Origin of the sequence: Bacillus aquiflavi (assembly GCF_019915265.1) — a bacterium.
Taxonomy (GTDB): domain Bacteria; phylum Bacillota; class Bacilli; order Bacillales; family Cytobacillaceae; genus Bacillus_BT; species Bacillus_BT aquiflavi.
Genome location: NZ_CP082780.1, coordinates 3,525,172 through 3,755,857, shown reverse-complemented (window position 1 = coordinate 3,755,857; position 230,686 = coordinate 3,525,172). Strand labels below are relative to the sequence as shown.

The following is a 230,686-nucleotide window of genomic DNA, read 5'->3' as shown; positions in this document are numbered from 1 at the left end:
GCCGAAAGCAAAACCTCGTTCACCACCTTCAAGATCAGCGATAAGTTTTTCCAATGATTCTCGTGTTGGATTTCCAGTTCGGGCATATTCGTATTTAAAATTTCCGACCCCATTTTGTTTAAACGTACTAGCTTGATAAATTGGTGTCGACACTGCTCCTGTGTATGGATCTTGACTCGTTCCGCCATGAATAAGTTTCGTTTTTTTTCTCATTTACTATTCACTCCAAAAGATTTATTTTCCAAAGAATAGATTCCACTACTAATATATCTTTCACTGCTATCAGGAAAAATCGTGACAACATTTGTACCCGGCTTCGCCTTTTGCGCTTCTTTTAAACTAGCAGCAAGAGCCGCTCCTGATGAACTTCCAACTAATAAACCTTCTAAACGGGCGATTTCCGCTAGGCGAGTAAACGCTTCGTCATCTGAAATCGTATATATTTCATCAAAATACGCTGTATCAACGAAATCTGGAATAAATTCCATTCCGATCCCCTCTGTCCGATGAAATCTCGGATTGCCTCCGTTTAAAATTGAACCTTCTGGCTCGACGATCACCGTTTTGATATGTGGAATTCTTTCTTTTAAATATTGAGACGTTCCCATAAAAGTTCCACCCGAACCTGCCCCAGCAACAAAAATATCGATCTTCCCTTCAAGAGCTTCGTAAAGCTCAGGACCAAGACTTTCATAATACGTTTTAGGATTTGAATGATTATGAAATTGACCGGGATAAAAAGCTCCTGCTATCTCTTCTACTAGAGCCTCGGCCTTTTTAATTGCCCCCTCCATTCCGAGCTCTGTCCGTGTATTCACTACTTTTGCCCCTAAAGCACGCATTAACGTCTGTTTTTCAATACTAAATTTTTCAGGAGTAACAAATATTGCGTTCACTCCAAAATAGATAGCTGCAAGTGCAAGACCAATCCCTGTATTACCTGCCGTCGGCTCAACGATGGTCCCGCCTTTGTTTAACTTTCCTTCTTCCATTGCCTCCTTTAACAAAAAATAGCCAAGGCGATCCTTTACACTTCCTCCGGGGTTAAAATATTCCAATTTGGCAAATAACCTAACATCGTTCGGAAATGAATATGATTTGATTTCAACTAATGGCGTATTTCCGATTAATTCATGCACACTTTTCACTTTCATAGACTGCCTCCCTACATAATTTTTCCTTCAATTAACCAAACAAATGGATTCATTTGGACAAATGAAACAGAAAATTTATTTTCCTCAAATAACCGTCTCATGGTACTTATCGTAGTATAGTATTCTGTCTTTAAATCTTGCACAAGCCGATCAAAGCCATTACTTTCCGCCTCGCGGATTTTTTGTTCCTTTGCCGCCTCATTTAGAAAAACTGTATCAGCAAAAACAATTTTCCCGGAATTTTTTAAAATTTTACGATATTTATTGAGTGCCTGCCCTTTTTCATTATCTTTTAAATGGTGAAACGCATACGTGCTTACGATTGTATCGATAGGTGTTTCTGGTATTTCAAAAATTAGAAAATCACCTTGAATAATTTTTGCTGTCGGCAGCTTTTGCTGGGCAATTTCTCTCATTCCTTTTGAAGGCTCAACACCATACACTGTCTTTCCATTAGTTAATAGCTTTTTTGTTAAATTACCTGTCCCAACTCCAAATTCAAGCACGCATCCTGACGCTTTATTTGCAACTGTTGTTAAAATCTGCTCATATTGAGCAAACACCTCTTCATATTCTCGATCTTTCCCCAAAACCGTTTCATCATAGCAAGAGGCCCATTCATCAAATAGCTGATTAAATTCTAGATCCATATCCCCCTATTCCTCCTAATTCCTATTGGATTAATCAGGATTATTATATGATTTAATTTACCAGTTGTTTATGGGAAAATCAATTATTTTACACAAAATGTGATTTCAAGGGATTTATCTTTCGGAAAGATGAAAAGGAAAGCTTTATTCATACAGATGAAACTAACAGTCTTTATTGTTTTTTTTTTAATGACAATTTAAAATATCATTTATAAAGGAAATTTATTAAAGAAGGTGATTTTTTGGTAGGAGAAAAGTTTGTTTTTTTCAGACCCATTTTTTATTTATTGCTTATTTTCATGATCTGTCATTTTGCATATTTCATTTTTTTAAAGAGGAAAATAAAAGGCAAGCATGTCATCATGCTGAATTCCTTTTTTTTACTGTTAATTTCATTAGTATTATTATTTCAAGAAGGGATTATTGTTGATCATTTAGGGTTAGGAGGAGATCCTATTACGTTTTATATAACATTGATTATTTCTATCATTTTTTTCGTTGGATTCCTTTTTTACGGATTAAAAAAAGAAGATTCTTAAAGAACCTCCTTAGACTGTTGACAAACGAACATATGAACTATTATTCGCTTTCGCCTCGTATTACACGCTCGACTAGTTTTTCGAGCAGTTACTTCAAATATTGACTTCTATAACCTCCCCTAGTATTCTGCCATTTTATATAACGCACTTATGAAAAGATGGAAGACAGAAGTGATAGCGTAAATAAAAAAGTTAATACGCTAAATAGCAATACCCTCTCTCTGCGCAATAAAAAAGATAGCCCAATCATAACAAATAAACTGGCTTTTACAACCGGAAGCGACGAATGTTCTGTAAACAATTCAGCTAAAAAGGTGAGCAGTAAAAGAATGAAAGCTCCGTACTTCATGGAAAGCAAAAGGCTTCTCATTCCCGACTCTTTCACCTTCCAAACACCGAGATAGCTAGTCGCTTTCGGTTTAGTAACAGGCTCTGCCAAATTTTCGTTATCAAATCTTACATAAACAGGCTGCATGTATGGTGCATTCCCATTTAAAGTCTGGTATCCCCAGTAAAAAGGGCGATCCTGAATGATGTAAACAGAATCAATTTGCTTAGGTATTTCTTCTCCCCGTATATGTGGATATTCTGGATTTAACGGTAGATCAGCATCGAATGAAAAGACAATCCGTTGATTTTCTGTTTGACCAAAATATTTCTCCCATGGCACTGTTTTAATATTACTAAATAAAAATTGCCATTTCTTTTTCTTTTGAACGTGTGCCATGCTGCAATCAACCGGAATCCAACCCTTCCCTTCGATAAAAGCCTCATTCCATACGTGCGCACTTAGTTTACCAGTTGCCCACGTCCCTATTAATGTTCTGCAAGGGATTCCGATTGCTCTGCAACATGAGGAGAATAAAGAGGAGTATTCTCCGCAATCACCCCTTTTTTCCTGTAAAAAGGATTTGGCTCCTCTTTTTTTAGGCGGGTAATGATACACAAACTGCTCCACTATATAGTCAAAAAGCAGCTTTGCCTTTTCCAGATTATTTTTCCCGTCTTTTGTAATTTTACTGGCGAGGCTTTTTATTTCGTCGTCAACAGGTGATAGAGTTGTAGATCTCAAATAAAATCGTCTCTCTTCATCTGAAAGATTTTTTCTATCATCTCCGCAATAAAGATCAGAGAAGCTCTAACGTCTCCATCTCCTCTAATTCAAAATAAGCAATATCTTGATTAAATAAACTTGTGATTTTCTTTGGCTGATGGCTTTGATGTTTGATGTGAACTTGCTGATGAAGGCTATTCGACTTTGGGAGTGCTAACCAAAGCTGTGTGATTCCTTTTTCTTTATTCGTGTAAGTGTAGGTAACGTGTGCGGATTGACTCATTATTCTTCCTTTCTTTAACTATTTTACAATATTTCTGTTTTTGATTATTTGTGGAAAATAATACCACAGTTAACCAATTATTAAAAGCATTGCGGAATTTTTCCGAAAATTAAAGCCGTTTTTAAGGGGATTTTGACCTTGACAAATAAATGTAAAGCATATAAACTAAAAACAAATATTATGATCATCGAAATATTCGGAGGATGAATTATTTGATTAAGTATGAAGATTTTCTCGATTTTATGCTCGATAATGCTCGGAAACTCTTCTATCCTGAGGAATGGATTAATATCGATGTTTCTTTATCGAAAACAGAAATATTTTGTCTTCTCTTAATGAAGCGTAACAACGAAGTAATTATGAGTGAAATTGCTGAATCACTTGGTATTCCGATGAGTACTGCAACAGGCGTTATTAATCGCCTTGTAAAAAAAGGCTATTTAGAACGTTATCGAAGCGAGACAGACCGCAGAATTGTTGTGATTCGCTTAACTGAAGAAGGGCATAAGCTTGGAGAAAAAGTGAAAGCATTAGCTTCACGATACTTTAACCTTATGACTGAAGTATTAACGAAAGAAGAAACAGAAGCACTCTTACAAATCTTCAAAAAAATAGTTACCCATCTCGGAAGCAAAAAAACTGGAGAAACATCAAAAGAGCAGCGTTCTAAAACTGAAATCAAAAACATCACAATCGATTAACGAATTAAATGCTTTTAACAAAGAGGAGTTTCCCTGCTTTGTTAAAAGTTTGACCATTATTACGATGATCGTAATATACGATACTCGAATATTAAAGGAGGTTTTCGCATGAGAATTATTTTATATACAGGAAAAGGCGGCGTCGGAAAAACTAGTATTTCTGCGGCAACGGCAATTAAAAGCGCACAGCAAGGGTTAAAAACGCTAGTGATGAGTACTGATCCCGCACATAGCTTAGGAGATTCTTTTGGGATAAAATTATCTTCTGAACCACAGCAAATAAGAAAAAATCTGTGGGCACAAGAAATCGACACAACGTATGAAATGGAAAAAGGATGGGGAAACATTCAACATTATATTACTTTACTTTTTACTACTAAAACAGTCGATGACATTACAGTTGAAGAGCTGACAATGTTCCCAGGCATGGAAGATTTAATGAGCCTTCTTCGAGTCCTTCAATATTACAAAGAAAAAACATACGATGTTATCATTATTGATTGCGCACCAACAGGAGAAACTTTAGCAATGTTAAGCTTTCCCGATATGCTTGGCTGGTGGATGGAAAAATTATTCCCGATACAACGAAAAGCATTAAAAATTGTCCGCCCAGTCGCACAGCCGCTCCTTGGGATTCCCCTCCCGACTGACGATATAATGAGAGAGCTCGCTCATATTTTAGAACAGTTAAACGAAATGCGACAAATTTTTTCCAACCGTGAAGTGACAAGTGTCCGCATTGTCGTAAATCCTGAAAAAATGGTCATAAAAGAAGCACAGCGAAGCTTTACGTATTTAAATCTTTACGACTACAACGTTGATGCAATTATGATTAATCGAGTCATCCCTGACAACGTCTCTGATCAGTACTTTCAAGTGTGGAAAAAAATTCAACAAAAATATAAAACAATGATTGAAGATAGCTTCCAGCCGATCCCACTTTATAACGCACCTTTATTTGAACAAGAAGTCGTTGGCATGAATATGCTTGAACGGCTAGGGGACTCTCTTTTCCAGCAAGACGAACAGCCAACAGCGATTAAATTTAATTTACGAACACAGCACATTACAAAAGAAGGGAACAACTATGTTTTCTCTCTCCAGTTGCCATTCTCACATAAAAAAGAACTGTCTTTAAACCAAAAAGGAGATGAACTTATTTTACGGGCTGGTTCCACGAAGCGAAATATTATCTTGCCAAGAACACTTACCCATAAAAGTATTTTAGGGGCTAAGTTTGACGAAGGCACATTGAAAATAACGTTCGGTGAGTTGGAAAAACATGAACAATGAACTTATAAAAACAATTGTCCGTTTGAAACTGCAAGCAGGAATGCAACTCTTAAATGTAATGCCTGCTCAATGTCAAGAAACAGGGAAACAATTGCTAGAAGCATTGCATGAAGAAATCGAAGCTTCTTTAGTCAGCCGAAAAGAGAACAATTCAAACTCTGAATTATCTCATATTAACATTGAATAAACAGGATAAAAAACCGGATACCATCCTTTTTGTGGTATCCTCATCTTATTTTTAAGCGCTGAGTTATAAAAAAGCAACTGAACTAACGGTTTAAAAATGAGTTGGAATAACAGAACTGATAACACGAACGCCCCAATTATAGAAAGAAACAAGAGGAATTTCGGTTTAATCCAAGCATAACGCATAAACTTTTTATTTAATAAAAACGGAATACATAATAAAATTTGTACATCAAAAAAAATTTGGTGGGTGTTCATACACTGCCCAAAATAATCGATCATCACACTTCCTGATAATAAAACTAAAAAACTATAAACTCTTTGAATTCCCATCCAACCAGCTATAAAAAGCAAAATGAATGAATTCTACATCATTTAGTGATCATTGCATTTCATCTCTCTTGCCTTAGTTGTTAACCTTCCTCATTAATTAAAGATGCTGTATGCCCGACATTTTCAAGAAGTGCGTGCCATTGTTCTAGCCCTTTTAATTGAATGAGAACAGGAGCAGTTTGATCGTCAGTATATTTAACAACCCATACACCTTTTGAGGATGGGAGAAAAAAGACGATATCAGTTAGCAATGGGTCATCTTCAAGCGAAGGAATATGAAGACAAGAAATGTTGTTAAGAAACCACTCATTTTTCTTTAAGTCATCGATAAATAGTTCAAAGCTTGTTCCCTCTTCTTCCAAAAAGGTACTCATTTTGCGTACTTTTTTAAGATTGCGTTTCTCACTTAATAAATCAAAAGCCTCATCTGTCAATCGAAACTGTTCATTAGCATCCAATGATTCATCAGAAAAGGAATAATAATCCTGTATCAGTTTTGAAATTTCTTCTTGTTCTACATAAGCAAATTCATGAAGAATCTCTCGGTCAACGAGATGAAGAAGCCATGTGCTTTCTTCAATATAGTGAAAAATTAATACACCTTGTTTTTCTATATTTGGGCAACGTATGATCCATTTAGAGTTTACATAAGAGTGAATAAATTTTTGCATTTCATCACTTAATGGAATTTCGTTACGCTTATTTCTTTCTTCATCCCATATTTGTTTTAACATCAATTGATGAACAGTTGTATCCACAATCGCCTCCCACTCTTTTAAAGATTTCTCTCCTGTTAAGCCATCTATTAACATCTTCGTAAACCTAGCGTGGCCACAAAGACCTACTAATAAAACCAGCTCTTCGTTCGTACAAGTCAATAAATGTTTCATCTTCTGTCTCCTTTAAATATATTAAATTGGCTAACTATAATAACAGCCAATGAACTAACGGTTTAAAAATGAGTTGGAATAAAATAACTGACAACACGAACATCCCGATGATAGAAAGAAACAAGAGAAACTTCCGTTTAATCCATGAATAACGCATAAACTTTTTATTTAACAAAAAAGAAATACATAAAAAAGTTTGTACATTTCCAAAATAAATTTGGCGGGTCTTCATACACTGCCCATTCAAAATAATCGGTAATCACTCTTCCTGATAATAAAACTAAAATGGTATAAACTATTTGAATTCCCATCCAACCAGCTATAAATAGCAAAATTAATTCAACATCATCTGGGGATAGTTGCATTTTACTTCTCCTGCCTTTTTTACTCCATTCAACGTAATGGAGATTAAAAAGTAATATTTTCTAGAAGCTTTCTTATTCCAGTCCTTTTCATCTACTATTCTTCTCTCTTCAGAACATTGCTAACATTAAGGACAATAAACTTATAAAAACAGCCAATGAACTAATGGTTTTAAAATAAATTGATATAAAATAACTGACAACACGAACATCACGATGATGGAAAGAAACAAGAGGAACTTCCTTTTAATCCATGAATAACGCATAAACTTTTTGTTTAGGTAAGGGCCAGCGCCAAAAAAGAAATACATAAAAAAATTTGTACATTTCCAAAATAAATTTGGCGGGGCTTCATACACTGCCCATTCAAAATAATCGGTAATTATTCTGCCCCCTATTAAAACTAAAAAGCTATATACTATTTGGATTACAAACCAACCAGCTATAAATAGCAAAATTAGTTCAACATCATCTGGGGATAGTTGCATTTTACTTCTCCTGCCCTTTTTTACTCCATTCAACGTAATGAAGATTGAAAAGTAATACTTTCTAAACTTCCCTTATTCCATTCCTTTTAGTCTATTATTCTCTCTTCAGAACATATCTAATATTAAGAACAATAAACTTATAAAAATAGCCAATACACTATTGGTTTAATAATTATTTCATATAAAAGAAATGATAAAAAAAATCATTCCGATAATCGAAAGAAACAAGAGGAACTTCCGTTTAATCCATGAATAACGCATAAACTTTTTATTTAACAAAAAAGAAATACATAAAAAAGTTTGTACATTTCCAAAAAAAATTTGGCGGGTCTTCATACACTGCCCATTCAAAATAATCGGTAATTATTCTGCCCCCTATTAAAACTAAAAAGCTATATACTATTTGGATTACAAACCAACCAGCTATAAATAGCAAAATTAATTCAACATCATCTGGGGATAGTTGCATTTTACTTCTCCTGCCTTTTTTTACTCCATTCAACGTAATGAAGATTGAAAAGTAATACTTTCTAACTTCCCTTATTCCATTCCTTTTAGTCTATTATTCTCTCTTCAGAACATATCTAATATTAAGAACAATAAACTTATAAAAATAGCCAATACACTATTGGTTTAATAATTATTTCATATAAAAGAAATGATAAAAAAATCATTCCGATAATCGAAAGAAACAAGAGGAACTTCCGTTTAATCCATGAATAACGCATAAACTTTTTATTTAAGTAAGGGCCAGCGCCAAAAAAGAAATACATAAAAAAGTTTGTACATTTCCAAAATAAATTTGGCGGGTCTTCATACACTGCCCATTCAAAATAATCGGTAATCACACTTCCTGATAATAAAACTAAAAAGCTATAAACTATTTGAGTTACAAACCAACCTACTATAAAAAGCAAAATTAATTCAACATCATCTGGGGATAATTGCATTTTACTTCTCCTGCCTTTTTTACTCCATTCAACGTAATGAAGATTGAAAAGTAATACTTTCTAAACTTCCCTTATTCCATTCCTTTTAGTCTATTATTCTCTCTTCAGAACATATCTAATATTAAGAACAATAAACTTATAAAAATAGCCAATACACTATTGGTTTAATAATTATTTCATATAAAAGAAATGATAAAAAAATCATTCCGATAATCGAAAGAAACAAGAGAAACTTCCGTTTAATCCATGAATAACGCATAAACTTTTTGTTTAAGTATGGACCGGCTCCAAAAACGGAATACATAAAAAAATTTGTGCATTTACAAAAAAAATTTGGCGGGTCTTCATACACTGCCCATTCAAAGTAATCGGTAATTATTCTGCCCCCTATTAAAACTAAAAAGCTATATACGATTTGAAGCCCCATCCAATTAACTATAATCAATAAAATTATTTCAACATCATCTGGTGACAGTTGCATTTTATTTCTCCTGCCTTCTTAATTAAAATATTTATTTTACAATCATAGAGCACAAAAAATTTTGTCTCTTCACCATTGTTTGTGATTCGGAAAAAAATCTGGTAATTAGTTAGCTAGATTGGAGCCACTCAAAATCTTTCCTTCTTCAGCTTACAAGCTGGCTAGTTGGTGGAAAGGAAGCGGTCAAGTGCTTTCCTTGACGGCTTCTTTTCCACCAACTATTATTTACTACATGCTGAAGAAGGAGTGGCTAAGCAATCTGTTTATTGTAAGTTTTACCTGTACACTTCAAAAATACACGTGTCCTGAATCTTTGAGGATTTCTATAGCCATAAGCTCGTCGTTTAATATTCTTAATTTTATGATTGGTGCCTTCTGTCCTTCCATTAGTATAGGGGGTATGAAAGTATTGCAAAATTTGATTTCGCCATTTTTCTATCGTCTTAGCTACATGATGAAAAGCAGGAAATGGGCTACTCCATGCAAGTTGAAGCCATTCTTTTAACAACTGATGAGCTGTTTCATAATCTGGAGATTGATAAAAATCTCTAAATAGTTCTTTAAGATAATAAGCATAAGCTAAACATTCATTGTCTTCTAATAACTCATTTAGACGTATTCGTTGTTTTTCATTTATATTTTTTTAGCTTTTAATTAGGCAAAATCTTACTTTTTTCAAACCAGGTATATTCTTACGAACTTGGTCTAATGCCTGAGTTACTTTTTGAACGACGTGATACTTATCAACAATAACCTGTGCGTGTGGGAAAAGATTTTGAATCGCTTTATGAAAGGGATTCCACATATCAATCACCACGTTTTTTACCCGTTCGGGATGACTGACTTTCTGTGACAAAAGTTCCATAGTAGAGGCACAATGACGATTTTGATGCATACCCATCACCGCCCCTAAATCAGCATCATAAAGAACGGTTTCATAAGTATGTCCCTTTCGAACGGCCACTTCATCCAAGCTTAACGTGATTTCATGATCTTTTTGCCTTTCATGGATGAATGCCTCCTGTTCCTTTGCTTTTTCATGAGCAACCGAATAGAAAATACGTTCCACTGTTGAGTAAGCTATTTTATATTTCCGGCTTATGTCTTGAATGGTTGTTCCGAGTACTTGTTCATAGATAAACTGGCGAAAACGGTGGGTATAGTGCTGATGTGATCCTACAGATTCAAAAGAAGAAGAAAAGACTTCTTTACAGTTTTGGCACCGATATCTTTTCATGTGAATAATAAGAAATATTGGTTTGTTTAATACAAACAAATCAAGTACTTTTCTTGTCCTCCTATCATGGACAGACGAGGAATGAAATCCACAATAGATGCAGCGCTCTTTTCTTTCTTTTTTCTCTACATGAACAAAATAATGCGTATCAAAAATCTCACGTTTAACTACTTTAAATTCTGACAATTCTAGTAACACGGAAAACATTTTAGAACCTCCTATTAATGTTTTGTTTGGTGCTAACATTATTACCAGGAATTCAAAAATGTTTTCCTTTTTATGTTATTTCACAAAAAGTGATGATGAATCAAAATTTGTACATTATTTTTTTACTAGTAAATTTATTTAAACCAACTTTTAATAGATTTAAACGCTTTTTTTATTTTTCCAAACCCTTGCTTAGCAAGCCTTCCAATTTCCTCACCTAAATCTCTAACCCCTTCACTTATAGCAGGAATCATAGAAATAATCCCACCTCCGAGACCACCAGCTAATGCTCCGATTACCATCCCTTTTGGACCAAAAGCTTTTCCAAATCTTACTCCTAATGCCGCCCCAGCCCCTACAGAGAATGTATCTGCCCCTGCACCAGCTAGAAAGCGTCCTGATTTTTCAGCCAAGCTTTTATTTTCATTTTCCGGAGCGACAAATTCTGTTGCATTCGCAGTGATTGTTATCGCATGTCCAGCGATCGGGATTGCTTTGGCAGTTCCTTTCCAACCTTTAGACATTGCTTTGTTTGCCATCGTGTCTTTCACACTTAATGTAACTTGATCAGGCACTGTTCCGATAAAATCGCTTCCTTTTTTAATCGGTATATTGTGCCATTCTTTACTAAAGCCTGCTTGGACTTTTAAAAATTCTGCCGGGCCATTGTAAGCAGAGAGTCGCTTTTGGATATAGTTTAAAGCTGGATTTTTTGACGGTGTTTCGAGCTTCTGGAAATTACGCAAAGTACTGGCGAATTTTGAAGCATAATTCCCTCTACTTGTCCATGTGGGATCCGCTTTAAGATAAAATTGATAATCTCCTTTAAACTTTTGAAACATTGTCGGGTTGCCTTTATAGACAATTTTCAACGTACCGCTCGCAAAAGCACTTGTTGTGATAATCAGTTTGCCCGCAATAAAACTAAGATCTGTAAAAAATAATCCTTGATTTAACTTACTAAAGTAAGTAAAAATGTCATGAGTGTTTATTGTATCCTCCACTTCAGTCTCAGTTACATCCTTTACTTGATCAACTGTCGCAAAGATTTCTTTATGTCGAAATTTACTATCATTTAACGATAGGCCTTCTGGCAACTCGACTAAACCGTTGTTCCTTGAAAAACCGCTTTCTAATAATTGAAACTTCCCTTCTAAATCACTTAAAAATCGCTCCATTGATTCAATGTCTTTTTCTAACGGCTCAAGGGAACTTGCTTGCTGTTGGTCAAAGGCGTATAATTGCTGAATTGTCTCTTTGTATTGGTTTTTTGCTAGAGTCATATTAAATAACAGTTCTTCGTTTTGAATCTGTGGTAAATGAACGATGTCACTTATGGCATCTAATGCTCCATTGATCTCATCTATCAATTCGGTTGTTGTTATTTCAAGGTTTCGTAAACCTTGTTCGACGTCATTTTCCAAAAAACTTTCGCTAATAAATCCATTTTGCGCCGGCTCAAATTCGTGAAGAGCATGTTGAATTGCTGTTAACGACTGTTTATAGTTTACAATAAACTGAGTTAAAAATAATACAAATGGCAGATGATATTCCTTGAAAAGCATTATGATCGAATAACCTGTTCTTCCTTTTAAGGATTCATTTAAAGAAGTGGCGATTCCTTCTACGCCTCTTTGAACTTGTTTCAGCTGTTCATCTAGAAATTGTATTCTTTCAAGACTTTTATTAATTCCTTCGTGAAAAGCTTGGACATCCAATACTTTCATTTCACTCACCTCCTACTTTAACGTTTCCTCATTCCGGCGGCTAGCGTTTCATCCACTTCGCGCAGCTTTTGAATCGCTTTATTTGCCATGCTTTCATTATTCAATAAGATCTTTTGATATCGCTTCAAGATTTGTTGTAAAGATTCATTTAATTTATTGACCTTTTCTGCAGTAATCATGTCCTGGCAAGCTTGAATAGAGCTGGCGATAGAGGTTTGAACAGCAATAATAGCCGTTCTCAGCTCGGCAAGCTCCTTTTCAACTTCTGCATACACGACTTTAATTTCATCACTCATTTAAAACACTTCTTTCCTTCCGTTCTTTTAACGAGCTCATACTTTTTTACTATTATTTTAATGGTCCTTTATAATGTGAAACGATTTGCTTGTTGATTGTTCTAAAGTTTAAATGCCTTTTTAGAAATGATTTCTTCTTTCATACTAGATTTTTTATCTGCGATTGCTTGTAGGAACGATCAAATTGACTATTTTTCATATCTCGATAACTGAAAACAATTCCTAGTCCGTGTAATTCATCAAATTTCTTCGCCCAACTTCCTGCCCATTCAATTGTCGTTAATTGAGGCTCCAAACATAAGTGTTCATTAGCGAAATACTCTGATCATTTTTAATCTGAACTTCATATATTGCTAAACGTTGTAGCTGCTCTTTTTTCATGTTTATAACGTGTATTGAGAAGACAATAATTGGTTCATTTATCATCTTTGCCTTTCTCTTATTTAACATATATTTTAAGTGCATCTTTTTATACACATTTTAAACATTTGTTTTATTTTATTACTATATTAATATCATATGTTAGTTGTTAGTTCTAGTATAAATAGTGTATTTTTAGGTAAATAGTAGTTATTACCCATGTTTATTTTTAGTTTAGTTCCCCTATATTACCACTACAAAATGAATGCGTTTGACAGAAGTGAAGAAAAGTTCTTACAATAAAATTAAGCTTATATGGGATAAATGTGATGAGCAAAACGAAGGAGTTAATGATGATGGAAGATCGTTATTTAATTTTATTAGGGATTCTCATGGTTCAAAGTCAACATGGATACCAAATTAATGAGTTTATTGAACTGAATTTATACCATATTACAGATATGAAAAAAGCAACTGCTTATAAAATGCTAGAACGATTAAATAAAAAAGGATATATTGATATTGAAATTGAAGAACAAGAAAATCGACCTAATCGAAAGGTATACAGTGTAAATCATGCTGGAAAAGAGTATTTTTTTAAGCTGTTGCGCAAAAATTTATCCTCTAATGAAGTCGTAAATGATCCAGCTAATATCGGTTTAATGTTTATCGATTATCTTCCATTAGAAGAAAGCATTTCTTGTTTAGAAAAACGGTTAGCACAATTAAAAAGGCAAATATCAACTCATAAGCAGTTCCCTTCTCACCGTAATATAAATGGCGTGAGTTTAGCTTTTGAACGAACTGCTGCTATTTTAAAAGCAGACGTTGAATGGCATGAAAATACGATCCAAGCTCTTAAAATAAAGCTAAAAAATGAGTAGTTTTATTTCTAAGTAGAGTAGAAAACAGGAATTAGATACTGCCTTCTTTGTCCTCGGGGTTCAGGGTGTTCCACCTTACTAAGCCAGACAAGAGGGCAATTCCTTTTCCTGCTCCCCCTCATCAAACCGTACGTGAAGTTTTCCCTCATACGGCTTTCCGACGTTCTTCTTCCTTTGGCTTTACGGATTTAATTCGCTAATTTCACCAATATGAATTGGACTTTATTTACTGTATCTTGAAGATAGGCATGTTTATGTCGTTTATTTCTTTTTCTTGTTATGAAAAAGATTTAAACGTTGTAACACATACCAGTCAATGCGATTCAACCACCTCTTGGACATTGGAGAAAGTTGGTAGTAATTCTTGAATCCTTGTAACCTTCGGTTCAGTCCCTTCACCAATTCTTTTATGTCCATAAATAGTTTATGTCGTGGTTCCGTAAAATCCTTGATTTTCTTTCGCATCTTCTTCATAGCCTTCTTACTCGGGACATGGTTCATGATTAAGAATGTTCGACCACCCTTTTTACGAATGGGGAATTTTCGATGATGGAATCCCAGAAAATCAAATCCGTCACTGTCATCCCAGATGTTGACGAGTCTTGATTTCTCCTTATGTAGTGAGAGGTCAAGTTTTCCCATAATTGCTTGGATGACTCGTATACCTTCTAGCGCTTGCTGTTTTGTCCTGCACAAAATGACAAAGTCATCCGCATAACGAATAAGAGAACCTAGATGGCTGAATTTCTTTTCCCAGAGGGAATCCATCACATCTAAATATATGTTCGAAAGTAATGGTGAAATCACACCGCCTTGAGGGGCCCCCAAGACAGAATTCCTCACTTTTCCTTCTTCCATGATGATTCCTGCTTGTAGCCATTTGCGAATCAATTTCAGCACTTTGCGGTCACTAATTCGCTGTTCTACAAGTTTCATCAATTTATCATGGTTGATGTTATCAAAATAACCTTGGATATCGACGTCTAATACCCAATAGCTTTTCTTGCTCTTGCTCTCTTTCCTGATTTTCGCTATGGCTTGATGCGCATTCCTTTTGGGACGGAAACCATAAGAACAATCTTTAAAGTCAGCTTCAAAGATAGGTTCTATGACTAGCTTGGTTGCCATTTGTACAACCCTGTCCTTGATGGTTGGGATTCCTAATGGACGTTTCTTTCCATCATCTTTAGGGATGTAAGTACGTAAAACTGGTTGTGGATGATATCGATTTTCCTTCAGTTCAAGATAAATCTCATTAAGAAATCTATCCTCCCCATAGATCTCAATATTTTCCATAGTCTGAGAATCTACTCCACTACTCCCTCGATTTCTTCTTACTCTTTGCCATGCTTCCCACAAGATATCAGGTCGATAAATCTTATCATATAAGGCATGAAACCGGCGTGTCTTGCTTTCCTTGGCACAAAGGTATAATGTTTTCCAGAGTTCTTGAGCTTTTGCATAATTGGTGTAGTTAGCCATTTTCTTGGCATTCACTGACTCTTACCTCCTTGAATATATGAACGAAGTAGGGTATTGGCTTTTGCCGTCCTTCCCTAGACAACGTTGTGTTGGCATTGTCATCATTGGTACTATGACCCCCTCCGACTCCCTCTCAGTCCATCCACCACTTCGCTTCATGCTTATAGGTTTCTGTGTTACTTCTTTAGAAGTGACCGAGGAGGGTATCCCCAGTTCCGTTAACTACTTTCCTAACATGTCGTTCCCCTTACCCCGAGGGATTCTTCAGTGCTGAATTCCAAGTTCCTCACACCTTCCATGGTTTTCGCCCATGTTCACCAGGCTCAACTTCCCTTTGTCCTCAACGAGGGTTGTAATTGACGAGGCGGCAGGCTTCACTTCATGTTACGACCTGCTAGGTTGCTCGCACTCACGAATGAATTACTTTGTCACAGGGCTTCAACCTTAGGATTTCTCCACCAGTTGCCTGTCAGCTACTGAGCGTCTTGGCACTTACTCAGGTTGGACTTTCACCAACTAGCAATTAACGGCCTGCTGGGCGCGCAAAAATCGAGTAGGAGGGGGTGATTAACCCCCGACCTCTCACACCACCGTACATACGGTTCCGTATACGGCGGTTCAATTAAGATGAATAACGCAAAGTTTCGTAACGAATTTGCAGACTTTTCAGCCCTTGGCTTTCCCAGTAGGAATTGTCAAGGGTTCTGTGTAATATGGGGCTTTTTGAAATGCGCCAGTACCCTTTCCGGGTATTCCCCCACTCATATGCTTTTCCGTATGGGATGTTTAAGCGAGTGAGGTTTCTGACTCTTGTCCGAGGTTTCTTCCAATTCTTCCATAGACACATTCTCAATCTTCGTTTAATCCAACCATCTAACAGTTTGAAGATACTTGGTGTATCTGCTAGCGCAAAATAACCACACCATCCAATTAAATATTGGTTTAATTGCTTGATTCTGTATTCCATAGAGTATGGCATCTTTCTAGAGGTAATTTCTCGTATTTTCTTCTTCATTCGTTGGAGACTTGTTTTCGCAATGCGAACCTTAGGTTCTTTATGAAATGTAAAGCTAAAACCCAGGAACTTTCGTTTCCATGGTCGGTCTACTGACGATTTTGTTTCATTTACTTTTAATCGTAGTTTTCCTTCAATGAATCGCTGCACACTTGCCATTGTTCGCTTTCCTGAACGTTCACTTTTTACATAAATATTGCAGTCATCTGCATAACGAACGAATTTATGTCCACGTTTCTCTAACTCTTTATCAAGCTCATCTAATACGATGTTTGAAAGAAGTGGACTTAAAGGTCCACCTTGAGGTGTTCCTTTATCTGTACTCGAAACGACTCCGTTTATCATGACACCAGCTTGGAGATATTTGCGGATCAGTTTTAAGAGTGGTTTATCTTGAATTCTTTTCGCTAATGTTGCCATTAGTCGGTCATGATTGACTTTATCAAAGAATTTTTCTAAATCCATATCTACTACCCAGCGATACCCCTCTTTTATATACCCTTTTGCCTTTCGGACAGCGTCGTGGGCGTTCCGATTTGGTCGGAATCCATAACTGTTATCCGAAAATGTTTTGTCATATTCCTTTGATAATATCTGCGATATGGCTTGTTGAATTAAACGGTCTGTCACGGTAGGGATGCCTAATAAGCGCACACCGCCATCTGGTTTCGGGATTTCGACTCGACGTACTGGTTGCGGTTCATAGGTTCCCGTTAGAATCTGCGATTTAATGGTTGCCCAATTTTCGAGGATGTGCTGACGTAAGGTTTGTACGGGCATCATGTCTACTCCATGGCTTCCCTTATTCGCTTCTACTCGCTTTAATGCTCGTATCATGTTCTGCCGTTCCAGAATTTTGATTCAACATTACCATTTCGTTCCTTCCCGTGAATAGCTTATCTTCTTTTGCCCAGTTGGACTACACCCTCCGCAAATACCCTCGTGGGATTCACCACTACTTTCTAAGCGTGAGGTTTCTCTGTTTTCTGTGTTCATTCATCCAAACTGGAAAGCCAAGGGCTATTCTTTCTTAATTGTTCAGTCCTTCCAAGTTGTTCTAGACCAACTCGTACTATGACCTCTGCTGACTTCTGACAGTTCAGTTACTTGTCACCAAGTAGGTTATGAAGGGAACTTCACGTTTCTGTCAGACCTCCCCGGGTAAGCGCATCCACTTTCACACCATCTATCCGCCTCATTTACTTGATATGACCTTCGACAGAAAGAGCTTTATTTTGTTTGGCAAACTCACTCAATCATATCTAGCCTTGTATGAGATTCGTGTTCCTCGGATCGGTGTTTTGCCTCCAGCTTCCTTCAGATTCCATGTCACCACGGACACCCTTGCTCTTGGCTAACCTCTACTTCTGTCTTCGGGGTTCGGGACTTGCACCCTATAGTTCATGCGCATGCCGGGCGCACCAACAAAAACATTCCATTTATCGGAATGTTTTTTGTTTTAACCATTATGCCGTTTGTACTCTTTTTGCTCTTTGACTATATACTCGATAGAGGATAAAGGCGACTGCTGATAAAATCGCACCGGAAATGTATGGAAGTCCGGAACCGATTGAAAACAGCCAGCCTCCTAACGGCGGACCAACAATTCTTCCGAGCGAATCGAAAGATGACAGCAATCCAGTTGCACTTCCATGCCCTGCTGTTGATGTTTTCGTTAATAAAGCAGAAACACTTGGGCGAATGACCCCGTTGCCAATCCCGAAAATCGTTAAAAAAATGGCTGCGGTAGTGAAATTATTAACGAGTAAAATCAAACCGAAACCGATCGCAGAAATAATAATTCCTACTTGGATCACATTTCCTTCTCCATACTTTTTCGTCATCTTGCCTACTAAACCACCTTGAACAAATGCCCCAGCAAGACCCATAATCATAAAAATATAACCTAACTGTTTCGTACCAATATTTGCCTTCTCTGCAGCATAATAAGCGAAAGTAGCTTCTAAACCAGATAGAGATAAAGAAATAAACAGCTGTAAGATAAACAAAATCGATGCTGGGCCAGTAAAAGCCTTCCACATTGATCTTTTCTTCGTAACAGCTTGATGTCTGCTTTCCTTTGATAATGATTCTTTTAATAAAAACATGACAAGAAAGAAAGTAATTAACGAAGAAGCGCCCGCTAAATAAAACGGAGTCGTTAAGCTCGATTCAGAAAATATCCCGCCAATAGCTGGACCAAAAATAAATCCTAGCCCTACAGCAGCACCGATAATCCCCATTCCTTTTCCGCGATCTTCTGGCGTTGTAATGTCCGCTACGTAGGCCATCGTCGTCGGCATGTTAGCAGAAGATAAAAAGCCTCCGATAATTCTCGCGGCAAACAACATCCAAAGCTGATTAGAAATCGCCATTAAAAAGAAAGACAGTGCTAATCCTGCAATCCCGATCATTATAACAGGCTTACGCCCGATTCGATCGGAAATTCTCCCCCACATCGGAGCAAAAATGAGTTGCATTAACGAATAAACAGCCATCAAAAGTCCAAGTTCCGTAGGACTTGCTCCGATTTTCTCGGCATAAAACGGAAGGACAGGAATAATAATCCCAAATCCTACCATTACTAAAAACATAACTAAAAATAAAATAGGTAACGCTTTTTTTGTTTCCATTATTATTCCACCCACTTAGCCTAAATTTCCTATCATCGCCATGTACTCATTAAGTTGCGTCTTATTTGTTAAATTCCTTTTCAAGCATTCACTTATTAGTGGGGTTTATCTGTCATGATGATTCCCTTTTTTCTTTATGCAGTAACCGACTACATTCTAAACTTTTACGATAGACATTTGCAAGTTCCAAGCTATTATATCGGATTGTCCACATTGTTAAATAACATCTATTAAGTAATGTAACATATTTTTATTCATCTTGTGAATAGTCACGCTTTGACTAGGTGAAAATAGTTAACCCAAAATAATGACGATTTTAAACTTTGAAATGTTCTACATATTACACTCTATTCAATATCGTGTGGAAACTTAAAGTTTTATGCGTAATTGGAATACCCAAAATGAGGAGGTGTTGTGGGTTTATACAAGTTGATAGAAAGAAGTGATAGAAAAAATATGAAAAGCTAATCGGCAAAACGTGTCAGTCAAAAAAAGCTGACAACGCATGAACGACCGTTATGTACTTCTTACATGATGTAAAGATGTTACAGATTTTGATAACCATATAATGCTACACGTTCGACTTGGACAGGCTAGAACAATTCTTTAATATGTATGAAGCCGAATCAATCAAATACCTATAAACGCTATCAAAACTGACTTTCAAATGTACCTAAGAAAATAATGACGTATTTTGAAGATCTGACTAAAGCGATAAATCATTGAAACTACTTTAATTCACCCATCACAAACGCTCACATAGATAAAGCGTTTAATTAAGACAATGAACCTTGTTACTCTTTTGAAGCCCTGAAAGCAAAGATTATACTGTAAGTTACTTTTGGAGAAATGTTAACCTGATTCATACCTAAATGATGGATATATAAAGAAATAGATGTGCTCCGAATAGCCTTATTCGCACTACAAGTCTCATTGTTAAAGATTTTTACAATGAGACGTGCAGTGCAATTCAGCTTTTAAAAAAGTTATTTTATTGATTTCATCATATCTGTTAAAAAGGCGTTAGATACAAGTTCGGCAATCATGAAATAATAGATAATAATTCATCAAAGAAGAACTCAAAATTAAAGCAATTCCTATATAAAAACCTGGGTCAGAGAAAGTTTCAAACGATTTTACTTTATCAATACTTATTTGATCTTGGAGATTTTTATCATTTCTGATTAAATCATCAATAGTAACAGCAAAAATATCACCAATTCTAATAAGGTTGTGAATATTAGGATAGCTTTTATTTGTTTTTCCATTTATAAACAGCCTGCGTACATGCAACTGCTTGGCTAATTCTTCTTGAGTAGCATCACTAGCTTGCTCCCAAATTCCAACTAAAACACCTCCTGAATAAAAGCTACAACAACCATACCTTTTTTGAAATAAACTTACCGTTACAACTGTGAACTAACGGTTTGCAACCCATGGACGACTGTTCTATTCTCTTTCGCCCCATGCTGCTTACCTCGACTAACAAGCGTGATCAAGCAATGTAAAGAAATGAATTCAAATCAATCCGAAACAAGTAACATTAGCGTTCGCACGATCAGTCTTCTTCTTAATTGAAGAATTTATATCCTCATCACTGAAATTTCTATCTCTTCGATATTATTGTTCTTCTTTTGCAAATTTTTTGATCTTCACCCCGATTTCATCACGCACACGTTGAAAAAATGCCCATTTTTCTGCCTCAGTTCCTTGTGCTTTCGCTGGATCGTCAAAACCCCAATGCCACTTTTTAACACAAGGAGGGGTCATTGGACAATGTTCATCTGCATCACCGCACAATGTGATCACGTAATCAGCTTTATTTAAAATATCATCGTCAATTGTTGTTGATGTTTGCTTTGAAATATCAAGCCCAATTTCCTCCATTGCTTTCACAGCCATTTTGTTTAATCCTTGTGCTTCGATTCCCGCAGAGTACACTTCAAATCTATCTTTTAAATATTGTTTTGCAAATCCTTCTGCCATTTGACTACGGCAAGAATTTCCTGTACATAAAAAGTAGATTACTTTTTTCGACATGAACATCAATCCTTCTCATTTTAAAATAACAATAACGTTATATAGAGCCCGACTAACGTCATAAATAACGTTGGAATCGTTAATAAAATTCCGACTTTAAAGTAATATCCCCACGTAATCTTGACGCCTTTTGTATTTAAAACATGGAGCCACAATAATGTCGCAAGTGAACCGATCGGCGTAATTTTTGGTCCTAAATCAGAACCAATGATATTTGCGTAAATAAGCGCTTCTTTTATAACGCCGGAAGTATTCGTATCGGCAATCGCTAGCGCATCAATCATCACCGTTGGCATATTGTTCATCATTGACGATAAAATAGCGGCAATAAAACCCATACTCATCGTCGCAGCAAATAAACCTTCGTCCGCTGCACTTTGAAGGACATCCGCCAATAAACTCGTTAACCCTACATTTCTTAAACCATAAACTACAACATACATGCCGATTGAGAAAAAAAAAATTGCCCAAGGTGCGCCTTTTAAAATTGTTTTCGTTTCTACTGCCGAACGCCCGCTAGCAATCAATAAAAAAATGACGGCAATTCCTCCAGCAATGATCGATACTGGGAGTTGAAGAAATTCACTTGTAAAATACCCAATTAACAAAAGCGCTAACACTAACCAAGAGAAGCGAAACATCTTCATATCCTTAATAGCATCATTAGGTTTTTTTAATTGAGCAACATTGTACTTTCGCGGAATATTTTTACGGAAAAAAATGTACAAAACAACCATACTTGCGATTAAACTAAAAAGATTTGGAACAATCATTCTCGCAGCATATTGAAGAAACCCGATATCAAAAAAATCAGCAGAAACGATATTGACTAAATTACTGACTACTAAAGGAAGTGAAGTCGTATCAGCAATAAAGCCTGAAGCCATTATGAATGGCAAAAACATTTTTTCCTTAAAATCTAATTCTTTCACCATTGCTAATACAATCGGTGTCAATATGAGCGCTGCACCATCATTTGCAAATAACGCGGCAACAAGCGCACCTAGTAGCGTGACGAGGAAAAACATTTTCATCCCGTGACCGTTTGCAAACCGAGCCATATGTAAAGCAGCCCATTCAAAAAAACCAATCTCATCTAAAATTAATGAAATAATAATTAAAGCAACAAATGTTAATGTCGCGTTCCAAACTATTCCCGTTACATCTACGACATCTTGAAATGAAACAACTCCGACTAACAAGGCTAATAGCGCACCGCTACAAGCCGACCAACCAATTGATAAACCTTTCGGCTGCCAAATAACAAAAATTAATGTTAATAAAAAGATGATAATCGCCAATATTGTCGTCATCCAAACACTCCTAATGGTTATTCACACATATTTCTATTAATGTTAATGGTTAAATAAGGAAGAGTGCTAACGAAATGAAGAATAAGGGGGTACCTTTTATTCTCTTTATTTAACGAATAATAGATCCACCTGCCTCTCCTTTCCTCATTGATAATGTCCGACTGCTTTAATCTTTTTATATGCTGGCTAACAGCCGGCTGACTCATTTGCAGTAATCCCACTAATTCACAAACACAAAAACAGTCCATCGTTAAATAAGCAACGATTTTTAAACGTGTTTCCTCACCCAGTGCTTTTAAAAAATCTTCGGCATCGACAAACTCTCGCAATTCCATTCCCCTTTATATAAGTAATTACTACTATATATTAATCTATAACCTTTTAAAATTATAAAATTAAAAAATAATATAAGCAAGTACTAATATTAATGACCATTATTTTAAAAAAGATTATATGATGTGGTACACTGTTTTCAAAACGTTTAAAACTTTTTTAAGAATACAATGATTAATTTAAATGAACTTCTTTATACAAAAAGGAGGAGTTCAGATGTTTCAATTTATAAAAGAACGATAAAAAAATATTGGGAGGAATTTTAAATGAACGTCAATGATTTAATAATTTATAACTTTGAGGAGGTAAGGCGAAGGAGTATAAAAGTTTGGAAGGCAATACCTCAGCAAAAGTTAAATTGGAAGCCAGATGAAGATGCTCTTACTTGCGCCGAAATGATTCGACATTTATTAGAAGGGGAGTTTCTTTATCACCAAGTTCTTTTAGGAGGAGGAAGTAAGGCATTATCTACCCTATCTAATCCATTTGAAAATAGGGAATTCACAACGGTAGATGATGAACTTGCATTCGCACAGCCTTATCGGCAAGAATTCTTAAAATACATAAAGTCGATTAGCTTAAGTGATTTAGAGAATATAAAAATAGACCGATCTGATGTTGGTTATGTTAGAACACTTGGGGATATGTTATTGCGTATTGCTTACCACGAATCTGTTCACACTGGTCAGTTGTTAGACTATATGAGGACAATGGGGATTGATCGACCACAAATATGGGACTAATTTTATATTTTTCCTTGAACTAAACGAATGTCAAAATTCAATTAAAGGGCGCAATCCTATAATAAGGATCAGCGCTCATTTTTCATTCTAGGGCCATTTTGTTAAGTAAGAGAAGGGTTTATTCGTAAGTAGTCGAACATAAAGTAAACGACAAGGGGGTAGTTTGATGAGCAGAATAATGCTTCAGAATATGATTGAGGATAACCTTCCTACTTTTTCCAAAAATCAGCAGGACCGTGAAGCATTCTATATGGCAGCCTTTACGAGTAAAGATATCATAGGTGGGGATTATACATGGATATAGTAATTGAGAAGTTAAATAGCACAGATGCGAAAGATTTGTATAAGTTTGAATTTGAAAACAGAACCTTTTTTGAGGAAATGGTACCTACTCGGGGAGATGACTATTATAAGGCAGAGTTTTTTTAAATAAGGCATGAAACCTTACTCGAAGATCAAGCTAAAGGGATTTCAAATTTCTATTTAATTAAAGATCAAAATGGTTCTATTCTTGGAAGGATCAATTTAGTTGATATTGATGAATCTCATAAAATCGGTCACTTAGGCTATAGAGTAGGACAACAGCATATTGGAAGAGGTGTTGCTACAAAAGCATTGAAATTATTATTAGAAACAGTAATCGAGCTAGGCATAAAACAAGTTAAGGCGAAAACAACAACCAATAATATAGCATCTCAAAAGGTTTTAGAGAAAAACGGATTTGAGCGTACAGAAACCAGTGATAAAAAATTTGAAATGAATAGTCAGAAGTTAAAGTTTGTTCATTATATTTGGATTAATAAAGATTGATCTTATTAAAATTGCGCGCTTATCTACAGTATATAAAGAAGGCTTATTTTCGCTTACTTACACTTTCGACGGCGAGGTTTTTTGCGAATTTAAGCCTTTATCTTTAGGTTAGTTGGTCAACCGATTAAAAAATCCGTCTCTACGTCGACATTATTTATGTTTCCTCTATCTGAAAGCTGTCCTCCGCCCTGTCGGATAAAATGCTGTTTCACTTAAAACAACATAACGATTCCCTTGATTATCTATCGCTTGCTTCAGTAGTTTGGCTGAAAACGATTGTCTGTACGGATCTTGATAATATAGTTTATGATCCACTCCTTTCAATTACTCAATTACTTTTTTGCTCACGATTGATTCTAAAAATTTTCCGCACAATCCAATTGATTGCTATGTATATAAACACCGTGAAATGTAAAAGCAAATCTAGTATCCAACTATCTCCCCCGTCAACTTCCTTCCATCTTTTATCAAAAAGAAAACCGAGAATATAATTTATCACTAACCACAATCCAAAATACATAAAAACATTCACTAAAGCTCCTTGATCCCCTAAAGTAAATGCCTCGATCAGCGTCAACGCTCCAAAATAAAGCGATAATCCAAATAAAATAAGTGCGATTATGACATCAAAAATAGATAAAATACACCCCAATTTAGACTCCTCCTTCAATAAAGTTAAATTATCTCTTGAATACTTTCTCATTCTCAAATTTTCATAGAGACTTGATTTACACCTAATTGCTATTGCACCTTAAAGTGGATATAGACAGAATTTTCTTGCATGGTATGGTCCATCCTAACGACCAAACTGGATAAGTTTGGTAAACAAAAGGTATAACCGCGCGTAAGGTCTCCACACGACTCACGGTCGCTCACCCTCCTATGTCTCTCCGGATCGGGTCCATACATTCCTTCGTCCTGCGTATCCATGAGGTGGAGGCCGGATATGCTCCTCTGCTGGGTCTTATGCCCCCGAATGGTGTAAATAAACTCCGGCTCTGCGCTATTGGTGTTTGTTTTGAGAATGAAGCAGGTAGTTAAGGAGTTACTTTACTTGTTTCATGCTGCCTGTAACGTTTCTATTTGGGGCAGACCTTGCAATAGTTTGGAACCATCAAATTCACACTGTCTGTTACCGATGACAAACAAGACACGCAACAACTTGCAACACAGGGCAATCAGAGACTGCTGTTTCTTTAAAGGGCGGTCAGGGCGTTTGGTATAGAAATGATGCAGGGCTTTGAAGGTTGGGTTGTGTGCAACCAATGGACGAATCGCCACATACAAGGCCCTTCGAAGCCTGCTTCGGCCTCGCTTGGTGATCCTTGTTTGCCCCTTGAATTTTCCTGAACTATGTTCACGCAATGACAGCCCTGCCAGGTTTACGAGCTGCTGGGGATGGCTGTACTTCGTGATATCACCCACCTCAGCGAAAAATAAAGCGACTGTGGTTGGGCCCAGGCCTTTGATGACCATCATTTCCTTGGCTCCTGGCATGGTTTCCACCAGGCCTTCCAGTTCTTGATCCAACTGTTCCAATTGTTCATTGTAAAGTTCATACTGCTCAAGCAGACAATCCATTTCACGCCTGGCAAACTGGATGCCATTTTGAACGCCGATGCTCTTCTTTGCTGTCTCCACCAGCTTCGTTGCCTTCTTGATGCCTACGCCCCTTTGGACAAACGGCTTCCATGCCGCAAGCACTTCCTCAGATGTCTTTTCATTGATCTGCAAAGGGAACGGAAACAGCTTTAATGTACAAAGGGCTGCTTTTCCTTTCCAGTCCTTGAAGACATCGAAGAACTCCGGAAAGTAACGTTGGATGACGTTTTGGATACGGCCTTCTGTGATCATAAGCTGTTCGACGAGCTGATCTCTTATTTTGACGCCTTCCCTCAGCTCGGCATAAATACCATCCAAGAGATTGGGTACGGAGTATCGCCCGTCTTTAATCAGCTGTGCAATCACTTTGGCATCTTTCGTATCGTTTTTGGTTGGAGAGTTGTCATCCAGTTCTTTGCTTTTCTTGACATGCATGGGATTGACCAAAACAAAGTCATACCCCTTGGCAGTAAGAAAATAAGCCAGATTCAGCCAGTAATGCCCTGTCGGCTCAACGCCGAAGATCACACGGTCTTTCTCATTCTGTTTCTGGTGGCGTTCCACCCATTGCAGAAGGTTTTGGAAACCGTGGATTCTATTCTCAAAGATTAGGCGCTTGCCAAACTCAATGCCTCTGTCATCCTGAGCGCGTGCGACATGCTTGTCTTTGGCAATATCAATGCCAATAATCAGAGTTGATGGTGTGATTTGCGAGATCTTTTGATTTTGCGTATAATTCATTTTGAGTCCTCCTTGGGTATCAATTAAGGGTCCCTTTTGCTGATCAGCTTGGGACACCTCGTATCATACCAAGGGGGCTCTTTTTTGTGCAATCCTCAAATTTCCTTAATTACAGGAATGCTCCTCTAATAACAAGTTTTATATATAAATAATACAAAATTGAGAGCATCGACGTCGCTACTTCAATTTTAAATCAGAAAAAACTGTAGGCAAACTTGATTTTACCTACAGTCAGAAAGGAACAAGCTTCTTTTTTAAACGGTGCGTTCCTTTATAATCGTTATCTTTTAATGAACATTTTATCAATGATATTCCCTATAGCATAAATAACTAACATACCAATTGGAACTAAAAGTGCCACTTCTAGTAAAGTATAAAACATATACTTTGGACCACTAATTATAGAAAAATTCGCAGCAGCTAAAGCGACAATGAAAGCAAGCATAAAAATCAGAAAAACATTATCATTTTCCATCGCTTTCATCCCTTTTTGAATCATCTCATTCAAGCTGCTTTAGGCAGAAAACTACACTTTCGCTCAATTAGAAATATATAGTCGTTATGATCAATTTTTTTTTGCATAAATTAGTAAGTAAATCAATGTGATTTTTCTTTATTTTTTTTCATCTATCCTTAATAAATGTCAATTAACTCTCATCATTTTTTTTTTCTTTTATCATCCCCTAGTTTGCTAGACTATAATCGATCGGATACGTTTCCTTAATAATGAAATGAATGGAGAAGCTTTTAAATAATATAATGAAGGCATAGTCGTTTTTTTTTCGTCATGTTCATACGTGTTTTCATCGTTCCATTTTTCCATTGCCCCGTAGACGAAGATGCTATATGATTGATCATCATAATAACGTGTGAAGCTAGAGGTGCGGATATCATGAAGGAAAATAATATTGAACTCGCTGAACTGGAAATAAAGACGATCATCGAAGTTTGCTTACTCGCTGGCCGCATCATGATGCAAAGCGGAGCTGAAACATATCGTGTAGAAGATACGATGACACGAATGGCCGAATCCTTCGGCATTACGAATACTCATAGTTTTGTTACGCCTACAGGGATTATTTTTTCAATGGATGGATTAAATCCAACAAGGCTTGTGCGAATTAGTACACGCTCGACAGATTTAGAAAAGGTTGCCCGAGTAAATCAAATTTCCCGTCAGATCGCAAGCGGTAAACTGCAAATTAATGAAGCGTTTCAAGCTTTAAAAAAACTAGATGATGCGAACTTAGCTTTTCCTATATGGCTGCAAATTTTCGCTGCCGCCATTGCAAGCGGTTGTTTTTTAATTATGTTTAAAGGTATTTGGGGTGACTTTCTTCCTGCAGTTGCAGTTGGCGGTATTGGCTTTTCTAGTCTTCTGCTTATTCATCATTTCACAAAAGTTAAATTTTTTGCAGAATTTGCGGCTTCATTTGTCATTGGATTATTGGCTGTTCTATTTGTAACATACGGCTTTGGGGAACAGCTTGATAAAATTATTATCGGTTCAGTTATGCCTCTCGTTCCAGGACTTTTAATTACAAATGCAGTTCGTGATTTAATGGCAGGGCATTTCGTCTCCGGTCTATCGAAAGGTGCTGAAGCATTTTTAACAGCCTTTGCAATCGGAGCAGGTGTAGCGGCGGTATTTTTATTTTAACTTAGAGAGGAAGCGAATTTGAAATGGTTTACATCCTTACACATCTTCTGCTTAGCTTTATTGCCTCCGCAAGCTTTGGCGTTATTTTTAATGCTCCGCGCCAATCATTAATCCAATGCGGATTTGTCGGTATGATCGGATGGATTTCGTATATTCTACTTGCCGATTTCGGAGTCGATGCAGTTCAAGCCTCTTTTGTTGGGGCTTTTGCGGTTGCATTAATCGGTCATGTAATGGCTAAAAGGTATAAGATGCCGATGATTATTTTCAGTGTTGCCGGTATTATCCCGCTCGTTCCTGGCGGATTGTCTTATGATACGATGCGGCATGTGGCTGGAAATGACTATTTAGGAGCGATCCCACTAGCCGCAAAGGCGTTCATGATTTCAGGCGCTATTGCAATGGGGCTTGTGTTTGCTGAAGTATTCGTACAGCTTTTCCTGAAAGGAATTACCTACTTAAAAGGGCAAACTGCCGACAAAAAACAGCTGTAAAGAACAGATAGACCGTCATTTCTCACTTATTTACACTATAAAATGTATGAATATCTTCATAATTGCTCAAGTTATCACTTAAACACATAGTTATAATAAAAGGTAGGAGGTGATTTCATGGACAGAAGAACTTTTTTAAAAAAGACAGCTAAAAGCACTTTAGGGCTATTAGCCGTTTCCGTTGTTCCAATGAGTTTAACAGGATGTAATAAAGACACAGTAGACTTAAGTTCAATGGCAAAGCTTGGTCCATTATCTGAACTCCAAAAAGGCCCTTTTCCGAAAAAAGTTGATTATGCAATAACAATAAAAGATGCATGGGTCGAACAAGAAAATAAAGGGTTTGTTTATGTCAACTATGATGAAAAAACAGATGAACTATTAATCATGTCGCCCATTTGCACCCATCTAGGATGTACTGCCGGAATCGCAACCGAAAAGCAAAGAACTGAAGGGATTTCTTTTCATTGTAAATGCCATGACGGAAAATATGATGATCTAGGAATAAACATCGCTGGACCACCTCCGCGTCCGCTAGATATTTTTAAGCCTGTTATTGAAAATGATGAAGTTTACATTCCCATTTTTGATGCTCAAAAACGGGAAGCATAATATTTGAGACAATTAAGCGATTCCTAATTGGGGGATTGCTTTATTTTTTACTGAAATAACTAACATTCTTCCCCCCTCCATCTCCCCATAAGAAATTTTACCTACTTTTTAACCTGATTTTTCATTTATAAAGGATATTATATTTATTTTTGATTTTTTTAAAAGGAAATGATGAAGATTACTCGAATGATATATAGTCAAGCTTCATGACGCTAATTGTTAGCGCTTACTTAAGAAAAAACATCATTAAAGCGAAGGGATGGAATCGAATGAAAAAGAAGGTTACACAAGTGGTTATCTCAGGGGCATTAGGAACAGCATTGTTACTAGGTGGAGTAGCGGCTCCTGTTGGAGCTGTTGGTGAAGGACCAAATTACAATGGCAATGAAACAATTAAAAATGAAAGACTCCATACTTATGAAGAAATGGTTAAATTCCTTAAAAAAATTGAATCACGTTCAAATGTAGCCGAACTCGAAGTGTACGGTCAATCGGTAAAGAGCCGTGATCTTTATTTAGTTAAATTTATGAGTGACCCTGCTAATCCAACAATTCTTTTCCTTACACAGCAGCATGGAAACGAAACGTTAACAACTGAAGGTGCTTTAAAGTTAATTCAACATTTAAGCTCTAATAATAAAGAAGTAAAAGAAATTTTAAGCAAAGTAAACGTATTAATTGCACCGCGCTTAAACGTAGATGGAGCCGAAGGTGACGTTAATTTTTCTTTAGATGATTATGTAAGCGGTACACATACACGTTATAATGCAAACGAAGCAGATTTAAACCGTGATCATTTAGACCTTGCGCAACCAGAAACAAAAGCTTTCCACGAAAATATTCTCCAAAAATATAATATTGATTACTTAATTGATTTTCATCACCAAGGTGCGCTTAATACTTTAGGTGACAGTGATCAGCTTGTGTCTGGCTCTATCCTTTATCCAACGAATCCGCAAGTCGATCCAGCAGTAGTTGAAAAATCCAAAAAACTTGGAGCTGTGCTTTACAATACTGTTGAGGCACGCGGGTTCGGAACACTTTCAAAATATGTCGGCGGTACAGCAAATAACATTGGCCGAAATGGCATTGCCTCACAATATAATATTGCAACACTTTTATTTGAAATGCGTGGCATGGCAGACCATTATCGTGATGATTATGTACTCGGCCAAAAGAGCAACGGTTATTTAATTAAACAAGCAGTTATTTCAATGGAAGCTGCTTTGAAAGCGATTGCAGATGGGTCAATCGAAGAAATAGATACGTCCTTCTGGGATTCACTCCCTAAAAGCGGAAAAAAAGGCGAAGAATAATTTCAATCGCTTATGAGGAGATGACAATAATCCTCATCTCCTCTCAGTCAGTCTGTAACTTGCTAAAGATGCAAGTAAGCCCCTCTCGTTTAAGCAACATTTCCTAAATTAGTGATGATGACGTTATTTAAATAATGAGCTCCAAAATCCCTTTTTCTTTTGTGGCTTCTTTTCTACTAAGCCTATTTCTTCGTTTGTTAATACTCCTTTTTTCTTTGCTTCTTTTAACCACATTGGAAATTCGGTAAGAAGTAAATCATATAATTGATCATTAGAAATTTTATCAATATCTTTAATATGTAAAAAAAATTGCGTTATCTATAAAACGCCCTTTCAATGTGTCCAACTTTTTCAAAAAGTCAAAATTACCGTTGCCTATTCCTACAAACTGCCAAAATACTGGTTTATTAGAAGACCCGACAATAATCGGTTCGATTGTCTTTTTACAGCCGCCATCATTAATAAAGATAATAAAAGCAGGTTGTGAGCTCGGCTCTTCATCAACATATTTTTTTAAAACATCTTTCATGACGGGCGGTTCATTATTTCTCCCAAACTTGTGCAGCTGTTCATTCCCCAAAATTTCACGATCTACATATCCTGCAAAATCCTGTTCCGTGATTTGTCCTAATCGGGAAAATTCATGATCGTATACCCAAACATCAAGCTCCTGATCATCATCAAACTGGACGGCAATCGCCAAAATTCTTTCAACAATCTTTTGAACTGTTCCACTCTTATATAAAGACCTCATTGACCCTGTAATATCTAATACTAAGCCAACACGAGCAGTAACTGTCGTTAATTGTTTTTTTCTAAAACAATATTCACACTTTTCTTTTGCAGATCAATTGTCGGCATTGCTTCTCCCCCAATCATTTCATAGTAACTTCTCCACAATCATTTTAACTGATTATATGTGCATGATAAATAACAATACGAATAAAATATAAGACTTCCGCTACGTTGAAAACAAGCGGTTTCACTATTCTTTTAGAACACTTTAAGTTACAAGTTGGTTCTCTCAGACGGTTGACAAACACTCTCATTCTTCATTGTCAACTTATGGAGTTTTATTCGCTTTCGCCTCGTACTGCGCGCCTCGAACGACATCAGTCTGAAGGGTATTTACTTAAAACATTAACTTTATCTACAACTGGGAGCTATCCGACAATTCCTTCTTTAGTGAGTCCAAATCTCCTTCTAAATAACAAGCAGCACATGTTTAAAGTTATATACCCCAATAATATCATTTTTAGGTTAAAATATCTAATTGAGTATTTATTAGTTAAAAATACACATAAAAAACTAGGAAAATAGATGTATGGAGAATGGATGAATTTAACATTATGATTGATATAGACAATATAAATAGAAAAAGTGAGTTGAGCAGCTTGATGACTGAACAAGTTAACAATCAATTGAAAGAGCTAGCTTTAAAGAAGGTAGATCAAATTATCCAATCGTTCCAAAAGGAGATCCGATTGGAGTTTGGTCATCACATACGTGAATTTTTTCAACTGTTTTCGCAAGAGGAAATAGGATTGCAACAGCTCTATCAGGCATATAAGAAACAACTCCCTGCCTTTGATTTTCAGTGTAGTCAGAGGACGATTTTATATACATATGAAGGGACTTCCTGCACGATTGCTTATTTAGGGAAGCAATTTTCACTAGAGGAGGAAGCTTTTGCCCGACTGTTATCAAACACAATTGAAATTATGAGGGAAGTGCTGCCACTCGGATCTATCGTCGAGTTGGATCCAGCGTATTTTAAACCAGATCGTCATGCCACATCTCCTTCTAAAGTCGTCATTACTGGTCGTTTTGTCAGTCCAAAGAATGATCATAGTTATTTTCCATATGTCGGAGTTCTGTATCCGATCGGCGAGATAAAAGCAGGTGCGCAAATTCATTTTACCGCCCCTTTAATCAAGAAAGTGATTCATCAAGGATACAAAGACGAGATGGAGGAAGCCTTTGTTTTCTTGATGAAACAAGAATTGATTGTAGAAAAAGATATGAACGCTATTGAGTTTTCTCATCATGATATGAACAAGCTTCAACAGGAAATGGCAGCGAAACAAAAAGTAGGTGAAGTGTAGTGGGATTATATGAGGCTGATTTTTGCCATCGCTTATTGTACGGCGGCTGGGATTTTGGAATAATCAACAACTTACAAGATGCCGTTGATGAAATCAAGCAAAACTTTGAAGATATGGATTTAGAAAATGCATCTGTCGAAGAGGAGATGAGAGCGATCGTGGATGAGATGGTGACGGAGTTAACTCAATTAATTAATAACATAGAATCCATTCACTTTCGCTAGTTGTGAGGAATGGAGGATTTTCATGGGATCAACACAAGAAATTAAATTACATCTCGAAGAGCTTCAAACAACATTAAATCAATTACAAACTGGGATGAATGAGTTTACAAGCTACACGACAACCTTTCGCTCGAACACAAGGGATCGCTTAAAAAACTTTCATTCCGATTTTATCGCCAAAGTCGATGTCCTCCTCGATAACATGAATAATGATGTCAATCAAGATTTAATCAAACAGCTCCAAGAAATCTATCAAGCTGGCAAAACATTGCTAGAAAGCATGAAACAAGTAGACGAAGAACTTGGAGAGGCAATTGGGGGCGATCGTTCGTGAAGCGTGACTTACAAATAAATTATGGGATTTTAGATGACATGATTGGACAGCTTTATATGTATAAGCATGCCCTTGTAAAAATGAAAGACTCGCTTGATCAAGTTTCCACAGCGATTCAAACGAATCAGGGGAAAAGTGTCGAGGCATGGGATCAAAAGATCAATCGTTCCCAGGAAAAAATCGAAAAATACGAAACACAAATCAACGATCTTTTGTCATTATTCGAAAATTATGTGGCAGACACAACCGTTTACATTTCCCCGATTGCGAGAAATGCTATGATGCGAGTCGACCGAAATGATATTTGGATTAATCTCACTCAAATAGAAAGTGGCATCACTAGAAACGTGACGAAAGCATTAAACCGAAGCTACGAGACACCCTCTTCCATCTTAAACTTGTTTGATGATCCAACCGATGCCGAAAAGAAAGCAAGCGAGATAAATAGAAGAAATATGGAAAAGATTCAAGCAAGCATTAAATCAACTAGAAACAAACTTCAAAACAAAATGGATGATCTGTGGGAACTATACGACATGAAAGTAAAAAAATTTGAAAATGTCGATGATGTGTACCATGATCGAGCCGCAAAAATGAAGGGAAAATATACGAACTTCTTTGAGGGAGTAGGAGATGTCGTCGAAAATATAACCGAAGGCGCCACCGATCTCATCAAGGGACTGGCAAATGGAATCGTCGGGATGGTAACGGGATTGGTCACCGTTGTGGAAGATGCAGGTGTAGTGATATTATCAGGGGTTATTCCTGATGTAATCGAACCACCTAAATTAAAAGAAAAGGCAGATCAAACGATTGATACATACACACAGGCTGCGATACAATTTATCCAAGACCCTATTCGTACAGCGGAATCTGTCGCACAGGTCGTGACCGATTCGGTTGAACAAGAAGGCATCATGTATGCAACTGGTTCTGCCTTGCCGTCGCTCATTCCAAGCACCTTATTAAAAGGAGCAAAAGGTCTTTCTAGCGTAAAGAGTCCTGGAAAATCACCGAAAGTGAACAACAGTAAACCATACAGCAAAGAATTTATCCAAGAAAAGATCAACGCAGCAAAAGCGGGAATGGGCAAGGTGAAAGTCCCTGTACTTTATCGAGAGCAACTGTCGACAGGCTATTCTTCTCTGCCGATTGTTGGAATGGGAACGAAACCGCTTGGAGACATTCGTCCGCAAATGTTTTCGGTGAAGAGGGAAGGTAGGGGGAAGATAACTCAGGATACAGGTGAAGGTATTAGGATTATTCCTGGTACTCCGGGTGTTGTAACAGGAGGGAACTCTACTAAATTAGGAAAAAATATGATAACAGAAATGGGGCTTAAACGTTCAACAAAATGGAGTGGATATCAAGCACAGCATATTATTCCTTCTGAAATGGCAGATAACCCTGTAATTAAAAAGATAGGTATGAACTTTGATGACTCATCAAACGGTATTTTTCTAAGAGTACCAGATGATAATATAAGTACAATGGCTAGACACAGAGGATATCATTCTGTTTACAATGAAGTAGTTGCAAGAGCATTAAATAAAATGGATATTAACCAAAGTATTGTTAGTTTACAAAAGCAGGTATATGATTTGCAAAAAAAATTAAGAAAATTACAGGGGAATGGTTTACCATTGTACCCAAGCCAAGGTGCAACAGTAGAACTTTGGGAAAGAAAGCTAAAACAATTGGAAATACAAAATAAGTAAATATCAGTAAGGTGGTAAGGTGTAATGGAAAATAAAGATATTAGTTTGCTTGAAGAATTACTTTATAATACAAATAAAGAGGATACAATTAGCCGAATAAAAAGTATAAATAATCCAATAATCCTTCATTGTTTTGCAGCAAATTATAATTGGAATAGTGGATTTGATATACCAAATGCAATTCTTGAAAATAAAGATTGTGATTTAGGAACGGGATTACTAATGTTTCATTATGCAGATGGATATCGACTATTAGAAAGTCCGGAGGAAGTTTCGAATTCTCCTTTACAAGAATGGAAAGTTTTTATATTAAAACTTCAAAATAAAATTATGAATTTGGAGTTTAAAACACAAAATATATCATTTAACCCTGAATTAACAAAAATTCAAATATTCAAGTTAAAAAAAAGCAACCCAAGTATTTCAGATATTCTTATTAGTGAGTCACCAGGAAACATAATTGATATTCCTAAAATATAAAGTAGAGTAGAAAACAGGAATTAGATACTGCCTTCTTTGTCCTCGGGGTTCAGGGTGTTCCACCTTACTAAGCCAGACAAGAGGGCAATTCCTTTTCCTGCTCCCCCTCATCAAACCGTACGTGAAGTTTTCCCTCATACGGCTTTCCGACGTTCTTCTTCCTTTGGCTTTACGGATTTAATTCGCTAATTTCACCAATATGAATTGGACTTTATTTACTGTATCTTGAAGATAGGCATGTTTATGTCGTTTATTTCTTTTCTTGTTATGAAAAAGATTTAAACGTTGTAACACATACCAGTCAATGCGATTCAACCACCTCTTGAACATTGGAGAAAGTTGGTAGTAATTCTTGAATCCTTGTAACCTTCGGTTCAGTCCCTTCACCAATTCTTTTATGTCCATAAATAGTTTATGTCGTGGTTCCGTAAAATCCTTGATTTTCTTTCGCATCTTCTTCATAGCCTTCTTACTCGGGACATGGTTCATGATTAAGAATGTTCGACCACCCTTTTTACGAATGGGGAATTTTCGATGATGGAATCCCAGAAAATCAAATCCGTCACTGTCATCCCAGATGTTGACGAGTCTTGATTTCTCCTTATGTAGTGAGAGGTCAAGTTTTCCCATAATTGCTTGGATGACTCGTATACCTTCTAGCGCTTGCTGTTTTGTCCTGCACAAAATGACAAAGTCATCCGCATAACGAATAAGAGAACCTAGATGGCTGAATTTCTTTTCCCAGAGGGAATCCATCACATCTAAATATATGTTCGAAAGTAATGGTGAAATCACACCGCCTTGAGGGGCCCCCAAGACAGAATTCCTCACTTTTCCTTCTTCCATGATTCCTGCTTGTAGCCATTTGCGAATCAATTTCAGCACTTTGCGGTCACTAATTCGCTGTTCTACAAGTTTCATCAATTTATCATGGTTGATGTTATCAAAATAACCTTGGATATCGACGTCTAATACCCAATAGCTTTTCTTGCTCTCTTTCCTGATTTTCGCTATGGCTTGATGCGCATTCCTTTTGGGACGGAAACCATAAGAACAATCTTTAAAGTCAGCTTCAAAGATAGGTTCTATGACTAGCTTGGTTGCCATTTGTACAACCCTGTCCTTGATGGTTGGGATTCCTAATGGACGTTTCTTTCCATCATCTTTAGGGATGTAAGTACGTAAAACTGGTTGTGGATGATATCGATTTTCCTTCAGTTCAAGATAAATCTCATTAAGAAATCTATCCTCCCCATAGATCTCAATATTTTCCATAGTCTGAGAATCTACTCCACTACTCCCTCGATTTCTTCTTACTCTTTGCCATGCTTCCCACAAGATATCAGGTCGATAAATCTTATCATATAAGGCATGAAACCGGCGTGTCTTGCTTTCCTTGGCACAAAGGTATAATGTTTTCCAGAGTTCTTGAGCTTTTGCATAATTGGTGTAGTTAGCCATTTTCTTGGCATTCACTGACTCTTACCTCCTTGAATATATGAACGAAGTAGGGTATTGGCTTTTGCCGTCCTTCCCTAGACAACGTTGTGTTGGCATTGTCATCATTGGTACTATGACCCCCTCCGACTCCCTCTCAGTCCATCCACCACTTCGCTTCATGCTTATAGGTTTCTGTGTTACTTCTTTAGAAGTGACCGAGGAGGGTATCCCCAGTTCCGTTAACTACTTTCCTAACATGTCGTTCCCCTTACCCCGAGGGATTCTTCAGTGCTGAATTCCAAGTTCCTCACACCTTCCATGGTTTTCGCCCATGTTCACCAGGCTCAACTTCCCTTTGTCCTCAACGAGGGTTGTAATTGACGAGGCGGCAGGATTCACTTCATGTTACGACGACTGCTAGGTTGCTCGCACTCACGAATGAATTACTTTGTCACAGGGCTTCAACCTTAGGATTTCTCCACCAGTTGCCTGTCAGCTACTGAGCGTCTTGGCACTTACTCAGGTTGGACTTTCACCAACTAGCAATTAACGGCCTGCTGGGCGCGCTAAACATTAAAAACTCATTACAGTAAATAAATGAGTTTGGTTATATTTTATAAAGCCTATTATATTAATTTATATTTTATATACAGATATACTAACGTTCGTGGTGCTACATTTAAATACGCACAAGTATATACGAATAAAAAATAAAGTACATGTGAAGTGGATAGAAAAAATAAAAGGGTGTTTGAAAATACATACTCCATGATGGTTATACCATCATGGAGTACTACGCACCTTAGCTTTAAAAGGAGCAAAAGGTCTTTCTAGCGTAAAGAGTCCTGGAAAATCGCCGAAAGTGAACAACAGTAAACCATACAGCAAAGAATTTATCCAAGAAAAGATCAACGCAGCGAAAGCGGGAATGGGCAAGGTGAAGGTCCCTGTACTTTATCGAGAGCAACTGTCGACAGGCTATTCTTCTCTGCCGATTGTTGGAATGGGAACGAAACCGCTCGGTGAGATTCGTCCGCAAATGTTTTTTCGGTGAAGAGTGAAGGTAGGGGTACGGGTAATCCAAAACCATCAGGTAAGGGTATATCGTAGTATCGAGGACACCGTTTTAAATAAAGAGTATGAAATAATTACCAGAAGGGGAACGTATGTTACTAAAATAGTAGCAGATGAAAAACTTGTTGTAGATATGCCTTATATAGGTAGGTGGGAAAACAAAATACAAATTCAGAAGGATGGCTAAGAGATAATAAGTATTATTTTAATGAATTATACAGATTACATCCTGAGTACTTTAGTGATGCTAACATCAAAAATCTTAATAATGGATGGGCTATTGTAAATGATGCTATCTTTAGGAAACATTCCCCTCAGTATGATATTGTCGGGTTAAAAGGAAAACCTTTAGTTCATCATCATATTGGTGGTGGTGGTCAAGCAATGGCTATCCCACAACCGTTGCATCCGGGGAGTGGAGGAATCCATAATATTGAGAAACGAATAGGTATATGGGGGAAAGATCAGGAAAATGCTGAACGTCTTCAAGTATTTATTAAGTAATTTCTCTGGAGGTATAGCATGGAAATAAAAAAAAAAGCATTAGATCATTATTTCAAAGAACTTATCAGCGTATGGGATAAAAAATACGGTACATATCCTAAAGCGCCATGGGATGAAGAGATTGATCCTCTACTGTATTTAAGTAGTCCAGATGAAGAAGAATATGTTTATTGGAAGCCTATTGAAAAAGTTGATTTAGATGACTTTACAAAAATTGAAAAAGAACTTGGTATTAATATTCATTATGTAATTAAAGAATATTTTAATTCGTACTGGTTCTTAAACTTACAAGGCTTTTACGGTTCACGATTAGTTAATCTTGAACCTGTAGAGCCAGGTAAACCTCTATTAAGATTTTTTCAAACAATGAAACGATACGAAGAGAATAACGGGAGAGAATTTAGATATATACAAATAGGATTTGCCTCTCCTGAAGATATGGCTATTATCTTTGACAATGAAACAGGGAAGATATTAATAGAAAATTATGAAACAGAAGAAAATGAATTTCTTGCTAATTCACTTAGTGAATTGATAAATAATTTAAAAATTGAATGGGAAGTTTAAGGGTATTTCTTTTATATAAACTACTCTATACGGAAATTTGTTTAAGGGAAATAGAATGGGTTTGGAATTAAGTCAATATATAGTAGACAAGATTTTTTTTACCGCGCTTTCGCTTGGTGGCCTCTTCATTCAAATACAGAGTTAGACCTGTTCTGTACTTGAATTAAGAGGAAATAGACGGTTAGTATTTAACGTGCAATCCCACGTTGGTACATACGTTTCGTATTCAGAAGGCAATAAATAGCCATTGGCTGAATCTGAGTGAATTTTTTTGAGTTTTAGAATATGAAATATTCATAGATTTCTTTTTTGGCCTGTTCTTCGTTTTGTATTTGGTTAAAAAAATAAGCTCTTTCTTCGATGTATTATAGAACGATTCTATACATGCATTGTCATAACAGTTTCCTTTCCTACTCATGCCTACGTCCATTGCGTATGATTTCAACTTAGCTTGATCATCCATAGAACAGTACTGGCTGCTACGCTCAGAATGATGAAGAATAGATCCTCTATGTAGCTGATGGCGCATGTAAAGGTGCTTATTCAACGTCTAATATCTAAACTAATTGAAACCAATTAGTTTAAAAGAAGAAGCTGATCTACGTTGATAGATACATAGACAGGCTGCGATACAATTTATCCAAGACCCTGTTCGTACAGCGGAATCTGTCGCACAGGTTGTGACAGATTCGGTTGAACAAGAAGGGATCATGTATGCAACTGGTTCTGCCTTGCCGTCTCTCATTCCAAGCACCTTATTAAAAGGAGCAAAAGGTCTTTCTAGCGTAAAGAGTCCTGGAAAATCGCCGAAAGTGAACAACAGTAAACCATACAGCAAAGAATTTATCCAAGAAAAGATCAACGCAGCGAAAGCGGGAATGGGCAAGGTGAAGGTCCCTGTACTTTATCGAGAGCAACTGTCGACAGGCTATTCTTCTCTGCCGATTGTTGGAATGGGAACGAAACCGCTCGGTGAGATTCGTCCGCAAATGTTTTCGGTGAAGAGTGAAGGTAGAGAGAAGATAACTAAGGATACGGTTAACCTTAATAGAAAAAAAAGCATTCAACAAAGCAAAGGATTTTAGCTGGTATACCCAGGTCGCAACAACCTTCACGTCAATGGCAAGTTGGAGATAATGTTTATAAAAAAAAGGTGGGGACTATAAAAATTACGAGTACAGTTTAAATCCAACTCATCACGGGCGTTACTATGAATACGATACCCCTCAAGGAAAAAGGGTTATTGTGGAGCATATAAATGATGGAAGACTACATACACATGCAGGAAAACCAAAAGACGGTGCTAATCCATTTGAATATGATTTTAAGAAAGAAAGATACTCTAATATTTATGGTCCAAATGGCGACCATCACATTTATTACAATAGATAACGAGGTAATTGTAATGTCATATCAAAATAAAAAAATACAAAAAAAAATAGCATTGATGAATGCTAAAAAAAATTTAAATCAATTATCATATATAGAGCTTATTGATTTTGAAGATTATGATTCACATTGGGTGAAATTATTTGAATTTCAATTAAAACAATTTCGTAAGATAGATTCTGATCCAACCTATATAAAACCTATTGGAGACAATAATGATTATATGTCTTGGTTTGAAAGTTCTTTAGATTTTCTAAAAGGAAAAAAAGAATGGTTTATACTGGTTCCAAATTGTTTACTCCCCGTATGGGCTAATGTTAGAGTGTTGAATTTTACAAAAGCAATTGAAGAGCTTTGGGAAAAATCAGAATACCGCGATATAATATTAGCTGACAAGTCTACGGGTAGGATTGCCCAAATTTTTTTAGAAGAAAAAAACTATGAGATTCATGTTGGCAAATGTGATATTACAAACATTGACAAGAAAAATAATATTTAAGTTAACTTTTCCTATTACTATCTTGATTGGCTATATGTCTTTCAAGGTTTTTTGATTATGAATAAAAAGAAAAATTAGGGATATTGATGGTGAAAGTTGAACCGTGTCGAGTATATTTTCGAATTTCCATCAAAGGGCAAGAAAGAAAAGGATATAGCTTTGAAATATTAAAAAGGATTCATCATCACTTTTTGTGAAATAACATAAAAAGGAAAACATTTTTGAATTCCTGGTAATAATGTTAGCACCAAACAAACATTAATAGGAGGTTCTAAAATGTTTTCCGTGTTACTAGAATTGTCAGAATTTAAAGTAGTTAAACGTGAGATTTTTGATACGCATTATTTTGTTCATGTAGAGAAAAAAGAAAGAAAAAAGAGCGCTGCATCTATCTATTGTGGATTTCATTCCTCGTCTGTCCATGATAGGAGGACAAGAAAAGTACTTGATTTGTTTGTATTAAACAAACCAATATTTCTTATTATTCACATGAAAAGATATCGGTGCCAAAACTGTAAAGAAGTCTTTTCTTCTTCTTTTGAATCTGTAGGATCACATTAGCACTATACCCACCGTTTTCGCCAGTTTATCTATGAACAAGTACTCGGAACAACCATTCAAGACATAAGCCGGAAATATAAAATAGCTTACTCAACAGTGGAACGTATTTTCTATTCGGTTGCTCATGATGAAAAAGCAAAGGAACAGGAGGCATTCATCCATGAAAGGCAAAAAGATCATGAAATCACGTTAAGCTTGGATGAAGTGGCCGTTCGAAAGGGACATACTTATGAGATCGTTCTTTATGATGCTGATTTAGGGGCGGTGATGGGTATGCATCAAAATCGTCATTGTGCCTCTACTATGGAACTTTTGTCAGTCAAAAAAAACGGTGATTGATACCCATTCATAAAGCAATTCAAAATCTTTTCCCACACGCACAGATTATTGTTGATAAGTATCAACTGTCGACAGGCTATTCTTCTCTGCCGATTGTTGGAATGGGAACGAAACCGCTCGGTGAGATTCGTCCGCAAATGTTTTCGGTGAAGAGTGAAGGTAGAGAGAAGATAACTAAGGATACGGGAAATAGTAAGCATTTAGATGATTTACCTAGAATAAAAAAAATTGATGTGAACTTTAATAGAAATGTAAAACATGACTCCGAAGAGTTTGCAAGACAATTTAAAGACCAAGAAAAAGGTATGAATGAACTTACAGTTGATGAGTATTTAAAAAAACGTAAGAAGTATCTAGAACAAGGACGTGCAATTGAAGGTAATATTGCACAACAAGCTGCTAGAGAAGAAGCTTATGTGAAAAAGGTAAATGAACTACAAAGAGAAGGATTAACATTATCTCAAGCCAATAAACAAGCAAAGGAATGGTTAGATACTCAAGCTGCATTACATAATCCAGACCAGATAGCAGGTGGAAAGGCAGAATTAATAGGAGGTTTGGGAGATAGGAGAATTAATTCATCAATAGGTAGCCAATGGCGGTATAGAATTGATATTGTTGATGAACAAATTAGGGAAATTACAAAAAGCATGAAACCTGAACAACTTAAAACTACTTATTTAAACGTAAAATTAACACATTAGGGGAGGGACTTTAATGGAACAATATTTAAAAGATTTTAGGTTGCATAATAAAGTGCCGAGTGAAATTATTGAAAAGTATAAACAACTAGTGCCAAATGAAATAATAGATTTATGGAGTAATTATGGATTTGGAACATTTATGCAAGGATATTTTAAAATTGTCAACCCAGAAGAGTACATTGATATTTTGAAAGAGAGTAGTCAAAGATATAAGGATTCAATAGTCTTGTTTGCTACGGGTATGGGGGACTTAATTATTTGGTCAGATGGATATGTAAGATTACTTAATTATAGGTACGGTATAGTAAAGACAATTATGTTTACATTTGAATTTTTCTTTCAAAATATTGCTGATTCAGAATTTAGAGATGAAGATTTGTCTTGGCAACCGTACCCCGAAGCGCTTAAACAATATAATGAGTTGGATTATGATGAGTGCTTTGGCTATACACCTCTACTAGGTCTAGGTGGAGCAGAAAAAGTAGAGAACCTAAAAAAGGTCAAATTGAAGGAACATATTCTTATTATTACTGAATTTATAGGATCAGTTCAGTAATGTTTAGGATTATATTACAGGATTAACCATAAGCACTTGATTGCCGTTTTAGGCAACAAGTGTTTTTGTCTTTTGTTAAAAATTTAACTTTGGACGCATCAGATAATGCTTTACTGAAATTTATATCACATAGAAAGAAAAAATATATCATAGAGCACAGAGAGGATAAATTCGGGAGAGGTCCTCACTTTCATGGTGCTGACGATTTGAAGGGAAGCCCATTGGAAAAAGGAAGATATAATCAGTATCCTGGACATTCCCCGGAAGATTTTGTAGGTTATAAAACGAAGGATCGACCATGAGAAAGGTGATTAATCTGAGTAACGAAAGAAAAACAAAAATGGAGCTGTTAAAAAGAAAAAGTAGGAGAAATAATTTGGTAAAAGAATTAAACTTCATGAATCTTACAGAGGAACCACTTTTAGATATTGAAGATAACGATTTATTTTGTAAGAATGTATTTTTGTCACTTAACACATGGAAAAATAAGATTCAATTGCAAGGAGATAACTATAAAGAACGTATTCAAAAATCAATACAATTGTTAAATGAGACTATTGATAATATCGAAGTAACCCCAAAACAAGGAAGACTATTGTTTTTTAGAGAAAATGAAATAGAAGCAGTGTTGGTTAATGTTAATGAAGTATTTAGTCACTTAAATAAAATCATTGAGTTAACAAAGTTTTCAGTTGGATATGGAGATTTTATCCTAGTTGCAGAAGATTTTAATTTTGGTTTGTGTATTGAACGAACGGAATATTTTTATGAGTTAAGTGTTTGGGGACTATCATCATGAATATGAGAACCTTGATTGGCTAAGTGCCCTTCAAGGTTTTTTTGACTCAAAAACTTTATTATTAAAAAGTAACTGTCAAAAAAATACTTCACACATTTTACTCGGTTAATGCCATGAGATCAGTTCCTCAAGATCACTTACGAGGAGGTTTTTCATGTCAAAAAAATAGTAGCACAAACCATGGTCTTGGTCTGTGCTACTAATGTTAGTTATGTTTCACTTGGATTATTTTTTTGAAATCGTATGTTCATCAATGATGCGTCCGTCACGTGTTTTTGCGATAATCTTTATCCTATTTTCATCGACTGCTATATTTGTATATACTTGTGTTTTTTCATCAAAGTATACGTCCATATACGGTTGAGGTGTTGCTGGATAAAACTTCGTCCCCGTTGAACCAGCGATTAAGTAGGTCGTACCGCTTTCTGCCTGCACACCATTTTTTAAAGGGAAAGTTCTAACATATGAATGATCGTGTCCTGATATAGCGAGATCTATCCCTATTTCATCAAACACTTTAGGAAAGACATCGAGTACAGTGCCGCTTCCTCCTTGTGGATTTGAATAATAAGGTGCACGGTGAAAAACAACGATTTTCCATTTATTTTTTGATTTTGCCATATCAGCCTTTAGCCATTCCCCTTGTGCGATTAAGCCTTCCTTCGTTGTTTCCGTATTTAAAACCGCAAAGTGTGCATTTCCATAATCAAACGAATATGCCGTACCTTTAAAGCCTTCTGGACCATTTTGCGGCATACGGAACAATTGTTTATAAGTTTCGACGCCATTTCCGATATTTTCATGATTCCCTACTGTCGGAACAATTGGTGTCGAGGCTGCGAGTTTCGGATCCTTTATTGATTCGAAAAATGCGTTCCAATGGGAATATAAATTGCCATCATCTATCATATCACCGACGTGAACCATGAAAGAAGCATCAGGATAGTCTTCTTTCGCCTTTTTAAATAGTTCTGTAAAAATACCAAATCCATGTTCCGTTTGGTTAGGCGGAGCTTGAGTATCCCCCATTAAAATAAAGTTAAACGGCGCTTTTTCTTTTGAGTTTGTTGTAAATTCAGCTGGTTCGCTCCAACCGTCTTTCGTTCCATCACCGACACGATATGTGTATGATTCATGATGCTTTAAACCGTGAAGGGTCGCGTAGTGAACTTGAATCTCTCCTGCCTCAAATGGATGCGGATTGCTTTTTCCCTTTATTTGAGAGACGTGTTTTCCTGCAAATCCATTCTTTTTAAATTCAGCTGTCGGAACGAGTTCAACAACTGATTTTGTTGTCTTCGGAGAAGTTGACCATGTAATATTCATTGATTTTTTCTTCCCATTAAACGTTATATTAGTACGTTCAGGTTTATTCGTACCGAGATGCTCTAACACATTTACTTCTGTTTGGAAACTAAATTGTTGATCTTTATTTGCTTGAATAATTAATTCTCCTGGAATTATGGATAGCTTATCTGTTTTAAATTCTCCTTTTGTGTTCGTCTCTCCAAGCAACCACGGTTGAATCTGTACATCGTTAGCCTTTATCCAGCCAGTTATCTTCGCTCGTTTAATAAGCAGCCACTCATTGTTTTTCTCGATAATGACTGCATGGTCACGCTTTTCTAGCGTTGCGACATGCGGACTAGCTTCATCAGGCTGTTCATATACTTGTGCTGTTTTAGATTTCATAACAGCAAGCTCATGTTCTGGAGAAATTACTTTTACTTGTACATTTCCAACAGGCTTTCCTTTTTCATCCCGAACATGTAGTTTCGCTGGGAATCCTGTAGATGCCCGGTCAATCTCGGTAGAAAGATGTGCGTTTACTTGAGCATGAATAGTTGGCATATATAGACTAATCGGTGCTTCTTTCCCTTCAAGCATTATCTCTCCTTCAACAAATTGAACAGCAATCGTGTTTTTAGCATGAATTGGCGCTTCAAATGGAATAACAGCAAGTTCTCGAATCTCTTCAATGTTCACAGCTGATTGAAGATCCTTTAATTCTAGCCATACATTGCCATCGCTATCAATTTCATTTTGTACGACGTGATGAGCTGAAATTCCTTTATGAAGTTGCAGTGCATTTTGTTTCACATTCAATGTGTTTGGATCAAACTTAAAGTGAAGCTTTATTTTGTTCATCTTTTCAAGCTGACTCGCTTCGATCGTAACAGGATAATCATTGCCGACATATACGTTTTCTTCATATACTGGCTTGATACCTGCGTTACCGCTATTCACTTCAAACTGCCATGTTTTTTCAGTTTCATTACCAAATCGGTCTTGAACAACCGTCTTCACAAGATGGTAACCGTCTAACAGTTCTTCTTCAGGGACATATGAAACTTCTCCTGTCTCCTCATTAAAGTCAACGTTCACTTTCTTTCCATCTACATACATAAAAATTCGATCACGGTTTATACCCGTTCCACCCTCATTGTCTTTTGCAATGGCGCTAATTTTCACTTTATTTGTTGCAACAACTTCGTTTTCAGCTGGCGTTTCATTTATGATTTCTGGGTTTATTAAGTCATCATTCGTTTCCCCATACACTGCTCTAATATTATCAACATAAATAGTACCAGCGTTTTTATGATCATTTTTCGTTTCCATTACACGGACAGCTAAGTCGAGTTTCAGCGGTGTTGCTTTTCCTTCAGGAATAGGAGCTTCTACATACTTCCAGCCCTTCCAATCCATATTTTGGTAAAATCTATCGGAAATGCATTGTTATTTCCGTCTTTCATTTGTGCCCTTAACCAATGGCCTGCCCCATCACCATACACCCACATCCCAATCGTTTCAGGATAGCCATCAATTTCAATATCCTCTTTTGGATAGGCGTAGGCTCCCGAAGTACCGATTGTTCCGATAAAATCATAGTTTAATTGAAGTGCATGGTTATCGAAGCGCACGGGTTCAGGATATGTTGTTTGTCTAATAGAGACAGAGTTGTACCTCGCTCCACTCGCAGTCCAATGGTCGATTCCGTTTTCAAATGTTTCTAAAATACTCGGCATTCTACCTACTTGAACATTCATCGTATCTTGGACATTGCCATATTGGACAGTGATTGTTCCGCTTGCCGTTTTATCTCCGGCTTTAAAAACGCCATTTTCATCAATCGTTCCAATATCTCCATTCACTATCCAAGTAAAATTTTGCGGATCTGCATGGACAGTTCTTCCGTTAAGTAAAAAGTCTCTACCTTTAATGTCACTTCCTCACTGCGTTTGACCGTTATCTCTTTTTGAGGAAATTTTAACTGAGAAAGCTCAGTCGTAACCGTTACTTCGGTACTGCCTTTTGCCCCATTTAAAGTAGCAACGACGTTTCCAGTAACGTTTTGTTCTCCAGCAGTGAATAAACCATTTTGATCCGTATTGCCAAGCTGCGCATCCTCTACTGACCAAGAAGGTGTTCCATTCATTTCAACTGGATTATATGAAGCGTCCATTCCTTTTGCTAAAAAAGAATATTTACTTCCTGAAAGCATAAGTAAATGATCGGGCAGAATTGCTAGCTTGCTTAGCTCAGTTTGCGGAGCTGTTGAAACGATTAGGAATGAGTTAGCTACTGACCGCTCCTTTCCATCTGATGGCTTGTTCATGACAGAAAGCTCACTCTCGCCAGGCTGACGAGTTACGAAAGTAGAAGAGCCGCCCCCATCTAAATTAAGAGCTTCCTTTGCCCCAAGCTCGTACATAAAATCTCTTAATTCAAACACCGTAACCCCATCTGCATAACCAGGCTGTCTTCCATCGATGACAACAAAAAACACCGTTCCATCTTCACGAATACCAACCGCTGTTCTTGGTGCCTTCGCCGTTGTAAAGCTATCTTCATTAAAATTCACTTTCTTTCCGTCCTTTACAAGAACAATGCGGCCGCCTAATGCTTGGTTTACATCTTCCCATCCTTCCGCTACTTTTGTCGTTACAGCCACCTCTTGGCCAACTGTTAAAGTGTTAAGAAATTCCGCGGCAGTACCATGGCCGGAAAGAACGATTTGCCCTTCTTGAATCGGTTCATTCCCTTTATTATGTATTACTTTCTCTATCTTTCCACTCACGGTACCTGTTTTTCGCATATCACCGTCAACTTCACTTACGACAACTTCAATCCCATAAGAATTTGTTCCCGTTGTTTTCATATTAGGGGTATAGGCAATAAGTTGATTTGCACCGCGCTCAATATTCAAATTATTAATCTTCTTTTCAACCCCATTGACTGATAGAGAAAACTGCGGATTAGGATGACCAATGATCGCTTCCCCATTTTCTTTCATTCCAAACGATTCACTCGTTCCACCTTTTAATATTTTTCCATCTTGGATGACTGCACCGAGGGGAACACCGTTTGACATGTTATAAAAATCAGCATTCACTCCACCGACTACTACATAATTTGGTTTTGAAGTGTATGATGCCTGTTGACGAACTGTCTGCATACCGAAGTCTTTTCCGTTTGGTAATCCTGATTTAATGACGACATTCGGATTTTTTACATCTACGTCCATAACAAACGCACTTTGTCTGCCAATCTTTCCATCCATGACCATTGTCGTTTCTTCTACACCAAGGGCAATTGGTCTCGACCATTCTTCGACTACATTTCCAAGTGTATTTTCCTTGCCACTCTCAGCATAAACTGCTTGCTGCATAGCTGGAACCGGCATCAATATCATTTGAAAAACGAGAAAAAATGCCAGTAAAGCTGCACAGCTTCTCCTTATAACTTGCACAGTCATTCACTCCTTAACTTTGAATTGAACAGAAGTTTAGAACTTTCTTTTTTGGACAAACACTATTAATCTCATCTTACTAATTAAACATATTTTCAGGATTAATTTTCTATTAAGATATAATTAAAATTTTTAAAAAATGAAACTCTATAAACTGTTCTATCGCCCTGTTTCAAATATTGACTTTGTTTACAATCTGACTTTTATGTTCATCAAACGTTTGATTAAATTTTTTTAAACGGCTTAATAATATTGACTTATAAGGAATTTTTTATTATAATTGCGACAATTTAATATGTAAATTCGTTGAAAAAGAGAGTAGTTTACGAAAAATGGGATAGCGAGTTAGGGACGGTGGGAGCCTAACGCATTGAACGTAAATGAACCGCACTTTGGAGAGGCTTTTTGAAATGACAGTAGAAAAGATCGGGGAGCCACCTCGTTATCAACAGAAAGTGGTCGCGTATTGCGCGGCAACTAGAGTGGCACCACGGGAAAGCTATGCTCTCGTCTCTTGTTATCCAAGGGACGAGGGCTTTTTTATTTTTTTTAACGCTATGAATAGGACAGCAATTATATCCTATAACAACAAGATTGTTTAAGGAGGGAATTTGCAATGAATGATAAACGAAAGATCGCACTTGCTTTATTGGAAGCCATTAATAACAAACTTTCTTTAACTGATATAATTAAAGCAATTGAAAAACCGAAATATGCACATTTAGGCGATTATGCATTTCCGTGTTTTACTTTAGCCAAAATTGATCGACAACCTCCTAGCATAATTGCGATAAGTTAGCAAATCGGATTCACCATGAAATAATTGAGAAAGCAGAAGCTGTAAATGGCTACGTGAATTTCTTTTTAAGCAAAGCAGCGATCACAAAAAATGTACTATTAGACATTATAAATGTTGGCGATAACTATGGAAGAAATAAAGCCGGAGAAGGAAAAGTTATGACAATTGACTTTTCCTCGCCAAATATAGCAAAACCATTTTCGATGGGACATTTACGTTCTACAGTAATTGGCAATGCTTTAGCAAATATAACGGAGAAAAATGGTTACCAAGTTGTCCGGATTAACCATTTAGGTGACTGGGGGACACAATTTGGCAAGCTGATCGTTGCTTATAAGTTATGGGGCAATCAGGCATTAATTAAGCAATCACCAATACGTGAGCTGTCAAAAATTTATGTAAAGTTTCATCATGAAGCTGAAAAAGATGACACATTAAATGACAAATCGCGCACTGCGTTCAAACAGCTTGAAGAAGGTGATGAAGAGGCGCTGTTTTTATGGAAATGGTTTAAAGAAGCTTCAGTGAAAGAATTTGAAAAAATGTATCGTTTGCTCGGTATCCATTTCGATTCTTATGCAGGAGAATCATTTTATAACGATAAGATGGATCGGATTGTTGATTTGTTAAAAGAAAAACAGCTGCTAGTTGAATCGGAAGGGGCAATGGTCGTTCCTTTAGAAAACATGCCGCCATGCTTAATTACAAAAACAGATGGAACAACGCTTTACGCAACAAGAGACTTAGCCGCAGCTATTTACCGCCATGAACATTACGGCTCAGAGAAATCGTTTTATGTTGTTGGAAATGAACAGTCCTTGCATTTTAAACAACTGTTTTTTGTTTTAGAAAAGTTAGGCTATTCATGGGCAAAGGGGCTGCAACACATTCCATTTGGGATGATGTTAAAAAACGGTAAGAAAATGTCGACACGGAAAGGCAAAGTAGTGTTGCTAGAAGAAGTATTGCAAGAAGCAATCGATCTTGCTTATACAAATATTGCAGAAAAAAATCCACAGCTTCAAAACAAAGAGCAGGTTGCCCGTGAAGTAGGAACGGGTGCAATTATTTTCCATGATTTAAAAAACTACCGGATGAACGATGTTGGATTTTCATTACAGCATATGTTACGTTTTGAAGGTGAAACAGGTCCTTACGTACAATACACACATGCTCGTATATGTTCGTTATTACAAAAAGGCAGATTTACGTTAAATCATCTTTCATTTGATGGTTTAGATGATAAAGCGTGGCAAATGGTTACTCTCCTTAAAGAGTTTCCGACAATCGTCAAAAGAGCATTTGATCATGCAGATCCATCCCAAATTGCAAAATATGTAGTTGAGCTATCAAGAGCATTTAATAAATATTATAGTCATACACGAATTTTAGAAAAAGACTCAACAACAGTGGCAAATTAACACTTACCGCTAGTGTAAAAATTGTCCTAAAAGAAAGCTTGCGTCTATTAGGGTTAAAAGCACCTGAAAAAATGTGATAAATAATCAAAAACATCCCCTGCCAAATTAAAAATAAGCAGGGGAAAAACAAACGGTTTAGTTTAAAACAACGAAATACCAATTCTCACTCAGCTTATCAATATATCCAAAGTGGCTGCCAAAATCATTTTTTGAGTCGGTTTTTTTATCATGAAATGAATAAACAAAAAACGGACGAGTTGTCTACTACGCCACGAAATGCAAAAAATAAAATAAAATAACGATTTCCTTCACCTTTTATTAATATATCACCGCCACCTTTTGATAGACGAGCATATTTTTTCGGCAAGGAAATGAGATCTGAATTGTGTGAAACATTTGGTTCCAGCGTTCCATCCTCTACCATCCTCACTACTTCTTCTCTCGCAGATTTATTCATTTTAAAATTAATCTGCACGGCTGTTTCTGTAAAAGGAAAATAAAATATTAACAAGATCGTGACAATTTGAATGAAAATCGGCTGCCAATCTTTATGTTTTAATAAATGATAGACAGTAATTATTGTTACAACGATATAAAGACCAAAGATCACGCGCCAAATGATAGGCATTAAAAAAGGGGTAACGATATTAATAATATTTAATTGAAAAGCTTGAAAAATAATAATTAAAATACTGCTAATGATCGATAAACGCAAATATTTGCTTGACTTCATTTTTTACCAACTTTCAATAGATATCATTCCACATATATATGAGCGAGTCAGCCCAACTAATATCGTTAGGTCATTTCCCATTCACTTAAACCTTACTCTAAAACCCACTTCCAGATTGCTTCTGCTACTCCATCTTCAATATTCGTTCCTGTCACAAAGTCTGCCGCTTTTTTTACCGTTTCCTGAGCATTGCCCATTGCAATCCCATAGCCTGCTTCTGTTATCATTGCTAAATCATTAAGACTATCACCGACAGCCATCACATCATCCATAGAAATGTCAAGATTTCGGCAAACACGGCGAATAGCTCTTGCCTTATTAATCCCCTTTGCATTTACTTCTAAATTTGTCGGACTTGAATTACTAATCTCTAATTGATTGCTGTTAACTAACTTCTTGTAAAGCTTTTCTCTTACTGCCTGATCATCTGTATCAAACCCAAACTTAAGCCATTCACACGTTGTTATCTCATTTGGCATAATTTCGCGCCAAACCCTTTCAGTATTAACTGCCCAAAACGACGTTTCATGTTGTTGCGACAACGTATACATCCACTGAATAAGATCAGAATGGATCATATGTCTTTCTACTAACTCTCCGCGGTCTCCCCATATTTCACTTCCATTTACAGTAACTAAATATGATGAAAGTTTAAGAGATTCTGCGTATTGACTACATGTCCGTATCGTCCGGCCAGTACTTAAAACAACATATATCCCTTCACTTTGGGCTTGATTAATTGCCTCGCGGTTAGCTTCCGAAATCTCTCCATTTTCGTCTAGTAGTGTACCATCCATATCTAAAGCAATCAGTTTTATCCTCTGTTGTCGAGCAGTCATTTCTTTGCCACCTCTTTTTATTCTTAAAATTTAATAATATACACCTTACAATATTGTAAGGGATTTGAAAGGAAAATAAATAGTACCTTTTTTCAAGCTTCCTTACAATAACAATATAATTTCTTAATTTGTAAGGAGATGAATGATAGTGGATAACACTGTTGTACATGTAAAAAATGTTCATAAAATTTACGGTAAAAAAAGTGAAAGTCAATTCCATGCATTAAATGGAGTATCGTTACACATTCAAAAAGGGGAGTTTGTCGGGATCATGGGCCCATCTGGATCAGGTAAAACGACGTTGCTTAACGTCATCTCTACACTTGACCGCCCAACACAAGGAACAATTGAAATTGCTGGAAGTGACCTTACACGTATGGATCAAAGAAAATTAGCTGACTTTCGTTCAGAACAATTAGGATTTATTTTTCAAGATTTTAACCTGCTGGAAAACTTATCAATATACGAGAATATTGCTTTACCTTTATCTTTGCAAGGAGTTTCGTCAAAAAAGATAGAGCCTCTTGTAACAAATGTAGCAAAAAAACTAGGGATTGAACAAATTTTAACTAAACATCCTGTCGCTGTTTCTGGGGGACAAAAACAACGAGCAGCAGCAGCCCGCGCCCTTGTTCATAATCCGGCTATTATTCTCGCTGATGAGCCAACAGGAGCACTTGATTCAAAAAATGCGAAAGGTTTACTCGAAGCGATGGCCAATTTACATGAACAGCATGGAGTAACGATTATGATGGTTACTCATGACCCATTTACCGCCAGTTATTGTCAACGCATTCTCTTTATTCAAGACGGTCAATTATATAAAGAAATTAAGCGAAACAATAACCGTCATGATTTTTATAAAGAAATCCTTGATGTACTAGGAGAATTTGGTACATCTCACGGTATCGCCTAAGGAGGAGGGATAATATGCTTTTAAAGCTCTCACTTTCTAGTATAAGAAAAAAGATGAAAGATTATATCGTCCTCCTTTTCGGACTAGTCATCTCAATTTCGATATTTTACATGTTTCAAACACTAGCACAAAATAAAGAATTTATCGAAGCAAACTCGGTCATTAGCTCAATCGTTTTTGTTTTTCATGTAGGGACAGCCATATTAAGTGTTATTACATTATTTTATATATTTTACGCTACCTCTTTTATTCTTTCGCTTCGGCAAAAAGAATTAGGAATGTATATGATGTTAGGAGCAAAAAAATCACGGGTAACTCAAGTAATGTTTTTCGAAACATTTGCCATTGGACTTATTTCACTTTTTATCGGGCTGTTAGTTGGTATCGGACTTTCAACCGGTATTGGCGATCTGCTAATGAAACAACTCGGGTTCCCAGCTGATGGTTTTAAACCATTTTATCTGCCTTCTATTACAACAACTTTGATTTTTTATATTATTTTATTTTTGTTAACCTCGATTGTAAATGCGGCAAAAATTGCGAAAAAATCGATCCTGGAAATATTAACAGCAGATGGACAATCTGAACCGGGAAATGTAAAACGAGTTCAAACACTCGTTAAAACGATGATCTCAGTCATTTTAATCGGTATCGGGTATTTTGCGTTTATAAATATGGATAAGTTACTGCACTTCGGAGTTATTATAAGTGCGATTACAACAACGACTGGAACATACTTAATTTTCAATTCATTTTTACCTTACTTCGTACAAAGATTAAAACAAGTTCGCCACATAAATGAAAAAGGGTTAAATTCTTTTACCTATGCGCAGCTGCGATTTAGAGTCGTAAGTTTATCAAAAGTATTAGGAACTGTTACAATGCTAATTGCACTTGGTGTTGGGGCGATGGCGGCCGGATTATCCTTTTATATTAACATTAGCCATAGTGTAAATACTTTCTACACGTATGACGTAGCTATTCATCATCCTAATGAAGCAGATGAAAAAGCGTTAGAAAAAATGAACCTGACCGATAAATTACAATATCGTTATAAAATCGATGATCAATCTGTCTATTTCTTAAAAGATGATTTAATCAAAAATCCTCCGCTCGCTAAAGAAGACCTTAAAGATGAAGAGGTAAAACGTATTTCTGCGCCGCTTCCTGAACAAGAATATATTGTCTCTAGTCAAGAAGAACCACCGACAGTACCAGAAGTATGGAGTAGAAGCTTTTTCACAGATTTCAATGTCTCAAGTCAGTTGTTCGCTGACAGAACAGTTTTGATAACAGATAAAGAACGTTACGACCAATTTGAAGGAAAGGAATATCAATTACTCGTAGCTATGACGGATGACTTTTTATTGTATGAATTACAATTAAAAGAAATTGGCGAACGCCAAAAGGAAGTAGCACAAGCATTTACGGGACAAGAGCTAGAAATGTTCCATACGAAGTATACTGATTACGAACAAATAAAGGCGATCATGACTGGAACAGTCTTTATGGGATTTTTCCTCGGAATTGCATTTTTAATGATGATGGCAAGCGTATTAATGTTTAAAATTCTTTCAAGCGCAACAACAGATATAAAGCGTTACAGCATGTTAAGAAAAATAGGCGTCCGTAAACCACTACTCATTAAATCAATCTATAAAGAGTTGTTCATTGTGTTTACGTTTCCTGCTTTATTAGGAATTGTACATGTACTGGCAGGAATGATTATGTTTAGCTTTATACTAGTAGACCCTTATTTGAAAATTTGGGTTCCCATTACGATCTTTCTCATCATTTACGCCATCTATTATTTAGTCACTGTGCAGTTATATAAAGGGATTGTATTACCAAAAGAAGCATAGAGTTTTTTTGAAGTTCAAATATTTTTTCATCAATTAAATGTCAGAAATCCAATAGTCCGATCGTTATTCTTCTTTGTTGTTCAAAATAACATGATAAAGCCTTATTTACAGGGCTTTATCATGCTTTAAAATTTTTCCGACTATTACTAACTAGAACGGTTCGCATCGTAAAAATTTGCCTGCAGATTATGTCCGTTATATCTATTAAACGGAAAATGAGCAAGCATGAGCAGTAGAATCGATGTACCGATGATTAACTGAAATACTTACCTAGATTAACGAATCATGAATTACCATTTACAATAGGGCGAAGAAACAATAAGTATATTTTGAAATTCATAAGAAGGAGTTAAATTGGGGACTTACTAAGAAGTTAGGTGGAACCAGTTCTAAAATTACGAGTGAAATAACTCAAGTAATTTTTGTTGGCTACCTCCTATATCTTCTAAAGTATAGTCATCAAGCACTTGAAAATATGCTTGGAGTGCTTGTTTAAAAACATGAGTTAATCCACAGACAGGTGAAATAATACATTTGTTTTGTTTTTCATCGAAACATTCAACAAGATAAAAATTATCCTCCATCTTTCTAACAACATCCCCAATCCGAATCTCTGAAGGTGATTTTGCTAAACGAATCCCTCCGTTTCTTCCACGGATTGTTTCCACAAAACCATTTTTGCCTAATTCATAAATAACCTTCATTAAATGATTTTTGGAGATGCCATATACATCAGCAATTTCTTTAATATTAGAAAGCTTACCTTTTTCCTTCGTATATAAGTAGATAAGTACACGTAAAGAATAGTCAGTATAATTAGTTAATCTCATAATGGTATCCTCACCTTTAATAAAAAAATAAAACTATTATACAATTGAAAACTAAATAAATAAAATGTGACAACTTTTTAAAGATTTATCTAATATATTGCTTTAATTCCGCAAAAGTATTACTCTAAAGATGCATAAAATATATATGTTTTATTAACATCAAGGAGTGATTCAAATGTTATCAAAAAAAACGATCGAGATTGTAAAAGCAACAGCACCGGTCTTGGAAGAAAAGGGTACGGAAATTACAAAACATTTTTACAAAAAAATGTTTGCTGCTCATCCAGAGCTATTAAATATTTTCAACCACGCTAACCAAGGACAAGGAAGACAACAAACTGCCTTAGCAAACGCTCTATATGCAGCGGCTCAACATATTGAACAGCTTGAGGCAATTCTTCCAGTTGTTCAACAAGTTGGTTATAAACATCGAGGCTTAGGTGTTAAAAAAGAACACTATCCAATTGTCGGTGAAAACTTGTTAGCCGCTATGAAAGAGGTGCTTGGCAACGCAGCAACAGATGACGTTATAAATGCTTGGGCAGAAGCTTACGATGTGATTGCAAATGTATTTATAGACGTAGAAGCAAAGATGTACGATCAAGCCGAGGAGCAACAAGGAGGATGGCGTTTCTTTAAACCATTCGTTGTTGCAAATAAAGTTAAAGAGAGCTCTATCATTACATCTTTTTATTTAAAAACGAAAGATGGAGACACTGTTCCAACTTTCCTCCCAGGACAGTACATTACCATTCGTGTAAAAGTTGAAGGTGAAACGTATGTCTTAAATCGACAATATACATTATCTGACGCACCTGGAAACGACTATTTCAGAATATCTGTTAAACGTGAGGCGGAGCCTAATAAACCTGAAGGAAAAGTGTCTAACTATTTACATGACCATATTGATGTTGGTGATGAAATAGAAATCAGTGCTCCTGCAGGTGACTTCACTTTAGATACTGCTGCCTCTACACCTGTTGTTTTATTAAGCGGCGGAGTAGGAATTACGCCAATGATGTCAATGTTTAATACAATTGCAAAACAAAATAAAGAACGTTCAGTTACATTTATCCATGCCGCAAGAAACGAAGAAGTACAGGCATTTAAAAATACTGTAAAAGAAATAATAGAAAACCTAGAAAATGCTGAAAAAGTCTACTGCTATGACAAACCAGTGCACCCTGAGAATGCTGATATAGTTGGCCATATTACAAAAGATGTCCTTGAAAACTATGTAAAGGATCATGCAGATTACTACATTTGCGGACCTGTGCCATTTATGAAAGCAATGATTACAAACTTACAAAAATTAGGGGTTAAGGAAGAGAATATTCACTATGAATTCTTCGGTCCAGCCCTAAACATAGAACAAACAAACACTCCAATAAAGGCTTCTTAATTGTTTATCAATTAGCGATCCCAGATTGGTGACAAACGCTCGCATTCTTCGTTACTTGCACTTCGTTGTAAGCTCATGAACGGACTGTTCGATTCGCTTCCGCCTCGTGCTACGTGCCTCGACTGTCAAGCGTTTTCAACCAGTCTGAGGACAGTAACTTCAAAAATTGACTTTGACCGCTTATCAATTAGCGGTTTTTTTTCGTAAAAACAAAAAATATGTTAGGTAAACTATTATAATAGTCTGTGCTTTAAAGCTTCTTCATACTGTTTACGGTCAAAAATAAATGGGTTTAACTGTTCATATTCCCAGTGTCCTCCTGCTGAATTTTTCCCACGGTGCGGCTGTTCAAAATCAGACCAAGTGACTGTATCCTTGTCTAAATAAATGTTTACTACAAATGGCCAACATTCGGTAATTCCACATTTACACCGTAAAATAGCTGATTTTCCATTATAAAAGTCTAATTCTTCTACGGGTTTCCCTAACATATGCTTTGATGGTAAATAGACAATTTCCGGCCATAGCCCCGAATAATCGCCTGCAATATGCTGCTTACCTTCTCGTAACGCAAAAGAGGATTCAACTTCTATTAATATATCAATTATATTTTTCTCATTTATATAAATATCAACAATTGGACCTTCCTTCGTTTGTCTAGTTTTAAATTTAATCGTATCCATTGATCGAAACCCTCCTTATGAAAACATTACAAAGTCGGCCCCATATACTCTTTAACGTTACTAGAATAAACAATTTAATTATATTATACAATTTTTAACTGGGAAAATCATCATATTAAACACTCTTTTTTCTAATTTTTACTAGATTTTTTTTGAACTGCTTTAACTAAGATTGAAAAACAAACAGTCTTTTAAGGTGATTTAAACATGTAAAGGGTAAAAAAAAAGTTCCATCCCCTAGTGGAGTGTGTTATTTACATGTTATAATTTCCACTAGTGACCTCATTCAAAACTTAGTGAAGTAGCTTTCAGAAGACTTTTTTGATTTTATAAACAGCTTACTATGGTAAAAAAAACTTGATTTAGCTTAGATTGCTGACAGCAAACAATAGAAACTGATGATTGAAATAAAAGGAATAGATTAAAGGAATGGCAAGTGCTATGGATATTAGTCAAATATAAAGGCAGGGAAATTATATGCATTGGATCTTTTTAAGTTTAGCTATTTTGTTTGAAGTAGCAGGTACGACAGCTATGAAGCTTTCAAATGGTTTAACGAGATTCATTCCGAGTATTTTAATGATCTTCTTTTACATAAGCAGTTTCCTATTACTTGCCATTGCATTAAAAACGATGGACGTATCAGTTGCTTACGCCGTTTGGTCTGGAGTAGGAATTGTCTTTATTACCTTAATTGGATTTCTGCTTTTCCAAGAAAAACTAAATTTCGTTAAAGTAATATCCATTCTTTTCATAGTAATTGGGGTAGTTGCCTTAAATTTCAGTGGAAACACTCATGATGCAAAAAAACTTGAAACAACTGAGGAAAACTCATCATCCCAAGCTGCTAAAATATAGGTAATGCTTTTTATTAAAATAATAAAGCGAGAAAAGGGACAATCCTTCTCTCGCTAAGAAGTCTCATTTGTAAAAATCTATGCTTCTTTATTCGGCACAACACAACTTCCATCTGTACAGCTTGCGCCTTCAGCTCCATTATTAGAAAGGTCTTGCAAGATAGGTGCTCCAGATTCCTCTTCCCATACTTTTTGAAGTGCATTTAGAAATACTTCTTCAGGTTGCGCTCCTGAGATTGCATATTTTTCATTAATAACGAAAAACGGCACTCCGCGAACGCCCACTTGTTGAGCTTGTTGTTCATCTGAACGCACTTCATCTGAAAAAGCCTGCTCATCTGCAAGTACATTTAATACTTCTTGACGATCTAAACCAACTGTTTCGGCTATATCCGCTAACGTCTTATGATCACCGAGATGCTTAGACTCAGTGAAATAGGCGAAAAGCAGTTTCTCTGTCACTTCGTTTTCTTTCCCGCATGTTTGAGCGAATTTCGCAAGGCGATGAGCGTCAAAAGTGTTTGTTGGAATCATTTTATCAAAATGATAGGTTAAACCAACACTTGCGGCTTGTTGAGCAATACCGTCAGTCGTTTTTTTTGCCTCGTCAAGACTCATCCCATACTTTGAAGCTAATACTTGGTGAAAATTCACATTTACATCCTTTGGTGAGCTTGGATCAAGCTCATAGCTTTTATACTGTACTATTACTTTGTCTTTATGAGGAAATTTAGCTAAAGCCACCTCTAATCGCCGCTTTCCAATATAGCAAAACGGACAAACAAAATCAGACCATACCTCAATTTTCATTTTAACACCTCTTTTAATTTTTAAAGTTACATACTCACCATGGTATCATATTTTTTAAAAAAAACTTGATGAAATGCTCTAAATAGTTTAGTTCTTTTGAAGTGAGAAAATGACCCCGGATCTTAATCCTGAGGTCATTTTTATGATACTTTATTCTATCCCTTTCTCAATTTCCTTTATCATTTCAGGCACTGAAACAAGTCCACCGCCTGATAAATACCAATAGTTAGGGTCTAAATAAATAATATGATTATTTTTATATGCTGTTGTGTTTTTAATTAAAGCTATTTTCAATTATTTGTTTTGCGGAAGATTGGCCGCCTACTACAGCTCCTCTATCTATTACAAATAAGTATTCAGGGTCTTTTTCAATAACATATTCAAAGGAAACGCTCTGACCATGCCTAGAAATTTCAATATTTTCATCAACTGCTTTAAAGCCAAAAACATCATGAATAAGGCCAAATCTTGAACCTGGTCCAAAGGCGCTAATATTGCCATCGTTAGCTAAAACAACAAGACTATTCTTTTCATCTGCTGTCGCTTTTTCTTTTAATTGTTTGATAGATTGGTCAATACTTTCAAGTTCTTTAGCTATTTCCTTTTCCTTTTCAAATAATTTACCTATCGTCTCCATATTATCTGTAAATGATTCCATATATTTCGAAGGATCGACTCCTAGATAAATTGTTGGCGCAATTTCACTTAATTCTTTATATGCTTCCTGTTGTCTTGCTGAAATAATAATGAGATCAGGACCTATTTCATTAATTTTCTCAAAGTCAGGCTCTTTAAGGCTTCCAACATTCACATACTTATCATCTTCAAATTTAGAAAGATAAGGAGGGATATTCGCTTGAGGAACACCTGTTACCTCTATGTTTAATTTATCTAAAGAATCCAAAATACCGAAATCAAATACAACGACTTTCTTCGGATTGACTTTTACTGTTGTTTCTCCCAATTGATGTTTCATAGTTAATTCCTTTGGCTCTTCTTTCACTGTTTCTTTATTTGAACTATTCGTCTCCTTAGCTGGATTTGTACCGCATGCAGCCAAAACAACTGCAAAACAAACCATCATGACTAATAATGAGAACTTTTTCATCACTTTGTTTCACCTCAAGTAAATTGTTTTAATATTTTAATATTGATAGGATCATTTCATAAGAAATAAACGAATAGGGGCCCGCCATCCGTTTAAACTTGATGAATGAGCCATCAATATATAAAAACCTAATAAGCTAATTGTAAAATATACAAATTTTATCATCGTTAATTTCTTGAATTTGAATATCCATACTATATACTTCTTTTAAAACAGCGGAAGAAATGATTTCGTTTGTCGGACCATCTCTCACTACTTTTCCATCTTTCAACGAAACGATATAGTCGGAATAGCATGAAGCGAAATTAATATCATGAATCACAATGATCACCGTTTTTCCCAGTTCTTTTGTTAACCGTCGTAATACTTTCATAATTTGTACAGAATGCTTCATATCGAGATTATTCAATGGCTCATCAAGAAGAATATAGTCTGTATTTTGTGCAATTACCATCGCAATAAAAGCACGCTGTTTCTGACCTCCGCTTAATTGATCTAAATACTTATTTTCAATCTCTTTCAACTCCATATATGCGATAGCCTCATCAACATAATTCCAATCTTCTTTTGTCAGCCTTCCTTGCGAGTAAGGAAATCGTCCAAAGGAAACAAGCTCCCTTATCGTTAGTCGAATATTAATGTGATTCGACTGCTTCAATATTGAAATTCGCTTGGCAAGGTCTTTGCTTTTATATGAATTGAGCTTTTTGCCTTCGATGAGAACCTCACCTTCATCCGCTTGTATTAGTCGGCTAATTATTGATAATAACGTACTTTTCCCTGCACCGTTTGGACCGATAAAAGATGTAATCTTTCCTTTAGCAATTTTAATAGAAACTTGATGAATAACATTTTTCCTTTCATATTGTTTTGAAACATTTAGAACTTCAATCATCGTTTACTCTCCTTTAAAAGAAGATAGATAAAGTACACACCACCGACAAAGTTAATAATGACACTTAAAGTCGTTGAAAATGTAAAAACCCTTTCTACCAGTAGTTGTCCGCCAACTAGAGCAATAACACTAATAAGCATTGAACTAACAAGCAAATATTTATGCTGATACGTTTTCATAAACTGATGAGCCACATTCACTACAAGCAAACCAAGAAAAGTGATTGGGCCTACTAATGCTGTCGCAATAGAGACAAAAATCACTACGACAACAAGAAGCCGCTTGACAACATCATCATAATCAACCCCTAAATTAATCGCCTGTTCTCTCCCGAGCGACATGACATCTAAGTATTTTGTAAACGGATAAAAATAAATACACGTTAAAATGATAAGCACAATTACAATTAAAAATAAATCTGTATTCACGTTATTAAAGCTAGCAAACATACGGTCTTGAACGATCATAAATTCATTCGGATCAATTAACACTTGCAAAAAAGAAGTGATACTGCTAAAGAAAGTTCCAAAAATAATCCCCATCAAAAGTAGAAAATATATATTTCTCCCTTCGCTTTTAAAAAGAAGCTTGTATAACAAACCTGCAAAGAGAACCATTAATCCTACAGAGATCATAAAATTAAGCTGTTTGTTCATAACCGTCATATTTGCAGATCCAAAAACAAAAATAAGAAATGTTTGGATCAGCATATAAAGTGAATCTAAACCGATAATACTAGGCGTTAAAATCCGGTTATTTGTAATCGTCTGGAAAATCATTGTAGAAAAAGCAATGACACCTCCAGTTAGTACAATTGCCAATACTTTCTTTCCTCTTCTCGGAAGAGCATAATCCCAATTCATTCCTAAATCGATAAATAAAAACAGCAAGATTAAAATGACAGTCATCATCCCAAGGATACTTATTTTTGCTCTATTACTCATATGCTCTTCTCCTCATGATTAAATAAAAAAAAAAAATCCTGCTGCCAATCATACCGACCGTCACACCGATTGGAATCTCATACGGATAAATAATAACCCTTCCAAAAATATCACAAGCTAATAAAAATACAGCTCCTAATAAGGCAGTATGTAACAAGCTTTTCTTCAAATGATCTCCTCGATATATTGTTACGATGTTCGGAATAATTAAGCCGAGAAACGGAATCATTCCTATGGTAAGGACAACAACTGAAGTAACTAATGCCACGATAATCAAACCGATATTAACGATTTTCTTATGGTTAAGCCCTAAATTAACAGCGAATTCCTCTCCCATTCCAGCAATCGTAAACTTATTAGCAAAAAGATAGGCAATAAATACGATCGGGATGCTAATATATAACAGCTCATATCGTCCTTCAATCATCATAGAAAAATTCCCTTGCAGCCATGAAGACATATTTTGAACTAAGTCATTTTTCAAGGCAAAAAAGGTCGTAATTGAGCCAATAATATTTCCAAACATCAGTCCAACTAAAGGGATAAAAATAGCATCCTTAAACTTGATCCTGTCTAATATTTTCATAAAAATATACGTTCCAAGCAGCGCAAAAATAAAGGCAACTAACATTTTTATGAACGGACTAGCTGAAGTAAAAAACATAAGCGAAACTAAAATTCCCAGTCTAGCAGAATCAAGTGTCCCAGCTGTCGTCGGAGAAACAAACTTATTCATCGTCAACTGCTGCATCATTAATCCGCTTATACTTAAGCTCACTCCCGCAATTATGATATTGATTAAACGGGGAAATCTACTCACAAGTAAAGTATTAAGCTGATCGTCAGTTAACTGAAAAATGTCTAACGGATTCAGATCACTTACACCGACAAAAAGTGATGTAAAGGATAAAATAATAAGTATGGAAATTAAGTACCTTTTTTTTATGATGACCACATTCACTTTCTTAAATAGCAACGAATGATAGTGATAACCATTCTCACTAATGCTCAAAAATTGAATTGATAACGAATCTCATTATCAATTCAATTACTATTAAACTAAATAAATGACAAAAAGTCAATGCTAATTAAAAAAGAGAATCATTCTCAATGAAATAAAAAATAAAAGCAGCGTTCTATATCGCGAACGCTGCTCAATCATTAGCATGAAATTTATCCAATTGACTCCACTGTAGTAAAGGCATCTGTTAACACAGGAACAATTTGCTTTTTCCGTGATACGACTCCTTTTAATGTGGCCGTGTTACGATCCAACGTTACTTGGAATGCTTGCTCTACAGCTTTTACTTCACGACCAAACGCTAAAACAACAGAATCACTCGTTAAAATGTCTGTTGCAACGAATAAAAATAAATCTAATTCCTTCTTCGATATCACTTCGTTAATAGCCGCCTCTAATGCTTCTTTTCGTTCAAGAACTTCTTCTGCGTTCACTGTGTTGACTTGGGCGATTTCAACTTTACAATGACCCATTTGGAACTCTTTTGCATCAAGGGAAATTAATTCGCTTTCCGTCTTTCCACTAAGGTCAGCTCCCGCTTTCAACATCGCGATTCCGTAGCTTTCTGTATCCACTTTAGCAATTTCAGCTAGTTCACGTGCTGCGTTCACATCTTCAAGTGTACATGTTGGCGATTTAAATAATAAAGTATCAGAGATAATCGCCGAAAGCATTAATCCTGCCATCTCTTTCTCGATTGGAAGCTCGTGTTCCTTATATAATTTCTTCAAAATTGTCGCTGTACAACCGACAGGCTCAGCACGGTAATATAAGGGACCACTCGTCTCGAAATTGGCAATCCGGTGATGATCAATTACTTCTAACACACGTACTTCGTCAATATCGTCTACGCTTTGTTGGCGTTCATTATGATCGACTAAAATAACACTTTTCACTTCATTTGCAACTTTTGTTACTAAAGACGGTGCTTCTATTTGAAAATAATCCAACGCATATTGGGTTTCCCCATTTATTTTACCTAAACGAATAGGCTCAGCATTGATTCCTAATTGTTTTTTTAAATTAGCGTAGACAATTGCCGAACAAATTGAATCTGTGTCTGGGTTTTTGTGTCCTAAAATAAATATTTTTTCTATCGTTCTTCTCCTTAATCCTGGTATACTGTATTAACAATTAAAGGCAACCATAGTTAACTTAAGTTTACCACATATACGGTCTCTTTACTCCCCTAAAGGGTAAAATTAAGTGTCTAAATAGCAAATAAGGCTATCCTCTTAGTTCAATCGCTTCATTAAGTTAAATGTCCCTTGATACATAGAAAGCATTTATGCAACACGTCCATTTTATCGCAATTATTTCCCTTTTTTCAAGTTTGATTTATTTTACAATCATGCACTGCTCCGACCGTCTAACCAGTTGAAAGGAGAACAAAACTGTCGGTCATTAAAAAATCCCTTTTGTCATTCCAGTATGGATTTTTTGGAAAAATTTTTCCTGTCATTATATCATGAAAGCACCGTAAGTAACAAGCTCCCTTGTCTTTCAGGTGTTAAATAGATTCTTAAAAGTATCATTTCTTTTACACTTACCGCTAGCTTGTCACTTACAACTCCAACGATATCTAAGCAATTAGGATTTCTTTTACAAAATACCATTCTTCTAACCATTCATTAATGTACAATTTTTTATTTTTATAAAAATTCATTATCAAAAGGGATGACCCAACTATGCTATACTACAAATAAAGGAGCAGAAAAGAATTTGATGAAAGGATCTGAAAATTTGGCCGAAACACATGTTTTTTTAAAAAAAGAAGAAATAGCAAATGCGATTACGCACGGTATTGGGATTATATTTAGTATCGTCGCTCTCGTTTTGCTCATTGTAACTGCTGCTCAAAACGGCACTGCTGCAACTGTTGTCGCTTTTTCAGTTTACGGAGGAACAATGGTACTGCTTTATACATTCTCAACATTGCTACATAGTTTTCCTGAAGGAAAAGTAAAAGATTTGTTTGAAATTTTTGATCATAGCGGTATTTATTTATTTATTGCTGGGTCATATACTCCATTAGCGTTATTAATTGTACAAGGTGCTCGAGGGTGGACGTTATTTGGAATTGTTTGGGGAATTGCTCTATTTGGGATAATTTTCAAAGCCTTTTGGGTAAAGAAATTTTTATTTTTATCAACGGCTTTATACATCGCAATGGGGTGGTTAATTGTTTTCGCATGGGAACCTTTAATTACAAATCTTGTCTTTAACGGCGTTATTCTCCTCGTTGTTGGTGGGCTGTTATACACAATAGGCAGTATTTTTTATGTGTGGAGAGGATTTCGATTTCATCATGCAGTTTGGCATTTATTCGTTCTAGCTGGCTCAGTCACTCATTTTTTAGCAATCATTTTATATGTTGTCTAAAAAATATTTGAAAAATAATTTGACAGAAACGACCAAGGGTTATTGTCCCTTGTCGTTCTGTAATTCAACATCATCATAAATTCGACTGGCGGTTGCTTTATATTGATGGACATATTTTCCCTGATAAGGCTCTGCCTCTCGGTCAACTTCCGCTAGAACAAGCTGACAAATTCTTCGACCTGCAGTTAATTTTATCGGCAGCCGATTTGCATTGAATAATTCAAGGGTAATTTTCCCCTCAAAACCTGGGTCTACCCAACCAGCATTTTGGATAAACAATCCTAATCGGCCAATCGAACTTCTTCCCTCGACAAACGCCGTCAAATGAGTTGGTAACTTTATCGTCTCTAACGTTGTCGCTAATAAAAATGATTGCGGAGGAATAATAATCGCCTCCCCATCGTTAAGAGAAATCTCCCGATATTGTGCTTCTTCCTCAAGGGACAAACTGCTACAAGCATGTTCGTTTATAGACAAAAAATGATACCCCAATCGAAGGTCTACAGAAGCTGGCTGAATTTGGTTTTCAGTTATTGGATGAATTAGCAGCTCTTCTTTTTTTATCATTTCATTAATCGTACGACCAGATAAAATCACATGATCACTCCCTGTTCTTAATATCCTAATCCCTTATAAAAAAATACATTGAGTATTTTCCCCAGTAAAACAAACGGAAACGAGAAAGACTACTTCATTAAAACGTAACTATTCCTATTTATTATGTAAAACATTAATTATGATATCAAGTTTTTTACTAGATAAAAAGTTGATATGGCATGATAAAGTAAACACAGATTACGAAAAACTATGAAAAAAGAACCTTGAGATGTTATGATTAATTCAAGCACATGATACGGGAATTCTCCAGTGATAAAAGTGGGTGTTAATAAAAATGATTAGTTTAATAGTGGCTTGTTTTATCGGACTTTTACTTATTACCTTCTGTAAGTTAGATAAATTTTCACTTGTAGGGATCATAGGAATGTTATTGTTAACCTTTTCTAATTTAGTTTGGGACAATGAATTTTTAACAGGAGCAATAGGTGTTATCGTCATTCTTCTTTTTCTAATATTAAAGCCATTAAGAGAGAAAAAGAAATATTAATGAAAAATAACATAAGGCATCACGTTTCAATCCTCTACTTGAGGTTAATTCAATTAATTCGATAGAATTGCCCAACTACGGACACAACATAAGTTGTTTCAATCCTCTACTTGAGGTTAATTCAATTAATTCTTCATTTCAACTCCTACGATATCGCCACAGCCAACCGTTTCAATCCTCTACTTGAGGTTAATTCAATTAATTCCGACAATAAATTATAGACTTCCATACGCTTATAATTTGTTTCAATCCTCTACTTGAGGTTAATTCAATTAATTCAGAAGGCGTACCGGTACGGAAATTGAAGGATAGAAGTTTCAATCCTCTACTTGAGGTTAATTCAATTAATTCTTATTAGCTGCACGGTTGAGATAGTCCACTATCTCGTTTCAATCCTCTACTTGAGGTTAATTCAATTAATTAGTAGCACTAGTAGCCGAGGGAATTTCCTCATCAAGTTTCAATCCTCTACTTGAGGTTAATTCAATTAATTCAAGCTGAATCGGAACGAGATTATAGAATTGCTCTAGGTTTCAATCCTCTACTTGAGGTTAATTCAATTAATTCCCACTCAAACCGTTCTCATATCGACCTCCACTTTCTGTTTCAATCCTCTACTTGAGGTTAATTCAATTAATTCAGAGGATATAAAATCGGACGTGATGTAGAGAAAAAGTTTCAATCCTCTACTTGAGGTTAATTCAATTAATTCAGGTGGCCGCAAATGAAGCATAAAGCGATCGAACTGTTTCAATCCTCTACTTGAGGTTAATTCAATTAATTCGATGGTAAAGCCAATGATTTCGCCTTTAATGGTGACATTGTTTCAATCCTCTACTTGAGGTTAATTCAATTAATTCAAAAAAGTCAAATGAGTATAAAAAATATGTAAAGCTGTTTCAATCCTCTACTTGAGGTTAATTCAATTAATTCGTTATGAAAAGAGCTTGGGAAATCGCAAAGGCAGGACGTTTCAATCCTCTACTTGAGGTTAATTCAATTAATTCCTATCAAGTGCCGTTACACCAACACTTGAACGTGGTTTCAATCCTCTACTTGAGGTTAATTCAATTAATTCGGTATAGGGGTATTAAAGTTTTCTTTAATACGGTCATTGTTTCAATCCTCTACTTGAGGTTAATTCAATTAATTCTAATTCAAGCTGTTCCGGTGTTTTGACTTCTTCAATGTTTCAATCCTCTACTTGAGGTTAATTCAATTAATTCATTAAACGACTTTGCCCCGTCTTCCTCTCGGATAATGTTTCAATCCTCTACTTGAGGTTAATTCAATTAATTCTATCTTCCTGTATAAATGTCAACATAAATATGTACAATTTCGCTTGTTTAAGAATGTACAAAATTACTCGCTTTCTATTGTAAAATGATCCTTTAAACGATACGAGTCTCCGATCATTGTGACGACTGTCGCATGGTGTAAAATACGATCTAGAATGGCATTTGCTAGTTTGGGTTCCTGAAAAACTTCATCCCATGCTTTAAAATTCACATTGGTCGTTAAGATGGTACTTCGCTTCTCATATCGCATATCAATCAGCTGGAAAAACAGTTTTGCATCTTCTTGCTCAATCGGTAAATAACCGATTTCGTCAATAATTAGTAGTTTATATTTTGTAAAATGCTTTAAACGGGCTTCCAAGCGATTCTCTAGTCGTGCTCGTCTTAAATTTTGAATTAAATCGTGGCACTTAATGAAATAGGTGCTCGTCCGTTTCTTTGCTGCCGCAATCCCTATCGCGGTCGCCAAGTGGGTCTTGCCTACCCCACTTGGTCCTAAAAACACAATATTCTCATTCTGTTCAATAAAGCGAAGTGTTAAAAAATCTAGAATTTGCTGTTGATTGACTGACGCTTGGAAGGTAAAGTCGAAATCCTTTATTTCCTTCAAATGTGGAAACGCAGCGACTTTCACCATCGATTGAATCATATTTTGTTCCCGTACATCAATTTCATAGTTGGTCAATTTAATTAACGTATCAATGAATGACATCTGGTTCTTTACACCAAAATCAACAACCTCATTTAAATGCACGACCATTTGCTTTAGCTTTAAATACTCCAAATTGCTTAATAGCTGCTGATAATTAGTAGCTGGATTCATGACTTATACACATCTCCAATCGTTGCTAGATTTCTTTTAGCCAATTCATCTATTTCGGGATAGTAAGGGGCCGAAATAACTAGGGTTGCTTTATAATGCGCCTCCTGATAATTTAATTTTGATTTGCCGATTGGATGTTGTGCGATAAGTTTCATGTTATAATAAATCCACAATTGATCATCATACACCTGTAGGCCTACTTTCTTTCCTTGATATTCTGGTGGTACGGAGTACTGGTTTGATTTGTAGGAAATCATGTTCGACGCATTGACTTTTACAAGTGTATGCGTGATGCGATAGGAATCTCTTACATTTTCAGTTGGTAGCTGGAGTAAGTGATTCCTTTCTTTTTTGAATTCAATGATTGGAAGTTTCCCTGTACCTTGGTGAATCTGATGATTCACTCGATTCGCCAGATCCTGTATAAACTGATGCAACTCCTCTAATGTTAATTGACCTTGATAAGCGTGTATTTCATCTATCAGCTTCATGGTTGTTTCTATTTTCCCTTTCGTCCTTGGCCGTCCAGCAATACATGCCCTTACCTTAAAACCAAAGTCTTTTGCGAATTGCTCAAACTTTGCATTCACTTTACCTCTATAATGTTCTGTTCTAGCCTCATCCATGACTGTTTTCATATTATCCGTAAGGATTTCCCTAGGAACACCACCAAAGGTTTCAAAGGCTTCTGTTAAAAAGGAAAACAATGTACTTTGTGACTTCGATACACTTAAATGAAATACGCGGAATCTTGAACTAGAAAGAATGAGTGCAGCCACATTGACTTCAACTTTTTCACCATCTTTCGTCTCAAATAAAATGTTTTCTTTCCAATCTAGTTGCGCTTGTTCACCAGGCGGCGTCTCATAACGAACCGTTCCCTTTGGGGAAGCGATGCGCTGATCCTCTTCAAAATAAGCATTAAATTCTGGTGTACGTGCAATATAGGCTCGAAAAGTGGAAGCCCCACAATCAAGGCCATGATTGTCCTTTAAATACTGCCATAGCACTCGTCGATAATAAAACACCTGTTTGGAGTCTTCTGATAACAAAGCAGCAATTACTTCGTAATATTCATCAATTTTTGACGTTCTCTGTCTCGTTTTCTTAGGTACAAAACCATTTAAATATTTATCAATCGTTCGGCGGTCGACCCCTAACTCCTTTGCCAACTTGCTCTTATTAATTTTCATTTTCATATACTCCATTATTTGTTTAAATTTTGGTAAGTCTGAAAGACTATTAATCTCAATATTAACATCAACATTTAGCGATATATACATAACTAGTCACCTCAAGACTAGTATGTAGAATGGAAGCAAGAATGTACATATTTATCCAAGCGTTTTTGTACATATTTAAGATAGCATTTCTACTTCCTGGAATATACAGGCTTAAAAGACAAGGTTTCAATCCTCTACTTGAGGTTAATTCAATTAATTCCAAGACCTTTTGTGACGTTGGAGCAGATGCAGAATGTTTCAATCCTCTACTTGAGGTTAATTCAATTAATTCATTGATGCAGTTCCTTGCGATGGCTGGTTATAAGACTGTTTCAATCCTCTACTTGAGGTTAATTCAATTAATTCTTAAAAGTTAAAAATAAAAGATAAAATTATTAATGTTTCAATCCTCTACTTGAGGTTAATTCAATTAATTCATCTTTGTCAGGAGTGTTTAAATCAAGGGATATTGTTTCAATCCTCTACTTGAGGTTAATTCAATTAATTCAATATCTGAACCGTGGATAACTGTATCGGAAATTTTGTTTCAATCCTCTACTTGAGGTTAATTCAATTAATTCAGTTATGATCGGAGTCGATGAAAACGGCGAAATAATGTTTCAATCCTCTACTTGAGGTTAATTCAATTAATTCCGCAGGAAAAGTTGACGTATCTCTTACGATAGACTCGTTTCAATCCTCTACTTGAGGTTAATTCAATTAATTCGCTTTTCGGTGGGGAAAGAATAAAGAGACGGTAAAAGTTTCAATCCTCTACTTGAGGTTAATTCAATTAATTCAGGGAAACCTTAACCTTTAGTTTAAAAGGTGCGGAGTTTCAATCCTCTACTTGAGGTTAATTCAATTAATTCGCAATAAAATACGTTACAAAGGAGGAACCGAGTTGGTTTCAATCCTCTACTTGAGGTTAATTCAATTAATTCATAGTTACACGAGACGGGAATAAGTGGACAGACAAGTTTCAATCCTCTACTTGAGGTTAATTCAATTAATTCTCTAAAGCTGGCGGATTATTTGAAGTTACCAAACCAGTTTCAATCCTCTACTTGAGGTTAATTCAATTAATTCGGTACAAGTTTCGGTTTTTCGTGGGCATACCGTAAAGTTTCAATCCTCTACTTGAGGTTAATTCAATTAATTCAAGAGTGGAAAAATGACAAGAACATGAATAAGTTTCGTTTCAATCCTCTACTTGAGGTTAATTCAATTAATTCCATTGAAGCCGATTAACTCTAATGCTTCATCCACTGTTTCAATCCTCTACTTGAGGTTAATTCAATTAATTCAGAAACCTATTTTAAATCTAAGTTTGGGTTGTGCGGTTTCAATCCTCTACTTGAGGTTAATTCAATTAATTCGACAAGTGGAGTTAACGGACATTGCAAGTGCTTTAGTTTCAATCCTCTACTTGAGGTTAATTCAATTAATTCGTAAATGTTTTATTAAGTACGGTTTACATGAAGGGGTTTCAATCCTCTACTTGAGGTTAATTCAATTAATTCGAATTTACAACTCCCATTAAGACTGCGAACGTTTAGTTTCAATCCTCTACTTGAGGTTAATTCAATTAATTCTTAAATGAAGGTGATGAACAAAAGGGGGTGAGTTAGTTTCAATCCTCTACTTGAGGTTAATTCAATTAATTCCATTTATCAAATTACTTTCAATTTCAACCGTATTATTAGTTTCAATCCTCTACTTGAGGTTAATTCAATTAATTCCGCAGCCATCTGAATGCTTGGGAGATTAGGGGAGAAAAGTCGTTTTCCGATGACCTTGATGTTTTTATCGCTCCCCTAATGAGTTAAACGAGTTGACAGCAGCATATTCCTTATTTATCAATGCTTTAACGCTTCCGAGCACCTCCAGTGGATTTTCCGACGCATGTGGTGGTCGCATAAATTTTCCCCATACCCCATGTCGTTTTTGTTCCCACTCCCATTACTTGCATACATGTTAATAGCATGGAAAGGAACCTTTTTTCTTCTCTCGTTAAATTATTAATGTTCCAAATTATTTTCCCTACAAAACCATTTACTGTGAATCTACCATAGGAAATGGGTTTAGATTTAATATTAATATCAATCATAACTAATTTATCTATTATTGGCAATAAATCATCCCATATTAATTGTTCAGTAGTTTCCTCACTTTGATTATAGGTTTTTAAGGCGCTTGAAAATATTCTTTTTGGTTCAGGTAAAATATAATATTTTCCTGAATGTGTGAATGCAGTTGGCGTTTGAAACTCTATTTTTAAATTTTTCACGTCATCTAATAGCTGCATTGACTCTGATAATAATCTCTTTTTTACATGAATTTCGTTAATTTTAAATGTTTCTGTTTCCACATTGATCATTGGGTTATCTAAAAAAGAGGTTTGAAGACAAGTAATGACCTCTCTATCAGTACTACAAATTTTAATACTACTTCTACTACCAACAAAAATTGCAAATGATGTTTTTTCTTTTGAATCATGCAATTGTTTAGATAAAATAGGATTTACTCCTTTAATCATCTTTAATAGAAATGCGTGTAATTGCCTTGTAAACGGCCCTGGAAAATTGACTTTTTTCCTTAAATGGGTATCTAGTGTCATAACATACATCATTGTTCATTCCTTCTTAATTAAATAATTGCATTATTCTCCTCTTCTAACTGGTATCTTAATGTTCCAGCATAGTATACCCTCTTTGTACATGATTGACAAAGTGGGTATACACAAAGAGAATCTTCTTTAGTTATTATTGAATTTAATGCAAACTCTAACTCTATCCACTTCACATTATCAATTTCTAACTCAAAAACGGAATATTGAACCCATTGACCGTAGTCTTTTAGTAGTTTAAATATTTTGTTTCTTCGCTTATCATTACCGATATCATATGTAACAATCCTTTTCATTATAATAGTCTCCTAATATTATTTTACTAGAAATGGATGATACTCTTCTAATTCTCCCCTTATCGTTTTAGCAAGAAGTAAAGCTTGTGTATGAAAGATCTCTCTATAGGTCATTTTTTTCTTCATTAATTGGTGAGTAACTTCCGTTAATCTCCGCTTTTCAATTTCTTGTAAAAAACGTTTTATAGTGCTTGTTTTCATACGTATTGATCCATGCTCATGAAAAAAGTCCTCTTTCCTAATAATTGGTTGATTCACCAAACGTAATACAAGATTGTCGACAAAAACCGAACGAAATTCTTCCATCAAGTCTAATGAAAGAGATTCTCGACCATATCTTTCTCTATGCAAGAAACCTATATAAGGGTCAAGTCCAACTGCACTTAATGCACTTGTCATTTCTGCACGTAAAATACCATAGCCATAATTTAAAAGTACATTCACCTCATCCTTAGCAGGACGTTTAGAACGACCATTAAATCGAATAGTAGCACGATTCTTTACTAAAAGCGGGAACACAAAAAAATAATTTTTCGCCGCTAAACCTTCAAGTCCACGTGCTTCATCTATAGTGGATGAAGATTCTATCTTTTTAATAACAACTTTTAACAAATCAATCACTTTTTTAACTTGATCATACTTATTATTACGATAATATCTTTGTAGGCTTGTACGTGTATTGATCACTTTAGCCATAATAATATTTTTAGCAATTTTAAATGTTCGTTCCGTGTCAAGATGTGCTTTTACCTGTGCAATTCTTAATGTTACATTTTTATTTTCTGGACCTACTACTCGACAAAGAAATCTTGACCCTTTAAAATAGACAAGTGTAATCTCTTTTTCAATTAGTAATTCAATAGCATCTGTCGTAAGAGTTGAGGAATCATGAACATATATACGTTTATAATCATTTACACGAATGTCACGGATTAATTTTTTCTCCTTAAAGATCTTAAGCCTTTCTGATTCTTTACGAATAAAACACTACGGTTCTGTTATATATAACGTTCCCAATCGATCTCACCTTTCAGCTTTTCTGTCTCAAACGGCATACAATAGTCAAACAAACTACAGAAGGAACATCGTCTCGGATCATTAATCCCCTTTGGAGGCTTTTCTTGTTTATCTAAATCCCTAATCTTTTTAATGACTGTTATCGTCTCTTGTCGTAATTGTTCATTAAACTCAACCTCCCGCCGTTTATTTGATCCGTAAAAATATAAGTACCCTTTTTTAATTGTGTTTTTAGTATATTCCTCCAAAGCAATTGCTTGAGCACAAAGTTGAAGCAAGTTATTTTTCCAATCTCCATCCTTTCCTCGTTTGTACTCAACAGGATATACTTTACCATCCCTTTCCTCTACTACATCACATCTAACTGAAAGTTGGTATTTTTCAGAGAATAGATATAAAGAACGAGTTAATAGACGATTATCCCTACTTTCAATTCCTTCTTTATCAACATGTTGATGTAATAATGAACCATGTTTTGTATACACATTGTCAAAAAAGACATGATCAACATACTCATAATAACAGCGCCTAGGGCAAAATGCATATGCAGTGATAGCACTTGCTTGAACTTCCATCTTATATAATCCCCTTCTTTAAATAACGTCGCTTCGAATACGCTCGCAAACACTCCATAGCTTAAAAGCATCAATGTTAAATGATACAGACATTTTCCTGTTGCGATATCTTGCTTGATAGATTCTGAACATTGGTGGAAGCTTATATCGTCTTTGTAATTGATAAGGTTCCTCTGAAGATACATATATAATCCACGATTTTTTTTTAGCCTTCCATTGCCGATTAAGTCGTTGAAGTTGTAAATTTAAACTAGGATCCTCGCTTGCTAATTGCATATTTGCAGTTCGTGTTACTTCCCCATCAATGTGTGAGCGAATTCGAAAACTTAAATCCCAGTAAAAAGAAACTCGATCAGCTCGGTCCCGTCGTTTTGTAAGAACAGCGTAACCAAGGGCAGGATAACGCTTCATCTGGTTTTCATATTGCATTAATTTCGATTGGTCATATTTTTTCAATCGTTCCAACAATTCTTCTTTTGTTACAAAGTAAAAATGATAGTTTCTAAAAATATAAGAATAATCATATTTTTTAAGTGGAAAATGATCAGTATTTTCTTCCCAAAACCACAAATCGGGATAGAAAGTTTCTTCACGATCTAGTTCTTTAAACTCTAAACTCTCTAACATATTTTGTCCTCGAAATGAAAGAAGGGGTTCGATCAGTTTATCATTTCGCCAAGTCCGATACCGTTGTCGTTGTTCTTCATAGGCAATATGATACATATTCTCAATTAGTTTCTTCATTTTTGTTTGATAATCTAGCTTTTCGCTTTCATCAAGAAACTGACTCGCATAAAAATATTCGGAATGAAGAAGCATCATGCCACCTGTTTTTTCAATAAAATTACTAAAATTTTCTGTCTTATCATACCCGCTAATCACTAAAGATTTTAATGTGCTGCGATCTAAATCTTGATCGGCTCGATTATTTATAAACTCTTCGACATATTCTGGAACAAAAGCAATTGCATATAATAAAGGATTAGGTTTTTTACGTTTCCCCCGGCCAATCCTACCTAGTCTTTGCATAAAACTTCCTGGGTTACGCGCTTCAAAAATAATATAATCTTTATGAATATCATCTTTAAAATCTACTCCAACTTCTATCGTTGCCGTCGCTACTGTAATTTGTTTTCCCAGAGCAGCCCTGCTTTTTCCTTGTTCACGTTCCGATAACCCATGTACTTCTCCTACATCATATCCTTTACTCTTAAGAAAGCGAGCTACTTCCTCTGCTTCATAAATAGAATCAAATACAATTAACCCTTTTGCATCAGGAAAATGGACTAAATAATTATGTTCAAATGTTTCCCAATAATCTTTAAGCTTTTCACTTGTATTCCATTGTGCGAGCGAGGTTCCAATTAGTTGTAACCGAAGTGGTTCAAGAAAAATTCTTTCAGCTATCTTTGTATCTTTCTGTTCGCTTTCCCATTTGTCAATCTCATCTTTAACTTTCCAAATTTCCAGCCCAGCATTACTAATTAATTGCTCAAAATATTCATTCGGTGTTGCAGAAGAAAACACAAACACATATGACATTTCTTTATAAAAAGACGTAAGCAATGCAATCCATTGAGCAATTAAATTCATTTCAGTTATGCTATATAAATGAAACTCATCGAAAATTTGCAGACGGTAATTAACTGCAAGTTGATGAAATAACTCATGTTTATCTCCACGCAATAATTTAGGTGCGAATAAACGTTCTTGGGCAATTAAGGTTAAATAATCTGGATTTGTTAAAATAGCTTTTGAAAAACGTCCACTTAGTCTTTTCAATTGCTGTAATCTTGTTTCACACTGTTCTTTTATTAAATTTAGTTCCTCACTCGTCCAAACAACAAATTCTTCAAATGAATCTTTCGGCAAATTTTCCTCCAAACTTAAAAATTGATCCTTTACAAGTTCATTTACTGGATAAACCCCAATCGCCTTAACATCCTTTTGTTCAGCTAAGTAACTATAGTTTGCAAGTGTTTTACCAGCTCCTGTCATTGCTTCATTCCAAATGACAACATTTTTCTTCTCCGCAAACGCTTTTCTAATTAATTCAAGTTGCACGTACTGGTGTGCATACGGATTTATTTCATTCATAAAAGGTTTATCATATGTAAACGCTCGCTCTGCCCGTAGGTGATACATGCTTTATCATCCTCCTTTTAATTAAAGAGCCGGCAAAAATCACCGGCTCTCTTTAATGATAAAAATAACAGCTCTCTGGACAAAAGTAAGAGAAGTGATCAAGTTCTACTACATATCCATCGATAGCTTTCTCCCATTCAGCCCCTTTAAGTAATCTTGAAGGTAGCATATTATAAAATGAAATAAAGTAGTTTGGTAATGAAACTAAGTCATTGACATTTAAAAGCATGTCTGAGGCTTTCCGATTAGCCGATTGAATACTTAGCTCAGAAACTGAGACTTTACATAACGACATCCATTTTCCTAGACGTATATATGTTGGAAATTCCAATGGGCTAGAACTGAGCACTATCGTCGTAAATAGAGATCCTGGCCCGATTGCCTTAATAAACCCCCAATTGGGAATCCCCATACTTTGTCCCCGAACAGACAAATATCCCTCATCTGTAGTGTTGTACTGGATTAAACGTCTCATTCCTTTTTGTTGCCAAGCAGGATATACATATATTCCTTTTTCATTTAACAAATCGAGTTGTTCTTCATACTTCGGTAATTGTTCTTTAAAATAGTAAGGAGCAGTTGTGAAACCAAGTGCATAAGTTAAAGCATAATTATGAACAAGCGGGAATGTCTCTGCTACTTTACCCTTTTCTGCACTAGCAAAAAAGACATAATCTTCTGTATAAATATTTAATAAATATGCATATTTCTTTTCTATGATCTTCTTTTCAGAGAAGCGTCGTGATCGCTTTTGAGCTGCTTCAGCCACTCTTGTACCCCCTTATTGTCTTTAAGAAATGCACGTAACTCGGACAATATTTCAGATAGTTCCTCGCCGTCTATAATTGTTACTGGCGCAAATACTTGCTCACTAGCTTGTTTTATAGACTGAACGGTTAAATTTAGTAGAGTATCTCTTTCAAGAGGAAGTTCAGTGACGTCTTCACCATATTTATCTACTAATTTATCAAAAACGGATTGAGTAATTGACAAATTTGAGGTAACCTCCGTATTACTTAAGACGATAGCTACTAAATGATTATGAACGAAGCCTTGACGATTCGCCTCTGCTCCGTAACGTGTCGTCGTTAATATATTATTCAAAATGTATATTAACTCTGCATATGTTACATCAACTGCAGTCTCAATCGTCGGGAAAAATACTTGGGGACGAACATGCTCCCTTTCGGCAAAGGCACTTCCTGATACACCACCCTTTGTTGTATCTTCTATCGCATTTAATGTAATTGTCCGTTGGATTTGTTCATAGTTGCGAATAGAAAAAGCAGAATCTGTGAGTATACGGGATCGCTGTGAGCCTTCTCCACTTGTAGCTGCAAAACCATATAATAAACAGTCAGGACATTTACCACACATCCCCTTCATATATTCACATTTTTCTTCAGCTAATCCATATTGACGATTAAAAGCTCGTCCTGTTCGTCTTTCTGGAGCTACCTGTTTTCGTTTCTGTAGCACAACCCTTGACATTAATTCACTTGATTTTTTCCCAGCTCTCACTGCTTCTACATCAAGGGTTTGTCCTTCTGTCGTTAAAACTGCGGTTGAGGCTAATTCCCGAAGAACAACAAAGCCTATTTTTCGGTTTAACGGAGCAAGCGGAACTTCACTAACAACATATTCATTAATTTTAGGTAAAAACTTTAACTCATTTATTTTCATTCATTACACACTCCTCATTCTGTTTGTTTTTCCAATAATTTTGTACAAGCTCATGCATTACAAAATAAATCCCATCAGCTAATTGGTTTACACGTTGATTTAATTTAAATAAATTACCTTTACATTCTTTTTGATAGAAGTCAATATAAATAGCCTCAACAAGTTTTTTAACATCTTCGTTAGAGAATTTCATTATTCTTCCTTGTTTTTGATCTTTTTTTAGTCGCTCAAGACGTTTAATGACTGTACCACATATTTCATCAAACTCAGCCCCGTTCTTAATACTTTTAATGACAGTTCGAAATAAATTCTCATAACGATGGGCTCGTCCATCAGATTTGGAATTAGGGATATAAAGCTTAAAAGACGCTTCAGCAATAGCTTGAGCTAAATTCATCCACTTTTTCTCTCCTTTCTCATTTGACCACCAAATAACAGCTTTTCTTAATAATTCAGGGATTTTATGTCTCTCACTTAATGCTCGTTTTACCACATGAGCTCCTGGTAAAGGGTGGATTTGCACTAATCGTAATAAACTAGATATGTCTTTATCTGTCATAAACTTTCCTCTTACAGTCGGATGTAAGTGTTGGTTCATTTCCCATAAGGATGCGATTGTTTGAACCGCATCTCGTATGTATTTAACAGGTATTCCTTCTCCAAGTGCAGAAGGCTTAGTATGAAATTGCTGCTGAACTTTTAACGGTGGAGAATCTAGATGGACAGCATAAACAAGTTCATCAATGTTAGACATTGTGAAAAATGGTCGCGCTGTTACATATATGCGAAAACCGTATAGTACATTAAGGGAACAAGCTAAAGTTGCTGCTTTCATCCAAACTTCTTCTTTCGTCCGCAATTCACTAGAACTATAACAGTCGTAAGTCACCATTATATAATTGGAAAGTTCACTCATTTTCACTAAATCTCCAGTGGAATATAACCGTCCATTTTCTTCTAGTTGCTCATTTAATAATCTCTCTCTATCATTAAAGTGATCTAATAAATACTCACGTACTGTTTCATCGTCCCAGCTCGGTTGTAAAAAAACGCTTTGCCACGTTTCTTGATCTTTACCAAGTGAACGAACATTTATATAACAATGATCATGTCGTATATTTTCCTCTAATTCTAAAAAGCGATCAGAAGTCAACTGATATGTGGGAAATACATATAAGTAAAGCCTTTTTGAATAACTTCTTTCTCCTGGTTGTTCAAATGCGAACACTTTTCTTAAAATAAACTCCAGCTGACAGACTGGGCACCAATGTAATGCACTAACATTTTTAATTTTAGGCAACAGTCTGTTCGAAAACACTTGGATATCATCATCAATAATTGCAGCTTTCGCCTTAGGTTCTGCTTTAGGTATAATGTCTCTATTGCAAATATTACAAATCCTCTTTTGACTTCCTGTACGTTTTTTCAATAGCTCCTTTTTGTTCAGTAATGCAAATGAGCGTTGTTTATCACTACTAAATACAAGCTGTTCGTTGATATATTTTTTTAAATCATCTGAAATTTTTAATTTTTCTTCTACAAAACTATTCACTTTTTCACGGCTAATTAATTGGGCTAATCTATCTTTTAAACGAATTATTGTAAATTCATATAAATCAAACAGAGGTAATTCTCTTGCTGATCTATCATTCACTTTTACCGATATTAAATAGTAATAGGATAACCAAATCGTATCATCAAACCGACGGCTGATTGATATGTTTTGAATGTTTGAATAAATATCGTTTGCTGCCTGACAATTCAAGGCATCAGCTAAAATGAAGTACGCTTCCTTATGGTTTTTATCGTCAAGTTGTCGAATGACATTTAATAACACCTTAAACAGTCTGGCGTGATAAAACCATTTTTCACGAAAGTCTGATGTTAATTCGGGAATTTCCCCGAGCATTTTCTTGAAAAGTTCATCGACTGTCTGACAATTGTATTTTTTTAATTGCGATAAGCTGAATTTATCTTCAGGAAATTTCTTAACTGAATTAGATGGCTTTACAAATAATTTATTTAACGTTTTTAATAATCGATCTGTAGATGACAAAATCAGATAGCCGTATGTTTGAAGCTGCAATGTTGATCGATCAAGCAATACCTCTTCATTTATATTCTGTTGTTCAGCTAATTCTTTATAAAAAACAGACACCAACTCATTAATCCATAATTCTTTGTTAGGAATTGTTTTTTCAGCTTCTTGATTTATTTTAATATACAGGGTTCCATCTGAAAAAAAGAGCCATGGATAGTACCCGGATTCTTTCATTAACTGAGTTACTGTTTGATGCAAGCGATTTGTTAATAATCCTCTTGTTTCCTCAATATAATGATATTCAAGACAGAGCTTTCGTTGTAATGAAGGAGGAAACAACTCCATTAGTGACTGACGTAATGAGGATAATCCTTTACCTTCTAGAAACTCCCGAATTGATATTATTGAAGCAGCCCGATCCATCATTTTAACCAGAGAGCGTATGTAATTCCAATCAATCCCAGGTGGTAATACTGAAAAATCACCATACTTCCCTGAAAAACGTGACACACCGGCGAGACGTAAAAATGCAGAAGGAATTTTTAGTTTTTTTTGCTGTAATTGTTCTCGCCAATGGTCAAATTCGTCTAGTGATTGCGCATAGACACTTCCTCCTTTTGATTCTTCCACTTTATGAATATCATGGAGAACATAAGCCAGACAAGCATATTCAATGTGGTCTTGTTCAACTGGTACTTGAGATATATCCAAAAAGCTAATAAAACTTTTTAAAGCAAAGATACCACTCTCAATATGTTCCCTCATAAGCTGATCAACGAGATGGCTTTTTGCTTCTGGATAATCATGTTCTTTTGCGACTCTTTCACTTAATTCACTATGGCGAAACTGAAAGAGCAATTGATTTAAAAAAGAAAATTTGTCGTTCATCGCATTGATGACACCTTCCTTTCAGTAATAATTTGGATTCCACACCTTAATATTATTACGTTTCCAAATAGTGGTCAACCGTTTTAATAAAAAAATATTTGCATTCTATGTTAGCAATTATTATCTTTTATTTTGTTTTAAACACTTTAAAAATGAATTAAAAGTTAATTAACATATATATCCGAATATTCAGTTAATAATTGCAATATTTTTATTTATCTACCACTTATACTTATTACAAAATCATTTCCTTTTGCTAAAAACTATTCTATAGGAATTAGTTGAACAGTTGCTTGAGTTTCCATAATATCTCCATTGGAAGTAAAGAAAACATATTCTTTTTCTGAATATCTTCCGGATCCTAAAATAGTATTAACAGTTGCTATACCTGAGCTTCCATTGAACACTTGAAAGTTGCTCCCTTCACCAACAGGAACCGCTTTATATCGCCCTTCTGGAAAATCCTTTCCAACAATGTATTGACCGGCACTAAATGTTCTAGGCTCTTCTTCCTTAGCTGTCACACCGCTTGTTAATTTCTCAAGTTCAGACTGTTTCTCTTTTATATTTGCGTCTAAGTTTTCAATTTGACCTTGCTTTTCACTCAATTCTTTTGATAGCTTGTTAATTTGATCGGCAATTTGATCCTTACTATTAATTGCAGCAATAGCCTCTTTCGCTTCAGATTTTTTACTCGTCAATTCAGCATTTATATTCTCAAGTTTATCTTGTGAATCCATTAACTTTTCCTCTACATTTGAAATTTCAGATTGGATTTCATTATATTTTAGCTTTTCCTCTTTTAATTGCACGCTTGCTGTGCTATTGCCAAGACCGTAAGACATCATTAAAATAATCACAACTCCGATAATCTTCCACATCTTCCTCGATTTAATTATCTTTCCCATCTTGTCCTCCTAATTGATCGAAAGAAAATAATGTACTACTTTCAAATTAACTCGTTCAATTTTTCGATCTTACAATTTAGTCTTAAATTTTCGATTGACATGTTCACAAACCTTAACATATACTAATATAATGCATAATTAATTTTTACAAATGATCTCTTACTATAATCCATCATCCTTTCAACAGTAAAATATGACCTCATCTACTACCTTAGTATAATTCTTACACGAAACCAATCGTGTATAAACAAAAAATATTGCAATCTATAATTGCAATATTTTTAACTTAATATCTTTTTAACATGTTTTTTATTTCTTTTTGAATCGCTTCCTTTAACCAAATTGGTTTGATTACTTGTACTGCACTTCCCCAACCTAGTATCCATTTTGTTATTTCTTGTTCACTCGTAATACTATCAAAAAAAAGTCGCCCAACTTCGGCGCCTTCGTTATCTATAAATGTTTGCTTTTCTGTCCATTGTCTTTCCTTTATTCTATTCCACACTTTTTTGTCAAATACAGCTAATTCTAGAGTAAATGGTTCCTTTTGAGGTCCTTCCGCTTCCCACATGGCATGAAGATATTTTTTTGACAAAGCACTTTTTTTTGAAGAATTTATTGGTGATTCGTACTCCTGTTCCTTCCACTTTGATAAACGATCAAAACGAAAATGCCTTAATTCCTTCTTCTTGGCTGGAATACGCCTATTTCCATTTGAGATCAGTTCATACTCTTCTGCAAGCAAGTAAAATGCTCCTTTTGCAAAATAAATCCCAAAAGGATCTAGATAACGAGTATACACACCTTTATTAACAGAAATAAAATTGCCTTTAGAAATAGCCTTTAACACTAATGTTACTTGTTCATAAAAAGAGTTACGATTAATTGGATAGGCATAATTAGAAATATGTATATGTGCCATATAATTATGGAATCTTTCTTGATCAAGTTCATTCATACTTTTTTCAGTAAAACGGATTAATTTCTTATAAACAGCATCACCAGATTTATCATTTGCAAAATACTCCATTTGTTTAAGGGCCAATATTAGATACATTTGTAAGTCTTCTTTAATCGGTGCTATGTTTTCTTGAAAATAAACGTAAACTTTTCCCCAATGAATTTCAAAATACTGACGTTCCTTACAAATTAAATTGTCAAGCATCATTAAATCTCGGCGAATCGTATCTATCGAAACTTGATGTGTTTTTGCTAGTTTAACTAGACTAACCTCACTTGTACTCTCTAGTAGAGTTGTTAATAATTCGAATAGCCGATCCCTTCTATTAATCGTTCGAGAAACAGGATTGGTCATTGTCCCACCTACTTTACTTTTTCAATAATTGAAAAGGATGAGTAAAAATCCTCATTATCATTCTACAAAAAACGTCCTCACTTTAACAGTTATTAAACAAAATGTTATATTCATGAATCTTCAAACCGCTCATGCATTCCGCCTCAAAAAATACTAAAAGAAGCTAGTCTCCATATCGGTTCTAGCTTCTTTTAAAGTGTTATTTTGAGACAGGAACCTGGGTAGAATGAACTCCGTTAACAAAATAAGTGAGCGCGAGGAGTTCGATCTCTTGTAAATCCCGGCCTAATTGTATTGAAAGTGTGGTGATCATTTCTTCCTTGTCGCCTTTCGTGGCTACTGTTAAGTTTGCAAGATGCCTCAATAAATTAGCGTAATGTAAAAATTCTTCTTTAGATAGCGGGAATTGATGGGACATTACATACGTATCGGCGTCATAATTTTCTAGTTTATCGAGAAGCGCCTCTATCCGATCAACAGTATAATTCCATTTCTCGCTATACATGTCGGGATATAAGCAATCCCCTAAAAACAGTACTTTTTCTTCCTTTACAAAAACGACAGAAGAATCATGGGAATGGTCTCCGCCAACGTGTTCGATTATACAAGTGATTTCCCCTAAGTCGACTTCCAATGCTTTTTTAAAAGTAATATTTGGAGGGATAATCGTGATATTCCGATTGTCTCCGTATTCCTTTTTGATCATTTCTGCACAGAAAGAACTTTCAGTGCCTTCTGCTACGCGTTGATCTAACTCCTCATTAGACCACTTGAGCGGAATCAGCCTTTCTAGTGCATTCTTTGTTTCCTCGTGAGCAATTGCGGGAATATTTAGTTGCTTTGCCCCAAATGAATGATCCCAATGCCAATGTGTAAGCACAAGCATATGGATGTTAGCCACGTGCTCTTTTGCTAATTCTTTTAAAAAGCCCTCAGCATGTTGAGGTGAATTTCCTGCATCTACAATTAACGTTTGATGCTTTCCACATATAGCAGCAACAATTGGTCGATCCGTTTCCGCTTCTGGATCCTTATAAAAAAAATGCTCTTTCAAACGCCTTAATTCTTTTTTCATCTATAACCCTTCTTTCTCAGTTTTCGTTTTTAACAGATTCAACTAATTTTGTTAAAGTAGTTAATACATGCTGTAAATCTTTTAACTCAACTTTTGAATAGTATTTTTTCACTAACTGCTCATCAATTACGTATAATAATTCGGCATATTTACGCCCTCGTTCTCCGAGAGTGATCAACAATTCTCTTCGATTTTTTATATTCGCCTGCCGTTTAATCATTTTTTCACTTTCTAATTTTGTGAGTACTTGGCTAACAGCACTTTTTTACACATTTAAGTGTGAAGCGATATCGTTAGCGATAACTGGGTTATTGCGAATAATATAAAACATGATTAATTCTTGTTGTGGTGTTAACTTGAAGTTTTGCAGACGTTCTAATACAGTCACTTCTTCGATCACTAACATTTTAAATTCTTCATACACTTGATTTATTTTATCAATCACTTGAAGGTATTCATTCATGAAGATCCCCCCTTTTTCTATAAGTTTAGTTTAGTTAACTTAACTATATATCGTCCCTCCTTCGCTGTCAAGTGTTGGAGGATTGTATCGCCTTATTTAATCCCTGTATGCATAAAACTTTCAACAAATTGTTTTTGAAAGATGAAGAAAGCAAGTAATAACGGAAAAATAACAAAAAGCGTTGCTGCACTTACTTCTCCCCATTGAGCACCCGTTTCAAACGACTTTGCAAAGATCGACAAGCCCACTGTAAGCGGCCGATTTTCAACTGAATTTGTCACGACGAGCGGCCAAAGAAAATTACTCCATTGATGGCTGACAGATTTTAAACCAAAGGCGATATAAGTCGGTTTAGCCAGAGGAACATAGACGTGCCAAATAATTTGTAAAAGGTTACAACCGTCCATTCTGGCCGCTTCTTCAAGCTCATACGGAATACTTTTAAAAATTTGCCTTAATAGAAAAATCCCAAATGCTGACGCAAAATAAGGAAGCATCATACCTAGCTTTGAATCTACTAAATGCAAATCCGATAGAATACCATAATTCGGAAAAATCAATAAATCAACTGGGATCATAATTTGCACAAGAAATAGTATAAATATAGCATTTTTCCCCTTAAAGGATAGTCTAGCAAAGGCATAAGCCGCTAATGTTGCTGTCATTAATTGAACAACTAAAACAACAGTGACAATGATGAATGTATTTAAATAATATTGAAGAAAAGGAGCACTATTCCATGCACTAATGAAATTATTAAGTGAAAAAGAAAAGGAAAACAGCTCTAACGCTTGATCCCCTGGCTTAAACGCTGTGATAACAAGCCAAAAAAGCGGAAATGCCCAAAGGATCGCAAGCACATATGTTGATATATTTAATAACCGATTCATTTTTACACTTCTCCTAATTGTAGTGAATTTTTTTATTGACCGTGAAAAATTGGACCGCTGCGATTACCAACATAACAACGAGCATAACAATTGTTAGCGTTGACGCCATTCCATAGTCTAAAAACTTAAAAGCATTTTCGTAAATATAATAGAATAAGAGATTGCTTGCATTATCTGGTCCGCCTTGTGTCATGACGACTAAATGATCTACAAGCTTAAATGCATTTGTTGTCGCAATGATAAAAATAAATAACGTCGTTGGCATTAAGAGTGGAAAAGTTACTTTCCAAAATTGCTGCCACTTAGAGGCACCGTCAATAATAGAAGCTTCATATAATTCTTTTGAAATATTTTGCAATCCAGCTAAATAAAACACCATAAAAAAACCTGCTTCCTTCCAGACGACCATAAAAATCATTGCCGGAAGAACTGTTTCTGTATGTCCCAATACATTGATGCTTCCAGCACCAAACAAAGAAAGAATTTGATTGAGCATGCCGTATTCAGGAGTATAAATAAATAACCAGATGTTTGCTGCAGCAATCATTGGAATGACTACGGGATAAAATAATAATGTTTTCACAAGCCCGCTTCCTTTTAGTGCTCGATTTACTAAAAGAGCCATTGCTAATCCGAGTGCCATACTAAGCGGTACTGTCCCCGCAGCAAACAGAATATTATTTTTCAAAGCCTTCCAAAATACCTTATCTTCCATCATACGCGAAAAATTATCCAATCCAACGAAGTATGGCTCAGGTGTAGTTAAATCTGCTTGAAACAAGCTTAAGTAAATCGTTTTTAAAATTGGATAAAATGTAAATATGATGATAAAAATAAGGGATGGAAGGAGAAGAAGCCAAGGGGTTATTTGATAATTCGGCTTCATTCCTCTCATGCGAACCACCCTTTTTTTTTTATTTGTTAAATGGAGCTAAAATCTGTTCAGCTTCTTTCTGGGCTTTCTTTAAAGCCTCTTCTGGTTCTTCCTGTCCAGTTACGACTGCTTGAATTGCATCATTAATTGCTTTATACACCTTTCCATTATTATGGGTTGATAACTCAGCAGAAGCATGCTCAAGCTGGTCTCTTGCTACTGTCGCTTGTGGGAAAGAGTTTGTATACTCCTTCATTAAATCCGTTTCATAAGCGGATTTTCTCGTTGCTACATAACCAGTATCTATACTCCATTGTGCTGCCCGCTCTGACTCCGTTGCCCACCGAATAAATTTCCATGCTGCTGCTTGCTTTTCTTCAGAAATTCCTTTAAACACATAGAAGTTTCCTCCACCGGTTGGACTTCCAAATTGCTTATTTGCCGGCATAAACGCTACTCCAAAGTTAAATTTGGCATTTTCTTTAATATTCGTTAAATTTCCTGTTGTATGGTAAAGCATAGCTGTTTTTCCTTCGATAAAATCAGAAGGAGCTGTTGCCCAGTCGATCACTCCTTCAGGCATCACTTTATGATTTTTCGCTAAATCTACCCAGTATTGAAGAGCCTCTACATTTTCTTTCGTATTAAAATATACTTTTGTTCCATCATCGTTCATTAAATTTTTTCCATTTTGTAAGGCGAAGGCTTGAAACATCCAGTACGGAAAGCCTGATGTAGGAATTTCAACTCCCCATTGACTTCCTGGTTTGTTTAACTTTGTTGCATATTCAGCTAACTCATCCCAATTTGTTGGCGGCTTTTCTGGATCAAGCCCTGCTTCTTTAAATGCATCTTTATTGTAATAAAGAACAATTGTGCTTCTTTGAAAAGGAATTGACCATGTATTTCCCTCAGTTTCTGAATTTTCCATAAATGCTGGATAAAAACCGGCTAACATTTCTCCCGCTTTATCTTTTTTTTTTCAACTCATCCATCGGTATAATTGCATCCATATCGATTAACGTATAAAGATCAGTTGAAAGCAGTACAGCCAAGTCTGGTGAATCTTTTCCTTGAATAGCTGTTTGTACTTTTGTCATCGTTTCCTCATATGTTCCTGTATATACAGGCTTTACGATAATATTGGGGTGTTCTTTGTTAAAATCATCAGCCAACTTTTCAATCAGTTTCGTTACAGGTCCACCAACAGCAACTGGGAAATACCACGTTAGCTCAATCGGTTTTCCATCGCCTTCATTTGTAGCAGTTTCTTTGCTAGAACAACCAGCCATCATTGAAATACCTAGAATAATGGTTATCAACATAAGTGCAGCTTTTTTCATTTTCCTTCCTCCTCATTTTTTGACCAGTACTCAGGACAGCTTAACGATACTGCCGAGGCTCCCCCGGCAAAAGCAGCTGAGATTTCTTCAAATGTCCGAATTAATCCCCCGGCAATCACTGGCTGCGAAAGATTTTCTGTTAATCTCTTAATCATTTTCGGCATTAAGCCGGGCATTACTTCTACTGCATGTGGTTTACTAGAACGAATATGGGCAATCCCATTATGAAATGCTGCTGTATCAATAAGGAAAATACGCTGAATTGTTAATAGCTCATGCTTTTTTGCCTCTTGAACAATGTAACCTTTCGTTGAAATAATTCCATTTGGCTTTAAGATTTCCGCAACATATTTCACCCCCTTCGAATCTGTTTGCAATCCTTGCATAAAATCGATATGTAAAAATACTTTCTTTCCTTTCCCTTGCAATTTTTGAACTTGATCTTTTGAAGATAGTAAATCACCGCTCATTAAAAATACAGTATCGACTTCGTTATTTTTCAGTACTCGTTCAAGGGCAATTTCGTCATGAACAGAAGCGATTATTTCCTTTTTTTGAATCATCGTCTTTTCTCCTCCCCTTATATCGCTTGCAACAGAGCTGTTAAAGATGAAAATTCGTAAGTTGAATTTGCAGCGATTTTTTTATCATCATATTTAGTCACACCCGTTTTTAACAGAACTGTATCCATTCCGAGGGCATGCCCCATTGCAAGATCGGATATTGGAGAATCACCGATAAACAGACAGTGACTACTTTTACTTTCACATTTTTCCTTTACGACATATTGCAGCCATACAGAGGGCTTTCCTACAGATATTGGTTTTATACAAGAGCAAGCTTCAAAGACAGCACTAATTGCACCTGTGTCAGGAATACGTCCATTTTCAATCGGACAGTACAAGTCACCATTCAAAAGTACGATCTTTGCCCCCTTATCAATCATCCGTAAACCAATTGTTAAATCGTTATATGTCAATTCATTATGCATCCCTAGCAGAACGTGACTGCAAGAAGAAATTTGCTCATGAGCCCCGCAAATATCCCATCCAGATGCAGCAATTTCCTGACGAACATATTGATCAATTAATCCAAGAATCGTGCGCACACTTTTTTCCTTACAAAGAAAAGCTTGTAATCCTTGAATTGGAGTGATCACCTCTTTTTCTTTTACATCAATTCCCACTTGATGAAGTCGCTTTGCCACCGCAGCATTTGTAGCTACTGGAGTATTTGTGACAAATAAAATCTTTTTCTCGTTAGTTCTTAATAATTGGAGCAGCTGAATTGCCCCTGGTAACGCCTCACTTCCTTGAAGAAGTGTTCCATCAATATCAAAAATATACGTCTCATAACTAAGCACTTCTTTTCCTCCATTGCTTTAGAAATGAAAAGAACCCTAAAAAAATCGTGCGCATTGAAGCTAGCTAAGGCTTACTTTCCTTTGCTAGTTTCTATCACTGATTTTTTTAGGGTTCTCCAATTCTCTTCCCTTATTAATTTCAATCATACACTTTAAATATTTGCCTTATATTAATCCGACGTAAATGTGGTGTAAAATCAGACTTTATTGCTTTCCTTTTAAAGTTCTATTTTTTTACACCTTAGCCCTCTAAAGGTTTTCAATTCTTCTTAATGAAACTCAATGTCAATCTTCTTTTTTTCATCTTGTATTGCTTTTGGCATCGTTATTTCTAGAACTCCATTTTTATATGTAGCTTTTATTCCTTCATTAGAGACAGGAGACGGAAGTGATATTGCGCGATGAAACCGTCCAAAAAAGCGCTCTTTTCGATACATATTTTTTTTTTTAATTCATTTGTTCTATTTATCGTCCCGCTAATCGAAAGAAGATTATTTTCAATACTAATATCTACATCTTCCTTATTTTCAAGACCAGGAAGATCACAAATGGCGATAATTTCATTTTCAGTTTCATGTATATCGACTTTAATTCCACCTAAATTTTGCTCTGTGCCAAATGCCGGAAAATCCGTGAAAACACGATCAAACTCTCTTCTAATATTTTCTAGCTGTCTGAATGGTTCATATGGTATTAATGACATAAAAATTGACCTCCTTGAAATAATACGTTATTACTTTTTCCTAGTGAGGCAATTTTATTCAATAGGTGTTAAAACTTATCGATAAAGTGTACAGAATTAAAATGAACATCAGGAATTTCTTTTAAATAAACATCAGTCGATGATGAGCGAACGACTGTGGAATCTACTGTATATTCCTTGTACAATTGTAAATATTTCGCTGCCTTTTCTTTATCACTATTCAAACCGTTATTAGGATAAGCGAAAACGACTTTATCCCCTTCTTTAGCATGTATGTTCATTGTCTTGACCATTTTCCTTGTTCCTCCTAAAAGATTGTAACATCTCTTTGATCATACAATATTTTCCGACATATATATTGCAAATTACAGCTAATATGTTTAAAATTCGATTAAAATTAACATACCTTTTTCAACTATTTCCTAGGAAATCGTCATATTTTGCAAAAAAATATGCATGCAGAACATGAAAGCCCTACATGCATATTTCTTTATTCCTCTTTTAACCCCATCTCCTGTTCAACTACGGTAACAATTTGTTCTATGTATGAATCACATAGTTCTATTGTAGGAGCTTCAGCCATAACACGAACAAGCGGCTCAGTTCCAGATGGGCGGACTAAAATACGACCGTTTCCGTTCATTTCTGCTTCAACTTTCTCAATGATTCCTTTTATTTTATCATTTTCCATTACTTTATTTTTATCATTAACTTGGATATTTACTAATTTTTGCGGAAACTTTTTCATTTCACTTGCTAACTCGGAAAGGGATTTCTCTGTTACTTTCATAATATTAACAAGCTGTATCCCTGTTAATAATCCATCCCCTGTCGTATTATAATCTAAAAAAAAAATATGTCCCGATTGTTCCCCGCCCAGATTATAGCCATTCTTTTTCATCTCTTCAACAACATAGCGATCCCCTACAGCCGTTTGCACGCTTTTTATTTCATTTTCCTCCAAAGCTTTATAAAAACCAAGATTACTCATAACAGTTGATACAACTGTTGAATGCTTTAAGCGTCCTTGCTTTTTTAAATACTTTCCACAAATGGCCATAATTTGGTCGCCATCAACAATTTCACCTTTTTCATCAATTGCTATTAATCGGTCGCCATCACCATCAAATGCTAAACCTACATCTGCTCCTTTTTCCTTAACAAATTCGGCAAGCGCCTCAGGATGGGTTGAGCCGACACCATCATTAATATTCAAGCCATTTGGTGAGGTACCCATCGTCGATAAATCCGCCTCAAGATCTGCAAACAGGTGAGGTGCTAATGACGAAGTAGCTCCGTGAGCACAATCTAAGGCTACATGTATACCTGAAAAATCTTCATCTACAGTTTGCTTTAAAAATTGGATATATTTTTGACCACCTTCAAAATAATCATTTACTTGTCCAACTTCTGCTCCAATTGGTCTCGGAAGCTGATCATCACCGTCCATTAATTGCTCAATTTCTTCTTCTTGTTCATCAGATAGCTTAAATCCGTCTGGGCCAAAAAATTTAATACCGTTATCAGCAACTGGATTATGAGATGCAGAGATCATAACACCTGCCTGTGCTCCAAGTGCCTTTGTTAAATACGCTACTCCAGGTGTCGAAATAACACCGAGCCTCATTACTTCTGCACCAATGGATAGTAATCCAGCTACAAGGGCTCCTTCGAGCATATGGCCTGAAATACGTGTGTCTCGACCAATGATCACCTTTGGCCGATCTTGATCTTTTGTCAGTACATATCCCCCGCATCTTCCAACTTTAAATGCAAGTTCAGGGGTTAGCTCACTGTTAGCAACTCCTCGCACACCATCGGTACCAAAATATTTTCCCATTTGATTAACCACCTTTTCGATTTTTATCCAAATGATTCATTGTTATTCTTTTTGTACTATACTAATTTTAGCCGTTTCCTGTCCCATTTTCCAAGTGACATTTTGAGGACCTTTTCCTTGTATTCTAATATTATGCTCACCTTCCTGTAAGTTGGAAGCATCTATCACTAACTCAAAATCAGCTGGAGTTAATTTTTTGACTATATTACTTGGTCCAGATACAGACAAACTTGTTTGTTCATCTGCTGGGTCTAAAAATGTTAACTTATAATTTTCGGCTAAGCCTGTGCTCTTAATTTGAACCTTTGGGATTGATATTTCACTTATTTCACTCGTTGTAGTTGTTTCCTTTGGCTCTTCTTCCTCAACTTTTTCTTCTTCAGTTCTCACATTTACTTTTACATTTACGTTTGCTAGTTCAGGGTTTACTTTTGTTATTCCTTCAGAAATAATAACTGGTAATGTGAGTACTTGGCTATTAGTAATTTTACTTAAATCAACTTCAACTCTAACACTTTCTGTTTTATTAAGAATGTCCTCTCTTGCAAAAATAGTTGCTTCTTGAGCATCAAGACCCATTGATTCAATTGAGACTCCATTTGGAGGGGTCCCGTTACTTACAATTTTAATTGGTACTATTTTACTCAATCTTTTAACAGGCAATGTAACTTGTACAATTTCTGGTTCAACTATAACATCCAATTTATTTAATTCTTTATCCAATACCCGGATACTCGCTTCTTGGGTAATGGTACTGTCAATTTTCCCTTTATAATTAATCATAGCTTTTACATAAGAAATTCGATCAATTATATTTTTGGCTCCTGTAATTTTTACTTTATTTGGCTCTACGATTGGTTGTTCAGAAATAAAGCCTTCTTCTACCATCGTCCTATTAAATTCTGCTTCAACATTAAATTCTTTAGTTATTCTTTCTTGAACATTTACATTAATATTAGCAGGTTCTATCGTTACTTTAAGCTTATCAGAAATATCCCGTATTTGGATTGGGACACGCTGCGTTCCGATTGACGCATTAGTTAAGTCTACAAATACCTCAAAGTTTCTCATTGCTTTTGCCGATTGAACAATACTTACTGGCCCCTCAACAGTTACGCTTACTGTGTCGGGAATTCCTGAAACGATTAAGTTTTCTTTATCATAAATCACTGTTACTGGAACATCAGAAATTGTTTCTTCATTTAAATTAGAAGCTACTGACTCTTCAGTTGTTCGTTTATTTTTTTGCGGATCAAAATTGACCGTTGAAAATAACAACAGAGCGAGCAGAAAAGTAACAACCTTTATAAACCAACGACTGTCCATTAGTTTATCCATTTCTTTTTCCCCTCCAATTCCAGCGAGGTGAAGAAGTCTGTTTTTGTTTAGATACTGCCAAAAGCTCCTTTGTTAACATTTCTTTAAACATTTCAGAAGATAAATCACGATGAAGTTCACCATTTTTAGTAATCGAAATACTACCCGTTTCTTCAGAAACTACAATTGTAATACTGTCTGTTACTTCACTAATTCCTAAAGCAGCACGGTGCCTCGTCCCTAATTCTTTTGAAATAAATGGACTTTCAGACAATGGTAAGTAACAAGCCGCTGCTGCAATTTCATTTTTTTGGATAATAACAGCTCCATCATGGAGCGGTGTATTAGGTATAAATATATTAATTAACAACTGTGAAGAAATTTTTGAATGTAAAGGTATACCGGTTTCAATATAGTCGCTCATACCTGTTTCCCTTTCAACAGATATTAACGCACCAATACGGCGTTTAGCCATATAGTCTGTTGCTTTAATAATCGCTTCTACAATAGCTTCTTTTCCTTCATCCTCTTGAGTTATAGTCCTTGAGAAAAACCGCCCTCTTCCCAATTGTTCAAGGGCACGTCTAAGCTCTGGTTGGAAAATAATAATAATGGCGAGAAATCCCCATGTTAATGCTTGTTCCATCATCCAACTTAATGTATTAAAACCGAGAAAACCACTAAGCAGCCGAACAATGATAATAACAAAAATTCCTTTTAATAATTGGACAGCTTTCGTGCCTTTAATAACCATGATGAGTTTATATATTACAAACCAGACAAGGAGTATATCAACGATAACGGCAAGATAATCTAATAAAGAGTAATTTACAAACGGCATTATACTTCCCCCATTAGTTTAGAGCGGTAGCCGCTAACTATAATGATAACTTAATTATTATAACATAAAGTGGTACTTTCTTCAGAAACTTCTTTTCCTTTATAATCATGTTAAATAACATTTTTTATGTTTAGTATCTCGTTTTATGAACAACTTTACAAGTATTTTCTTTAACCATATTATTAACTATTAATAATTGGATTTTTTAGCGAGAAAGGAAGGGCTTTAAGATAATTTAGTTGCGTTTAAAGGAGGCTAATGACAGATAAATTTTTTATAGAGTGAAAATAAAAAAGGCACTTCCTAACATAGTGCCTTTCAGACTGTTGACAAACGCTCGCTTTCTTCGTTACTTGCACTTCGTTGTAAGCTCATGAACGCCTGTTCTATTCGCTTCCGCCTTGTGCTGCGTGCCTCGACTGGCAAGCGTTTTCATTCAGTCTGAGGGCTTTAGCTTATTATTGATGTAGTGTTAAAAATGAAAACCTTTATCTTAAAGGCTTTTCTGACTGATCACAAACGCTCGCTTTCTTCGTTACTTGCACTTCGTTGTAAGCTCATGAACGCCTGTTCTATTCGCTTCCGCCTTGTGCTGCGTGCCCTCGACTGGCAAGCGTTTTCATTCAGTCTGAGGGCTTTAGCTTATTATTGATGTAGTGTTAAAAATGAAAACCTTTATCTTAAAGGCTTTTCTGACTGATCACAAACGCTCGCTTTCTTCGTTACTTGCACTTCGTTGTAAGCTCATGAACACCTGTTCTATTCGCTTCCGCCTTGTGCTGCGTGCCTCGACTGGCAAGCGTTTTCATTCAGTCTGAGGAATCAATTCGACAATAACTAATCTGTAATCTAAAAAGACACTTACTAACACTGTGCCTTTAAATTTAATATATTTGTAACAGAAAAATAATATGATTAAAAAATCATTTCAGATTAGTGATCGAACGCTCGTTGTAAGACTTGTTTGCTTTTACCTTCGTTGGCAAGCGTTTTCAATTTTGAGTAGCGTTGTCAACAAATTGAGATAATTCCTCCATCTTTTTAATCTAGCTCTTGTTCTTTGTTTTTATCAAAGACATTGACTACATCTTTTGCGGTTTTCTTAATATTGTACCAGACCCAATCAAATAGTTCATTTACTTCTTTGATTTCCCCACTAACATTACCTGCAGAAGCTAAATACTTTTCCCCATTGATAATTGTAACGTTTCCTTGCACTTCCCCTTCAATCTTTAAAGTTCCGTTCCGAACGACAATATCACCCTTAATGACTTCTCCTTCAGGTACGATTACAATATCATTTTCTACAATTAAATTAGGTTGCTTAGAAACAGAAAACTGCTGATCTTCGTTCCAAATTGAAAAAATACTACCGCCCATTAGGATGATAAATAGAGCAGCAGCTGTTAAAAACGGATGGTGCCGGAACCAACGTTGGATACCAATTTCTTTCTTTTCTTTAGGTAACTTTTTCATTACATTAGCAGTAAACCCAGAAGGGGCTTGAACATTTGAAGTACTTTGCACTAACGCAATAGACTTTTTTAATTCGTGCAAATGCGTCTGGCAGTCCGGACATTTTTGCAAATACTCTCTTAGTATCTTTTCTTTTTCAGCAGAGAGCTCCTCATCTAAATACTCGTGCATATATTGTACTACTTTTGTGGGACATTTCAACGTTCTCACCCTCTCATCAAACATAACGTAACTGCTTTCGCAAAGCTTCCCGTCCCCTATGAATTCTCGTTTTAACTGTTCCTAACGGAAGATCGAGAATCTCACTTATTTCCTTTAATGAAAGCTCTTCAATATATTTTAAGACAATTACTGAGCGATATATCTCAGGCAGCCGTAATATTTCTCTTTGAATTGTTTCATGTAGTTCCATACTTTCTAATTGATCTTGAGGAAGAGTACCATCAGCGGCTACTTGAGAATAAAGCGTTAATCCATCAGTACCAGCAACTTCAGCATCTAAATAATAGTCTGGTTTTTTCTTACGTATCCGATCAATGCACAAGTTAGTTGCAATCCTAAATAACCACGTTGAGAATTTTAATTTAATATTAAAGCTACTTATATTTACATACGCACGAATAAAAGCTTCCTGTGCAATATCTTCTGCTTCTTGTCTATTCCCTAACATTCGAAAACTTAGTTGAAATACTCTATCTTTATAAATTTCAACAATTTCCCCAAAAGCATTTTGATCTCCCTTTAATACTTGTTTTATCCTCTTTTTTACGATGTCTTCCATATCTCTTTACCTCCGCTCTACTGCGGCTATACGATATTACGATCGATAGCGGAAAAGGTTTCATTTTTTTTAAAAAAGTTAACCAATATCTTAATTTTAGCAAATATTTACCGGTTTGACTTAAAAATTTTATAAAACATAGTAAAAAAGTAGTAATAAGGGATTAGTGTTATAAATTTTTTGTTTTTTCAAATGTTTAAAGGAATTTCCAATTTAATGCTTAAAAATATCAAAGTTATGGCTAAACAAAAAAGCGTAACATTTCATTGTTAGTTTCTATTTATACATTATAATAGTTTCTCACCAAATAATGAACCCATTAAAGCTACAGCAACTGTTGCTGTTTTGTTTCTTTCATCTAAAATCGGATTTACTTCGACAAATTCAGCTGATGTAATGATGCCGGCTTCTGCTAACATTTCCATAGCTAAGTGGCTTTCTCGATACGAAATACCACCAATGATTGGAGTACCTACGCCAGGAGCGTCATGAGGATCAAGACCATCTAAGTCTAGAGAGAGATGCACACCGTCGGTACGTTCTTTTAAATATTCAATCGTTTCCTCTATTACTTTCGTCATTCCTAGCCGATCAATTTCATGCATCGTATAAACTTTTATACCTTTTTCTTTAATCAGTTGCTTTTCTCCTTCATCTAATGATCTTGCACCAATAATGACAATATTTTCCGATTTTATTTTTTCCGTATATCCAAATATTCCTGTTAAATCTTTATGACCGATTCCCATACTTGCAGCAAGAGGCATTCCATGTATATTTCCAGTCGGAGATGTTTCTTCGGTATTTAAGTCGGCATGAGCATCATACCAAATAACTCCAAGGTTTTTATAATGTTTACATATTCCTGCTAATGTCCCAATTGCAATACTATGATCTCCTCCAAGGACGAGTGGAAATGAACCTGATTTTACAACTTCGCTTACTTTGGAGGCAAGCCTTTCATTTGCCTCTGCAACAGCTGTTAAATTACGAAGCATTGAGTTGGAGTCATCAGTTTTTTCAAGTTTACCAATTACAATATCACCAATATCTTCAAGCTCATAGTTCAACTTTTCAAGACGTTCTATTACTCCAGCATAACGGATGGCGCTTGGCCCCATATCAACACCGCGCCTAGTCTGCCCTAAATCCATTGGTACCCCTATAATACTTATTTTCCTCATCTATTAATCATCCTCCATCCCTAGTCTTTTTATATTTTATCCTCTTTTGTTAATATGACTCAACTCAACAAAATTTTGCATATATATACGATTAGTTTGCCATTGTGAGTATGAAATATCATGTAGGAGTCAATTAAAAAAACCTTAAACTGTCAAAGTTTAAGGTTAACTGTGATGGAAAATGCAACATGAATGAGCTAGGCTTATCGCCCTTGAAAGCGGAAGACGGGATTCGAACCCGCGACCCCCACCTTGGCAAGGTGGTGTTCTACCACTGAACTACTTCCGCATAGAATTAATATTTTCAAAAAAACTCCTTTTCATAAAAGGAGTTCAAAATGAGCCATACAGGATTCGAACCTGTGACCCTCTGATTAAAAGTCAGATGCTCTACCGACTGAGCTAATGGCTCATATTGAGGAAAAAAATATAATGGCTGGGCCAGCTGGATTCGAACCAACGCATCACGGAGTCAAAGTCCGTTGCCTTACCGCTTGGCTATGGCCCAATATAAACATGTCCTATTTATAAACGATGGTGGAGGGGGACGGATTCGAACCGCCGAACCCTGAGGGAGCGGATTTACAGTCCGCCGCGTTTAGCCACTTCGCTACCCCTCCATAAATGATGGAATATAAAATGGTGCCGGCCAGAGGACTTGAACCCCCAACCTACTGATTACAAGTCAGTTGCTCTACCAATTGAGCTAGGCCGGCATAGCTAATGGAGGATGACGGGATCGAACCGCCGACCCCTTGCTTGTAAGGCAAGTGCTCTCCCAGCTGAGCTAATCCTCCTTTAAAATGATGACCCGTACGGGATTCGAACCCGTGTTACCGCCGTGAAAGGGCGGTGTCTTAACCGCTTGACCAACGGGCCATTTATAAGTATAAAAAGCATTTATTTTAAAGCTCCCAACCGGGCTCGAACCGGTGACCTCTTCCTTACCATGGAAGTGCTCTACCTGCTGAGCTATGGAAGCAAGCATTTTAGTTTTTATTTAAAAAAATTTTGTATGTATGGCTCCGCAGGTAGGATTCGAACCTACGACCGTTCGGTTAACAGCCGAATGCTCTACCACTGAGCTACTGCGGAATAAGAATAAAAAATGCCCGGCAACGTCCTACTCTCGCAGAGGGATGCCCTCTACTACCATCGGCGCTGAGAAGCTTAACTTCCGTGTTCGGAATGGGAACGGGTGTGACCTTCTCGCCATCGTCACCGGACATTTATTATTATAATGTTTTTTAAATTTTTTTCAAGTAAAATTTTTATTCTCTCAAAAAACTAGATAATGTGAAGAAGCAAGAAAGAAAGTATCATGTTTATTTGGTTAAGTGCTCGCTCGATTAGTATCTGTCAGCTTCACGTGTCGCCACGCTTCCACCTCAGACCTATCAACCTGATCATCTTTCAGGGAGCTCAAATGGGAAATCTCATCTTGAGGGGGGCTTCATGCTTAGATGCTTTCAGCACTTATCCCTTCCGCACGTAGCTACCCAGCTATGCCTTTGGCAAGACAACTGGTACACCAGCGGTGCGTCCATCCCGGTCCTCTCGTACTAAGGACAGCTCCTCTCAAATTTCCTACGCCCACGACGGATAGGGACCGAACTGTCTCACGACGTTCTGAACTGAACCCAGCTCGCGTACCGCTTTAATGGGCGAACAGCCCAACCCTTGGGACCGACTACAGCCCCAGGATGCGATGAGCCGACATCGAGGTGCCAAACCTCCCCGTCGATGTGGACTCTTGGGGGAGATAAGCCTGTTATCCCCGGGGTAGCTTTTATCCGTTGAGCGATGGCCCTTCCATGCGGAACCACCGGATCACTAAGCCCGACTTTCGTCCCTGCTCGACTTGTAAGTCTCGCAGTCAAGCTCCCTTGTGCCTTTACACTCTGCGAATGATTTCCAACCATTCTGAGGGAACCTTTGGGCGCCTCCGTTACCTTTTAGGAGGCGACCGCCCCAGTCAAACTGCCTGCCTGACACTGTCTCCCGCCCCGATAAGGGGCGCAGGTTAGAATTTTCAGTACAACAAGGGTAGTATCCCACCGACGCCTCCACGTAAGCTAGCGCTCACGTTTCCACGGCTCCTACCTATTCTGTACAAGCTGCACCAAAATTCAATATCAGGGTACAGTAAAGCTCCACGGGGTCTTTCCGTCCTGTCGCGGGTAACCTGCATCTTCACAGGTACTATAATTTCACCGAGTCTCTCGTTGAGACAGTGCCCAGATCGTTGCGCCTTTCGTGCGGGTCGGAACTTACCCGACAAGGAATTTCGCTACCTTAGGACCGTTATAGTTACGGCCGCCGTTTACTGGGGCTTCGGTTCACACCTTCAGCGATTGCTTAAGCGCTCCCCTTAACCTTCCAGCACCGGGCAGGCGTCAGCCCCTATACTTCGCCTTGCGGCTTCGCAGAGACCTGTGTTTTTGCTAAACAGTCGCCTGGGCCTATTCACTGCGGCTCTCTCGGGCTTGCACCCTATCAGAGCACCCCTTCTCCCGAAGTTACGGGGTCATTTTGCCGAGTTCCTTAACGAGAGTTCTCTCGATCACCTTAGGATTCTCTCCTCGCCTACCTGTGTCGGTTTGCGGTACGGGCACCTTATTCCTCGCTAGAGGATTTTCTTGGCAGTGTGGAATCAGGAACTCCGGAAAATAATTTTCCTCGCTGTCACAGCTCAGCCTTACGGTAATGGGATTTGCCTCATTACCAGCCTAACTGCTTAGACGTACATCCAATTGTACGCTTACCCTATCCTCCTGCGTCCCCCCATTGCTCAAACGGCGATAAGGTGGTACAGGAATATCAACCTGTTGTCCATCGCCTACGCCTTTCGGCCTCGGCTTAGGTCCCGACTAACCCTGAGCGGACGAGCCTTCCTCAGGAAACCTTAGGCATTCGGTGGAAGGGATTCTCACCCTTCTTTCGCTACTCATACCGGCATTCTCACTTCTAAGCGCTCCACCAGTCCTCACGATCTAGCTTCAACGCACTTAGAACGCTCTCCTACCACTGACACCTACGGTGTCAATCCACAGCTTCGGTGATACGTTTAGCCCCGGTACATTTTCGGCGCAGAGTCACTCGACCAGTGAGCTATTACGCACTCTTTGAATGGTGGCTGCTGCTTCTAAGCCAACATCCTGGTTGTCTAAGCAACTCCACATCCTTTTCCACTTAACGTATACTTTGGGACCTTAGCTGGTGGTCTGGGCTGTTTCCCTCTCGACTACGGATCTTATCACTCGCAGTCTGACTCCCAAGGATAAGTCTTTGGCATTCGGAGTTTGTCTGAATTCGGTAACCCGATGAGGGCCCCTAGTCCAAACAGTGCTCTACCTCCAAGACTCTTACACTTGAGGCTAGCCCTAAAGCTATTTCGGAGAGAACCAGCTATCTCCAAGTTCGATTGGCATTTCACCCCTACCCACACCTCATCCCCGCACTTTTCAACGTACGTGGGTTCGGGCCTCCATCCAGTGTTACCTGGACTTCACCCTGGACATGGGTAGATCACCTGGTTTCGGGTCTACGACCTCATACTCTTTCGCCCTATTCAGACTCGCTTTCGCTGCGGCTCCGTCTTTAAACTTAACCTTGCATGAAATCGTAACTCGCCGGTTCATTCTACAAAAGGCACGCCATCACCCATGAATGGGCTCTGACTACTTGTAAGCACACGGTTTCAGGTTCTCTTTCACTCCCCTCCCGGGGTGCTTTTCACCTTTCCCTCACGGTACTGGTTCACTATCGGTCACTAGGGAGTATTTAGCCTTGGGAGATGGTCCTCCCAGATTCCGACGGGATTTCACGTGTCCCGCCGTACTCAGGATCCACTCAGGAGGGAACGAAGTTTCAACTACAGGGTTGTTACCTTCTCTGACGAGCCTTTCCAGACCGCTTCATCTACCTCGTTCCTTTGTAACTCCATGTTGAGTGTCCTACAACCCCAAGAGGCAAGCCTCTTGGTTTGGGCTGTTCCCGTTTCGCTCGCCGCTACTTAGGGAATCGCTTTTGCTTTCTCTTCCTCCGGGTACTAAGATGTTTCAGTTCCCCGGGTCTGCCTTCATAACCCTATGGATTCAGGTTATGATCCTATCCCATGACGGATAGGGGGTTTTTCCCCATTCGGAAATCTCCGGATCAAAGCTTACTTACAGCTCCCCGAAGCATATCGGTGTTAGTACCGTCCTTCATCGGCTCCTAGTGCCAAGGCATTCACCGTGCGCCCTTTCTAACTTAACCTTACGACAATTGATAAGCTTCGTTTTTCCGCGTCAACTGCGCTCTCTCACATCCTCACGTACGTTTTGTACGCTCCGGTGTTCGATCACTTGTTTCCTTGAATAACTCGCTTCTAAATTGTCTTTTTTCGGTAAAAGATAAGCTACGTATTTCGTTGCCAGCTACGCTCACTCCAATCCTCACGTACTTTTAGTACGCTCCGGTTGTCGTTCATTTGCTTCCTAGAACTACTTGCTTCTCTTTTCCTTTTTTTAAGAGATATCTTTGGTGATACTCGGTTTCTTTCTTTTGCCTTCTTCATTTATTATCTAGTTTTCAAAGAACAATATTTGAGAGATTGCTCTCTCAAAACTAAACAAACAAACGATCAACCTTTAATGATTCCTTAGAAAGGAGGTGATCCAGCCGCACCTTCCGATACGGCTACCTTGTTACGACTTCACCCCAATCATCTGTCCCACCTTCGGCGGCTGGCTCCAAAAGGTTACCTCACCGACTTCGGGTGTTACAAACTCTCGTGGTGTGACGGGCGGTGTGTACAAGGCCCGGGAACGTATTCACCGCGGCATGCTGATCCGCGATTACTAGCGATTCCGGCTTCATGCAGGCGAGTTGCAGCCTGCAATCCGAACTGAGAATGGTTTTATGGGATTGGCTCGACCTCGCGGTTTCGCTGCCCTTTGTACCATCCATTGTAGCACGTGTGTAGCCCAGGTCATAAGGGGCATGATGATTTGACGTCATCCCCACCTTCCTCCGGTTTGTCACCGGCAGTCACCTTAGAGTGCCCAACTAAAGGCTGGCAACTAAGATCAAGGGTTGCGCTCGTTGCGGGACTTAACCCAACATCTCACGACACGAGCTGACGACAACCATGCACCACCTGTCACTCTGTCCCCCGAAGGGGAAAGTCCTATCTCTAGGAGTGGCAGAGGATGTCAAGACCTGGTAAGGTTCTTCGCGTTGCTTCGAATTAAACCACATGCTCCACCGCTTGTGCGGGCCCCCGTCAATTCCTTTGAGTTTCAGCCTTGCGGCCGTACTCCCCAGGCGGAGTGCTTAATGCGTTTGCTGCAGCACTAAAGGGCGGAAACCCTCTAACACTTAGCACTCATCGTTTACGGCGTGGACTACCAGGGTATCTAATCCTGTTCGCTACCCACGCTTTCGCGCCTCAGCGTCAGTTACAGACCAGAGAGCCGCCTTCGCCACTGGTGTTCCTCCACATCTCTACGCATTTCACCGCTACACGTGGAATTCCACTCTCCTCTTCTGTACTCAAGTCCCCCAGTTTCCAATGACCCTCCACGGTTGAGCCGTGGGCTTTCACATCAGACTTAAAGGACCGCCTGCGCGCGCTTTACGCCCAATAATTCCGGACAACGCTTGCCACCTACGTATTACCGCGGCTGCTGGCACGTAGTTAGCCGTGGCTTTCTCGTTAGGTACCGTCAAGGTACCGCCTTATTCAAACGGTACTTGTTCTTCCCTAATAACAGAGCTTTACGATCCGAAGACCTTCTTCGCTCACGCGGCGTTGCTCCGTCAGACTTGCGTCCATTGCGGAAGATTCCCTACTGCTGCCTCCCGTAGGAGTCTGGGCCGTGTCTCAGTCCCAGTGTGGCCGATCACCCTCTCAGGTCGGCTACGCATCGTCGCCTTGGTGAGCCTTTACCTCACCAACTAGCTAATGCGCCGCGGGCCCATCTGTAAGTGATAGCCGAAGCCATCTTTTAACTCCTCTCCATGCGAAGAGAAGGAGTATCAGGTATTAGCCCCGGTTTCCCGAAGTTATCCCTGTCTTACAGGCAGGTTGCCCACGTGTTACTCACCCGTCCGCCGCTAACCGTTCAAAAGCAAGCTTTTGATCAGTTCGCTCGACTTGCATGTATTAGGCACGCCGCCAGCGTTCGTCCTGAGCCAGGATCAAACTCTCCAATAAATTTGGAGCGTTGATTCGCTCATAATAAAAAAATTAACGTTGGCAAGTGTCAGCTTCTAACAAATGGTTAGTTGCCTCCACTTTAAATTGTTTAAATTGTTGTTGTTGACGTTTGTTTGTTTAGTTTTCAAAGAGCAATTTTCCCTCGTCGCCTCTGAAGCGACTTTTTAATAATAACATGATTATTATTGACTGTCAACATATTTTTTATTTCATTTGTTAGCAGCAACGTTTATTAATATATCAGGGTTAATATTATCTGTCAATAATTTTTTTCAATTATATTTACTCTCCTTAAAATTATTATCCTTTTTCCTGTTTATTTAATATAGATCTCGTATATTCGAAGCATTCTCGAGGTGGTGCAATCCGTTTAAATAATGAAAATAATATTTTATATCGCTCTTCCATTGCCCTTTTAACAATGTTATCAATTCGTTCATCCTTTAAATCAAACAAAATTTCGTCCATTTCTCTTTTCATTAAATAGTGAAGTTCTTTTATTTCTTTCTCATTAATTAATAATCCAAGCATCCATTTTTCACTCCTTAAACAACAACTTAATTTGTAGTTATTTCCATAGATTGTTTTTTTATTAGTGAAATTTTTATCATATCCTTTTTGAACAAGCATAGGATGAGAACAAAGGTAGGTTATTGCGGGGTGATGATGTTTGAATTTTTTTTATACTATAAACGGAAAAACAGTAAAACAGTTTCTTTTGATCATCATTATTGCTTTTTTTGCAGCATGGTTTTTTTATATTGGAAACAATATTTATGTACCTGTATTTTCCACAAAGGATGGGCCAAAAGCTGTTTATAAAGGAGAAAAGAATATTGCTTTGACTTTTAATATCGGTTGGGGCGATGAAAAGGCGGAACCGATTCTAGATGTTTTAAAAAAGGAAAAGATAAAATCAGCTACGTTCTTTCTTTCCGGATCTTGGGCAGAGCGTCATCCTGAAATCGTTAATCGTATTGTAAAAGAAGGGTATGAAATCGGAATGCTCGGCTATGCTTATAAAGATTATCCAGAACTTGAAGAAGCTGAAATTAGGAAAGATTTATATAAAGCAGTCGATGTGTTCAAAAAATTAAATATTAAAGAAATTAAGCTTGTCAGAGCTCCGACAGGCCATTTTGATAAAAAAACATTAAAAGTAACGGATGAGTTAAGATTTACATTAGTTCACTGGAGTATTGATTCTAAAGATTGGACAAATCCTGGGATTAAGCAAATTGTTAAAAATATTAGTAAAGCAGAAAAAGGTGATATTATTTTACTTCATGCCTCAGATTCTGCTAAACAAACCGTTTCAGCTCTGCCATCTATTTTAAAAACGTTAAACAATAAAGGATTGAAGCTTGTAACCGTATCAGAAATGATTGCTAATGCTGAAACAAAGTCTAAAGAGATCAAGTGAAGCCGCCTATTATTTTGAATAATTAATAAAGACGTCTGATTGTAGACGAAGTTAACATTAGACTATTTGTCGAGACGCGCAGCATGAGAGAAACGAAGAGGGCAAGCAACGATGAATACGAAAGTTTGGAACAGTCTAAAAAGCCGTCCCTTTCATGTTAGGACGGCTTTTTAGATGATTTCAATCGTCTTTCCTGCATTGATTTTTCATTTAATTTATGAAGTATAAGTAATTGATAAGCATTACATGCCATTAATGGGAAGAGCATTAAATATAACCAGCTTTCTTCATTGACTCGAAGTACGGGCACCCACTCAAGTATTGTGACAACAACCATAAAAAATAATGCTGGGATAAATGCAGCTTTATTTGTTTGCTTTGCTTTTATAAAAGCGACAATCAGCCCAACCGCTAAAATAAAAATAGCTTTCCAAATATATTGACTTAAGCTTTCTCCTTTATCTGCAAAGGCTTGAAAGCGAAAATAAACTAAATCAAATAGTACAAATGCGATCAGAAATAGCTGGATCGAATTCCATAAAGACACTGTTCTAAATATCCCAATACCAAATCGATGAACTGTTAAATATGCAAAAAAGCCCATTTGACTAATAATACTAAAAATAAATCCAACACCAATTAACCAGATTAACGTAGATAGTATCCCCAGTATATCTAGGTCGGTAAATAAATGTTCAAATTCGCCCCACCGGACGGTAAATCCGACAATTCCCGTAGTTAAACCACCGACTATTAACGTGGAAATAAACAATTTGACCCAATTACGGCTAGTCACTCTTTTGTCCCCCAACTATGTAATAAATTCACTCTTATGATTGTACCAACCCTAGGATGAAAAATCTAGGTATTAAGCTTTGAACGCATAATAAATTCATTATTTTATCATGATAATCTTAAGGAGATTTTTCGAAAGGAGCTTTTAAAAATGCAGTTAAAATGGAAAGTGCTCCTCCCTCTATTCATTATTATATTTGTCTCAGGATGTTCGTCAAATAATTCAAATTCGGCACAAATTGATTATGATCAGACGAAAAAAAAGGTTGTTGATATTTTAAAAACAGATGAAGGCAAAAAAGCGTTTAAAGAAGTAATGAGCGATGAAAAGTTGAAGCGAGAACTCGTCATGGATCAAGCTGTCGTTTCAGAGACAATAGAAAAAACACTTACTTCTGAAAAAGGAAACGATTTTTGGAAAAAGTCCTTTGAAGATCCTAAATTTGCAGAGAGCTTTGCTAAAAGTATGAAAAAAGAAAACGAAAAAATGCTAAAGGATTTAATGAAGGATCCAGAATATCGTGCAATGATGGTTGAAATTTTAAAAGATCCTGAAATTGAGAAGAATTTTACCGATGTTTTAAAGAGCAATGAATATCGGAAACACTTACAAAATATTATGACAGAGACTTTTGACAGCCCATTATTTAAAGCTAAAATTCAAGAAATCCTTCTGAAAGCAGCTGAAAATGTCCAAGATACTAAAAAAGCAGATGAGGGAGCTAACAGTGAAAAAGAAGGACAAGCTGAAGAGGGCGGAGAACAATAAATAACGAAAGCTAAAAACCTCCCCAATTATGAATGATCCCCTGTTAACTTGACAGGGGACAGTTTATTTGGAGAGGCTTTCTTAGTTGGTATAGGATATTATGAACGTTCTCGCTTTTGCCAATTCGGCAGTCTGATTTATTTTTCAACAGCTGAAACAACTTTTTTAGCGATATCCCCATATACTTTTCCAAGCTTATGGTCTTCTTGGTAGATAGATGGAGCAAAATCTTCTTCATTCCAATCGGGCTGTGCAAGTGGCAATTGCCCTAAAAGCTCAGTTTGAAGCTCTTCAGCAAGTTTTTCTCCCCCGCCTTTTCCAAAGACATATTCCTTTTCACCTGTAACATTACTTTCAAAAAATGACATATTTTCAATAACACCTAATATTTTATGTTCAGTTTTTAAAGCCATGGCTCCAGCACGGGCTGCAACAAAAGCTGCCGTTGGATGAGGTGTTGTTACAATAATCTCTAGGCAAGATGGCAGCATTGAATGAACATCTAATGCAACATCACCTGTACCTGGAGGTAAGTCAAGCAGTAAATAATCTAAGTCGCCCCATTCGACCTCATGGAAGAAAGAGTTTAACATTTTACCAAGCATTGGACCGCGCCAAATAATCGGAGCATTGTCTTCAACAAAAAAGCCCATTGAAATAACTTTCACTCCAAAACGATCAACCGGAATTATTTTTTCTCCTCGAACAACAGGCCGCTTCGTAATTCCCATCATATCAGGAACACTAAATCCATAAATATCTGCATCAATTAGTCCAACTTTTTTCCCTAAGCGTGCAAGAGATACAGCGAGGTTTACTGAAACAGTTGATTTACCAACTCCACCTTTTCCACTTGCAATAGCAATAAAAGTGGTTTTGTTATTTGGGGAAAGCAATCCTTTATCTTGATCTTCGTCTATCAATGAACGATACTTCATTAATTCTTCTTCAGAAAGCTCACTAAAACGTAATCCGACGGAATCTGCCCCAGCTCCTTTTAATACATTGACAATTTCTGTTTGAAGCTGTAATTGTTCGGCCGGTCCTGTCTTAGCAATCGCTACCTTTACACTAACATGTTTTTTTTCTGTTTTAACCTTTATTTCTTTAATTGCGTTTGTTTCCGCTAATGTTTTATGTAGAAATGGATCTTTTAACTCATTTAAAAGTTCACGTACTTTTTCTTCAGTTAACATGTGTAAACACCTACCTTTATCATTCACCTTCAAGTTACAGTATACCATAATTGTTCTGTGAAACAGTTAGAAAACGCTCTCTGCACGAAGCAGAAGAAAATAAAACTTGTCGTTCATAAACGTATAACAAAAATTAAGTTTTTCAACGGTTTGAAAGAAGGTCATATCCACCTTCTTAGACAAAGTCAATATTTGAAGCAAAAGCCCGAAAGACCGCGCATCGCACAAGAGTAGAAGCGAGTAGAGCAAGTGAGCTTACAACGAAGTGCAAGCAACGACGGAATCGAGCATTTGTCATCAGGCTAGAAGAAAGGAACTCTATTTTCTACTCTGTCAGTTCTTTCTCGTTTGTAAAATAGCGAATAATTCCTTCATATATTGAAGCTGCTACTTTTCTTTGATATTCCTCATCTTGTAAAAGTTGCTTTTCCGCTTCGTTCGATAAAAATCCAATCTCGACTAGAGCTCCCGGTTTTTTGGCATTTTTTAAAATAAACACATTGTTGATCGGTTTTGCTACCCTTTTTGTATTTTCAAGATTTCTCCGCAATTCAACTTGAATAAATTTCGCTAATTTCTCATTTTCTTTAAAATGCGGTGCAAAAAATGTTTGTGCACCTCGCCAACGAGGAGAAGGGATTGAATTTAAGTGCAAACTAATAAATAAATCTGCTTCTGATTCATTTATCATCTCTAACCGCTTATGAAGATCTTCCGTTTTTCTGCGGCTAAGACCTCTTGTCCCATCTTTTGCTAAATCTTTATCTGTCTCCCTCGTCATAATGACGAGTGCTCCTTGCTGCTGTATATAGTCTCTAACCATTAATGACACTTTTAAGGCAATATCTTTCTCTAACACCGTTGAATCACCTGCTCCCCCGTCAGGTCCTCCATGGCCAGGATCGATTAAAATTATTTTTCCTGTTAATGGGAGATTCCAAGCATTCCATGAATCATTTTCCAAAAACTCATATTGTATAATTAAAAAAAGGATGATGGCCCCAAGCATAAATAAACTAATTTTTAGTTTCTTTTTCATTCTTCCCGATCCACCCTTTCGCTTGTCCCCGTTCAATTTACTATATGGGACAACTTACCCTTTTAGAACGAAAATTATGGATCGGTATAAATTTTTAATGAAGACGAAGCTTATACTGCCGCTCTCCTTTTTGAAATCCTTCTCTCCACCAGCTTTCTATATACTGTTCACATAAATAATATAACCCTTCATCTACTACACCTTCGATTCCCTTGCTCCAATATAAAAAAAAAAAATAAAAGGTTTCTGTCAAATGTTTTAATTCATATTCACAACGTTTCATAATTTCCTCAATGCTTTCACCGAAATATCCAAATCGGCTAAAATGCCCACCTAATAAGTAAGCTTCAATTCCTACATCGAAACATGCTTCTTCTATTCCCGAGTTCATTAGTAACCCCGTAGTAAAACGAGAAGAACCAAAATAATTATAAACTCGCTTCTTTAATTGTTTGATCGATAATTCACGAAGTAAAGTTTTTTCAAAATTCATCTGTTTTTCTTCTCTTTTTTCTTTTAACGTTGTAATAACGTTCACTGTATTCACCCCTTAAAGATTATTGTTTATCTTTAAAGAAATGACATACAAATTACTTGTTACCAGTTTTTTTATTGGAAAAAGAGAAAAAATTTATCTCGTTTTAAAACCTTTTTGGCTGAAATCAAATTGTTCATGTTTTTTGTGTGGTATAATTATACAGAATTATTAAAAATAAAACTCAAAAATAAAGAGAGAATATAGGGGATGATCACGTGTATAAGCTCTTATTAATATTCGTATGTAGCATCATGCTTTCTGCATGCGGCCTAAATAATAATACTCAAAAAAGTGATACAGAAACTAAAACTGCGGAAGAAAATATTGAATCAACGAAAGAGAAGGAATCTACTGAAGGGGATAAAAATGGAAATAACGAAAGTGCTACTGTAACAGAAGAAATAATTCAAACAACAAGTATCGAATCACCATTTGGTGAGGATGGAAATATTAGATTCAAACATACTGAGAAGGAAATTGTTGAAGAACACATGGATGAACATGGGAGAATCTATTTTCCTTTAAATGAGTATCCGATTCGTAATATAACAAGCATTGATGGTAAAACTTCAAACATTACTAATTATGGGGATGCCTTTATTAATATCGTTGATGCAAAAGCATATAACCTTTCTACTCAAGAGATGATCGATGATGCTTACAAACTTTTTATTTCTAACCCTCCTAAAGAGCTTGAAGGAAAAGATCCTTCAGAGTATCGAACATGGGATAAAGCGACAAACCTTGAAAGAAGCATTATTCAAATCATTTACTTAACGGCTCCATCACTAAATGATTTAGGTTATTTAATTCAAGAAGATACATACTCGGGTGAAATCTTCGAACAATTAATGACTGTATTTGAAGATTTAGGAGCTCCTACTGTGCTTATTCCCGCTCCTCAAACGCCATTAGATATACAATTATTTGATAATATGAAAATGGTTCAGTCTTTATGGGGACAGCTAGGACAATTTGAAAATCCAGAAGAGAACAAAGAAAAGTTTAAAGAGCTTTACAGTACTGTCAGACAAGAGATGAATAACATATTAGTAAGAGTTAACTATACCTTAAGTGAAGATGTAAACACCCAGAGCAAAGAAACTGAATAAAGGCTTCAAACTATACTTAGATATTGAGATCGAATTAAAAGTTAAGAAAAGCCACACATCAATAAATACATAAAAGACAAGCGAGTTCTATTCTCGAGAAAATCGGGGAAAGGCTCGCTTATTTACTAAATTGTTTTTAAATATCCCTTTCCAATTTCAGATACCCTCCTTTCATACATCAAGGGATTTTTTCTGTTAAAATTCGTTTTAGTAAATTTTTTAATCCTTTTTTTCTAGTCTAATTGCTCTCAACAGCAAATTCCCAAAGTAAAACACTGACTGAAATATTATTAAAGTAACAGAAAGGATAATCTATATATTTCAAATTAATATACTTCCTGCAAATTCGATTGCAGGCACTGTTGTTATAAATCCGCTAGGGAAGATGTAATTGTAAAAGTATCATCATTAAAACTGACTTTTGCACTGCATCAAAGGGAAGCATTTTTACGAAGAGAATCAAGAGTATGAACAAAGGATTTTTCAGTTTTTATGTTGATTTATAGATACAATCAACTTGTTCTTTGAATTTCTCATTGTTCGATCCGCAAGATTTTTTCCATTTAATGAGTGTTTCTTTTTGACGATAATAATTTTGTTGCACAGAAAAATAATGCTTTGTCAAAGCTGAATGTTTGACTTCATCATATTGTAATAATTGATTAAGTTTCGCTTTATGTGATGAGCAATATTTGAGTATTATTTTTTATCTAGGTGATAATATTTATCTAAAGCCCAGTGGTAATATGTCAAGCACTAAAATTCGGTGGATTGGAAATTAATATTGGATTTCATTGAAAAGTGCTTAAAAAAGAGTATAACAAATAAACCTCACACTATTTTCGATTTTTTACCAATCACTATTAGTGTGAAGCTGGGTGTTTGAAAGGGTCTGAATGAGAAGTTTTAATCTCTCCTTTCAGGTGGTGTGTACAACTGATTGGTGCGTAGTAGCGAAAACACCAATCGTACCAGTTTTCTTGCAGTTAAGACGAGAGCGCGTTTGTGTTTATGTTTTGGAACTTCATCGTACTTTTTTGTGTAAAAAGCTTTATATTCAGAGTCATACTTTCGGATCTTATCAGCAGCTTGAATAAGGTAGTATCGCAAATATTTATTGCCTGTCCTCATTCTTGCCGTTTCTTGGGATTCGAATTCGCCCGATTGGTTTTGGTTCCATACCAAACCAGCATATTTCGCTAAGGCATGATGATCTTTAAATCGCTTTATATCGCCTATTTCGGCTATCAGCCCTGCCGCATAAACGTCTCCAATTCCTTTTACAGACGTTAGAGTTTGCGGTATGCCTTTCATTAACTTGGCAATTTCTTTATCTAGCCGCTTTACTTGTGACTCGATATGTTGAATGGTACTTAAAGTAACTGACATAGAAATATTTACGGGATCCTGCATAGCCTTATTTAACCGATAAGATGATCTAGCCAACTTATGAAGATATTTTGCGATTTCTTCTGGGTTTTTCAAATCGGTTCTTCCCTTTATCCTGCAGGAACTCGACATTCTTCGATACTCATTTCAGCGATGGTTTCGGGCTCTAGTTCTTCCATGACAGCCATACTCGTAGCTCCGAATTTATCTGAAAATGGATTATCTTGTCTCAGTCCACTGAACTTTAAAAAGAGCTGGTTAAGAAAATACGTTTTATTTCGGGTAATTTCCCGCATAAAATGAAACCTTGTCCGTGTTAATCGTTGAAGGGCTTCATATTGTATGGCATCTTTCATTTGGGCTGGCAGTCGGCCAAAGCGCAAGTGGTCAGCGATGACCCAGGCATCTATGCGATCGTTTTTCACAAGGGAGTCATACCCTTTTTTAAAACGAGCGACTTTTCTCGCATTTAGTACGTAGATAGAGGCTTGGAACTTAGGTTCATAGCCTTTCATTTGGTCTTGTAGATAATGGGCAAGATGCCAACTGTAAAGATCAGTGGCTTCCATCCCAATCTTCAATTGGTTGGCCTGACTTTTTTCCGCTGCTTCTAGCATTCGTTTGATCAGGGTTGCGGCCCCCCGTTTTGTCATTAGAAACAGAAAAGTCGGCAAGTGTGGATCCGTCCTGTTTCATGAAATGGACATGATGGGACTTCAAGCTTACGTCTACACCAACAAGCATTTGTGACATACCAATCACCTCCAGTAGGTAAGTTAATCAAGAACGTTCAGACCTGGGTGCCCACGGGAATCATCGATGTCTTCCTCGTCATCAGCACTCAAAGAAAAGAAGTCCATCATGAGCGCTACACTCACTTCTTTTACGGCGGCGCAACCAGTGGTTAGACCTTCAATAATGAACCATGGGTAGCAGGCTTATTAAGCAGTACATCGCGAGATGTCCGCAAGGGGGAAAAGCAATATCCTGATACGATCCTGTCGGGTTCCATTGTCCCATGAGCAGGTCTAAAACGCTATAAAAAAAAATGACGGAGTAAAACGCTGGAGCATCCTCCATTCTCCGCCATTTCACGATATTCAGTTAAAAGGTATTTCAAAGAAGCAGTAGGGAACTATCCCCCCCTGCGAAATAACAACAATACGTAAATCTATTATTGATAGTTTGACTTTACCTCGGCTTCCCCACCAGAGGGGTGAAACAAGGGTAAAACAAAAACATTTATTGATGGGAAAGCCGAGAGGCTAACCTTTAAAAAAACCTATAGGAATCTAGAGTGAATTGTAGAGGATCCGGATCAACTGGAAATTCTTCTAGAAAGAGCTCTTACTACTACTATACGAGGAGTGTTAACGATGAAATATTTATTACAAGTCGATTTTAAAATGGATGGACCATTTGGTGAAGAAATGTCAAAGGCGTTCGTTGATTTAGCGAAAAGTATTAATGATGAACCAGGGGTAATATGGAAAATTTGGACAGAAAATGCGGCTGCTAAAGAATCTGGCGGAATATACTTATTCGCAACGAAAGAGGATGCTGAAAAATATTTAAAGATGCATTCAACGCGTTTAACAAGCTTTGGGATTACTAATATTCGCGGTAAAATTTTTGAAGTGAATGAAGCATTATCACTTATTAATCATGCACCTATTAAATAATCGCAGTAATTGTGCATATTAAATTTAACATAAAAACCAAGATCCTCTTTAATACAGGGGAGCTTGGTTTTTCCTTATATTTGTTGAATTTAATTAAAAACTGTTCACATCGCAAATAGTTGCTGCAAACCTTGATTGATCCTTTATTTAATATTCCATATATTATGTGCTTTCGATACCATAGCTTCTATTTCCGTTTTATTGTCTTTGATTATCTTATTTGCTACAGTCTTATCTATAAATTTAGAATTTTTATCATCTACATATTTTAAATCCGAATCCACAATTATATGATAGATTGTTTGATCATCACTAGTCATTTGTAAGCCATATTCATATCCCTTAGTTAATAATGGCCAAATAATGATTGAAAGATCATTTGTTTTATTCGTTATCGCAAGATTACCTGTATATGATAAATAATCTGGTTTTTTCACACTAAAATAGTATCCGTCTTTTTCCAATAAATATTTACCATTTTCGGTTATAGGAAAGTTTTTTGTATATGAATGATATTTAAAGAAGTAAACACTAAACCAACTAATATTATACAAGACAATTAGTATAGTGAGCGCTACTATTATTTTTTTTTACTTTTTCATAATTCTATCACCCTTCCAATTGTACCCTTAATTTCTTCATCATGAGTGACGAGGATAATTGTCTTTCCCTTTTTATTCATCTCTTTCAATATCGACATGACAATTTCAGCATTTCTCTTATCAAGAGATCCTGTAGGTTCGTCTGCTAATATTAATGTGGATTTTTTTAATATCAACCTTGCCAAAGCAACTCTTTGTTGTTCTCCGCCTGATAACGTATACACCTTTTTTTTATGTGTATTTTCCATTCCAACCATTTTCAGTGCTTCCTCAACAGAAATATCATTTCTACTATCTTTACGAACAATCTCTAAATTTTGCTCAACAGTTTTATGATCAACTAATGCGAAGTTCTGAAAGAGGAATCCGACTTTTTCTCGAAAATATAAAAGCTGATTTTTCTTTTCATGAACGTTTATGCCATCTACTATTATTTTTCCATTATCAACAGATTCAATTGCGCCTATCATATTAAGTAAAGTCGTCTTCCCACAGCCGCTTGGACCTGAAAAAGCAACAAAATCACCATCATTTATTTTCATATTGAGGTTATCAAACAAAATCCTTTCACCAAAGCGTTTTGATACATTTTTAATTTCTATCATAGTGATCCCCCTCGTATAGTAGTAGTAAGAGCTCTTTCTAGAAGAATTTCCAGTTGATCCGGATCCTCTACAATTCACTCTAGATTCCTATAGGTTTTTTTAAAGGTTAGCCTCTCGGCTTTCCCATCAATAAATGTTTTTGTTTTACCCTTGTTTCACCCCCTCTGGTGGGGAAGCCGAGGTAAAGTCAAACTATCAATAATAGATTTACGTATTGTTGTTATTTCGCAGGGGGATAGTTCCCTACTGCTTCTTTGAAATACCTTTTAACTGAATATCGTGAAATGGCGGAGAATGGAGGATGCTCCAGCGTTTTACTCCGTCATTTTTTTTATAGCGTTTTAGACCTGCTCATGGGACAATGGAACCCGACAGGATCGTATCAGGATATTGCTTTTCCCCCTTGCGGACATCTCGCGATGTACTGCTTAATAAGCCTGCTACCCATGGTTCATTATTGAAGGTCTAACCACTGGTTGCGCCGCCGTAAAAGAAGTGAGTGTAGCGCTCATGATGGACTTCTTTTCTTTGAGTGCTGATGACGAGGAAGACATCGATGATTCCCGTGGGCACCCAGGTCTGAACGTTCTTGATTAACTTACCTACTGGAGGTGATTGGTATGTCACAAATGCTTGTTGGTGTAGACGTAAGCTTGAAGTCCCATCATGTCCATTTCATGAAACAGGACGGATCCACACTTGCCGACTTTTCTGTTTCTAATGATCAAAACGGGGCCGCAACCCTGATCAAACGAATGCTAGAAGCAGCGGAAAAAAGTCAGGCCAACCAATTGAAGATTGGGATGGAAGCCACTGATCTTTACAGTTGGCATCTTGCCCATTATCTACAAGACCAAATGAAAGGCTATGAACCTAAGTTCCAAGCCTCTATCTACGTACTAAATGCGAGAAAAGTCGCTCGTTTTAAAAAAGGGTATGACTCCCTTGTGAAAAACGATCGCATAGATGCCTGGGTCATCGCTGACCACTTGCGCTTTGGCCGACTGCCAGCCCAAATGAAAGATGCCATACAATATGAAGCCCTTCAACGATTAACACGGACAAGGTTTCATTTTATGCGGGAAATTACCCGAAATAAAACGTATTTTCTTAACCAGCTCTTTTTTTAAAGTTCAGTGGACTGAGACAAGATAATCCATTTTCAGATAAATTCGGAGCTACGAGTATGGCTGTCATGGAAGAACTAGAGCCCGAAACCATCGCTGAAATGAGTATCGAAGAACTCGTCGAGTTCGCCTGCAGGGATAAAGGGAAGAACCGATTTGAAAACCCAGAAGAAATCGCAAAATATCTTCATAAGTTGGCTAGATCATCTTATCGGTTAAATAAGGCTATGCAGGATCCCGTAAATATTTCTATGTCAGTTACTTTAAGTACCATTCAACATATCGAGTCACAAGTAAAGCGGCTAGATAAAGAAATTGCCAAGTTAATGAAAGGCATACCGCAAACTCTAACGTCTGTAAAAGGAATTGGAGACGTTTATGCGGCAGGGCTGATAGCCGAAATAGGCGATATAAAGCGATTTAAAGATCATCATGCCTTAGCGAAATATGCTGGTTTGGTATGGAACCAAAACCAATCGGGCGAATTCGAATCCCAAGAAACGGCAAGAATGAGGACAGGCAATAAATATTTGCGATACTACCTTATTCAAGCTGCTGATAAGATCCGAAAGTATGACTCTGAATATAAAGCTTTTTACACAAAAAAGTACGATGAAGTTCCAAAACATAAACACAAACGCGCTCTCGTCTTAACTGCAAGAAAACTGGTACGATTGGTGTTTTCGCTACTACGCACCAATCAGTTGTACACACCACCTGAAAGGAGAGATTAAAACTTCTCATTCAGACCCTTTCAAACACCCAGCTTCACACTAATAGTGATTGGTAAAAAATCGAAAATAGTGTGAGGTTTATTTGTTATACTCTTTTTTAAGCACTTTTCAATGAAATCCAATATTAATTTCCAATCCACCGAATTTTAGTGCTTGACATATTACCACTGGGCTTTCAGTATTTTTTGTATGTTTTATTTCTCTATTTTAGAAATCATTCTAAAAATAAAAATAGTTTCTATAATAAAGATTAGGGCACCTCCATAAAACAAGTAAGAAGCTTGAGAAATAGAAAAGAAATAGTTTACTATTAAAGAGATAAGCATGCTAATTATTGTTGCTGATAACGTAATTAAAACGATCTTTTTATTCTTTTGCCACGTTGTGTAGCCTAATATTTTTTTATACTAAGTTCAATAGCATTTATGTCATATTCAAGACGTAAGATTAAAGAAATAATAATTAACTCTAGAACAAGTACTAGAGATACTAAAACTGTCGAAATGATCATTCCTCGTTTTATAATTAACCAATTATAGTGATACAAAGCAAACACATTTGTGTTTACATATATTTGATCAGATAAATTATTTTTTTTTACGAATGAATTAAACTTTTCTTTCGTAACAAGATACATTATATCGTGTGCATAAGTAGTTTTTTTAAGACTAGTTTCCACAGAAATTTCAATCTCTTCAGGTCCTGTATGATTCAATATGATGATTGGATTATGAAGCAGCTTACTTCTACTCACATAATTTAACTCATCAATACTCACTAGATCAGCATTTTTTTCATATATCATTACTTCATAATTATTTGCATCATGATGATGATCAAAAAAGTTAAATACGTCTTGCACTTTTTCAAGAACTGCTTCGTCATCGGCATATTTTTTAGGTAAAATATAGTAAACCTTATTTTCATTAATATCTTTATTTATTTCAGGGATTTTACTTTTTATGTAATCCTTTGCATTTTTATTTGCCAATATTGCTGGTTCTGTTAGGTCAAGGTTTCCAGTAATATTTACTAATTGAATTGAGTGTTGAAAGTTCTCTTTGTAAAATTCTTCTCTAACAATGGCACCCTTCTTGATCAATTCTGAATTAGTTTCGTGATCTGGGGTCATTTTATAATCAAATTGGACATAACGATAATCCTTATATGTTTCAAAAAAATCTTTTTGGCGGAAAAAATTTATACCTTCTATAATTAGAGCTATATTTCCTGACATAATGGAAATAGATAAGATGATCGTAATGATTTTTAATCCATAATTTATCGTTAATATCGTTCTAGAATTTCTACTGTTTGAAAATACCTCCTTTAAATTATAAAAATACAAACTAAAATAAAGAACAGCATTGAAAACAATAAAAGCACAAAATAGTAGGAGGGAATATTTAAAGCAGAAGAAGGAGTTGGTAAACATAGAAATAAAATAGCCTGCTCCGAAAAAGAACCCAACAAAACAGATTGTATCAACTAAAATATTTTTGAATACTAAAGTTCTAATTTCCTCACCAAAAGTAACCTTAATTAAAGCCTCTTTTTTTTGATAAAGAACATCATAATATGTAAATAGAAGGATTAATATAAGTATAATGAGCCAAATAAAAACTACATTTCTTTTGCTTTCATTATCCTTTGAACCTTCTACAGGGTGGTTCCCACTATAAATATCTATAAGCTCGACTTTAAAAGCTTTAATATTTTCTTTATTACCAATTAAATAGTAATCTGTGACTTTGCCCATATTTGGGATTTCATTAATATCATAAAATTGTATTTTAACAGTTCCTGACAAAAGGCTTTCATACTTTTTTTCTTTCATATTTAATTCCTCACGTAAATGTTCATTAGCCTTTTTTGTACCGTAAATAGAAATACTCTCATCAATGTTACTTTCTAGTTTCTCTACTACAGCAAAAACCTCAACCTCGTTATTCTGCATTGAGGATATAATATCAGTTTTCATTTCTGTATCTGATATGTAATCTGGTTTATACAAAGTCGTACTATAAAAAGAATGATAAAAATCATCTAAATAATAGATAAAGCTTTCCCCAATGAACGAGAATGCAATTACGAATAAAATTAACCCGATCGTACATTTTACTTTTTTCATAACTCACCCCTACATATGCGGAAGATGTCATTTAGCTTCCTTAGTTACAAAATATGGAGTATTAATATTTGTAGTAATAGAGTACCAAATTGGAGCTTTATTTTAAAGGAAAAATATACATTAATGAAATAAATAGTAAGATTATGATGCTAAGTTGATAAAGCTAGATTAACTTGCTTACAGTATAGAACATGCGATTGAGTGTTCTCTTTACAAAATTTGAGTCACTAAAAATATTTTTTAACTATCCTCGGCAAGAATATTTTGAAAACGTTTGTCACCAGTCTAAGGACAGCACCAATCGGAGCTGTCCTTTTTGTAAATCAATCTTCATTTTTAATCTTGATTGCTAATTCGGTTAATAATGTTTTTAATTCGGTCGTGAATATTTTTTTCATGAATAATTGGAGATTGGGACTGTGCTGGTGCTTGGGCTTGATTATTTTTTTCTCCTTCTTGAGCATCTTCCATTCCACAAGGGCAATGAGGAACTTGCTGTTTTTGCAAAAGCTTAAAGATTAACACAACTTCTGCTTTCTCAATGATTTTTCTAAAGCGTCCACTGCTGTCAATATTTTTGTGTAGATCAATATCATTTACGACACTAAATAGTAATCTGCATTCAATTGGTTCATTGAAAAATTCAAAAGTAAGCCCACCTGATGTTGTTTTGTCTGCTCCATCCCCGTGTTCATTAATAAAGATTCTTTCATTAGTTAAAGTCGATTTTTGGCTAAATAGTTCAATAGCCCGTGGAGCAAAGACTGCCTGATTGCAGCTGAAAGGAACGTCAACAGAGTAGTCACGTAAATAGCCGCTGCATGATTCTACATATTGAATATTCTTATGAATGACGCCAGAGACAAAAACCTTTACTTGACGACTAAGCGGTATAGCTGAAGGGACGGCTTTACATTGAGTAAGGGAAATGTTTCGGCGCACACTCTTGATTTCTTTAGCAGCTGTTGGCAATGTAATTTCCGACTCAACTAACGCCTGTAATTCTACTTCACCCAAAACTATCGGAATAAAAGCAGTCGGTCCAAAAGAAAAGCCGAAACTATTGCAATCAACCCGAATTGTTTTCGCCTTATCACACGGTGGCAAAGGACAGTGCTTTTCTGATTCTAAATTATTATTATCCATCTTTATTCTCTCCTTTAATTTTTACATAAACCAATAAATAATCATTTTTTTGGAACTACTATTTATATATGTTAGAAAGGAACGCTTAGTTTGGGCAGTTGGACGAGTATATTTGCGCATTTTTCGTTTAAAACTTGATATTATTTTTTAGCCCAGTAAATTCCCGATTAACGAACCTACAGACAGGAAATAAACGCAATAAAAAAGCCCGTTCTCGTAATTTGAGAAAGGGCAGTTTATCTTGTACGTTCTTTTATTTCAATGGATTAATCCTCTTATGATAAAGATAAATACTATCGTGGTGGGCTAGTTAAGGTGGAAAACCTCTATAGTTCTTCTTAATTAAATATTATGGGTGAAAACGAGTTGATCTTTACTATACTTTGCGATCAGTACGCAAATATTGTGTTTACCTTTCTTTCTTTTCAACTGAAGATTTGCTTATTTTCTCAAATTCACCTGATCCTTGTAATACAGGCTCTAACTCTTTTAGTTAGGGATGTCAAAATGGGGGGAGTATGATATTTCCACCCAATTTTTTTTATAAACCTTTTAACCTTGTAAAAAGTCCGGCTTCATGAACTGAGGGTTGGGATATGTATAGAAGCCTTCTCCTGTTCCTCTGCCAAGCTTTCCTTGATCAATATACTCTGTCTTTAATAATTCGGCTAACTTTTTAAAGTCTTTATTACCTGTTGCTTTCGCCTTTGCCTGGACGATATTATAAGCAGTACTAATACCTACAACGTCTAAAATAGCAAACGGACCAAGAGGCGCTCCTGTTGCAATCATCCATGTTTTATCAATCGTTTCAACATCTGCAACTTCTTTTAATAAAAGCATTTCAGCCGCTTCTAAAAACGGAACTAATAACGAATTTAAAATATAACCAGGCTGTTCTTTATGTAAAGGCAAAGGAACCATGCCAATCGCTTTTGCAAATTCAATTATTTCATCAAACACTTTCATATCTGTTCCTGAATGTTTCATAATTTCCGCCGTGTTGTTTTTCCAAATTTCATTAGCGAAATGTAGAGCTAAAAACTTTTCTGGGCGGCCTGTTGCTTCAGCAAATTGACTCGGTAACAACGTTGAAGAGTTTGTTGCAAAAATTGTCTTTTCAGGAGCAACTTTTCCTAACTGCCTATAAAAGTCCATTTTACTTTGAACAACTTCAGGAATTGCTTCAATTACAAGATCTGCATCCGCAACTGCTTCTGATAAATCAGAGTAAAAAGAAATCCGCTCATAAGCTGCATCGACATCTTTTTGAGTAGCTCCTAAGTCTTCCTGATAACGTTGCTTCAAATTCATAAATCTTTCTTTCGCACGTTCGATTACTTCATCATTAATATCGTAAACAGACACATTAAAGCCTTTAAACGCCGTTTGAAATGCAATTTGACTTCCTAAAACACCGCTGCCCGCAACAGTAACATGTTTATAGTTCATATATGTTCTCCTTTACTTTTTGTTATAGCGAGTGATGATAATGTCATGATTTTAGCGTATATTATTTTCTCTTAATTGATCAATTTTATACTTAGTGTATGAAAAATTAAGAATGAAAAAGATAAAAGTATGGGATTAGTTTTTCCAAATGCTTATCATATACGGAAAATGACATGTAAAATAAATAAATTCAAAAATGATCGTTGATTCTACCGTAACGTTAGATTTTATAATGAATCTATTAAGTGAGAAGGAGCTATGATATGTATTCAATTGGTCAATTTTCAAAAAAAACAGGTGTTTCCGTTCGTACGCTTCGCTATTATGATGAAAAGGATTTATTAAAGCCCTCTTACATTTCTGAAACAGGTCGCAGATATTATAAAGATGATGACATCATCACCTTGCAAAAAATCACAGGATTAAAAGCGTTAGGATATTCGTTAAAAGATGTTCACCTGCTAATAAGGCAACCGCAATGGGGAATAACAGAATCTTTACGTTATCAAAAGGAAAAATTACTTCAAAAAGTAACAGACATTAAAAAGAATATTGAACTACTAGATCAAGCACTTTCATTAGCTCAAGCAAATAAGGTAGTCGAACCGGCAATTTTTATTGCCTTAATACAAAATAGCTTACAATGGAACCTCAGGAAGCAAAGGTTAAAGACTTATTTGCCGAATCAAATCGTGGACGAGATCTATGATGGATCTAATAGTAATAAGAATCATTATGATATTATGAAACGCTTAAAGGTAGCCTATAAGCAACAGTATACGGATGACAAAGTATATAACATTCTCGAAGAGCTTTTTTCTCAAGTCCCACGGGAGCTTTTTAAGCGGTTACTAACAGACCCTAAGCTATTAGAAATACAACTAGATGAAATGTTATTTCCTTCACCATTTAGTAAAGAAGAGGAACAGTGGCTAAGTGAAAAAATAGAGAACATGCTAAAGGAAGATAAAATAAAATGAATATCATCTTGTGGGGACTTATTTGTTTTATTCTTGTATATGAACCTATGATTGGTTATTGGTTATATCAAAGATTTAAAATGCGTGTTATAACTGACCCATCAATTAGGTTACGCTATTATCATATTCTGATGATAGGCTTGTGGTTATCAACGCTCATGATCTTAATAGTAATAGCAAACTTTAAGCTAACATTAAAAGATATACTGATAACAGTGCCGAATATTAACACAGAAATATTAGGTACGGTCATAACATATATTGTAATAGGAATAGTAATATTATATACTTTATTGCTTTTATATTACGTAATTGGATACTTCATTAGTGATCATGTGAAAAATCAGTTGATCTTCATGAAGCAAAAAAAAGTTGAGCAAATAACATTTACAGAAATACTACCTGTTACAAAGAGAGAAAAATCCACTTGGAATCAAGTAGCATGGACAGCGGGTATAACAGAAGAAATGATTTACCGTGGATTTCTAATATTTTCATTTACGACATTATTTCCCGAATGGTCGATTTGGCTCGTTCTATTATGTTCGTCAATACTATTCGGCCTTGCCCATACTTACCAAGGCTTATCTGGTGTCATACGAACAACCGTTTTTGGCTTTGTGTTTGGAATGCTTGCAGTCGCATTAAACTCCATTATACCGCTAATCCTTCTTCATACTTTAATTGATTATGTTGGAAAGCTAGGAAATATAGATGAATAACTCTATAGATAAATATCGTAACAAGCCGCTCATAGTTGAAAAAAGAAATATCCATAGACTTCCAAACTATTTCAAATCGATTCCATCGAATAGAACTTAATCAGGAACTATTATCACATGACGCTTATTCAAGCGTATTAGAATAGCTTATAAAATAATTTGATAATAAGCCCCTTGTATTTTGCGATAGAAAAGTGCAGAAAAAAGCAATAAAAATACAGAGACTTTCCACCCTTTAATTCCTTTTCGACAATGCGTATGACAGTTCTTGGCTGTCCTCCAATTTATTTTCATGATGTTAGACTCAAAAGTAGACACAGTTTACTTTATGATAGAAATAACTAATAATATGAGGTGTCCGCATGAGTAGAAAAAAATTTGATGAAGATTTCAAAAGAAGTACAGCCCAAAATGATGATGGAACAGAACAAGTCAGTCGCGCAAACAGTCACATAAAGGATCTATTCGTCATCATTCTCATCGTTGCAGCCAGTACTGTTCTAAGGATGATCAAGAGTCCTTTATTTTTCTCTCTACCGCGCTTTCGCTTGGTGACCTCATCATTCAAATACAGAGATAGATCTTTTCTGTACTTAAATGATGAGGAAATTAATGTCTAGTGTTTAACTTGCAATCTCGCGATAGTACATCCGTTCATATTCAGAGGGCAATAAATACCCATTGGCTGAAGGAATTCTTTTTGAGTTAAAGAATATTTTGATATATTCATAGATTTTTTTGCCTGTTCTCACTTTGTATATTTGGTTAAATAAATAAGCTCTTTCTTTAAGATACTGTTGAACGATTCAATACATGCATTGTCATAACAGTTTCCTTTTCTGCTCATGCTTTCATTCTTTTTTTTATTAAAAAGTGATTAATATCTTTTTTTCATTAGGCTTAGACAACCTCTTTAAATATTTTAAGAAATCAAAATTATGCATTGAAATAAATAATTGACAATAATTTCCCATTTTTTCGCTATAACCCTCTGAAACCTCAACTAAATTTTCATCCCAACCTCAGCAAAAGTAGCCATATGTTTTATCACGCTGACTGCACCCTCAACAATCGGGAATGCTAAAGCTGCTCCAGATCCTTCCCCAAGGCACATATCCATTCTTAACATCGGTTCAATCCCCAGTAGTTCACTTGCCATTCGTCCACCTGGTTCTGCAGAGGCATGGGAGACGATGAAATATTCCTTCGCTTTAGGTTCAATAGACGCTGCAATAATGGCAGCCACTGTTGAAATATAGCCGTCAACCACCACTGGAATTTGATTCGCCGCAGCTCCAAGCATCACACCTGCCATGCCGCCGATTTCTAGCCCTCCTACCTTGGCAAGAACATCTATCCCATCAGCCGGGTTTGGCTTGTTGATCTCAATGGCTTTCCTGATTACCTCTACTTTATGTTTAATTCCACCTTTACCAACTCCAGCTCCCCTGCCGGTAATTTCTAAAGGGTCACAATTCCCTAAAACAGACAAAATTGCTGTACTTGCAGTAGTGTTGCCAATACCCATTTCACCCGTGCCAAGCAAGTTGATACCTTTTTTTGTTTCTTGATTAACTATTTCAATCCCAACCTCTATCGATTTGATAGCCTCTTCCCTCGTCATGGCAGGACCTTTTGCCATATTTTCAGTACCATTTTTTATTTTCCTTTTGATCACTCCGGCATCATCTGGGATTTCCCCTTTTACACCAATATCTATTGCAACTACATCCGCTCCAGAAACCCTACTTAAAGCACACACACCAGTTAATCCTTTTGGAAACAACAAAGTTTGTGCTAATGTTACCGCTTGAGGGTTACTGGAAATCCCTTCTTCATAAACACCATGATCAGCCGCCATTACAATGACTGCTTTTTGGTCAATGATGGGATTAAAATTCCTTGTAATTCCAACTAACTGGATAGCAATATCCTCCAGCTTACCTAGACTTTTAGGAGGCTTTATCAAGCTGTCCATTCTTTCCCTTGCCTTAGCCATCATCTCTTCATCCAATTTTTCAATCTTATGAATCGTTTTTTGCAATAATTGCATTTCTCTCTCTCCTTTTTATAAAAAATAAAAGTCTGCAGTTTATTTCAAGAGCAAATAAACTACAGACTTTTCCATTATCTGATAACATCAAGCGAATAGGCAGGTCTCCTGGCTTAGGGTCATTGTTTTATTAACCTTCCCAGAATGATTCCAGTGGCATTTCTAATAAAACTCCCCTTTACAGTGGCGGGACCGCTGAAGATTTTCACTTCATTCCCTATTCTCCCCTAAGGGCACCTACTGCTTTTATTCTATTTTCTATTAATGTATAAAATTATAAAGTAATGATAGAAAACTGTAAAGTGGTTAAACGGATTGCTTATTGCTCAGACAAATAGGTAAAGGGTTAGGTAACACCCGATCAAATCGTTCATAGTCCACACATAGCCACGATCAAACACATACATGGCTTCTTTAGCATCTGCCAGTACTTTAAGCTGATTTTGGTCATGTTCTTTTGCTGCTGTAATGACAACTTTTTCTGAATAAACAGTATTTTTATCCATGAACACGAATTGCAAATGTAGTTTTTCACCTGCTTTTGTTTAACAAAATTTTGCCCATTTATCGTTAGTTAAGTCGTTTATGTAACTGTCTATCATATAACATGATATCAGACAACTGTATAAACTTTTCGAAACGAGAAACGGAAAAATACCCCAATAATCAACCTATGTATAAAATAACTAAAGCTAGTTGAAAAACTATTTAAAATAGGTTAGAGACGTTACCTAATACAGAACAACTTAACTGTGTACTTAAAGTTAAATACATTGAAAGCGTTAGAATCTACTAACAATCATTCAAGAATAAAATTATTTAAATTCTGTATATTTTGTTTTGTTCCCATACGCTTTTTCTACAGGATAATTATAATTATTTTTTTGAAGTTTTTCCTTAACAGCTTTATATACATCAATACCTGTTTCCTCGGAAAATAACAAGGCGTAGATCAATATATCTGCTAATTCATCTTTCATACTTTCAAGATGATGTTCTAGCGCTTCTTCACTCGTTTTCCATTGGAAAAGTTCTAACAATTCACTAGCCTCTAAAGACAAAGAAAGTGCTAGGTCTTTTGGATTATGAAATTGGCGCCAATCTCTTTCATCTCTAAATTTCACAACCATATCGCAGATCACCCATATCTTCACCTTCTCTGTTAAGATTGTAACAGCTTTTTTCTTAACGAATTATCACTTGCATAGATAAATAAACCTTTTATGCCACGCTTCATTAGAATATTGATTGAGTTTAATATAATTCTTTCCTTAGCCCTCTCAACATCACCAATTCCATCAGTACCTGTATATGCACCTATATCTTTATATAACTCTGTTTTGATGACTAACTGTTCCTTTTTCCTATCGTAAGTAACAGAAGGTCCTAGAATGACCCCTACATAATTCAAATCAAACCCTTGTACTGTATAAATGGAGCCTGCTTCGCTAACGGTTGTTTCTTTCTCTGCCCAAGTAGAATTCCTGTCTGTAATATTCCATGGAATTTGATATTCTCCTTGATCTTCCGTAACGTAGTAAACCTCTCCATCCTTTTTGTGAACATAGTCGAACGTTGACACTACACGGCTTAATCCGTATCGAGTATCTTTCCGGATTATTGCTTCGTGCATATCCTTTAATGATTCAAAAACTTTTAATTCATATGTACTCCCTTGTGGTATTGGCAGTACACGCTTTTGCTTAAAACTATTAATCCACTCTAATATTTCATCATTTGCGTGCATTCGAAACTGGTTCGTTAGCTCATAACGTTCATAATAGGAACTCTTCCCAATTAGATTTTCCAACGTTTTCTCTTCCCATAAACTTTTTAACTTTAAGACTTGGTCTCGATCGTAAACAATGACAACCACTTTCGCTAACTTCAATAGCTCTTCCAAATGATTATCTAAATAAAAATTATTATATTTATCCTGTCGTGTTAACAACAAATGAGCTTCGTCTACTAAAATAATGTCTACTTTTTTGCCCTGTTTTTGTAATCGATTAATTAAAGGTGTTGGCTTATCGAAATCTTTAATCCTCAAATGCTTTAGCTGAGCTGCTATCCCTTTATATGTTTTATACATCTCTTCATGGTTCACAACTAAGTAATTCTCTGTTTTATATAAAGGAGAAGAAGCCTCCGTCTTATATTCTTGTATCGTGTTAAAAATCGAACTTAATACGACACTCTTTCCAACACCTGCTTCACCTTCAATTAAAAACAAACTGCCATACTCTACATTGCTTGCCGACTGAACTCGTTGCTCACAAAACTGGATTACTTTTTCCTTCAAATCTAATTGTTCCAACGATAGTTCTTTGAATGGCGATATTTTAAATATATCTTTGTTTTCAATAACATGCTGTGAATTGTTTACAATTCCATTCTTATATAATTTTTCCCACAGCTCATTAAACACTAGTTTATCATAAAATGGTTTATCATAATAATTGTGCGTAAGATCACTTGCAGTCTTACTTTTATTTTGAAGTGTATATTTTTCATCACCTAAAAAATAGTTAATAAGCTTTGTTTCTAAATGAAACGTTGCGGATTGATTGAATTTTTCATGCTTAATTAAATGCATCTTATCTAATTTTTTCCGGACGTTATCTTTTATATGTGCTCGCATTCGTCTCTTAAAGAAAACAGTCTCACCAATATAAGCTTCTTTAGCATTATTCAAAATATACACTACTGGATAATTTACATATGATTCCGCATTGTTAATTCTTTTTATTTCTTTCTCTGTAAAAACCCATGTCACTACCTCTACATTCCCCACTTATCTCACCTATCCATATCACTGACAATAGTTACTAGTTTTTTATTTACACATAGTTGTTATTACATATTTCAATTTCTAATCATACAGTTATTTTCTAAATATTAAATTTATTATATCACTTACATTATCATGAATTTAACAAACCAAATATTAAAAAACCACACAATATAATTATGTAAGTACATCTAAACAAGCAATAATGTACTGCGTCTAAAAATGAACTCTAGATATAAAATGCTTTAGTGAATTGAAAATATTGTTTCAGAAGAAAGTAATAAATTACGTTGATTTTTAATACAAAGGGTTATTCAATCGGATTCACAACATGAAAAAACCCCTTCCCGATTCTCTCGGAAAGAGGCTGTAAACGTTGATATACCAATGATATTAACGTTTTGAAAAATATTTCGACATCTTTTAGGGATTTCTAGAACATAGAAATCCCTTTATATCAATGTTTGTTATGTTCTAAAATGGATAATCCCTGATTAAATTTCATTAAAAATGATTTGACTTGAACCAATTTGAACCACCTAAGCTATAAATCATTTTCTTCTGAAGAATATCTTTTATAATCATAAATACATAATAACTTTCGATAATTAGTTGTTTTCTTATCTCTAAAATTCCTTAAAAAATGTTCAGCATCTTCCAACTCTATTCTGTCTTTCATTATTCCAAATGCTATAGCCAAGATCTCTTTGCTATTCGAGATTTTTCCATCACTCAAAATTTCATCTATAGTTCCATGTTCATTTCCAATGTCAGTAACTCCTTTAAAAACATTTTCAACCTTTGAGTTTTGGATTGTTTTTAATTTATCGATATTCTTTAATTTAGGTTGAATCTTACTAAAACCATATATAGGAAAGTATTGGTTGCTTTGTATCTTATGTTTATCTATCAACTCTAATAACTGATGATTCGATTCATCAATTATTTTAAAGTATTTTTCCATTATTTCTGAAGTTGTATGATATTCATATTTAATGGTTTTTAAAGAGCCAATAGCAAGTACTTTTTCCCCATTTTTCAAAGTTTCTATATCTTCTGTAATACTGACTTTTATACCTCCTTGTCCCGTATATATATCTTTAACTACATTTTGTACCTTTCTAATATCCATCGCTGACACTGGTAAATATAATCTGGAAAGTTCCTCATACAACTCTAAAAAATTGTCAGTTTTCAATTTGTTTATTCTAATTGTAGGAAAGCCATCTATATCAATGTCGTGATCCGTTATTTTAATATTATTTGAGCCTTCTTCATATTCCACAAGTAAAAAGTTACTTCTAATCTTCTCTGCTTCATTAGTATTTGGATTTACATAAGTAAATATTGTTTTTAAAATTTGCTTTATGTTATCGTCACTTACACTATAACCTAAAAAAATTATAGGATTGTGTATAAACAATGATAAAAGTTGGGCTCTAATTAATTCATATCGCTCATTAAATTTAATATAGTCATCATTATTAATTATTATTTTTTCAGGCTGATTTACACAACCATGAATTTTATAAACTGACCCATACGGATTACTTAATAATATTTCATTTCCAATTAATGTATTAAACTCAAATATATCTTCCACAAATGTATCATAATTTGTAGTAATTATAGATCCGATATTTTTACGAATTTTTTTTAACTCTAAAATCTCTTTTTGTTGTTGTTCTTTTAATTCATAATTTGATAGCAATCTAGATATATATAATTTGAATCGACTAACATTTTTATGTTCTCTCATATTATCATAAAATTCTGCATTTAATTCTTCAAACTTACTTTCACAATCCACCATTAAAGTTTCATCAAATTGTTTTTCGATGGCTGTTGCAATCATAGGATAATTATATTTTCCCTCAACTTGATTTTTATACTTTAAATCTAAGTAATAATTATCATTTCCTTTTAATTCAAAAGCTGCATGAGCCAATAGTTCATCCCAAGTAAAAGTTTCTTTTATATACCTTAAACTAAATCCCGTTCCAACAAATAATACAGGATGATTAGTATATTTATTCACAAATTCCTTAATATTCATACTCATACTCCCCTTGTATATCTGATTATGAATAAAACTTTATCCCTGCTAGAATTTCTAACAGGGATACGTTTACTCAATAATATCCAGTGGTGGTAAGCTATCTATTAACTCCACAGTTTGTACTGACACATTAATGACTCGTAATAACAATTCAAATATATACTTTTCATTATTTGAATATTTATTCGGATCAAAAACTATTTGACTATTTTTCTTCACTTCTTTTATATATTGATCAATTATCCAATCTATTGGTGTTCGTCCATTTAATGTGTATTCATATGCTTTTTGAGGAATATCTTTAATAGTTATATCAGAATTAAATATAATTTTACTCATATCGCCTTTTTTAGCGTACCTCATTTTTGTAACTTCAAAGGAAGGATTGTCCACTTTATACTCAATAGTAATTCCATCATAAGGTTCTACGTGTTCATAATTTATGTGTAAATCAATCAATTTCTGTCCAATCTCAACGTGTTTCCAAAAATCTTTAACAAACATTATTCTAGGACTTTCTTTCATTAAATCCGCTTGATATTTTTCTTGATATTCCCTGCAATTTAATAATGCATAGATATATTGAAAAATTGACAGTTTAGTTATATTAGAATCTTCATATTTCGTTTGAAAATCTTGCAGAATTGAATCTCTTATATTTTCTATTTTATCTTGGTCACCTTCAAATATTGTCTGTTCAGTTGCGAAGTACAAAGGGATAGATTTATTATTAAATAAAGTTTGATAATCTGTAATTGTATCTGTAACTAATACAGAAAATCCTTTATTTCCTCCCATGAAATTTAAAAATAAATTTTCTTTTAGTTTTTCACTAAAGACTTTATTCCATATACTCGGTCGTTTAATAAGAGGTCGACTGTTATATAAATACCTTTTTACAAACGGTCTATACTGTATATAAGTTATGGAACTTTCATCATACTCAATCTTATCTTTTTTCTCCCATCTCTTTTTCAAATCATCTGACCAATTGATTTTAGTACTATTAGTTAGCAAATCTTCTACGTCCTTAACATTATCTACTTGGTCATTGAAATTATTAATTAAAGTTTTAACACTTTGCTTTAAAATTTCCTTCGAATAATTGGTAACCCACTCGTCTCTACTACTTCCAAATCCAATTCCTCGATCAATAAAAACACTATTTTCATCATCGGTAATCGGTAAATACTTCATAAATTCACCATCTCTCTGATTTATCCAATTATTGAAGATGTCGGGTACAACTCTTTTCCAATTTATATTCGAGATTTTATTTTGTTTTTTTAATATCTTTAATTTTTGTTCTCTGTTTAAATACTCCCCTATATCATGATAGAATATTTCATGATTATCACTTCCATCTTTCACTAAAAATGTAATAGCTACCCCGGTTCTACTACCCGAACCAAAAACTTTACCCCCTTCTTTTCTAGACAACTCTCCTTGAGTCCTTTGATCACCTCTTAGATTCAAACAATATATATAGTTAAACTCCTCATACCAACATTTTCTTAATCCATCAGCAGTGATTCCATCTAAAAATCCATTGTTTGTTACAAATGCAATTACACCTTTATTTTGAATTCTTTTTGAAGACCATTTAAATGCTCTAATATACGAATCATATAAATTATTCTTATTTTGTGCAGTAGAATATTTAGCATAGCTATTTCTAATTAAATTATCTAACTTAGGATATTTCTGATTTTGTCTATTATCATTTTCACTAGTTTGCTTAGCACTGTACGGAGGATTTCCTATAATAGCAAAAACGGGATTCTCTTGTTGGCGTTTAAGTCTCTCATTATTTTCATTGAAGAGTATGTCCTCAAATGAACTTTCCTTTTCTGTACTATCAAATGTATCTGTTAATACTATTCCTTCAAATGGTACGTATTCTCCACCATATAAACTGTGAAATGTTTCTTCGATATTTATCGCTGCAATGTAATAACTTAATAATACAATTTCATTTGCATGGATTTCTTGAGTATATTTTCTTAATAAATCTTCTTTTGGAATCAAACCACTTTGCAACAAACGAGTAATAAATGTTCCTGTTCCTGTAAATGGATCTAGTACATGTACTCCTTCGCTCGCTAATGATTTACCAAAATGTTTTTCTAAAACATCATTAACTGAATGAATAATAAAATCAACAACCTCAACAGGCGTAAAGACGATTCCCAATCGCTCTGTGGTTTCTTTAAAGCCTACTTTAAAGAACTTATCATACAGCTGAATAATAATTTCTTGCTTTGCTTTTAGATTATCAATCCCTTCGGCTCGAATACGTACACTTTCATAGAAGGACTCTAATTTTTCTTGTTCTTTCATCAGACCTTGCTCATCTAAAATCGACAAGATGCTATCCATTGATTTTGAAACAGGATTGTTATAAACAAAACTATACGAGTCAAACAAAGCTTCAAAGACAGGTTTAGTTATTAAGTGCTGTGCTAGCATTTCAATCGCTTGTTCTTCTGTGATAGAGTCGTTGATATTGTATCTTAGACTTTTAATGAACTTCTGAAATTCCTTATATGCTTCGCTCTGCTTATCTTCCAACATGACACGAATTCTCATCATATGTCTTTGCGCAATTTCTGCTACATCTTTTGACCAATCTTCCCAGTAACGAACATTTCCAACTTTACGAACGATTTTTCCATAGATTGCTTTCTCTAAATCTGTTAAATCTTCCTCATTTAACATAAAAGATAATTGCTCTATCGCTGGTTGTTTCAATTCGCCATCTTCGGGTGCATCTCCTACTCCAATCACTTGAATTTGATCTGGCTTTTTCTTATTTAATTCCAATTTATTTATCGTTGCATCAAATCTTTCATCTAGTGAACGTAATGCGTTTAGCACTTCCCATACGGTTCGATATTTTTCATTGTTATCTAATACTGTATTTGCATTCATTCCTGCTGGAACACCAATCGGTAAAATAACATAACCATAGTCTTTACCTTCTGATTTTCGCATAACTCGTCCCACTGCTTGTGCGATGTCAATCTTCGAACGTCGTGGTTTCAAAAACATAATTGCGTCTAAATCAGGAACGTCTACACCTTCTGTTAAAAAAAGAGCATTTGATAAGATACGACATGTGTTTTCAGGTACATCTTCTTTTAACCAAGAAATTTTTCTGTTTTTCTCTAAAACGTTCATTGAACCGTCAGCATGATCAATTTCAATTTTATATTGGGCTTCCACTTCATCTTCTTGATATAAATATTCATTCACGACATGATTGAACATATCTTTAATTAATTTTGATTCTTTAATTGTTCCTGTAAATGCAATCGCACGCTTCATTGGTGCACCTAATGTTTCATCAGATTCACTTTTTCGACGAACTAAACCATTCCAACATCCAACAATCTTCGTAATATCGTCAAACTCTAATTCCGAATCTTTCTGAGCCAACATTTGTTGGAAACGACGAGATATCATTTCTTCATCGACTGCTAAAACCATCACTTTATAATCTGTTAAAATGCCTTGTCTGATTGCATCCCCAAAACCAATACGATAGAATTCTTTTCCATACAAATCAACATTATCCATATCAGCGATAACTACAGACATTTCGTCTGCTTTTTGTTTTGCTGCATCTCCATAAATACGTGGTGTTGCTGTTTGATATAATCTTTTTCTGGTTTTAATATATTTATCATAGTGAACTTTTGTAAAATTACTAGCTTCTTTTCCAGCCTCAGTAGCACCAGTTGTTCGATGTGCTTCATCACAAATTACTAAATCAAATTCATAAAAACCATTTTTTTGTGCTTCACTAATAACATCTATCGACTGATATGTAGAAAATACTGTTAAAAAGTTTCCTTTTTGTGAACTACTCTCTATCTTATTTTGATACTCTAACAATTTCTCAGCGTTAGTAGTTGCTGGAAAACCAATATCTGCAACTGCTATATCTTCGTATTCATTTGTAGAATCTTTCTTAGTCACTTTTTTATCTGAACATACAGCAATTGAGTCCATAAAATAATTTGTATCAGCTGTCCATGATTTTAAAGTCTGTGATAACAATTGAATACTCGGTACTAAATAAAGAACACGAAACACACCTTTTTTCTTTGCTGCTAATTCTTCAGCGATAGCCATAGAGGTATATGTTTTACCTGTTCCCGGAGCCATAATTAATTTTCCACGATCTACTTTTTCCAGTCCTTTGACTACAGCTTCAATAGCTGGCTTTTGATGTGAGCGTGGTGTCTTTTTTGATTTTACTTTTACCTTTTCAGGTTGTTTGAATCCAAATTCTGACCAATCTATTTGACTATCTTTTAACTGAGTTAATGCAATCCTTTGAATGTCTTTATCTCTATCATTTAACGCACTCTCAGCATGCTTGCTCCATTTATCTGTAGATGTAATAATAATTCCTTTTGAATAATAACTTTTTCCAATTTCATTTAAATAAGAATCTATGTGTGATTTTTGAATCGCTGTATCTTCTGAATAATATTTACATTGCACAGCTACACGGTCACCCGTCTCACGTTCCTTAGCAACGAGGTCAACACCTGTATCGATTTTAGGTATTCCATATTCCTCTGGTACTTCATTTAACATCCACACTTCATCAAACAACCGTTTATACATCGGTTCATTTTCTAAATATGTTTTAGATAATATTTCAAATAAAGTTCCTCTATCTCTTTGCGTTCGGTATTCTAAATCTATTTCTTTTACAAGTGAGATAAAACTTTTGCTACTTTCTTGTGTCATCTGAAATTCTCCTCCTTACGTTATTAAAAAAAAGATTTATATTCTTTCTTTTCATATTCTTCATAATTCAACTCTACAATATCTTTTAATCTTGTACTGATGTCCCGAATAATTTGATCAGCTTCTTCTTTTATCTCTCTATACTCTCTATCTCTTTGTTTTTTATAAGCTTCTGCAGACTCAATACCTCCAAAATTAGGTTTTTTGCTCTGATATTCTTTTTCTAACCTAAAGACATTGTTACTTAACAACCAATTCAAATCACGGATTACTTGCTTCATCACAGGCTTTGTATTTTCATTCATTCTTGATAATAAGTCTAAAATATATAAAATAATATCATTGTTTACATCATTTTCATCTTTATTATCACCTAACAGTAAACTCTGAAGTGTGGGCAAATAGTTTTTTTGAAACACCGATTGTTGTAAAATGGGGAATTCATTATTTAACATATGTGTCGAAAGTAAATCTTCCTCTTTTTCATAATGAATTAACTCCTCAAAATTTGGAATGATTAAAAGTGCAGTATCTGCTAAAACTTTAAAATCTCCTGGCTGATACCTCATCTCTATTAATTCCTTCTCTAACTCAAAAAACTTCTCTTCATTTACTACTTCGTTTAATTCGTAATAATCAAAAACATCTTGCAAGTAATCTGTTATCTCTCCATATAAAATCCAACTAGGTTTTACATTTGTCTTTTCAGATAACAACTGTAAATTTTGAGTGCTAGGAATATTCACTCCCCCTTCCCATGAACTAATACTACTAACAGGTACATCTAATAATTGGCTAAACTCTCTAAGAGTCATTCCTGCATCTTTTCTAATTTTTCTAATTCTCGAACCTATGCTTTTTTTATTGTATTCAAACATCCCTTCACACCTCTCTCGCTTTATTTTTTACATTAACCATTTACGTACTTTTTCTCTTTTTAATATACTTTTAAACCTTTAAAAACTCAAATAAAGCTTTTTATTTGCAAACTAAATTAAATATGTTATTATTTGCGGATTACGTATTTTATAAACGTAATACGTAAATGCTATTTCGGAGATGATTATATGAGTATCAATGTTAAAGATCTAATTGATTTATCAAAGTTAGGAAACACTATGTTGCTTGTTGAGCCACCAGAAGCTTATACAAAATTTGTTGACGGTGAACGGACAGATGAAATTGAAGGTTATAAATATTCCGTTGTTCTAGTTGATCATAATTACGATAAAATCCAAGTGAAAGTTGAAGAACAAACGGCTTCCATTTCCTTGGAAAAAGGAGAAACGGTAAAAGTCCAATTTGAAAACTTAGAAGTTTTTCCTTTCTCCTTTAACAACAGAATTGGGTTATCCTTTAAAGCTAAATCTGTTCATATAAAAAAAAAATATTGGTGCTCAAGGATATCTAGAGTAATTTATCCTTGAGCATCATTAAGGAGCTACAATCGATGGATTCAAACAATCTGAAAGATTAGCCGAGCTTTTAACAAAGGTAGATATTTCAAAAACAACTTTTCATGGGTTACGTGATACACATGCATCATTTTTATTCGCTCAAGACATTGACCTTGTTTATGTATCGGAAAGGTTAGGTCATGTAAACATACAAACGACACAAAATTATTATCTCGAATTAATGCCAGAAAAAAAAAAAACCAGCAAGATGCCGATGCTTTAAATCTGTTAAGTTCTTTATGAGGTTTAAGCCGATTTGAACCAACTTGAACCATAAAACCTTTGTAAACGTTGATGCAATAAGGAATTGATTAACGCTTTGAGAATTGTGGTGCACGACGAGCGCCTTTAAGACCGTATTTTTTACGTTCCTTGAGGCGGGGTGTTTACCTTTTTGTATATCTGTTCATAAACATTGATATTGCAATGTTTATGAACAGCCTTTATATAGAAATTTGTACAAACTTGTCTATATTTATATATAGTTTACATTCAGATTACATTCACTGACCAAAGATTACATTCAATAATGGATGCTCGTAATCCTTATAAAAACATCAAAGTGCTATTAATATTTAATATCCTTTTTAAACCCATAACAACCATTTTAAACGGTTATTATGTTAAAAATAATACTAGATAGAAGTAAAACACAATGTGTATATAAGCACACACGATATGTTTTTAATCTAATCCATTCAACTTCGCCCATACTTTTTTATATTCTTCACCAGAAAGTTTGTTAGAACTAGATGCCTTGTTCCAGTTTTCTAAGTTTAAATCATTTAACCACTTCATTGCCTTTGTTGTTGATGCAGTATCAATATTATTTTCATTTGCAAATAAGACTCCTAATTCATTAGCAATACTTCTTGGAATATTTACCGAGCGCATCAATACCGCTTCACTTGTATTAACACCATAATATATCATTGATGGTAAGTTTTTGATTTTTTTTACATCTTCATGTGTTAAATTTTCATAATCTATACCATTAGCTGGCATTTTTAACATTGAAGATAACCCCCAAGAAGCAGCATTAACAATTTTGGAATAAATTGCTCTACAACATTTTGTTAAAGAATCGCTATCGTCTTGACCAAAATATTTATTTGCAATCTCATTCAGTGTTTTCCCTTCTACCCAATCTGAAATAACATCAGCTAAGTACTTACCAGTAACACTTGATCGTGAAGTTACTTCCTTTAGACTATCTTTTATTTCAGGAATATTAAGCATAATCCCCATTAAATCTTTTAACTCACTACCACTCTTAAATAACCGACTTCTGTCCCACACATTTTGTTGTAACCCTAGAGTACTTAGAGCCCCAATAGTTCTATTGATAGCTTCTGGAGAAAATCCTGTACTGTCAGATAATGTTGAACTAGCTTTTGCATTATTTAATTTAACAGCATACTCTTTAACCTTATTAACTAAAATGCGTTGGCTATTTGTATCTAAAGATTTAAATCCAAAAGTTCTTCTTAAGAAGATTTCAGCATTTGTATTAAAATCTCCTAAATTTTGAGATTGATTATACATATGGGCTAGATATTGTAGGAATTGCGACCATCTTGCATCTCTATAAATAAGTGTTCCTAAGTCACCATTCCCTAACATTTTTAAATCTTCTACCATTTCCAAAAGATTAGAAACTAAATCGTTAGTCGATTGCTTCAAATACTGGATTAATGAATCTAATTCAACTTGTTTACTTCTTTCTTGATCACCAATTACAATACCAACCAATCCTAATGTTCCTTGATCAGCACGTCCTGCTCTACCAACAATATTCCAAAAATCTTTAGTAGGCATTTTAGTTCCATACGGATAATATAAAGAAGCCATTATTACCGTAGAAATAGGAAAGTTAATTCCTTGTGCAATTGTAGTTGTTGCTACTAAAAAATTAATTTTTCGATCTTCCATTAACATTTCCATTAATAAGCGTATATCGTCCGGTAAACCGGCATGATGTACTCCAATGCCTTTATTTAGGAGCTTAATTAAGGCGAAATTTTCACCTAATTCGGCCTCAATATATTTTTTAATTAATATAATTTCATCATCTATTTCGATATCAGGTAAATAACTACTTAATTGATCTGCTAAATCCCAACAATTTTGAGGGGATTGAGCAATGATTAGAACTCCTTTCCTACCGTACATTTGTTTGGCAAAACTCATTGCTATTTTTGTCTTAGTCAAATTACTTCTTGTTTCATCTATTGGTGTCGTATTACTTACATTTAGTATCCCTTCATACTTAATTCTTTCTCTCTCAGTAACTAATGTATGAAATTTAGTTTTCCAAGTTCTAGCTCTTCCTTCGGGATAAATCGCACCAATTAATCGATCATTAGGTTGCCAAGATAATCCTATTCCAATGCTTGCTGGACTATCTGGATCTAACCATTCTGCTATGGCATCACTATTTGGTATAAATGGGGTCAATAGTAATAAATTTGCATTAGGACAATCTTGCTTTAAATTCGCTAGTAATATCTCATAATTTATCCCTCTGTATTCGTCCTCAAGGTTATGTGCCTCATCTATTACAGCTAATGTAAGAGGTCGGTTTATATTTTTCTCTATATTATTTCTAATTAACAGATTCAACTTCTCTGCTGTAGTTACTAAAATATCAAAATCTGTTTCACTTGAATTAAGTAAATTTTCTTCAAAAAGATCTGTATCTAAGGACCCGCTTACTTTAGCAACTTTTATTCCAATTTGTGATAAATCTTTTGTCAGCCTATTAGTAATTTGATTTACTAGAGCTCTAGTAGGTACAACATAAACTACCCAACCTTTTTGCTCTGAAAATAAATTTAATGCTTGTAGAATTCTAAACTCGGCAATAATAGTTTTTCCACTAGAAGTAGGCATATCCACCACAATAGCTTTATGCGCTGGATCAAGCAATCCCTGTTCTAAAATGGCGACTCTTTGAGGATATAAAAGTTCATAAAGAGGTTTTGCGGACTTAGTAATATTATTTACAAAACTGGATATTTTTGCATCTGTTTTTGGAGTAACCATCCATATAGAGTTATGAATCATCTGGTTTAACATACTTTTGAGTAATCTTATAATTAAATTCATTTCTATGTTGGCACTGTTTTCCGAAATTTCTATTGATTTATCTAAATGTAAATCAACGGCTTCCCTTATAGAGCGATTATCCCCATTAATCATGAAAGTAGCAGTTAAATCTATAGCTTTTGATAAATGGTAAATTCCTAGTAATTCAAATGCTCTTGATTTTTTGTTACGGATTTCTACATTATCTAAATACCTTTCTTCAAAACTAGATTGCTCTCTTCTTAGATTAATTATTATTTCAGATACTTTGTTAAGATCATTCCAATCCTTCTTTCTAACTAAAAATAAGAAAGCTTTATATATATTCTTAAATAACCTTAAATCCCACTCGTTATCGTCGACTTCAACATTCCATAAAGATTCATTTTCAATTAAAAACCTTCGCCCATCTTGCCATCTTTGACCTAAATATGCGTATGTAATTAATTTATAAAAATACTTTATTTTGCTTATTTCATCATTAGGAATTGGTAATGCCCGCAACAAAATAAATGCTAATTCACAGGCATTGTAAAAGTCCGACTTTTCTTCTTTATTTTTTAACTTAACATTTTCTAGATCCATAATTACTAATTCAAGCGTATCTAATATTCCTAGTATTTTTTCATTTTCCTCTTCATTTAAGGATGATGAAGAAAATGCAATAAAATTATTCGCAAGTGCATTACTAATTAAACGTAGGTCCGCTATTTTTACACTTTCTACAAACATATCAGTTGGTAATGTATCAATAAGCCAATGTTCCGGTAATCTAACACTCATTCTCATCATCATCACCCCCCCCCATTTATTGCTTTTAACCAATTATCATTTTCCATTTTATAACCACTATATATTGAAATTAACTCAATTTGAATACCATCTGTTATATTATCATTTAATGCTTTAGCTCGACTATATAAATCCTTTTTATTAACATCCGTATCTCTAACTAAGACTCCAACTAATTTTAGTTTTTTATTTACCAAATAATTCCTTAATGCCAAAGCACATTTTTCGTGAAAATCACTCCCATTTTTCGCAACAGCTTTACTCCAAATCCATCTAACCAAAGAAGATCTTTTACTTTCTTCATCTCTTAAAGCTTCCAATTGGTTTATCATTCCTGATTTACCATAGAGAACCTGCGGCGGAGTATTAGTATCATAGGAAGTTTTTACTTCTCCAAATAAAAAGATTACATCTTGATCATCACTGTATAGACCAACTAAATCTGCTCCTGTATCATTACCATTTGGATTCTTAGCATCTCTGGAATTATTATAATGAAATTGTGCTGAAAAGTGATCTTCTAATACACATTCTGCTAAACATTCACCAATTCGCCAGTTATCTTCCTCTTCATTATTTGATAATATTTCTTCAAGATTACTTATATCAAAACCTGTATCTTGCAACGCTTCTTTTGCTCTTTCAACTAGTTCAGAAGTCCAATCTGTATCCAAGAATCGGTTTTTCACCCTGTCTCCAACATATTCAACAAACTTATTTTCTAGAAATAAAATACCTTGAAAAAAAACTGTTTCATCTTGAGCTTCCTTAATATATACCCTTTTTAACATTTCATTCATTTAATCACCCTTTTCTATATGAGTTCATTACTGAATGGATTAACCTTTAATTTTTCGATATTCTTAGAGTATGTTTTCAAAGACTTTTAAGAAGGTTGATGATATTTAGGCAATTTCTAAGGTGAATAAATACTAAAGCGATATCACAGTGCGTTTATTAAAGTTCAGCTTTACCAATACAGAGTAGTATACTCTTTTTCGATAGATGATTTATTCACTAGACTTTTTACCCATATTATAACATATCAGAAAATTAATTCTTCTGATGTCTTCCATTATTCAATATAAAAACAAATCAGTGGATTTTCTATACAGAATTATGTACAATACTTCACGGCTAACTATCAATTCAAAAAGGAGTTTTGTACTATTGGCATCATATAAAAAATATCAATCAAAATCTGGCATACGTTGGCTTGTCCAGATTAGTTTGGGGAAAAATCCGCTGACTGGAAAATATAAAAGTACAACTCGAAGGGGGTTTAAAACTAAGAAAGAAGCAGAAGCTGCTGCAAGAGCAATTCTCACACAACATTCGCGGGGAAATTTTATAACTGAAAATAATATTACTTTTGAGGAAGTATATAACGAGTGGATGTTATTAGAAAAAAAAAGATTGAAACCATCTACGATGCACAGTAAAGCTATGAAATTTAAAAAGCATATTTTACCGTATTTCTCCAAACTGTATATACAAAAAAATAGTGCGGACCATTGTCAGGATTTTATTGATCAGCTTTCGTCTAAGATAAAATCATTTAAAGAATACGGTAATCAGTTAGAGCTGCTATTTCGTTATGCTATTAAGAAAAAGTTAATTGTTAAAAATCCGATGAATGACGTCATCTATCCGTCCGCTCCTGACGAGCAACAATACTCGGGGAAAGGATTAAATGTACTTCACTGGGAAAAGGATACCGTACGATACTTCTTAGAAAAATGCGAGGAAGAATTGACCTTTAGGGAATATACCTTATTCAGAACGCTATTGTTTACTGGTATTAGAAAGGGTGAGTTAGGGGCGCTTCTTGAAAGGGATGTTAACACAGAAAAAATGAGCATCGCGATCAATAAAACACTATTTTGGGAAAATCAAAAATATTTATTGCTTACTCCTAAAACCCCAAACTCTAGAAGAGTCATTTTCCTCGATCAAAAGACATTTGAAGTTCTATTACACTTAAAAGAACTAAATCAAGATTTACGCAATGAGTTTGGCAATCCGGAGATAGAGCATTTCTTATTTCCAATTGTTTCTGACTTAAAACCAATGCGACACTCTTATCCAAATAATTTATTAGAGTCAGCATGTAAAAAGTTTGAGGTAGATAATATTAAAGTTCATGGGCTTAGGCATACACATGCTTCTCTGTTATATGCAGCTGGCGCTCGAATGAAGGATATTCAGAGAAGATTGGGACATGCAAGATTAGCAACAACCATGGATACCTATACGCATCTTACGGAACAGAGTGACAAGCATTTAAATCATCTGCTAATTGAATATCTAAAATCAACGAATAATGGTCCCCAAAAGATACGGTAGTGAATGTAATTAAAATAATTCCAGTCACTTTCCATTCACTGCACCTTTTTTCAATGAAAAAGCCTGCTTGGAATCGAGTTCCAAGCAGGCTCAAACCCAGTAGTATCAAGGGGTTTAACGTTTTGAGAATTGTGGTGCACGACGTGCGCCTTTAAGACCGTATTTCTTACGTTCTTTCATCCGCGCATCACGTGTTAATAAGCCTGCACGCTTTAATGTTGTGCGGTATTCAGGATCAGCTTGCAGTAACGCACGAGCGATGCCGTGGCGAATTGCACCTGCTTGACCTGTATATCCACCACCATGAACATTAACAAGTACATCGTAGCTTCCAAGAGTCTCTGTAGCGACTAATGGTTGTTTTACAATTTCACGTAAAGCTTCAAATGGAATATAGTTTTCGATTTCACGATTATTCACAAAAATACGACCGTCGCCAGGAACTAAACGAACACGAGCAACTGAGCTTTTGCGACGACCAGTACCATAATATTGAACCTTAGCCAAAGTTTTACCCTCCTTAAAAATTATCCGCGAAGTTCGTATACTTCAGGTTTTTGTGCTTGATGTGGATGTTCGCTTCCAGCGTAAACGTGCAACTTTTTGAACATTTGACGACCAAGGATACCTTTTGGAAGCATTCCGCGCACAGCAAGTTCTAACATTTTCTCAGGATATTTTGTACGCATTTCAAGAGCAGTTCTTGATTTTAATCCGCCTGGATATTGACTGTGACGATAGTATAACTTGTCATTAAGTTTGTTGCCTGTTAATTCGATTTTTTCAGCGTTAATAATAATGACATGATCACCAGTATCAACATGTGGTGTGTAAATTGGTTTATGTTTGCCGCGTAAAAGCAAAGCAACTTCAGTTGATAGACGACCTAAAGTTTTACCTTCAGCGTCTACTACGTACCATTTACGCTCTATTTCGTTAGCTTTCGCCATAAACGTTGTACGCATGATTTAACCTCCTAAAAATTAAAAATCTTTCGTTCTGGTTTTATTTAAACACGAATAAGTTTCCGGGGCTTATCGTGGGTTAAAACAATACCACTATGATATAATAGCGTTTTATGATGTACATTGTCAAGGGAAATGTTACACCAGGTTTAGTTGTTATGGAAAATCAGCAATAAATTCTTTCATTCATAATCAACTTTCCATAGATAAAGACCTTGTGGTGCAGCCGTTTTACCCCCTGCACTGCGATCACGCCTTTCGAAAATAGCGGGAATTGATGAAGCTTCTCTTCTTCCAGTCCCTACTTCAAGCAATGTCCCAACGAGAATCCTCACCATATTATATAAAAAGCCGTTGCCGACAAAACGTATCACAAGCATATCGTTTTCTTTTGATAACGTGATCTCTTTCATTGTTCTCACTTTATTTTCTGTCTCTGTCTTTGCTGAGCAAAAGCTAGTAAAGTCGTGCGTGCCAAGCATTAATTTACTTGCTTCCTCCATTTCTTGTAAATCAACTCCATAAGGAAAATGATAAGTATAAAACCGTTTAAAAGGGTCTCTTACTTTATTTAAAAAAATAAAATAGCGATATTCTTTACTAACTGCGTCGAAACGAGCATGGAATTGAGCATCAGTGTTTTTGATGTCAACAACCGTGATGTCCTCTGGAAGAATGCTATTTAATGCCACAGGCCATTTATGAATGGGAATAGATAAGGGAGAATCAAAATGGATTACTTGCCCTTTTGCATGAACCTTTGTATCGGTCCTCCCAGAAGCTGTCACACGAATATGGAGACCTTTATGCAAGTTTGCTAATGCTTTTTCTATTTCTTCTTGAACGGTTCTTTTATTCGGTTGAATTTGGTAACCGAAAAATTGTGCACCGTCATAACTAATTGTACATTTGTATCGCTTCATCCAATATCGCTCCGCTTATCATCTTTCTTGTACAACATGTTACGTTCGTAAAATGACTAATATAACCGTAACTAATCCGAGAGAAAGAAGCATTAACGTATCAAGAATTCCCCAACGAAGCTGTCGATATTTTGTTCTTCCAACACCCCCGCGATAACCTCTTGCTTCCATTGCAACCGCAAGTTCTTCAGCACGTTTGAACGAGCTTACAAATAACGGAATTAATAGTGGGATAACCGATTTCACTCGATCTTTTATAGGACCGCTTGAAAACTCAACACCTCTTGCCATCTGCGCTTTCATAATTTTATCCGTTTCCTGCATAAGTGTAGGAATAAATCGCAATGAAATTGACATCATCAATGCCAGCTCATGAACAGGAAATTTTATTTTTCTTAAAGGATTAAGCAAGCTTTCTAATCCATCTGTAATTTCAATCGGTGTTGTTGTTAATGTAAGCAATGATGTCATCAAAATTAAAAAGAAAAACCGCATTGAAATGAATAACCCTTGCCTTAAGCCTTCTTCATATATTTTAATCCAGCCAAGCTGAAACAGCAGCTCTCCTTCTTTTGTTAAAAATAAATGAAGAAGCAATGTAAAAGCGACTAACCAAAGAACGGGCTTTAAACCAGCATATAAGAAACGAAATTGAATTTTAGATAAAATAATCATAAAAAGCGTAAAAGCACCTAAAACAGCGTAAGTTAGCCCATTATTAGCAATAAAAACGATACCTACAAAGAGGAAAATCAGCAATAATTTTGATCTAGGATCCATTCGATGAACAAGTGAGTCAGCTGGAACGTAACGACCGAAAATAATTTTATCCATCATGGCTGCTGCCTCCATTCAATAAGGCTGTAATGGACTTTGTCAGCTGTTCCATCGTCAAACACGTTTTATTTAGCTTTAACCCCAATTTTTTCTCTAGCTTTAGCTGAAAACGGACAATCTCTGGTACATCTAGCTGAAGGTTCATTAAATTCTCAGGTGAAGAAAAGATTTCCTCAGGCGTTCCTTGCCGATAAACCGATCCTTTGTCCATTACAACGATTTGATCAGCATACTGAGCAGCATCTTCCATACTGTGAGTCACTAATATTGTTGTTAATCCCCGCTCTTGATGAAGCCGATAAAACATCCCCATAATCTCTTTTCTTCCGCGAGGATCTAAGCCTGCTGTTGGTTCGTCCAAAACAATCACATCCGGCTCCATCGCCAGCACTCCAGCAATTGCTACCCGGCGCATTTGTCCTCCAGATAAGTCAAACGGCGATTTTTCTAGTATTTCTTCAGACAAACCGACTTGCTTTATTGCGAGACGAGCCCGCTTCTTTGCTTCTTCCATTTGGACTCCAAAATTAAGTGGTCCAAAGCAGATGTCTTTTTCAATCGTTTCTTCAAACAATTGATGCTCAGGAAATTGAAACACAATTCCAACTTTTTGGCGCACGGTGCGCAAGTTTTTTTCTTTTCGGCCTGCAATGATTTCACGCTCGCCAATGACTACTTTTCCTTTTGTTGGCTTCAACAGTGCATTTAAATGCTGTAGGACTGTTGATTTCCCAGAACCTGTATGACCGATAATTGCTAAATACGTACCAGACGGGATATCAATTGATACATCACATAAAGCAAGGCGTTCAAAAGGAGTATTTGCTTGGTACCGATATTCTACTTGTTGAAGTGAGATATCCATAACTCATTCACCAGCTCTTCTTCATTTAAAAAATGCTTTGACATAAATAAACCTTCTCGTTGCAATGCTTTACTTAATTTCACTGGAAAAGGAATATCGAGACCTAATTCGACTAGCTCTTCGTCCATTTGAAAAATTTCTTCTGGGCTGCCTTCTCGGTATACTTGACCTTTATTCATTACAATAATGCGATCCGCCTTTGCTGCTTCCTCTAAATCATGTGTGATAGATATGACAGTAATTTCACTGTTATTTTTCAACTCTCGTACCGTATTCAATACTTCTTCTCGGCCTCGCGGATCAAGCATAGATGTAGCCTCATCTAAGATAATAATAGCTGGACGCAATGCTAACACACCTGCGATAGCAACTCGCTGTTTCTGTCCCCCAGATAGATGGTGCGGCTCTTGATTGAGAAATTGATCCATCTTTACCTTCTCTAAGGCTGTATGAACTCTTTCAATCATGATTTCCCGAGGTACACCGCCATTTTCTAAACCAAAAGCCACATCATCCTGCACAGTTGTGCCGACAAACTGATTATCTGGGTTTTGAAAGACCATCCCGATTTTTTTGCGAATCTCCCATACCGACACTTCAGTTAGTTCCATATCGCATACAACAATTTTCCCCGCTTGAGGAAAATGCAAGCCGTTCAATAGTTTTGCCAGCGTTGATTTTCCCGAACCATTATGTCCAACAATCGCTAACCATTCCCCTTCGAACACTTCAAGCGATACATCCTTTAAGGCAAATCCTTGCTCTGTATCGTATTGAAAAGAAACGTTTTGTATACTTACAAGTCGCTTTCCCATCATGTTCCTCCCCTAAAACTCAGCTTTCTAGTCTAAACTAGCTCGTCATTTATTTTTATTTTTCAAACGATTGGAGAGTTCGTTTCCTATGTATTTCATGACAATATAAAAAAGCCTGCACCCCTTCCTCGTCTTTGCTAGAATACGGGAGAGGTGCATGAGCTAGACGGGATATAAGTTTTTTTAAATCTTATACTCATCGTAGCGCTCTTTTTTGGCTGTTCATCGATCTACCTATTTTTTACTGAATAATTTTGTAGGTTCATCACAAATAATAACGATAAAAGAACAAGGGCATAGCCAGCTCAGTAAACTGTCCTGCCCTTGTATAATGGTTAAAAATTAAACTAGTTCGATAATTACCATTGGTGCACCGTCACCGCGACGAGGACCAATTTTCATGATGCGTGTATATCCGCCTTGACGCTCTTCATAACGAGGAGCAATATCAGAAAACAGCTTTTGTAATGCATCTTGCTTTTTTTCCTCTTCTGCTACTACATTGCGAATGTAAGCAGCTGCTTGGCGGCGAGCATGCAGGTCGCCTCGTTTTCCTAAAGTAATCATTTTTTCCACAACTGAACGAAGTTCTTTTGCGCGAGCTTCAGTTGTTTCAATACGTTCATTTTTGATTAAGCTTGTTGTTAAATCACGAAGCATTGCTTTTCGCTGTGCGCTTGTGCGCCCTAACTTTCTGTAAGCCATGAAGGGTTCCCTCCTTTGTTGAAGTCATTTAAGCTCCTATCTAACGGAAAAAATGCCTAGTCAAACAAACTGCTAACTAGTCATCTTTACGTAAGCTTAGTCCGAGCTCGTCTAGTTTTGATTTCACTTCTTCAAGTGATTTACGTCCTAAATTACGTACTTTCATCATATCTTCTTCAGTTTTATTTGATAACTCTTGAACAGTGTTAATTCCAGCACGTTTTAAGCAGTTGTATGAACGAACAGAAAGATCAAGTTCTTCAATTGTCATTTCTAACACTTTTTCTTTTTGATCTTCCTCTTTTTCAACCATAATTTCTGCATTTTGCGCTTCATCTGTTAAACCGACAAAAATATTTAAATGCTCATTTAACACTTTAGCGCCAAGAGCAATCGCTTCTTTCGGCCCAGTGCTTCCATCCGTCCAAACATCAAGCGTTAGCTTGTCATAGTTCGTCATTTGGCCCACACGTGTATTCTCTACCTGGTAAGTCACACGTGAAACTGGAGTGTAGATGGAGTCGATTGGAATAACCCCGATTGGTTGATCCTCTCGTTTGTTTTGATCAGCAGGCGTATAGCCCCGACCACGTCTTGCAGTTAAACGCATCTGTAAATGGCCATTTGTAGCTAAAGTTGCAATGTGTAGATCAGGATTTAAAATTTCCACATCACTATCATGCGTAATGTCAGCTGCAGTTATAACTCCTTCACCCTGTACATCAATTTCAAGCGTCTTTTCTTCATCAGAGTAGATTTTCAGTGCTAATTTCTTTATGTTTAAAATAATTGATGTCACATCTTCAACGACGCCCTCAATTGTTGAAAACTCATGCAGTACCCCATCTATTTGAATAGATGTAATAGCGGCACCTGGGAGTGAGGATAAAAGGATACGACGTAAGGAGTTACCCAAAGTTGTACCATATCCACGCTCAAGTGGCTCTACGACGAACTTTCCGTACTTGGCATCATCGCTGATCTCAACCGTTTCAATTTTTGGTTTTTCTATTTCGATCATCAAAATATACCCTCCTTCAAAACGTCGAAACCCCGGCTAGATTTTACTTTTTTCCTAACCGAAATTCCCCCATAAATACGTTCCCGCTTGTGCACAACAACTGGAATAATTATACTGTATCACAAAAAAGTATCATAACCCATTATAGACAGAGTTACAAAATCTATACAGACAAATTAAACACGACGACGTTTTGGTGGACGGCATCCGTTATGTGGAACAGGAGTAACGTCTTTTATCGCTGTAACTTCCAAACCTGCTGCCTGAAGTGCACGAATAGCAGCTTCACGACCTGCTCCAGGTCCTTTAACCGTTACTTCAAGAGATTTCATTCCGTGCTCAATTGATGTTTTTGCTGCAGTTTCAGCAGCCATTTGTGCAGCAAAAGGTGTTGATTTACGTGAACCTTTAAAACCTAACGCACCTGCACTAGACCATGAAACAGCATTACCATGAACGTCAGTAATAGTAACGATCGTGTTATTAAATGTTGAACGAATATGTGCAATACCACTTTCAATATTCTTTTTCACACGACGTTTGCGTGTATTTGTTTTACGTGCCATTTAATTAGTACCTCCTTTACAATTATTTCTTCTTATTCGCAACTGTCTTACGAGGACCTTTGCGTGTACGAGCATTGTTTTTTGTATTTTGACCACGAACTGGTAATCCGCGACGATGACGGAGACCACGATAACTTCCAATTTCCATTAAACGTTTAATGTTAAGAGATACCTCACGGCGAAGGTCACCTTCTACCTTAAGTTTATCAATGATATCACGGATTTTGTTTAACTCTTCTTCTGTTAAATCACGTACGCGAGTATCTTCTGAAACTCCTGCTTCAGCTAATACTTTTTGTGCTGTTGATTTACCAATACCATAAATATATGTTAATGAAATAACCACTCGTTTCTCACGTGGTATATCCACACCTGAAATACGTGCCATAAAATTGCGCACCTCCTTTATTAACCTTGTTTTTGTTTATGCTTAGGGTTTTCACAAATAACCATAACTTTGCCTTTTCTACGAATAATTTTACATTTTTCACAGATCGGCTTGACAGATGGTCTGACTTTCATTATCAACCTAACCTCCTTAATAGTACGGAGTGCATTCGCATTATTTGAAGCGGTAAGTAATTCTTCCGCGTGTTAAATCATATGGAGATAGCTCAACTGTAACTTTATCACCAGGCAAGATACGAATAAAATGCATTCGAATTTTTCCTGAGACGTGAGCTAACACTGTATGACCATTTTCTAATTCTACCTTAAACATTGCATTTGGCAAAGTATCTACTACTGTGCCTTCTACTTCAATAACATCGTCTTTCGCCATCGAACTTGTCTCCCTTCACCAAATTCGTTAATCTTTCATGCCCTTTGCAAATGCAAAGCGTAGCTTTCCGTTTGTTACACGACTAGATTCACTAAAACTGTTCTGAACTTCTGGGGATCAATAGTCTAATCATTCGTGCATCAACCCATTTTACCACAATACGAACATAACTAAAATCCCGTCCCTTATCTAAAGACCAAATCGTTAGGGACACGAAGCAGAATCGATTCAATCAATCACTTACATTTAGGCTTTCGTTAAAATTTCGTAACCTGTTTCAGTGATAGCAACAGTATGCTCGTAATGAGCACACATTTTTCCGTCAATCGTTACAACTGTCCAATGATCAGCTAACGTATTGACATATCGACTCCCTGCATTCACCATCGGTTCAATTGCCAGTACCATTCCCGGCTTTAGCTGCGGACCTTTATTAGGCGGACCATAATGCGGGATTTGCGGATCCTCATGTAAGTCTTGACCTATTCCGTGCCCGACATACTCGCGTACTATGGAAAAGCCGTTAGCTTCCACACACATTTGAATCGCATGGGAGATGTTCGATAGACGTGCACCCGGTTTTGCTTCTTCCAGGCCTTTGTAAAGCGACACTTCAGTTACCTCTAATAAATATTCGGTATCTGAATCAATTTTTCCAACAGGATATGTCCATGCAGAATCACCGTGATAGCCGTTATACTTAGCACCGATGTCAATACTAATAATGTCGCCTTCTTCTAAAACACGATCACTTGGTATACCGTGCACAAGTTCATTGTTAACCGAAGTACAAATACTGCCACGAAAACCATTATATCCTTTGAATGAAGGAGTTGCATCATGCTTGCGAATAAAATTTTCGGCAATGACATCTAGTTCCTTTGTCGTCATGCCTGGAACGATATGCTTCTGTAACTCCTTGTGTGTTAAGGCGACAATACGCCCAGCTTTGCGCATAACCTCAATTTCACGAGGCGTTTTGCATATGATCATTAATTTAAGCCCCCGAGTAACTGCTCAACATCTGTAAACACTTTATCAATATGTTGCTGGCCATCAATATTTCGCAAATAGCCTTTTTCTTTATAAAAACTTAACAAAGGTTGCGCTTGATTCATGTTTACTTCTAAACGATTTTTAACTGTTTCCTCATTATCATCAGCACGTTGATACAATTCTCCGCCGCAACGGTCACAAACACCTGTTTTTGATGGCGGATTAAATAAGAGATGATATGTTGCACCGCAGCTTTTACATATACGTCGCCCCGTTAACCGTTCTGTTAAAATGCTTTGATCCACATTAATGTTAATCACGTAATCAATGCTTTTATTTAGGTCAGCAAGAATATTTTCGAGCGCCTCTGCTTGAGCAACTGTTCTCGGAAAACCATCAAGAAGAAAGCCTTTTTCACAATCACCTTTTCCTAACCGCTCACGAACAATTCCAATTGTTACTTCATCAGGAACAAGTTCTCCTTTATCCATAAAAGCCTTTGCCTTTAAGCCTAGTTCTGTTCCTTCGCTTATTGCTGCTCGGAACATATCGCCTGTCGAAATATGAGGGATATGATGTTTTTCGACAATCTTTTCGGCTTGTGTACCTTTACCTGCACCTGGAAGACCCATTAAAACTAAGTTCATGCATTTCTCCCCCCCAGTCTAGTAGATTGATTTAGTTAGAAAACTAGGCAGAAGCTTATATGCTTCAGCCGAAGTTTTCTCTTTACTCACTTTATAAAGCCTTTATAATGACGTTTGACAAGCTGTGATTCAAGCTGTTTCATCGTTTCAAGAGCAACTCCAACAACGATGAGCAAGCTCGTTCCACCGATTTGGGCTGACGATGGCAGTCCTGCAAACTTGATGAAAAATACTGGGAGGACGGAAATGACTGCCAAGAAGATTGATCCGACAAAAGTGAGACGATATAACACTTTAGTCAAGTATTCTTGCGTGTTTTTCCCCGGTCTAATCCCCGGAATATACCCGCCTTGCTTCTTTAAATTATCAGACATTTGTTCAGGATTTACTTGGACAAATGCATAGAAATACGTAAAAGCAATAATTAAAGCAATATAAATGATCATCCCAATAGGTTTTGAATAGTCAAAATTACGTTGAATCCAAAGGGTTACATCATTTGTACCAAAAAAAGATGCAATTGTTGGCGGTGTTATAATAAAGGACATCGCAAAGATGACAGGAATAACCCCAGCCGCATTCACTTTTAATGGTAAATGCGTTGCTTGACTACCGATTGTATTTTTCCCAACAGCTTGCCGTTTCGCATATTGAATCGGAATTTTTCGTAATGCTTGTTGAATAAAAATAACAGCAACAATTAAAGCGATAACAGCAAGAACAATTAATACAACGGTAACTATTCGTAAAAATAGTTCTTCCCCAGCATTCTCAAATTGTTGAGCATAAATTTGGTTGATTGTAGAAGGAATACCTGCAACGATTCCTGCAAAGATAATAATCGATATTCCATTACCTACACCTTTTGCTGTGATTTTTTCACCAAGCCACATTAAAAAGGCCGTACCAGCAGTTAATACTATTGCAATTAACAAATAAGTTGTTATACCAGGATCTTCGATAAGTCTGCCCTGTGCCATAGTGTTAAAGCCATATGACATTCCCAAAGCTTGGATAAATCCAAGTACAATTGTAAAATATCGAGTAAACTGAGCTAACTTACGGCGCCCTACTTCACCTTGTTTTGACCACTCCGTAAATTTAGGGACTACGTCCATTTGTAACAACTGAATGATAATCGAAGCTGTAATGTAAGGCATAATCCCCATTGCTAAAATAGAAAAGTTAAACAATGCACCGCCGCCGAATGTGTTAAGAATACCGAAAACGTTCATTTGGTCTTCTGCTTTTAACAAATCGGCATTTACATGGGGTACAGGAATAAAAGCACCGATACGAAATACAATCAACATTAAAAGGGTGAATATGATTTTTTTTCTTATATCACCCACGCGCATAAAATTGGAGATTGTTCGAAGCATTAAATCACCTCAGTTTTACCGCCGGCAGCTTCAATCGCTTCCTTCGCAGTAGAGGAGAATTTATGTGCTTTAACTGTAAGCTTTTTCTCAACATTTCCTTTAGCAAGGATTTTCACTCCACTTTTCTCCTTGCTAACAATACCAGTCTCAATTAAAAGCTCAGGAGTTACTTCTGTCCCGTCTTCGAAGCGATTTAAAGTTTCAAGGTTTACGATTGCATACTCTTTACGATTAATATTCGTAAAACCGCGTTTTGGCAAGCGTTGAAAAAGCGGAGTTTGACCACCTTCGAAACCTGGACGCACTCCACCTCCAGAACGAGAGTTTTGACCTTTTTGACCTCTGGTAGAAGTCTTGCCATGACCAGAACCAGGACCGCGTCCTACACGTTTACGCTCTTTACGAGAACCTTCAGCATGTTTTAATTCATGAAGTTTCATTTGGGCACCTCCTTATGAACGAAAAATTAATTTATTGTTCTTTAACCGTAACAAGGTGAGCAACTTTATTGATCATTCCGCGAATGGCTGGATTATCTTGATGCTCAACTGTTTGATTTAATTTGCGCAAGCCTAGAGCCTTAACTGTTTCGCATTGATCTTTTGAACGACCAATAACACTTCTAGTGAGGGTAATTACTAATTTATTTGCCATTTTATTTCCCTCCTTATCCTAACAGTTCTTCCACTGATTTTCCACGTAACTTTGCTACTTCCTCTGCACGCTTTAATTGTTTTAAACCATCAACTGTAGCACTAACCATGTTGATTGGTGTACTAGAGCCTAAAGATTTAGAAAGAATATCTCCGATACCAGCAAGTTCGAGAACCGCACGAACTGGTCCACCAGCGATAACTCCTGTACCTTCAGCAGCTGGTTTTAAAAGAACTTCTCCTGCACTGAAATGTCCAATTACTTCGTGTGGAATTGATGTACCTACAATAGGTACATGGATTAAGTTTTTCTTAGCATCCTCAATCGCTTTACGAATAGCATCAGGTACCTCTTGTGCTTTACCTGTACCGAAACCAACGTAACCATTTTTATCTCCAACAACAACTAGAGCAGAAAAACGAAAGCGACGACCACCTTTCACAACCTTCGCAACACGGTTAACTGTTACTACACGTTCTTCAAGTTCAAGTTTACTTGGGTCAATTCGACGCATCTTTTAATTTCCCTCCTTTGTCTATTAAAATTGTAAGCCGTTTTCACGAGCAGCTTCTGCTAGTGACTTTACTCTTCCGTGATAAAGATAGCCTCCACGATCAAAAACAACTGAATTATAGCCTTTCTCTACAGCACGCTTTGCAACTAATTCTCCGACCTTTGCAGCAGCCTCGATATTACCTGTAGCTTCAAGACTAACTTCTTTGTCTAAAGTAGAAGCACTTACAAGAGTAACTCCGCTCGCATCGTCTATAAGCTGGGCATAAATGTGTTTGTTTGAACGGAACACATTTAAACGCGGACGAGCTTCAGTGCCGCTTAACTTTGAACGAACACGAGCGTGTCTTTTTTTGCGAACGACGTTTTTGTCAAGCTTTGTGATCATTTACGTCACTCCTTTCCTTTTACCTAGGCGGCATTACTTACCTGTTTTCCCTTCTTTACGGCGTACATATTCGCCTTCATAACGAATTCCTTTGCCTTTATATGGCTCAGGCGGACGAACAGCGCGAATGTTAGCTGCTAATTCACCAACACGTTCTTTATTAATACCTTTAACAATTACTTTTGTATTGACAGGAACATCTATTTCAATTCCGTCTTCAGGATCAAATTCAACTGGATGCGAGTATCCGATATTTAATACTAGTTTCTTACCTTGCTTTTGAGCACGATAACCAACCCCGATTAATTCAAGAGTCTTTTCGAAACCTTTTGATACTCCTTCAACCATGTTTGCAAGCACTGAACGTGTCGTTCCATGCAATGCACGGTGTTGTTTAGCATCTGACGGACGAGACACTAAAATGTGATTCTCTTCTATTTTTATTTCCATTTCAGGATTAAAGGAATATGTTAATTCTCCTTTTGATCCTTTTACTGTAACAACATTATCATCCATTGTAACAGTTACTCCAGACGGAATTTCAATTGGCTTTTTACCTATACGTGACATTTACTGCACCTCCATTCGTTAAAAACATAAGATTACCAAACGTATGCTAAAACTTCTCCACCAACTTGTTTTGAACGAGCTTCTTTGTCGCTAAAAACGCCTTGTGAAGTCGAAACGATTGCAATCCCTAAACCATTTAGAACACGTGGAACTTCATTTGCCTTCGCATAAACACGCAAACCTGGTTTGCTGATGCGTTTAAGACCTGTTATCACACGCTCATTGTTCGGACCGTATTTTAAGAAAATGCGGATAATTCCTTGTTTGTTATCCTCGATGTATTCAACGTCACGAATAAAACCTTCACGCTTTAAAATTTCAGCGACTTCCTTTTTCACGTTAGAGGCTGGAACCTCTAATTTTTCGTGACGAACCATGTTCGCATTACGAATACGTGTAAGCATATCTGCAATTGGATCTGTCATGACCATTTAATTTACCTCCTTCCCAGATTCACAGGTTTACCAGCTGGCTTTTTTTACACCAGGAATTTGCCCTTTATATGCAAGTTCACGGAAACAAATACGGCAAAGCTTAAATTTACGGTACACTGAGTGTGGACGTCCACAACGTTCGCAGCGTGTATATTCTTGAACCTTAAATTTAGGCTTACGCTTTTGTTTTATGACCATTGATTTTTTAGCCACGTTTTCGCCTCCCTCTATTTAGAGATTACTTTTGGAATGGCATTCCGAATTGAGTTAAAAGTTCACGAGCTTCTTCATCAGTTTTTGCTGTGGTAACAATAACAATATCCATGCCACGCACTTTTGTTACTTTATCATAATCAATCTCAGGAAATATTAATTGTTCTTTAATCCCTAAAGTGTAGTTACCGCGTCCATCAAAAGATTTTTTCGATACTCCGCGAAAGTCGCGAACACGTGGAAGGGATACTGAAATTAATTTGTCAAAAAACTCATACATGCGCTCTCCACGAAGTGTAACTTTCGCCCCAATTGGCATTCCTTCGCGCAGTCGGAAACCTGCAATTGAGTTTTTCGCTTTCGTTACAACAGGCTTTTGACCTGAAATTAAGGAAAGCTCTTCAACCGCTTTATCCAACGCTTTTGCATTTTGAACAGCATCACCAACACCCATATTGATGACGATTTTATCGATACTAGGTACTTCCATTACTGATTTATAGTTAAACTTGCTCATTAGAGCAGGTGTAATTTCTTTTTTGAACTTTTCTTTCATGCGGTTCATTTCGGATACCTCCCTTCTTTAAAAAACTATTTATCTAAAACTTCACCGGATTTTTTCGCTACACGTACTTTTTTGCCATCGACTTCTTTATATCCTACACGAGTAGGTTTACCAGTTTTAGGGTCGATTGGCATAACGTTTGATACATGAACAGGCGCCTCATGGTTTATAATACCACCTTGAGGATTCGCTTGCGAAGGCTTTGAATGTTTTTTTACAATGTTAACGCCTTCTACCAATACTCGGTTATTTTTAGGAAAAGCTGATAAGATGATCCCTGTTTTGCCTTTATCCTTACCAGAGATGACCATTACTTTATCACCTTTTTTAACATGCATCTTGCGCACCTCCTTAAAGGCCATATCAAAATTTAAGATTTATAATACTTCTGGAGCTAAAGATATAATTTTCATAAAGTTACTGTCGCGAAGTTCACGAGCTACCGGACCAAAAATACGAGTTCCTCGAGGGCTCTTATCGTCACGAACGATAACGCAAGCATTCTCGTCAAAACGAATATAAGTACCATCTGAACGGCGTACGCCGCTTTTTGATCTTACAATAACCGCTTTTACAATGTCACCTTTTTTTACAACGCCCCCTGGTGTTGCTTGTTTCACTGTACAAACGATCACATCACCAATGTTAGCCGTTTTACGACCAGAGCCACCTAGAACTTTAATTGTCAGCACTTCACGAGCACCAGAGTTATCAGCAACTTTTAAACGTGATTCCTGTTGAATCATGCGTGTAACCTCCCTTCGGAATAAGCCTTTTTCCGAACAAAATCAATTAGATGATAACTGCTTTTTCTACTACTTCTACTAATCGGAATCTTTTTGTAGCTGATAGCGGGCGAGTTTCCATAATACGAACAATATCGCCTACTTTTGCTACGTTTTGCTCATCATGAGCTTTGAATTTTTTAGAGTACTTAACGCGTTTACCATAAAGAGGATGCTTTTTGTAAGTTTCGACAAGAACGGTTACTGTTTTATCCATTTTGTCCGAAACAACACGTCCAATGTAAACTTTGCGTTGATTACGTTCACTCATTTGCGAACCTCCTCCCAATTGTTAACGCCGATTTCTCGTTCACGAACAACGGTTTTCATGCGAGCAATCGCTTTACGTACTTGACGAATGCGAGCTGTATTCTCAAGTTGTCCAGTCGCTAATTGAAAGCGCAAGTTGAAAAGCTCTTCTTTTAATGATTTTACTTTTTGTTCAATTTCGGCAGTGGTTAAATCACGAATTTCTTTAGCTTTCATTAGTTTCACCACCAATTTCTTCTCGTTTTACAAACTTACTTTTAATAGGAAGTTTGTGTGCAGCAAGGCGTAAAGCTTCGCGTGCAACTTCTTCAGGGACACCAGCAATTTCGAACATAATCTTGCCTGGTTTTACTACTGCTACCCAACCTTCTGGCGCACCTTTACCAGATCCCATCCGTACCTCTAACGGCTTTGCTGTGTAAGGTTTATGAGGGAATATTTTAATCCATACTTTACCGCCACGTTTCATGTAACGAGTCATCGCAATACGCGCAGCTTCAATCTGTCTGTTTGTAATCCAAGCTGCTTCAGTGGCTTGTAAGCCATATTCACCAAAGCTAACTTCAGTTCCGCCTTTTGCACGGCCACGCATTTTTCCACGATGTTCACGACGATATTTTACCCGTTTTGGCATTAACATGCTATTTGCCTCCTTCCTCAGATTTCTTCTTTGCAGGAAGGACTTCACCACGATAAATCCATACTTTTACTCCTAATTTACCGTATGTTGTATCTGCTTCAGCCGTAGCATAGTCGATATCGGCACGAAGCGTATGGAGTGGAACTGTTCCTTCACTGTAATGTTCTGAACGTGCGATGTCTGCACCACCTAGACGACCAGATACCATTGTTTTAATCCCTTTCGCACCAGCTCTCATAGTACGTTGAATAGCTTGCTTTTGAGCGCGGCGGAAAGATACACGATTTTCTAATTGACGAGCAATATTTTCAGCAACTAATTTTGCATCAAGATCCGCTTTTTTAATTTCAAGGATATTTATGTGAACGCGCTTTCCAGTTAATTGATTTAATGCTTTACGAAGAGCTTCTACTTCAGTACCACCTTTACCGATAACCATACCAGGCTTTGCTGTGTGTACTGTAATGTTCACACGGTTTGCTGCTCGTTCGATTTCAACTTTAGATACAGAAGCATCTTTTAAACGCTTCGTAATATAATCACGAACTTTAAGGTCTTCGTGTAAAAGATCAGCAAACTCTTTTTCTGCATACCATTTTGATTCCCAATCACGGATGATCCCGACACGTAAACCAATAGGATTTACTTTTTGACCCACTGATTATCCCTCCTTCTTCTCTGATACCACAACTGTAATGTGGCTAGTTCGTTTGTTAATTTGGCTCGCACGGCCCATAGCACGCGGACGGAAACGTTTTAATGTCGGACCTTCATTTACGTAGGCCTCAGTTACAACAAGGTTGTTTACGTCCATTTCGTAGTTGTGTTCTGCGTTTGCTACAGCAGAATTTAAAACTTTCTCTACGATTGGTGAAGCAGCTTTTTGTGTACTGCGTAAAATAAATACCGCTTCGCCTACTTGCTTTCCTCGAATTAAATCTACAACTAAACGAGCTTTACGAGGAGCAATACGAACTGTTCTTGCAACAGCTTTAGCTTGCATCTAAATGCCCTCCTCTCATTAACGTCTTGTTTTCTTATCATCACCGGCATGGCTTCTGTAAGTGCGTGTTGGAGCAAACTCTCCAAGCTTGTGGCCAACCATATCTTCAGTGATATAAACCGGAACATGTTTGCGACCATCATAAACAGCAACTGTGTGCCCAATAAATTGCGGGAAGATCGTTGAACGACGCGACCAAGTTTTAATCACTTGCTTTTTGTCAGTTTCATTTAAATTCTCGATCTTTTTCATTAAATGCTCATCCACAAAAGGTCCTTTTTTCAAGCTGCGACCCATAATTGAACCTCCCTTCGTGATTGCTCTACGGTTCTTTCATTGAACCGTAGTCCAATCCCGTTATTTTTTACGACGACGTACAATGAACTTATCAGATTTGTTTGTTTTCTTACGGGTTTTATATCCAAGTGTTGGTTTACCCCATGGAGTCATTGGAGACTTGCGTCCGATTGGTGCACGTCCCTCACCACCACCATGTGGGTGATCATTAGGGTTCATGACAGAACCACGAACTGTAGGGCGCTTACCTAACCAACGTGAACGGCCAGCCTTACCAGTATTAATTAGTTCATGTTGCTCGTTTCCTACTTGCCCAACTGATGCACGGCATGTAGCAAGAATCATACGAACTTCACCTGATGATAAACGTACTAAAACATATTTTCCTTCTTTACCAAGAACTTGTGCTGAAGTTCCTGCAGAACGAACTAATTGTCCGCCTTTTCCAGGCTTTAGTTCAATATTATGGACTACTGTACCAACTGGAATATTCATTAATGGAAGTGCATTTCCTAATTTAATGTCAGCATCTGGACCTGACATTACTTCCATTCCTACTTTTAAATTTTTTGGAGCAAGGATGTAACGCTTCTCTCCATCTACATAGTTAATTAGTGCAATATTTGCAGAGCGGTTCGGATCATACTCAATCGTAGCAACGCGTCCTGGAATGCCATCTTTATCACGTTTAAAATCGATTAAACGGTATTGACGCTTATGACCGCCCCCGTGATGACGAACAGTTAACTTACCTTGGTTATTACGGCCGCCCTTTCTTTTAAGAGGCTCCAGTAGAGATTTTTCTGGTTTATCAGTAGTAACTTCCGCAAAATCTGAAACTGTCATTCCGCGACGACCATTTGAGGTAGGTCTGTACTTTTTAATCGCCATGTTGATTTCCCTCCTCTTCTAAATAATTAAACTTCAAAAAACTCGATTTCTTTGCTGTCTTGTGTCAACTTAACAATTGCTTTACGACGTTTGTTTGTGTATCCAGTAAAACGTCCCATACGCTTGAATTTACCTTTGTAGTTCATGATGTTAACCTTTTCAACTTTTACATTAAAGATCTTTTCAATCGCATCTTTTACTTGAGTTTTATTTGCTCTTACATCTACTTCGAACGTATACTTTTTGTCAGCCATTAAATCTGAAGAACGTTCTGTAATAACGGGGCGCTTAATGATATCACGTGCATCCATTATGCAAGCACCTCCTCTACTTTTTCAACTGCTGCTTTTGTCATAATCAACTTATCATGATTTACAACATCTAAAATATTAATTCCATTCGCTGTAACAACTGTAACTCCAGGGATGTTACGAGCAGATAATGCTACGTTTTCATCTAGGTCAGCTGTAACAATAAGTGCTTTTGAGTCTACTGATAAAGCTTTTAAAGTTTTTGCAAAGTCTTTTGTTTTTGGTGCTTCAAAAACTAAGTTTTCTAATACTAAAATATTGTTTTCAACTACTTTAGTTGAAAGGGCAGATTTAATTGCCAAACGACGTACTTTCTTTGGCATTTTGTAGCTGTAGCTTCGTGGGATCGGACCAAATACTGTTCCACCGCCACGCCATTGCGGAGAGCGGATCGATCCTTGGCGTGCCCGACCTGTTCCTTTTTGACGCCATGGTTTACGGCCACCGCCGCGTACTTCAGAACGATTTTTTGTTTTATGAGTTCCTTGACGTAAAGAAGCTCTTTGCATAATAATAGCTTCGAATAACACGTGCTTATTAGGTTCAATACCGAATACGGATTCATTTAGTTCGATTTCTCCGACTTGTGATCCGTCTTGGCTGTATAATGCTACTTTTGGCATACTTATGTTCCTCCTTTCCTATAAAGTTACTTCCCTTTAACTGAACTTTGTATTTTAAGCATTGCCTTTTTAGAACCAGGAACGTTTCCTTTGATAAGCAATAAGTTGCGTTCAGTGTCTACTTTTACAATTTGTAAGTTTTGAACAGTCACTTGTTCTCCACCCATACGGCCAGGTAATGCTTTTGATTTAAATACACGGGCTGGATCAACTGCTCCCATTGAACCAGGACCACGATGGTAGCGTGAACCGTGTGACATTGGTCCGCGAGATTGTCCGTGGCGTTTGATTGCACCTTGGAAGCCTTTACCTTTACTAATTCCTGTTACATCTACAATATCGCCTTCAGCGAATATATTTACTTTGACTTCTTGACCAACTTCGACTTCTTCTAAGTTTACTCCGTTAATTTCTCGAACGAAGCGCTTAGGAGCAGTATTAGCTTTTGCAACGTGACCTTTTTCAGGTTTGTTTGAAAGTATTTCACGTTTATCTTCAAATCCTAATTGAACAGCTTCGTAACCATCATTTTCAATTGTCTTTTTTTGAAGCACTACATTTGGAGCAGCCTCTACAACTGTTACTGGAATAAGGTCACCGTTCTCCGCGAATACTTGAGTCATACCGATTTTTCTTCCTAAGATTCCTTTGGTCATTTCAGTCACACCTCCTAATTTTCCACTGTTTATTATTAAAGTTTAATTTCAATATCTACACCGGACGGCAAGTCTAACCGCATTAATGAATCTACTGTTTTCGGAGTAGGGTTAATGATGTCGATTAGACGTTTATGCGTACGCATTTCAAATTGTTCACGCGCGTCTTTATATTTATGAACGGCACGAAGAACTGTATATACGTTCTTTTCTGTCGGAAGTGGGATCGGGCCCGACACTGCTGCACCAGAACGTTTTGCTGTTTCAACGATTTTCTCTGCAGATTGATCAAGAATTCCATGATCATATGCTTTTAAACGAATACGAATTTTTTGTTTTGCCATTATTTTCCCTCCTTTTCGCCTATTTTAAAAATAGACATTCTCAATGGAAATTTCCTCACACATGCCATGGCAAAGCGGCCGGGTGTGTCAGCAACCTTCCATATCATCGCAGTCAAAGACCAACATTGTCTATTATACATAAAACATAAAGCAATCGCAATAAAAAAATAGTCTTTCTTTATGTCTTACACACTTTTCCTATTATACATAGTTATGTTTTCCATTTCAATAACAGCTTTAACTTATTTTATTCTCATCATACTTATTTCAATTTTTTAGGCTGGTAAAAATTGCGTCTTGGCGTCTCATCAAGAAGGAAATGATCCAATAAGTTATCTAACATAGCCTTGCTAAAAGAAGATTCATATTGTTAAGACTGATCTCTTGAATAAAAAACAGACGGATAAACATATCCGTCTGTTTTAAGAAACTTGTTATTTAATGATGGTAGCAACTACGCCTGCTCCTACAGTACGGCCACCCTCACGAATTGAGAATTTAGTACCTTCTTCAATCGCAATTGGAGCAATAAGTTCAACGCTCATTTCAACGTTATCGCCAGGCATAACCATTTCTACACCTTCAGGAAGTGTAACAATTCCAGTTACATCCGTAGTACGGAAATAGAATTGTGGACGATAGTTTGAGAAGAATGGAGTATGACGGCCACCCTCATCTTTTGATAAAACATAAACTTCTGCTTTAAAAGCTGTATGTGGTGTAATTGAACCTGGTTTAGCTAATACTTGACCACGTTGTACTTCTTCACGAGAAACACCGCGAAGAAGAGCACCAATGTTGTCACCAGCTTCTGCATAGTCGAGAAGTTTACGGAACATTTCTACACCAGTAACTGTTGTGCTCTTAGGCTCTTCAGTTAAACCAACGATTTCGATAACATCCCCAACTTTTACTTGACCACGCTCTACACGTCCAGTAGCAACTGTTCCACGTCCAGTAATTGAGAATACGTCCTCAACTGGCATCATGAAAGGTTTGTCTGTATCACGCTCTGGAGTTGGTACATACTCGTCAACTGCAGCCATTAATTCATGAATTTTTTCTTCCCATTGAGCTTCTCCTTCAAGAGCTTTCAATGCAGAACCTTTAATGACAGGAATGTCATCTCCAGGGAAGTCATATTCTGAAAGAAGATCACGAATTTCCATTTCTACTAATTCTAATAGTTCTTCGTCATCTACCATATCACATTTGTTCATGAAAACAACGATATATGGAACACCTACTTGACGTGAAAGTAAGATGTGCTCACGAGTTTGTGGCATTGGACCATCAGCAGCAGATACAACTAGAATCGCACCATCCATTTGTGCTGCACCAGTGATCATGTTTTTAACGTAGTCTGCGTGTCCTGGGCAGTCAACGTGTGCATAGTGACGATTTTCAGTTTCATATTCAACGTGTGAAGTAGAAATAGTGATTCCGCGCTCACGCTCTTCTGGAGCAGCATCAATCATATCGTATCCACGAGCTTCTGCACCGCCGCCTTTAGAAAGCACTGTAGTGATAGCAGCAGTTAATGTTGTTTTACCATGGTCAACGTGTCCGATTGTACCAATGTTAACGTGCGGTTTTGAACGGTCAAATTTTTCTTTAGCCATTTTAGGAAATCCTCCTTAAATTATAAGATTAAATATATATGTGGAGCTGTGAATAATGTTTATCCTATTCACAGCTTCAATAGCTTACAATAGTAGTTATACTTTAAAAATCTGGCAAAATCAATTATTCACCTTTATTTTTTTTTATGATCTCTTCAGCAATGCTTTTAGGTACTTCATCATAATGATCAAACTGCATTGTGTAAGTTCCACGACCTTGTGTGTTAGAACGGAGAGATGTCGCATAACCAAACATTTCTGAAAGTGGAACCATGGCACGAACAACCTGTGCGTTTCCACGAGCATCCATTCCTTCTACCCGACCGCGGCGAGAAGTAATATCACCCATAATATCGCCAAGATATTCTTCGGGGATGACAACTTCAACTTTCGCAATCGGCTCTAATAAAACAGGATTACATTTGGATGCTGCATTTCTTAATGCTAATGATGCAGCAATCTTAAACGCCATTTCACTTGAGTCAACATCATGGTATGAACCATCAAATAATTTTGCTTTTACATCAATTAATGGGTATCCAGCAATAACACCATTTTGCATTGCGTCTTCAAGACCTGCTTGAACAGCCGGAACATATTCACGAGGAACAACCCCACCGACAATTGCGTTTTCAAATTCAAAGCCTTTACCTGCTTCGTTAGGTATAAATTCAATCCAAACATGACCGAATTGTCCGCGACCACCAGATTGTCGGATAAACTTACCTTCAACCTGTGCAGCTTGTCGGAATGTTTCCCGATAGGAAACTTGAGGAGCACCTACATTTGCTTCAACCTTAAATTCACGCTTTAAGCGATCCACAATAATATCTAAGTGGAGCTCACCCATACCTGAGATAATAACTTCACCTGTCTCTTGGTTTGTGTGTGCTTTAAATGTAGGGTCTTCTTCTTGAAGTTTTGCAAGTGCTGTACCCATTTTATCTAGGTCTGCTTTTGTTTTTGGTTCGATAGCTACTGAAATAACAGGCTCAGGAAATTCCATAGATTCTAAAATAATAGGATGTTTCTCATCACATAAAGTGTCGCCCGTTCCAGTGTCTTTCAAACCAACCGCAGCGGCGATATCACCTGAATGTATTTCTGAAATCTCTTCACGGTGATTTGCATGCATTTGTAGAATTCGGCCAATTCGTTCACGTTTACCCTTTGATGAGTTCAGAACGTATGAGCCTGATTGTAATGTACCTGAATATACACGGAAGAATGTTAATTTCCCTACGTATGGATCAGTCATTACTTTAAATGCTAATGCAGAAAAAGGTGCATCATCGCTTGATTCGCGAACATCTTCTTCTTCACTGTCAGGAATAGTACCTTTGATTGCCGCTACGTCTATAGGAGCAGGAAGGTAATCTATTACTCCATCCAGCATAATTTGTACACCTTTGTTTTTGAAGGCTGAACCACAGTAGACAGGATAGAACTCAACATTTAACGTTCCTTTACGGATCGCAGCTTTTAGCTCTTCCTTCGTGATTTCTTCGCCTTCTAAGTATTTCATCATTAAATCTTCATCGATTTCAGCAACAGCCTCAACTAGCTTATTCCGCCATTCTTCTGCAAGTTCTTTATAGTCATCAGGAATTTCTTTTGCTTCAGAAACTGTACCAAGGTCATCTTCGTAAGTGTAAGCGACCATATCGATAAGATCAATAACTCCGTTAAATTGGTCTTCAGCTCCGATAGGCAATTGCACTGGATGTGCATTTGCTTCTAATCGATCGTGAAGTGTTGATACAGCATATAAGAAATCTGCACCAATCTTGTCCATCTTATTTACGAATACGATACGTGGTACTCCGTATGTTGTAGCTTGTCGCCAAACAGTTTCTGTTTGCGGTTCTACTCCAGATTGTGCGTCAAGAACTGTTACTGCACCATCAAGTACACGTAGAGAGCGTTCAACTTCAACTGTAAAGTCTACGTGTCCTGGTGTATCAATGATGTTGACACGATGACCTTTCCACTGTGCTGTCGTTGCAGCAGAAGTGATTGTAATTCCACGTTCTTGTTCTTGTTCCATCCAGTCCATTTGTGACGCACCTTCGTGAGTCTCACCAACTTTATGAATACGGCCAGTATAGAAAAGAATACGTTCAGTTGTCGTTGTTTTTCCAGCATCAATATGTGCCATGATACCGATATTACGAGTCTTTTCTAAGGAGAACTCTCTTGCCATTGGGTCTTTCTCCTTCCTTAATATGAATGTTTTAATTTATTGAAGGTATAATTACCAGCGATAATGAGCAAATGCTTTATTTGCTTCTGCCATCTTATGAGTTTCTTCGCGTTTCTTCACTGATGATCCAGTGTTATTAGCTGCATCAAGAATCTCATTCGCTAAACGCTCTTCCATTGTCTTCTCACCGCGAAGACGAGAGTAGTTTACTAACCAACGAAGTCCAAGAGTTGAACGTCGATCAGGACGCACCTCTACTGGAACTTGGTAGTTGGCTCCCCCAACACGACGAGCTCTTACTTCTAATACAGGCATTACATTTTTCAATGCTTGATCAAACACTTCCATAGGATCTTTCCCGGTACGGTCGCGAATGATATCAAATGAAGTATAAAGTATTTTCTGTGCTTTTCCTCTCTTACCATCAACCATCATTTTGTTGATCAGGCGAGTAACTAGCTTAGAGTTGTAGATTGGATCTGGCAATACATCTCTTTTCGCTACAGGTCCTTTACGTGGCATGTTTTTTCCTCCTTTCAGCGATGCTATCTATTAACGTGTGCTTACTTTTTTTTTTTTGGCTTTTTCGTACCATATTTAGAACGACCTTGCTTACGACTTTCTACACCAGCTGTATCAAGTGCTCCACGAACAATGTGATAACGTACACCCGGTAAGTCTTTCACACGACCGCCGCGAATTAATACAACACTGTGCTCTTGCAAGTTATGACCGATACCAGGAATATAAGCCGTAACTTCAATTCCGTTTGTCAAGCGAACACGAGCATATTTACGTAACGCTGAGTTCGGTTTTTTCGGTGTCATTGTACCAACACGAGTACAAACTCCACGTTTTTGTGGTGAAGTTGTGTTTGTTTGTGCTTTTTTTTTTTAATTATAACCTTTGTTAAGCGCAGGTGACTTAGATGTTACTTCTTTAGATTTACGAGGTTTGCGCACTAATTGGTTAATAGTAGGCATAATAATTTTCCTCCCTTCATTGCATAGATTTAAGCCCACACATCCAGGTGGTTCATTTTTGCAAAAAACAAAGTTTTTGCAGAAATGTCTGCAAAAACAGTTTCTAATAAATAATTGCTACAGCTGCAGCACTCACTTCAATTCCACATACTTTTCCAAGTTTGCGCATTGAATCTACTTTTGCAACAGGAACATTCATTTCTTCGGCAGTTTTCAATATGATCGTCTTCACCTTAGGATCAGCATCACTTGCTAAAACTACCTCAGAGGCTTTGCCCGTTTTTATTGCTTTCACTGTTTGTTTTGTTCCTACAATAATTTTGTTTGCCTGTAATACTTTATCATAAGACACCTTTCTATCCTCCAAAGTATCAGGTTAGTATAGGATCACCTTTGCTATATTATCATCCTGTAAGATAGATGTCAACTCATTTTAAAATATTTTAAAAACGGTACTAGCCGCAATACTACTTCTATACGGCTAGTACCGCAACAATAAATTTACTACTCGATGAGGAATGAGTCCTCGATGACTTCATCGTCCTTTATAAAAGGTTCTGCTTTACGATAACGCTGCATTCCCGTTCCTGCTGGAACTAGCTTACCGATTATTACATTCTCCTTCAAACCGAGTAATTCGTCTCGTTTTCCTTTAATCGCAGCATCAGTCAATACCCTTGTTGTTTCTTGGAACGAGGCTGCTGATAAGAAAGAATCCGTTTCTAAAGATGCTTTCGTAATACCTAATAAAACTGGGCGTCCGGTTGCTGGAAGCTTTCCTTCAATAAGCGCCTTTTCATTTGCATCAGTGAATTGGTGAATATCAAGGAGTGTTCCTGGAAGAACATCAGTCTCTCCAGCATCAATTACCCGTATTTTACGAAGCATTTGGCGTACCATTACTTCAATATGCTTGTCGCCAATTTCAACCCCTTGCATTCTATAAACTTTTTGTACTTCTTTCAGCAAGTACTCTTGTACAGCTGATACATCTTTAATTTTTAAGAGTTCTTTCGGATCAATAGATCCTTCCGTTAACTCTTGACCCGCCTCTATGTTATCATTCACACTTACTTTTAACCTAGCAGTGTAAGGTGCATTATATGTTCTCGTTTCCACTTCACCTTGGACGACGATTTCATGCTGGCGGTCACGTCCTTCATGAATATCGACAACTACACCATCTATTTCGGAAATAACTGACTGTCCTTTAGGGTTGCGGGCTTCAAATAATTCTTGAACACGCGGCAAACCTTGTGTAATATCGTCTCCTGCAACTCCACCAGTATGGAATGTCCGCATCGTCAACTGTGTTCCTGGTTCTCCAATCGATTGGGCCGCGATAATACCTACAGCTTCTCCAACCTCTACTTCCTGTCCAGTAGCTAAATTTCGACCGTAGCATTTTTTACAGACACCGTGTCTTGTGTTACATGTAAACGCTGAGCGGATCCATACTTCTTCAATATTCAGTTCAGTAATTTCTTTTGCAATATCTTCAGTAATCAGACCATTTTCTGAGACGATCGTAGCTCCTGTTTCTGGATGCTTAATTGCTTTTCTAGCATAACGTCCGATTAAGCGCTCTTCTAATGTTTCAATAACTTCTGTACCGTCCTTTAAAGCCGCTACTAGTAGACCACGATCAGTTCCGCAGTCATCTTCACGAACGATAACATCTTGAGCGACATCCACAAGACGACGAGTTAAATAACCAGAATCGGCTGTTTTCAACGCTGTGTCCGCAAGACCTTTACGCGCACCATGCGTTGAAATAAAGTACTCTAGCACCGTTAAGCCTTCTCGGAAACTTGACTTGATTGGTAATTCAATAATCCGTCCAGCAGGGTTAGCCATCAACCCACGCATTCCAGCCAATTGTGTAAAGTTTGAGGCGTTACCACGGGCACCTGAATCACTCATCATGAAAATTGGATTCAGTTTATCTAAAGATTTCATAAGCTTTGTTTGAATTGTATCTTTAGCAACACTCCATATAGAGATAACTCGGTCATACCGCTCATCTTCAGTTATGAGTCCACGTCTGAATTGTTTTAATACATTGTCTACTTTGTCTTGAGCCTCTTGAAGGATTGCTTCTTTTTCAGATAACACGACAATGTCGGCTACACCTACAGTAATACCGGCCTTTGTTGAGTATTTAAACCCTAAATCTTTCATTCGGTCAAGCATTTTTGAAGTCTCAGTAATTTGGAATCGCTTGAATACTTCTGAAATAATTTTACCAAGAATTTTTTTCTTAAATGGTTCTACTAAAGGCTGCTCTTTTATATGAGCTTTTACATCTACACCTTTTTCAACAAAATATTTCTCCGGTGTTTTAACTCGTAAGTTCGTTTTAGTAGGTTCATTAATGTATGGAAATGTGCTCGGTAATATTTCATTAAAAATAATTTTACCGACAGTAGTCAGCAACAGTTTATTGTTTTGCTCTTCCGTAAACGTTTCATTATTCAATGAACCTGCATGAATAGCTATTCTTGTATGCAAATGTACATAGCCATTTTGGTAAGCGATTAATGCTTCGTCTGAATCTTTAAAGACCATTCCTTCTCCAACAGCATTTTCCCGTTCCATTGTAAGGTAGTAGTTGCCTAATACCATATCTTGAGAAGGTGTAACAACAGGTTTACCGTCTTTCGGATTCAAAATATTTTGTGCTGCAAGCATTAGCACACGCGCCTCAGCTTGGGCTTCAGCTGACAGCGGAACGTGAACTGCCATTTGGTCCCCATCAAAGTCTGCATTATAAGCTGTACAGACTAGCGGATGTAATCGAATTGCTCTTCCTTCGACAAGTGTTGGTTCGAAGGCTTGAATACCAAGTCTATGAAGGGTTGGAGCTCGGTTAAGAAGAACCGGATGCTCTTTTATCACTTCTTCTAAAACGTCCCATACTTCAGGTTGAACACGTTCGATTTTTCGCTTCGCAGATTTAATATTATGCGCTAACCCTTTTTCTACAAGCTCTTTCATGACAAAAGGCTTAAAGAGCTCAAGTGCCATTTCTTTCGGTAGCCCGCATTGGTACATTTTTAAATTCGGACCTACAACAATTACCGAACGGCCCGAGTAATCGACACGTTTTCCGAGCAGGTTTTGACGGAAACGTCCTTGTTTCCCTTTTAACATATGGGAAAGTGATTTTAATGGTCGGTTTCCAGGACCAGTTACTGGTCGACCACGACGACCATTATCTATTAATGCATCAACCGCTTCTTGCAGCATCCGTTTTTCATTCTGGACGATAATGCTTGGCGCACCTAAATCTAACAAGCGCTTTAAACGGTTATTACGGTTAATGACTCTTCGATATAAATCATTTAAATCAGATGTTGCAAATCGTCCGCCATCTAACTGAACCATTGGACGAAGCTCTGGAGGGATAACAGGAAGGACTTCTAAGATCATCCAATAAGGCTCGTTTCCAGAGTGACGAAAAGCTTCCAATACTTCTAAACGTTTAATCGCTCGAGTCCGACGCTGACCTTGGGCACTCTTTAATTCTTCTTTCAACATCTCAACTTCTTTATCTAAGTTAATATCTTGAAGAAGCTTTTTGATCGCCTCTGCACCCATAGAAGCTTGGAATTTATTACCGTATTTTTCACGATATGCACGGTATTCCTTTTCGGATAGGAGCTGCTTCTTTTCAAGAGTCGTATCTCCAGATTCAGTCACAACGTATGAAGCAAAGTAAATGACTTCCTCAAGTGCTCGCGGAGACATGTCTAAAACAAGCCCCATTCGACTAGGAATCCCTTTAAAATACCAAATGTGGGATACAGGTGCTGCTAGTTCAATATGACCCATTCGTTCCCGACGTACTTTAGCTCGTGTCACTTCAACCCCACATCGATCACAAACTACGCCTTTGTAGCGAACACGCTTGTATTTTCCACAATGACATTCCCAATCCTTTGTCGGACCAAAAATACGTTCACAAAACAAACCGTCTTTTTCAGGTTTTAATGTACGATAGTTAATTGTTTCAGGCTTTTTAACTTCACCAAAAGACCAAGAACGAATTTTATCTGGCGAAGCAAGGCCTATTTTCATATACTCAAAATTATTTACATCTAGCAAGGGGCCTACCTCCCTTTTGATCTAAGGTTTTTACCCTTATTGCTCCACTTTTCCATCGCTATTCTTTCATACCAACTTTTTCAGTTTCTTTCTGTTCAGGGGCAATTGTTAACGTTTCTGCTTGGTGCATTTCATCTTCGTCTTCTAGGTCACGCATTTCGATTTCTTTCTCGTCACCTGAAAGAATTTTTACATCCAGTCCTAAACTTTGTAATTCTTTAATTAACACTTTAAATGATTCAGGAACGCCAGGCTCTGGTACATTTTCTCCTTTAACAATTGCTTCGTATGTCTTGACTCGCCCTACAACATCATCAGATTTAACAGTAAGGATCTCTTGAAGTGTATAGGCAGCACCGTAAGCTTCAAGCGCCCAAACTTCCATTTCTCCAAAACGCTGACCACCAAATTGTGCTTTACCGCCGAGTGGCTGTTGCGTTACTAAAGAATACGGACCAGTAGAACGGGCATGAAGTTTATCATCAACCATGTGAGCAAGCTTAATCATATACATAACCCCGACGGAGACGCGGTTATCAAATGGTTCTCCTGTGCGGCCGTCGTATAGAACGGTTTTAGCGTCACGAGCCATTCCAGCTTCCTCAATCGTTGACCAAACATCATCTTCAGTTGCTCCATCAAATACTGGAGACGCGACATGTAGACCTAATCTTCTTGCAGCCATACCTAAGTGAAGCTCCAGCACTTGACCGATGTTCATCCGTGAAGGAACACCTAACGGATTAAGCATGACATCTACTTGTGTTCCATCTGGTAAAAACGGCATATCTTCTTCAGGTAAAATTTTTGAAATAACCCCTTTATTACCATGACGACCTGCCATTTTGTCCCCTTCAGAAATCTTTCGTTTTTGAACGATATAAACACGGACAAGTTGGTTTACACCTGGTGGTAATTCATCTCCATCTTCACGATTGAACACTTTAACATCTAGAACAATTCCGCCTCCACCGTGTGGCACACGGAGGGAAGTATCCCGAACTTCACGCGCTTTTTCACCGAAAATCGCATGCAATAAACGCTCTTCAGCAGTTAATTCGGTTACACCTTTTGGTGTTACTTTTCCTACTAATAAATCTCCATCTTTAACTTCGGCACCAATTCTAATAATTCCACGTTCATCTAAGTTTCTAAGAGCATCTTCCCCGACATTTGGAATATCGCGGGTAATTTCCTCTGGACCCAGCTTTGTATCTCTTGATTCAGACTCATATTCTTCAATATGAATTGATGTGTACACATCGTCCTTCACAAGACGTTCACTCATAATAATCGCATCTTCGTAGTTGTATCCATCCCATGTCATAAAAGCGATGAGTACATTTCGGCCAAGGGCAAGCTCTCCCTTATCCATTGAAGGGCCATCTGCAAGAATTTCTCCTTTAACAACTCGGTCTCCTTGTTTAACAATTGGACGTTGGTTATAGCATGTCCCTTGGTTAGAGCGGATAAATTTAAGAAGACGATATTTATCAAGATCACCTTTAACCTCAGTGCCGTCAACTTCAGCTATACGACGTACCCAAATTTCACGTGCTTCCACGTGCTCTACAATACCTGCATGTTTACAAATAACTGCAGCTCCAGAGTCTTTTGCGGAAACATACTCCATACCAGTACCGACAACCGGTGCTTCTGGCTGCATTAATGGTACGGCTTGACGCTGCATGTTTGCTCCCATTAATGCCCGGTTTGAGTCATCATTTTCCAAAAACGGAATACAAGCAGTTGCGGCTGAAACAACTTGCTTTGGTGATACGTCCATATAATCAACACGATCACGGGGTACTACAGTGTTTTCACCGCGGAAACGAGCAACTACTTCTTCATCTAAAAACTTTCCATCTTCATCTAAACGAGCGTTTGCTTGTGCGACAACGTAGTTATCTTCTTCATCTGCTGTTAAGTAATCAATTTTGTCTGAAACCTTTCCCGTTTCTGGATCAACTCTTCGATATGGTGTTTCAATAAAGCCGAACCGATTAACCTTTGCAAATGTCGACAAAGAGTTTATGAGACCAATATTTGGACCTTCTGGCGTCTCAATCGGACACATTCTTCCATAGTGAGAATAATGAACGTCACGCACTTCAAAACCTGCTCGTTCGCGAGTTAAACCGCCAGGTCCAAGTGCTGAAAGACGGCGCTTATGTGTTAACTCAGCGAGCGGATTTGTTTGATCCATGAACTGGGATAGCTGAGAGCTTCCAAAGAACTCTTTTATTGATGCGATAACCGGACGAATATTAATTAACTGTTGCGGTGTAATTGTATTCGTATCTTGAATTGACATTCTTTCCCGCACTACCCGTTCCATTCGCGACAAACCAATTCGGAATTGATTTTGTAACAGCTCTCCAACAGAGCGGAGCCGTCTATTTCCTAAATGGTCAATATCGTCAGTAATGCCTACTCCGTGTAAAAGATTAAAGAAGTAGCTAATTGAAGCGATAATGTCTGCCGATGTAATATTTTTAACCTTTTCCTCCACGTATGCATTCCCAATAACATTGATTACCTTCTCATTATCCTCATTTGGTGCATAAATCTTAATCGTTTGAAGTACCGTCTCCTCTTCAACGACTCCTCTAACAGGATCATATGCTTTGAAACCAATATTTTTTTTTTCAGCATCGGAAGGATCCGATCTAATGTTCGACGATCAAGAATAGTACCTTTTTCAACAATAATTTCTCCTGTTTCTGGATCAACTAACGTTTCCGCTAGACGATGACCAAAAAGACGATTTTTTATATGGAGTTTTTTATTAATTTTATACCGACCTACACTTGCTAGATCATAACGCTTCGGATCAAAAAATCTAGAAACTAATAAGCTCTTCGCGTTATCAACCGTTGGCGGTTCACCTGGACGAAGACGTTCATAAATTTCTAATAAAGCTTTTTCCGTACTTTCTGTATTGTCTTTTTCGAGAGTGTTACGAAGGTATTCGTTATCTCCAATCAAATCGATAATTTCTTGATCAGAACCGAATCCTAACGCACGCAAAAGGACCGTAACAGGTAACTTCCTCGTACGATCAATTCTTACATATACAACATCCTTGGCATCTGTTTCATATTCAAGCCAAGCGCCCCGATTTGGGATCACAGTTGCTGTAAAACCTTTTTTCCCGTTTTTATCTATTTTCCCACTGTAGTATACACTTGGGGAACGCACTAATTGGGAAACAATAACACGTTCAGCCCCATTGATAATAAAAGTACCTGTTTCCGTCATTAAAGGAAAGTCTCCCATAAAGACATCTTGGTCTTTTACTTCGCCTGTTTCCTTATTCACAAGACGAACTTTTACACGGAGAGGTGCAGAAAATGTGACATCTCTTTCTTTAGACTCTTCAACAGAGTATTTTAACTCTCCAAGGCTGTAATCGATAAATTCCAGTGACAAATTTCCCGTAAAGTCTTCGATTGGCGAAATGTCTTGAAACATTTCCCGCAAACCCTCATCAAGGAACCATTGATAAGAAGAGGTTTGAATTTCAATAAGATTTGGTAATTCTAAAACTTCGTTAATACGCGCATAACTTCTTCGCTGGCGGTGTCGTCCATACTGAACTAGTTGACCTATCAACTGATTCACCCCTCAAATCAAGCGTAATAATTACATCTATCATTTTGTCTTATTAGTTGGACACTTCATAAGACAAAAAAGAAAAAGGGTTTTCTCCCAAAAACCACATTTTCACAAACGAACTATTATTTTGTTATTTTTTCCTTTACATCCCAAAAATATACAATAAAAGATTATTTTAGGTAGGTTAAAGAGAAAAAACATTGGCATTTTATAATGCTACCATAGTCAATGTTTAAAGTCAATGCTTTACTGCTTTAATAATAAAATATCCTTTCTCCTTAACAACAACTTCAACTTTTCCGTATAGTTCAGATAGTTTATTCAAAGTTGAAGGAGCCCCTTGCTTCTTTTGAATGACTACCCAAAGCTCCCCATTAGGCTTTAAATGATCTAATGCTTGTGTGAAAATTCCATGCACAATTTTTTTACCAGCACGTATAGGTGGATTTGTTATAACAGCAGCAAAATCTTTCTCTTTCACATTTGAAAGTTGATCACTCTCATAAATTAGAACATTAGAAACTTGATTTATTTTAGCATTTTCCTTTGCTAACGATATTGCCCGTTCATTCACATCAACCATATGTACAATTTCGTTAGGATATGACAATGCAACCGCTAAACCAATCGGACCGTATCCACAACCTACATCAAGAAATAACCCATTTATTTTCGGGGCTTCAAATGTTTCAATTAATAAGCGAGAACCGAAATCAACTTCTTTTTTTGAGAATACACCATTGTCGGTTTTAAACCGAAATGGATGATTTTTTAATGTGTAATTCCAAAACAATGGTTTACTATCGGCATTTTGAGTACGAGAATAATAATGATCGTTCATCATTCACCTCCACAGGGGATTACAAGAAAGAAGGAGAAAAGGAGAAAAAATTTTTTTTTTCAGTTAGGGTGTCTAATGAAGCTCGACACCCCTACTAAAAAAGCCCGCTTTTGTTAAGCGGACTTTTAAGCGGCATTATTTTACTTCAACGCCTGCTCCAACTTCTTCAAGCTTACCTTTGATCTCTTCAGCTTCTTCTTTAGAAACGCCTTCTTTAATTGGCTTTGGAGTGTTGTCAACGAGTTCTTTTGCCTCTTTAAGTCCAAGACCAGTGATCTCACGAACTGCTTTAATAACTTTAATTTTTTGACCGCCTACTTCAGCAAGCACAACATCAAATTCAGTTTTCTCAGCAGCAGCTTCGCCACCAGCAGCGCCACCTACTACAGCTACAGGAGCAGCAGCAGTTACACCGAACTCTTCCTCAATTGCTTTTACTAAATCATTTAGTTCTAAAACAGTCATATTTTTGACTGCTTCAATAATTTGTTCTTTAGTCATAATCATTTTTCCTCCTTAAGTTAAAGTTTAAACGTATTAATAAACGAATTTACGCGCCTTGTTCTTCTTTTTGATCTGCCACTGCTTTTGCAGCAAGAGCAAGGTTACGGATTGGAGCTTGAAGAACGCTAAGCAACATAGAAAGTAAACCTTCCCGAGATGGTAAATCTGCAAGAGCCTTAATTTCCTCAACTGTTGCAATATTTCCTTCAATAACACCAGCTTTAATTTCAAGAGCTTCGTTCTTTTTCGAAAACTCATTTAAAATTTTCGCAGGAGCTACTACATCTTCAGTGCTAAACGCAATTGCATTCGGACCAGTTAACGCTTCATTTAAACCTGATAATTCAACCGCTTCAGCCGCACGACGAGAGAATGTATTTTTATATACTTTAAACTCGACTCCAGCTTCACGAAGTTGCTTACGAAGTTCAGTTACTTCTGAAACTTTCAGACCGCGGTAGTCAACGATAATTGTTGATTTACTAGCTTTTAATTTGTCAGTAATTTCAGCAACTACTTGTTTCTTTTTTTCGATAGCGCCGCTCATCATTACACCCCCTATATTGTGCTGTAACACATTCATACCGTTCCAATAAAAAACCTCCATATCGAGAATAGACATGGAGGTTGTATACAATAGTCATTTATAAATGATCTAACGTTATCTATCGTATTACCTCGGTAGGAAATTAAGCTTTTTTGCACCTACTGTCTACGGTATAAATGTTATTTATTTTTACAACAGAGACAATTATACTAAAAGTGTTTTTTGTTGTCAAAATAGCTTTTTAATGTAACAGATGTCGGATCGATTTTAATTCCCGGTCCCATTGTTGTTGTAATCGTTATACTCTTCATATATGTTCCTTTAGCTGCTGGAGGTTTTACTTTCAACATTGTGTCAAAAATTGTAGTAAAGTTTTCAAGTAACTTCTCGCTCTCAAAGGAAGCTTTACCAATCGGAACATGGATAATACCAGCTTTGTCGATGCGATATTCAACTTTACCTGCCTTAATTTCCTTTACAGCTTTTTCTACATCAAATGTAACAGTACCTGTCTTAGGGTTTGGCATTAAGCCTTTTGGTCCTAATATACGGCCAAGTTTACCAACTTCGCCCATCATATCAGGTGTTGCAACGATTACGTCAAAATCAAACCATCCTTGATTGATCTTGTTAATATATTCTGCATCTCCTACATAATCAGCACCAGCTGCTTCAGCTTCTTTCAACTTCTCGCCTTTTGCAAACACAAGTACTCGTTGTGTTTTACCTGTACCGTTCGGAAGAACTACTGCTCCGCGAATTTGTTGGTCAGCTTTTTTAGGGTCTACTCCTAAACGGAAGCTAACTTCAACAGTTGCATCGAATTTAGCAAAGTTTGTTTTCTTTGCTAGTTCGATTGCTTCTTCAATCGGATAATCTTTTGAACGGTCAACAAGCTTAGCAGCTTCTAAATATTTCTTTCCCTTTTTAGCCATTTACTATTTCCTCCTTGACTGTGGTTTTAGCGGAATAACCTCCCACGAATAAAGGTTGCGAATGAAATCTTTTCCATCTTCGCAACCCCAATCAATATTGCAATACACAAGTGGATTAGTCTTCAATAACAATACCCATGCTGCGTGCAGTGCCTTCAACCATACGAATAGCCGCTTCAACACTTGCAGCATTTAAGTCAGGCATTTTCATTTCAGCAATCTCGCGTACTTTGTCACGCTTTACTGTTGCTACTTTATTACGATTTGGTTCACCTGAACCAGACTCAATACCAGCTGCTTTTTTATGTAGGACAGCAGCAGGAGGAGTTTTTGTAATAAAAGTAAATGAACGGTCTTCAAACACCGTAATTTCAACAGGAATAATTAAACCAGCTTGATCAGCGGTGCGAGCGTTAAATTCTTTACAAAATCCCATAATGTTTACACCGGCTTGACCTAATGCAGGGCCGACAGGCGGTGCAGGGTTTGCTTTACCTGCAGGTATTTGCAGCTTTACTATTTTAATTACTTTTTTAGCCACGAGACACACCTCCTTAAAGTCCGTGATGTGGTAATAGGGGTTACCCCCTCCCACTCATAAAAGTCTTTATCCGTTTCTATAGGCAAGATTTCTGCTAAAGCAATGATTGCCTATAAAAACTGTATCGGTTCAACTGCCTTTTAATGATTTATTCACTAATAGGAGCTTCACTTTATATAAAGAACTTAATCGTGATTCAGTCTCATATTTTGAGACATACTGACCTTTGAAATGTTATCACTTTTTTTTGCTGATTTCAAGTTCTTTTCCTCTTATAATTTTTCAATTTGGGTGTATTCCAGCTCAATAGGGGTATCTCGCCCAAACATATTAACTAAAACTTTAAGTTTCGCTTTATCTTTGTCAATTTCTTCAATGACCCCTGTAAAGTTTGCAAAAGGACCTTCATTTACACGAACTGTCTCCCCTAATTCGAAGTTAATATCGATTCGTTTTTCTTCTACACCCATCCGTTTTAAAATGGTATTAACTTCTTCAGGTAATAGCGGGGTTGGTTTCGATCCCGATCCAGCAGAACCTACAAACCCTGTCACACCGGGTGTGTTACGGACAACATACCAAGAATCATCCGTCATGACTAATTCAACTAAAACATATCCAGGAAAGACTTTTCGCTTTACTATTTTTTTCTTTCCGTTTTTTATTTCTGATTCTTCTTCTTCAGGAACGATAACACGAAAAATTTTTTCTTGCATTCCCATTGATTCTACACGTTTTTCTAGGTTGGTTTTTACTTTATTTTCGTAACCCGAATACGTATGCACGACATACCAGTTCTTTTCCATTCAAGAGGACTTGATCGTCCTTCCCTCCCTGCATTTTAAAAATTAACCGTCTGTAAAAAATTTTCCAAATGAAAAAACCCGTGTCAACCGGGCTTTACACACATGCTTTTGTTTATTTTCCATTATACCATGAGTATACAAGGGTTATTCAAGAATTAAACGAATAAGTTTAGAAATCCCTATGTCTGAAATAGCAAAAAACACAGTCATGAATATAACAGTTGTTAATACTGTAATTGTGTAACGGACTAGTTCATTACGTTTCGGCCAGCTAACTTTTTTCATCTCGCGGCCAACCCCGCGGAAAAAATTTACTATTCGTTGCATTCTGTACCCTCCAACTAAAGGAATTGCATTTATTTATATAAACCATTGTTATTTTGTTTCGCGATGAATCGTATGACTGTTACATGTTTTACAAAATTTCTTCAATTCAAGCCGGGTTGTTTGTCCTTGTCGATTGTTCATCGTAACATAGTTTCTCGACCCGCATTTTGTACACGCTAATACTACTTTTCCTCTCATTAAAACACCTTCTAGCATGCTTTTTTCGCCTTTAAAATGTAACACGCACTAATTCCAAAGTCAATATAAGTTAGAACGCGACAGAAATGTGCCATTTACAGGCACATTTTTTTAAATTTTTTAAATTGAGAACTCCCTTACCTCTAGATATCTTTCCAGCTTCCTTTTTACTCGCTGAAGTGCATTATCGATTGATTTAACATGTCGATTTAGTTCTTCAGAAATTTCCTGATATGATCGCCCGTCTAAATACAAGGCAAGTACTTTTCTTTCCAGATCGCTTAGGAGTTCGCCCATTTTTATTTCAATATGATCAAATTCTTCTTGGTTGATAATTAGCTCTTCTGGATCCATTACTTTAGCTCCAGAAATAACATCCATAAGTGTTCGATCTGATTCCTCATCATAAATAGGCTTGTCCAGCGAAACATATGAATTTAACGGGATATGCTTTTGTCTAGTTGCTGTTTTAATTGCTGTAATAATCTGCCTCGTTATACAAAGTTCTGCAAATGCTTTAAATGAGGATAGTTTGTCCTCTTTAAAGTCACGGATTGCCTTGTATAGCCCGATCATACCCTCCTGAACAATATCTTCTTTATCCGCTCCGATCAGAAAATAAGAACGAGCTTTTGCCCTCACAAAGTTACGATACTTGTGAATTAAAAAATCCAATGCATCGCTTTCCCCTTTATGTACTAGATCCACTAGTTCTTCGTCTGTAAGCCGCAATAAATTTTCATTACTTTTCGACTTTAAGTCAGCTCTCACTCAGATCCCTCCGACCGACACGTAGATAGCAATATTATACAGTAGGATAATTTTAAACGTCAACCGTTCATTTCTCTCCTCGACGCCATTTTTCGAAAATTTCCGCAATTTCATCACTTAAAACTATTTTTGAAATAGGCTGTTTTTCTTGAATTTTCCCAACCTTTTTTTCAATCTGCTTTTCTATCATATTCATTTCATTTAACAGCTCGCGCGCTGACTTTCTTAAGGCTCCTTGTCCAAATATAGCCCATTGTTCGGTGTAATCAGATGTTGCGACATGAACTTGAGTTTTAATGTTACTTAATTTAATTGCTAGTTTCTCAATACACTCATCTGCACTTTCATTTTCACGTGTGAAAATAACTTCAATTTGATAATTTTTATGTTTTTTTTCAATCCCTTTTACAAAGTGAGCATCAAATACAATAATAACTCGAAACCCTGTGTAAGCCCTGTATTCAGCCATTTTTTCTATTAGCCGATCTCTCGCAGCGGATAAATTCTTTCGTTTTAATTTGATTAATTCCGGCCATGCACCAATGATGTTATAGCCATCAACAATTAAAATATCCATTTTTTACGCCTCAATTGGATTGCGTTGGCGGTAAACTTCGTACATGAGTACTGCAGCGGCTACAGAAGCATTCAATGAAGTGACATGACCAGACATCGGTAAATGAACGAGGAAGTCACACTTTTCTCTGATCAGTCGACCCATCCCTTTTCCTTCACTGCCAATGACAAGCCCAAGAGGTAAATGAAAATCTAATGTTCGATAGTCCTCGCTTCCCTTCGCATCTGTGCCCACAATCCATATTCCGCGTTCTTTTAGCTCTTCGATAGTCCGTGCCATATTCGTTACACGGACTACTGGAATATGTTCAATTGCGCCTGTTGATGTTTTTGCAACTGTTGCCGTTAGTCCAACTGCACGTCGTTTCGGAATAATGATCCCATGTGCCCCAACTGCGTCAGAAGTTCTCATAATTGATCCTAAATTATGTGGGTCTTCAATTTCATCTAACAATAAAAAGAATGGTAGTTGTTGTTTTCTTTCTGCTTTTAAAAACAAATCATCTAATTCATAATAATCGTAAGCGGAAACTTGAGCAGCAACTCCCTGATGGTTACCGACAGCTATTTGATCAAGCTTTTTTTTCGGAACAAACTGAACGGTTACATTTCCTGTCTTTGCAAGCTTTATCACTTGCTGCATTTGGCCTCGTTGTGAGCCTTCAGCAATTAAAATTTTATTTATGTCTCTGTTTGACTTTAATGCTTCGATTACTGAATTTTTCCCAAAAATATATTCCATGTTTTCTAATTTGTCCCTCCTTTCTTTTTTTCGATTATGTTAAAGGTTTCTATGACGATCTCATCAAGTCGTTCTTCATTCCCTGATAAGTAAATATACCCTAATAACGACTCGAAACCTGTGCTGTATCGATATGTGTGTATATCGGTATTTTTCGGGACTGTTCCTGATTTAGCATTTCGTCCTCTTCTAACAACAGCAGTCTCCTCTTCACTTAAAAAAGAATTGTCTAATAGCTGATGAATAGCCATTGACTGTGCTTTTGCCGATACATAATGCGTTGCTTCCCGATGAAGTTGATGAGGCTTCACCTTTCCGCTTTGAAGGAGATGACGGCGTACATATAGTTCAAATACCGCATCTCCCATGTAAGCTAACGCCAGGCTGTTTAATTGTTTTTCATCTATTTTCCGTTCATAGTGGAGCATTCTCTTATTTGCCTCTTTTCCATCTAGTTCCTTGCGGTGTGTCTTCAAGCACAATATCCATCTCTTTTAACTTGTCACGTATTTCATCTGCTAGTTGAAAATTTCTTTCTTTTCGCGCTTGAATTCGCTTCTCGATTAATTCTTCGATTTCCTCATCTAATAACTCTTCGCTTTGGAAAGAAAGTCCAAGTATTTGTAACAATTCGTCAAACTCATTGATGAAAGCATCAATCACTTCTACAGCAGTATTTTTCTTCAGTAAATATTGATTAGCTAACTTTGACAGTTCAAACAGAATAGAAATGCCATTTGCCGTATTAAAATCATCATCCATTTCTTCAATAAATTGTTCATGATAAGCTGATATTTTTTGAAGCCATTCTTTATTATCTTCAGTTAAATTAGCGCTCGCTTCTTTTCTATGTTTTAAATTTTCGTAAGATGTCTTTAATCTATCCAGTGATGACTTTGTTGCTTCAAGCAGTTCTTCACTAAAGTTTATTGGGCTTCGATAATGTACGGCTAACATGAAAAATCGTAACAGCTGAGGATCATATTTTTTTATAATTTCATGAACTAAAATAAAGTTACCGAGTGATTTTGACATTTTTTCATTATCTATATTAATATAACCATTATGAATCCAATAATTAGCAAAGGTTTTACCTGTCAAAGCTTCTGATTGGGCAATTTCATTTTCATGATGCGGAAAGGTTAAATCTTGTCCCCCGGCGTGGATATCAATTGTATCTCCTAAATATTTTCGCGCCATTGCTGAACATTCGATATGCCAGCCTGGACGCCCTTTCCCCCATGGACTATCCCAGGAAATTTCACCTTCCTTTGCTTCTTTCCATAAAACAAAATCTAACGGATCCTGTTTCTTTTCATCAACATCAATCCGTGCCCCTAACTGTAATTCATCAATAGATTGATGCGATAATTTTCCCTAATCATTGAATTTTCGTGTCCGAAAATAAACATCTTTATTTGATTCATAAGCATATCCTTTTTCAACTAAAATCCGAATAAATTCAATAATGGTGCCGATATTTTCAGTTACTCGGGGATGCACATCAGCTTTTTTGCACCCAAGTTCTGATACATCTTCAAAATAAGCACGAATAAAGCGGTCTGCGATTGTTGGAACATCTTCTCCAAGTTCTTTTGCAGTACGAATTAATTTATCATCTACGTCAGTAAAATTAGAGATAAACTGAACATCGTAACCTCTATATTCTAAGTAGCGACGAATCGTATCAAACACAATTGCCGGCCGAGCATTTCCTATATGAATATAATTATATACCGTCGGCCCGCATACATACATTTTAACCTTGCCTTCCTCTATAGGCTCAAATATCTCTTTTTTCCGTGTTAAAGTATTATAAATTTTAATCGCCATGATTCAGAATCCTTTCTTTTTTTAACTCATCAAGCTCTGCTGTTAATTCCGCTATTTTATGTTCCAGTTCATGAAAACGATCTGCGATAGGATCTGGTAAATCACAATGATTAAGGTCTTTTTTAAGCCTTACTCCATCACGTATAACCACTTTGCCTGGAATTCCGACGACTGTTGAGTTATCCGGGACATCGCGTAGAACGACAGAGCCTGCACCAATCTTTGAATTTTCCCCAATTGTAATTGATCCAAGTACTTTTGCCCCGGTTGCAATCAATGCATTATCTTTAATTGTTGGATGCCTCTTTCCTTTTTCTTTCCCAGTTCCTCCTAAAGTAACCCCTTGGAAGACAGTTACGTTATCACCTATTTCACACGTCTCTCCAATAACAACACCCATACCGTGGTCGATAAAAAACCGCTTGCCGATTTTAGCTCCCGGATGAATTTCAATTCCAGTAAAAAAGCGGCTAATTTGCGAAATAGCTCTAGCAATAAAGAAAAATTTCCGTTTGTAAAATGAGTGAGCGAATCGGTGTGCCCAAATCGCATGTAAACCGGAGTACGTTAATATTACCTCAATATAACTTCTTGCAGCTGGGTCCTGATCAAAAACGACTTTAATATCTTCTTTTAAAGTTTTAAACACTTTTCTATCCTCCTTACATTCCTTTTTATCTTTCATCATGTCTAACCTAAAACAACAATATTGTTTAACTACATAAGAAAAGCGCCTCTGTCATAAGGACAGAGACGCTTAATAACGCGGTTCCACTCTGTTTAGACCATTATTAACGATAGTCTCAACTTGATCCTACTAACGGAAGGTCCCGCCCTTTTCTAATAAGTCTTAACATAAATAAACAAACTGTTCGAAAAGAGACTCTGAGGTGCATTTCAAAAAACGAGAGGCCTAAACCACTTTCAGCCGGTGATGGTTTTCTCTGTGAAACTTCGTTCTTTTACTTCTCCTCATCATCGTTTTAACCATATAGAATTATGTTTAATATATTATATTTTTTAATAAATGTTAACTAATAATACTTAATAACCGTTTAATTACTTTTTCCTTTCCTAACAGCTCTATTGCTAAAGGCAGCTCAGGACCATGGGTTTGTCCTGTTGTTACAACACGAATTGGCATAAATAATTTTTTTTCTTTGTAGCCAGTTGCCTTTTGAACTGCTTTAATGGCAGCCTTGATTTTATCTGCTTGAAACTCCTCAAGCTTCTCAATTTCATGTTGAAATGCTTTTATCACTTCGGGCACTTGTTCTTCTGCTAGCACTGCCTTTGCTTCTTCATCATAATTTAGCTCATCTTTAAAGAACATTTCAGATAATTCAACAATTTCTGCACCATAACTCATTTGTTCTTGATATAGAGCAATGATGTTATGTATCCATTTCGTTTCCTCATCAGACATGCTCTCACTCACCCGACCCGCATGAATAAGATGAGGTAGTGAAAGTTCAATCACTTTATTAAGATCAAGCCTTTTAATATATTGATTATTCATCCAAGTAAGCTTTTGTTTATCAAACAATGCAGGTGACTTAGATAAACGATTTGGATCAAAAATAGAAATTAACTCTTCTTTAGAAAAGATTTCTTCTTCTCCTGACGGTGACCATCCTAATAAAGTAATAAAGTTGAATAATGCCTCAGGTAAATAGCCAAGTTCTTCATATTGCTCAATAAATTGAATGATCGATTCATCTCGTTTACTTAATTTTTTTCGATTTTCGTTAACAATTAATGTCATATGTCCAAAAACAGGCGCTTTCCAGCCTAATGCTTCAAAAATCATCAATTGTTTTGGTGTGTTTTAGATATGATCATCTCCACGTAAAACATGGGATATCTCCATTAATTGATCATCAATCGCAACAGCAAAGTTATATGTTGGTGTTCCATCTTTTTTTACAATGACAAAATCGCCTATCCCATCTGATTCAAATGAAACGGATCCTTTTACCATATCTTCAAAGGAGTAAATTTTTCCTTTAGGTACTTTAAAGCGAATACTAGGTTGGCATCCTTCTTCTTCAAGTCGTGTTTGCTCATCATTCGTTAAATGACGGCATTTCCCTGAATAACGAGGCATTTCGCTTCGGGCAATTTGCCCCTCCCGCTCAGCTTCTAGTTCTTCTTCAGTACAGTAGCATTTGTAAGCTAGTCCTTTATCAAGAAGTTCTTTATAATATTTTTTGTATATTTCTGTCCGCTCAGATTGACGATACGGTCCGTACTCTCCACCAACATCAACACTTTCATCCCAATCGATTCCAAGCCATTTTAAATATTTTAACTGGCTTTGCTCTCCGCCTTCAATATTTCGTTTTTTATCTGTATCTTCAATACGAATAATGAACTTCCCGTTTTGGTTGCGGGCAAATAAATAATTGAATAAGGCTGTTCGAGCATTACCGATATGTAAATGTCCTGTTGGACTAGGCGCATAGCGCACACGAACACCATTTGACATGAATGACTCCTCCTCATATTTTAAAAGAATTTCACCATGACCCTTTGCTTATTTTATCACTCATGCTCTTAAGAATGAAAGCAAATTAAAGGGTTATTTATCTTTTTGTAATAACACTACTGCCTGCGCAGCAATACCTTCTCCTCGGCCAGTAAAGCCAAGTGTTTCAGTCGTAGTTGCTTTCACATTGATTTGATCTGGTGTTGCTTCTAATAATTCAGCTATCTTTGCCTGTATTTCATTAATGTATGGTGCCATCTTTGGTTTTTGGGCAATAATAGTACAATCTGCGTTCACTAGCTTATAGCCTTTTTCCTTAATCATTTCCCAAATTTGCTTCAACAGCTTTGCAGAGTCTGCATCCTTATATGTTGGATCAATGTCAGGGAAATGTCTCCCGATATCTCCTTCTCCAACGGCACCTAGACAAGCATCGGTTATTGTATGTAAAAGTACATCTGCATCAGAGTGTCCTGTTAATCCTTTTTCATAAGGAATTTCAACCCCGCCAATAATGAGTGGCCGGTTTTCTACTAGTTTATGGACATCAAAACCTTGACCTATACGAAACATCATTAGTTAGTCTCCTTTGTCTTTTTCGAATAATTGCCTCAGCAAAAAAGAGGTCCTCTTGCGTCGTAAGCTTAATATTGTCATAATTCCCTTCTACTATTGCTACCTTATGGCCTATTTGTTCAACTAAACTTGCATCATCTGTTCCAACAAATGACGCTTCCTTGGCCTTTTCATGAGCTTTTCGAAGGAGTGAAATACGAAAAGCTTGTGGGGTTTGAACAGCCCACAAGCTAGATCGCTCAATTGTTTCAAGTACGGTATTGTCTTGTGCTTTTTTTATCGTATCCTTCAACCGAACAGCGACAATAGAAGCACCATTTATTTGAGTAGAAGAGAGTAATTGATCAATGATTTCCAAATCAATAAATGGTCTGGCCCCATCATGAACAAGAACAATCCCTTCTTCTGACTCCATTGTTTTTAAGCCGTTATATACGCTTTCCTGCCGTTCTTTTCCGCCAGTCACAAGCTCCGTTACTTTTTTTATTTTATATTTATTTAACATTTCCTCAAATATATATTTTTCTTGTGGATTGATAACTAATATAACGTTGCTGCACCGTTCGTCCTTTTCAAATACTTTTAACGTATGAATAATAACGGGCATTTGACACAACTGTAGCAAAAGTTTATTTTTCCCTACTCCCATTCTTTTACCTTGACCTGCTGCAGGAATGATGACTTTATAAGCCATGCTTGAAACCCCTATCTTATTATAATGCTTTTTCGAGCAGCTTTGGTTTAGCAAAAATCATCCGACCGGCAGATGTTTGTAACACACTTGTTACTAATACATCAATTTGCTTACCAATATAATCCCGCCCGTCTTCTACAACAATCATTGTACCATCATCAAGATAAGCTACACCTTGATGATGTTCTTTCCCATCTTTAATTACTTGTACATTTAGCTCTTCTCCTGGTAAAACTACCGGTTTAACTGCATTTGCAAGATCATTAATGTTTAAAACTGAAACGCCTTGTAGTTCACAAACTTTATTTAAATTAAAATCATTTGTGACCACGATACCATCTGTTAATTTAGCAAGCATGACAAGCTTACTGTCAACTTCTTGAATTTCTTCAAAATCCCCTTCATATATTTCCACTTTAACTGCAAGTTCTTTTTGAATGCGATTTAATATATCTAAACCCCTTCTACCACGATTACGTTTTAATGCATCTGATGAGTCTGCTATATGCTGCAACTCTTCAAGTACAAACTGCGGAATAACGATTGTCCCTTCTAAAAAACCAGTTTGACAAATATCCGCAATTCTACCATCAATAATAACACTCGTATCTAATATTTTCAGCACATTATTATTTTGTTGTTCTAGTTCCTCTTCACCAACTTTTTTCTTGCGACTTGAAAAAAGAGATAATAGCTCATCACGTTTTTTAAAGCCTACTTGGAAACCTAAATATCCAAACAATAATGTTAGGACGATCGGTACTACAGTGTTGATAATCGGAACCTCTATTGAAGTTAATGCAAATCCAATTAGAAATGCTACAAGAAGACCGAAGACTAACCCAAGACTGCCAAAAATAATATCAGTAATGGGCAGCTTGACTAATAATTCCTCCAGCCACTTTACAAAGCCCACTACATAATCAACCGCCCAAAACGTTATGAGATAAAAAATAATTGCACCTAAAACAGCAGCGGTATAAGGATTATTTATAACAGGAATGTCGTCTATTTTAAAAAATACTAGTAAGTCTGACATTAAAATAATACCTAGTGTTCCTCCACTTATAAGGAAGCATGCTTGCACAATACGTTTTAACATTCCTACACCTCCTTTTACTCATTATAAACAAATTACATGAATCGAAACCTATTATTACGTTTTTTTTATCTTTGTAAAAAGAATGCAATCAAAAAATTATTTTGAAATATTAAAAATAGCAATCAAAACATATAAATAGATGAATTATCTTTACTATAAGAGTAGCACCACTATTTTTACATGTCAAATAATAACAGATAATTTTAGCACAAATAGGTCTTTATATCAATAAATACTTCTATTTTTAATTTAAAAACATGTCTTTTTACATAAATTAGGCGTCTAAAAACAGCCGTTTTTTTCCTGTCCATGCTTTTCATAGGCGGTGAAAATTAAGTTTTTGACCTAGGGAGTTATTATTCTAACACAACTTTTAAGTACTTCCCTATTATTCTCTCTTTGGTTTTTAAATTTTTTAATAAAAATTATGGCTTTTTTATGAACTATTTATAGAATGAGCCTTTTAACCCTCTAGAGTTACTTGAAGAGCCTCACTAATTGAAGACACACCTATTAACTCAATACCTTTAGGTCCTCTCCAGCCGCCAAGATTATTCATTGGTAAAATGACTCTTTCAAATCCTAATTTAGCCGCTTCGTTAACCCTTTGTTCTATTCTTGATACCCTTCTTACTTCACCTGTTAAACCAACTTCTCCTATAATACAATCAGAAGGTTTTGTCGGTTTATCTCGAAAACTAGAAGCAATACAGACCGCAATTGCTAAATCAATTGCAGGCTCATCTAATTTTACTCCACCCGCAACTTTTAAATACGCATCTTGATTTTGTAATAAAAGACCAACACGTTTTTCCAATACTGCCATTAGAAGAGAAACGCGATTATGATCAATACCTGTAGCCATTCGCCTTGGATTTCCGAAGCTTGTTGGAGAGATTAATGCCTGAATCTCTACTAGAACAGGGCGAGTGCCTTCCATTGATGCAACAACAGTCGAACCAGATGCGCCTTCTGATCTTTCTTCAAGAAAAATCTCTGAAGGATTCGCTACCTCTTCAAGCCCAAGCTCTTTCATTTCAAATATCCCTATTTCATTTGTTGAACCAAAACGATTTTTCACTGTCCGTAAAATGCGATATGTATGATGTCGTTCCCCTTCAAAATAAAGCACGGTATCTACCATATGCTCTAAAAGCCGGGGACCTGCAATCGAACCTTCCTTCGTTACATGCCCTACAATAAAGATCGCAATTCCTTTCGTTTTAGCTATTCTCATCAACTCTGCAGTACATTCACGAACTTGGGATACACTGCCTGGAGCAGAAGTAACATCTGGATGAAAAACTGTTTGTATTGAATCAACAATTACACAATTCGGATTCATTTTTTCAATTGTTCTATTGATCTCCTCAAGATTCGTCTCTGAATAAACAAGGAGCGTATCTGAAGAAACCTTAAGCCGATCTGCTCGAAGTTTCGTTTGCTTTAACGATTCCTCGCCAGAAATATATAAGACAGACTGACCTTTTTTAGCTAATTGAGCAGAAACTTGTAAAAGTAACGTCGATTTACCAATTCCTGGGTCACCGCCGATTAAAATAAGTGATCCTTTTACAACACCGCCGCCAAGAACTCGGTTTAATTCAATGAGTTCTGTCTGAATTCGCGGCTCAGATACCGTTTCTATTGATGTAATGGGTGTTGCTTTTGATAATACACTACTATCATCATAAGAATGCGCAAAAGCCCCCCGTCTACCTCTTCCTGTATGCTCAATTTCTTCAACCATTTTATTCCACTGGTTGCATCCTGGACATTTTCCCATCCACTTTGGAGATTCATAACCACATTCTTGACAAATGTATTTCGTTTTCCGCTTTGACATTTCTCTCTTCCTCTCAAAAAGCAGCTGTAATTGATCATTTTTAACAGCGTTATTTTTCTTATTATTATGTAAAAATAACATTGAACCGAAATAGTTGTTCTGTTTTGGAAACAACGAGGTATTTACTGTTTATTTTCATCTCATTTGCCCGTTATAGAAACAGCTTAAATAGAGTACGGAATGGAGGAAATAAAAAATACTGAAGGAATGAGCAACCGCAGTACCATACAATCAGATCGAAAGCGTGCACAAATCGTTTTAATCTAACCTGTTAATATTGGTTTGTTTAGTAACAAAAAGTGCAATTTCTTATTTAGCTTTCGCTTTAACATCGCCAGCAATATTTTCTATTTTTAATTGAATGATCTTCGCTCTCTTATTGTTAAAAAAATAGCAAGTATTGAACTACTTATGCATCTAACTTTCGGTTTCTTTCAAGTCTTGACTGCCATAATCATTTCCCCAATTCTTAAATTTATATATTATATGAATCTATATGTTAAAGTATTAAAAACATTAGGAAGATATTAGGGTTATCTTGTTGGGGGATAAAATTTAATATTTTAAAATGAACGCCTTGCCAAAAAAATATTCCCTAAACATTATAGACGAATTTTTTCTCACTCTAGTTTCATATTTTGAAGTTTGAAATGAAAAAGTTAGACTGACTCTCTTTCAAATTGAGTCAGTCCTTTATAAATTTTTAATTTATACATTTACTGTTTTCGTTGTTTTTACAATAAACTCTTCATTTTCTACATCAATGACAACTTTCTGTCCTGTTAAAACAGTTCCTTTTAACAATTCCTCTGACAGCCGATCTTCAATATGCTTCTGAATCGCTCTGCGAAGAGGTCGAGCCCCGTATTCAGGATCATAGCCTATTTCGGTAATTTTTTTCAATGCAGCTTCTGTTAATTCTAATTCAATATGTTGCTCTTTTAATCGATTGATTAATTGTTCAGACATTAATGACACAATTTCTTTTAGGTGTTTCCTTTCAAGTGCATGGAAGACGATCATTTCATCTACCCGGTTTAAAAACTCTGGGCGAAATGCTTTTTTCAGCTCCTCAAGAACTTTTCCTTTCATATCTTTATAATCTTGCTCGCCATCTTGAATATTGAAACCGACATACTTATTTCGCTTTAACGCTTCTGCTCCAACATTTGATGTCATAATTAAAATAGTATTTCTGAAATCAACAGTACGTCCAGTTGAATCCGTAAGTCTTCCATCCTCTAACACTTGAAGGAGGATATTGAATACATCAGGATGCGCCTTTTCAATTTCGTCTAATAAAACGACAGAATATGGTTTTCTACGCACCTTTTCCGTTAGTTGTCCCCCTTCATCATAACCGACATACCCTGGAGGAGAACCAACTAATCTAGATGTTGAGTGCTTTTCCATATACTCCGACATATCAATTCTAATCATCGCATCTTCATCACCGAACATAACTTCTGCAAGTGCACGCGCCAATTCTGTTTTTCCAACCCCTGTTGGCCCAAGAAAAATAAATGATCCAATTGGGCGTTTCGGGTCTTTTAATCCTGCTCGGGCTCTTCTAACGGCTTTCGATACAGCAATCACTGCCTCTTCTTGACCAATGACACGAGAGTGTAAAATTTCTTCTAATTTTAGGAGCTTTTGTGTTTCCGTTTGAGCTAATTTTGAGACAGGAATTCCGGTCCAGCTTGATACTACATGGGCAATATCCTCAACGGTAACTTCACTATTTTCTTTCCCCTGTTTTTCCTTCCAACTTTTTTGCGTTTTCTCAAGTTTTTCTCGCAATCGTTGTTCTGAATCACGTAAGGAAGCCGCTTTTTCAAACTCTTGACTCTGTACTGCTGCATCTTTTTCCTTTCTAACTTCCTCCAGCTGTAATTCAAGCTCTTTTAATTTAGGAGGGGTAGTATAAGAACGCAATCTGACTTTAGATCCAGCTTCATCAATTAAATCGATTGCTTTATCAGGTAAGAAGCGATCTGAAATATATCTGTCTGATAATTTTACTGCTGCATCAATCGCTTCATCTGTTATCGAAACGCGATGATGCGCCTCATATCTATCCCGTAAGCCGTATAAAATTTGCACAGATTCCTCTAGTGTTGGTTCATCAACCGTAATTGGTTGGAAACGCCGTTCAAGAGCGGCATCTTTTTCAATATATTTTCGATATTCATCTAACGTAGTTGCCCCAATACATTGAAGTTCACCCCGAGCTAATGAAGGCTTTAATATATTTGATGCATCAATTGCACCTTCAGCCCCTCCAGCACCAATTAAAGTATGAAGCTCATCAATAAATAAAATAATATTTCCGGCTTGACGAATTTCATCCATCACTTTTTTTTGACGATCTTCAAATTCCCCGCGATATTTCGTACCTGCTACAACTGTTCCCATATCAAGTGTCATTACGCGTTTATCACGTAATATTTCAGGTACTTCATTTTGGACAATTTGTTGTGCTAATCCTTCGGCAATTGCTGTTTTTCCTACTCCCGGCTCACCGATTAAAACAGGATTGTTTTTAGTACGACGGCTTAATACCTCGATTACCCGTTGTATTTCCTTGCTTCTTCCTATAACAGGATCTAAACTTCCTTCTCGAGCTATCGATGTTAAGTCACGAGCTAAACTATCCAATGTAGGGGTGTTAGCACTAGCAGCATTCCCTGCTTGGTGATTTCCCGCCTCATTACTCCCAAGTAATTGAAGCACTTGTTGCCGTGCTTTATTTAAACTTACTCCTAAATTATTTAATACTCTTGCTGCAACGCCTTCACCTTCACGAATTAATCCAAGCAATATATGTTCTGTTCCAACATAAGAATGCCCAAGTTTTCGAGCTTCATCCATTGAAAGCTCCGTTACCTTTTTTGCACGAGGAGTATAATGAATTGTCTGAGCAACGCTTTGGCCTTTCCCTATTAAATTTTCAACTTCCTGCTGAATTTTTTCAGGACCTAGTCCAAGTGCATATAAAGCCTTTGCTGCTATCCCTTCTCCTTCTCTAACAAGCCCTAATAATATATGTTCTGTTCCAATATTATTATGACCTAAACGTACAGCCTCTTCCTGAGCTAATGCTAATACTTTTTGGGCTCTTTCTGTAAAACGTCCAAACATCATTTTTTCATCCTCCTAACTATTTATCTTTTTCCATTTTTAATCTTTCACGAATTAAAGCAGCACGACGGATATCCCGTTCGTTTGGCCGCAAAGATCCACCGGCATATTGCTGTAAAAACCCCGGCTGTGTTAAAATCATTAGTTCATTTAAAATATTTTTGGAAATATTCTCTATATAACCTATATCAATTCCTAATCGGATATCTGATAAGCAACGAGACGCTTCTTTCGTTTCTATAATACGGCTGTTTTCCAATACACCGAGCGAGCGAAATACTCTATCTTCTAATTGTATGTTTGATGTTTTTTCTAATGCTTCTCGTGCAGACCTTTCTTGTGAAATTAACTGAACGACAACACCTTTTAAATCATTAACGATGTCATGCTCAGATTTTCCAAGGGTAATTTGATTTGATATTTGAAATATGTTCCCTAATGCTTCACTGCCTTCTCCATAAATACCTCGGACAACTAAACCAAGCTGATTTATTGCAGGTATTATACGATTCATTTGACGGGTTAATATTAAACCAGGCAAATGCATCATTACAGATGCTCTTAATCCGGTTCCTACATTTGTCGGACAACTAGTTAAATAACCTCTATTTTCATCAAATGCATAGTCAATTTGTTCTTCAATCCAATCATCAATTACATTTGCTAAATTCAATGCCTCAGTTAATTGAAAACCTGAAAATAAACATTGTATCCGAATATGGTCTTCCTCATTGACCATAATATTTATTGATTCATTTTCTGAAAGAAGGCAAGCACCGTACGTTGAATCCTCTGCCAAATGCGGACTAATTAAATGCTTTTCAACGAGCACCCTTTTTTGTAGCGGTTGAAGCTCCTCCATTTTAAGAACCTCTAATTTTCCTAAATAATCAGGGTAACCGCTTGAAACAGCCTTCTCAACTTTATTTATTACATTCTTAGCTTCCTCGATTGAATAAAGGGTTGGAAAAGTATGTTCCTTTAAATTTCTGGCTAACCGAATACGAGAACTTAACACAATATCTGAATCGGCACCATCCTCATTCATCCAAGGACTAATCGCTTGATTGATAAAACGTTCTAAAGACACCACTTATTCCCCTCCCTCGTGTCTTTCCGTTAGTTTCTTTTTTAATAATCGAATTTCATCACGAATTTGTGCAGCTTGCTCAAATTCTTCTTGGGTAATTAAATATTTTAATTTTAGTTTTAAGTCTTCAATTTTTTTACGCAAATGCATATTACCCCCAATGCGTTTTGGAATCTTTCCATTATGACTCCAATTTCCACTATGGAGACGCCGTAATATTGGATTTAATTGATTTTGAAAAGTTTTGTAACAGTGGGCACAGCCAAATCGACCCACTTTAACGAATTGTGGAAAAGTCATTGAGCAATGTTTGCATTGAATAATTTCATCTTGTTGAAAAGAATTTTGCTTCGCTTGTTGAAATCCTGGATCTGCATTCAATAATCCTGCTAAAAGGTTGCTAATAGAAAGCCCTGGTCCGCTATTAAACATAAACATGTCACCTTTTTCATGGGCACATTTTTCGCATAAATGAATTTCAGCTTTTTTCCCATTTACAATTTTCGTAAAATGAAGTGTTGCAGGTCTTTGATTACATTCCTGACATATCAATCCATTTCACCCTCTCTAAGCTCACTATTTTATTTATATTTTATAGATGTCAATATTGCCTTTAACATTCTGGCACGGAGTTCATCTCTTTCAGGTAAATCAATATATAAAGTGGATCGATCAATGACACTAAGAATAATCTTTGCTTCTCGTTCCGTGATAATTTCTTCATCAAGTAAACGATAAATAATATGTTCTGCACTAGTTTGGGAAATTCGATTTTTAATAATTGATATAAGTTCATTGATTAGATGGGCATCATCGTGAGGTTTGACTTTCATAATCCGTATATAGCCACCGCCACCCCGTTTACTCTCAACTACATAGCCTCTTTCTATTGTAAATCTTGTATTTATGACATAGTTAATTTGTGATGGAACGCATTGGAACTTATCTGCAACTTCACTTCTTTTGATTTCTACAGCCTCTTGTTCGCTCATTTCCAATACTTTTTTTAAATAGCTCTCAATTATATCTGATATGTTTCTCACCCAGCCTCCCCCTATCTGACTTTGACTATATTTGACATTAATTATACACGAAATAGTTCCTTCATTGCAATATTCTTATTTTCCCCAATTTATTTCATCTCAAAACGTAGCATTTATGATTTATTTAAGGTTATTTAATTAATTTCTCATTTCCTCCTACAGATAGAACGATAAAGAGAAATAATTTCTTTTTCATATCATCCGGCATAGCTAAAAGGCATTTGTGGCACGAATAAGCCTAAAAGAACAATATTGTTTAATAGAACTTTATTTTAAAAAATATATTTTATAAAGTACATCACGATATACTTATGAAATTTAAAAGTTATTTCTTTAACGGAAAAACTATTGGAATTTACAAAATTTATTCACATTTTATCCATAATTTATTCTACTTTAACATGTTTAAAATGGTGCAATTAGGAAAAAATGTTAATCAATTTTGAAAGAAATGGGTGGGAAAATGACATCCTGGAAAAATTCCATTTTTTTAATTTTAGGAATAGGTGTATCACATCTAGGAAATTGGATTTACTTTATAGCACTTAATATTTTAATCTTAAACTTAACTGGCTCGGCCGCTGCGGTAGCTGGACTGTATATTATAAGACCCGTAGCAATTTTAATCACCAATACTTGGTCTGGAAGCGTCATTGATCGTGTGAATAAAAGAAAATTAATGATATTTATCGATATAATAAGAGGAACCTTAGTAATTTGCATTCCCTTTATAGGATCTTTATGGGCAATTTATATTGTTCTCCTTTTGGTTAATATTGCAGGTGCATTTTTCGGCCCAAGCTCATCAGTATACATTACGAAACTTGTCCCCCAGGAAAATCGAAAAAGATTTAATTCAATCATGAGTATGACTAGCCCTGGTGCATTTTTATTAGGTCCAGCAATTGCTGGGATATTAATTATGTACGTTAGTCCAGATATTTGTATTATCATTAATGCTGTTTCTTTTTTCGTTTGTGCATTTTTTATTTATCTACTTCCTAATGTAGATGAAGATTTAAATAATATACGTGAACGGGTACATTGGAAAACTATTTTAAATGACTGGAAAGCAGTTAAACAATTTATTAAACAAACTAAATATTTTATTTCAGTTTATATATTGTTCCAATCAGCTATGTTAATTGCCTTTGCTGTTGATTCACAAGAAGTTACTTTTATTAAACAACATTTAAAACTATCGGACAGAGATTATGGCTTAATTGTAAGTATAACAGGGATTGGTTCATTAACCGGGGCTGCTGTTGCTGCTATTACATCTAAAAAAATACATCTCCGCCTATTTATTGGTGTTGGAATGCTATTAACATCTTTAGGATACGTTATGTTTTATGCTTCTTTTAACTTTATTACTGCAACATTAGCATTTGTATTTTTGGGCTTTTTTTTGGCATTTGCCAATACAGGATATGCAACTTTTTTTCAAAATAACGTGCCGGTAAAAATTATGGGGAGATTCGGAAGTATCGCAGATATGGTTCAGGGAATGATTCAAATTGGATTAACACTACTTTTAGGATTAATGGCCGAATGGTTTTCAGTCCAACTTGTGTGCCTGATCTTTACGATTATAGGAACTTTGATTGCAAGCATACTCCTCCTCACAGTACTGATTCCTTCAAAATTGCGCTATTTTGAAGAAAATACAACAGCTATTTCAGGCTAAAAAAACAGGATCAATCATTGCTTCTTGTAAAAAAAGCTTGACTGATCCTTTATTTTTATACAAAGTAATAAAAGAGAACAACAGAAAAGTTGTTCTCTTTACTTAAAGTCGCCCGGCAACGTCCTACTCTCGCAGAGGGATGCCCTCTACTACCATTGGCGCTGAGAAGCTTAACTTCCGTGTTCGGAATGGGAACGGGTGTGACCTTCTCGCCATCGTCACCAGACAATTGTTCTCTCAAAACTAGATAATGTGAAGAAGTAAGAAAGAAAGTATCATGTTTATTTGGTTAAGTGCTCGCTCGATTAGTATCTGTCAGCTTCACGTGTCGCCACGCTTCCACCTCAGACCTATCAACCTGATCATCTTTCAGGGAGCTCAAATGGGAAATCTCATCTTGAGGGGGGCTTCATGCTTTAGATGCTTTCAGCACTTATCCCTTCCGCACGTAGCTACCCAGCTATGCCTTTGGCAAGACAACTGGTACACCAGCGGTGCGTCCATCCCGGTCCTCTCGTACTAAGGACAGCTCCTCTCAAATTTCCTACGCCCACGACGGATAGGGACCGAACTGTCTCACGACGTTCTGAACCCAGCTCGCGTACCGCTTTAATGGGCGAACAGCCCAACCCTTGGGACCGACTACAGCCCCAGGATGCGATGAGCCGACATCGAGGTGCCAAACCTCCCCGTCGATGTGGACTCTTGGGGGAGATAAGCCTGTTATCCCCGGGGTAGCTTTTATCCGTTGAGCGATGGCCCTTCCATGCGGAACCACCGGATCACTAAGCCCGACTTTCGTCCCTGCTCGACTTGTAAGTCTCGCAGTCAAGCTCCCTTGTGCCTTTACACTCTGCGAATGATTTCCAACCATTCTGAGGGAACCTTTGGGCGCCTCCGTTACCTTTTAGGAGGCGACCGCCCCAGTCAAACTGCCTGCCTGACACTGTCTCCCACCCCGATAAGGGGCGCAGGTTAGAATTTCAGTACAACAAGGGTAGTATCCCACCGACGCCTCCACGTAAGCTAGCGCTCACGTTTCCACGGCTCCTACCTATTCTGTACAAGCTGCACCAAAATTCAATATCAGGCTACAGTAAAGCTCCACGGGGTCTTTCCGTCCTGTCGCGGGTAACCTGCATCTTCACAGGTACTATAATTTCACCGAGTCTCTCGTTGAGACAGTGCCCAGATCGTTGCGCCTTTCGTGCGGGTCGGAACTTACCCGACAAGGAATTTCGCTACCTTAGGACCGTTATAGTTACGGCCGCCGTTTACTGGGGCTTCGGTTCACACCTTCAGCGATTGCTTAAGCGCTCCCCTTAACCTTCCAGCACCGGGCAGGCGTCAGCCCCTATACTTCGCCTTGCGGCTTCGCAGAGACCTGTGTTTTTGCTAAACAGTCGCCTGGGCCTATTTCACTGCGGGCTCTCTCGGGCTTGCACCCTATCAGAGCACCCCTTCTCCCGAAGTTACGGGGTCATTTTGCCGAGTTCCTTAACGAGAGTTCTCTCGATCACCTTAGGATTCTCTCCTCGCCTACCTGTGTCGGTTTGCGGTACGGGCACCTTATTCCTCGCTAGAGGATTTTCTTGGCAGTGTGGAATCAGGAACTCCGGAAAATAATTTTCCTCGCTGTCACAGCTCAGCCTTACGGTAATGGGATTTGCCTCATTACCAGCCTAACTGCTTAGACGTACATCCAATTGTACGCTTACCCTATCCTCCTGCGTCCCCCCATTGCTCAAACGGCGATAAGGTGGTACAGGAATATCAACCTGTTGTCCATCGCCTACGCCTTTCGGCCTCGGCTTAGGTCCCGACTAACCCTGAGCGGACGAGCCTTCCTCAGGAAACCTTAGGCATTCGGTGGAAGGGATTCTCACCCTTCTTTCGCTACTCATACCGGCATTCTCACTTCTAAGCGCTCCACCAGTCCTCACGATCTAGCTTCAACGCACTTAGAACGCTCTCCTACCACTGACACCTACGGTGTCAATCCACAGCTTCGGTGATACGTTTAGCCCCGGTACATTTTCGGCGCAGAGTCACTCGACCAGTGAGCTATTACGCACTCTTTGAATGGTGGCTGCTTCTAAGCCAACATCCTGGTTGTCTAAGCAACTCCACATCCTTTTCCACTTAACGTATACTTTGGGACCTTAGCTGGTGGTCTGGGCTGTTTCCCTCTCGACTACGGATCTTATCACTCGCAGTCTGACTCCCAAGGATAAGTCTTTGGCATTCGGAGTTTGTCTGAATTCGGTAACCCGATGAGGGCCCCTAGTCCAAACAGTGCTCTACCTCCAAGACTCTTACACTTGAGGCTAGCCCTAAAGCTATTTCGGAGAGAACCAGCTATCTCCAAGTTCGATTGGCATTTCACCCCTACCCACACCTCATCCCCGCACTTTTCAACGTACGTGGGTTCGGGCCTCCATCCAGTGTTACCTGGACTTCACCCTGGACATGGGTAGATCACCTGGTTTCGGGTCTACGACCTCATACTCTTTCGCCCTATTCAGACTCGCTTTCGCTGCGGCTCCGTCTTTAAACTTAACCTTGCATGAAATCGTAACTCGCCGGTTCATTCTACAAAAGGCACGCCATCACCCATGAATGGGCTCTGACTACTTGTAAGCACACGGTTTCAGGTTCTCTTTCACTCCCCTCCCGGGGTGCTTTTCACCTTTCCCTCACGGTACTGGTTCACTATCGGTCACTAGGGAGTATTTAGCCTTGGGAGATGGTCCTCCCAGATTCCGACGGGATTTCACGTGTCCCGCCGTACTCAGGATCTACTCAGGAGGGAACGAAGTTTCAACTACAGGGTTGTTACCTTCTCTGACGGGCCTTTCCAGACCGCTTCATCTACCTCGTTCCTTTGTAACTCCATGTTGAGTGTCCTACAACCCCAAGAGGCAAGCCTCTTGGTTTGGGCTGTTCCCGTTTCGCTCGCCGCTACTTAGGGAATCGCTTTTGCTTTCTCTTCCTCCGGGTACTAAGATGTTTCAGTTCCCCGGGTCTGCCTTCATAACCCTATGGATTCAGGTTATGATCCTATCCCATGACGGATAGGGGGTTTCCCCATTCGGAAATCTCCGGATCAAAGCTTACTTACAGCTCCCCGAAGCATATCGGTGTTAGTACCGTCCTTCATCGGCTCCTAGTGCCAAGGCATTCACCGTGCGCCCTTTCTAACTTAACCTTTTCGGTAAAAGATAAGCTGCGTATTTCGTTGTCAGCTGCACTCACTCCAATCCTCACGTACTTTTGTACGCTCCGGTTGTCGTTCATTTGCTTCCTAGAACTACTTGCTTCTCTTTTCCCTTTTTTAAAAAAGCGTCGAATCTCTGCGTCAGTTTCCCTCACTCAGATCCTCACGTATGTTTATTACGCTCCTGTCTTCGTTCGTCGTTCACTTCCTTGAGCTTCTCGCTTCTTCTTTTCCTTACTTTAGACAATAAGCTTCGCTTCTAAGTTGTCTTTTTTTGGTAAAAGATAAGCTACGTATTTCGTTGTCAGTTGCATTCACTCCAATCCTCACGTACTTTTGTACGCTCCGGTTGTCGTTCATTTGCTTCCTAGAACTACTTGCTTCTCTTTTCCCTTTTTTTAAGAGATATCTTTGGTGATACTCGGTTTCTTTCTTTTGCCTTCTTCATTTATTATCTAGTTTTCAAAGAACAATATTTGAGAGATTGCTCTCTCAAAACTAAACAAACAAACGATCAACCTTTAATGATTCCTTAGAAAGGAGGTGATCCAGCCGCACCTTCCGATACGGCTACCTTGTTACGACTTCACCCCAATCATCTGTCCCACCTTCGGCGGCTGGCTCCAAAAGGTTACCTCACCGACTTCGGGTGTTACAAACTCTCGTGGTGTGACGGGCGGTGTGTACAAGGCCCGGGAACGTATTCACCGCGGCATGCTGATCCGCGATTACTAGCGATTCCGGCTTCATGCAGGCGAGTTGCAGCCTGCAATCCGAACTGAGAATGGTTTTATGGGATTGGCTCGACCTCGCGGTTTCGCTGCCCTTTGTACCATCCATTGTAGCACGTGTGTAGCCCAGGTCATAAGGGGCATGATGATTTGACGTCATCCCCACCTTCCTCCGGTTTGTCACCGGCAGTCACCTTAGAGTGCCCAACTAAAGGCTGGCAACTAAGATCAAGGGTTGCGCTCGTTGCGGGACTTAACCCAACATCTCACGACACGAGCTGACGACAACCATGCACCACCTGTCACTCTGTCCCCCGAAGGGGAACGTCCTATCTATAGGAGTGGCAGAGGATGTCAAGACCTGGTAAGGTTCTTCGCGTTGCTTCGAATTAAACCACATGCTCCACCGCTTGTGCGGGCCCCCGTCAATTCCTTTGAGTTTCAGCCTTGCGGCCGTACTCCCCAGGGGAAGTGCTTAATGCGTTTGCTGCAGCACTAAAGGGCGGAAACCCTCTAACACTTAGCACTCATCGTTTACGGCGTGGACTACCAGGGTATCTAATCCTGTTCGCTACCCACGCTTTCGCGCCTCAGCGTCAGTTACAGACCAGAGAGCCGCCTTCGCCACTGGTGTTCCTCCACATCTCTACGCATTTCACCGCTACACGTGGAATTCCACTCTCCTCTTCTGTACTCAAGTCCCCCAGTTTCCAATGACCCTCCACGGTTGAGCCGTGGGCTTTCACATCAGACTTAAAGGACCGCCTGCGCGCGCTTTACGCCCAATAATTCCGGACAACGCTTGCCACCTACGTATTACCGCGGCTGCTGGCACGTAGTTAGCCGTGGCTTTCTCGTTAGGTACCGTCAAGGTACCGCCTTATTCAAACGGTACTTGTTCTTCCCTAATAACAGAGCTTTACGATCCGAAGACCTTCTTCGCTCACGCGGCGTTGCTCCGTCAGACTTGCGTCCATTGCGGAAGATTCCCTACTGCTGCCTCCCGTAGGAGTCTGGGCCGTGTCTCAGTCCCAGTGTGGCCGATCACCCTCTCAGGTCGGCTACGCATCGTCGCCTTGGTGAGCCTTTGCCTCACCAACTAGCTAATGCGCCGCGGGCCCATCTGTAAGTGATAGCCGAAGCCATCTTTTAACTCCTCTCCATGCGAAGAGAAGGGTTATCAGGTATTAGCCCCGGTTTCCCGAAGTTATCCCTGTCTTACAGGCAGGTTGCCCACGTGTTACTCACCCGTCCGCCGCTAACCGTTCAAAAGCAAGCTTTTGATCAGTTCGCTCGACTTGCATGTATTAGGCACGCCGCCAGCGTTCGTCCTGAGCCAGGATCAAACTCTCCAATAAACTTGGAGCGTTGATTCGCTCATAATAAAAAAATTAACGTTGGCAAGTGTCAGCTTCTAACAAATGGTTAGTTGCCTCCACTTTAAATTGTTGTTGACGTTTGTTTGTTTAGTTTTCAAAGAGCAATTTGTATCAGTCACTCATAAGCGACTTCTATAGTATATCAAATATATTATACTGTGTCAATACTTTATTTGGTGGAGCCTAGCGGGATCGAACCGCTGACCTCCTGCGTGCAAGGCAGGCGCTCTCCCAGCTGAGCTAAGGCCCCATTAAAAATTTATGATCGGGAAGACAGGATTCGAACCTGCGACCCCATGGTCCCAAACCATGTGCTCTACCAAGCTGAGCTACTTCCCGTATAGAATGGGATATTGGCGCGCCCGAAAGGAGTCGAACCCATAACCTTCTGATCCGTAGTCAGACGCTCTATCCAATTGAGCTACGGGCGCTTTTTTTTATGGTGCCGAGAACCGGAATCGAACCGGTACGGTAGTCACCTACCGCAGGATTTTAAGTCCTGTGCGTCTGCCTGTTCCGCCACCCCGGCAAATATCAAGAGCGGAAGACGGGATTCGAACCCGCGACCCCCACCTTGGCAAGGTGGTGTTCTACCACTGAACTACTTCCGCAAATGGTGCGGGTGAAGGGACTTGAACCCCCACGCCTCACGGCGCCAGATCCTAAGTCTGGTGCGTCTGCCAATTCCGCCACACCCGCATAATAGCTGGTGAGCCATACAGGATTCGAACCTGTGACCCTCTGATTAAAAGTCAGATGCTCTACCGACTGAGCTAATGGCTCATTACTTAAACTAATTTTTGAATAATGCCGGCCAGAGGACTTGAACCCCCAACCTACTGATTACAAGTCAGTTGCTCTACCAATTGAGCTAGGCCGGCATAGCTAATGGAGGATGACGGGATCGAACCGCCGACCCCTTGCTTGTAAGGCAAGTGCTCTCCCAGCTGAGCTAATCCTCCGTACTTAGCCCGGCAACGTCCTACTCTCGCAGAGGGATGCCCTCTACTACCATTGGCGCTGAGAAGCTTAACTTCCGTGTTCGGAATGGGAACGGGTGTGACCTTCTCGCCATCGTCACCAGACAATTTGTTCTCTCAAAACTAGATAATGTGAAGAAGTAAGAAAGAAAGTATCATGTTTATTTGGTTAAGTGCTCGCTCGATTAGTATCTGTCAGCTTCACGTGTCGCCACGCTTCCACCTCAGACCTATCAACCTGATCATCTTTCAGGGAGCTCAAATGGGAAATCTCATCTTGAGGGGGGCTTCATGCTTAGATGCTTTCAGCACTTATCCCTTCCGCACGTAGCTACCCAGCTATGCCTTTGGCAAGACAACTGGTACACCAGCGGTGCGTCCATCCCGGTCCTCTCGTACTAAGGACAGCTCCTCTCAAATTTCCTACGCCCACGACGGATAGGGACCGAACTGTCTCACGACGTTCTGAACCCAGCTCGCGTACCGCTTTAATGGGCGAACAGCCCAACCCTTGGGACCGACTACAGCCCCAGGATGCGATGAGCCGACATCGAGGTGCCAAACCTCCCCGTCGATGTGGACTCTTGGGGGAGATAAGCCTGTTATCCCCCCCGGGGTAGCTTTTATCCGTTGAGCGATGGCCCTTCCATGCGGAACCACCGGATCACTAAGCCCGACTTTCGTCCCTGCTCGACTTGTAAGTCTCGCAGTCAAGCTCCCTTGTGCCTTTACACTCTGCGAATGATTTCCAACCATTCTGAGGGAACCTTTGGGCGCCTCCGTTACCTTTTAGGAGGCGACCGCCCCAGTCAAACTGCCTGCCTGACACTGTCTCCCACCCCGATAAGGGGCGCAGGTTAGAATTTCAGTACAACAAGGGTAGTATCCCACCGACGCCTCCACGTAAGCTAGCGCTCACGTTTCCACGGCTCCTACCTATTCTGTACAAGCTGCACCAAAATTCAATATCAGGCTACAGTAAAGCTCCACGGGGTCTTTCCGTCCTGTCGCGGGTAACCTGCATCTTCACAGGTACTATAATTTCACCGAGTCTCTCGTTGAGACAGTGCCCAGATCGTTGCGCCTTTCGTGCGGGTCGGAACTTACCCGACAAGGAATTTCGCTACCTTAGGACCGTTATAGTTACGGCCGCCGTTTACTGGGGCTTCGGTTCACACCTTCAGCGATTGCTTAAGCGCTCCCCTTAACCTTCCAGCACCGGGCAGGCGTCAGCCCCTATACTTCGCCTTGCGGCTTCGCAGAGACCTGTGTTTTTGCTAAACAGTCGCCTGGGCCTATTCACTGCGGCTCTCTCGGGCTTGCACCCTATCAGAGCACCCCTTCTCCCGAAGTTACGGGGTCATTTTGCCGAGTTCCTTAACGAGAGTTCTCTCGATCACCTTAGGATTCTCTCCTCGCCTACCTGTGTCGGTTTGCGGTACGGGCACCTTATTCCTCGCTAGAGGATTTTCTTGGCAGTGTGGAATCAGGAACTCCGGAAAATAATTTTCCTCGCTGTCACAGCTCAGCCTTACGGTAATGGGATTTGCCTCATTACCAGCCTAACTGCTTAGACGTACATCCAATTGTACGCTTACCCTATCCTCCTGCGTCCCCCCATTGCTCAAACGGCGATAAGGTGGTACAGGAATATCAACCTGTTGTCCATCGCCTACGCCTTTCGGCCTCGGCTTAGGTCCCGACTAACCCTGAGCGGACGAGCCTTCCTCAGGAAACCTTAGGCATTCGGTGGAAGGGATTCTCACCCTTCTTTCGCTACTCATACCGGCATTCTCACTTCTAAGCGCTCCACCAGTCCTCACGATCTAGCTTCAACGCACTTAGAACGCTCTCCTACCACTGACACCTACGGTGTCAATCCACAGCTTCGGTGATACGTTTAGCCCCGGTACATTTTCGGCGCAGAGTCACTCGACCAGTGAGCTATTACGCACTCTTTGAATGGTGGCTGCTTCTAAGCCAACATCCTGGTTGTCTAAGCAACTCCACATCCTTTTCCACTTAACGTATACTTTGGGACCTTAGCTGGTGGTCTGGGCTGTTTCCCTCTCGACTACGGATCTTATCACTCGCAGTCTGACTCCCAAGGATAAGTCTTTGGCATTCGGAGTTTGTCTGAATTCGGTAACCCGATGAGGGCCCCTAGTCCAAACAGTGCTCTACCTCCAAGACTCTTACACTTGAGGCTAGCCCTAAAGCTATTTCGGAGAGAACCAGCTATCTCCAAGTTCGATTGGCATTTCACCCCTACCCACACCTCATCCCCGCACTTTTCAACGTACGTGGGTTCGGGCCTCCATCCAGTGTTACCTGGACTTCACCCTGGACATGGGTAGATCACCTGGTTTCGGGTCTACGACCTCATACTCTTTCGCCCTATTCAGACTCGCTTTCGCTGCGGCTCCGTCTTTAAACTTAACCTTGCATGAAATCGTAACTCGCCGGTTCATTCTACAAAAGGCACGCCATCACCCATGAATGGGCTCTGACTACTTGTAAGCACACGGTTTCAGGTTCTCTTTCACTCCCCTCCCGGGGTGCTTTTCACCTTTCCCTCACGGTACTGGTTCACTATCGGTCACTAGGGGGAGTATTTAGCCTTGGGAGATGGTCCTCCCAGATTCCGACGGGATTTCACGTGTCCCGCCGTACTCAGGATCCACTCAGGAGGGAACGAAGTTTCAACTACAGGGTTGTTACCTTCTCTGACGAGCCTTTCCAGACCGCTTCATCTACCTCGTTCCTTTGTAACTCCATGTTGAGTGTCCTACAACCCCAAGAGGCAAGCCTCTGGTTTGGGCTGTTCCCTTTTCGCTCGCCGCTACTTAGGGAATCGCTTTTGCTTTCTCTTCCTCCGGGTACTAAGATGTTTCAGTTCCCCGGGTCTGCCTTCATAACCCTATGGATTCAGGTTATGATCCTATCCCATGACGGATAGGGGGTTTCCCCATTCGGAAATCTCCGGATCAAAGCTTACTTACAGCTCCCCGAAGCATATCGGTGTTAGTACCGTCCTTCATCGGCTCCTAGTGCCAAGGCATTCACCGTGCGCCCTTTCTAACTTAACCTTACGACAATTGATAAGCTTCGTTTTTCCGCGTCAACTGCGCTCTCTCACATCCTCACGTACGTTTTGTACGCTCCGGTGTTCGATCACTTGTTTCCTTGAATAACTCGCTTCTAAATTGTCTTTTTTCGGTAAAAGATAAGCTACGTATTTCGTTGCCAGCTACGCTCACTCCAATCCTCACGTACTTTTAGTACGCTCCGGTTGTCGTTCATTTGCTTCCTAGAACTACTTGCTTCTCTTTTCCTTTTTTTTTAAGAGATATCTTTGGTGATACTCGGTTTCTTTCTTTTGCCTTCTTCATTTATTATCTAGTTTTCAAAGAACAATATTTGAGAGATTGCTCTCTCAAAACTAAACAAACAAACGATCAACCTTTAATGATTCCTTAGAAAGGAGGTGATCCAGCCGCACCTTCCGATACGGCTACCTTGTTACGACTTCACCCCAATCATCTGTCCCACCTTCGGCGGCTGGCTCCAAAAGGTTACCTCACCGACTTCGGGTGTTACAAACTCTCGTGGTGTGACGGGCGGTGTGTACAAGGCCCGGGAACGTATTCACCGCGGCATGCTGATCCGCGATTACTAGCGATTCCGGCTTCATGCAGGCGAGTTGCAGCCTGCAATCCGAACTGAGAATGGTTTTATGGGATTGGCTCGACCTCGCGGTTTCGCTGCCCTTTGTACCATCCATTGTAGCACGTGTGTAGCCCAGGTCATAAGGGGCATGATGATTTGACGTCATCCCCACCTTCCTCCGGTTTGTCACCGGCAGTCACCTTAGAGTGCCCAACTAAAGGCTGGCAACTAAGATCAAGGGTTGCGCTCGTTGCGGGACTTAACCCAACATCTCACGACACGAGCTGACGACAACCATGCACCACCTGTCACTCTGTCCCCCGAAGGGGAAAGTCCTATCTCTAGGAGTGGCAGAGGATGTCAAGACCTGGTAAGGTTCTTCGCGTTGCTTCGAATTAAACCACATGCTCCACCGCTTGTGCGGGCCCCCGTCAATTCCTTGAGTTTCAGCCTTGCGGCCGTACTCCCCAGGCGGAGTGCTTAATGCGTTTGCTGCAGCACTAAAGGGCGGAAACCCTCTAACACTTAGCACTCATCGTTTACGGCGTGGACTACCAGGGTATCTAATCCTGTTCGCTACCCACGCTTTCGCGCCTCAGCGTCAGTTACAGACCAGAGAGCCGCCTTCGCCACTGGTGTTCCTCCACATCTCTACGCATTTCACCGCTACACGTGGAATTCCACTCTCCTCTTCTGTACTCAAGTCCCCCAGTTTCCAATGACCCTCCACGGTTGAGCCGTGGGCTTTCACATCAGACTTAAAGGACCGCCTGCGCGCGCTTTACGCCCAATAATTCCGGACAACGCTTGCCACCTACGTATTACCGCGGCTGCTGGCACGTAGTTAGCCGTGGCTTTCTCGTTAGGTACCGTCAAGGTACCGCCTTATTCAAACGGTACTTGTTCTTCCCTAATAACAGAGCTTTACGATCCGAAGACCTTCTTCGCTCACGCGGCGTTGCTCCGTCAGACTTGCGTCCATTGCGGAAGATTCCCTACTGCTGCCTCCCGTAGGAGTCTGGGCCGTGTCTCAGTCCCAGTGTGGCCGATCACCCTCTCAGGTCGGCTACGCATCGTCGCCTTGGTGAGCCTTTACCTCACCAACTAGCTAATGCGCCGCGGGCCCATCTGTAAGTGATAGCCGAAGCCATCTTTTAACTCCTCTCCATGCGAAGAGAAGGAGTATCAGGTATTAGCCCCGGTTTCCCGAAGTTATCCCTGTCTTACAGGCAGGTTGCCCACGTGTTACTCACCCGTCCGCCGCTAACCGTTCAAAAGCAAGCTTTTGATCAGTTCGCTCGACTTGCATGTATTAGGCACGCCGCCAGCGTTCGTCCTGAGCCAGGATCAAACTCTCCAATAAACTTGGAGCGTTGATTCGCTCATAATAAAAAAATTAACGTTGGCAAGTGTCAGCTTCTAACAAATGGTTAGTTGCCTCCACTTTAAATTGTTTAAATTGTTGTTGACGTTTGTTTGTTTAGTTTTCAAAGAGCAATTTGCGTTAGTCGCTCATAAGCGACTTTTACAGTCTACCAAGTTTTTTTTTTAAAGTCAATGTCTTTTTTAAAAATTAACTTTTGATTTTTTTGGCGATAGGAATTAATATACCACCTTTAAATTAAGATTACAATAGTTTTTTTTCCAAAATTGTTTACATTATCAAAAGAGCAAAGCATTTTTCTAAAAAATGCTTTGCCTTTCATTTGTGTTAACGGTGTCGCATTAATGGAAATAATAAAACATCTCTAATAGAAGGTGAGTTTGTTAATAGCATCACTAAACGGTCAACTCCAATTCCTAATCCACCTGTTGGCGGCATTCCGTATTCTAGCGCCTCTATAAAATCATCATCCATCATATGAGCTTCATCATTTCCTTGTTCTCGCTCTTGTAACTGAGCTTTAAATCTTTCATGTTGATCAATTGGATCATTTAACTCAGTAAATGCATTTGCATGCTCCCGACCTACAATAAATAATTCGAAACGATCTGTAAAACGTGGGTCCTCCACATTTTTCTTTGCTAATGGTGATATTTCTACAGGATGCCCGTATATAAATGTAGGCTGAATTAACTTTTCTTCCACCTTTTGTTCAAAGAATTCATTGACGATATGGCCGTAAGTCATATTTTCGTTAATTTCAACATGATGTTCCTCGGCTAATTTACGGGCCTCTTCGGTACTTGTTTCTTTCCAAAAGTCGACTCCAGTTTCTTTTTTTATAGCGTCTACCATATGAAGTCTAGTCCACTCAGGTTCAAGATTAACTTCATATTCGCCATATTGAATAGTTGTTGTTCCAAGAACTTCTTTTGCTATGTGGGCGATTAAATTTTCTGTTAGGCTCATAATATCTCGATAGTCTGCATAAGCTTCATATAGCTCGATCATCGTAAATTCAGGATTATGGCGTGTAGATATCCCTTTGTTTCTAAATACTCGACCAATTTCATAAACCTTCTCTAATCCACCAACAATTAAACGTTTTAAATGAAGTTCAATGGCAATTCTCATATACAACTGCATATCCAGAGCGTTATGGTGAGTAATAAATGGGCGTGCTGAAGCTCCACCAGCAATTGTATGCATCATCGGCGTTTCTACCTCTAAATAACCGTGATTATCAAGGTAGCGTCGCATAGATTGAATAATCTTACTGCGTGTAATGAATGTTTCTCTGCTTTCTGGATTCATTGTTAAATCCAAGTATCTTTGACGATAACGTTGTTCAACATCTTTTAATCCATGGAATTTTTCAGGGAGTGGACGTAACGATTTTGTCAATAGATCGAAGTCTCCTACTTTAACAGAAAGTTCTCCTACTTTTGTTTTAAAAAGTGTTCCAGCAACCCCTACAATGTCTCCGATATCTGCTGTATTAAAAACTTCATATTGAGAGTCACCTACAGTATCTTTTCGAACATAAATTTGGATTTGTCCAGTTAAATCTTGAATATGGGCAAAACCTGCTTTTCCTTTTCCTCGTTTTGTCATAATCCGGCCAGCTATTGTAACAGAAACACCTTTAGCTGCAATATCCTCTTTTTCTAATTCCCCATACTGTTCTAATAGTTGTTTAGCCGTATGGGATCGTTCAAACCGCTTTCCAAACGGGTCTATCCCCTTTTCTCGTAATGCACTTAATTTCTCCCGTCTTACTTTTAATTGGTCATTCAGCTCTTCTAATCCCATTACTTAATCAACTCCAATATTTTATCTAATCATTTCGCTCAAAAAGGTTTTATCGATCTTATATATACTTTATTATTTTACACAATCTTAGGCAATCAAACATTACATAATTATAAATAAAAACTGTCAGCTATTGACTGACAGCTCCTTATTAAAAATCTTTATCCTGCTCGTACATTTTTTTGCTTTTCTTCAACTTCGGTTACAAGATTGTTTAATAAAGACACAAGTTCATCACGTGTATGACATTCGTTTATTGCATTGCGCACCTTCGCATTACCACGAATGCCTTTTAAATACCACGCAGTATGTTTACGCATTTCTTTTACAGCAATATGTTCGTTTTTTAAAGCAATTAAACGGTCCAGATGCAAAATACAGACATCGATTTTTTCGCGAACAGAAGGTTCATCCATTAACACACCTGTTTGAAGGTATTGAACTGTGCGATATATCATCCACGGATTACCTAAGGCAGCACGACCAATCATTACACCATCACAACCCGTTTCATCAAGCATTCTCTTTGCATCCTGCGGGGTTTGAACGTCACCGTTTCCGATAATAGGAATATTAACTGCTTGCTTAACTTCACGAATAATATTCCAATTTGCCTTTCCTTCGTACATTTGCACACGAGTACGCCCATGTAGAGACACTGCTTGACCTCCAGCCCGCTCAACAGCCTTTGCATTTTCTACTGCAAAAATATGATCTTCATCCCAGCCCATACGCATTTTTACTGTAACAGGTTTTTTTACAGCATCTACTACAGCAGATACCATTTCGTAAATTTTGTTTGGATCAAGTAACCACTTTGCGCCTGCATCGCATTTTGTTATTTTCGGAACGGGACACCCCATATTTATATCTATAATATCAGCATTTGTATTTTGCTCAACAAATTTAGCTGCTTCTACTAGAGTTTCTTTTTCACCGCCAAATATTTGAAGACTTAATGGCTTTTCTCGTTCATCAATATAGAGCATATTCATCGTTTTTTCATTTTTAAATACAATACCTTTATCACTAACCATTTCTGCACAAACAAGCCCTGCTCCAAACTCTTTGACTGTAAGACGAAAGGCAGAATTGCAAACACCAGCCATCGGTGCTAAAACAACAGGGTTTTTTATGTTAATATTTCCGATCTTTAGCATAATGCAACATCCTTTACAATGTTAAAAATTTAGTTTTCTAACTCAGGGGGAGCTAATTCCTCCACAGTTATATTTAAAAGATGAGCCACTTGGTGAAGAAATTCATTAGAAGGTACGCGATTCCCTCTTTCAATCTCACCTAATATAGACACTGAAATGCACAATTGTTTTGCGAAGCTTTCTTGAGTATAGCCTTTTAATTTTCGAAAAGCGCGAATACGTCTTCCCCATTTTTCTGCTTCCATATTCGAACACCTTCTTTATTAAGTTTGTTTTCTTCTTTTATAATAAATGGATCTTCAGCGATCGGAAGTTTGCTACTTTGTTTAATTTCTAATAATGGTACAATAACAAAAGCACGATTGTCCATTCGCGGATGAGGAATTATTAGTTCCTCTGTTTTAATATTTTCATGATTATAGAGGAGAATGTCAAGGTCTATTGTCCGTGGTCCCCATCTTATATCCCTTTTTCTCCCTAATTTATTTTCAATATTTAAACACACCTTTAACAAATCAAAAGGGTTTAAGTTTGTAGTCACTTGTACTACCATATTTAAAAACAGTGCTTGCTCTTCATAACCAATTGGATCAGTTTCATAGATCGAAGAAGTATTTACCACATTTATTTCACTATGTTGGTGAAGTGTTTTAACAGCTATCTCTAAATATTCCATTCGGTTTTCAATATTTGAACCAAGCCCAATATATGCTGTATGCTTCATTACTGAGTTCTTCTCCTTGTTATTTCTATCGCTATAGATTCAAAGTGACCTGGTATTGGCGCATCTGGCTTAATTACTTTTACTGTACAACTTTCAATTTTTTTATATTGTTTTTACAATGAAGATGCGATTTTTTCTGCGATAGCTTCAACAAGCTTAAAAGGTTTTCCCTCTACAATTTCTTTACAAAGTTGATAAAGCTCAGCGTAATTAATCGAATCCTCTAACCTGTCACTTTGACCGGCAGATTTCAAATTCATTTCAATTGTTAAATCGACAAAAAAGCGTTGACCAAGATGTGTTTCTTGAGGAAACACACCATGGTAACCATAAAACTCCATTTTATTTAAATATATTTTTTCCATTAGATTTATCCTTTCCAATAAGAGCATCCATCATTTTCACAAGACGCCCCATTTCTTTCACATCATGAACACGAACGATTTGACAACCCTTTTGAATACCATAACAAACAGTAGCCGCTGTTCCTTCTATTCGTTCTGTAACTGGTAAATCAAGAATATTGCCAATCATTGACTTTCGAGATGTTCCTAATAAAACCGGGTACCCGATGGCAACCAATTTATCTAGGTTTCGCATCATTTCAAGATTCTCTTGAGTGTTTTTGGCAAAACCAATACCAGGATCTAATATTATGTTGTCATCCTTTACACCTGCTTGTTTCACTAATGAAATACTTTCAAACAAATCATTAAACACATCTCGAATAAAGTGTTTGTAATGACGATTGTGACGGTTATGCATTAAAATAATAGGAGCGTTGCTTTCTGCTGCAACTTCAGCCATATTTGAATCAGCCTTTGCCCCCCAAAAGTCATTAATTATATGAGCACCTGCTTCGATTGCTCTTTTAGCTACTTTTCCTTTATATGTATCAATGGAGATAGGGACATTTACCTTGTCAGCGATAGCTTCTATAACTGGAATTACTCTTGAAAGTTCTTCCTCCGCCGTTACTTTTTCTGACCCAGGCCGAGTCGATTCGCCTCCAATATCAATAATATCAGCACCCGCTTCTACCATTTCAATTGCTCGTTTTACCGCTTTTTCTATATGATTGAATTTTCCACCATCTGAAAAAAGAGTCTGGTGTTATATTCAATATGCCCATTAGAATTGTTTTCTTTTGATAGTCGAGTGTGTATGATCCACACTTCATCACGTTGTTATCCATTATGGAACCCCCTAGGTTAATCTTATATTACTGTTTTACAGTATTAAAAGTATACATTCAAGAATAAAACAATATTTACTCTTTTGGAAACTAATCGAGTAGGAGACTAATCATTAATTGATTAGTCGACCTCTCACACAACCGTACGTACGGTTCCGTATACGGCGGTTCAACCTTTTAAGTATCGAAGCTCATAGAGTGTGGACAAATCTTTTAATCCCCATTTTCTGAGCTTTTCATTTGGTATGGCACGATGGATGATGTCATTAAGTGATACTCACCAATATCCTTTACGGGTATTGGCTAATTTCATCGCATCCTCATGATTAATTCCATATTTACGAAGCATTTTGTACTTTGTACGTACTAGCTTCCAACGCTTCCATATCAATTGTCTTAATCGATGATGTAACCACTGTTGAATATCTTTTATGAATGATTTCATATTTGAGATACCATAATAGTTAATCCATCCTGTTGTCGTTTGATTTATCTTTGTAATTATTTCGTGGAATGTTCCTGGTCGTTTTCGACTCGTTAGTTTCCTTAGCTTATCTTTAAATTTTCGTTTCGCCGACCTACTAGGTCGGCAATTCACTTTCCCATTAAATTTTGTATGTTAAATCCTGGGAATCTGGCCGATGTCGCCCCACACACTTTACTTTTCTTCTGGTTTATCGTGAGTCCTAAGTCCTTTTCAAGGAATTCGGTAAGATTGTTCAGCCCTTCATTTCCTTAGAAACTACTATGGCGTCTGCTGACTCCTCACAATTCATTGGATTATCACTAATACCATTGTTAATTCAATAACCCTTGTCAGACCTCCCCGGGTAAGCGCATCCACTTTCACACCATCTATCCGCCTCATTTACTTGATATGACCTTCGACAGAAAGAGCTTTATTTTGTTTGGCAAACTCACTCAATCATATCTAGCCTTGTATGAGATTCGTGTTCCTCGGATCGGTGTTTTGCCTCCAGCTTCCTTCAGATTCCATGTCACCACGGACACCCTTGCTCTTGGCTAACCTCTACTTCTGTCTTCGGGGTTCGGGACTTGCACCCTATAGTTCATGCGCATGCCGGGCGCACCACAAAAAACAGGAACTGATGGCTTCATCAATTCCTGTAAACGACATTTTGTTTATTTTATTCTGCTTCAAACTGATAAAGAGGTGTACTTAAATAACGTTCCCCGTTACTAGGAATAATCGCTAATACTTTTTTCTCTTTTCCTAGTTTTTTAGCAACTTCTAATGCTGCATATATAGCAGCACCAGAGGATATTCCGCCAAGAATACCTTCTTCACGGGCTGCTCGCCGCGCATATTCAAAGGCTTCATCTGTATTTACAGCTATTATATCATCATATATTTTTGTATTAAGAATTTTAGGTACAAAACCAGCACCGATTCCTTGAATTTTATGCGGACCTTTATGTCCCCCTGCTAAAACAGGTGAATCAGCTGGTTCAACAGCATAAATTTTAATATTTGGGTATTTTTCACGAAGGACTTCCCCTGTACCTGTTATCGTTCCGCCAGTTCCAACTCCAGATATAAATCCGTCCAACTGGTCTCCCATTTGTTGAACGATCTCTCTACCAGTTGTCTTCCGGTGTATCTCCGGGTTTGCCTCATTTTCAAATTGTTGCGGCATAAAGTAACCTTTTTCTGTTGATAATTCTTCTGCTTTTTGGATTGCTCCACCCATTCCTTCTGATCCAGGGGTTAAGACGAGATCGGCACCATATGCTCTTAATAAGTTGCGTCTTTCCATACTCATTGTTTCCGGCATTACAAGTATTGTTTTGTATCCTTTAGCAGCAGCAATCATTGCAAGACCAATTCCAGTGTTTCCACTCGTAGGTTCAATAAGAGTATCTCCCTGCTTTAATAATCCCTTCGCTTCCGCATCTTCAATCATCGCAAGAGCAATTCTATCTTTCACACTGCTCCCAGGATTCATATACTCAAGCTTTAAAAACACATCTGCACTTTGATCATCAACTAACCGATTTAGCTTTACAATCGGCGTATTACCGACTAACTCAGCTATAGAATTTGCTATGCTGACCATGAATGACACTTCCTATTCCGAGTAAATTTATTGGTTTATTATAATTTTAACATTAGGTAAATCATTTGTCAAATATTTAATTCTTACAAATTCCATGTCTATGCTGAAATCAGAAATCACTTTTCCTTTTTACCATAAAACCATTCTACACCGATTTCTTTCCAAAAAGGTTTTGTTGAAATGGGCATGTCCATTTGCTCAAGCGCAATTTGTCGACGAATTTGATCTTTAACTTCTTTATATGAATACTTTTTCCCCTTAATTCGCTCATGTAATAAAACGATTACATAACCTTGTTCGATTTTTGACGGTTTGCTCCATTGACCAGGCTTTAGTTTTTCTATTTCTAAAAAAAAAAAACGCTGTGAAAAATCGTTCATCATCCTTACTTACATATCCAAGATCCCCACCTTGGTTAGCGGAAAATTCATCAATAGATCGTTCCATTGCTAACACCGAAAAATTTGATCCGTCCTTTAATTCTTTTATCACTTGTTCTGCTTCTTTTTTTGTTTTCACAATAATTTGGGATATATGATAAGAAGGAGGAGGAATATTAAACCGTCTTTTTTTTTTCAGGTAATATTTTTTTAATTCCTTTTCAGATACTTTAACATCTTTCGTTAAGAGTTCTTCAAGAAATAGAGTATACTTTATTTGTTCTTTCCATCTTTCTTCATCTATTGATTGGTTCTGATAGTAAGGGCCATAAATTGTCTTTAACATTGTTAACTCTTGCTCAAGTTTTTTATCAGACATTTTAATCCCATATTTATCAACCGCTAATTCAATCACTTTTTGATTGACTAAATCTTCTAATACCTCTCGACCATAACGGACTTCTATCTCTTTTAACCACTCTTGCCTTGTAATCGTTTCTTTGCCGACTGTTGCTACAGTTTCATCCGCCTTTCCAAACTTATCCTTTGCAATAAAAAAAACAATAGTTATACAGTTCACCAAAATGAGAGCGCCAATGATGATCCACAACTGTTTCCTTGTCAACATATCCTCCCCCGAATAATTATTTTGACATTTTCTCTAACTTCTTTTGTTCGTCAATTGTAAAATGGTATGTTTTATTACAGAAATGACATTGAGCATCTGCTTTACCATCTTCTTCGATCATATCATTTATTTCTGCTTTTCCTAAACTAATTATTGCATTAGAAAATCGTTCTTTAGAACAATTACATTTAAATGTTACTGGCATTTTTTCGAGAATATTTACATTTTCTTCTCCAAATAGTTGTTCTAATAGTTGTTCAGGTAATAAACCTTGTTGGATCAATTTTGACACTGGGGGAATGGCTTGTATACGGCTTTCAAGTAAAGTAATTGTTTCTTCGTCCGCATCTGGAAGTAATTGCAAAATAAACCCCCCTGCAGCCAAAATGGTGTTATCTGGATTCACTAATACCCCGACCCCAACTGAAGAAGGAACTTGCTCAGAAGCAACAAAATAATAAGTGAAATCCTCACCGAGTTCCCCTGAAACAAGTTCAACTTGTCCCGTAAAGTATTCTCTTAAACCGATATCCTTTACAACCGTCAAAGACCCCGATGTTCCAACGGCTCTTCGAACATCAAGCTTCCCTTGCTTATTTAAGTCAAAATGTGTTTGCGGATTTGTTACATATCCGCGAACCTCACCCTTTGCGTTACTATCTATTAAGATTAAGCCAAGTGGTCCGCCGCCTTCTATCTTAATTGTTATTTTATCTTCGCCTTTTAACATCGCCCCCATCATAACACCAGCTGTTAATGCGCGCCCTAGTGCAGCTGATGCAGTCGGCCAAGTTCCGTGACGACGTTGCGCTTCTCCAACAGTATCAGTAGTTCTTGCGGCATAAGCACGTACTTTCCCATTAAAGGCAAGGGCTTTCACTAAATAATCACTCATTATAAAAGCTCCCTTCTGGAAGATTGATTGTTCGCTTACTTTTTTATCGTTTCCACGTTTCGTTTATAAATAAGCTGAAGACCTTTTAATGTTAAAAAAGGATCTACAATATCAATAGCTTTAGATTCCTTTGCAATTAGATCGGCTAAACGCCTAAACCGCCTGTTGCAATAACGGTCGGATTTTGCTTTCCATAGTCCTTCATTCGTTGGACTATTCCTTCAACTTGTCCAACATAACCGTATAATATCCCCGCTTGCATAGCAGCAACAGTATTTTTCCCAATAATTCCATCTGGACTAACAATATCAATTCGTGGAAGTTTAGCTGCTCTTGAGTAAAGAGCTTCTGTTGAAATTGTGATCCCTGGAGCAATTGCACCTCCCATATACTGTTTGTGTTTATTAATATAGCAATATGTAGTAGCAGTTCCGAAATCGACAATAATTAATGGACTTCCATATTCATGAATAGCCGCAACCGCATTCACAATACGGTCAGCTCCAACTTCCCTAGGATTTTCATATTTTATATTCAATCCTGTTTTTATCCCTGGTCCAACTATAACAGGGTTTAGATGAAAGTATTTTTCGCACATTCTTTCGAGAGCAGACATAATAGGCGGTACTACAGAAGAAATGATTATACCATTAATATCCGAAAATTTTAACTGAGCATGGTCGAACAATGCTTTTACTTGCATGCCATATTCATCTTCAGATTTATGTCGATTCGTCTCAATTCTCCAATGGTGCTTTAAATAATCTCCCTCATATACTCCTAAGACAATGTTCGTATTACCTACGTCAAAAACAAATATCAACATTCTCACCACTTATCAATATATTCGTTTATATTCTGCAAACATCATATCATAATATATAGGGAATCTTGCAACTTTAACAACCAAAATTATTACTTTATAAACAAAGTTTTTAATGCTTAAACATCGTTAATTTCAATTATAACGACAACAAAGGTGCCCTTATTAAGAGCACCTTTCAGATATGAACAAACGCTTACGTTCTCCGTTACTTACACTTCGTTTCCAACTCATAAACCGCAAGTTTTATCCACTTTCGCTTCGATTAATAAAAGCATTTTCAAACAGTCACCTTACTAAAAACTAAAGAGTGCCCTTGTAAGAGCACCCTTAGTATTTATTTATCCTTTTGATCTTCGTCATGTTGTGAGTCTTTTTCATCAACAGCGTCATTTTTCTGAACTGTTGAGTTATCAATATCATTTTTGTCTAACTGTGCTGGTTTATCGTTTTCAGCAGTCTCTTCCTTCTTATTGATGTTTACTTTGACATCATCAATCTTACGTTCCGGAAGTGTTCCATGGTCGAATAAATGTCTGATTTGTTCTGCATCAAGAGTTTCAACATCTAATAACGTTTTGGCAATAACGTCTAACTTATCACGGTTTTCGGTTATAATTTCTCTCGCTTTTGCATAGCAGTTTTTAATCAACGTTTGTATTTCTAAATCAATTTCATATGCAATCGCATCTGAATAGTTTTGTTCACTGTTAATATCTCTGCCTAGAAATACTTGGCCTTGTGACTGTCCAAACTGAAGCGGTCCAAGCTTTTCACTCATTCCAAACTCAGTGATCATTCGCCGTGCAATACCAGTAGCCCTTTGAAAATCATTATGTGCCCCAGTACTTACTTCACCAAAGACAACTTCTTCAGCAACACGACCTCCAAGAAGACCAGTAATTTTATCGAGTAGCTCTGGCTTCGTCATTAAGTAACGATCTTCTTTTGGAAGCATTACTGCGTATCCACCAGCTTGGCCCCTTGGCACAATTGTCACTTTATGAACCATTTCCGCCTCATCTAGCACAAGCCCAATAATTGTATGTCCCGCTTCGTGAAAAGCAACGATTCTTCTTTCCTTCTCAGAAATGACTCTGCTTTTCTTAGAAGGACCTGCAATCACTCGATCCGTTGCTTCATCGATATCAGTCGCATCAATTTTCTTTTTATTGCGTCTTGCAGCTACTAAAGCTGCCTCGTTTAACAAGTTTTCAAGATCCGCACCGGAAAAACCTGGTGTTCGCATCGCAATATTTTTTAAATTCACAGATTCATCAAGAGGTTTGTTCCGTGCATGTACTTTCAATACTGCTTCACGCCCATTTACATCTGGACGGTCTACCGTAATCTGACGGTCAAAACGGCCTGGACGTAATAATGCTGGGTCCAAAATATCAGGTCTATTTGTTGCAGCGATAATGATAATTCCTTCGTTCGCTCCAAAACCATCCATTTCAACAAGTAGCTGATTTAATGTTTGCTCCCGTTCATCATGACCTCCGCCTAGCCCTGCACCACGCTGACGGCCAACAGCATCAATCTCATCAATAAAAATAATACAAGGTGCGTTTTTCTTTGCATTTTCAAACAAATCACGAACCCTTGAAGCACCAACACCAACGAACATTTCTACAAAGTCTGATCCACTAATTGAGAAGAAAGGTACACAAGCCTCTCCTGCTACAGCTCGAGCTAGTAAAGTCTTACCCGTTCCTGGGGGTCCGACTAACAGAACTCCTTTTGGAATACGTGCCCCAACTTCTGAGAACTTTCGTGGATCTTTTAAAAATTCAACCACTTCAATAAGCTCTTGCTTTTCTTCATCAGCACCTGCTACATCTTTAAAACGGACCTTTTTCTTATCATCATTGTAAAGCTTTGCTTTACTTTTTCCAAAGTTCATTACTCTGCTTCCGCCGCCTTGGGCTTGGTTTAACAAGAAGAAGAATAAAATGAAAATAATGATGAATGGAATGATGGAGGTGAAGAATGTTACCCAGCCGCTCGTTTCTTTTGCAGGCATTACTTTTACTTCTACCCCTGCTTCTTTAGCAGCTGTATCAATCCGTTCAAGCATATTTCCGCTGCTTGGTATATATGTTAGAAAATATTTATCCTTATTGTAGCTTTTAAGCTGCCCTTTTATCTCATATACGAGTCGCTCGGGCTGCATAGAAAGTGATTTTACTTCTCCGCTTTCTAAATGGTTGATAAATTCATCATATGATTTATGTTCGGTTGGCTCGTTTGTTCCATTAAAGAAACTGACAACGCCAATAATCACTAAAAAAATTAATAAATAAAAGATGGTATTACGGAAGATCCGATTCATCCCTTTCCTCCTCCCACAGTAAACAAACTATATTCAATAGTATCATAGGAAATTGCGTCAAGACAAGAAATTACATTCAAAAGTTCGTAATTTTTTTGTTTGTTCATTTAATCATTATGACTATATACCTCACGTTTTAAAACCCCAATATATGGAAGGTTGCGATATTTTTCTGCATAATCTAATCCATACCCGACAACAAACTTATCAGGAACATTAAAACCAACATAATCAGCTTTAATATTAGCCTTTCTTCCAGAAGGCTTATCAATTAACGTTACAATTTTTATTGACTTAGCTTTTCGATAACGGAAAAGCTCGACTAAATAGCTCAACGTTAACCCGCTGTCAATAATATCTTCAATAATTAAAATATCTCGTCCTTCAACAGATGTGTCTAAATCCTTTAAAATTTTCACCTCTCCAGAAGAAGTAGTTGAATTCCCGTAGCTCGATACGTCCATAAAATCCATTTCTAAATATGTATCCACCCGTTTTAAAAGATCACCCATGAATGGCATAGCTCCTTTTAACACTCCAATGGCTAATGGAAAACGGTCTTTGTATTCTTCTGTCAATCGTAAAGCAAGCTCGCGAATCTTGCTTTGAATTTCTTCTTCTGTTATTAATATTTTCTCAATATCATTTTTCATTTTATGCTTGCCTCCTAGAAGATCAATGCTTTTCAAATGTTAATAACATATAGTTGGATAAAGTTTTGTTACTCATGTCCCAGTTAGATTTCTTTAATCCAGGAAGCCAAAGAACTTCTCCCTCGCAATCTGTAATGACAGGCCAATCTTTTCTTTCAGTTCTCGGAATTTTTTCGTCGATAAAAATTGTTTTTATCTTTTTTGATCCTTGCATCCCTTTTGGAATGATTCGATCCCCTTCTTTCCGAGTTCTAATAATAATTGGTAACTTCACTTTTAGAGGATCAAGTAAAATTGAATAATGATCAACTCTTTTAGAATCATTCGTATATTGAAGCGAGATTTCAGAACCGTTCGGAAGCTGTATTTTCCCAGGTTTATGTAATTCAAACCGATAACACTGTTTTTCCTCTTTTGAAAATTGAAAGTGACATTTTTCATATGAACGATAAACGAGTAATCCAAGTGGAAAATGAAGCATTTTAGACGGTTGAGAACTGGAAATTAAAGAAAATATTTGATCAATATGTATAGCAGATAATGAAGAGGGTTTTTCGTGATAAAGATAGTTTAATATTAGTTGAATCCCCCTTCTTTGTAAAGGAATTGGCATGGATTGAAATGGACGAATATTTAAGGTAATATTTTTTATATTTTTTATTTCCATTACCGTTTTCATTTTTTCGATAGTTAATTCCTGTAATAAAGCTTCATCCTCTAGAAGTTCTTCACTAAACCGTTGGAAATGTTCATGAACATGCGCATTTTCTTTCTTTAAAAAAGAGAGCACTTCTTTACGCAATCGATTTCTTGTATAAATTCCTTTCTCATTGCTTGGATCCGTTCTTGGTTTCAGATGATGCCGTAAACAGTAATCAGTTATTTCCTCCTTATTAACTGTTAAAAAAGGGCGGATGAGCTCCCATTTATAAAAAGATCGTTTAACTGTAATACCCGCTCGCGCTTTTCCCGTACTTCCCCGTATTAATCTCATCAAAATCGTTTCAACTTGGTCATCACCGTGGTGTCCTAATGCAAGTATATCTAGTTGATGCTTTGCCATCATTTCTTTAAAAAATAAATAACGGCATTTTCTAGCAGCAACTTGTGGGCTCTCTCCTGTTTCTTCTATATACTTAGGGACATTTAGTTGAGCAGTCTCAATTGGGATGTGTAAATTGTTACAATACTCTTTAACAAAGATTAAATCATCAAACGATTCCCTACCTCTGAACATATGGTCTACATGTGCCACTCTCATTGTTAAATTCCATTTTTCTTTCCTTTCCCATAAGTAGTGAAGCAGGGAGAGTGAATCCGGACCACCTGACACCCCAACAAGAATTCGAGCCCCTTCAGAGATAAGGGAGTGGCGGTCAATAAAGCGGTCGACTTTTTTTTCAAGCATGCATATCTTCCTTATAGTAACTTTGTTTTTTAAAAAATCTTTACTGTTATAATAGTACCATTTATTATTGAAAACATTCAAAAAATATCACTAGTTTTTAATAAATTTATCATCAATCATGTATTTTAAACATTCTTCAGATTTTTCCACTTAAAATGTATATTACATTACTTGTATATATAAATAAATGGTATAAAATAGTGAAACAATAATTTAAAATCATTGCTGTTTCAATTATTCCACCTTTTTTTTTTTGCTGGTGTTACAGAACGGTTATTTGCTCTTGTTTGTTGTCTTGACATTGTAACATGTTTCGAGGATTTGCTCCCTTTACTTCCACTTGATAAAAGCAACAAATCTTCACGCATATCTTTAGCAGAACGGTAGCTTCCTTGTAACGACTTCAAAATAACTGGTTTATATTCATGTAGTTGATGACTTTGGTGCAAAGCTTGTTTTAATTGTTCTATTCCGCCCTCCCGCTTCGGAAAAAGTTTTGGATATGCGCAATTTATCATTATCATTCCGACAGCAAATAAATCGTATGCGGGATCAGCTTTTCTTGTGCCAAGTCCCCAATAACCCCGATCATAAAATTCAGTAAATTCTTTAATTGCTCTCCCTTCCATCGTTGTACCTCCGACATCAATGCATCTAATTTTCGGCGGAGGCCCTGTTACAATTAAATTTTCAGGTTTTAAATCACCAAAAATCCAACCTCTTTCATGCATCCGCTGTAAATCACTTAGAAGTTGAAGAATTAATACACCTATCCATACTTGCCCTTTTTGTTTGATAAAAGTTAGGAAATCTGGCCCGTGTATATATTCCATTACATAAAAAGATATATTTTTATCTTTTCTAACCCAATCGTCAACATCTAGTAAAGAAGGTCCGAGGACAGACCCTTGGACCTTTGCAAAAGAATTTAACACGTTCACTTCTGAAGTGATTGATAAATTATTCTCGCTCATTTTTAAAGCAACATATCTATTTTGAAACTGAGCTAAATAAACAATACCATTCGCACCAAAGCCCAACTCTTTTATAATTTTATATTGGTTTCGATGCCATTTACCCTCAACAATTGTATTATCTGGCACTCTACATTGATTCTTCATAGTATTGTTCATCATCACGAGAAATCAAACTCCTTAATGAACGTTTTTTGTTAAAATAAGTTAAAGCCTCGCGAAGTGCTGGTCCAGTCGGTGTTATTCCCCCAGTCGTTAATTTTGAAAAAACACTTCTTAAAGATTCAAGCTTTGGTGTCCAATCAAGTAATTTTTCGACATCTTTCTTTTTCCCGGGAAATATAAAAACGGAAAAACGATTTTCCCCAGCACGAGCATTTAAACTTAAAGATAAATCTAATAGCGCTTCTTTAACGGTTGGAAGCTTATGTTTCATACTTACACTTGTATCGACAAGAATTAACACATCGAGTGCAGTTGTCTCTCCAAGCTCATCAACAACTTCCATCACTTCCCCCCTTTGCTCAGGAGGGAGATCTTCCATCGTTTTTTCTTTACCTAAAATTTGTTGTAATTCTTTATTGACAACTCCTTGTAAAGTTTGTGTCATCGCTTTTTTTGTAACCATTTGTACAGTTTGAGATAATGCTTGTGCATATACAACTTGGCTTATCCCGCCTCCTGACATCGCAATTCCTTCAATTTCCCTCAAACTTTCCTCGTCAATTACATCTTGTTCCATAACACCAATTACATTTACAGTCATACCTTGTTCATTAGCTAGGGCAGCAACTGCAATTGGATCTTCTCCATGGTTTGAGTTCCCATCTGTTATAAGTAAAATTTGTCGTAATGTCACAGTACTCATCTAACTCCCCTCTATAAATGAATTGGTAATCATTTTCGACGAGACAAAGGGGAATTATACATGATTTTATATAAGCAAAAAAAATGATATTAAGCTTCTTTTTTGGAAATATCAACTGGAATTGAAGCCCACTTTGGTGTATTACGCTGTATTTTTGCAACAACGACCGTCATATCATCTTGTATATTTCCCGATCTAGAACGAATCACTTCCTCCATTAATAGATCTGCAACCTCTTGTGGATTTTCTGTTTGCATCTCGCAAATTTTCCTTTTGATCCACAAATCACTATTTTCGACATGCTTCGGCCCTTCAAAAATACCATCACTCATCATAATTAATAAATCACCAGCTTTTAGTTGGTCGCTTACAACATCAACATCAAACTCCTGCAAAATTCCTATCGGTAAATTACTTGCTTCTATTTTTATTACTTTATTTCCCCGTTTGATAAAGCTCGGGGTTGAACCAATTTTCAAAAATTTAACTTTCGCATCTTGCAAATCAATCATCGCTAAATCAAGGGTAGAAAAAATTTCGTCAGTGGTTCGAAGCGATAAAATTGAATTAACAGACTTAATGGCTATTTTTTCCTCTATCCCTGATTGTAAAATCTTTTGAAGTAACTCAAGTGTTTCGTTGCTTTCATAATGAGCACGTTCTCCGTTCCCCATTCCATCACTAATAGCAATTGCATACTTTCCGCTCCCTAACTCAATCATTGAGTAACTATCTCCTGAAACAAGCCCACCGCCTTTTGCTGCATGGGCTACACCTGTTTCAACAACAAAAGCTTTCGCTGAGCGAAATGTGACATTGCAAAATCCATTAGGGTACTTTGAACATTCCTCCTTTTTCACAATAATCATTTCTCCTAAAATATCTGATAACATCGGAGCTATTAATTTTTCACATTCTCCCATTCCTTGACAATATGGAATGGTCATATCTATATCAACACTTCCCTGTTCTAAACTATAAATTTCTACTTGTTCAATTTGAATGCCAAAATCATGCAATGCATCGAAAATTTGCTCTTCTTGTTTATGATGGTTTTCTCGTTCTCTCTGAATTTCTTTTGCAAAATCCCCCATCACTTCAGATACTCCTAATAATTGGTCTGCGACAAGCCTTCTACTTTCCTTCACCTGCTTTTTCAGTTTTTTATTTGCTTTAAAAAATGTTAACTCTTGTTTCACAGCATCAATTACTTTTCCTGAACGTGTGCAGTGTTTACTCCAATCTCGTGATAAATTTGGTGGTAAACTTTGATTATTTCCCTCCATTTCATGCATAATCTTCGCCATATATTCATAAGTTGTAGTAAAGTTCTTTGACCAGCAATACTCTTTTTTAAAACAAGTTTGACATGTTTTTTCAGTTACGTTACTTAAAAAAAAATCAAGCTCTCGTTCTGTATCCTCTTCATCGGCTATTCCACTATATTGAGAAAAACTATTTGATAACGCTTGAAATACTGTTGAAAATTGGGCAACACGCTGAGCTGTCACATCACGAACCTTTCTCATATATTGCTGCTGTTCAGCAGCATACTCAGGTGTCCCAGGGGTGTATTTAGCTAATTTTTCTGTAAATGATTGCGGTGTTAAAAAAAATAACAAAATAGCAGCTGATGATTCTAGAATTGTTTTTGTTAAAGAGCCATGAGCTTCTCCATACATACCGATTAATAATGTTGCAATAAATAATCCAATAGAAACGCCTATCTTCTTACCATCTTTTAATAGTCCACCTAAAAGACCGGAAAATGCCAGTAAACTCATATGGAATAGACTAGATACACTAGCAAGACTAAAAATAAGTCCAGTTACGACCCCAACGGTCGATCCGACCGTTGCACCTGCGACAAAAGCAAACAATAACACAAGATACCTTGACATTACATGCTCTATTGAAAGTTCATAAAAATGCCAACCAATTGTTCCCGTCATGACTGATGCAAGCATAATGATCAGGCAAACAATCTCTTCCGTTTTTAACGATTGTTTTCGTTTGCTTAATGATAACAACGGTAAACCCTGTAAAAAAATAAGTGTTAAAATAAACCCTAAGCTTGCTTCGACGCTTGCCATCAATCCGTGATATACAGTTAATTGATGTGCCGTAATATAACTCACTGCAAGTTTTCCTAATAATAATGTACCGAATACATAAAAAGGAAGCGCTCTCACCTCATCTCTTAGCCACTTTTTTGTTATTCGAAAAGCAAGTAAGAACAAAAAACTAATAAAAAATGTATATGCAGTGTTCATTACTGATAATGTTGCTGCTCCTCCAATTAAACCAATTAAAGCTAACGGTGCACGATCTCGTCGCATTAAATAAACTGATGCAAAAAATGGAAGTGCAAAAGGTGTTAGTTGAGCTATTATTAATGCTCTCCCTAATAAAAATCCGATCAATAAAAGAATAAGTCCCTTTTTAAATAGAATAGACTCTATTTTCAGCTGTAATTTTTTTACACCATTGGATAGTTCAAGCTTTGTTCCATCAAAATCAACCTCTCCAATTGGCGATTCTATTAAATTCCGTTCTACCTTTTCCATTAGATGAACACTCCCTTTTACTTTTTTAACAAGTTCCCTTATCGTTGGAAACTATTATAAAGTGAGTCTTCATCAAAATTTGTCAAATTAGCGGACAAGTTTTAAAAAATCGTTCGACCGTTTTCAGCGTATTTACCAAAAAGTACACAATTCCCTTGTTTCTTTTTATTTTTTTTTAAAAAATTCCTCATTTAAAGTTGTTAAGTTAAATGAAAATTATTTGATTTAAAATTTTATTGACTTTTTCATTTAAATTGTTTATGATATTTCATGTGTCTTAAAATCGACTTTGTGAGATTAAAATATGGCGGCGTAGCTCAGCTGGCTAGAGCGTACGGTTCATACCCGTGAGGTCGTGGGTTCGATCCCCTCCGCCGCTATCTTTTTAAAATTAGGTTAGATGAAGTAGAAATAATTGCTTGATAAGCTCTACATAGAAAAAGCACCGGCTAAAATACCGATGCCATTAGCTGTCGAACTCTCGACAGCTATTTTTTATGATCATTTAACAAAATAAAAAGACAAGCACTATGCCTGTCTTTTTATTCTTACCGCAATTGATAAGACCTTGCTATCTATTCTTAAATAAGCAGCAAGTTAGCCTCGTCTAGCACCTCTGCCCCCGCGTTTAGACTCAGTGTTACGTTTTAAAGAAGACAAACGATCTTCACTTTCTTTAAGAAATCTTGACATCTTTGCTTCAAAGCTTTCTTTAGCTCGATAGTCGTTTTGTCTTCCTTGACGTGAACGTTGTGAATGTTGTGACTCACTTCTCTCTTTTGCCTTTTTAATAGATAAACCGATTTTACCGTCCTTCTCAACATTAATGACCTTCACTTCAACTTGATCGCCGACTTTTAAATGATCGTTAATATCTTTTACATAATTGTCGGCAACTTCACTGATATGAACGAGTCCCGTTGAGCCTTCTGGAAGCTCCACAAACGCTCCAAAATTAGTAATGCCTGTTACTTTACCCTGCAACTTGCTTCCTACTTCGATTGACATTAAAAAATGATCCTCCTTAAAAATATAAAAAATCATACTTACTCTATATTATACAGATAATCAAAATTAAGTGTCAACAAAAGGACTACTCTGTTGAAGTTTCTTTCTCTTTTTCTTTTTCGGAAAGAGGAAGATTAAAAATAATTTCATTTTCCCGTGATAAAAAGTAATCTCTTCTGGCGATTTTCGCCAAATACTCATCATCATTTAATTTTTCAATTTCACTTTCTAGAATAGATTGATCTATTTTCAGATCAGCTAATTTTTTTTCAAGCTTTACTTTTTCCTCTTTTTTTGCTTCTATCGTAGCTGCTTTAGAAATAAGCGTTGAAACCATGATATATGAAACTACCGTAACAAAAATAAAAAAGGCTACTAAGCGTCTGACTAGGAGCTTCCGTCTTCTAGCAGCTTTGATTTCTGCATTTTCATACTGTTGTGCATAAGTTGTTTGAATTTTCGTGACATTTGCTTCATTTCGTTTTTTGATTACACTCACTGCCGTTAACCTCCTTATTTTTTCCGGTTAAATTTTGCCCATTTACAAACTTTATTTTTGAATTGAAGTGTATATGTCGTTCCTTTATTATATAATGACTTAATGAAACTTTGAAAGCCCTTCGGCAAAAGTTCCCATAATATAAATCCCATCCATTTAAACGGCCGAGTAATTATTTTTAATAAAAAAATTAACATCCTACTAAACATTCGCACAAGTCCGAAAAGTCCTTTTCCAATCACAACAAAAATAGAGAAAATGGTTAACGTCAACCAGTATATAGGTTTAAAAATAACAAAATTAAAAGCTTTTACGTGAAAACGAAAAATTGAAATAGAAATCGATATGATCATTCCTAATAAATACAAATATATACCTTTTAATAAGCTTTGATAAGCTGCAAAGCCACAAAGTAATGCTAAAAATATATAAAATCTAATTTCACCTTGGTTTATGATGAACAATACATAAAAGATGATCAGTGCTTGAAGCAACCAAAACAATATGTCATTTATAAACACAATGAACTTGTTTCTTTTTGAACGTTGTAAAAACCGGTTATACGTATCGAATGCTGCTCCAAAAAAGCTTCCCATACCAATCATGGAAAGCATTGTGATAAATTGGCTTGATAATGTCATCGAAATAACTTGCTAAAGAGTCCTTTAGCTTTCTCCCCATGTTGATCGTCTAAATAGACAAGGTCAAAAATTTTTCCTTTAATAGAGACAATTCCTTTATCAACATCGAGATTTTTCATTTGCAAATTTTGGCCTTTTATCGCCAAAAATCCCATAACTGTTTCTAATAAAAATACCTCATTATCAAAGCTTTCTACTTGTTTCACACCTGTAATCTCTAATATACGGCGTCCCCTCATAATAACATCATGCTCTGGAATCGCATTGCTGCTTTTTACTGAATTAGTCTCATAGTATTGACTCATCTTCATCCCTCACAATCACATTGTACAACTTCTTCTTTTGTACATTTGTATGAATAAAATGAGGAGAATAGAACAAGCCTTCACTTCAATTGCAAAAACTTCTTTTAGTAAAAAGCCTTTAATAATTACTTAATTTGAGATTCTTCTATAACTGAATACATATTCGCTGCTTCTTCCTTTTTAGTTGTTTCCTGTAATTTATCTATTCTTACCTTTATCAGCTTTTGTCCAAAACGAATGCATAACTCGTCGCCGACCTTTACATTTGAACTTGCCTTAGCTTGCTGTCCATTAATAGAAATTCGTCCCTGGTCTGCAACTTCTTTTGCAAGCGTTCTCCGTTTAATTAATCTTGACACCTTCAGAAATTTATCTAGACGCATTGT

Annotated in this window: 213 protein-coding genes, 19 tRNA genes, 9 rRNA genes, 17 pseudogenes, 2 CRISPR repeat arrays, 1 riboswitch and 3 other annotated features (1 of these 264 cut by a window edge); of the genes and pseudogenes, 50 read left to right on the top strand and 208 right to left on the bottom strand. The window is 37.0% G+C overall.

Features of this window, described 5'->3' with window-relative positions:
- The 3 genes in view from K6959_RS18320 to K6959_RS18310 are tightly spaced (at most 11 nt apart) and all read right to left on the bottom strand, a layout consistent with a single transcriptional unit that may run on beyond the window.
- Positions 1–213 carry the 5' end (the start) of a bifunctional cystathionine gamma-lyase/homocysteine desulfhydrase gene (locus tag K6959_RS18320; protein ID WP_163242525.1) on the bottom strand. 933 nt of this gene lie to the left of the window's left edge, so the window shows 213 of its 1,146 coding nt (coding positions 1–213); its start codon is at positions 211–213; the stop codon falls past the left edge of the window.
- Entirely contained in the window at positions 210–1,154 is a 945-nt protein-coding gene (locus K6959_RS18315; RefSeq protein ID WP_163242526.1) for a PLP-dependent cysteine synthase family protein, read from the bottom strand. The genes K6959_RS18320 and K6959_RS18315 overlap by 4 nt, the downstream gene beginning before the upstream one ends.
- Before the next feature lie 11 nt (positions 1,155–1,165).
- Entirely contained in the window at positions 1,166–1,804 is a 639-nt protein-coding gene (locus tag K6959_RS18310; protein WP_223087262.1) for a class I SAM-dependent methyltransferase, read from the bottom strand.
- 242 nt (positions 1,805–2,046) lie between these two features.
- Here K6959_RS18310 and K6959_RS18305 point away from each other — a divergent pair, with 242 nt between their 5' ends.
- Positions 2,047–2,343: a hypothetical protein gene (locus K6959_RS18305; protein ID WP_223087260.1), complete on the top strand. Its 297-nt coding sequence runs from the start codon at positions 2,047–2,049 to the stop codon at positions 2,341–2,343.
- Positions 2,344–2,491: 148 nt separating this feature from the next.
- On the opposite strand, the gene K6959_RS18300 is transcribed toward K6959_RS18305, so the two are convergent.
- Together K6959_RS18300 and K6959_RS18295 are read right to left on the bottom strand one after the other, a co-directional pair.
- Entirely contained in the window at positions 2,492–3,415 is a 924-nt protein-coding gene (locus K6959_RS18300) for a transglutaminase-like domain-containing protein (protein WP_163242528.1), read from the bottom strand.
- 55 nt (positions 3,416–3,470) lie between these two features.
- Complete coding sequence (locus K6959_RS18295; RefSeq protein WP_163242529.1) at positions 3,471–3,680, bottom strand: hypothetical protein; 210 nt, start codon at positions 3,678–3,680, stop codon at positions 3,471–3,473.
- Between the two features lie 212 nt (positions 3,681–3,892).
- Here K6959_RS18295 and K6959_RS18290 point away from each other — a divergent pair, with 212 nt between their 5' ends.
- The 3 genes from K6959_RS18290 (at position 3,893) to K6959_RS18280 (ending at position 5,861) form a co-directional block, all read left to right on the top strand.
- Positions 3,893–4,381: a MarR family winged helix-turn-helix transcriptional regulator gene (locus tag K6959_RS18290; protein WP_163242530.1), complete on the top strand. Its 489-nt coding sequence runs from the start codon at positions 3,893–3,895 to the stop codon at positions 4,379–4,381.
- Between the two features lie 108 nt (positions 4,382–4,489).
- Complete coding sequence (locus tag K6959_RS18285; RefSeq protein WP_163242531.1) at positions 4,490–5,674, top strand: ArsA family ATPase; 1,185 nt, start codon at positions 4,490–4,492, stop codon at positions 5,672–5,674.
- The gene (locus K6959_RS18280; protein WP_163242532.1) at positions 5,664–5,861 is read left to right on the top strand and encodes a hypothetical protein; all 198 of its coding nucleotides are present in this window, start codon (positions 5,664–5,666) and stop codon (positions 5,859–5,861) included. Before K6959_RS18285 ends, K6959_RS18280 begins: the two co-directional genes overlap by 11 nt.
- A gap of 412 nt (positions 5,862–6,273) precedes the next feature.
- On the opposite strand, the gene K6959_RS18275 is transcribed toward K6959_RS18280, so the two are convergent.
- The 9 genes and pseudogenes from K6959_RS18275 to K6959_RS18235 all read right to left on the bottom strand — a co-directional run bounded on the left by K6959_RS18275 (position 6,274) and on the right by K6959_RS18235 (position 12,831).
- The gene (locus K6959_RS18275; RefSeq protein ID WP_163242533.1) at positions 6,274–7,083 is read right to left on the bottom strand and encodes a hypothetical protein; all 810 of its coding nucleotides are present in this window, start codon (positions 7,081–7,083) and stop codon (positions 6,274–6,276) included.
- Between the two features lie 164 nt (positions 7,084–7,247).
- Positions 7,248–7,448 carry a hypothetical protein gene (locus K6959_RS18270; protein ID WP_163242534.1) on the bottom strand — a complete coding sequence of 67 codons (201 nt, stop codon included), beginning with the start codon at positions 7,446–7,448 and terminating at the stop codon, positions 7,248–7,250.
- A gap of 140 nt (positions 7,449–7,588) precedes the next feature.
- Positions 7,589–7,933 carry a hypothetical protein gene (locus K6959_RS18265; protein WP_163242535.1) on the bottom strand — a complete coding sequence of 115 codons (345 nt, stop codon included), beginning with the start codon at positions 7,931–7,933 and terminating at the stop codon, positions 7,589–7,591.
- 268 nt (positions 7,934–8,201) lie between these two features.
- On the bottom strand, positions 8,202–8,402 hold the full coding sequence (locus tag K6959_RS18260) for a hypothetical protein (protein ID WP_223087259.1): 201 nt from the start codon (positions 8,400–8,402) through the stop codon (positions 8,202–8,204).
- Between the two features lie 136 nt (positions 8,403–8,538).
- A complete protein-coding gene (locus K6959_RS18255) occupies positions 8,539–8,883 on the bottom strand; it encodes a hypothetical protein (protein WP_223087257.1) in 345 nt (114 codons plus the stop codon).
- 136 nt (positions 8,884–9,019) lie between these two features.
- Positions 9,020–9,364, bottom strand: a complete 345-nt coding sequence (locus K6959_RS18250; protein WP_223087256.1) for a hypothetical protein — start codon at positions 9,362–9,364, stop codon at positions 9,020–9,022.
- A gap of 250 nt (positions 9,365–9,614) precedes the next feature.
- Positions 9,615–10,808: pseudogene (locus K6959_RS18245) on the bottom strand (ISL3 family transposase).
- A gap of 134 nt (positions 10,809–10,942) precedes the next feature.
- The gene (locus K6959_RS18240) at positions 10,943–12,535 is read right to left on the bottom strand and encodes an LXG domain-containing protein (protein ID WP_163243560.1); all 1,593 of its coding nucleotides are present in this window, start codon (positions 12,533–12,535) and stop codon (positions 10,943–10,945) included.
- A gap of 17 nt (positions 12,536–12,552) precedes the next feature.
- On the bottom strand, positions 12,553–12,831 hold the full coding sequence (locus tag K6959_RS18235) for a YwqI/YxiC family protein (protein WP_163243559.1): 279 nt from the start codon (positions 12,829–12,831) through the stop codon (positions 12,553–12,555).
- Between the two features lie 689 nt (positions 12,832–13,520).
- On the opposite strand from K6959_RS18235, the gene K6959_RS18230 reads away from it, so the two are divergent.
- On the top strand, positions 13,521–14,075 hold the full coding sequence (locus tag K6959_RS18230; protein ID WP_246234963.1) for a PadR family transcriptional regulator: 555 nt from the start codon (positions 13,521–13,523) through the stop codon (positions 14,073–14,075).
- Between the two features lie 261 nt (positions 14,076–14,336).
- Here the strand turns inward: K6959_RS18230 and ltrA (K6959_RS18225) are convergent, their stop codons facing one another.
- The 6 genes from ltrA (K6959_RS18225) to K6959_RS18200 form a co-directional block, all read right to left on the bottom strand.
- Positions 14,337–15,572 carry a group II intron reverse transcriptase/maturase gene (gene ltrA, locus K6959_RS18225; RefSeq protein ID WP_262421834.1) on the bottom strand — a complete coding sequence of 412 codons (1,236 nt, stop codon included), beginning with the start codon at positions 15,570–15,572 and terminating at the stop codon, positions 14,337–14,339.
- A gap of 607 nt (positions 15,573–16,179) precedes the next feature.
- Positions 16,180–17,409 (bottom strand): group II intron reverse transcriptase/maturase, encoded by a 1,230-nt coding sequence (gene ltrA, locus K6959_RS18220; protein ID WP_223087254.1) that lies wholly within the window; start codon positions 17,407–17,409, stop codon positions 16,180–16,182.
- Positions 17,410–18,038: 629 nt separating this feature from the next.
- The gene (locus tag K6959_RS18215; protein ID WP_163243486.1) at positions 18,039–19,205 is read right to left on the bottom strand and encodes an MFS transporter; all 1,167 of its coding nucleotides are present in this window, start codon (positions 19,203–19,205) and stop codon (positions 18,039–18,041) included.
- 1,620 nt (positions 19,206–20,825) lie between these two features.
- The gene (arsC, locus tag K6959_RS18210) at positions 20,826–21,245 is read right to left on the bottom strand and encodes an arsenate reductase (thioredoxin) (protein ID WP_223087253.1); all 420 of its coding nucleotides are present in this window, start codon (positions 21,243–21,245) and stop codon (positions 20,826–20,828) included.
- 20 nt (positions 21,246–21,265) lie between these two features.
- Positions 21,266–22,558: an arsenic transporter gene (locus tag K6959_RS18205; RefSeq protein WP_223087251.1), complete on the bottom strand. Its 1,293-nt coding sequence runs from the start codon at positions 22,556–22,558 to the stop codon at positions 21,266–21,268.
- Between the two features lie 17 nt (positions 22,559–22,575).
- Positions 22,576–22,887, bottom strand: a complete 312-nt coding sequence (locus K6959_RS18200; RefSeq protein WP_262421833.1) for an ArsR/SmtB family transcription factor — start codon at positions 22,885–22,887, stop codon at positions 22,576–22,578.
- Positions 22,888–23,157: 270 nt separating this feature from the next.
- On the opposite strand from K6959_RS18200, the gene K6959_RS18195 reads away from it, so the two are divergent.
- The 3 genes and pseudogenes from K6959_RS18195 (at position 23,158) to K6959_RS18185 (ending at position 24,444) form a co-directional block, all read left to right on the top strand.
- The gene (locus tag K6959_RS18195; RefSeq protein ID WP_163243482.1) at positions 23,158–23,634 is read left to right on the top strand and encodes a DinB family protein; all 477 of its coding nucleotides are present in this window, start codon (positions 23,158–23,160) and stop codon (positions 23,632–23,634) included.
- A 166-nt stretch (positions 23,635–23,800) separates the two neighbouring features.
- The gene (locus tag K6959_RS18190; RefSeq protein ID WP_223087248.1) at positions 23,801–23,938 is read left to right on the top strand and encodes a hypothetical protein; all 138 of its coding nucleotides are present in this window, start codon (positions 23,801–23,803) and stop codon (positions 23,936–23,938) included.
- Positions 23,929–24,444: pseudogene (locus K6959_RS18185) on the top strand (GNAT family N-acetyltransferase). The gene K6959_RS18190 and the pseudogene K6959_RS18185 overlap by 10 nt, the downstream one beginning before the upstream one ends.
- A gap of 165 nt (positions 24,445–24,609) precedes the next feature.
- Here the strand turns inward: K6959_RS18185 and K6959_RS18180 are convergent.
- From K6959_RS18180 to K6959_RS18165, 4 genes are all read right to left on the bottom strand, one after another.
- Positions 24,610–24,759, bottom strand: coding sequence for a hypothetical protein (locus K6959_RS18180; protein ID WP_223087246.1), 150 nt, complete (start codon positions 24,757–24,759; stop codon positions 24,610–24,612).
- 13 nt (positions 24,760–24,772) lie between these two features.
- Positions 24,773–25,096 carry a hypothetical protein gene (locus tag K6959_RS18175; RefSeq protein WP_163243479.1) on the bottom strand — a complete coding sequence of 108 codons (324 nt, stop codon included), beginning with the start codon at positions 25,094–25,096 and terminating at the stop codon, positions 24,773–24,775.
- A 407-nt stretch (positions 25,097–25,503) separates the two neighbouring features.
- A complete protein-coding gene (locus K6959_RS18170; RefSeq protein ID WP_223087245.1) occupies positions 25,504–26,787 on the bottom strand; it encodes an IS110 family RNA-guided transposase in 1,284 nt (427 codons plus the stop codon).
- Between the two features lie 280 nt (positions 26,788–27,067).
- Entirely contained in the window at positions 27,068–27,262 is a 195-nt protein-coding gene (locus K6959_RS18165; protein ID WP_223087243.1) for a hypothetical protein, read from the bottom strand.
- 417 nt (positions 27,263–27,679) lie between these two features.
- Between K6959_RS18165 and K6959_RS18160 the strand changes: the two genes are divergently transcribed.
- The 4 genes from K6959_RS18160 (at position 27,680) to K6959_RS18145 (ending at position 30,869) form a co-directional block, all read left to right on the top strand.
- Positions 27,680–28,447: a threonine/serine exporter family protein gene (locus K6959_RS18160; RefSeq protein ID WP_163243492.1), complete on the top strand. Its 768-nt coding sequence runs from the start codon at positions 27,680–27,682 to the stop codon at positions 28,445–28,447.
- Positions 28,448–28,470: 23 nt separating this feature from the next.
- The gene (locus K6959_RS18155) at positions 28,471–28,941 is read left to right on the top strand and encodes a threonine/serine exporter family protein (RefSeq protein WP_163243493.1); all 471 of its coding nucleotides are present in this window, start codon (positions 28,471–28,473) and stop codon (positions 28,939–28,941) included.
- 117 nt (positions 28,942–29,058) lie between these two features.
- Positions 29,059–29,553, top strand: coding sequence for a QcrA and Rieske domain-containing protein (locus tag K6959_RS18150; protein WP_223087241.1), 495 nt, complete (start codon positions 29,059–29,061; stop codon positions 29,551–29,553).
- A gap of 269 nt (positions 29,554–29,822) precedes the next feature.
- On the top strand, positions 29,823–30,869 hold the full coding sequence (locus K6959_RS18145) for a M14 family zinc carboxypeptidase (protein ID WP_163243495.1): 1,047 nt from the start codon (positions 29,823–29,825) through the stop codon (positions 30,867–30,869).
- A gap of 123 nt (positions 30,870–30,992) precedes the next feature.
- On the opposite strand, the pseudogene K6959_RS18140 reads toward K6959_RS18145, so the two are convergent.
- Positions 30,993–31,730, bottom strand: a pseudogene (locus K6959_RS18140) (vWA domain-containing protein).
- A 470-nt stretch (positions 31,731–32,200) separates the two neighbouring features.
- Here K6959_RS18140 and K6959_RS18135 point away from each other — a divergent pair.
- The 5 genes from K6959_RS18135 to K6959_RS18115 are packed head-to-tail and all read left to right on the top strand — an operon-like array spanning position 32,201 to position 35,730.
- Entirely contained in the window at positions 32,201–32,974 is a 774-nt protein-coding gene (locus K6959_RS18135; protein ID WP_223087240.1) for a DUF4176 domain-containing protein, read from the top strand.
- Complete coding sequence (locus K6959_RS18130; protein ID WP_223087238.1) at positions 32,974–33,198, top strand: hypothetical protein; 225 nt, start codon at positions 32,974–32,976, stop codon at positions 33,196–33,198. The genes K6959_RS18135 and K6959_RS18130 overlap by 1 nt, the downstream gene beginning before the upstream one ends.
- A 22-nt stretch (positions 33,199–33,220) precedes the next feature.
- Entirely contained in the window at positions 33,221–33,532 is a 312-nt protein-coding gene (locus tag K6959_RS18125; protein WP_163243498.1) for a hypothetical protein, read from the top strand.
- Entirely contained in the window at positions 33,529–35,250 is a 1,722-nt protein-coding gene (locus K6959_RS19485) for an AHH domain-containing protein (protein ID WP_262421832.1), read from the top strand. The genes K6959_RS18125 and K6959_RS19485 overlap by 4 nt, the downstream gene beginning before the upstream one ends.
- 24 nt (positions 35,251–35,274) lie before the next feature.
- The gene (locus K6959_RS18115) at positions 35,275–35,730 is read left to right on the top strand and encodes a DUF4274 domain-containing protein (RefSeq protein ID WP_223087236.1); all 456 of its coding nucleotides are present in this window, start codon (positions 35,275–35,277) and stop codon (positions 35,728–35,730) included.
- Between the two features lie 177 nt (positions 35,731–35,907).
- Here K6959_RS18115 and ltrA (K6959_RS18110) read toward each other — a convergent pair whose 3' ends face one another.
- The gene (gene ltrA / locus K6959_RS18110) at positions 35,908–37,206 is read right to left on the bottom strand and encodes a group II intron reverse transcriptase/maturase (RefSeq protein WP_223087234.1); all 1,299 of its coding nucleotides are present in this window, start codon (positions 37,204–37,206) and stop codon (positions 35,908–35,910) included.
- Between the two features lie 826 nt (positions 37,207–38,032).
- Here ltrA (K6959_RS18110) and K6959_RS18105 point away from each other — a divergent pair.
- The 12 genes and pseudogenes from K6959_RS18105 (at position 38,033) to K6959_RS18055 (ending at position 44,162) form a co-directional block, all read left to right on the top strand.
- Entirely contained in the window at positions 38,033–38,224 is a 192-nt protein-coding gene (locus K6959_RS18105) for a hypothetical protein (protein ID WP_223087233.1), read from the top strand.
- Between the two features lie 170 nt (positions 38,225–38,394).
- Positions 38,395–38,748 carry a hypothetical protein gene (locus K6959_RS18100; protein WP_262421831.1) on the top strand — a complete coding sequence of 118 codons (354 nt, stop codon included), beginning with the start codon at positions 38,395–38,397 and terminating at the stop codon, positions 38,746–38,748.
- A gap of 18 nt (positions 38,749–38,766) precedes the next feature.
- A complete protein-coding gene (locus K6959_RS18095; RefSeq protein ID WP_223087231.1) occupies positions 38,767–39,315 on the top strand; it encodes a SecY-interacting protein Syd in 549 nt (182 codons plus the stop codon).
- Between the two features lie 710 nt (positions 39,316–40,025).
- Positions 40,026–40,400, top strand: coding sequence for a hypothetical protein (locus tag K6959_RS19480; RefSeq protein ID WP_262421830.1), 375 nt, complete (start codon positions 40,026–40,028; stop codon positions 40,398–40,400).
- A 145-nt stretch (positions 40,401–40,545) separates the two neighbouring features.
- A pseudogene (locus tag K6959_RS19475) lies at positions 40,546–40,707 on the top strand (HNH/endonuclease VII fold putative polymorphic toxin); the annotation flags it as partial.
- 13 nt (positions 40,708–40,720) lie between these two features.
- Positions 40,721–41,203: a hypothetical protein gene (locus tag K6959_RS18085; RefSeq protein WP_223087229.1), complete on the top strand. Its 483-nt coding sequence runs from the start codon at positions 40,721–40,723 to the stop codon at positions 41,201–41,203.
- Between the two features lie 276 nt (positions 41,204–41,479).
- Complete coding sequence (locus tag K6959_RS18080; protein WP_223087228.1) at positions 41,480–41,764, top strand: transposase family protein; 285 nt, start codon at positions 41,480–41,482, stop codon at positions 41,762–41,764.
- Between the two features lie 96 nt (positions 41,765–41,860).
- On the top strand, positions 41,861–42,103 hold the full coding sequence (locus K6959_RS18075; protein ID WP_262421829.1) for a hypothetical protein: 243 nt from the start codon (positions 41,861–41,863) through the stop codon (positions 42,101–42,103).
- Positions 42,100–42,807: a polymorphic toxin type 15 domain-containing protein gene (locus tag K6959_RS18070; protein WP_262421828.1), complete on the top strand. Its 708-nt coding sequence runs from the start codon at positions 42,100–42,102 to the stop codon at positions 42,805–42,807. Before K6959_RS18075 ends, K6959_RS18070 begins: the two co-directional genes overlap by 4 nt.
- 13 nt (positions 42,808–42,820) lie before the next feature.
- Entirely contained in the window at positions 42,821–43,363 is a 543-nt protein-coding gene (locus K6959_RS18065; RefSeq protein WP_163242443.1) for a T6SS immunity protein Tdi1 domain-containing protein, read from the top strand.
- 59 nt (positions 43,364–43,422) lie between these two features.
- Positions 43,423–43,665: an HNH/endonuclease VII fold putative polymorphic toxin gene (locus tag K6959_RS18060; RefSeq protein WP_163242444.1), complete on the top strand. Its 243-nt coding sequence runs from the start codon at positions 43,423–43,425 to the stop codon at positions 43,663–43,665.
- The gene (locus tag K6959_RS18055) at positions 43,662–44,162 is read left to right on the top strand and encodes a YxiF family protein (RefSeq protein WP_246234736.1); all 501 of its coding nucleotides are present in this window, start codon (positions 43,662–43,664) and stop codon (positions 44,160–44,162) included. Before K6959_RS18060 ends, K6959_RS18055 begins: the two co-directional genes overlap by 4 nt.
- A gap of 225 nt (positions 44,163–44,387) precedes the next feature.
- On the opposite strand, the gene K6959_RS18050 is transcribed toward K6959_RS18055, so the two are convergent.
- The 3 genes from K6959_RS18050 to K6959_RS18040 are packed head-to-tail and all read right to left on the bottom strand — an operon-like array spanning position 44,388 to position 48,918.
- Positions 44,388–46,868 (bottom strand): purple acid phosphatase family protein, encoded by a 2,481-nt coding sequence (locus tag K6959_RS18050; protein WP_223087226.1) that lies wholly within the window; start codon positions 46,866–46,868, stop codon positions 44,388–44,390.
- A complete protein-coding gene (locus tag K6959_RS18045; RefSeq protein ID WP_223087225.1) occupies positions 46,841–47,314 on the bottom strand; it encodes a hypothetical protein in 474 nt (157 codons plus the stop codon). Before K6959_RS18045 ends, K6959_RS18050 begins: the two co-directional genes overlap by 28 nt.
- Entirely contained in the window at positions 47,314–48,918 is a 1,605-nt protein-coding gene (locus K6959_RS18040) for a phosphodiester glycosidase family protein (RefSeq protein WP_223087223.1), read from the bottom strand. Before K6959_RS18040 ends, K6959_RS18045 begins: the two co-directional genes overlap by 1 nt.
- Positions 48,919–49,209: 291 nt before the next feature.
- Positions 49,210–49,430, top strand: a binding site (T-box leader).
- Between the two features lie 98 nt (positions 49,431–49,528).
- Between K6959_RS18040 and argS the strand changes: the two are divergent.
- A pseudogene (gene argS, locus K6959_RS18035) lies at positions 49,529–51,209 on the top strand (arginine--tRNA ligase).
- Between the two features lie 149 nt (positions 51,210–51,358).
- Here argS and K6959_RS18030 read toward each other — a convergent pair.
- Positions 51,359–51,865: a hypothetical protein gene (locus K6959_RS18030; RefSeq protein WP_223087221.1), complete on the bottom strand. Its 507-nt coding sequence runs from the start codon at positions 51,863–51,865 to the stop codon at positions 51,359–51,361.
- Positions 51,866–51,957: 92 nt separating this feature from the next.
- Positions 51,958–52,704: a Cof-type HAD-IIB family hydrolase gene (locus K6959_RS18025; RefSeq protein ID WP_163242447.1), complete on the bottom strand. Its 747-nt coding sequence runs from the start codon at positions 52,702–52,704 to the stop codon at positions 51,958–51,960.
- Positions 52,705–52,846: 142 nt separating this feature from the next.
- On the opposite strand from K6959_RS18025, the gene K6959_RS18020 reads away from it, so the two are divergent.
- Complete coding sequence (locus tag K6959_RS18020; RefSeq protein WP_218943983.1) at positions 52,847–53,620, top strand: ABC transporter ATP-binding protein; 774 nt, start codon at positions 52,847–52,849, stop codon at positions 53,618–53,620.
- Positions 53,621–53,634: 14 nt separating this feature from the next.
- Positions 53,635–55,482, top strand: coding sequence for an FtsX-like permease family protein (locus tag K6959_RS18015; RefSeq protein WP_223087219.1), 1,848 nt, complete (start codon positions 53,635–53,637; stop codon positions 55,480–55,482).
- A gap of 395 nt (positions 55,483–55,877) precedes the next feature.
- Here the strand turns inward: K6959_RS18015 and K6959_RS18010 are convergent, their stop codons facing one another.
- Positions 55,878–56,312, bottom strand: coding sequence for an Rrf2 family transcriptional regulator (locus K6959_RS18010; protein ID WP_163242450.1), 435 nt, complete (start codon positions 56,310–56,312; stop codon positions 55,878–55,880).
- Positions 56,313–56,487: 175 nt separating this feature from the next.
- On the opposite strand from K6959_RS18010, the gene hmpA reads away from it, so the two are divergent.
- Complete coding sequence (hmpA, locus tag K6959_RS18005; protein WP_223087217.1) at positions 56,488–57,714, top strand: NO-inducible flavohemoprotein; 1,227 nt, start codon at positions 56,488–56,490, stop codon at positions 57,712–57,714.
- A gap of 233 nt (positions 57,715–57,947) precedes the next feature.
- On the opposite strand, the gene K6959_RS18000 is transcribed toward hmpA, so the two are convergent.
- On the bottom strand, positions 57,948–58,397 hold the full coding sequence (locus tag K6959_RS18000; protein WP_223087216.1) for a hypothetical protein: 450 nt from the start codon (positions 58,395–58,397) through the stop codon (positions 57,948–57,950).
- A 477-nt stretch (positions 58,398–58,874) separates the two neighbouring features.
- Between K6959_RS18000 and K6959_RS17995 the strand changes: the two genes are divergently transcribed.
- Positions 58,875–59,255: a DMT family transporter gene (locus tag K6959_RS17995; RefSeq protein WP_163242453.1), complete on the top strand. Its 381-nt coding sequence runs from the start codon at positions 58,875–58,877 to the stop codon at positions 59,253–59,255.
- Between the two features lie 77 nt (positions 59,256–59,332).
- Here K6959_RS17995 and K6959_RS17990 read toward each other — a convergent pair whose 3' ends face one another.
- From K6959_RS17990 to K6959_RS17965, 6 genes and pseudogenes are all read right to left on the bottom strand, one after another.
- A complete protein-coding gene (locus K6959_RS17990; RefSeq protein ID WP_163242454.1) occupies positions 59,333–60,064 on the bottom strand; it encodes a DsbA family oxidoreductase in 732 nt (243 codons plus the stop codon).
- Positions 60,065–60,214: 150 nt separating this feature from the next.
- Positions 60,215–61,172, bottom strand: a pseudogene (locus K6959_RS17985) (siderophore ABC transporter substrate-binding protein).
- Between the two features lie 136 nt (positions 61,173–61,308).
- The gene (locus K6959_RS17980; protein WP_223087215.1) at positions 61,309–62,067 is read right to left on the bottom strand and encodes an iron ABC transporter ATP-binding protein; all 759 of its coding nucleotides are present in this window, start codon (positions 62,065–62,067) and stop codon (positions 61,309–61,311) included.
- Positions 62,064–63,011, bottom strand: a complete 948-nt coding sequence (locus K6959_RS17975) for an iron chelate uptake ABC transporter family permease subunit (protein WP_163242457.1) — start codon at positions 63,009–63,011, stop codon at positions 62,064–62,066. Before K6959_RS17975 ends, K6959_RS17980 begins: the two co-directional genes overlap by 4 nt.
- Entirely contained in the window at positions 63,004–63,957 is a 954-nt protein-coding gene (locus K6959_RS17970) for an ABC transporter permease (RefSeq protein ID WP_223088432.1), read from the bottom strand. The genes K6959_RS17975 and K6959_RS17970 overlap by 8 nt, the downstream gene beginning before the upstream one ends.
- Before the next feature lie 227 nt (positions 63,958–64,184).
- Entirely contained in the window at positions 64,185–65,129 is a 945-nt protein-coding gene (locus tag K6959_RS17965; protein ID WP_223088430.1) for a manganese-dependent inorganic pyrophosphatase, read from the bottom strand.
- Between the two features lie 646 nt (positions 65,130–65,775).
- On the opposite strand from K6959_RS17965, the gene trhA reads away from it, so the two are divergent.
- On the top strand, positions 65,776–66,414 hold the full coding sequence (trhA, locus tag K6959_RS17960; protein WP_223088428.1) for a PAQR family membrane homeostasis protein TrhA: 639 nt from the start codon (positions 65,776–65,778) through the stop codon (positions 66,412–66,414).
- A gap of 39 nt (positions 66,415–66,453) precedes the next feature.
- Here the strand turns inward: trhA and dcd are convergent, their stop codons facing one another.
- Complete coding sequence (dcd, locus tag K6959_RS17955; protein WP_163242460.1) at positions 66,454–67,011, bottom strand: dCTP deaminase; 558 nt, start codon at positions 67,009–67,011, stop codon at positions 66,454–66,456.
- Positions 67,012–67,306: 295 nt separating this feature from the next.
- Here dcd and K6959_RS17950 point away from each other — a divergent pair, with 295 nt between their 5' ends.
- Complete coding sequence (locus K6959_RS17950; RefSeq protein WP_223087213.1) at positions 67,307–67,519, top strand: hypothetical protein; 213 nt, start codon at positions 67,307–67,309, stop codon at positions 67,517–67,519.
- Positions 67,520–67,542: 23 nt separating this feature from the next.
- Positions 67,543–68,818: a CRISPR direct-repeat array (repeat unit 37 nt; unit sequence GTTTCAATCCTCTACTTGAGGTTAATTCAATTAATTC).
- A gap of 63 nt (positions 68,819–68,881) precedes the next feature.
- Here the strand turns inward: K6959_RS17950 and istB are convergent.
- From istB to K6959_RS17750, 41 genes and pseudogenes are all read right to left on the bottom strand, one after another.
- On the bottom strand, positions 68,882–69,640 hold the full coding sequence (gene istB / locus K6959_RS17945) for an IS21-like element helper ATPase IstB (protein WP_163242462.1): 759 nt from the start codon (positions 69,638–69,640) through the stop codon (positions 68,882–68,884).
- A complete protein-coding gene (istA, locus tag K6959_RS17940) occupies positions 69,637–70,923 on the bottom strand; it encodes an IS21 family transposase (RefSeq protein WP_163242463.1) in 1,287 nt (428 codons plus the stop codon). The genes istB and istA overlap by 4 nt, the downstream gene beginning before the upstream one ends.
- 123 nt (positions 70,924–71,046) lie before the next feature.
- Positions 71,047–72,605: direct repeats of the CRISPR family, unit length 37 nt; unit sequence GTTTCAATCCTCTACTTGAGGTTAATTCAATTAATTC.
- 125 nt (positions 72,606–72,730) lie between these two features.
- Positions 72,731–73,495, bottom strand: a complete 765-nt coding sequence (gene cas6, locus K6959_RS17935) for a CRISPR system precrRNA processing endoribonuclease RAMP protein Cas6 (RefSeq protein ID WP_223087211.1) — start codon at positions 73,493–73,495, stop codon at positions 72,731–72,733.
- 17 nt (positions 73,496–73,512) lie between these two features.
- On the bottom strand, positions 73,513–73,788 hold the full coding sequence (gene cas2 / locus K6959_RS17930) for a CRISPR-associated endonuclease Cas2 (RefSeq protein ID WP_163242465.1): 276 nt from the start codon (positions 73,786–73,788) through the stop codon (positions 73,513–73,515).
- An 18-nt stretch (positions 73,789–73,806) separates the two neighbouring features.
- Positions 73,807–74,712 carry a CRISPR-associated endonuclease Cas1 gene (gene cas1 / locus K6959_RS17925; RefSeq protein WP_262422003.1) on the bottom strand — a complete coding sequence of 302 codons (906 nt, stop codon included), beginning with the start codon at positions 74,710–74,712 and terminating at the stop codon, positions 73,807–73,809.
- Positions 74,713–74,786: 74 nt separating this feature from the next.
- Positions 74,787–75,380 carry a CRISPR-associated protein Cas4 gene (cas4, locus tag K6959_RS17920; protein ID WP_163242467.1) on the bottom strand — a complete coding sequence of 198 codons (594 nt, stop codon included), beginning with the start codon at positions 75,378–75,380 and terminating at the stop codon, positions 74,787–74,789.
- 18 nt (positions 75,381–75,398) lie between these two features.
- On the bottom strand, positions 75,399–77,525 hold the full coding sequence (gene cas3 / locus K6959_RS17915) for a type I-D CRISPR-associated helicase Cas3' (protein ID WP_223087209.1): 2,127 nt from the start codon (positions 77,523–77,525) through the stop codon (positions 75,399–75,401).
- A gap of 52 nt (positions 77,526–77,577) precedes the next feature.
- Positions 77,578–78,294, bottom strand: a complete 717-nt coding sequence (gene cas5d / locus K6959_RS17910) for a type I-D CRISPR-associated protein Cas5/Csc1 (protein WP_223087208.1) — start codon at positions 78,292–78,294, stop codon at positions 77,578–77,580.
- Entirely contained in the window at positions 78,240–79,208 is a 969-nt protein-coding gene (gene cas7d / locus K6959_RS17905; protein WP_223087207.1) for a type I-D CRISPR-associated protein Cas7/Csc2, read from the bottom strand. The genes cas5d and cas7d overlap by 55 nt, the downstream gene beginning before the upstream one ends.
- A complete protein-coding gene (cas10d, locus tag K6959_RS17900) occupies positions 79,195–82,137 on the bottom strand; it encodes a type I-D CRISPR-associated protein Cas10d/Csc3 (protein WP_223087205.1) in 2,943 nt (980 codons plus the stop codon). Before cas10d ends, cas7d begins: the two co-directional genes overlap by 14 nt.
- Positions 82,138–82,400: 263 nt before the next feature.
- Entirely contained in the window at positions 82,401–83,045 is a 645-nt protein-coding gene (locus tag K6959_RS19470) for a hypothetical protein (RefSeq protein ID WP_218943984.1), read from the bottom strand.
- Between the two features lie 286 nt (positions 83,046–83,331).
- A complete protein-coding gene (locus tag K6959_RS17890) occupies positions 83,332–84,360 on the bottom strand; it encodes a helix-turn-helix transcriptional regulator (RefSeq protein ID WP_163242472.1) in 1,029 nt (342 codons plus the stop codon).
- A 199-nt stretch (positions 84,361–84,559) separates the two neighbouring features.
- Positions 84,560–85,435 (bottom strand): MBL fold metallo-hydrolase, encoded by an 876-nt coding sequence (locus tag K6959_RS17885; protein WP_223087203.1) that lies wholly within the window; start codon positions 85,433–85,435, stop codon positions 84,560–84,562.
- 16 nt (positions 85,436–85,451) lie between these two features.
- Entirely contained in the window at positions 85,452–85,655 is a 204-nt protein-coding gene (locus K6959_RS19465; RefSeq protein ID WP_262421827.1) for a hypothetical protein, read from the bottom strand.
- 45 nt (positions 85,656–85,700) lie between these two features.
- Positions 85,701–85,898, bottom strand: coding sequence for a hypothetical protein (locus K6959_RS19460; RefSeq protein ID WP_262421826.1), 198 nt, complete (start codon positions 85,896–85,898; stop codon positions 85,701–85,703).
- 92 nt (positions 85,899–85,990) lie between these two features.
- Positions 85,991–86,788 carry a carbohydrate ABC transporter permease gene (locus tag K6959_RS17875; protein WP_223087202.1) on the bottom strand — a complete coding sequence of 266 codons (798 nt, stop codon included), beginning with the start codon at positions 86,786–86,788 and terminating at the stop codon, positions 85,991–85,993.
- A gap of 13 nt (positions 86,789–86,801) precedes the next feature.
- Complete coding sequence (locus tag K6959_RS17870; protein WP_223087200.1) at positions 86,802–87,683, bottom strand: carbohydrate ABC transporter permease; 882 nt, start codon at positions 87,681–87,683, stop codon at positions 86,802–86,804.
- 19 nt (positions 87,684–87,702) lie between these two features.
- Positions 87,703–89,005, bottom strand: a pseudogene (locus K6959_RS17865) (ABC transporter substrate-binding protein).
- Positions 89,002–89,568: a glycerol-3-phosphate responsive antiterminator gene (locus K6959_RS17860; protein ID WP_163242478.1), complete on the bottom strand. Its 567-nt coding sequence runs from the start codon at positions 89,566–89,568 to the stop codon at positions 89,002–89,004. The pseudogene K6959_RS17865 and the gene K6959_RS17860 overlap by 4 nt, the downstream one beginning before the upstream one ends.
- A 17-nt stretch (positions 89,569–89,585) precedes the next feature.
- Entirely contained in the window at positions 89,586–90,368 is a 783-nt protein-coding gene (locus tag K6959_RS17855; RefSeq protein ID WP_163242479.1) for an HAD-IIA family hydrolase, read from the bottom strand.
- 269 nt (positions 90,369–90,637) lie between these two features.
- A pseudogene (locus K6959_RS17850) lies at positions 90,638–91,071 on the bottom strand (Hsp20/alpha crystallin family protein).
- 68 nt (positions 91,072–91,139) lie between these two features.
- Positions 91,140–91,364, bottom strand: a complete 225-nt coding sequence (locus tag K6959_RS17845) for a hypothetical protein (protein ID WP_163242481.1) — start codon at positions 91,362–91,364, stop codon at positions 91,140–91,142.
- A 197-nt stretch (positions 91,365–91,561) separates the two neighbouring features.
- Complete coding sequence (glmM, locus tag K6959_RS17840) at positions 91,562–92,911, bottom strand: phosphoglucosamine mutase (protein ID WP_223087198.1); 1,350 nt, start codon at positions 92,909–92,911, stop codon at positions 91,562–91,564.
- 42 nt (positions 92,912–92,953) lie between these two features.
- On the bottom strand, positions 92,954–94,249 hold the full coding sequence (locus tag K6959_RS17835; RefSeq protein WP_163242483.1) for a CdaR family protein: 1,296 nt from the start codon (positions 94,247–94,249) through the stop codon (positions 92,954–92,956).
- Entirely contained in the window at positions 94,242–95,069 is an 828-nt protein-coding gene (cdaA, locus tag K6959_RS17830; RefSeq protein WP_163242484.1) for a diadenylate cyclase CdaA, read from the bottom strand. The genes K6959_RS17835 and cdaA overlap by 8 nt, the downstream gene beginning before the upstream one ends.
- A gap of 1,041 nt (positions 95,070–96,110) precedes the next feature.
- On the bottom strand, positions 96,111–96,746 hold the full coding sequence (locus tag K6959_RS17825) for an anti-sigma factor family protein (protein WP_223087196.1): 636 nt from the start codon (positions 96,744–96,746) through the stop codon (positions 96,111–96,113).
- A 16-nt stretch (positions 96,747–96,762) separates the two neighbouring features.
- On the bottom strand, positions 96,763–97,326 hold the full coding sequence (sigW, locus tag K6959_RS17820; RefSeq protein WP_163242486.1) for an RNA polymerase sigma factor SigW: 564 nt from the start codon (positions 97,324–97,326) through the stop codon (positions 96,763–96,765).
- Between the two features lie 287 nt (positions 97,327–97,613).
- The gene (rocF, locus tag K6959_RS17815) at positions 97,614–98,510 is read right to left on the bottom strand and encodes an arginase (RefSeq protein ID WP_163242487.1); all 897 of its coding nucleotides are present in this window, start codon (positions 98,508–98,510) and stop codon (positions 97,614–97,616) included.
- A 217-nt stretch (positions 98,511–98,727) separates the two neighbouring features.
- Positions 98,728–98,799 (bottom strand) — tRNA-Gly (locus K6959_RS17810).
- A gap of 50 nt (positions 98,800–98,849) precedes the next feature.
- Positions 98,850–98,922, bottom strand: a tRNA-Lys gene (locus K6959_RS17805).
- A 21-nt stretch (positions 98,923–98,943) separates the two neighbouring features.
- Positions 98,944–99,018, bottom strand: a tRNA-Gln gene (locus tag K6959_RS17800).
- A gap of 27 nt (positions 99,019–99,045) precedes the next feature.
- Positions 99,046–99,130, bottom strand: a tRNA-Tyr gene (locus tag K6959_RS17795).
- A gap of 20 nt (positions 99,131–99,150) precedes the next feature.
- Positions 99,151–99,226, bottom strand: a tRNA-Thr gene (locus K6959_RS17790).
- Between the two features lie 8 nt (positions 99,227–99,234).
- Positions 99,235–99,307 (bottom strand) — tRNA-Val (locus K6959_RS17785).
- 10 nt (positions 99,308–99,317) lie between these two features.
- Positions 99,318–99,389: transfer RNA gene (locus K6959_RS17780), tRNA-Glu, on the bottom strand.
- 30 nt (positions 99,390–99,419) lie between these two features.
- Positions 99,420–99,492 (bottom strand) — tRNA-Thr (locus tag K6959_RS17775).
- A gap of 38 nt (positions 99,493–99,530) precedes the next feature.
- Positions 99,531–99,605: transfer RNA gene (locus tag K6959_RS17770), tRNA-Asn, on the bottom strand.
- Positions 99,606–99,620: 15 nt separating this feature from the next.
- A 5S ribosomal RNA gene (gene rrf / locus K6959_RS17765) occupies positions 99,621–99,736 on the bottom strand.
- A gap of 103 nt (positions 99,737–99,839) precedes the next feature.
- Positions 99,840–102,770 (bottom strand): 23S ribosomal RNA (locus K6959_RS17760).
- A 389-nt stretch (positions 102,771–103,159) separates the two neighbouring features.
- A 16S ribosomal RNA gene (locus tag K6959_RS17755) occupies positions 103,160–104,712 on the bottom strand.
- The 16S, 23S and 5S rRNA genes sit together here with 9 tRNA genes alongside, the layout of an rRNA operon.
- A 303-nt stretch (positions 104,713–105,015) precedes the next feature.
- Complete coding sequence (locus K6959_RS17750) at positions 105,016–105,246, bottom strand: hypothetical protein (RefSeq protein WP_163243471.1); 231 nt, start codon at positions 105,244–105,246, stop codon at positions 105,016–105,018.
- Positions 105,247–105,385: 139 nt separating this feature from the next.
- Between K6959_RS17750 and pdaB the strand changes: the two genes are divergently transcribed.
- Positions 105,386–106,138: a polysaccharide deacetylase family sporulation protein PdaB gene (gene pdaB / locus K6959_RS17745; RefSeq protein WP_163243472.1), complete on the top strand. Its 753-nt coding sequence runs from the start codon at positions 105,386–105,388 to the stop codon at positions 106,136–106,138.
- 157 nt (positions 106,139–106,295) lie between these two features.
- On the opposite strand, the gene K6959_RS17740 is transcribed toward pdaB, so the two are convergent.
- Positions 106,296–106,934, bottom strand: a complete 639-nt coding sequence (locus K6959_RS17740) for a KinB-signaling pathway activation protein (protein ID WP_163243473.1) — start codon at positions 106,932–106,934, stop codon at positions 106,296–106,298.
- A gap of 150 nt (positions 106,935–107,084) precedes the next feature.
- Between K6959_RS17740 and gerD the strand changes: the two genes are divergently transcribed.
- Complete coding sequence (gene gerD / locus K6959_RS17735) at positions 107,085–107,702, top strand: spore germination lipoprotein GerD (RefSeq protein ID WP_223087194.1); 618 nt, start codon at positions 107,085–107,087, stop codon at positions 107,700–107,702.
- A gap of 137 nt (positions 107,703–107,839) precedes the next feature.
- Here gerD and K6959_RS17730 read toward each other — a convergent pair whose 3' ends face one another.
- From K6959_RS17730 to K6959_RS17720, 3 genes are all read right to left on the bottom strand, one after another.
- On the bottom strand, positions 107,840–108,898 hold the full coding sequence (locus K6959_RS17730) for an Mrp/NBP35 family ATP-binding protein (protein WP_223087192.1): 1,059 nt from the start codon (positions 108,896–108,898) through the stop codon (positions 107,840–107,842).
- Between the two features lie 325 nt (positions 108,899–109,223).
- The gene (gene cwlD, locus K6959_RS17725; protein ID WP_163243476.1) at positions 109,224–109,937 is read right to left on the bottom strand and encodes an N-acetylmuramoyl-L-alanine amidase CwlD; all 714 of its coding nucleotides are present in this window, start codon (positions 109,935–109,937) and stop codon (positions 109,224–109,226) included.
- Between the two features lie 94 nt (positions 109,938–110,031).
- Entirely contained in the window at positions 110,032–110,475 is a 444-nt protein-coding gene (locus tag K6959_RS17720; RefSeq protein ID WP_223087191.1) for a YbaK family protein, read from the bottom strand.
- Between the two features lie 215 nt (positions 110,476–110,690).
- Here K6959_RS17720 and K6959_RS17715 point away from each other — a divergent pair, with 215 nt between their 5' ends.
- A complete protein-coding gene (locus tag K6959_RS17715; protein WP_163243478.1) occupies positions 110,691–111,587 on the top strand; it encodes a hypothetical protein in 897 nt (298 codons plus the stop codon).
- Between the two features lie 906 nt (positions 111,588–112,493).
- Here K6959_RS17715 and K6959_RS19455 read toward each other — a convergent pair.
- The 3 genes from K6959_RS19455 to K6959_RS19445 are packed head-to-tail and all read right to left on the bottom strand — an operon-like array spanning position 112,494 to position 113,729.
- Complete coding sequence (locus K6959_RS19455) at positions 112,494–113,108, bottom strand: IS110 family RNA-guided transposase (RefSeq protein ID WP_455550338.1); 615 nt, start codon at positions 113,106–113,108, stop codon at positions 112,494–112,496.
- A complete protein-coding gene (locus K6959_RS19450) occupies positions 113,087–113,593 on the bottom strand; it encodes an IS110 family transposase (protein ID WP_262421824.1) in 507 nt (168 codons plus the stop codon). Before K6959_RS19450 ends, K6959_RS19455 begins: the two co-directional genes overlap by 22 nt.
- Entirely contained in the window at positions 113,532–113,729 is a 198-nt protein-coding gene (locus K6959_RS19445; RefSeq protein ID WP_262421823.1) for an IS110 family transposase, read from the bottom strand. Before K6959_RS19445 ends, K6959_RS19450 begins: the two co-directional genes overlap by 62 nt.
- A 623-nt stretch (positions 113,730–114,352) precedes the next feature.
- On the opposite strand from K6959_RS19445, the gene K6959_RS17705 reads away from it, so the two are divergent.
- Complete coding sequence (locus K6959_RS17705) at positions 114,353–114,658, top strand: monooxygenase (protein WP_163243600.1); 306 nt, start codon at positions 114,353–114,355, stop codon at positions 114,656–114,658.
- Positions 114,659–114,801: 143 nt separating this feature from the next.
- On the opposite strand, the gene K6959_RS17700 is transcribed toward K6959_RS17705, so the two are convergent.
- Both K6959_RS17700 and K6959_RS17695 read right to left on the bottom strand, forming a co-directional pair.
- Complete coding sequence (locus tag K6959_RS17700) at positions 114,802–115,122, bottom strand: hypothetical protein (RefSeq protein ID WP_223087190.1); 321 nt, start codon at positions 115,120–115,122, stop codon at positions 114,802–114,804.
- 134 nt (positions 115,123–115,256) lie between these two features.
- Positions 115,257–115,865: an ATP-binding cassette domain-containing protein gene (locus tag K6959_RS17695; protein WP_223087188.1), complete on the bottom strand. Its 609-nt coding sequence runs from the start codon at positions 115,863–115,865 to the stop codon at positions 115,257–115,259.
- Between the two features lie 620 nt (positions 115,866–116,485).
- On the opposite strand from K6959_RS17695, the gene K6959_RS19440 reads away from it, so the two are divergent.
- Positions 116,486–116,995 carry an IS110 family transposase gene (locus K6959_RS19440; protein ID WP_262421822.1) on the top strand — a complete coding sequence of 170 codons (510 nt, stop codon included), beginning with the start codon at positions 116,486–116,488 and terminating at the stop codon, positions 116,993–116,995.
- 56 nt (positions 116,996–117,051) lie between these two features.
- On the top strand, positions 117,052–117,726 hold the full coding sequence (locus tag K6959_RS19435; RefSeq protein WP_262421821.1) for an IS110 family RNA-guided transposase: 675 nt from the start codon (positions 117,052–117,054) through the stop codon (positions 117,724–117,726).
- A gap of 391 nt (positions 117,727–118,117) precedes the next feature.
- Here the strand turns inward: K6959_RS19435 and K6959_RS17685 are convergent, their stop codons facing one another.
- The 3 genes from K6959_RS17685 to K6959_RS17675 form a co-directional block, all read right to left on the bottom strand.
- Positions 118,118–119,857, bottom strand: a complete 1,740-nt coding sequence (locus tag K6959_RS17685) for a hypothetical protein (protein ID WP_223087187.1) — start codon at positions 119,855–119,857, stop codon at positions 118,118–118,120.
- A gap of 336 nt (positions 119,858–120,193) precedes the next feature.
- Positions 120,194–121,003, bottom strand: a complete 810-nt coding sequence (locus K6959_RS17680; protein ID WP_223087185.1) for a CsxC family protein — start codon at positions 121,001–121,003, stop codon at positions 120,194–120,196.
- A gap of 552 nt (positions 121,004–121,555) precedes the next feature.
- Positions 121,556–122,455: a 3-hydroxyacyl-CoA dehydrogenase gene (locus tag K6959_RS17675; RefSeq protein WP_163241715.1), complete on the bottom strand. Its 900-nt coding sequence runs from the start codon at positions 122,453–122,455 to the stop codon at positions 121,556–121,558.
- Positions 122,456–122,718: 263 nt separating this feature from the next.
- Here K6959_RS17675 and K6959_RS17670 point away from each other — a divergent pair, with 263 nt between their 5' ends.
- From K6959_RS17670 to K6959_RS17660, 3 genes are all read left to right on the top strand, one after another.
- Positions 122,719–123,435, top strand: coding sequence for a MerR family transcriptional regulator (locus K6959_RS17670; RefSeq protein WP_223087183.1), 717 nt, complete (start codon positions 122,719–122,721; stop codon positions 123,433–123,435).
- On the top strand, positions 123,432–124,157 hold the full coding sequence (locus K6959_RS17665; protein WP_223087182.1) for a CPBP family intramembrane glutamic endopeptidase: 726 nt from the start codon (positions 123,432–123,434) through the stop codon (positions 124,155–124,157). Before K6959_RS17670 ends, K6959_RS17665 begins: the two co-directional genes overlap by 4 nt.
- Before the next feature lie 362 nt (positions 124,158–124,519).
- Positions 124,520–124,777 (top strand): hypothetical protein, encoded by a 258-nt coding sequence (locus K6959_RS17660; protein WP_223087180.1) that lies wholly within the window; start codon positions 124,520–124,522, stop codon positions 124,775–124,777.
- Positions 124,778–125,160: 383 nt separating this feature from the next.
- Here K6959_RS17660 and cobT read toward each other — a convergent pair whose 3' ends face one another.
- The 7 genes from cobT to K6959_RS17625 form a co-directional block, all read right to left on the bottom strand.
- Positions 125,161–126,210: a nicotinate-nucleotide--dimethylbenzimidazole phosphoribosyltransferase gene (gene cobT / locus K6959_RS17655; RefSeq protein ID WP_163241709.1), complete on the bottom strand. Its 1,050-nt coding sequence runs from the start codon at positions 126,208–126,210 to the stop codon at positions 125,161–125,163.
- A gap of 81 nt (positions 126,211–126,291) precedes the next feature.
- Positions 126,292–126,466, bottom strand: a riboswitch (cobalamin riboswitch).
- Between the two features lie 70 nt (positions 126,467–126,536).
- Positions 126,537–126,731 carry a hypothetical protein gene (locus K6959_RS17650; protein ID WP_374058352.1) on the bottom strand — a complete coding sequence of 65 codons (195 nt, stop codon included), beginning with the start codon at positions 126,729–126,731 and terminating at the stop codon, positions 126,537–126,539.
- Between the two features lie 294 nt (positions 126,732–127,025).
- Positions 127,026–127,340: a nucleotide pyrophosphohydrolase gene (locus K6959_RS17645; RefSeq protein ID WP_163241707.1), complete on the bottom strand. Its 315-nt coding sequence runs from the start codon at positions 127,338–127,340 to the stop codon at positions 127,026–127,028.
- 32 nt (positions 127,341–127,372) lie between these two features.
- On the bottom strand, positions 127,373–129,004 hold the full coding sequence (locus K6959_RS17640) for a DUF2075 domain-containing protein (protein WP_223087179.1): 1,632 nt from the start codon (positions 129,002–129,004) through the stop codon (positions 127,373–127,375).
- A gap of 541 nt (positions 129,005–129,545) precedes the next feature.
- The gene (locus tag K6959_RS17635; RefSeq protein WP_163241703.1) at positions 129,546–131,057 is read right to left on the bottom strand and encodes an SIR2 family protein; all 1,512 of its coding nucleotides are present in this window, start codon (positions 131,055–131,057) and stop codon (positions 129,546–129,548) included.
- Between the two features lie 72 nt (positions 131,058–131,129).
- On the bottom strand, positions 131,130–135,824 hold the full coding sequence (locus K6959_RS17630; protein ID WP_223087177.1) for a DEAD/DEAH box helicase: 4,695 nt from the start codon (positions 135,822–135,824) through the stop codon (positions 131,130–131,132).
- A 23-nt stretch (positions 135,825–135,847) separates the two neighbouring features.
- The gene (locus tag K6959_RS17625; RefSeq protein WP_223087175.1) at positions 135,848–136,702 is read right to left on the bottom strand and encodes a helix-turn-helix domain-containing protein; all 855 of its coding nucleotides are present in this window, start codon (positions 136,700–136,702) and stop codon (positions 135,848–135,850) included.
- A 189-nt stretch (positions 136,703–136,891) separates the two neighbouring features.
- Here K6959_RS17625 and K6959_RS17620 point away from each other — a divergent pair, with 189 nt between their 5' ends.
- Together K6959_RS17620 and K6959_RS17615 are read left to right on the top strand one after the other, a co-directional pair.
- Positions 136,892–137,251, top strand: coding sequence for a hypothetical protein (locus tag K6959_RS17620; RefSeq protein ID WP_223087174.1), 360 nt, complete (start codon positions 136,892–136,894; stop codon positions 137,249–137,251).
- A gap of 19 nt (positions 137,252–137,270) precedes the next feature.
- Positions 137,271–137,504, top strand: coding sequence for a tyrosine-type recombinase/integrase (locus K6959_RS17615; protein ID WP_455550341.1), 234 nt, complete (start codon positions 137,271–137,273; stop codon positions 137,502–137,504).
- 88 nt (positions 137,505–137,592) lie between these two features.
- Here K6959_RS17615 and rpsI (K6959_RS17610) read toward each other — a convergent pair.
- The 3 genes and pseudogenes from rpsI (K6959_RS17610) to K6959_RS17600 all read right to left on the bottom strand — a co-directional run.
- Positions 137,593–137,661 (bottom strand): annotated as a pseudogene (gene rpsI, locus K6959_RS17610) (30S ribosomal protein S9); the annotation flags it as partial.
- Between the two features lie 304 nt (positions 137,662–137,965).
- A complete protein-coding gene (locus tag K6959_RS17605; protein ID WP_223087172.1) occupies positions 137,966–141,160 on the bottom strand; it encodes a DEAD/DEAH box helicase in 3,195 nt (1,064 codons plus the stop codon).
- 2 nt (positions 141,161–141,162) lie between these two features.
- The gene (locus K6959_RS17600; RefSeq protein WP_223087170.1) at positions 141,163–141,960 is read right to left on the bottom strand and encodes a Hachiman antiphage defense system protein HamA; all 798 of its coding nucleotides are present in this window, start codon (positions 141,958–141,960) and stop codon (positions 141,163–141,165) included.
- A 370-nt stretch (positions 141,961–142,330) separates the two neighbouring features.
- Between K6959_RS17600 and K6959_RS17595 the strand changes: the two genes are divergently transcribed.
- Positions 142,331–143,506 carry a tyrosine-type recombinase/integrase gene (locus K6959_RS17595; protein WP_223087169.1) on the top strand — a complete coding sequence of 392 codons (1,176 nt, stop codon included), beginning with the start codon at positions 142,331–142,333 and terminating at the stop codon, positions 143,504–143,506.
- Positions 143,507–143,620: 114 nt separating this feature from the next.
- Here K6959_RS17595 and rpsI (K6959_RS17590) read toward each other — a convergent pair whose 3' ends face one another.
- The 67 genes and pseudogenes from rpsI (K6959_RS17590) to K6959_RS17265 form a co-directional block, all read right to left on the bottom strand.
- Positions 143,621–144,013 carry a 30S ribosomal protein S9 gene (rpsI, locus tag K6959_RS17590; protein WP_163241689.1) on the bottom strand — a complete coding sequence of 131 codons (393 nt, stop codon included), beginning with the start codon at positions 144,011–144,013 and terminating at the stop codon, positions 143,621–143,623.
- 20 nt (positions 144,014–144,033) lie between these two features.
- Positions 144,034–144,471, bottom strand: coding sequence for a 50S ribosomal protein L13 (rplM, locus tag K6959_RS17585; protein WP_163241687.1), 438 nt, complete (start codon positions 144,469–144,471; stop codon positions 144,034–144,036).
- Between the two features lie 182 nt (positions 144,472–144,653).
- Entirely contained in the window at positions 144,654–145,394 is a 741-nt protein-coding gene (gene truA, locus K6959_RS17580; RefSeq protein WP_223087167.1) for a tRNA pseudouridine(38-40) synthase TruA, read from the bottom strand.
- 39 nt (positions 145,395–145,433) lie between these two features.
- Positions 145,434–146,231 (bottom strand): energy-coupling factor transporter transmembrane component T family protein, encoded by a 798-nt coding sequence (locus K6959_RS17575; protein WP_223087166.1) that lies wholly within the window; start codon positions 146,229–146,231, stop codon positions 145,434–145,436.
- The gene (locus K6959_RS17570) at positions 146,221–147,096 is read right to left on the bottom strand and encodes an energy-coupling factor ABC transporter ATP-binding protein (RefSeq protein WP_163241681.1); all 876 of its coding nucleotides are present in this window, start codon (positions 147,094–147,096) and stop codon (positions 146,221–146,223) included. Before K6959_RS17570 ends, K6959_RS17575 begins: the two co-directional genes overlap by 11 nt.
- Complete coding sequence (locus tag K6959_RS17565; RefSeq protein WP_163241678.1) at positions 147,072–147,911, bottom strand: energy-coupling factor ABC transporter ATP-binding protein; 840 nt, start codon at positions 147,909–147,911, stop codon at positions 147,072–147,074. The genes K6959_RS17570 and K6959_RS17565 overlap by 25 nt, the downstream gene beginning before the upstream one ends.
- 342 nt (positions 147,912–148,253) lie before the next feature.
- Positions 148,254–148,616: a 50S ribosomal protein L17 gene (gene rplQ / locus K6959_RS17560; RefSeq protein ID WP_223087164.1), complete on the bottom strand. Its 363-nt coding sequence runs from the start codon at positions 148,614–148,616 to the stop codon at positions 148,254–148,256.
- 76 nt (positions 148,617–148,692) lie between these two features.
- Positions 148,693–149,637, bottom strand: a complete 945-nt coding sequence (locus tag K6959_RS17555) for a DNA-directed RNA polymerase subunit alpha (RefSeq protein WP_163241674.1) — start codon at positions 149,635–149,637, stop codon at positions 148,693–148,695.
- 176 nt (positions 149,638–149,813) lie between these two features.
- Positions 149,814–150,203 carry a 30S ribosomal protein S11 gene (gene rpsK / locus K6959_RS17550; protein ID WP_163241672.1) on the bottom strand — a complete coding sequence of 130 codons (390 nt, stop codon included), beginning with the start codon at positions 150,201–150,203 and terminating at the stop codon, positions 149,814–149,816.
- Positions 150,204–150,225: 22 nt separating this feature from the next.
- On the bottom strand, positions 150,226–150,591 hold the full coding sequence (gene rpsM / locus K6959_RS17545) for a 30S ribosomal protein S13 (protein ID WP_163241670.1): 366 nt from the start codon (positions 150,589–150,591) through the stop codon (positions 150,226–150,228).
- 20 nt (positions 150,592–150,611) lie between these two features.
- Entirely contained in the window at positions 150,612–150,725 is a 114-nt protein-coding gene (gene rpmJ, locus K6959_RS17540; RefSeq protein WP_016205879.1) for a 50S ribosomal protein L36, read from the bottom strand.
- 40 nt (positions 150,726–150,765) lie between these two features.
- A complete protein-coding gene (gene infA, locus K6959_RS17535; protein WP_163241668.1) occupies positions 150,766–150,984 on the bottom strand; it encodes a translation initiation factor IF-1 in 219 nt (72 codons plus the stop codon).
- Positions 150,962–151,101: pseudogene (locus K6959_RS19955) on the bottom strand (KOW domain-containing RNA-binding protein); the annotation flags it as partial. The gene infA and the pseudogene K6959_RS19955, both read right to left, overlap by 23 nt.
- Before the next feature lie 129 nt (positions 151,102–151,230).
- The gene (gene map, locus K6959_RS17530; protein ID WP_223087163.1) at positions 151,231–151,977 is read right to left on the bottom strand and encodes a type I methionyl aminopeptidase; all 747 of its coding nucleotides are present in this window, start codon (positions 151,975–151,977) and stop codon (positions 151,231–151,233) included.
- Complete coding sequence (locus K6959_RS17525; RefSeq protein ID WP_163241664.1) at positions 151,977–152,627, bottom strand: adenylate kinase; 651 nt, start codon at positions 152,625–152,627, stop codon at positions 151,977–151,979. The genes map and K6959_RS17525 overlap by 1 nt, the downstream gene beginning before the upstream one ends.
- An 86-nt stretch (positions 152,628–152,713) precedes the next feature.
- On the bottom strand, positions 152,714–154,009 hold the full coding sequence (gene secY / locus K6959_RS17520) for a preprotein translocase subunit SecY (RefSeq protein WP_223087161.1): 1,296 nt from the start codon (positions 154,007–154,009) through the stop codon (positions 152,714–152,716).
- Complete coding sequence (gene rplO, locus K6959_RS17515) at positions 154,009–154,449, bottom strand: 50S ribosomal protein L15 (protein WP_163241660.1); 441 nt, start codon at positions 154,447–154,449, stop codon at positions 154,009–154,011. The genes secY and rplO overlap by 1 nt, the downstream gene beginning before the upstream one ends.
- A gap of 31 nt (positions 154,450–154,480) precedes the next feature.
- On the bottom strand, positions 154,481–154,663 hold the full coding sequence (gene rpmD / locus K6959_RS17510) for a 50S ribosomal protein L30 (RefSeq protein ID WP_163241658.1): 183 nt from the start codon (positions 154,661–154,663) through the stop codon (positions 154,481–154,483).
- A gap of 13 nt (positions 154,664–154,676) precedes the next feature.
- The gene (rpsE, locus tag K6959_RS17505) at positions 154,677–155,177 is read right to left on the bottom strand and encodes a 30S ribosomal protein S5 (RefSeq protein ID WP_163241656.1); all 501 of its coding nucleotides are present in this window, start codon (positions 155,175–155,177) and stop codon (positions 154,677–154,679) included.
- A 24-nt stretch (positions 155,178–155,201) separates the two neighbouring features.
- Complete coding sequence (rplR, locus tag K6959_RS17500; RefSeq protein ID WP_163241654.1) at positions 155,202–155,564, bottom strand: 50S ribosomal protein L18; 363 nt, start codon at positions 155,562–155,564, stop codon at positions 155,202–155,204.
- Between the two features lie 33 nt (positions 155,565–155,597).
- A complete protein-coding gene (gene rplF / locus K6959_RS17495; RefSeq protein WP_163241652.1) occupies positions 155,598–156,134 on the bottom strand; it encodes a 50S ribosomal protein L6 in 537 nt (178 codons plus the stop codon).
- A gap of 32 nt (positions 156,135–156,166) precedes the next feature.
- Positions 156,167–156,565 carry a 30S ribosomal protein S8 gene (gene rpsH, locus K6959_RS17490; RefSeq protein WP_163241650.1) on the bottom strand — a complete coding sequence of 133 codons (399 nt, stop codon included), beginning with the start codon at positions 156,563–156,565 and terminating at the stop codon, positions 156,167–156,169.
- Positions 156,566–156,595: 30 nt separating this feature from the next.
- On the bottom strand, positions 156,596–156,781 hold the full coding sequence (locus K6959_RS17485; RefSeq protein WP_163241648.1) for a type Z 30S ribosomal protein S14: 186 nt from the start codon (positions 156,779–156,781) through the stop codon (positions 156,596–156,598).
- Positions 156,782–156,806: 25 nt separating this feature from the next.
- Positions 156,807–157,346 carry a 50S ribosomal protein L5 gene (gene rplE / locus K6959_RS17480; RefSeq protein WP_163241646.1) on the bottom strand — a complete coding sequence of 180 codons (540 nt, stop codon included), beginning with the start codon at positions 157,344–157,346 and terminating at the stop codon, positions 156,807–156,809.
- Positions 157,347–157,372: 26 nt separating this feature from the next.
- Positions 157,373–157,684 (bottom strand): 50S ribosomal protein L24, encoded by a 312-nt coding sequence (rplX, locus tag K6959_RS17475; RefSeq protein WP_163241644.1) that lies wholly within the window; start codon positions 157,682–157,684, stop codon positions 157,373–157,375.
- 39 nt (positions 157,685–157,723) lie between these two features.
- Entirely contained in the window at positions 157,724–158,092 is a 369-nt protein-coding gene (gene rplN, locus K6959_RS17470) for a 50S ribosomal protein L14 (protein WP_163241642.1), read from the bottom strand.
- 46 nt (positions 158,093–158,138) lie between these two features.
- Positions 158,139–158,402, bottom strand: a complete 264-nt coding sequence (rpsQ, locus tag K6959_RS17465; RefSeq protein WP_163241640.1) for a 30S ribosomal protein S17 — start codon at positions 158,400–158,402, stop codon at positions 158,139–158,141.
- The gene (gene rpmC / locus K6959_RS17460; RefSeq protein ID WP_163241638.1) at positions 158,399–158,617 is read right to left on the bottom strand and encodes a 50S ribosomal protein L29; all 219 of its coding nucleotides are present in this window, start codon (positions 158,615–158,617) and stop codon (positions 158,399–158,401) included. Before rpmC ends, rpsQ begins: the two co-directional genes overlap by 4 nt.
- Positions 158,607–159,041, bottom strand: coding sequence for a 50S ribosomal protein L16 (gene rplP / locus K6959_RS17455; protein ID WP_163241636.1), 435 nt, complete (start codon positions 159,039–159,041; stop codon positions 158,607–158,609). Before rplP ends, rpmC begins: the two co-directional genes overlap by 11 nt.
- A 1-nt stretch (position 159,042) precedes the next feature.
- A complete protein-coding gene (gene rpsC, locus K6959_RS17450; protein ID WP_163241634.1) occupies positions 159,043–159,699 on the bottom strand; it encodes a 30S ribosomal protein S3 in 657 nt (218 codons plus the stop codon).
- Between the two features lie 3 nt (positions 159,700–159,702).
- Entirely contained in the window at positions 159,703–160,044 is a 342-nt protein-coding gene (rplV, locus tag K6959_RS17445) for a 50S ribosomal protein L22 (protein ID WP_163241632.1), read from the bottom strand.
- Between the two features lie 18 nt (positions 160,045–160,062).
- Positions 160,063–160,341 (bottom strand): 30S ribosomal protein S19, encoded by a 279-nt coding sequence (gene rpsS / locus K6959_RS17440; protein WP_163241630.1) that lies wholly within the window; start codon positions 160,339–160,341, stop codon positions 160,063–160,065.
- 60 nt (positions 160,342–160,401) lie between these two features.
- On the bottom strand, positions 160,402–161,232 hold the full coding sequence (gene rplB, locus K6959_RS17435) for a 50S ribosomal protein L2 (RefSeq protein ID WP_163241628.1): 831 nt from the start codon (positions 161,230–161,232) through the stop codon (positions 160,402–160,404).
- Between the two features lie 26 nt (positions 161,233–161,258).
- On the bottom strand, positions 161,259–161,546 hold the full coding sequence (rplW, locus tag K6959_RS17430; protein ID WP_179959022.1) for a 50S ribosomal protein L23: 288 nt from the start codon (positions 161,544–161,546) through the stop codon (positions 161,259–161,261).
- Entirely contained in the window at positions 161,543–162,166 is a 624-nt protein-coding gene (gene rplD / locus K6959_RS17425) for a 50S ribosomal protein L4 (RefSeq protein WP_163241624.1), read from the bottom strand. The genes rplW and rplD overlap by 4 nt, the downstream gene beginning before the upstream one ends.
- A 26-nt stretch (positions 162,167–162,192) precedes the next feature.
- Entirely contained in the window at positions 162,193–162,822 is a 630-nt protein-coding gene (gene rplC / locus K6959_RS17420) for a 50S ribosomal protein L3 (protein ID WP_163241622.1), read from the bottom strand.
- A gap of 35 nt (positions 162,823–162,857) precedes the next feature.
- On the bottom strand, positions 162,858–163,166 hold the full coding sequence (rpsJ, locus tag K6959_RS17415) for a 30S ribosomal protein S10 (protein WP_163241620.1): 309 nt from the start codon (positions 163,164–163,166) through the stop codon (positions 162,858–162,860).
- A gap of 434 nt (positions 163,167–163,600) precedes the next feature.
- Positions 163,601–164,788, bottom strand: coding sequence for an elongation factor Tu (gene tuf / locus K6959_RS17410; RefSeq protein ID WP_163241616.1), 1,188 nt, complete (start codon positions 164,786–164,788; stop codon positions 163,601–163,603).
- Between the two features lie 124 nt (positions 164,789–164,912).
- Complete coding sequence (fusA, locus tag K6959_RS17405) at positions 164,913–166,991, bottom strand: elongation factor G (RefSeq protein ID WP_163241614.1); 2,079 nt, start codon at positions 166,989–166,991, stop codon at positions 164,913–164,915.
- Between the two features lie 51 nt (positions 166,992–167,042).
- A complete protein-coding gene (gene rpsG / locus K6959_RS17400) occupies positions 167,043–167,513 on the bottom strand; it encodes a 30S ribosomal protein S7 (protein ID WP_163241613.1) in 471 nt (156 codons plus the stop codon).
- Between the two features lie 41 nt (positions 167,514–167,554).
- Positions 167,555–167,974: pseudogene (gene rpsL / locus K6959_RS17395) on the bottom strand (30S ribosomal protein S12).
- Positions 167,975–168,077: 103 nt separating this feature from the next.
- A complete protein-coding gene (locus K6959_RS17390; protein WP_163241611.1) occupies positions 168,078–168,326 on the bottom strand; it encodes a 50S ribosomal protein L7ae-like protein in 249 nt (82 codons plus the stop codon).
- 152 nt (positions 168,327–168,478) lie between these two features.
- Positions 168,479–172,081, bottom strand: a complete 3,603-nt coding sequence (rpoC, locus tag K6959_RS17385; protein ID WP_223087159.1) for a DNA-directed RNA polymerase subunit beta' — start codon at positions 172,079–172,081, stop codon at positions 168,479–168,481.
- A gap of 58 nt (positions 172,082–172,139) precedes the next feature.
- Positions 172,140–175,696, bottom strand: a pseudogene (gene rpoB / locus K6959_RS17380) (DNA-directed RNA polymerase subunit beta).
- 241 nt (positions 175,697–175,937) lie between these two features.
- On the bottom strand, positions 175,938–176,540 hold the full coding sequence (locus K6959_RS17375; protein WP_163241608.1) for a class I SAM-dependent methyltransferase: 603 nt from the start codon (positions 176,538–176,540) through the stop codon (positions 175,938–175,940).
- Between the two features lie 135 nt (positions 176,541–176,675).
- Positions 176,676–177,041, bottom strand: coding sequence for a 50S ribosomal protein L7/L12 (gene rplL / locus K6959_RS17370; protein ID WP_163241607.1), 366 nt, complete (start codon positions 177,039–177,041; stop codon positions 176,676–176,678).
- Between the two features lie 49 nt (positions 177,042–177,090).
- Positions 177,091–177,591, bottom strand: coding sequence for a 50S ribosomal protein L10 (gene rplJ / locus K6959_RS17365; RefSeq protein ID WP_163241606.1), 501 nt, complete (start codon positions 177,589–177,591; stop codon positions 177,091–177,093).
- Between the two features lie 38 nt (positions 177,592–177,629).
- Positions 177,630–177,780 (bottom strand) — a sequence feature (ribosomal protein L10 leader region).
- Between the two features lie 20 nt (positions 177,781–177,800).
- Positions 177,801–178,526 carry a 50S ribosomal protein L1 gene (gene rplA / locus K6959_RS17360; protein ID WP_223087157.1) on the bottom strand — a complete coding sequence of 242 codons (726 nt, stop codon included), beginning with the start codon at positions 178,524–178,526 and terminating at the stop codon, positions 177,801–177,803.
- A gap of 115 nt (positions 178,527–178,641) precedes the next feature.
- Complete coding sequence (gene rplK / locus K6959_RS17355; protein WP_223087155.1) at positions 178,642–179,067, bottom strand: 50S ribosomal protein L11; 426 nt, start codon at positions 179,065–179,067, stop codon at positions 178,642–178,644.
- Between the two features lie 272 nt (positions 179,068–179,339).
- Entirely contained in the window at positions 179,340–179,873 is a 534-nt protein-coding gene (gene nusG, locus K6959_RS17350) for a transcription termination/antitermination protein NusG (protein ID WP_223087154.1), read from the bottom strand.
- A gap of 144 nt (positions 179,874–180,017) precedes the next feature.
- Positions 180,018–180,200 carry a preprotein translocase subunit SecE gene (secE, locus tag K6959_RS17345; RefSeq protein ID WP_163241602.1) on the bottom strand — a complete coding sequence of 61 codons (183 nt, stop codon included), beginning with the start codon at positions 180,198–180,200 and terminating at the stop codon, positions 180,018–180,020.
- A 48-nt stretch (positions 180,201–180,248) separates the two neighbouring features.
- Positions 180,249–180,398: a 50S ribosomal protein L33 gene (gene rpmG, locus K6959_RS17340; protein ID WP_163241601.1), complete on the bottom strand. Its 150-nt coding sequence runs from the start codon at positions 180,396–180,398 to the stop codon at positions 180,249–180,251.
- 120 nt (positions 180,399–180,518) lie between these two features.
- Positions 180,519–181,130 carry an RNA polymerase sporulation sigma factor SigH gene (gene sigH, locus K6959_RS17335; protein WP_218943934.1) on the bottom strand — a complete coding sequence of 204 codons (612 nt, stop codon included), beginning with the start codon at positions 181,128–181,130 and terminating at the stop codon, positions 180,519–180,521.
- Positions 181,131–181,236: 106 nt separating this feature from the next.
- Complete coding sequence (locus tag K6959_RS17330) at positions 181,237–181,746, bottom strand: NYN domain-containing protein (RefSeq protein ID WP_163241597.1); 510 nt, start codon at positions 181,744–181,746, stop codon at positions 181,237–181,239.
- 3 nt (positions 181,747–181,749) lie between these two features.
- A complete protein-coding gene (gene rlmB / locus K6959_RS17325) occupies positions 181,750–182,487 on the bottom strand; it encodes a 23S rRNA (guanosine(2251)-2'-O)-methyltransferase RlmB (protein WP_163241595.1) in 738 nt (245 codons plus the stop codon).
- Positions 182,488–182,492: 5 nt separating this feature from the next.
- The gene (locus tag K6959_RS17320; RefSeq protein WP_163241593.1) at positions 182,493–182,915 is read right to left on the bottom strand and encodes a Mini-ribonuclease 3; all 423 of its coding nucleotides are present in this window, start codon (positions 182,913–182,915) and stop codon (positions 182,493–182,495) included.
- Positions 182,916–182,919: 4 nt separating this feature from the next.
- Positions 182,920–184,320, bottom strand: a pseudogene (cysS, locus tag K6959_RS17315) (cysteine--tRNA ligase).
- Positions 184,310–184,969, bottom strand: coding sequence for a serine O-acetyltransferase (gene cysE, locus K6959_RS17310; RefSeq protein WP_262421820.1), 660 nt, complete (start codon positions 184,967–184,969; stop codon positions 184,310–184,312). Before cysE ends, cysS begins: the two are co-directional and overlap by 11 nt.
- 97 nt (positions 184,970–185,066) lie before the next feature.
- Positions 185,067–185,308, bottom strand: a binding site (T-box leader).
- Between the two features lie 42 nt (positions 185,309–185,350).
- Positions 185,351–186,808 (bottom strand): annotated as a pseudogene (gene gltX / locus K6959_RS17305) (glutamate--tRNA ligase).
- Between the two features lie 93 nt (positions 186,809–186,901).
- The gene (gene ispF, locus K6959_RS17300; protein WP_163241723.1) at positions 186,902–187,381 is read right to left on the bottom strand and encodes a 2-C-methyl-D-erythritol 2,4-cyclodiphosphate synthase; all 480 of its coding nucleotides are present in this window, start codon (positions 187,379–187,381) and stop codon (positions 186,902–186,904) included.
- Positions 187,356–188,078 carry a 2-C-methyl-D-erythritol 4-phosphate cytidylyltransferase gene (gene ispD, locus K6959_RS17295; RefSeq protein WP_163241585.1) on the bottom strand — a complete coding sequence of 241 codons (723 nt, stop codon included), beginning with the start codon at positions 188,076–188,078 and terminating at the stop codon, positions 187,356–187,358. Before ispD ends, ispF begins: the two co-directional genes overlap by 26 nt.
- 19 nt (positions 188,079–188,097) lie before the next feature.
- Positions 188,098–189,180 (bottom strand): PIN/TRAM domain-containing protein, encoded by a 1,083-nt coding sequence (locus K6959_RS17290; protein WP_223087152.1) that lies wholly within the window; start codon positions 189,178–189,180, stop codon positions 188,098–188,100.
- Positions 189,181–189,643: 463 nt separating this feature from the next.
- Positions 189,644–191,026, bottom strand: a complete 1,383-nt coding sequence (radA, locus tag K6959_RS17285; RefSeq protein WP_163241581.1) for a DNA repair protein RadA — start codon at positions 191,024–191,026, stop codon at positions 189,644–189,646.
- Positions 191,027–191,734: 708 nt separating this feature from the next.
- Positions 191,735–194,170, bottom strand: a complete 2,436-nt coding sequence (gene clpC / locus K6959_RS17280; RefSeq protein WP_223087151.1) for an ATP-dependent protease ATP-binding subunit ClpC — start codon at positions 194,168–194,170, stop codon at positions 191,735–191,737.
- A 16-nt stretch (positions 194,171–194,186) separates the two neighbouring features.
- Complete coding sequence (locus K6959_RS17275) at positions 194,187–195,257, bottom strand: protein-arginine kinase McsB (protein WP_223088425.1); 1,071 nt, start codon at positions 195,255–195,257, stop codon at positions 194,187–194,189.
- 3 nt (positions 195,258–195,260) lie between these two features.
- Positions 195,261–195,809: a protein-arginine kinase activator protein McsA gene (locus K6959_RS17270; protein ID WP_223087149.1), complete on the bottom strand. Its 549-nt coding sequence runs from the start codon at positions 195,807–195,809 to the stop codon at positions 195,261–195,263.
- Positions 195,810–195,838: 29 nt separating this feature from the next.
- Complete coding sequence (locus tag K6959_RS17265; protein ID WP_163241575.1) at positions 195,839–196,300, bottom strand: CtsR family transcriptional regulator; 462 nt, start codon at positions 196,298–196,300, stop codon at positions 195,839–195,841.
- 463 nt (positions 196,301–196,763) lie between these two features.
- Here K6959_RS17265 and K6959_RS17260 point away from each other — a divergent pair, with 463 nt between their 5' ends.
- Entirely contained in the window at positions 196,764–197,987 is a 1,224-nt protein-coding gene (locus K6959_RS17260) for an MFS transporter (RefSeq protein WP_223087148.1), read from the top strand.
- Positions 197,988–198,097: 110 nt separating this feature from the next.
- Here K6959_RS17260 and rrf (K6959_RS17255) read toward each other — a convergent pair.
- From rrf (K6959_RS17255) to spoIIE, 33 genes and pseudogenes are all read right to left on the bottom strand, one after another.
- Positions 198,098–198,213 (bottom strand): 5S ribosomal RNA (gene rrf, locus K6959_RS17255).
- 59 nt (positions 198,214–198,272) lie between these two features.
- Positions 198,273–201,195 (bottom strand): 23S ribosomal RNA (locus K6959_RS17250).
- Positions 201,196–201,740: 545 nt separating this feature from the next.
- Positions 201,741–203,293, bottom strand: a 16S ribosomal RNA gene (locus K6959_RS17245).
- Between the two features lie 195 nt (positions 203,294–203,488).
- A tRNA-Ala gene (locus K6959_RS17240) sits at positions 203,489–203,564 on the bottom strand.
- Between the two features lie 15 nt (positions 203,565–203,579).
- Positions 203,580–203,653: transfer RNA gene (locus K6959_RS17235), tRNA-Pro, on the bottom strand.
- Positions 203,654–203,668: 15 nt separating this feature from the next.
- A tRNA-Arg gene (locus K6959_RS17230) sits at positions 203,669–203,745 on the bottom strand.
- Positions 203,746–203,754: 9 nt separating this feature from the next.
- A tRNA-Leu gene (locus K6959_RS17225) sits at positions 203,755–203,843 on the bottom strand.
- A 10-nt stretch (positions 203,844–203,853) separates the two neighbouring features.
- Positions 203,854–203,925: transfer RNA gene (locus K6959_RS17220), tRNA-Gly, on the bottom strand.
- 3 nt (positions 203,926–203,928) lie between these two features.
- A tRNA-Leu gene (locus K6959_RS17215) sits at positions 203,929–204,013 on the bottom strand.
- Between the two features lie 8 nt (positions 204,014–204,021).
- Positions 204,022–204,097 (bottom strand) — tRNA-Lys (locus K6959_RS17210).
- 25 nt (positions 204,098–204,122) lie between these two features.
- A tRNA-Thr gene (locus tag K6959_RS17205) sits at positions 204,123–204,195 on the bottom strand.
- Between the two features lie 8 nt (positions 204,196–204,203).
- Positions 204,204–204,276, bottom strand: a tRNA-Val gene (locus tag K6959_RS17200).
- A gap of 7 nt (positions 204,277–204,283) precedes the next feature.
- Positions 204,284–204,399: ribosomal RNA gene (gene rrf, locus K6959_RS17195) — 5S ribosomal RNA — on the bottom strand.
- A 60-nt stretch (positions 204,400–204,459) separates the two neighbouring features.
- Positions 204,460–207,383: ribosomal RNA gene (locus K6959_RS17190) — 23S ribosomal RNA — on the bottom strand.
- A gap of 391 nt (positions 207,384–207,774) precedes the next feature.
- Positions 207,775–209,326 (bottom strand): 16S ribosomal RNA (locus K6959_RS17185).
- Positions 209,327–209,674: 348 nt separating this feature from the next.
- Positions 209,675–211,159 (bottom strand): lysine--tRNA ligase, encoded by a 1,485-nt coding sequence (lysS, locus tag K6959_RS17180; RefSeq protein ID WP_223087146.1) that lies wholly within the window; start codon positions 211,157–211,159, stop codon positions 209,675–209,677.
- A gap of 161 nt (positions 211,160–211,320) precedes the next feature.
- On the bottom strand, positions 211,321–212,319 hold the full coding sequence (dusB, locus tag K6959_RS17175; RefSeq protein WP_163243530.1) for a tRNA dihydrouridine synthase DusB: 999 nt from the start codon (positions 212,317–212,319) through the stop codon (positions 211,321–211,323).
- A 29-nt stretch (positions 212,320–212,348) separates the two neighbouring features.
- Entirely contained in the window at positions 212,349–212,564 is a 216-nt protein-coding gene (locus K6959_RS17170; protein ID WP_163243531.1) for a helix-turn-helix domain-containing protein, read from the bottom strand.
- Positions 212,516–213,043 carry a 2-amino-4-hydroxy-6-hydroxymethyldihydropteridine diphosphokinase gene (gene folK / locus K6959_RS17165; protein WP_163243532.1) on the bottom strand — a complete coding sequence of 176 codons (528 nt, stop codon included), beginning with the start codon at positions 213,041–213,043 and terminating at the stop codon, positions 212,516–212,518. Before folK ends, K6959_RS17170 begins: the two co-directional genes overlap by 49 nt.
- A pseudogene (gene folB, locus K6959_RS17160) lies at positions 213,043–213,408 on the bottom strand (dihydroneopterin aldolase). The gene folK and the pseudogene folB overlap by 1 nt, the downstream one beginning before the upstream one ends.
- Positions 213,386–214,223: pseudogene (gene folP, locus K6959_RS17155) on the bottom strand (dihydropteroate synthase). Before folP ends, folB begins: the two co-directional pseudogenes overlap by 23 nt.
- Positions 214,224–214,515: 292 nt before the next feature.
- On the bottom strand, positions 214,516–214,836 hold the full coding sequence (locus K6959_RS17150; RefSeq protein ID WP_223087144.1) for a group II intron maturase-specific domain-containing protein: 321 nt from the start codon (positions 214,834–214,836) through the stop codon (positions 214,516–214,518).
- Positions 214,837–215,386: 550 nt separating this feature from the next.
- Complete coding sequence (cysK, locus tag K6959_RS17145) at positions 215,387–216,316, bottom strand: cysteine synthase A (protein ID WP_223087143.1); 930 nt, start codon at positions 216,314–216,316, stop codon at positions 215,387–215,389.
- 116 nt (positions 216,317–216,432) lie between these two features.
- Positions 216,433–216,696 (bottom strand): peptidylprolyl isomerase, encoded by a 264-nt coding sequence (locus tag K6959_RS19950; RefSeq protein ID WP_394373011.1) that lies wholly within the window; start codon positions 216,694–216,696, stop codon positions 216,433–216,435.
- Positions 216,584–217,321, bottom strand: coding sequence for a SurA N-terminal domain-containing protein (locus K6959_RS17140; RefSeq protein WP_316252506.1), 738 nt, complete (start codon positions 217,319–217,321; stop codon positions 216,584–216,586). Before K6959_RS17140 ends, K6959_RS19950 begins: the two co-directional genes overlap by 113 nt.
- Positions 217,322–217,340: 19 nt before the next feature.
- A complete protein-coding gene (hslO, locus tag K6959_RS17135) occupies positions 217,341–218,219 on the bottom strand; it encodes an Hsp33 family molecular chaperone HslO (RefSeq protein WP_223087141.1) in 879 nt (292 codons plus the stop codon).
- Between the two features lie 35 nt (positions 218,220–218,254).
- Positions 218,255–219,042, bottom strand: a pseudogene (locus tag K6959_RS17130) (type III pantothenate kinase).
- Positions 219,043–219,379: 337 nt separating this feature from the next.
- Positions 219,380–221,377: an ATP-dependent zinc metalloprotease FtsH gene (gene ftsH / locus K6959_RS17125; RefSeq protein ID WP_223087140.1), complete on the bottom strand. Its 1,998-nt coding sequence runs from the start codon at positions 221,375–221,377 to the stop codon at positions 219,380–219,382.
- A 107-nt stretch (positions 221,378–221,484) separates the two neighbouring features.
- Entirely contained in the window at positions 221,485–222,030 is a 546-nt protein-coding gene (hpt, locus tag K6959_RS17120) for a hypoxanthine phosphoribosyltransferase (protein ID WP_163243176.1), read from the bottom strand.
- Positions 222,031–222,052: 22 nt separating this feature from the next.
- Complete coding sequence (tilS, locus tag K6959_RS17115) at positions 222,053–223,438, bottom strand: tRNA lysidine(34) synthetase TilS (RefSeq protein WP_163243177.1); 1,386 nt, start codon at positions 223,436–223,438, stop codon at positions 222,053–222,055.
- Between the two features lie 230 nt (positions 223,439–223,668).
- Complete coding sequence (locus K6959_RS17110) at positions 223,669–224,574, bottom strand: serine/threonine protein kinase (RefSeq protein ID WP_316252505.1); 906 nt, start codon at positions 224,572–224,574, stop codon at positions 223,669–223,671.
- Complete coding sequence (locus tag K6959_RS17105) at positions 224,543–225,280, bottom strand: vWA domain-containing protein (protein ID WP_223087138.1); 738 nt, start codon at positions 225,278–225,280, stop codon at positions 224,543–224,545. The genes K6959_RS17110 and K6959_RS17105 overlap by 32 nt, the downstream gene beginning before the upstream one ends.
- Positions 225,281–225,369: 89 nt before the next feature.
- Positions 225,370–227,847: a stage II sporulation protein E gene (gene spoIIE, locus K6959_RS17100; RefSeq protein WP_223087137.1), complete on the bottom strand. Its 2,478-nt coding sequence runs from the start codon at positions 227,845–227,847 to the stop codon at positions 225,370–225,372.
- Between the two features lie 306 nt (positions 227,848–228,153).
- Here spoIIE and K6959_RS17095 point away from each other — a divergent pair.
- Positions 228,154–228,227 (top strand) — tRNA-Met (locus K6959_RS17095).
- Between the two features lie 217 nt (positions 228,228–228,444).
- On the opposite strand, the gene K6959_RS17090 is transcribed toward K6959_RS17095, so the two are convergent.
- The 5 genes from K6959_RS17090 to K6959_RS17070 form a co-directional block, all read right to left on the bottom strand.
- The gene (locus tag K6959_RS17090; protein ID WP_163243181.1) at positions 228,445–228,855 is read right to left on the bottom strand and encodes a S1 domain-containing RNA-binding protein; all 411 of its coding nucleotides are present in this window, start codon (positions 228,853–228,855) and stop codon (positions 228,445–228,447) included.
- Between the two features lie 85 nt (positions 228,856–228,940).
- The gene (locus K6959_RS17085; protein ID WP_163243182.1) at positions 228,941–229,354 is read right to left on the bottom strand and encodes an FtsB family cell division protein; all 414 of its coding nucleotides are present in this window, start codon (positions 229,352–229,354) and stop codon (positions 228,941–228,943) included.
- Positions 229,355–229,368: 14 nt separating this feature from the next.
- Positions 229,369–229,995, bottom strand: a complete 627-nt coding sequence (yabQ, locus tag K6959_RS17080) for a spore cortex biosynthesis protein YabQ (protein WP_163243183.1) — start codon at positions 229,993–229,995, stop codon at positions 229,369–229,371.
- Positions 229,992–230,300 (bottom strand): sporulation protein YabP, encoded by a 309-nt coding sequence (gene yabP, locus K6959_RS17075; RefSeq protein ID WP_223087135.1) that lies wholly within the window; start codon positions 230,298–230,300, stop codon positions 229,992–229,994. Before yabP ends, yabQ begins: the two co-directional genes overlap by 4 nt.
- A 125-nt stretch (positions 230,301–230,425) precedes the next feature.
- Positions 230,426–230,683, bottom strand: a complete 258-nt coding sequence (locus K6959_RS17070) for an RNA-binding S4 domain-containing protein (RefSeq protein ID WP_163243189.1) — start codon at positions 230,681–230,683, stop codon at positions 230,426–230,428.
- Positions 230,684–230,686: the final 3 nt, after the last annotated feature.

Excerpts from the sequence above, each read along its gene's own strand:
- K6959_RS18315 (WP_163242526.1), bottom strand. The coding sequence starts at position 1,154 with ATGAAAGTGAAAAGTGTGCATGAATTAATCGGAAATACGCCATTAGTT.
- K6959_RS18310 (WP_223087262.1), bottom strand. The coding sequence starts at position 1,804 with ATGGATCTAGAATTTAATCAGCTATTTGATGAATGGGCCTCTTGCTAT.
- K6959_RS18295 (WP_163242529.1), bottom strand. The coding sequence starts at position 3,680 with ATGAGTCAATCCGCACACGTTACCTACACTTACACGAATAAAGAAAAA.
- K6959_RS18285 (WP_163242531.1), top strand. The coding sequence starts at position 4,490 with ATGAGAATTATTTTATATACAGGAAAAGGCGGCGTCGGAAAAACTAGT.
- K6959_RS18280 (WP_163242532.1), top strand. The coding sequence starts at position 5,664 with ATGAACAATGAACTTATAAAAACAATTGTCCGTTTGAAACTGCAAGCA.
- K6959_RS18275 (WP_163242533.1), bottom strand. The coding sequence starts at position 7,083 with ATGAAACATTTATTGACTTGTACGAACGAAGAGCTGGTTTTATTAGTA.
- K6959_RS18270 (WP_163242534.1), bottom strand. The coding sequence starts at position 7,448 with ATGCAACTATCCCCAGATGATGTTGAATTAATTTTGCTATTTATAGCT.
- K6959_RS18265 (WP_163242535.1), bottom strand. The coding sequence starts at position 7,933 with ATGCAACTATCCCCAGATGATGTTGAACTAATTTTGCTATTTATAGCT.
- K6959_RS18260 (WP_223087259.1), bottom strand. The coding sequence starts at position 8,402 with ATGCAACTATCCCCAGATGATGTTGAATTAATTTTGCTATTTATAGCT.
- K6959_RS18255 (WP_223087257.1), bottom strand. The coding sequence starts at position 8,883 with ATGCAATTATCCCCAGATGATGTTGAATTAATTTTGCTTTTTATAGTA.
- K6959_RS18250 (WP_223087256.1), bottom strand. The coding sequence starts at position 9,364 with ATGCAACTGTCACCAGATGATGTTGAAATAATTTTATTGATTATAGTT.
- K6959_RS18240 (WP_163243560.1), bottom strand. The coding sequence starts at position 12,535 with ATGAAAGTATTGGATGTCCAAGCTTTTCACGAAGGAATTAATAAAAGT.
- K6959_RS18235 (WP_163243559.1), bottom strand. The coding sequence starts at position 12,831 with ATGAGTGATGAAATTAAAGTCGTGTATGCAGAAGTTGAAAAGGAGCTT.
- K6959_RS18230 (WP_246234963.1), top strand. The coding sequence starts at position 13,521 with ATGAGCAAAACGAAGGAGTTAATGATGATGGAAGATCGTTATTTAATT.
- ltrA (WP_223087254.1), bottom strand. The coding sequence starts at position 17,409 with ATGATACGAGCATTAAAGCGAGTAGAAGCGAATAAGGGAAGCCATGGA.
- K6959_RS18215 (WP_163243486.1), bottom strand. The coding sequence starts at position 19,205 with ATGGAAACAAAAAAAGCGTTACCTATTTTATTTTTAGTTATGTTTTTA.
- arsC (WP_223087253.1), bottom strand. The coding sequence starts at position 21,245 with ATGTCGAAAAAAGTAATCTACTTTTTATGTACAGGAAATTCTTGCCGT.
- K6959_RS18205 (WP_223087251.1), bottom strand. The coding sequence starts at position 22,558 with ATGACGACAATATTGGCGATTATCATCTTTTTATTAACATTAATTTTT.
- K6959_RS18195 (WP_163243482.1), top strand. The coding sequence starts at position 23,158 with ATGAACGTCAATGATTTAATAATTTATAACTTTGAGGAGGTAAGGCGA.
- K6959_RS18190 (WP_223087248.1), top strand. The coding sequence starts at position 23,801 with ATGAGCAGAATAATGCTTCAGAATATGATTGAGGATAACCTTCCTACT.
- K6959_RS18170 (WP_223087245.1), bottom strand. The coding sequence starts at position 26,787 with ATGAATTATACGCAAAATCAAAAGATCTCGCAAATCACACCATCAACT.
- K6959_RS18165 (WP_223087243.1), bottom strand. The coding sequence starts at position 27,262 with ATGGAAAATGATAATGTTTTTCTGATTTTTATGCTTGCTTTCATTGTC.
- K6959_RS18160 (WP_163243492.1), top strand. The coding sequence starts at position 27,680 with ATGAAGGAAAATAATATTGAACTCGCTGAACTGGAAATAAAGACGATC.
- K6959_RS18155 (WP_163243493.1), top strand. The coding sequence starts at position 28,471 with ATGGTTTACATCCTTACACATCTTCTGCTTAGCTTTATTGCCTCCGCA.
- K6959_RS18150 (WP_223087241.1), top strand. The coding sequence starts at position 29,059 with ATGGACAGAAGAACTTTTTTAAAAAAGACAGCTAAAAGCACTTTAGGG.
- K6959_RS18145 (WP_163243495.1), top strand. The coding sequence starts at position 29,823 with ATGAAAAAGAAGGTTACACAAGTGGTTATCTCAGGGGCATTAGGAACA.
- K6959_RS18135 (WP_223087240.1), top strand. The coding sequence starts at position 32,201 with ATGGATGAATTTAACATTATGATTGATATAGACAATATAAATAGAAAA.
- K6959_RS18125 (WP_163243498.1), top strand. The coding sequence starts at position 33,221 with ATGGGATCAACACAAGAAATTAAATTACATCTCGAAGAGCTTCAAACA.
- K6959_RS18115 (WP_223087236.1), top strand. The coding sequence starts at position 35,275 with ATGGAAAATAAAGATATTAGTTTGCTTGAAGAATTACTTTATAATACA.
- K6959_RS18095 (WP_223087231.1), top strand. The coding sequence starts at position 38,767 with ATGGAAATAAAAAAAAAAGCATTAGATCATTATTTCAAAGAACTTATC.
- K6959_RS19480 (WP_262421830.1), top strand. The coding sequence starts at position 40,026 with ATGTATGCAACTGGTTCTGCCTTGCCGTCTCTCATTCCAAGCACCTTA.
- K6959_RS18085 (WP_223087229.1), top strand. The coding sequence starts at position 40,721 with ATGTCATATCAAAATAAAAAAATACAAAAAAAAATAGCATTGATGAAT.
- K6959_RS18080 (WP_223087228.1), top strand. The coding sequence starts at position 41,480 with ATGTTTTCCGTGTTACTAGAATTGTCAGAATTTAAAGTAGTTAAACGT.
- K6959_RS18065 (WP_163242443.1), top strand. The coding sequence starts at position 42,821 with ATGGAACAATATTTAAAAGATTTTAGGTTGCATAATAAAGTGCCGAGT.
- K6959_RS18055 (WP_246234736.1), top strand. The coding sequence starts at position 43,662 with ATGAGAAAGGTGATTAATCTGAGTAACGAAAGAAAAACAAAAATGGAG.
- K6959_RS18050 (WP_223087226.1), bottom strand. The coding sequence starts at position 46,868 with ATGGATTGGAAGGGCTGGAAGTATGTAGAAGCTCCTATTCCTGAAGGA.
- K6959_RS18040 (WP_223087223.1), bottom strand. The coding sequence starts at position 48,918 with ATGACTGTGCAAGTTATAAGGAGAAGCTGTGCAGCTTTACTGGCATTT.
- K6959_RS18030 (WP_223087221.1), bottom strand. The coding sequence starts at position 51,865 with ATGAAGTCAAGCAAATATTTGCGTTTATCGATCATTAGCAGTATTTTA.
- K6959_RS18025 (WP_163242447.1), bottom strand. The coding sequence starts at position 52,704 with ATGACTGCTCGACAACAGAGGATAAAACTGATTGCTTTAGATATGGAT.
- K6959_RS18020 (WP_218943983.1), top strand. The coding sequence starts at position 52,847 with ATGATAGTGGATAACACTGTTGTACATGTAAAAAATGTTCATAAAATT.
- K6959_RS18015 (WP_223087219.1), top strand. The coding sequence starts at position 53,635 with ATGCTTTTAAAGCTCTCACTTTCTAGTATAAGAAAAAAGATGAAAGAT.
- K6959_RS18010 (WP_163242450.1), bottom strand. The coding sequence starts at position 56,312 with ATGAGATTAACTAATTATACTGACTATTCTTTACGTGTACTTATCTAC.
- hmpA (WP_223087217.1), top strand. The coding sequence starts at position 56,488 with ATGTTATCAAAAAAAACGATCGAGATTGTAAAAGCAACAGCACCGGTC.
- K6959_RS18000 (WP_223087216.1), bottom strand. The coding sequence starts at position 58,397 with ATGGATACGATTAAATTTAAAACTAGACAAACGAAGGAAGGTCCAATT.
- K6959_RS17995 (WP_163242453.1), top strand. The coding sequence starts at position 58,875 with ATGCATTGGATCTTTTTAAGTTTAGCTATTTTGTTTGAAGTAGCAGGT.
- K6959_RS17990 (WP_163242454.1), bottom strand. The coding sequence starts at position 60,064 with ATGAAAATTGAGGTATGGTCTGATTTTGTTTGTCCGTTTTGCTATATT.
- K6959_RS17980 (WP_223087215.1), bottom strand. The coding sequence starts at position 62,067 with ATGATTGAAGTTCTAAATGTTTCAAAACAATATGAAAGGAAAAATGTT.
- K6959_RS17975 (WP_163242457.1), bottom strand. The coding sequence starts at position 63,011 with ATGAGTAATAGAGCAAAAATAAGTATCCTTGGGATGATGACTGTCATT.
- K6959_RS17950 (WP_223087213.1), top strand. The coding sequence starts at position 67,307 with ATGATTAGTTTAATAGTGGCTTGTTTTATCGGACTTTTACTTATTACC.
- istB (WP_163242462.1), bottom strand. The coding sequence starts at position 69,640 with ATGAATCCAGCTACTAATTATCAGCAGCTATTAAGCAATTTGGAGTAT.
- istA (WP_163242463.1), bottom strand. The coding sequence starts at position 70,923 with ATGTATATATCGCTAAATGTTGATGTTAATATTGAGATTAATAGTCTT.
- cas6 (WP_223087211.1), bottom strand. The coding sequence starts at position 73,495 with ATGATGTATGTTATGACACTAGATACCCATTTAAGGAAAAAAGTCAAT.
- cas2 (WP_163242465.1), bottom strand. The coding sequence starts at position 73,788 with ATGAAAAGGATTGTTACATATGATATCGGTAATGATAAGCGAAGAAAC.
- cas4 (WP_163242467.1), bottom strand. The coding sequence starts at position 75,380 with ATGGAAGTTCAAGCAAGTGCTATCACTGCATATGCATTTTGCCCTAGG.
- cas3 (WP_223087209.1), bottom strand. The coding sequence starts at position 77,525 with ATGTATCACCTACGGGCAGAGCGAGCGTTTACATATGATAAACCTTTT.
- cas7d (WP_223087207.1), bottom strand. The coding sequence starts at position 79,208 with ATGAAAATAAATGAGTTAAAGTTTTTACCTAAAATTAATGAATATGTT.
- cas10d (WP_223087205.1), bottom strand. The coding sequence starts at position 82,137 with ATGAACGACAAATTTTCTTTTTTAAATCAATTGCTCTTTCAGTTTCGC.
- K6959_RS19470 (WP_218943984.1), bottom strand. The coding sequence starts at position 83,045 with ATGGGAAAGATAATTAAATCGAGGAAGATGTGGAAGATTATCGGAGTT.
- K6959_RS17890 (WP_163242472.1), bottom strand. The coding sequence starts at position 84,360 with ATGACCAATCCTGTTTCTCGAACGATTAATAGAAGGGATCGGCTATTC.
- K6959_RS17885 (WP_223087203.1), bottom strand. The coding sequence starts at position 85,435 with ATGAAAAAAGAATTAAGGCGTTTGAAAGAGCATTTTTTTTATAAGGAT.
- K6959_RS19465 (WP_262421827.1), bottom strand. The coding sequence starts at position 85,655 with ATGATTAAACGGCAGGCGAATATAAAAAATCGAAGAGAATTGTTGATC.
- K6959_RS19460 (WP_262421826.1), bottom strand. The coding sequence starts at position 85,898 with ATGAATGAATACCTTCAAGTGATTGATAAAATAAATCAAGTGTATGAA.
- K6959_RS17875 (WP_223087202.1), bottom strand. The coding sequence starts at position 86,788 with ATGAATCGGTTATTAAATATATCAACATATGTGCTTGCGATCCTTTGG.
- K6959_RS17870 (WP_223087200.1), bottom strand. The coding sequence starts at position 87,683 with ATGAGAGGAATGAAGCCGAATTATCAAATAACCCCTTGGCTTCTTCTC.
- K6959_RS17860 (WP_163242478.1), bottom strand. The coding sequence starts at position 89,568 with ATGATTCAAAAAAAGGAAATAATCGCTTCTGTTCATGACGAAATTGCC.
- K6959_RS17845 (WP_163242481.1), bottom strand. The coding sequence starts at position 91,364 with ATGGTCAAGACAATGAACATACATGCTAAAGAAGGGGATAAAGTCGTT.
- glmM (WP_223087198.1), bottom strand. The coding sequence starts at position 92,911 with ATGGGAAAATATTTTGGTACCGATGGTGTGCGAGGAGTTGCTAACAGT.
- K6959_RS17835 (WP_163242483.1), bottom strand. The coding sequence starts at position 94,249 with ATGGATAAACTAATGGACAGTCGTTGGTTTATAAAGGTTGTTACTTTT.
- cdaA (WP_163242484.1), bottom strand. The coding sequence starts at position 95,069 with ATGCCGTTTGTAAATTACTCTTTATTAGATTATCTTGCCGTTATCGTT.
- sigW (WP_163242486.1), bottom strand. The coding sequence starts at position 97,326 with ATGGAAGACATCGTAAAAAAGAGGATAAAACAAGTATTAAAGGGAGAT.
- rocF (WP_163242487.1), bottom strand. The coding sequence starts at position 98,510 with ATGAGGAAAATAAGTATTATAGGGGTACCAATGGATTTAGGGCAGACT.
- K6959_RS17750 (WP_163243471.1), bottom strand. The coding sequence starts at position 105,246 with ATGCTTGGATTATTAATTAATGAGAAAGAAATAAAAGAACTTCACTAT.
- gerD (WP_223087194.1), top strand. The coding sequence starts at position 107,085 with ATGCAGTTAAAATGGAAAGTGCTCCTCCCTCTATTCATTATTATATTT.
- K6959_RS17730 (WP_223087192.1), bottom strand. The coding sequence starts at position 108,898 with ATGTTAACTGAAGAAAAAGTACGTGAACTTTTAAATGAGTTAAAAGAT.
- cwlD (WP_163243476.1), bottom strand. The coding sequence starts at position 109,937 with ATGAAAAAGAAACTAAAAATTAGTTTATTTATGCTTGGGGCCATCATC.
- K6959_RS19455 (WP_455550338.1), bottom strand. The coding sequence starts at position 113,108 with ATGTCGAGTTCCTGCAGGATAAAGGGAAGAACCGATTTGAAAAACCCA.
- K6959_RS19450 (WP_262421824.1), bottom strand. The coding sequence starts at position 113,593 with ATGCTAGAAGCAGCGGAAAAAAGTCAGGCCAACCAATTGAAGATTGGG.
- K6959_RS19445 (WP_262421823.1), bottom strand. The coding sequence starts at position 113,729 with ATGTCACAAATGCTTGTTGGTGTAGACGTAAGCTTGAAGTCCCATCAT.
- K6959_RS17705 (WP_163243600.1), top strand. The coding sequence starts at position 114,353 with ATGAAATATTTATTACAAGTCGATTTTAAAATGGATGGACCATTTGGT.
- K6959_RS17695 (WP_223087188.1), bottom strand. The coding sequence starts at position 115,865 with ATGATAGAAATTAAAAATGTATCAAAACGCTTTGGTGAAAGGATTTTG.
- K6959_RS19440 (WP_262421822.1), top strand. The coding sequence starts at position 116,486 with ATGTCACAAATGCTTGTTGGTGTAGACGTAAGCTTGAAGTCCCATCAT.
- K6959_RS19435 (WP_262421821.1), top strand. The coding sequence starts at position 117,052 with ATGGCTGTCATGGAAGAACTAGAGCCCGAAACCATCGCTGAAATGAGT.
- K6959_RS17685 (WP_223087187.1), bottom strand. The coding sequence starts at position 119,857 with ATGAAAAAAGTAAAATGTACGATCGGGTTAATTTTATTCGTAATTGCA.
- K6959_RS17680 (WP_223087185.1), bottom strand. The coding sequence starts at position 121,003 with ATGGATAATAATAATTTAGAATCAGAAAAGCACTGTCCTTTGCCACCG.
- K6959_RS17675 (WP_163241715.1), bottom strand. The coding sequence starts at position 122,455 with ATGAACTATAAACATGTTACTGTTGCGGGCAGCGGTGTTTTAGGAAGT.
- K6959_RS17670 (WP_223087183.1), top strand. The coding sequence starts at position 122,719 with ATGTATTCAATTGGTCAATTTTCAAAAAAAACAGGTGTTTCCGTTCGT.
- K6959_RS17665 (WP_223087182.1), top strand. The coding sequence starts at position 123,432 with ATGAATATCATCTTGTGGGGACTTATTTGTTTTATTCTTGTATATGAA.
- K6959_RS17660 (WP_223087180.1), top strand. The coding sequence starts at position 124,520 with ATGAGTAGAAAAAAATTTGATGAAGATTTCAAAAGAAGTACAGCCCAA.
- cobT (WP_163241709.1), bottom strand. The coding sequence starts at position 126,210 with ATGCAATTATTGCAAAAAACGATTCATAAGATTGAAAAATTGGATGAA.
- K6959_RS17645 (WP_163241707.1), bottom strand. The coding sequence starts at position 127,340 with ATGGTTGTGAAATTTAGAGATGAAAGAGATTGGCGCCAATTTCATAAT.
- K6959_RS17635 (WP_163241703.1), bottom strand. The coding sequence starts at position 131,057 with ATGAATATTAAGGAATTTGTGAATAAATATACTAATCATCCTGTATTA.
- K6959_RS17630 (WP_223087177.1), bottom strand. The coding sequence starts at position 135,824 with ATGACACAAGAAAGTAGCAAAAGTTTTATCTCACTTGTAAAAGAAATA.
- K6959_RS17625 (WP_223087175.1), bottom strand. The coding sequence starts at position 136,702 with ATGTTTGAATACAATAAAAAAAGCATAGGTTCGAGAATTAGAAAAATT.
- K6959_RS17620 (WP_223087174.1), top strand. The coding sequence starts at position 136,892 with ATGAGTATCAATGTTAAAGATCTAATTGATTTATCAAAGTTAGGAAAC.
- K6959_RS17605 (WP_223087172.1), bottom strand. The coding sequence starts at position 141,160 with ATGATGAGAATGAGTGTTAGATTACCGGAACATTGGCTTATTGATACA.
- K6959_RS17600 (WP_223087170.1), bottom strand. The coding sequence starts at position 141,960 with ATGAATGAAATGTTAAAAAGGGTATATATTAAGGAAGCTCAAGATGAA.
- rplM (WP_163241687.1), bottom strand. The coding sequence starts at position 144,471 with ATGCGTACAACGTTTATGGCGAAAGCTAACGAAATAGAGCGTAAATGG.
- truA (WP_223087167.1), bottom strand. The coding sequence starts at position 145,394 with ATGAAGCGATACAAATGTACAATTAGTTATGACGGTGCACAATTTTTC.
- K6959_RS17575 (WP_223087166.1), bottom strand. The coding sequence starts at position 146,231 with ATGATGGATAAAATTATTTTCGGTCGTTACGTTCCAGCTGACTCACTT.
- K6959_RS17570 (WP_163241681.1), bottom strand. The coding sequence starts at position 147,096 with ATGGATATCTCACTTCAACAAGTAGAATATCGGTACCAAGCAAATACT.
- K6959_RS17565 (WP_163241678.1), bottom strand. The coding sequence starts at position 147,911 with ATGGGAAAGCGACTTGTAAGTATACAAAACGTTTCTTTTCAATACGAT.
- rplQ (WP_223087164.1), bottom strand. The coding sequence starts at position 148,616 with ATGGCTTACAGAAAGTTAGGGCGCACAAGCGCACAGCGAAAAGCAATG.
- K6959_RS17555 (WP_163241674.1), bottom strand. The coding sequence starts at position 149,637 with ATGATCGAAATAGAAAAACCAAAAATTGAAACGGTTGAGATCAGCGAT.
- rpsK (WP_163241672.1), bottom strand. The coding sequence starts at position 150,203 with ATGGCACGTAAAACAAATACACGCAAACGTCGTGTGAAAAAGAATATT.
- rpsM (WP_163241670.1), bottom strand. The coding sequence starts at position 150,591 with ATGGCACGTATTTCAGGTGTGGATATACCACGTGAGAAACGAGTGGTT.
- rpmJ (WP_016205879.1), bottom strand. The coding sequence starts at position 150,725 with ATGAAAGTCAGACCATCTGTCAAGCCGATCTGTGAAAAATGTAAAATT.
- infA (WP_163241668.1), bottom strand. The coding sequence starts at position 150,984 with ATGGCGAAAGACGATGTTATTGAAGTAGAAGGCACAGTAGTAGATACT.
- map (WP_223087163.1), bottom strand. The coding sequence starts at position 151,977 with ATGATCATATGCAAAACGCCTCGTGAAATTGAGGTTATGCGCAAAGCT.
- K6959_RS17525 (WP_163241664.1), bottom strand. The coding sequence starts at position 152,627 with ATGAACTTAGTTTTAATGGGTCTTCCAGGTGCAGGTAAAGGTACACAA.
- secY (WP_223087161.1), bottom strand. The coding sequence starts at position 154,009 with ATGCTTCGAACAATCTCCAATTTTATGCGCGTGGGTGATATAAGAAAA.
- rplO (WP_163241660.1), bottom strand. The coding sequence starts at position 154,449 with ATGAAACTTCATGAATTAAAACATGCTGAAGGTTCTCGTAAAGAGCGT.
- rpmD (WP_163241658.1), bottom strand. The coding sequence starts at position 154,663 with ATGGCAAATAAATTAGTAATTACCCTCACTAGAAGTGTTATTGGTCGT.
- rpsE (WP_163241656.1), bottom strand. The coding sequence starts at position 155,177 with ATGCGTCGAATTGACCCAAGTAAACTTGAACTTGAAGAACGTGTAGTA.
- rplR (WP_163241654.1), bottom strand. The coding sequence starts at position 155,564 with ATGATCACAAAGCTTGACAAAAACGTCGTTCGCAAAAAAAGACACGCT.
- rplF (WP_163241652.1), bottom strand. The coding sequence starts at position 156,134 with ATGTCACGTATAGGTAAAAAGCCAATTGAAATTCCGTCTGGAGTAACT.
- rpsH (WP_163241650.1), bottom strand. The coding sequence starts at position 156,565 with ATGGTCATGACAGATCCAATTGCAGATATGCTTACACGTATTCGTAAT.
- rplE (WP_163241646.1), bottom strand. The coding sequence starts at position 157,346 with ATGAACCGCATGAAAGAAAAGTTCAAAAAAGAAATTACACCTGCTCTA.
- rplX (WP_163241644.1), bottom strand. The coding sequence starts at position 157,684 with ATGCATGTTAAAAAAGGTGATAAAGTAATGGTCATCTCTGGTAAGGAT.
- rplN (WP_163241642.1), bottom strand. The coding sequence starts at position 158,092 with ATGATTCAACAGGAATCACGTTTAAAAGTTGCTGATAACTCTGGTGCT.
- rpsQ (WP_163241640.1), bottom strand. The coding sequence starts at position 158,402 with ATGAGTGAACGTAATCAACGCAAAGTTTACATTGGACGTGTTGTTTCG.
- rpmC (WP_163241638.1), bottom strand. The coding sequence starts at position 158,617 with ATGAAAGCTAAAGAAATTCGTGATTTAACCACTGCCGAAATTGAACAA.
- rplP (WP_163241636.1), bottom strand. The coding sequence starts at position 159,041 with ATGTTAATGCCAAAACGGGTAAAATATCGTCGTGAACATCGTGGAAAA.
- rplV (WP_163241632.1), bottom strand. The coding sequence starts at position 160,044 with ATGCAAGCTAAAGCTGTTGCAAGAACAGTTCGTATTGCTCCTCGTAAA.
- rpsS (WP_163241630.1), bottom strand. The coding sequence starts at position 160,341 with ATGGGTCGCAGCTTGAAAAAAGGACCTTTTGTGGATGAGCATTTAATG.
- rplB (WP_163241628.1), bottom strand. The coding sequence starts at position 161,232 with ATGGCGATTAAAAAGTACAGACCTACCTCAAATGGTCGTCGCGGAATG.
- rplD (WP_163241624.1), bottom strand. The coding sequence starts at position 162,166 with ATGCCAAAAGTAGCATTATACAGCCAAGACGGATCACAAGTCGGAGAA.
- rplC (WP_163241622.1), bottom strand. The coding sequence starts at position 162,822 with ATGACCAAAGGAATCTTAGGAAGAAAAATCGGTATGACTCAAGTATTC.
- rpsJ (WP_163241620.1), bottom strand. The coding sequence starts at position 163,166 with ATGGCAAAACAAAAAATTCGTATTCGTTTAAAAGCATATGATCATGGA.
- tuf (WP_163241616.1), bottom strand. The coding sequence starts at position 164,788 with ATGGCTAAAGAAAAATTTGACCGTTCAAAACCGCACGTTAACATTGGT.
- fusA (WP_163241614.1), bottom strand. The coding sequence starts at position 166,991 with ATGGCAAGAGAGTTCTCCTTAGAAAAGACTCGTAATATCGGTATCATG.
- rpsG (WP_163241613.1), bottom strand. The coding sequence starts at position 167,513 with ATGCCACGTAAAGGACCTGTAGCGAAAAGAGATGTATTGCCAGATCCA.
- K6959_RS17375 (WP_163241608.1), bottom strand. The coding sequence starts at position 176,540 with ATGAACGATCATTATTATTCTCGTACTCAAAATGCCGATAGTAAACCA.
- rplL (WP_163241607.1), bottom strand. The coding sequence starts at position 177,041 with ATGACTAAAGAACAAATTATTGAAGCAGTCAAAAATATGACTGTTTTA.
- rplJ (WP_163241606.1), bottom strand. The coding sequence starts at position 177,591 with ATGAGCGGCGCTATCGAAAAAAAGAAACAAGTAGTTGCTGAAATTACT.
- rplA (WP_223087157.1), bottom strand. The coding sequence starts at position 178,526 with ATGGCTAAAAAGGGAAAGAAATATTTAGAAGCTGCTAAGCTTGTTGAC.
- nusG (WP_223087154.1), bottom strand. The coding sequence starts at position 179,873 with ATGGAAAAGAACTGGTATGTCGTGCATACGTATTCGGGTTACGAAAAT.
- secE (WP_163241602.1), bottom strand. The coding sequence starts at position 180,200 with ATGCAACGAATAGTAAATTTTTTCCGCGGGGTTGGCCGCGAGATGAAA.
- rpmG (WP_163241601.1), bottom strand. The coding sequence starts at position 180,398 with ATGAGAGGAAAAGTAGTATTAGCGTGTACAAAATGCGGGTCGAGAAAC.
- K6959_RS17330 (WP_163241597.1), bottom strand. The coding sequence starts at position 181,746 with ATGGATATTTTAATTGTTGATGGCTATAACATCATTGGTGCATGGCCG.
- rlmB (WP_163241595.1), bottom strand. The coding sequence starts at position 182,487 with ATGGAATATATTTTTGGGAAAAATTCAGTAATCGAAGCATTAAAGTCA.
- K6959_RS17320 (WP_163241593.1), bottom strand. The coding sequence starts at position 182,915 with ATGCTCCACTATGAACGGAAAATAGATGAAAAACAATTAAACAGCCTG.
- ispF (WP_163241723.1), bottom strand. The coding sequence starts at position 187,381 with ATGTTTCGTATAGGTCAAGGTTTTGATGTCCATAAACTAGTAGAAAAC.
- ispD (WP_163241585.1), bottom strand. The coding sequence starts at position 188,078 with ATGGCTTATAAAGTCATCATTCCTGCAGCAGGTCAAGGTAAAAGAATG.
- K6959_RS17290 (WP_223087152.1), bottom strand. The coding sequence starts at position 189,180 with ATGTTAAAACGTATTGTGCAAGCATGCTTCCTTATAAGTGGAGGAACA.
- radA (WP_163241581.1), bottom strand. The coding sequence starts at position 191,026 with ATGTCAAAGCGGAAAACGAAATACATTTGTCAAGAATGTGGTTATGAA.
- clpC (WP_223087151.1), bottom strand. The coding sequence starts at position 194,170 with ATGATGTTTGGACGTTTTACAGAAAGAGCCCAAAAAGTATTAGCATTA.
- K6959_RS17260 (WP_223087148.1), top strand. The coding sequence starts at position 196,764 with ATGACATCCTGGAAAAATTCCATTTTTTTAATTTTAGGAATAGGTGTA.
- lysS (WP_223087146.1), bottom strand. The coding sequence starts at position 211,159 with ATGGGATTAGAAGAGCTGAATGACCAATTAAAAGTAAGACGGGAGAAA.
- dusB (WP_163243530.1), bottom strand. The coding sequence starts at position 212,319 with ATGCTAAAGATCGGAAATATTAACATAAAAAACCCTGTTGTTTTAGCA.
- K6959_RS17170 (WP_163243531.1), bottom strand. The coding sequence starts at position 212,564 with ATGGAAGCAGAAAAATGGGGAAGACGTATTCGCGCTTTTCGAAAATTA.
- folK (WP_163243532.1), bottom strand. The coding sequence starts at position 213,043 with ATGAAGCATACAGCATATATTGGGCTTGGTTCAAATATTGAAAACCGA.
- cysK (WP_223087143.1), bottom strand. The coding sequence starts at position 216,316 with ATGGTCAGCATAGCAAATTCTATAGCTGAGTTAGTCGGTAATACGCCG.
- K6959_RS19950 (WP_394373011.1), bottom strand. The coding sequence starts at position 216,696 with ATGAACGATTTTTCACAGCGTTTTTTTTTTTTAGAAATAGAAAAACTA.
- hslO (WP_223087141.1), bottom strand. The coding sequence starts at position 218,219 with ATGAGTGATTATTTAGTGAAAGCCCTTGCCTTTAATGGGAAAGTACGT.
- ftsH (WP_223087140.1), bottom strand. The coding sequence starts at position 221,377 with ATGAATCGGATCTTCCGTAATACCATCTTTTATTTATTAATTTTTTTA.
- hpt (WP_163243176.1), bottom strand. The coding sequence starts at position 222,030 with ATGAAAAATGATATTGAGAAAATATTAATAACAGAAGAAGAAATTCAA.
- tilS (WP_163243177.1), bottom strand. The coding sequence starts at position 223,438 with ATGCTTGAAAAAAAAGTCGACCGCTTTATTGACCGCCACTCCCTTATC.
- K6959_RS17110 (WP_316252505.1), bottom strand. The coding sequence starts at position 224,574 with ATGATGAACAATACTATGAAGAATCAATGTAGAGTGCCAGATAATACA.
- K6959_RS17105 (WP_223087138.1), bottom strand. The coding sequence starts at position 225,280 with ATGAGTACTGTGACATTACGACAAATTTTACTTATAACAGATGGGAAC.
- spoIIE (WP_223087137.1), bottom strand. The coding sequence starts at position 227,847 with ATGGAAAAGGTAGAACGGAATTTAATAGAATCGCCAATTGGAGAGGTT.
- K6959_RS17090 (WP_163243181.1), bottom strand. The coding sequence starts at position 228,855 with ATGTCAATCGAAGTAGGAAGCAAGTTGCAGGGTAAAGTAACAGGCATT.
- yabQ (WP_163243183.1), bottom strand. The coding sequence starts at position 229,995 with ATGACATTATCAAGCCAATTTATCACAATGCTTTCCATGATTGGTATG.
- yabP (WP_223087135.1), bottom strand. The coding sequence starts at position 230,300 with ATGAGTCAATACTATGAGACTAATTCAGTAAAAAGCAGCAATGCGATT.
- K6959_RS17070 (WP_163243189.1), bottom strand. The coding sequence starts at position 230,683 with ATGCGTCTAGATAAATTTCTGAAGGTGTCAAGATTAATTAAACGGAGA.